This window comes from Aestuariibaculum marinum (genome assembly GCF_014596975.1).
Taxonomy (GTDB): domain Bacteria; phylum Bacteroidota; class Bacteroidia; order Flavobacteriales; family Flavobacteriaceae; genus Aestuariibaculum; species Aestuariibaculum marinum.
The window spans coordinates 57,672-248,892 of the sequence record NZ_JACVXD010000005.1 but is presented as its reverse complement, the minus strand read 5'-3'; the positions used below and the strand labels follow the sequence as shown (position 1 = coordinate 248,892).

Sequence of the window (191,221 nt, the reverse complement as noted above, 5' to 3'; positions counted from 1 at the left end):
AAACTATATGACAACTCAAATGACTAACTGTATGAGATCCTCTTCGCTGATATTCTGACATATCATAAAGATATAATTTTTATATCACTAAAGTGCTGCAATGAAATTGCAGGGTTTTAGACCCTAATTTGAAACCAATAAAAGACATCCAAACCTTATAAAAACAAAAAAACAGGTCATTTAAATGACCTGTTTTTTTTATTGGTTGGTTAGCTATTAATCTTTCCTTGTTAGTTAATTAGGTATACTTAAGAAAGGAATTCCTGCCAAATATATTACTTAACAGCTACCAATCAATTAACAAATGTTAATTGATTTCATTTTTTTTTCGTATACGACTCAATTGAACTGGTGTAATACCCAAATACGATGCTATATGATATTGTGGTATAATTTTGTCTACATCAGGAATTTGTCTTTGTAATTCTAAATATCTGTCTTTTGCTTCAAGTGAAATTAAATCCACCAGACGTTTTTCATACAACACATAAAACGATTGCAGTACTTTGTTATATAGTTTACTAACCGATAAATTTGTCTCGGCTAACTCCATAACTTTTTTAAAATCGACTTCATGAATTTCACAATCCGTAAGTGTCTCAAAAACAAATTGTGAGGGTTGGTTTTTCATTAAAGCGGTTAACGAGCCAAAAAAACTATTGGACAGGTAAAAGCTTTTGTTAAACTCCTTCCCCGACTCGGTACAAATATAACACCTAACTACCCCTGAAAGTAGTAAATATACCTTATTTGGGACCTCGTTTAACTTAACCAGTTGGGTGCCTGATTTTAGTGTTTTTAACTCCGACACTTTTAAAAGTTCTTCAAATGTTTCACTAGAAACATTTGAAAAAGAATTTAAAATTTCTTCTTCTAATTGCATTCTATTAAAAGGTTTTCAAGCATTAGTACATGCTTATTTGGTATTAGTTAGTTATAACAGATGCATTATTTAACAAAAGGGATGAGTTGCTATTAATCTCCTAAGTCATACAGATGCAGTGCATAGCATCAAATGTATAAGTTATGCTGTTATATCACAACATTTAATTTGAATTTCGAGCAAGAGCAAAATAATTTCCTTCAAACGAAACATTATTGTATGAAAAAACCCCAAGATTTCACTTGAGGTTTCATAAGATTTGGATTATATATGTTTACTTAAGCGTAAATTCTGATGTAGATACTAAATCTTTTTCATTAAAAACATTCACAATGTAACGACCTTTATCAAATTTTTCATCGTCATTAGGCGCGATAAATTCGCATACATTTAAGTTTGAATTTTCATAGTTAAACTTACTAATTACACTATAATTTAAAGTAACATCATCAAACTGTACTTGCTCGTTTAAACCAATGATATTGTTTTTAGGATCGATTACCTGAATATATAATTCCTGATCTCCGGCTTGTACCAATTTATTTTTAGCAACAATAAAACATACCCTAACTTTATCACTACGTCCTGCACGCTCTGTTGGGATAACTTTACCAGATGTTCTTACAATAACACCAGAAGCTTTTAAATCTACCGCAGAAAGCACCGCTGCATTAGAAACTACTTCTGCTAAAGCTGTATTTTGTAATAATAACGAATCGTTAAACATGGTGCGTTCCTCCAGGCGGACACGGGTACTATCTAAAGAGGTTGCTAAATAAGCATTCTGTACTTTCAAGGAATCGTTTTGAGCTAACAACACATCCATCTCTTTTTGTAGAGACACATATTTTTGCTTGTATCGCCATAAGCTTTTCACGTTAGTTTCAGAGATTTTTAATGAATCCATCAACCCTTGAATACGTGCTCGGGCTTCTATTAAATTTTGGTTGGCAACTTCATTTTCACCTATGGCTTCATCATACTGACTCGCCATTAAGCTTAATTCATCCATCACTTTTTGTTTTTCTTCTGTTAAGTCCTTTTGAACTTTGTTACTCTCCTGGTACAAGTTCATTGAATAGAATGCTGTTCCTAAAAATAGAACTACTGCAATCCCCAACGCAACCTTCAAACCGATACTGCTTTTGTTGTTTTCCATAATTGCTTGTTTTTAATGATTAAAATCTACGTTATTTAATATTTTTTACTTTTATAATGCCACAAATAAATAATGATGTAATTTCGTTTCAAAATTTATTTACTCACATGGATAAACTCATTTTATTCGATAAAAATAGTTTAAATAAACTATTAAACAAACGTTCTGGTGAATCCAAGTTTGGTCAAGATATTCAGCTCTTAACCAGCATTTCAAATATATACGACCAACTTAAAAGTTTGGACGTCAAGCATGTAATTATTGGTTTACCAGAGGATGTAGGAGTGTTCGCTAATCATGGTAAAACAGGCACTTCTAAAACGTGGGAAATTACCTTAAAAACCCTGTTAAACATACAAAGTAACGAGTTTACAACACCTCAAAACGTTTTAATTTTAGGCCATTTAGATTTTTATGAAGAATTAGAAAAATTATCTCTTTTAAATCCTGATAAGAAGAAAAGTTTTGTAAAGGCCAGAGAGATTGTAAAAGAAATAGACGCTCATGTCTCTTTTTTAATCAACCAAATTGTGAGAGCTGGAAAGAAGCCAATTATTATTGGTGGCGGACATAATAACGCCTACGGGAATATAAAAGGAACAAGTCTAGCTTTAGGCAAACCCATTAATGTGGTAAATATGGATGCGCATTCCGATTTTAGATCTGAAGAAGGCAGACATAGTGGTAACGGTTTTAGTTATGCCTATTCCGAAGGCTTTCTGAAAAACTATTCTATTTTCGGATTGCAGCAAAATTACACCTCAAGAGTCCTTTTTAAAACCCTAAAAAAGTTAGATAATATACATTACACTACCTTCGAAGATATTGAAGTGACTCACAAAATTAAATTCTCAGAAGCTTTAAAAGAGGCTCTAGATTTTGTTGACAGTAGTCCTTATGGTATTGAAGTTGATTGTGATACAATTGAAAATATACCAAGCAGCGCCATGACACCAAGTGGGTTCTCTGTCAATAATGCCAGACGGTTTGTTAGTTTTTTTGCGGAGCACTCTAATGCCAGCTACTTACATATTTGTGAGGCAGCTCCAACCCCTGAAACGGCATCGCAAGTTGGTAAACTTATCACGTATTTAATAACTGACTTTATAAGTGCACAAAACAACCTTTAGTTCTTTTGTGCTTCCATTAGGTTATGAATTAAAGCATATTGCAACAATACAATCGTTCTGGTATCATTAATTTCACCTGAATTCAACATATTAATAGCTTCAGAAAAAGGCAATTCTAAAACCTCAATATCTTCATGTTCGGAATCTAACCCTCCTCCATCATTCACCTTCATATAATCAGTATATTCACCTATAAAAAAATGCATTTTCTCTGTCATTACTCCGGGAGAAGAATAGGCTTCATACACCTTCTTAACCTCTTTTAATCGGTAACCCACCTCTTCTTCTGTTTCTCTTATAATACAGGCTTCAGGATTATCTTTATCTAACATACCTGCACAAATTTCCACCAGATAGCCATCGGTATTATCATTCATAAACGTTGGCATTCTGAACTGTTTGGTTAAAATAACCGTCTGTTTTTGGGGATTATACAATAAAATACCGGCACCATCTCCCCGATCGTAAACCTCGCGCATTTGAGTAACCCATTGGCCATTACTCATTAAATACTTAAACGTAAGTTTATTTAATATATAGTAATTATCAGATAACAACTGGCTATCAATATCTTTTACACGCATGTCTTTTGTTATTAAAAATTGATTATAAATCTATTGAAAAGATAATGCTTTTTAAAAATTTTTTACCCCTTTTTGGTCTGCCTATTTCAACGAAACACCTTTAAAAATAAGGGCATTACGGAAAAAACAAATAATAAACTTCTTACATTAAAAATTATAACAATATCATTTTTAATTATTTAATCAACAAAATATAGTATATTTGATTAGCTATTAAATCATTCTAAAGCATCTATTATGCTACCTATTAAACTATCGGCGTCTAAGCTTTTACTTAGCCAAATAGACATTGTGACTGTGCTTGTTATAGTCGTTGTATTTTTTTCAATACTTCTTGTTTTAGGTATTAGAAAGTCCTACAAATTAAAAAAGGAAAATGAACGTCTTGATAAGATAAGTGAAGAGATGGCCCGCAAAGAGGAAAAATACCGAGATTTCACCGAAGGCCACATGTATAACAACAATTAAACTTTAAGAAGAAAAATAAAAAAACCAGCTTATTTAGCTGGTTTTTTTTATTTCAGATGACTCTACTAAATTAGCGAACCAATTTTTTGTATTTAATACGTTTTGGTGTTAAATCGCCACCTAAACGTTTCTTTTTATTTTCTTCGTATTCACTAAAGCTTCCTTCGAAGAAATATACTTGAGAATCGCCTTCAAAAGCTAAAATATGTGTACAAATACGATCTAAGAACCAACGGTCGTGAGAGATTACTACCGCACATCCCGCAAAGTTTTCTAAACCTTCTTCAAGCGCTCTTAACGTATTTACATCAAGGTCGTTGGTAGGCTCATCCAGTAATAGTACGTTTCCTTCTTCTTTAAGCGTCATCGCTAAGTGTAAACGGTTTCGTTCTCCACCCGATAACAACTTCACTTTCTTATTCTGCTCACCACCAGAGAAGTTAAAACGGCTTAAGTAAGCTCTAGAGTTCACCTCTTTTCCGCCCATTAAAACCAATTCCTGCTCATCACTAAAGTTTTGCCAAATGGTTTTCTCCGGATCAATATTCGAATGACTTTGATCGACATATGCAATCTTAGCCGTGTCCCCGACTTTAAACTCACCTTTGTCTGGTGTTTCTTCCCCCATAATCATTCTGAAGATGGTTGTTTTACCAGCACCATTTGGTCCTATAACCCCTACAATACCTGCCTGTGGCAAGTTAAAGTTCAGATCTTCGTAAAGCAACTTGTCATCATAACCCTTGCTTACGCCAACCGCTTCAATAACGTTGGTTCCTAAACGAGGTCCGTTAGGAATGTAAATCTCTAACTTCTCATCCAGTTGTTTCTGATCCTGACTTAATAATTTATCGTAGTTTTTTAAACGTGCTTTTTGTTTGGTTTGGCGCCCTTTAGCTCCCTGACGTACCCATTCTAGCTCACGCTCTAACGTTTTTTGACGTTTAGAAGCCGATTTACTTTCCTGCGCTAAACGCTTCGCTTTTTGGTCTAACCAAGATGAATAGTTCCCCTTCCAAGGAATTCCTTCACCTCTGTCTAACTCTAAAATCCATCCTGCTACGTTATCTAAAAAGTACCTGTCGTGCGTTACTGCAATTACGGTTCCTTTGTATTGCGCTAAATGTTGTTCTAACCAGTGTACCGACTCAGCATCTAAGTGGTTGGTAGGCTCATCCAGTAATAACACATCTGGTTCTTGTAATAACAAGCGACATAAAGCCACACGACGACGCTCTCCTCCAGAAAGTACACTAATTTTTTTATCACCATCTGGCGTGCGTAACGCATCCATAGCGATTTCTAATTTGGTGTCCAGTTCCCAGGCATTAGATGCATCAATCTGATCTTGAAGTGCTGCCTGACGGTTCATTAGCTTTTCCATTTTGTCTGAATCGCTATACACTTCCTCCAGACCAAACATATCGTTAATCTTATTGTATTCATCAAGAATAGCCACCGTTTCAGCAGCACCTTCTTTTACAATTTCCATAACGGTTTTATCCTCATCTAACTGCGGTTCCTGCTCTAAATACCCTACCGAATAGTCTTGTAAAAAGGTCACATCGCCTTGATAATTCTTATCTAATCCGGCAATAATTTTAAGCAAAGTGGATTTACCAGAACCATTTAAACCAAGAATCCCGATTTTTGCTCCGTAAAAAAAGCTTAAATAAATATTTTTTAAAACAGGTGTATTTGCACCTTGAAATGTCTTGGTTAAACCAGACATCGAGAAAATTACTTTCTTGTCGTCACTCATATTATACTCTACCTTTTAAAGCATTAAAAACCCAAGCAACTGCAAAAAAACCAATACCAACGGCCGCAAAGCCCCAACCTGCTACGTCATCGTATCTAAACGCACCAAGTGCGATTAAACTTAAACCTACAAAAATCATAATCCAAGTTGCCCATGATAACACGGTATTTTTATTCATTGCCATAATTAATTTTATTTTAGTCTTAGGGCGCATCCTTGCTTCACAAGGTCAGGTTTTTCGCTGTATCTTTTTACTTGTTCTCGATACAATTCGCTTAAAACGAATCACTCAAACTGACGTAAAAAGGATGCCGCTTCAACCCTTTGCGCAAAATTTTAAAGGACAAATATCGTACTTTTAACAGGAATTGGAAAACATATAAATTAATATTATTTCTTTGTTAATCCTAATCCCTCTTCCTCTTCGGTTTCTATTTTCATTTTCAAAAGAATAACTTCTCTAATTCACATTTTATTTTCTAGGAAACTATTTTTTAAGAATACATTAATTTTCCTAGGAAAATAATTAATTAAAAAGAACAGAACCGGTTTTATATTCAACACTTATTAATTAACATTTATTTTACCATTTATAATGCTTCAGCACCAGCATTTACAACTACTTTTGCGGTTTGGTTTTCACCTGAAATAAATTATAAAAATCGTTTTTTATGAATAAATCCTTATTGTCTTTAGCTATTGGTGGATTTGGAATTGGACTCACAGAATTCGTTATCATGGGTATTTTACCTGATGTGGCTTCTGCTTTTTCTATTAGTATTCCGCAGGCAGGTCATTTTATATCGGCTTATGCTTTAGGGGTGGTTGTTGGAGCTCCCCTCTTAACAGGGTTAGGCAGTAAATGGCCAGCGCACAAGGTACTTTTAGGTTTAATGCTTTGGTTTACGGTATTTAATACGCTTTCAGCATTTGCTACGGGTTATGCGTCCTTCTTGGTTTTAAGATTTTTATCGGGGTTACCTCATGGAGCCTTCTTCGGTATCGGAGCCGTCGTTGCAGGAAAATTATCGAAACCTGGAAAAGAAGCTCAAGGCATTGCTATCATGTTTAGCGGTTTAACTATTGCCAACCTTTTAGGGGTGCCGCTTGGAACCTATTTGGGAAAGCACTTTAACTGGAACATTTCATTTCTTATGGTGGGTGTTGTTGGTATATTGGCAGTTACAGGGGTAAAACTGTGGATGCCGGCATTAAAACAATCCTCTGAAAACAGTTTTATTAGCGAATTTAAAATATTTAAACGCGTAGAACTTTGGCTGATTATCCTACTAACTACTATCGGCACTGGTGGATTCTTTGCCTGGTATAGCTACATAGCACCATTAATTACTGAAGTTGCCGGACACCCGGACCAAATGGTATCTCTAGCCATGATACTTGCGGGATTAGGTATGGTAATCGGTAATTTTATTGGCGCTAAAATGTCTGAAAAATTTGGTCCGATGCAGGCCATTATTATTACTTTAATCCTAATGGTTAGTGCGTTGGCGCTTAACACCTATTTAGCACATGACAAAATTCTTGTGTTAGTAATGACCTTCTTAATTGGGACGATAACCTTTTGTATTTCAACACCAATTCAAGTCGCCATTATAAGAGCTTCCAAAGGTTCTGAAACCTTAGGGTCTTCGCTAAATCAAAGTGCTTTTAATATTGGTAATGCTTCCGGTGCGTATTTTGCCGGATTGCCAATTGCCATGGGTTTTGGGTATACAGCAGCCGATTGGGTTGGTGCTGCTATGGCTGGAACAGGAATCATTATTACTTTGATTATTATGGCACTCCGACAGAAACAGACCAAACGCAAAAAAACGGTTGAAGCCTGCTATTCTTAAACCATTAATATAGACAAAAAAAAATCCCGACCAAGTTGGTCGGGCTTTTGCTATTAATCAACATATTTAGAATTCCATAGGTACTTCAATAAATAAAATACTGGAATCTTCTTTTGTTTCTATTTCAAAATCTAAAGCTTCAGAAACACCTATAGCATCTCTTGTTTGCAAAGTGTTTCCATCAATAACAAACTCTCCATAGACATTCATAACGTAAACACCATGCTTATTGCTTTTCAGCTTATAGTTAAAGGTTTGTCCTTTATCTAAATCTATTCGAGATAATACAGCATCTTGATGAATTTTTAAACTACCTTCATGATTCTCATCAATGGAAGTCACTAAGGTTTGTAATTTGTTTTTTCTTTCTTCTGGGTCAAATGCTTTTTGATCGTAGCGCGGTGCTACATTTTGTTTGTCCGGAAACACCCAGATTTGAAATAAACCTAAATGCTCTTCAGCTGACCCATTTATTTCTGAGTGTTGCACCCCAGTTCCTGCCGACATGACCTGAACTTCTCCTGGCAATACGGCCTGCCATTCGTTATGCATTGAATCTCTGTGTTTCAATACACCTTTTAACGGAATGGTAATGATTTCCATATTATCGTGAGGGTGCGTACCAAAGCCCATACTCGGCGCTATCATATCATCATTCAAAACACGTAAAGCACCAAAATGTACTTTCTCAGGGTTATAAAAACCTGCAAAACTAAAGGAATGATTCGCCTGTAACCATCCGTGGTTTGCAAAACCTCTGCTATCTGATTTGTGAATTACTGTCTTCATTTTAAACTTTCCTTTCTTTTTATCTCATTTTATCAAGCAGATGACTTAAGTGTTCTGCTTCTTCTTCGGTAAGGTTTTTAATTAAATCTTTATTGAAATCATCTGGAACCGAAGCCAAAAGTTTCAATCCTTTTTCTGTTATGGCTATCTTTACCACACGTCTATCATGCGCACAAGGCAAACGTTCTATGAATTCCTTAGCACATAATTTATCCATCAGCCTTGTAGCATTTGGCGCACGTTCAATCATACGATCTTTAATCACCTGCACATTCAATGCTTCGCCTGCTCCTCTTAAAATACGAAGGATATTATATTGCTGAGGCGAAATACCATAAGACTTAAAAAATTCGTTTTGGCAACTTGAAATCCAATTTCCTGTATAAAGAATATTTACCAACGCTTTTTGCTTGTTATTAGCAAACTTCGAATTTATTTCTTTGGCTAAATCTCCCATAACTTTTAACAAATTGTGATTTACTTACACAGTTTCTACCTGTAATTTACTTTGAAACTGTTCAGCTGCATTTTTTAATTGATCATCTAAATCTTCATTAATTATTTTACCATCGGCAAAATTGTTTCCGAAAAATGGTAAAGAAAATACTTCAACGATATCGGCGTCGTGGTATGGAAATCTTCCTTTAGCTACATCTAAAACCGATGCTCCACCTCGTCCTCCTGGCGACGTTGCCATTAACAACATTGGTTTATCAAAAAATGTTTTACTTTCAATTCTGGACATCCAATCAAACAAGTTTTTAAACACTGTTGTATAAGCACCATTGTGCTCTGCTAACGATAACAAAATACCATCCGAATTTTTAATGTATTCAATAAATTTGTATGCGTTTTCAGGAATACCGTGTTCATTTTCGTAGTCAATACCATAAAGTGGTAACTCAAAATCGTTCAAGTCTAAAATAGTGATTTCCGCACCTTTTACTAAACTGGCTGCATAGGTTACTAATTGCTTATTAATGGATTGCTTACTATTGGTTCCTGCAAAGGCTATTATCTTTTTCATAACTATATATTATATCTTAAATCTGTATCAAAGATATGAAAAATAATTTTATTCTCCAAGGAAACTAATTCTAAGGAATATATTTTAGTATAATCTTAACATTAGCTTTAAGTTTAATTTGAAACTTTTGTATTTTAGCCACAAAATACACGTCAATGGATTTAAACTTCAATAAGAACGAAGATTACAATAAACTTTTAGTATCACAACTTAAGAAGCGCCTAGCGAAAGTACATTTAGGCGGCGGTAAAAAGAGCATTGAAAAACTTCACAGTAAAGGGAAGATGACTGCTCGAGAGCGTATAGATTATCTGTTAGATGCTAAAACTAAATCCATTGAAATTGGCGCCTTTGCTGGTGAAGACATGTACGAAGAGCACGGTGGCTGTCCATCGGCAGGTGTGGTTGTAAAGATAGGATACATTAAAGGCAAACAATGTATCGTCGTGGCTAACGATGCCACCGTAAAAGCAGGTGCCTGGTTTCCTATTACCGCTAAAAAGAATTTAAGAGCTCAGGAAATAGCCATTGAAAATAAACTACCTATCATCTATTTAGTAGATAGTGCTGGCGTGTATTTACCATTACAGGATGAAATTTTTCCGGATAAGGAACACTTTGGGCGTATTTTTAGAAATAACGCCATTATGAGTAGTATGGGTATTACCCAAATTGCTGCCGTGATGGGAAGTTGTGTAGCGGGTGGTGCTTATTTACCTATTATGAGTGATGAAGCTTTAATTGTTGATAAAACCGGAAGTATCTTTTTAGCCGGAAGCTATTTAGTGAAAGCTGCCATCGGCGAAACTATAGATAACGAAACTTTAGGAGGTGCTACAACCCACTGTGAAATTTCCGGTGTTACAGATTATAAAGCTAAAGACGACAAAGACGCATTAGATACTATAAAAAATATCGTCGATAAAATTGGTGATTACGACAAAGCCGGATTTAACCGTACTGAACCTCAAAAGCCTAAAGAAAACCAAGATGATATTTTTGGTATTCTTCCAAAATCTAGAGCTGATCAATACGACACTTACGAAATCATAAAAAGGTTAGTTGATAACTCTGAATTTGATGAATATAAAGCAGGTTACGGAAAATCCATCATTACCTGCTACGCCCGCATTGACGGTTGGGCTGTTGGTATCGTAGCCAATCAGCGTAAACTGGTAAAAACCAAACAAGGAGAAATGCAGTTTGGCGGTGTCATTTATAACGATAGTGCCGATAAAGCCACACGTTTCATTGCGAATTGTAACCAAAAGAAAATTCCCTTAGTATTTTTACAAGACGTTACCGGGTTTATGGTAGGTAGCAAAAGTGAACACGGTGGCATTATAAAAGATGGTGCTAAAATGGTTAACGCAGTGAGTAACTCTGTTGTTCCAAAGTTTACTGTTATTATGGGGAATAGTTATGGTGCAGGAAATTATGCGATGTGCGGTAAAGCATACGATCCTAGATTAATCGTTGCCTGGCCAAGTGCTGAATTAGCAGTAATGAGTGGAAATTCGGCAGCGAAAGTCTTACTTCAAATTGAAACCGCTTCACTTAAAAAGAAAGGAGAAACCATTACTCCTGAAAAAGAAGAAGCCCTTTATAACGACATTAAATCAAGATACGATGCACAGGTATCACCATACTATGCAGCTGCACGCATCTGGACCGATGCGATTATTAATCCATTAGATACCAGAACATGGATTAGTATGGGTATTGAAGCGGCAAACCACGCTCCTATTGAGAAACCTTTTAACCTTGGTGTGATACAAGTATAATTGGCTTTTATGCTTTATTTTTTGTATCTTATTAATTGAAAATCAACAACTTTTAATTATGGATACAATAAAAACACTTAATAAGTGGGCCAATGCGCATACTTATTTGCCTTTGGATATATTACGTGTTGCTCTTGGTGTCTTTCTGTTTATTAAAGGCATTAGTTTTATGTCTGACAGTATGATGCTAGTCGAACTTTTTAAACCTATGCAAAACTGGGCTGGAGGTATGGTTGCCATACACTATGTGGCTCCTGCTCATTTTATAGGAGGCATGCTCATTGCTTTTGGTTTACTTACCCGCTGGGCAATTATTGGACAATTACCTATTTTAATTGGTGCTATACTTATTAATTTTGTTGGAGAAATGCATTCCGGAAATTTAATTCTTGCACTTATTACATTTATAGTGTGTGTATTTTTCCTGTTCTACGGTTCGGGAAAACACTCTTTAGATTATTACTTTAAAATGCAACAATAAAAAAAGAGCGACCAAATGGTCGCTCTTTTTTTTACATTATTTAAAACTCTTATTTAATATCTACATTATAAGGCAATAACAACTGAATGCCTTTACGTTGTGTCGTGGTTTTTACTTGTTTTAATAAGTTGTAAGCCTCTTCACCAAGCTCCTCTTTCATAATATCTTCTTTAGCTTCAGCTAATCCAAATTGTCTTAAAATCTTATCTAAATCTTTCTTATAAATCGGTAACTCTTTAATATTATATTCTGAAACACCTGCCGCTTCAGCAGCATATTTGAGAGCTAAATCTAGCCCACCCAATTCATCTACTAAACCTATTTTTAAAGCATCTGTACCTGTCCAGACACGGCCTTGAGCAATTTCCTTTACCTTATCCTGCTCCATGCCTCGACCTTCGGCTACTCGTCCGGTAAACAGCTCATAAATACTTATAATTTCTTCTTTTATAAAATCGTGTTGCGCATCATTTAACGGCTCAAAAAAGCTATAGGTAACAGAATTTTTATTCGTTGATACCTGCTCGGCGTTGATTCCTATTTTCTCGGCTAAAGCATTTCCGTTTGGTAACATTCCAAACACACCAATACTTCCAGTTATAGTTGTTGGTTCGGCTATAATTTTATCAGCATTACACGCTATGTAATACCCTCCGGATGCAGCCAAATTGCCCATAGATACAATTACCGGTTTTAACTTTTTAGTCAGTTCTATTTCACGCCAAATTAACTCACTTGCTAAGGCACTTCCTCCCGGAGAGTTAATTCGTAATACAACCGCTTTAATCTTGTCGTTTTGTCTGGCTTCCTGTAGCGACCTTGTCATTACTCCTTGACCAACAGCCCCCTCTTCGCCTTCTCCATAAATAATTTCACCTTCAGCATAAATCACGGCAATCTTATTTTTACTGTAGTTGCTCAACATATTGGTAGCCGTATATTCTGCATAATCAAAAATAGAAACCATCTCCAACCTTTTTGAAGCTTCTGTTCCTGCGGCCTTCTTTAACCCGGCTAGATATTCGTCGTGATAGGCAATTTTATCAATAAGTTTGGCTTTCTGTGCTAAAGGTGCATTTCGTGCTAACAAACTATCTGCAATACTATTTAATTGTTCGGTGGAAACACCTCTGCTTTGTGATATTTCAGATTTAATTTCAGACCAGATAGAATTTAAAAACACTTCTACCTGCTCTCTGTTAGCTTCACTCATTTCGTTTTCAAGGAATGGCTCTACTGCACTTTTATATTTTCCGAAGCGTACCACTTCCATTTTCAATCCTGTTTTTTCCTGAAAATCTTTAAAATACAATTGCTCCGAAGACAAACCTTTAAACTCCATCATCCCGGCTGGATTCATAAAAATCGTGTCGGCAATGGAACTTAAGTAATAATCTTTCTGTGTATAAATATCGGCGTATGCGGTTATAAATTTCCCTGACTCTTTAAACTTTATTAAAGCGTCGCGAATGGCTTTAGTTTGAGAAATGCCTGCATTAATAAAATTATTATCAATTGAAATTCCTTTTATTTTATCATCGGTTGCGGCATAATTTATGGCGTCGATAATATTAAAAAGTCCATTTTTGTCATCCTTATTTAAAAATTCGTACTGTTCAAATTCTGTTTTTCCGGCATAGTCTTTAATTGGAAAATCGAGTTTTAAATCGAGTACCGAATTAGGCTTTATTCTTACGATTTCTTCTGATGAGGAGCCAAAAATAAGTCCGACAACAACAAGTAATACAACACAAATACCTAAAAAGACAAAGATACCTGTAACGGTCGATAACACGCGTTTGATAAAGTTCATATAAATTAATTTTCTATTTATTAATTAAACAAAGGGGAATTCTAATTGCCCTAAAGGACAACTATTAGTATTAAAAAATGGGTTCTCGTAACAAGAAACTTATTTTTTTATTAACGCCAATGTATTTTTTCGTTGAATTTTACCTGAAGAGGTTTCGGTAAATTTCTTAACTGCATAAATAGCTTTGGGTTTTTCAAATTTATCTAAGGTCGAAAACACCTCCGAGTTCAATTTGTTTGATTCACTTTCAATAACTAAAATAAGTTGTTCGCCTAACTCCTTATTAGGTTCTGAAGCTACAAAAAATCGATTCCTGATTTTACTCTGAAGTTTAGCTTCTATCTGCTCTGGAAAAAGTTTAACACCTCCAGAGTTTATGACATTGTCGAAACGCCCTAACCATTCAAACTCCATCTCTGAATGAATTTTAACAATGTCGTTCGCAATGATTTTCTCCTGACATAATTTAGGAGCTTCAATCACTAAACAATCCCGATCATCTTGAGAAATAGTAACTCCCGGTAAGACCTTGAAATGAGGCTTTGAATTTGACGTATTATTAACGGGTTTCAAAGCTATATGTGTCACCGTTTCTGTCATCCCATACGTTTCGAACACCTTCGCTTTTAATGTTTGAATACTTGTTTTTAAACTGTTTGAAACCGGAGCACCTCCAATGATTATGGTTTTTACATTATCGACCTTATCCAATACCTTTTCTAACTGCATAGGAACCATAGCACAAAAATCATAATCCTTATTTTTATCGAATTCTAAATTGGAAGATGGCTCTACAATATCGAGTTCTAACCCTAAAATCATAGCTCTAACCAACATCATTTTCCCTGCGATATAGGTTGCAGGAAGACATAATAAGGCCTTATTACCAGGCACCAAATCAAAAAAGTCTCCGGTGGCCAAAGCCGAATTTACCATCGCCTGTTTCGATAATTCAACAATCTTTGGTGTTCCTGTCGACCCCGATGTTTTAACCTTTATAGTTTCATTATCATCTAACCAATCAAACAAAAAATCACCAACTTCTCTTTCAAAAGATTTACCTTCCTTAACAAAGTCATATGCTAGTTCTATTAAGTATTCTCTGGAATAATGAAATCCGTTAACCTTAAATTTTAAATGGATATTTTTAAATGTCGGTACCATGTCCAATTGTGTTTATTTCTGAAGTTAATAATGCTGGTTCTTCAACCTTTCCGAATAGTTTTTCTTTCCAACCTGTCCATTTATAAATTCTCGAAAAGATGAATAAAATGATAGGAAAAACTATAAATACCGGAACAAAAATTTCGCTTAATGCCGTTTCTGAAGGGTCGGACATATCCTTTAAAATGGAATGCGTTTGAAACGCTGTCCAGTCTGCAGTAACTAAAAGCGCTGTAAACAAGTTATTAGCTGCATGAAAACCTAAAGACAGTTCCATGCCTTCATCCATTAAGGTCATAATTCCTAAGAATAATCCTGTACCAATATAATAGACCATAATCATAGGTCCTAGTTTTTCAACTTCAGGGTTTGCAATGTGCAACAATCCAAAAACAGCTGATGTAATAATTAAAGGCATCCATTTATTCTTAACTACAACACCTATTCCCTGCATTAAATAGCCTCTAAACATATACTCCTCAAAACTGGTTTGTAAAGGCACAAAAATGATAGCTATTACACAGAGTATAATAAAGGGTTTTAATTGAAAATTGAGTTTATAATTTTCAGGTGTCATATAATAATCAGCTAACACCAAACCACTTGAAATAATGCCCCAAAAGAAGAAAATGAATAACACACGTTTCCAGTCAATTTGTTTTCTTGACGTTGTTAGTTGTGTAAACGATTGCTTATGAAGATATTTTGTAACCAATAACAAAGCTACCAAACCAACCGCAAAAGACAACAACATCAAGAATAAATTCAGGTTTGGTTCTAAATAACTCATCATAACGGATTGATTCAATTCCGATGGATTTTTACCGTCTTTAAAAGCCTTTATCATCACTGCTGCAGTAAATGGCACCTGACCAATAAACACGCCAACAACAATAATAAACACCCCTATAATGTAACGCCACCAATCGTGCAACGTGTTAAATGCCTGAGCTATATACATCCTTTATAAATTAAAGTTCCAGTTTAATTGATTATTATATGTTAATGCACCATTAACGACTTCTAACGGTGAGTCGAAATTATTTGTAAACAGCCCCCCTGTACCTAATCCTTGTGGTAAAGGGCTTTGTTTTTGATAAGTGTATTGCGCTATGGCATTAAGTCCAATATTACTTTCTAAAGCACTTGTTATCCACCAATCAATATTATTATTTTCTGCAATAGAAATCCACTCATCACTGCCTTTAAAACCACCAACTAAACTCGGTTTTAAAATAATATACTGCGGATTTATTATTTGTAGTAACTTCTTCTTTTCTGTTACATGAAAAACACCAATTAATTCTTCGTCTAAAGCAATAGGTAAAGGGGTTTCGTCACACAACTTAGCCATTTCTTCTACCTGACCTTGCTTAATAGGCTGCTCTATAGAATGCAGTTCTAGGTCTGATAAGATTTTCAATTTTTCTAAGGCTTCTGAAGGTAAAAAAGCACCATTCGCATCCACACGCAATTCAATATCCTTTGCTGAAAACTCGTTTCGAATAGATTTTAACAAATCGACTTCTGATTGAAAATCGATCGCGCCAATTTTCATTTTAATACAAGAAAAGCCAGCGTTTAGCTTGTCTTCTATTTGTTGCTTCATAAAATCTTCAGACCCCATCCAGATCAATCCATTAATCGCTATCGGATCTTGTTCTTGTGTAAATTTTGAAGGAAACAACTCAAATCTATCTTGGCTTTCTAAAGATTTGAAAGCTATTTCTAAACCAAACTGAATACTTGGATATTCAATTAATTCGTTAAGCAACTTTTCTAAACCTAAATGAATATTCTTGCAGGTCCATTTTAGTTTGTCTTCGTAATCGGGTTTGTCGTCAGCAGACAATCCCCGAAACACGCCACATTCCCCTACTCCGGTTTTTCCGTTTTGATTTAAAATAAGAAACCAAGTTTCCTTGGTTCGTAACACGCCTCTGGACGTACCAGAGGCCTGCTTAAAATTTAATATGTATTTCTTATACGAAGCGTTTATCATCAACTATAACTCTATACTTTCTCCAATTTCCAACAACATTAAATCTTTGTCGTTATCGAAAAATTTACGCTTTGCTTCTTCATGATCTATTTCTATGTATCCAAACGTATCGAAATGATAGCCTAACACCTTATCACACTCTACAAAATCACTGGCGGTAATCGCATCATCGATTCCCATTGTAAAATTATCGCCAATAGGAAGAATGGCTAAATCTAACTTAATACGCATTGGAATTAACTGCATATCGTAAGTCAACGCCGTGTCGCCTGCAATGTAAATGTTTTTATGTTCGCCTTCGATAACGAAACCTCCTGGTTGTCCGCCATAAGTTCCATCAGGGAACGATGATGAATGTAAGGCAACAACATATTTTACCGTACCAAATTCAAAATCCCAATGACCACCATGATTCATTGGATGCGCTTCAAACCCTTTATTTTGGTAATAGGTTGCGATTTCAGCATTTGAAACAATAACTGCATTTGTTCGTTTTGCAATCGCTTCAACATCTAAAATGTGATCCTGATGTGCATGTGTCACTAAAATATAATCGGCTTTTAACTCGTCGATATTAATGTGAGAAGCCTTCTCGTTAGCCGAAATAAAAGGATCTACAAGAATATGAACATCATTAACTTCTATACCTAAACTGGCGTGGCCGTAAAATGTAATTTTCATCTTTTATAATCTTAAAAATTGAATACAGAAAAATACGAAAAATCTATAACAAATGTCCAATCCCCATTAATACCGCCAACAACACTGTTGTTAGTGCCACCTTCTTTAATTCCGGATCCAATAATTTTGAATCTTTATTGGTTAATATCGTTTTTATATGAAGGATTAAAGGAATGTAAGCGACAAAAAATATCAGATTGAATATCGAGGTGAAATATAAAATTCCGAATAAAGCTGATAATACAATTGCCCCTCCAACAAGAAACAGTTGATACTTTTTTGCATTGGCAATGCCCAGCTTAACCGCTAAAGTAATTTTATTCGATTTAACATCAGACTCGATATCGCGCATATTGTTAAGGTTTAGTACTGCAGCACTTAACATACCAACTGTAATGGCTGGTAAAAACACCACATGATCAATAGTTTTGGCATACAATACATAACAACCTATAACACTAATTAGTCCGAAAAATATAAAGACATAAATATCTCCTAACCCTTTGTATCCATAGGCATTATTTCCTACCGTATATTTAACTGCTGCAATAACACTGGCAATTCCTAAAACAAAGAATAATAAGGTTAGTAAAAAGTGATTCACACCAAACGATACAAAAATTAAAAAGAACGCTAATCCTATTGAAATTAGCACATTTAATTTTATAGCATTAAACATTTGATCCGGAGAAATCACTCCTGATTGAATGGCACGATCGGGACCTATTCTATCTTTATTATCAGTTCCCTTTACACCATCACCATAATCGTTAGCCAGGTTTGAAAGGATTTGAAAACTCAAAGTTGTTAATATTGCTAAGCTAAAAATTAACCAATTGAAATACCCGTTATAAGCCGCCAAACAAGACGCTAATATAATTCCGGAAATTGATAAAGGCAGCGTTCGTAAACGCATAGCTGAAATCCAAACAGAAATATTCTTCATATTATGGAATCCATTTTTTAGCAAAATTAGGCTTACGTTTTTCAAGGAAAGCATTTCGTCCCTCAACAGCCTCATCGGTCATATAAGCTAAACGCGTTGCTTCTCCGGCAAACACCTGCTGACCAACCATACCATCATCGGTTAAATTCATAGCGAACTTCAACATTTTTATCGATGTTGGTGATTTAGCCAATATTTCCTGAGCCCATTCATAGGCGGTAGATTCTAATTCGTTATGAGGGATTACGGCATTAACCATACCCATTTCATAAGCTTCCTGAGCAGAATAATTACGCCCTAAAAAGAAGATTTCACGAGCCTTTTTCTGTCCTACCATTTTCGCCAAATAAGCTGACCCATAGCCTCCATCAAAACTGGTAACATCTGCATCGGTTTGTTTAAAAATAGCATGTTCTTTACTAGCTAAAGTTAAATCACAAACCACATGTAAACTATGGCCTCCACCAACAGCCCAACCCGGAACCACCGCAATAACAGCCTTAGGCATAAAACGAATTAAACGTTGAACTTCTAAAATATTTAAACGGTGATATCCATCTTCACCTACATAGCCCTGATGTCCTCTGGCCTTCTGGTCTCCCCCTGAACAAAAACTCCAGATACCATCTTTTGTAGATGGTCCTTCGGCAGACAATAATACAACACCAATGTTAACATCTTCATTAGCATCATAAAAAGCATCATATAACTCACTAGTGGTTTTTGGTCTAAAAGCGTTACGCACATTAGGTCTGTTAAACGCTATTCTGGCAACACCATTACATTTTTTATAGGTTATATCTTCGTATTCTTTGGCAACTTTCCAATCTATTTGCTCCATCATTTTATATTTTAGCCAAAAATAAATTATATTTCGTTAATACCCTTATTTCGTTTTTAAAAATCACTTTTAACAAATCGTGTTTTTATTAATTCATCATCACAAAAACAGTAACACACACGTTTTCAAAACATAACACAACAATTTACTTTAATTGTAATACTAAAACTACCTTAAAACATCAAATAGAACTACATTTTTATGTAAGAATTAAAAACTAAAAGAAATCAAATTTTCTGAATTATTTAAATTTTGATAAGAAAAAACCAAAACAAACCGATTTAAAAAACAAATAAATTAAAATATTAACAGAATTTTCCGAATATCAAAATAAGTAGAACTGCGTATTGGTTTGTAGTCCTTTAATGAGTAAATTTGCTCTAGTTTAACACTTAACGATAAAATAACACGCTTTAGCTATGTTTTATTTATCTTGTCGTTAATTCCAAACCCAATTGCCTATGTTAGTGACTATTACTCTTTGTGTTACATTTCTTGTAATCGTAAACTTTTTACTCTTAAAATTTAGTTGCAACAAAACCCCAAAGCAAACCAAAGTGAACAAAATGCCTGTTATTATTCGATCTGAAATATCTTTAGATCAAGAACAAGCATTAGCTCCTACTGGTAGTTAATTAAAGTTTTACTGTAAAAGCAACTTTATTATGGTGTTCAACAAAATGAAAGTGTAACTTTTATGAAATTTCATAAGGGTTACACTTTTTTATTTGCAAAGTGGTTTTACTACCAAACTATAGGTTGACCACCTGACTCTTTTAAAATTTCATTGGATTGACTAAAGTGTCTATTTCCAAACCAATATCCTCTGTTAGCACTTAAAGGTGAAGGATGTCCACTTGTTAAAACAGTATGTTTCTTAGCATCAATCAACTTTGCTTTCTTTTTAGCATAACCTCCCCAAAGTAGAAATACAACATGTTCCTTATTCTCACTAATTGTTTTTATTACAGTATCTGTAAAGGTTTCCCATCCTTTTTTTTGATGGCTGCCAGCCTGATGTGCTCTTACTGTCAGCGTCGCATTAAGTAATAACACCCCCTGATTTGCCCAACGTTCTAAATTTCCACTCTTAGGATAAGCTATTCCTAAATCTGACTCTATTTCCTTAAAAATATTTACTAATGATGGCGGATGTTTTACCCCCTCATTAACTGAAAAACTTAAACCATTAGCCTGACCATCATCGTGATAAGGATCCTGACCAATAATAACCACTTTTACCGCTCCAAATGTACAATGATTAAATGCATTGAATATTTGATCTTCCGGCGGAAAACAAGTGCCAGATTTATACTCTTCTTCAACAAACCTAATTAAAGACGTAAAATAAGATTCATTAAATTCACTTACCAGATAAGGCTTCCAACTATCGTGCAATCGTAATTTCATAACCACGTTTTAAAATGCAAATAAAATAATACTATCTTTAATCCCAATAAATTTGCACTACTAAACTGTTATAATTTTTCAAACTGACCAATGAAAAAACTGAAATTCCCAACGGCTCAGACCATTTTACTAATAATCGCAGCTTTAGTTGCGGGACTCACATGGTTAGTGCCTTCAGGAAAATTCGATACCCTTACATATAACACTTCTGAGAATACGTTTACTAAAACCAGTTTAGAAGAAACTACAACTTTACCTGCTAGCCAGGAAACTTTGGATGCGTTACAAATTAAAATTCCATTAGAAAAATTCACTAATGGAGATATTTGGAAACCCATCGGTATACCAAACACCTACAAAGAAGTTGAAGCTTCACCTCAAGGTTTGGCAGCCTTCATTCAATCACCAATTAAAGGTATTATTGAAGCATCAGATATAATCTTTCTAGTTTTATTTATTGGGGGCCTTATTGGTGTAATGAATTTCACAGGGGCTTTCGATGCCGGTATTAATTGGCTGGCTCATGCCTTAAAAGGAAAAGAATTCCTCTTAATTATTATCGTAACCATGCTTATTGCAATTGGAGGAACAACCTTTGGGCTCGCCGAAGAAACCATAGCTTTCTATCCCATTCTTATTCCTATTTTTTTAGCTGCAAATTACGATGCCATGGTTGCCTTGGCTAGTATTTATATAGGTTCATCTATTGGAACGATGTGTTCTACAGTTAATCCGTTTAGTGTAATTATTGCTTCAGATGCTGCAGGAATTAACTGGACAACCGGATTAACAGCTCGCTTTATTATTCTCGTAATTGGTACCCTTATTTGCATATTGTATATTATTAGATATGCTCAACGCGTTAAAAAAGACCCTTCGAAATCTATAATTTTTAATCAGAAAGAATCTATTGAAAACATGTTCGGCAACACGACTAATGCAACGGTTGTTTTATCGGCTCGACTGCGTCTTATCCTATTTGTTTTTGCCATGTGTTTTGTAGTTATGATTTACGGAGTATCTAGTGAAGGATGGTGGTTTTTAGAAATGACCGTTGTATTCCTTGTAGGATCGATAATTATAGGGTTATTAGGAAAAATTAAGGAATCCACTTTTGTTGATGTTTTCGTAAAAGGCGCTAGTGATTTATTAGGTGTTGCTTTAATTATAGGAATTGCCAGAGGCATTACCGTGCTTATGGACGACGGACAAATCAGTGATACTATGCTGTATTACGCTAGCACAGCAACCAACGGTATGAATAAAGGTCTTTTTGTTAATGCACTCCTCTACATTTTTGGAGGTCTATCATTCTTTATTCCTTCATCCTCAGGTATGGCAGTGCTAACCATGCCTATAATTTCACCCTTAGCCGACGGTGTGGGAATAGGACGAGATTTAGTTGTGAATGCCTATCAATATGGCATGGGGCTTTTTGCTTTTATTAACCCGACAGGATTAATTTTAGCGTCGCTGGCAATTGTAAAAGTCGGTTACGACAAATGGCTGAAGTTTGTGACGCCTTTGGTTATCATTTTAACTATATTTATCATGATCGCTTTAACCATCGCCGTCTATATTTAAGCTAGTATTTTCACTAATAATTCTTTCAGTAAATCACCTTGCGGAACAGCATAAGCGCCAACACCTTTACTTTTTACATCAAAATCTCTTAGCGTTGCCACAACCCTACTTACCTGACGCATTGGGTAATTTCTTGCAGCTGCAACATACTCATTCACAAAATACGGATTGATTTTTAATGCTGAAGCAACATTTCTTGGAGACTTATCTTTAAGTCCGTGGTAGTGTAATAACTGAGAAAAGAAATTAAACAACAACGACACTGTAACCACCATAGGATTATCCTTGGGATTATCAGCAAAGTATTTTACAATACGATGCGCCTTCATAACATCACGTTCGCCAATAGCCTTTCTCAACTCAAAATTATTGAAGTCTTTACTTATCCCTATATTTTCCTCAATATGCTCAGGTGTAATCTGACTTCCATTAGGTAGAATAATTTTCAGTTTTTCAAGTTCGTTATTAATCTTACTCAAATCAGTTCCTAAAAATTCGACCAACATCTGAGCTGCCTTTGGTTCAATACTGTATTTCTGAGAAGCTAATACGCGTCGAATCCAATCGGCTACCTGATTTTCATAAAGCTTTTTACTTTCATAAATCACCCCGGTAGTTTTCAACGTTTTATAAAGCGTTTTACGCTTATCAATAGTTTTGTATTTATAATTAATTACTAAAACGGTAGACGGCTGCGGATTTTTAGCATAATCAACTAACTTTTCTATTGTACGTGATAAATCCTGAGCTTCTTTTACAATTACCACCTGATATTCTGCCATCATAGGGTAACGCTTAGCGTTACTTACAATATCATCAATAGTAATATCTCGACCATAAAGCACCATTTGATTAAAACCACGTTCTTCTTCAGCTAAAACATTTTCCTCGATAAAGTCAGAAATTCTATCAATATAATAAGGCTCCTCTCCCATTAAGAAGTAAATAGGTTTCAGGTTCCCGTTTTTAATATCTGTTACTAATTGTTTTACGTCGTCCAAAATTGAAAAAATCCAAAATTATAAATACAAAACCCCAAAAACTGGCTTGGTAATTTGGTATTTGATTAATGTACATTAACTTTGAAATTATAAAAGAACAGCATTGCAAGATCTTAATTTTCCAAAGTTTTCGTTTCGACTCAAAAATAGCGAAAATAAAATTTCTATATTCGATTGTATTCGTAAAAAGTTTGTGGTTTTACAGCCGGAAGAATGGGTAAGACAACATTGCCTCATGTATTTAATGGAGGTAAAAGGTTATCCTAACTCGCTAATTAACATTGAAAAAGAACTCATTGTAAACGATTTAAAAAAACGGTACGATATTGTTATTTTTAACACAGACGGAAGTATTCATCTTATTGTAGAATGTAAAGCCCCTTCAATAACCATAAATCAACAAACCTTCGACCAGATTGCACAGTATAATCAAGTGCTTAATGCAACCTATTTAATGGTGACTAATGGATTAAATCATTATTATTGTCAAATGGATTTTGTTAATGAACGTTACGATTTTTTAAGAGACATACCCGATTATAGCCTATGAAATTAGCTGTTGTTATATTAAATTGGAATGGACAAAAACTTCTGGAACAGTTCTTGCCTTCGGTAGTAGCTTTTTCTAAGGAATCAGACATTTATATCGCTGATAATGCATCAACCGATAATTCTATAGAGTTTGTTCGTAGTAAGTATCCTGAAATTAACATCGTAAAGAATATTGAAAATGGTGGGTATGCTAAAGGTTACAATGATGCTCTAAAACATATTGATGCCGATATCTTCTGCCTGCTAAATAGTGATATTGAGGTTACCGAAAACTGGCTCACCCCAATCATAGATATATTTCACACAGAACCCAATACGACCATTATTCAGCCAAAAATACTGGATTACAAAAACAAATCTCAGTTTGAATACGCAGGTGCTGCCGGTGGTTTTATAGACAAATACGGTTACCCTTATTGCCGCGGAAGAATATTGGATACTATTGAGTCTGATACAGGACAATATAATGACACCGCTGAAATATTTTGGGCTTCTGGTGCTTGTTTATTTATAAGGCGGGAGGTTTTTAATGATTTAGAAGGCTTCGACGCCTCCTTCTTTGCGCATATGGAAGAAATTGATTTATGCTGGCGCGCCAAGAACTCAGGTTACACTATTAAATACGTTGGCGCATCAACGGTTTATCATGTTGGAGGAGCTACCCTAACGACTCTTAATCCTAAAAAGACGTACTTAAATTTTAGAAACAGTTTATATGCGCTTACAAAAAATGCTACTGGACCAATATTTTCAAAAATTTTAGTCAGATTACTTTTAGATGGTATTGCTGGCATAAAATTTGTTGTCGAGATTAAACCAAAGCATACTTTAGCTGTCTTAAAAGCACATTTAAGTTTTTATGGCCACTTAAGTAAGCTATTAAAACAACGAAAACAATTAAAAAATAAAGTAAAATATTACGAACGAACATCCATTGTTATGGATTATTTCGTAAATAGAAAAAGACACTTCAAAAATCTGGGAAAATAGTTGATAAAAGTTTGCTTAAAGTTGTTAAATCGACCGTTTTTTACATATTTTTGTGGTAATAACTTAAAATATTAATCCTTAAATAATTATGAGAAAAGTCCTATTACTTGGCGCTTCAGCGATGCTTGTGCTAAGTTCATGTGTATCAAAAAAACAGTTTACAGATCTTGAAGCAAAATATAAAGAATCTCAAGATTTACTAAATTCTGCAACCGTAAAATTAAACTCTTGTTTAGAAGAGAGAGCTTCTGCTTCTGCTAGAGCAAAAGCACTTGAAGAGCAAGTAACAGATTTAAGAAGCTATAACGAAAACTTACAGGTTTTATCTGCTAAAGGAGCCTCTAACATCGAGAAGACTCTAGAAAGCATGAAGGAGAAAGATTTAAAAATCAACCGCCTACAAGATGCTCTTACTAAGAAAGACAGTGTAACCTTAGCGCTTGTTACTAGCTTAAAACGTGAAGTTGGAATTAATGATCCAGACATCGAAGTTAACGTTGAGAAAGGTGTGGTTTACATTTCTATCGCAGATAAATTATTATTTAGAAGTGGTAGCTACAATGTAACAACTCAAGCTAAAGATGTATTAGCTAAAGTTGCTAAAGTTGTACAAAGCAAGCCTGATTTCGAATGTATGGTTGAAGGACACACTGATAACGTACCTTACAAAAGCAACGGTGTAATTTTAGACAACTGGGATTTAAGTGTTAAACGTGCTACTTCTGTTGTTAGAGTTTTAGAAGACTTAGGTGTTAACCCTAGCCAGTTAGTAGCTTCTGGGCGTGCTGATTACGTGCCATTAGTAGAAAACAACACTGCTGAGAACAGAGCTAGAAACCGTCGTACTCGTATCTTAGTATTACCAAAAATCGATCAGTTCTACGATATGATCGAAAAAGAAATGAAAAACTTAGAAGCTGGTAACTAATCCGTTTTCTAACATAACATTGAAAAGCCCGACCAAATGGTCGGGCTTTTTTTATCTAAAAATAATATTTATTTAACATGCTGATGATCAAAATTTATTTTTCATAACTCCTACATAAAATTTATTTTTCCTACATTTGAAATGTAAGAATTTTAAAAATTAAATTATGAGAAAAAATTACCTTGTATTTACCCTACTTTTAATGACTTTTGCGTCATTTGCACAAACAGCCCACTACATTGACGACTTTATTACAGGTGAAACCGGAACATACAACCTTTCTACTACCGAATACGTAACTAGTAACAGTGAATATTTTGGTCTCGTTTCAAACACTAATATCAGTTCTAATATAGATATTGATCGCCAATTTTTTGGTGCAAGACAATTATCAAGCAATCAAACCATGACCTACGGGCCGTATACCTTAAATGGCGAGAAAAACGCAACTGTAGCATTAGGAGCAGCTATCAGTGAATTAAACACTTGGGATGCTACCGATGTTGTTCGTATTCAGTATCAAATTGGATCTGGATCTTGGACGGACATGCTTGTTTTTTCTGGAACAGGTGAAAATACTACACCTATTTTATCAGGTGATGGTACATCCTTAGGAAATTCTGTTGAAGAATTTGATTATACTATTGAAAGTCTTTCTGGGACTGAGTCATTCAGCATACGTATTCAATTTGAAGGATTAACAGAAAGTGACGAAGATTTTGCTTTAGAATACATTGCTATTGTTTCAGATGTGGAAAATTTTCCTTCTGTGGATTTAACAAGCCCTGACGACGGCTCTAGTTACCTAAGTGGAACGACACAGGTTCTTGTTACATATTCAATAGATGGAAATGCGGATGCCGTAGAAATTGTTATAAATAACGGAACTCCAATTTCAGCAAGTATTACAGGTCAAACCTATGTTATTCAAAACCCCGATGATGGTGTTTATGAAGTTGAAGTCTTAGTCTATGTAGATGGTTTCGTTGTTGATAGCAACTCTAGTGGATTTACGGTTGGAAACCCGTTATCTACATCAAAAAACAAAATTGAAGGTTTTTCAGTTTACCCAAACCCAGTTAATAACATATTTTATGTAACATCCGCAAAAAACTTAACAAAGCAAGTAGATTTATATAACACCCTTGGAAAATTGATACTACATACTTCTATTGATAATCATCAAAGCATTAGTACTAGAAATTTAAGCCCTGGCATATATATCCTTAAAGTAACTGAGAACAACAACGTTTCAACCAAAAAGCTAATAATAAAGTAAATATATTCCTAGAATATAATAAAGCTCGACCAAATGGTCGGGCTTTATTTATTAAATCATCTCCCCTTGTTCCTTTTTTAAAAATCAACATTATTTATTATATTGAAATCCTAATCAATACAAAATCAACCTAATGCCAACTAAAACCAACCGAGAAATTTACAATGAACGCATCCTAAAAGCCCCTGTAGACAAAGTATATCAGGCCTTTTCTAATCCGTCGCATTTAAAAGTATGGTGGGGACCTGAAGGATACACCAATACGTTTCATGAATTTGACTTGCGTCCCGGTGGTAAATGGTCGCTAACCATGCACTCTCCAACAAAAGCTAATTATGAAAACGCATCTATCTTTAAAACTATTAAGCCACAAAAATTGGTATCAATGAGCCGTACTTCGCACCCTATATTTGATATGGAAATAGGCTTCGAAAAGCTTAATGATTCAGAAACCCAAATCTCTTTTAGAATGATTTTCGATTGCCCTAATACCTGTGAAAAAATAAGAGTGTTTGCCGGACCTAAGAATGAGGAAAATTTCGACAGATTAGAAAAAGAACTTCCTAACGTTGAAATATAAAACTAAAATAGCCTAATAATTATAACACTTCTAAACTTCCTTTTCCCTCCCTAACAATTATTACTGGGTCTTCAGACATATCAATGACTGTTGAAGGATTATTGTCCCCATAACCGCCATCAATAACAACATCAACCAAGTTATCCCATTTTTCCAAGATAAGTTCCGGGTCGGTAGTATATTCAATCACCTCATCTTCATCACGAATAGATGTCGAAATAATAGGATGACCTAACTTCTTAACAATCTCTAAAGCGATTTTATTATCTGGCACACGAATACCAACTGTTTTCTTTTTCTTAAATGGATGCGGTAAATTTTTAGAACCCGGAAGGATAAATGTATAAGGCCCCGGAAGCGCTCGTTTTAAGACCTTAAAAGTCGATGTATCAATCTGTTTTACATAATCGCTTAAATGACTTAAATCATGACAGATAAATGAAAAATTAGACTTTTCAAGTTTCACCTGCTTAATACGTGCCACCTTCTCTAAAGCCTTAATATTACTTATGTCACAACCCAATCCATAAACCGTATCGGTTGGATAAATTATTAATCCGCCACGTTTTAAAACATCAACAACTTTTTCAATTGCTTTCGGGTTCGGATTTTCTTCGTAAATTTTTATAAACTCAGCCATAGGTACTGTATATTCTCTTCAAGTAACAAGTTAGCGACATTTTTTCAATTGTAAAACAATATTTTTAGCTCAAGTAAACATTTACATAATGCGGAATAAAAATCTTACTTTTTATTTGTCTTTTCTGAAGTATTTAACTACATTTATTCAGAACAAACAATAAAAATATTTCGATTACTTATAGAGTGACTAACTCAAAAAGCCTGTGTTAATAACACAGGCTTTTTTTATTAAAGTTTGAAACTTTTTATGAGGTTTTAGCCTATAACATCTAGTTTTGCAAAACGTAAAAGCAATTTCTTAACCCCAACTTGCTGAAATTTAATTTCAGCTTTCACATCGGCTCCTGTGCCTTCTATTTTTAGGACTTCACCTTTACCGAAACGCATATGATTGACAACATTTCCCGGCACTAATTTACCATCAAACAAATTAGCTTCTTGCCCAGATGAACTTGACGACTCCACCTTTGTTAACTTTTTAGGAGCATTCGGTTGAAACTTTGGTTGTTCCTTTGGAGCACTCCCCTTTTTAAGGTTTGCCTGCTTAGCTGGTTTAAACCGAATATTATTAGAGGCTACATTTTGTCTTGTATTCGGACTCACATCTCCAAAAATATCGGCATCGAGCATCGGGTTGATACGACGCTCTTCAATTGGTGTGGTAATATCTAAATACTGCTCATCTATTTCTGAAATAAATCGACTAGGGTCGGCATCTACCAGCTTTCCCCAGCGGTATCTGGATAAGGCATACGTTAAATACGCTTGTTTTTCAGCACGCGTTAATGCCACATAAAATAAACGTCGTTCTTCTTCCAATTCACTACGTGTATTCATACTCATGGCACTCGGGAATAAATCTTCCTCTAAACCGACTATAAACACATGAGGAAACTCCAATCCTTTCGCCAGGTGAATCGTCATTAAAGCCACGTGATCAACATCTTCCTTATCAGAATCTAAATCACTTGACAGAGCAACATCCTCCAAAAATTCTGCTAAAGATGCCGTTGCATCAGCCACTTCTCGCTGCCCCTCAACAAAATCCTTCATACCATTCAGTAACTCTTCAATGTTTTCCATACGAGTTACACCTTCTGGCGTGGCATCTTTCTTAAATTCTTTAATTAATCCACTGGTACGGGTTACGTGTTCAGCCAACTCAAACACATCAGCATTTTGATTCATTACCTGATAACTTTCAATCAGGGTTACAAAATCCTGTAGTTTTCCTTTCGTTCCTGAGTTAATTTTAACATCGGTCTTATCGATATTTTTCATCACCTCAAAAATGGAACGGTTATAACCATTAGCAGCCACCACTAATCGATCTACCGTAGTCGCGCCTATACCACGAGGCGGAAAGTTTATCACGCGCTTTAACGCTTCTTCATCGGCAGGATTGATGATTAATCGTAAATACGAAATAACATCCTTAATCTCTTTGCGCTGATAAAACGATAAGCCTCCATAAATTTTATAAGGAATATCGCGTTTACGCAACGCATCCTCAATAGCTCTGGACTGCGCGTTGGTTCTATATAAAACGGCAAAATCTTTATTCTCCAGTTGCTCATTCATTTTAGTTTCCCAAATGGTACTGGCTACATAACGCCCCTCGTCACCATCGGTTAATGAACGATTGACTACAATTTTACCTCCTTCATCGTTAGCGGTCCAAACGACCTTATCAAGCTTGGTCTGGTTTTTATCAATAATGGAATTGGCTGCGTTTACAATATTCTTAGTCGAACGGTAATTCTGTTCTAATCGGAACAGTTTTACATTATCGTAATCTTTCTGGAAATTTAAAATATTATTAATATTCGCACCACGGAAGGCATAAATACTCTGCGCATCATCTCCTACCACACAAATATTCTGAAACTTATCAGATAAAGCCCGTACAATTAAATACTGAGAATGGTTGGTATCCTGATACTCGTCTACCAGGATGTAACGGAATCTATTTTGATACTTCATCAGCACCTCCGGGAAACGGGTTAAAAGCTCGTTGGTTTTCAATAATAAATCATCAAAATCCATAGCACCAGCTTTAAAGCATCGATCTACATAGGCTTTATAAATATCTCCCATTCTCGGACGTCTCGCCATGGCATCGGCTTCCTGTAATTCAGAATTCTGAAAATAAGCACGTACCGTTATCAAACTGTTTTTATACGACGATATTCTAGAACGAATAGATTTTGCCTTGTAAATATCTTTATCAAGCCCCATTTCACGAATAATGGAACCTATTAATTTATCAGAATCCTGAGAGTCATAAATCGTAAAATTGGTTGGATAGCCTAATTTATCAGCTTCAATACGTAAAATCTTGGCAAAAATCGAGTGAAACGTTCCCATCCATAAATTTCTGGCCTCACTTTGTCCCACTATAGCAGCAATACGCTCTTTCATTTCACGCGCAGCCTTATTGGTAAAGGTTAACGATAAAATATTAAAAGCATCAACCCCTTGACTCATTAGATAAGCGATTCTATAGGTTAACACACGTGTTTTTCCGGACCCCGCACCTGCAATCACAATCATCGGTCCATCTTTCTGAATGGTAGGTGCTAACTGCGCCTCGTTTAACTGACTTAAATACTTCTCCAAAATTAATTTCGATTTTAAGGGCTAAAATTAAACATTGCCAACCGTTTAATTAAATGGTTTTATTAATAATTATAAACAATTACTGCCGTTCCCTTTATTTAATTTTAAATATATTTATGAAACAATCTAAACCACCTGTCTATGAGGATTTTCAAATTACTTCTTGCCTTAAGTATTTCTAACTGTTTTGCTCAAACCTCATTAGATAAAGAAATCAAAGCTATCGAACCCAAAATAATAGAATGGCGACATCATTTTCATCAGTATCCAGAACTTTCAAACAGAGAATTTAAAACAGCTGACAAAATAGCTAAACACTTAAAAGACTTAGGAATTGAAGTAAAAACAGGAATTGCTAAAACCGGAGTTGTAGGTATTTTAAAAGGTAATACTACAGGAAAAGTGGTCGCGTTAAGAGCAGATATTGATGCCTTACCGGTTACCGAACGTAATGACCTTCCGTTCAAATCTAATGAAACTACTGAATTTTTAGGAAACACCACTGGTGTTATGCACGCTTGCGGACACGATAGCCATATTGCCATACTTATGGGGGCTGCCGAAATATTATCTAAACACAAAGATAAGATAAAAGGAACGGTTAAATTCATTTTTCAACCTGCTGAAGAAGGTCCGCCGCCCGGAGAAGAAGGTGGTGCCAAATTAATGATTAAAGAAGGGGTACTAAAAAACCCTGATGTTGACGCCATTTTCGGGTTACACATAAAATCTGAAATCCCTGTTGGCCACATACAATACAAACCAGAAGGTATTATGGCATCCGTTGAACGTTTTGTGGTTCATGTAAAAGGAATGCAAACGCATGGATCTACACCTTGGACAGGAATTGATCCTATTTATATTTCAGCTAAAATTATTGATGGTTTTCAGAGTATAATAAGTCGAGAAACAGACCTTACCGATGCTCCTGCAGTAATTACCGTTGGTAAAATAGAAGGCGGTGTTCGCTACAATATCATTCCTGAAAATGCCCAGCTCACCGGAACCATTAGAACTCTAAACCCTGATACCAGAGAACGAATCATACAACGTATGACCAGTATGGCTTCATCTATTGCCGAAGCTTATGGTGGAGAGGCCCGTATGGAATTTCGAAATGAAGCTGCCGTAACTTATAATGATGAACGTCTTGTAAACCTCATGCTCCCTACCCTGCAACGCGAAGCCGGCGATGATCACGTTAAACTTACTAAAGCCGTAACTATTGGTGAAGACTTCTCGTTTTATCAGGAAAAAATACCAGGGTTTTACTTTTTCTTAGGAGGTATGACCCCTGGAAATCAAGCTGCTTTCCCCCATCATACGCCAGATTTTATGATTGATGATGCCGGTATGTTGCTTGGTGTAAAAGTGATGACTAACTTAGCCATTGATTATTTAAACAACTAAATTGATTTATTTTATGGATTTTATTTCAGGTATCAGCTGGTGGATGTGGATTTTAATTGTACTGCTCATTGTTGCTATTCGCGATATTTTTATTCAAAAAGCGCACACCATCAGTCACAATTACCCCATTGTTGGTCACCTTCGGTATATGCTTGAAAAAATTGGTCCAGAACTTCGCCAGTATTTAGTGGCTAACAACCGTGAAGAATTACCTTTTAATCGTATTGAACGCGGTTGGGTTTACGCCTCAGCAAAACACGAAAACAACTATGAAGGTTTTGGCACCGAACGCGATATTTATGCGCATCAGCATATTTTCATAAATAATGCCATGATGCCCTTCAAACCAAAAGAAAACCACCCAAACGAAATAGACAAAACCTTTTTGCCCTGCGCTAAAGTTATGGGGCTTCACAATAAACGTAAAAAACCATTTCGGCCGGCATCAGTTATTAATGTTTCGGCGATGAGTTTTGGTTCGCTTTCGGCCAAGGCTGTTGAGTCTTTAAACAAAGGAGTTAAAATGGCTGGCGCTTATCATAATACAGGTGAAGGTGGACTCTCGCCTTACCACAGTTATGGTGGTGATGTTATTTTTCACTTCGGAACTGGGTACTTTGGGGTTCGCAATGAAGACGGTACATTTTCATTAGACAAACTTGTTAAATTAGTTGAAGAAAACCCGTTTATCCGTGCTATCGAAATAAAGCTCTCACAAGGCGCTAAACCAGGCAAAGGTGGTGTGTTACCAGCTTCAAAAATCACAAAAGAAATTGCAGCCATTCGTCATGTAGAATTAGGAAAAGATGTTCTATCACCACCTAACCATTCCGCATTTACAACCATTCCAGAAATGGTTGATTTTATTGAAAAAATAGCTGAAGCTACCGGTTTACCTGTGGGTATAAAGGCAGCTATTGGTAAGCTGGAACAATGGGAAGAACTTGCAGATCTCATGATAAAAACTGGTAAAGGCCCTGATTTTATAACTGTAGATGGTGGCGAAGGAGGCACTGGCGCTGCCCCACCTAGTTTTGCCGATCACGTTTCTCTGCCTTGGGTTTACGGGTTTAGCGACCTATACAAACTCTTTCAACGTAAAGAACTCACCGACCGTATTGTATTTATTGGCAGTGGTAAATTAGGGTTTCCAGCAAAAGCAGCAATGGCTTTCGCGATGGGAGCTGACTGTATTAATGTTGCTCGTGAAGCCATGATGAGTATTGGATGTATTCAGGCGCAAGTTTGCCATACTAATCGCTGCCCGAGTGGTGTTGCCACGCAAAGTAAATGGTTGCAAAGCGGTATTGACCCCACATTAAAATCGGCACGACTTGCACAGTATTTTAAAACCTTTAGGAAGGAATTTATTGAAATTACACATGCTGCAGGTTACGAACACCCTTGCCAATTTAAAATGAGTGATATTGAAATTAATGTAGACGACCACAACTTATCTAAAGAACTAAACAAAACCTATATGTACAATAAAACGCATGTGCCATTTACAGACATGCAAGATTTAAAAGATTGTATATATTTGGGAGGGAATAATTAAACTTAACACGACTTTATATGGATTCGTCAAGAATTATCGATTTACTATTATTTGCTATTCCGTCCTTAATCACCGGACTTATAGCCTATTACTTTTTTAAAGAGCATACAAAAAATGAAGATGGCCGTAGACGTTTTTTATTACACAAAGATTTACAGGTAAACGCTTTACCTACCCGACTGCAAGCCTACGAACGCATGACGTTGTATTTAGAGCGCATCACGCCGTCTAAACTGTTACTTCGAGTAGCACCAACCTCATCAGATAAAAACACCTATGAAAGTATGCTTATACAAGCCATTGAATCGGAGTTTGAACACAATTTAGCTCAGCAAATTTACGTAAGTGAAGAATGCTGGAATATTATTAACACAGCTAAAAATGCCACTATTCAATTAATCAGAAAAGCTAGTTTACTGGAAAAAACAGATACTGCCGAAAAACTACGTGAAGTGGTATTAACCGAAATGTTAGAGCGCCGTGCCCCAAGCGATTTAGCACTATCATTTATAAAAGAAGAAGTTAAAGATATTTTATAACAAATTTACTCTTGCATACAGCTAAAAAGACAACCTTAACAGGTTGTCTTTTTTTTTCTACTTTACATCACTTAACTCATGCTTACTTTCATGTTTTTGTTTAGCATATTCAAAGCCATCTTCCCACCACTTAGTCATTAATTTTTTACTAAATATCAAGGAGTTTTCAGTAAGTTGTGTTGGTGTATAATATAAATTCAGTTTAACATCACGGTGTTTTGCAGCAAGTTTACCAATGGCTATATCAGCCTTCTCCACCTGATCTAAAAGGTGACCAAACAAGTTAATCATCAAAGAGAATGGATTTTTCCCTAAAACTTTATTGTATTCCAAATTTTCACTTTCAAGCACAATAGCATCAACTTCGGTGGCTCCCCGAAGAATGGCTTCCCGAATCGGAATTACACATCCCAATCCGCCATCGGCATACTCAAAACCATCACGTTTAACTAAAGACATAAAAGGAATATAATTGCAGGAAATCCATATCCAGTCGCAGAATTCTTCGTAACTAAAATCATTAATCGACTTATACTCCACCCTATTTTTAGACAGGTTCGATACGGTAACCACCACATCTTCCTTGGTATCTCGAATTAAATTAAATTCGTCTTCACTAAAATGCTTTTTAATATGGCGTCGTAAAGCATGACTCTCACCAAAGGTGCGCTTTCGCTTTATAAATTGTAGTATAGAATTAAAATAATTGATAGACACGTATTCCCTGCCATCCTTTTTATGCTGTACAAAGGGGTTTATACTAAAAATGGTACTTTGCTTTACATTGGTAAAAATCTCATGAAGCTTAGCTACATTGTTTGCAGCTAAGTGAGGCACCAACAAACTTCCCGTTGATGTGCCAAGAAACATGTCGTATTCTTTACCTTGTTCTTCCATTAAATACTGCGCTACACCACCAGCAAACGCTCCTTTACTTCCGCCACCGGAAATCACTAATGCTTTCATATATTAATCTTCTAATGCGCTTACTTCTTTATTTTTAAACTTGGCAAAATTATAACCACTTTGCCACCACTCCGTCATTTTCTGTTTATTAAAAATTAACGAATTGGTAGTTAATACTGTTGGCGCGTAGTAAAAATTGATAATCGCATTGTTGTGATTAGCCACGTGCTTACCAATTTTTATGTTTTGAGATTCGATTCTATCGAGCATAAATGTGAACATATTGGTCATTAATGAAAAGGGGTTTTTTGAAGGCATCCGATTATAGAGTGTAGTTTCGGTTTGCAAAATAATGGCATCGACTTCTTTGGCGCCACGATTTATAGCTTCCTCTATAGGAACCATATTTCCTAATCCGCCATCGGCATATTCGCAGCCATCTTTTTTAACTAAAGTCATAAACGGTGTGTAATTGCTGGAAATCCAAATCCACTCGCAAAATTCATCGTAATTAAAATCCTTAATACTTTTGTATTCTACATGATTGAGTGAAATATTAGATACTGTAACGACAATATCTTTGGTAGATTGTTTTAAAATTTTAAAATCTTCGGGCGTTAAGGTTCGCTTTATTAGATCTTTTAAGTGGTAACTTTCTCCAAATGTCTTGCTACCGCGCAGCATATTTAAAAGCACATTAAAGTGATTGATCGCAATATTTTGACTGCCGTATTTTTGTTTTACTACAAATGGGCAAACACTAAAAATATCACTATTCGTTACACTGGTATACACATGTTTTATACGATCAATTTCCTTTAAAGCAAGATGAGACACGAGCAAACTTCCGGTTGATGTACCAATATAAATCTGGTAATCACGATTCATCTCCTCGATAAGATACTGCGCCACGCCACCGGCGAATGCACCTTTACTTCCTCCTCCTGAAATAACTAACGCCCTCATCTTAATTTGAATTTATGGCTTCTAACATGGACTTTGAAAACTTTGAAAATTGCCAGTTATGGTGTTTTGCTCCTTGCTTTAAATTGTCTTTACATTGCGCATTACACGCTTTTATTTGCTTTAAATACATAAACGCATTCTGTCGGATATCGAAACTGTATTTAGGCGAGGTATAATTGGTTAATTCTTTAAAATATTCCGATTTATTTTCTGGTTCAAAATTTTCGGTAATTAACGCTAAGGTTAGCCAAAGCATTCTAACATTTTTATCGTGAAATCCAACAATTCCTTTTGTCTGATTTAAATAGTTATTTCGCTTCTGCGGAAAGTTGCGCCATAAGGTCATTAAAGCCGCTTCAATAGTCACATACGATTCATCTTGAAGCAATGACTCATAATCCTGTTTTAATCGTTCAGGAATCGTAGAAATTGATGTTGCTATGGCTTGACGCACTTTTATAGGGCTTTTAAAATTATCTGATGTAATTTGATTTGGTATTTGCTCAATAATCTTAACCTTTGCCTCATCTGAAATCCCTGAATTTAAATAGGCTGCACACTTGGAAGTATACAATTCACAATCTACCATAAGATACTCTTGAATAAATACCGATTGTTTTAAACTTTCTAACATCAAGTTATAATTTAAATCTTTGTTTTCCAACCAAAGTTTAACAAACTTGCTTAAATCTTGTTTGCTTACTTGTTCTACCTCACTTATAAAATCTTCAGTTTGCACATTTTTAAAAGCATTTTTATTTAAATAATACTTTACCGCCTCTCTGAATGCTTCCACGCCAACCTGCTCACGAAGCAAATGTAACACCCATGCGCCTTTTTTATAGAAGGTAGTACTGCTCGACTTCGGATTTAAAAGAGCTGTACTTCCTCCCGATTTATCCTGCACATCCAATTCCTGCAAATATTCATATAAACGCCAGTAATAATAATTATCTCCAAACACTTCTCGCTCTGCTAATAAGGCATAATAGGTCGCAAAACCTTCCTGTAACCAGTGGTGGGTTCCTGAAGTTTCGGTTACCAAATCACCAAACCATTGATGCGCCAACTCGTGAGCATTCACATTTACATAGTTTTTATCTACAAAAGCGGTATCATTAACCACAAAAGCATCTGAAAAAATAGTCGCACTTGTATTTTCCATGCCCGCATATAAAAAATCTTTTACCGGAATTTGCTTGTAGTTTTGCCAAGGGTAAGGTACGCCGATTTCACCTTCCATAAAATCAAACATCTGTTTGGTGTATCGGTAAGTCGGTTCGAATTTTAAAGAATCTTTCGGATAGTAATACATTTCTAATGGAACACCGCTTTCTGAATATTCGATTTGCTTATCATACCTTCCAATAGCTAGAGCCATCAAATAACTCGCCATAGGTTTTTGCATATCGTAATGCCAGATAATTGTGGAATGGTTGATTTGTTTATCTATTAATTTACCGTTGGCGATAACCTCGTAATTTTTATTAAATATGATGCTTAAATCGAACTCAATTTTATCGTTCATATCATCAATACTCGGTAACCAGTTACTCGTATACTTCCCCTGTCCCTGTGTCCAGATTTGCTTGTTTCCATCCGGATATTCCCAATCAATAAAATACAAAGCTTTCTTAGGTTGAGCTTTATATTTAAAACTCAAATCATATGTTTTTCCTTTTTTAAATTTATGCTTTATCCATAGTTTTTTTGAATCGTTTCTAAAATCTACAGAGTTCCCATTTAACATAACCTGTGAGAATTCCATACTAACCGCATCTAAAAAAATGGAATCCGTAGATTTCAAAATTTCTAATGTATAATCCACTTCTCCCAACACCTTTTTCATTTCAGGTTGAAAAGACACTGAAACAGCTGCCCTTTTAAAATCTACAACATCTATTTGTTGGGCAAATAAAAAACCGGAAATAAAAAAATTAAGGGCTAGTAGGTTCGATTTCATCTATACAAAAGTTCATAATATAATGTTGGACAATAGCTTAATTGTTCATGCTAATTGAATACAACAAGGATTAAGCCAAAATACGTAAAATTTCTATTTTTTGAATTGCTTGAAAAGGTTTAAATTCGTTCCGTCATGGCAATAAATCTACAAACTCCTATCGATTATTTAAAAGGCGTTGGCTCCAGCAGGGCCGATTTGCTTCGTAAGGAATTAGGTATTCATACCTATCAGGATTTAATGAATTTATTCCCTAATCGCTATATTGATCGTACCCAATATTACAAGATCAACACATTACCACACAACAATGCCGATGTGCAGGTTATTGGTAAGATTGTGTCGTTTTCTGAAGTCGGACAAAAGCGTGGTAAACGTTTGGTTGCGAAATTTCAAGACGACACAGGCACTATGGAACTGGTTTGGTTTCGTGGTCATAAATGGATAAGAGACAGTTTAAAACTGAACACCCCTTATGTTGCCTTTGGAAAAACTAACCGTTTTGGCAGCACCTTTTCCATGCCACATCCGGACCTGGAACCTTTAGCCGAACACGAAAAGAATTTACGCTCGGCCATGCAGGCCGTTTATCCGTCTACCGAAAAGTTATCCAATCGAGGAATTTCTAATCGAGTGATGAGTAAAATCATTCAGCAATTATTTGTTGATGCCAATGGAAAATTTGATGAAACCCTTCCGGAATCATTACGAAAAAAATTGAACTTAATTGGTAAAAGTGAAGCGCTTTTTAACATCCATTTTCCGAAGAGTCCTGAGCTGTTAACCAAGGCACAATTCCGATTAAAATTTGAAGAGCTTTTTTATATTCAGCTACAGCTGATTATTAAAAATTTAGCCCACAAATCGAAAATTAAAGGTTTTCCTTTTGAACAAATTGGCGAACATTTTAAAACCTTTTTTGAAGAACATTTACCCTTCGATTTAACCAATGCACAGAAACGCGTACTGAAAGAAATTCGTGCCGATTTAGGCAGTAACGCTCAAATGAATCGTTTATTACAGGGTGATGTGGGTTCCGGAAAGACCATTGTTGCGCTAATGTCAATGTTAATGGCACTTGACAACGGTTTTCAAGCCTGTTTAATGGCTCCGACTGAAATTTTGTCAGTTCAGCATTACAACGGATTACTTGACCTATGTAAAGAATTGAAAATCAGTATAAAAATTCTAACAGGTTCAACTAAAACTTCAGAACGAAGAGAAATTTTAGAATCTTTAAAAAATGGCGAACTAAACATCATTATTGGCACCCATGCACTACTTGAAGACAAGGTAGAATTCCATAATTTAGGGCTCGCTATCATAGACGAGCAACATCGTTTTGGTGTCGCTCAAAGAAGTAAATTGTGGCATAAAAATTCGACGCCACCACATATTTTGGTGATGACCGCCACCCCTATTCCACGCACGTTGGCGATGTCGGTTTATGGTGATTTAGATATCTCTATTATTGACGAATTACCAGCCGGAAGAAAGCCTATAAAAACCGTGCATCGTTACGACAAAAATAGGCTTAATGTTTTTCGATTTGTGAAGGATGAAATTGCTAAAGGCAGACAGGTGTATATTGTATATCCGTTAATTCAGGAAAGTGAAAAAATGGATTACAAAGATTTGATGGACGGCTACGAAAGTATTGCTCGCGATTTCCCGATGCCCGATTATCAAATCTCCATTGTTCACGGTAAAATGAAACCCGCCGATAAAGATTATGAGATGCAACGCTTTATTAAAGGCGAAACACAAATTATGGTCGCCACAACGGTTATTGAAGTTGGAGTAAATGTTCCTAACGCTTCTGTTATGATTATTGAAAGTGCCGAACGTTTTGGCTTATCGCAACTCCACCAGTTACGTGGTCGTGTGGGGCGTGGCGCCGAACAGAGTTATTGTATTTTAATGACAGGACATAAACTGAGTAACGATAGCAAAACCCGACTGGAAACTATGGTTAAAACCAGTGATGGTTTCGAAATTGCCGAAGTCGATTTAAAACTTCGCGGTCCGGGTGATTTAATGGGTACTCAGCAAAGTGGGGTACTCAACCTGAAGATAGCAGATATTGTAAAAGACAAAGACCTATTACAACACGCACGCTATCATGCGAAAAAGATACTTAACGACGACCCTAAGCTAGCTTCTGCTGATAATGCTGTGGTTTTGGACACTTACCGAAAGCTGAGTAAATTTAAAAACATCTGGAATTATATTTCCTAAGAATTCTATTTTTAAATTTAAAAAGCAACATTTTTCACGCAACCAACTACTGTTTTTTACATCTTAAAAGAAAAATACTATGAGAATTAAACTTCTCCTTACAGCAATACTTTCTTTCATATCTAGTTGCGATAATGATCATGAAAATCAACCTTCATGTACAGAGTTTGGTGTATGTGATACATGCATAATTATAGACAAAAACCTTTTTAACACCACGAATACAAACAATTACAATATTCAAAATATAGAAGTTAGTGAAGATTGTTTAGAAATATCATTTTCTTCATCTGGATGCGATGGTAACAGTTGGGAAGTTGCTTTAGTAGATTTAGATGCTGTTTCAGAAACTACCATACCTCAAAGAGAATTAAAACTAAACCTTGTAAATAAAGAAGCGTGCGAAGCTTACATAACTAAAACAATTTCGTTTAATCTGAAGCCACTTCAATTAAAAAATTATAATCAGATAAAATTAAAAATAGAAAATTATAGTTCTTTAATTACCTACGAATATTAAATGAGAATTGTTCGCAAACTTTTATTTTTACAAAAAGTTTTATCATGCTTCATTTACAATTGGAAACTGACCCACGATGGGCTAACCTTGCGGAATCAAATATAGAAGAAATACTTACCGACCATGCCTAGTGCGAACAAAAAGCAGCAACCAGCGCTATAACGTTAATCACTCAAAATCCAGAATACCCCGATATGGTTACGGAGCTTCTTGAGATCGCTCAGGAAGAACTGGAGCATTTTCAAATGGTTCACGACATCATTAAAGCCCGTGGCTACCAATTAGGCCCCGAACGCAAAGACAGTTATGTTCACGAGCTTTTTAAATTCATGAATAAGGGCGGAAACCGTATTCAGCGTATGGTAGACAAACTGCTGCTATCTGCCATGATTGAAGCCAGAAGTTGTGAACGCTTCAAATTATTATCAAATACCATTAAAGATGAAGAATTAAGTAAATTCTATTACGATTTAATGGTTAGTGAGGCGAGCCATTATACCACATTTATCACTTTCGCCAGAAAATTCGGGAAAGGGGTTGATGTAGAAAAACGCTGGAAACAGTTAATAGAATTTGAAAGCAAGATTATTAAAAGCTACGGCACGGGAGAATCGCTTCATGGCTAAACCAAGCTTTTAATCTTGATTATCAAGTAAACTTGGGGCAAAACAAAGCTCAACCTAAATACATTGAGCTTTGCAAACTGTTCTATAGTTTGATTGATTGATGACGATTTTTAAAAAACATACATTTGTATTTTCAAACAGCATCTTCATTCTCAATTTTGCTCTGGTAAGGTATTCACTATTTCAACACACACCTGTTATTCTTTTGTTAAAGAACGAGTTACAAGTGTTAATTAACATATTTTAAGACAAAGAATTACCTCTTCAGATTTATATACATATTACGTAACTTTGCGGCTTTCGTATTCATATTTATAGCACAGAATGATTAACATTCACAACAAGACATTACAAGACTTAGAATTCCCAACCGTTTTACAACAAGTTAGCGAACATTGTATCACGCCACTTGGGAATGAAAGAGCTTTAGAAATAGCCCCTTACAGAAACAAAACGGAACTGTTAAACAGTTTACAGTTAACCTACGAATATGTATCGTCGTTTGCTAACGACAACCGTATTCCTAACCATAGTTTCGATACCATATCTAAAGAAATAAAGCTTTTAAATATAGAAAACACCTTTTTAGAAGTTCACAGTCTAAAAAAAATAGCTGCTATCTCAACAACCTCTAATGAGATCGTTTTATTCCTCAAGAAATTTGAAGAATATTATCCGCAACTTCATGAATACGCTTCTCATATTGAAGTCACTAAAATTATCATTGATAAAATCAATGCTATTATTGACCGCTTTGGAGATATTAAAGACAATGCATCCGATAAACTTTACGACTTACGTCAGTCTATCAATAAGGTAAAAGGGCAAATAAACAGTAGTTTTGCAACAGCTTTAAACACCTACCACGGTTTAGAATATTTAGATGATATTCGGGAGTCTGTTTTAGAAAACCGACGTGTATTAGCTGTAAAAGCCATGTATCGACGTAAAGTTAAAGGTACAATTTTAGGTAGTAGTAAAACAGGTAGCATTGTATATATGGAACCTGAAGCTACCCTGAAATATTCGAGGGAGCTCAACAATTTAGAATACGAAGAAAAAGAAGAAATCACTAGAATTTTAAAGGAAGTTACCGAGTACATTCGTCCTTTTAACGAGTTGTTTGCTAAGTATCAAGAGTTTTTAATAACCATCGATGTGATTTCGGCGAAAGCCAAATACGCACAATCTTTAAACGCTATTCTTCCAGAAATTACTGAAGATCGAAGTATGTTCTTGCGTGAGGCTTATCACCCACTATTATATCTTAATAATCTTAAAAAGAAAGCTAAAACTTTTCCTCAAACTGTAGAACTAAAGCAGGACAGCCGCATTATTGTCATTTCCGGACCTAATGCTGGTGGTAAAAGTATCACCCTGAAAACTGTTGGTTTATTACAGGTTATGTTGCAAAGTGGTATGCTTATTCCTGTTCACGAGCGCAGTAAAGCTTGCTTGTTCGATCGCGTAATGAGTGATATTGGAGACAACCAATCGATAGAAAATCATTTGAGTACTTACAGCTACCGATTGAAACAGATGAACTATTTCTTAAGGAAATGCAACAAAAACACCCTGTTTTTAATCGATGAGTTTGGTACAGGTAGTGATCCTGAATTAGGTGGCGCTTTGGCGGAAACCTTTCTGGAAGAATTTTACCACCGTGAAGCTTTCGGAATTATCACGACCCATTATTCCAATTTAAAAATATTAGCTAATGAATTGCCAAACATGCTGAATGCTAATATGCTTTTTGACGAGCGTACACTGGAGCCGTTATTTAAATTAGTGATTGGACAAGCAGGAAGTAGTTTTACATTTGAAGTGGCTCAGAAAAATGGCATCCCATTCGGATTGATAAACCGCGCTAAGAAGAAGATTGAACGCAGTAAAGTCCGTTTTGATGCTACGATAGCCAAGCTACAAAAAGAACGCTCTAAACTTGAGAAAACGGGTCAGTCGCTAAAACTGAATGAAAAGAAAAAAATTGAAGAAGCCGATAAACTGGAAGAAATCAATACTCGCATTCAAAAGAAACTAGAAAGTTACCAAGAACTTTACGACAGTAATCAGCGTTTAATTTATCTGGGACAAAAAGTTGACGATTTAGCCGACAAGTATTTCAATAATAAGCAAAAACGCGCCCTAATGGACGAGTTGTTTAAATTGGTTCAGGTTGAAAACTCAAAACGTAAAAAGGTTAATAAAAAGGAAAAACAAAAAATAAAAGCCAAAGAAAACAGGGTTAAAAAAGAAGTTGAGAAAAAGGTTGAAGTGATTCGCGAAAAGAAAAAGGAAGCAAAACAAAAAGCGATTGAAGCACCAAAACCAAAACCGATTTTAACTATTGGCGACCGCGTACGTTTAGAAGACGGACGAGCGGTGGGTACCATCGATAAAATTGAGAAAAACAAAGCCGTGGTTAACTATGGTATCTTTACAACCAATGTAAGTTTAGATCAGTTAGAACTTGTTGAACGCGTAAAGTAGTTCAACAGGTTTTATCTTTATTTTTTACCTTTAAAACATGAAGGTCGCTATCCCTATAAACAAACAATTGATTCTTTTTGACGGCGTTTGCAATTTGTGCAACTCCAGTGTTAACTTCATTATAAAACGCGATAAGAAAAACACATTTTTATTTACCCCGCTTCAAAGCCAGTTAGGAAAGCAAATAATAGAAGAATACAACATAGACACGAATAAAACAGACTCTATTTTACTTTATATTCCAGAAAAAGGTATCACCTATAAATCGACAGCTGCTTTAAAAGTTGCATCGCACTTAGGCTTTCCTGCAAATATACTTTCTGTATTCCGAATTGTTCCGGCCTTTATTAGAAACTGGGTTTATGACTTTATTGCCAAAAACCGCTATAAATGGTTTGGCAAAAAAGAGCGTTGTATGATTCCTTCTCCGGAATTAAAAAGCAAGTTTTTAGAGTAACCCCTAAAGTGTTCCTATAATTCTAATCTTTTTAGATAGCGACATGCCGCCTGGATTACAGCCGGGTTGACCTTCCGGCACTTCCATATTTAAATTCTTAAAGTAATCTTCCCAAACTTTAAAATAGACTTCAGAACCAGGTGCTTTATAGGTCATAGGAAATAGTTTAAAGAAGGGCTTTCCATTAGCATTTAAAAAACAATCATAAATTAACTCGGAACAATAGTACTTATCGTTATCGTATAAATAATTCACATCATATGGCTTTCCCAGTTGCTTTTCACCAAAAGCAATAGCTTCTGGAATTAAATTTCTGTATCGCTTTTTTAAACGTCCAACATACATAGGCATATCGGATTTTGAGACAAAAGCATCATATGGCGTTAAGCTAACTTCTGTTCCGCTGGCCTCCAGTACATAACGTTTCTTACCCTGAATAACGACCATCCCCATATGGTTGAAATCATTACCCTGATAACCTTCAGTCACCTGATTAATCGCATCACACAAAGGTCCGCAATCGATAGATTGAAAAATTAAATCACCGTTTTGCAATTGAAAAGTTTGAGCATAACCCAAGCAGACAAACAGAAAAAAAGGTAAGAATAAAACTTTCATAAATTGTTTTTAACTTTCGGTTAAGCTGCCCCATTCCGTCCACGAGCCATCATAAACCGAAATGTTTTTATAACCACTAAGCTCTGCTCCTAAAGCGAGTACACAAGCGGTAATTCCAGAACCACATGAAAATATAATCGGCTCTTCTTTCTTCGCTACAACGGCAAACATAGATTCTATATCCTCTTTCGATTTCAATTCTCCATTGTTCAATAAATCTGTGAATGGCAGATTCACCGAGTTTGGAATCGTTCCCGTGCGCAAACCTTCACGAGGCTCAGGTGCTTCACAATTAAAACGTGCTTTAGAGCGCGCATCAACAATGACGTGAGATTTGATTGATGATGCTCTCTGCATATCCTCAAAAAACCTCATAGCTTCATTATTCAATTCAGCTTGAAAATTTCCTTTAGCACCTTTAAATGGAGTCATCGCTTCTGTAGGATAATTAGCTTTTTTCCAAGAAGGCAATCCGCCACTTAAAACTGCCACATTATCGTGCCCAAAAGCTTTAAACAACCACCAAACACGTGCCGAGGAATAAATTCCTTTGTCGTCATAAACTACAATGGCACTATCCTTATTTATTCCTAAAGCTTGTGCTTCGTATTCGAATTGCTCTGTTGATGGAAAGGTACTTGGGAACGGTGCCCCCACTTCACTAAACTTATTTTTTATATCGAAAAACCTTGCCTTTGGAATTTGTTCCTGAGACGCATCAAACACTTTATTAATGGTTCCGTCTAAAATCACCAGATTTTCAGACGCCAGGTGATTATACAGCCAATCTACTGTTACAGATGGTTCTCTTAAAACAAGCTTAGTCATGCTTTTATTTCTTTAAATTATCGTCCCAGTTTTTAACGCGAGGCTCATGTAGCTTACCTAAAGACTTTGCTACCAAAACAGACACCGTGGCATCTCCGGTAACGTTTACAACTGTTCTACACATATCTAAAGGGCGATCTACTGCAAAAATAAGCGCTAAACCAATCGGTAGTAATTCCGCTGGAAAACCAATAGATTCCAAAACAATCACTAACATAACCATCCCGGCACTAGGTACTGCCGCACTTCCTATGGAGGCTAATAACGCCGTAGCTACAATAACCAATTGATTAGAAAAGGTCAATCCTTCCGGCCAAATTACCTGCATAATAAATACCGCTGCAATACCCTGATACAAACTGGTACCATCCATGTTTACGGTTGCTCCAACGGGTAATACAAAACCAGACACTTCTTTATCTACTCCAATATGTTCTTCAACACGCTCCATAGTCACCGGTAAAGTAGCCGCACTAGAACTGGTTGAGAATGCCAAAAGTTGCGCCGGACTAATTTGCTGTAAAAACCACAATGGTGATTTTTTTGCATAAATACTTACTAACAACAAGTAGAAACAAATCATTATAAATAAGCCACCAACAACACAACCAGCGTAATATAATAGTTTGATTAAAATCTCGATGTCATCAAACGCTATAATGACGTTTGCTAATAATGCAAATACCGCATAAGGCGCAAATAACATGATTAAATCAACCATTTTCATCACGACTTCATTTAGTGAATCAAAGAAGTTTACTAAAGGCTTGGCTTTTTCTTCAGGAATTAACAACAGACAAATACCAACAAACATTGCGAAGAAAATAACCTGTAACATAGATGCTTCAGCAAAAGACTGAAAGATATTACTTGGAAAAATATCAACCAAAGCCTGTAAGGGTCCTGCGTCTTTTTGAGCTGTTGCTTTTGCTAATTTGTCAGCAACCCCCGCATCATTTTCATATTTAGCCTTAATTTTTTCAATGGTATCCTGAGGCATACCTTCACCAGGTTTTACAACATTTACAATGCTTAACCCGATAACAATAGCTACCAGAGTGGTAAACACATAAATACTTATGGTACGTAATCCCATGGATTTAATTTTAGAAATATCTTTTAAATCCGATATTCCTTTAATTAACGATGCCAGGATTAATGGAACTGCAATTAACTTTAAAAGATTGATAAAAATGGTTCCGAAAGGCGCAACCCAATCGGCTACAAAACCTTTACCGCCATCGATACCATTCATAATGAATCCGAAAATGATTCCCAGAACCATACCTATTATAATCTTCCAGTGTAATGCTAGTTTTTTCATATTGTAAATGTCTTCTGTTTGGGATGAAGTTACTAAATATTATTAAAATAAATCGGAGCCTTAGCCCCGATTGAAGTGATATCCTTTTTATGCCTTAAACAAACAGATTAAGGCTTATAAAGATTTAACGGAAAGCGGGAAACAGCTACATATGAATTGCCTTATTCTGTAACCAGAAATCAGCAATAACTAAGGCTGCCATCGCTTCTACAATAGGTACCGCACGGGGAACCACGCAAGGATCATGTCGCCCTTTACCTTGCATTTCAACCGTGTTTCCGTCTTTATCTATAGTCTCATACTTTTGAATTAACGTCGCTACAGGTTTGAAGGCGACATTAAAGTAGATATCCATACCGTTGCTTATACCGCCCTGAATTCCTCCTGAATAGTTTGTTTTTGTAGACCCGTCGTTGTTAAACGCATCGTTATGGTCACTACCGTACATGGTACTTCCTTCAAAACCACTACCGTATTCAAAACCTTTTACAGCATTAATAGATAGCATTGCCTTCCCTAATTCGGCGTGTAATTTATCGAATACCGGCTCGCCTAAACCAATTGGTACATTTTTAATCACACAGGTTACAACGCCGCCAACTGTATCGCCTTTTGAGCGTACTTCCTTGATGTAAGACTCCATTTTTGCTGCCATGTCGGCATCCGGACATCTTACAATATTAGATTCAATTTGCGTTAAATCTAATTCAGTATGTGGTTTCTCAAGTTTCATGGTCCCAACAGCCGATACATAAGCAGAGAACTCAATACCCTTTAGCATTTGTTTGGCAACAGCCCCTGCTACCACTCGGCTTGCGGTTTCACGCGCTGAACTGCGTCCGCCACCACGGTAATCTCTAAACCCGTATTTTTTATCGTAAACGTAATCGGCATGACTAGGTCGATAACTGTCTTTTATATGCGAGTAATCGTGAGATTTCTGATTGGTGTTTTCAATTACAAACCCAATAGATGTTCCCGTTGTTTTTCCTTCAAAAATTCCTGAATGAAACTTTACCGTATCCGGCTCTTTGCGCTGTGTCACAATAGCCGATTGCCCCGGTTTTCTGCGATCTAACTCTTGTTGAATCGCCTCTAAATCTAACTCAATTCCAGAAGGGCAACCATCAATAACCCCACCTAACGCAGGACCATGAGATTCGCCATAAGTTGTTAATGTAAACAGTTTTCCGAAGGAATTTCCAGCCATGTCTTTAATTTTGCTTGCTAAAATAAATTTATTCTTAGAGATACGGAAATGAAATTGAATGAAACACACACAAAACACATAAAACAGATAACACAGTCTTAACAATATGCTGATATTTAAATAAATACCAGATAATGATTAGGTAATATCTGTTCCCGTATTTTACATCTAAATATTTTAAACACTTGAAGATTAAAAGAAAAATAGAAATCGCCGTAATATCAGATGTACATTTGGGCACTTATGGGTGTCACGCCAAACAGCTGTTAACCTACCTAAATAGTATCACGCCTAAAAAATTAATTTTAAACGGCGATATTATTGATGTATGGCAATTTAGTAAACGTTACTTTCCAAAATCACACTTAAAAGTTATAAAAAAGATTATGGATATGGCGGCCGATGGTGTTGAAATAATTTACATTACCGGTAATCACGATGAAATGCTCCGTAAATTTAGCGGCACATCTATTGGTAACATTTCTATTGTTGACAAACTGGTTTTAGAACTTCACGGAAAAAAAGCCTGGTTTTTTCATGGCGATGTGTTTGATGTTTCTATACAAAATGCGAAGTGGCTAGCGAAACTTGGGGGTTATGGTTACGACCTACTTACTTTACTCAACCGCGGTGTTAACTGGTATTTAGAAAAACGTGGTAAAGAGCGCTATTCCTTATCTAAAAAGGTGAAAAACGGTGTAAAAGGTGCTATAAAATATATTGATGACTACGAAAAAACCATATCTGATTTAGCCATTGAAAATGGTTACGACTATGTCATTTGCGGTCATATACACCAACCTAAAATGGAGTATATTGAAAACAAATACGGAAAAACAGTATACCTAAACTCCGGTGACTGGGTTGAAAATTTTACCGCCTTAGAATACCAATTTAAACGCTGGAAAATTTACAATTACAGTAACGACAAACTAGCTCCGTTTTATCCTGACGAAGAATTTGAAGATAAAGAAATCAAGGATTTAATTGCTGCCATTACCATCGTAGAGCAACAAAAAAAGAAGTCTTAAATATTAAATTAAGGCTTCTCTTAAAACTGTTACAGGATGTTTTGCTTCCCGACCTGTTCCATCTTTAATCTGATGTCTGCAACTAGTCCCGTTTGCCGAAATAATAGTTTCAGTTGATGCTTTTCTAACGGCAGGAAACAGGGTTTGTTCTCCTACATTCATGCTCACATCATAATGTTCCTTTTCGTAACCAAAACTACCCGCCATACCGCAACATCCGCTTGGTATAATAGTTACTTTATAGTTTTTAGGTAAATTCAAAACATCGAAACTCGACAATTGATTTCCCATTGATTTTTGATGACAATGTCCGTGGAATTTAATAGTCTTGGATTCTGAAGTAAACTGTTCCGGCTTAATATTACCTAATTTAATTTCCTGCTGAATAAATTCTTCAATTAAAAACACATGTCTAGAAACATATTCCGCTGAAATTCTATCGTCTGTCAACTTTAAATATTCATCTTTAAAGCTTAAAATCGCAGAAGGTTCAATTCCGATTAGTGGCGTCTCCCCTGTAACTAAATCTTTAAAAATGGAAATATTTGTATTGGCTACCTTTTTAGCTTGCTCTAACAGTCCTTTTGATAAAAATGTACGTCCAGACTCGGGATGATTTACAACCTTCACTTCATAATTTAACGCAGTAAGCAATTCAAAAGCATCAATACCGATTGGTGTATCTAAATAATTCAAAAATTCATCATTAAACAGATAAACTGTTTTAATAGGTTTACTTACATAGGTTTTATCATCAAGCCTTTTAAATACCTTTTTAAAACTTCTTTTTGAAATTAATGGTAATTGACGCTCTCTAGCAATACCGAAAGTCTTTTTTAACACAGAAGACGTCCATCCGTTTGAAAACATAAAATTTGTGAGCGCAGGTGACACACTTCCAAAACGATTCAACTTATTATTATAGGCAAACATTTTCGTTCGCCACGATACCCCATTAGCTTTTTGATACTGGTATTGGAATTCTGCTTTTAAGGTTGCGACATCCACACTACTCGGGCATTCGCTGGCACAGGCTTTGCAGCTTAAACACAAATCGAAAACGGTTTTCAACTCCTCGTAATCAAATTTATTATCCTTATCGGAATTGGTTAAAAATTCACGTAACGCATTCGCTCTGGCTCTCGTAGTATCTTTTTCATGTCGTGTAGCTCTGTAACTCGGACACATCACGCCACCAAACTCCGGAAGTTTTCTACAATCTCCGGAACCATTACATTTTTCAGTCTCTCTCAGAATACCTTGTGATGCTGAGAAATCCATTAAGGTTTTTATTTCCGGCTCTTTACGATCGGTTTGATAACGCAAACTTTTATCCATTGGTAACGCATCAACAATCTTTCCGGGATTAAAAATATTATCAGGATCGAAAGCATCTTTTATCCGCTTTAATATCTGATAATTGATATCGCCTATCATTAACGGAATAAACTCGGCACGCACAATACCATCACCATGTTCACCACTCATCGATCCACCGTATTTCTTGACTAAATGAGCTACATCGGTTGTAATCTTTCTGAACAACCCAACGTCTTCAGAGGTTTTTAAATTCAAAATGGGGCGTAAATGTAACTCCCCTGCTCCGGCATGTGCATAATAAATAGCCTCTTGGTTATAACCTTTCATTAATGCTGTGAACTCCGAAATATAATTCGATAAATCTGGCAAGGCCACAGCAGTATCTTCAATACAGGCTGCCGATTTTTTATCACCTACAATGTTCCCTAACAATCCTAATCCGGCACTGCGTAAAGTATTGGCACGATTGATATCTTCACCCACCAATTTAGGATACGCATAACTCAATTCGGATGCCTGTATGCTTGCTACCAATTGATTGGCTAAAACTTCAACCTCAGCTTTAGTATTGGCACGCACCTCACACATTAAAATAGCTTTGGGATCGCCTTCAATAAACCGACGATTCTCCTGCTGAGTTCTGTTATTTTTTGTACAATCAAGAATGGTTTTATCCATCATTTCGCAGGTGTACAAATTATGCGCCATGGTTAACTCAACGGCATTTAAACAGTTCTCTATACTGTTAAAGTGCGCAGCCACCATCACACTTTCCTGTGGAGGTAATTCGTCTAATTTTAAAGTAATCTGGGTTGAAAAAGCTAGTGTTCCCTCACTTCCGGTCAATAACTGACACATATTAAAATTACCTTCTGAATCAGTAAAAATATTAGACTTTATCAGTTCATCTATAGCATAGCCTGTATTACGCCTGTGAATTTCAGGTTTTGGAAACTTCTCTTTAATTTCCTTCTGCACGCCCTTAGAGTTTAAAGCGCCGTAAATACTTCTGTAAATATGACCTTCTAAAGAATGTGCTTTAGCTTTTTTATGAAATACTTCAGGTGGTATTTCCCCAAACACGGCTTCAGTTCCATCACTTAACAAGGCTTGAATCTCAATTACCTTATCTCTGGTTACTCCATATTGAATAGATGTTGTTCCTGATGAATTATTTCCAACCATTCCGCCAATCATAGCACGATTAGATGTAGAGGTTATCGGACTAAAAAACAATCCGTAAGGCTTTAGATAATTATTTAATTCGTCTCGAATAACACCTGGCTCTACAGTTACGGTTTTAGCCTTTTCATCAAAATTTAAAATATTTGTAAAATGTCTTGAAACATCTACTACAATGCCCTTTCCTACACATTGTCCTGCCAAAGATGTTCCTGCTGTTCTGGGAATTAAAGACGTGTTATACTTCTTTGCAAACTCAATAAGTAACTTTATATCTTCCTTATTTTTTGGATAAGCCACTGCTTCGGGCAACATACGATATACCGATGCATCGGTTGCATAAATTGCTTTTATCAATTCATCAAAATATAATTCGCCAGATAATTTTTTGCTTAGTACCTGTAAATGTGCTGTTAAGGTGTTTTGCATGATTGCCTTTTCAATAATTCCTAAAAAAGATAAATATAATTACAATTTTCATCATATTTTTACATTTAGTTATGGAGTACGAAAATTATAATCTTTTTATTAAAAATCTTCGTATATTCATTTTATAAACAAAACTTAAAACTTTATGAAAAAATTATTTTTATTAGCATTTGCAGTATTAGGATTTGTATTTGTCTCGAATGCACAGGACATTTCAAAACACGCCTTAGGTTTAAGACTTGGAGATAGCGATGGTTTCGGAGCCGAAATCTCTTACCAACATGCATTAGGTGGTGCTAATCGTATTGAAGCAGACTTAGGCTGGAGAAGTAGCAACAACTGGGATGGTTTTAAACTTACCGGTTTATACCAATGGGTTTTTCCTTTAGAAAACCGTTTTAACTGGTATGTTGGTGCCGGTGGTGGTCTTGGCTCTTACAGCTGGGATAACGACAAATATCCTGATTTAGATGATGATAGCGAAACCTTTATTTTTATTGCAGGAGACTTAGGTATCGAATACAGCTTTGATATTCCTTTAATGTTATCTTTAGATTTCAGACCTGAATTAGGTTTTGGGGATTTTAGAGATGACTTAGATTTTGATATCGCTTTAGGTATTAGATACCAATTCTAATCGAAACAATATATAAATAGAAAAGCGCCAATTCTGGCGCTTTTTTTTTATGAGTAAATTTTGTAAATTTTTAATTCGAAACCTTATTGCTATCTTTATAAAACTAACCATAAATCATTAATTATGACATTAGGAGCGTTTTCAATTAGTTTAAGTGTAAAAGATATAAAAGCTTCAAAACACTTTTATGAAACCTTAGGTTTTTCTGTTTTTGCAGGAGATATGGATAAAAATTATCTTATTATGAAAAACGGCAATGCCTTAATTGGTTTATTTGAAGGTATGTTTGAAAATAATATTCTAACCTTTAATCCTGGCTGGGATGAAAATGCCAAACCCTTAGATACATTCGACGATGTTAGAACCATTCAAAAACATTTGAAATCTTCTGGTATACTTTTGAAAAGTGAAGCCGATGAAACAACGTCCGGACCTGCAAGCTGTGTGGTATTAGACCCGGATGGCAATGCTATTTTAATCGATCAGCATGTTTAGATTAAAGTACTAAACACTTCGCTAAAGTATCCTCATAAATTTTTTCATATTGTGGCACAATCATATGTACATCAAACTTTAAAGCGGTTTTACGCGCATTTTCTTTAAAGGTTTTTAACCGTTCTTCATCACTTAAAATGTATAATGCATTTTTAGTCATATCGGCTACATCACCAACATCGCTTAAAAACCCTGATACCCCTTGAATATTAACTTCAGGAATACCGCCGGTATTACTTGAAATTACCGGTACCCCAGAGGCCATTGCTTCCAATGCCGCCAAACCAAAACTTTCGGTTTTTGATGGCAATAAGAACAAATCACTAAACCAAAGCACTTTATCAATCTCGTTACTCTTTCCTAAAAAGGCAACTTTGTTATAAATGCCAAGTTCTACACAACGTGCTTCTATCCTTTCTCGCTCAGGCCCCTCTCCAACTAACATCAATTTAGCTGGCATTTCTTTTTGAATATTATAAAAGACCTCAATAACATCATCAACACGTTTAACCTGACGTAAATTACTAATATGCGTTATAATCTTTTCGTCATCTTTTGCCATTAAACTACGCTGACAATCTGAAAATAACACATTATGTTTATCTAAATCAATAAAATTGGTTACTACGTTAATTTCATTTTTAATATCAAATAAACGCAAAGTATCATCTTTTAAGCTTTGAGACACTGCTGTTACTGCATCTGATTTATTAATACTGAAGGTTACCGCCGGTCTGTAGAACGGATGACTTCCCACTAAAGTAATATCGGTACCATGTAAAGTTGTTACAATAGGTACATAAATATTCTCTTCAATAAGCATCTTTTTCGCCATATATGCTGCATAAGCATGCGGAATCGCGTAATGTACATGTAAAATCTCAATACCATGTAGTTTTACCATATCAACCAATTTGCTTGACAAAGCCAACTCATAAGGTTGATAATGGAATAAAGGATATTCCGGCACATTCACTTCGTGATAATGCACATTGTTACTCACCAACTCTAACCTAACCGGTTGGTTGTAGGTAATAAAATGAATTTCATGACCGCGTTTAGAAAGTTCTAAACCTAACTCTGTAGCAACTACTCCACTACCTCCAAACGTTGGGTAACAAACAATACCTATTTTCATTTTCTTTTTATAACTACTTTCTTTAATCGATAATGGCTTGATATATTAAGCTTTGAATATCGGTTCTAATATTTTCTTTTAACAGCAGATTATGATCTGCATTCGGGTAAGTTCTATTTGCCAAAAATACGTAAACTATTTCTTTTTCCGGGTCTGCCCAAGCATAAGTTCCGGTAAACCCAGAATGCCCGAAACTTGAAAAAGACACGCAACCACAGGTTGGTCCGTCGCCACTCAACTGCGGTTTATCGAACCCTACGCCCCGTCTATTGTCTTTAGAACTATAATAACTGGTATTAAAACGATCGACTGTTTCTGACATTAAAAACTGCTTTCCGCCATAATATCCCTTTTGTAAATACATCTGCATAATTTTAGCCACATCGTTAGCATTACTAAAAATGCCTGCATGACCACCAATACCATTTTGCATGGCGGCCCCCATATCGTGAACATACCCATGTACTTCTCTATATCGGTAATAATTATCGACCTCGGTAGGCACAATTTTTTTATTACTAATTTTATGATATGGGTTATACAATGTATAATTTGCTCCTAAAGGCTCATAAAAATGACTTTGTACTAACTGCTCTAAAGTTCTGTCGTAATAGGTTTCAATAAATTTCTTTAAAATGTAATATGGAAAGTCACTGTAGCGATATTTTAACTTCGGAAGCAGTTCTGATTCCCTGATTATCCTTTGAATAGAATCTGGATAATCGGAACGTAAATACATATTTTTAGCCACTTCTACATCAAATTCCTTACTGCGTACTTTTCTGTAATATGTATCGCTTGGGCGTCCACTTTCTGAGTCTAAGGTATGATAGTAAAACGGTTCCCAAGGACGTAATCGTGCGTAATGCGATAACATTTGCTTTATGGTTACATCTTCTTTATTTGAACCTTTATATTCCGGCATTAATTCACCCAATTTAGAATCTAATGAAATGATCCCCTCTTGCTCCATTTCCATGACCAATGGTAATGTTGCTAATATTTTTGTGAGTGAAGCCACATCATAAATATCGTCCCAAGCTACTTTCTCTTTTCCCTCGTAAGTATGCTTTCCAAAATTCTTATTATAGATAACTTTTCCTCGTCTTGCCACTAACAGCTGAATTCCTGGGGTCATTTTTCCTTTAATCGCCTTATTGACTAACGAATCAATTTTATTCAATTTCTCTGAATCGACACCAACACGCTCCGGAATAGTATATCCTAAACGCTTAATGGCGTGCCTGTGAATACCATGTCCCACAGGGAAAGTTTGACCAATAGAGACCGGTAAAACACCTACCGCATCTATAGCACCAAAAATTAACTGCGCTGACTTTTGCTGTGCAATTTCGCTATTTTGGTAACTTACAATGATGCTTTCAATATTAGTTATCGATTTTAAACTCGTTAAGGCATAAGGTTTCACAAAAGCATCTAAAATCACAGTGTGCGATTTCGATATATTGTCTATCCATTGTAATTCATCTTCTGTAAATTCATACCCTTTCCATGGGTTTGCATTCGATCGATGAAACCCTATAATAACCGTATTATAATCCTGCAATTTAGCTGTTAACCCATCTAATGTAGGCGCTTCAATTTGGTGGACTTTGGTATACTTTTTTAATTCGTTAAAAAATGGCTTACCCTCATCATCTCCCAAACCAACGTATGCGATGGTTCTAGTTTCCAATTGTTGAATAGGCAACAATTCTCTTTCATTTTGTACAATAGTAATCGCATTTTCTAAAAGCTCCTCGTATATGAGATCATCTTTAAGTCGGTTTAAATCTTCAATTAAATGCTTTAAAACAATAGGTTTGTATTTATTTAATCCCACTTTATATTTTGCCATAAGCACTTTCTTTACCGAATATGCCAAGCGCTCTTCTGAAATCTCTCCAGCATAATATGCGTCCGCAATTTTAGAGACACCAACACCTACATCTTCAGACATCAACATCACATCGTTCCCTGCTTTAAAAGCCGCTAAATCAATATCGCCGGTCTCACTAAAGTTTGCGGCACCTTTCATGGTCAAGGCATCGGTAAACGTTAACCCTTCAAACTGAAGTTTTTCTTTTAAGATATCGGTTACAATATGTTCTGATAGCGATGACGGATAGCCTTCACGAGGTTCTAAACTGGGTACATTTAAGTGGGCTACCATCACACTGGAAAGCCCTTCTTTAATTAATTTTTTATAAGGGTATAACTCAATAGAGTCGATACGCTTTTCATCAAAGCTAACTGTTGGAAGTGTTTTATGAGAATCCTGATCAGTATCTCCATGCCCTGGAAAATGCTTGGCATTTGCTAAAACACCGGCACTTTGCATCCCTTTCATAAAGGCGGAGGCCTTTTCGGTAACATTATCGCGGTCTTCACCAAACGAACGGTTTCCTATAATTGGATTTTTAGGATTGGTATTAATATCTACCACCGGAGCGAAATTAAAATGTACCCCTAAGCGTTTACAATGCTCACCAATTTGCCTTCCGGCTTGTTCTACTAGATTATTGTCTTTTATTGCACCAAGCGTCATATTCCAGGGAAACGCATAGGTAGAATCGAGGCGCATGCTTAAACCCCATTCAGCATCCATACCCACTAACAAAGGTACTTTGGATAAGGCCTGCAGTTCATTATCTAATTTTGCTTGACGAACTGGCCCTCCCAAAGAATAAATAACCCCACCTATCTGGTATTCCTTTATAAGATCTACTATTTTATTTTTGGTTGCCTGATCCTGATTAGACATCACCTGAACCATATACAACTGCCCTATTTTTTCCTTTAAGGACATAGAATTGTATATACTGTCTACCCAACGTTGTTGGGCATGACCATCCGGCGTTAATAATGGATTTGCAGAATCCTGAGCAAAAAGAATTGCGGTAATAAAGAGGGTAGTAAGTATAGAAAAGATTTGACGCATAAAAATGGATTAATTATGATGTTATTACTTGCATAAATATGCCGTAATAATCATGCCAAAATAACACTTTTAGTAGTAAAATAGAAGTATTTTAAGATAGATTTATCCTATTCAAATTTTCTCGTAATATTAAAAAAAACTGTTAATTCATAAAACCCTAGGTATCTATTTTAAAAAACGGCTGTGCCAGCTCTCGCTTGCAGGCACTTCCCAGTTTTCATTAAAGTCAGCAATATTAGCTACCAGATTATTGAAAACAATCGTGTTTTTAGAAACCGCTTTGTCTTTGGCCATCTGTTTAAAATCGGTAAGTGATTTATAAGCAATATATTCTCCTTGCTTATAAGACACATTCATCTTATCCATCAAATCGACCTTATAGTCTTGTTCCAGTTCCTGAATAAAACGTACCGATGCATCGATAGAGCACCCTGTGGCTTTATTCAAATTCTGATTTAACCCTATAACAATAAAACGTTTATATTTTATCAGGTATCCGGCATTTAAATCGCTACCATGAGCCGTCCAGTTCTCTAAGAATACGTTTAATTTTTCTTCTATTTCTCCGATTTCCGCTTCAGTAAATGAGCGGTTAGCCTGGTATATCCAAACTCGAGATTCTTCTGGTAATGTATTAAAATCTACTAGCATTTTTTTTGTTTTTAAGACGCTTAGCCTGCGCTCAGCTTACATTTTATTCTCCTTGTGCATTGGCAATTAATTCTGCCACGTCTAATACCGATATATCGGCTTCTTTTTCTTTGACTTTTACGCCATCGGTCATCATGGTATTACAATACGGACAACCGGTAGCTATAATATTTGGGTTGGTTTTAAGAGCATCCTCGGTTCTTAAAATATTAATGTCTTTATCTCCTTTTTCTGGTTCTTTAAACATTTGGGCTCCGCCTGCACCACAGCACAATGCTGTTTTGCGGTGGCGTTTCATTTCAACCAACTCAACACCTAAAGTTTCTAATAAAGCTCTTGGTGCTTCATACACATCATTAGCGCGACCTAAATAACACGGATCGTGAAACGTAATGCGTTTTCCTTTAAACGCATTATCTGACTCTACTTTTAAACGTCCAGAAGTAATTAAATCGTTTATAAATTGTGTATGATGTAAAACCTCATAATTCCCTCCTAATTGTGGGTATTCATTTTTTAAAGTATTATAAGAATGCGGACAAGCCGTAACGATACGCTTTACCTCGTAAGCGTTTAGAATTTCAATATTTGTAACCGCCTGCATTTGGAACAAAAACTCATTTCCTGCACGTTTAGCAACATCACCCGTAGAACTTTCTTCAGTTCCTAAAACCGCAAAATCGACATTAGCCTTATTAAGAATCTTAACGAATGCTCTGGTTATTTTCTTAGCTCTATCGTCGTAACTTCCGGCCGACCCCACCCAAAACAAAATTTCGGGTTGTCTGCCTTCGGCCATACATTCTGCCATGGTTGGCACATTAAGTACTTCGCTCATTAGATATTCTTTTTAATAAAGACCATGTCTTTAGTTTCGTTGTTCGTTTATCGTTAAAACAGAATCCTTCATCATGTTATCTTCACGTAACCTTGCAAAATCTTTTTTCGCTATTCTAATGTAGAGGGCGTGCCGAAAAACACCGCTGGGCATTCTGAATTTCTTATTATTTCTAACCAGATAAGTTCGCCTAAGCGCCTCGTTGCCTATCTGTTCTTTTTGAAATTTTGTGCAATAATCACAAAATACCTTTTTCACTCTAATATCCTGAGCCCAATAATTTTGGTACTCGACTTCGGTATACACCTTAATTTGTAAAGAATCCTTTTGATATCCAACTTGCCCAGCAACGCTTTTCAATAAAAACATAAAAATAAGCGTTAATATGGCGGTTGAATATTTCATCTGTTCATTTATTCGTCTTTCCAGTTTAAACGGTCCATTTGGTTATATGGCCAAGGAGCTCCGTTGTTTTCAATATTGGTCATCATATTATTTAACTCGGTTGGTGCCGCACTTTGCTCCATAACCAAATAACGACGCATTTCTAAAATTATTGACAACGGATCAATACTTACCGGACAAGCCTCAACACAGGCATTACATGTGGTACATGCCCAAAGCTCTTCAGTTGAAATATAATCGCCCAATAATTGCTTACCGTCATCTTTAAACTCGCCCTTATTAGCATCGATATTCCTACCTACTTCCTCTAAACGGTCGCGGGTATCCATCATGATTTTACGAGGCGATAATTTTTTTCCTGTTAAGTTCGCCGGACACTCACTTGTACATCGTCCACACTCGGTACAGGTATAAGCATTTAGTAACTGCACCCAACTTAAATCCTGAACGTCGCTAGCGCCGAATTTTTCAGGCACCGCTGTCTCAGCACCTTCTGGAGGCGCAGCAAAGGGATCGACATTTGGATCCATCATCATTTTCACCTCGTTGGTAACCGATTCTAAATTGTTTAATTGCCCTTTGGGTGCTAACTTTCCATAATAGGTGTTTGGAAATGCCAACAGGATATGTAAATGTTTTGAAAAGTATAAGTAGTTTAGAAAAACTAAAATCCCTACAATGTGTAACCACCAAGCGCCTCTTTCGATAAGGTGAAGTGTGCCTTCGGACAGGCCGCTAAACCAAGGTGCCATGTACTGACTAATAACATTACCTAAATTCATGGTTTGAAAATGCACATCGGTAGCATTCATCACTAAAAACAAGGTCATTAACACCATTTCAAAATACAAAATGAAGTTACCGTCATTCTTAGGCCAACTAGTCATTTCGGCTTTCCAGAAACGCTTAAGTTTAATAATATTTCTACGAATCCAGAATACTATTACCGATACAAATACTAATAATGCTAAAACTTCAAAAGCGCCAATTAAAAATCCGTAAGTGGCTCCGATTACTGAAAATATGCGATGCGTACCAAACAACCCATCGATAATAATTTCTAAAACTTCAATATTAATAATAATGAAGCCCAAATACACAATAATATGTAAAATACCTGCTACCGGCCTACGCACCATTTTACTTTGCCCCAAGGCAATCATGGCCATGTTTTTAAAACGCTCTGATTTATTGTCGCTTACATCGGCATCGCGTCCTAATTTAATATTACGTATTAGCTTTTTTACATTCTTAGCAAAATAGCCAATACCTGCAGCTAATATGATAGCAAAAAGTATATTTGGCAAGTATTCCATTAGTAATTAGTTGGTTTCTTCGTTGGTATACGGAATTTCTTTTTTCGATAAAATTCTGAAATAACGTTTTGGGTGTAATTTAATATCTCTTAGCAACTCTTCCATTTCCTTGGTTGCGCCTTCTATATTGTTATATAAACCTTCGTCTTTTAGCAATTTACCAAGTGTACCTTCCCCTTCATCCACCGAGGCCAATACACTTTGTAAGCTTTCTAAGGTTTTATTTAATGACGCAATGGTAGCTCCCATATCAGCCTCCTTTAAATCGGCTAACATAATAGATAAATCCTCGCTCGATGTTTTGAAGTTACCTAAAGTGGTTTCAATAGTTTTTTTATTATCAACTAAATACCCATTTATGTGTAGCGAAGTTGCCTCAAACGCCTTTAAGGTTTCATTTAACTGTGCTACGGTATGTTTTAAACCTGTTTCAGACTGGTCGTTAACCACTTTGTTTAAACTGACAATTAACGAATCGGCCGATTTTAAAGTAGAATTTAAATCCATACTTAACCCTGAAAAGTTTTTAGACAGGCTGGTTACCAGTCCCATTTCAACTTCAGATTTTAATTTATCTCCTGGTTTTGCCTGCTCGCCAACTTCACTAACTAAAATTGCCAAACCATTACCGCCCATCAAGCCTGTTTCGTACATTCTAATGGTAGAATTCTTTGAAAATTTTAAATTCGGATTTACCGTAAAAGCAACATGGGTTTTTCCAGTTTCAAAATCGTATGAGATATCCTGAACTTTACCTACGGCATTACCTTTAACAGTAACTACAGATGATTTTGTTAATGCATTGTAATCGAAATCGGTGTAATAAAGATCTTCGGCTTCAAGTAAATTTTGTCCTTTTAAGTAGTTGTATCCAAAAACAAAAAGAACAATTCCTGCTACTACTAATACGCCTGTTTTAACTTCTCTTGATATTTTCAAAGTATATGATTTAGTTGCACAAATTTAAAATAAATTTAAAAAGAATGCTTTTAATTAGCAGTTGTTTTTAATGCTTCGGCTAGGCTTATTTTTTTTCCATCCTTGAAAGCAACAATAAAACTGGATTTGTAACCTTTCTGCTTCGCAACTTCTTCCTTTTGTTTTATTTGATTATAATCTGAAGTACTGGCATAAAAATATTTATACAAACTGCCTTCTTTCATTCTTGAAATATCATCTAACCCTTTAAAGTTATAAGGCTTTGTTTCTAATGCTTTAGAACTTGCTGCAATTTGAATTTTAAAAGTAATGTCTTTATGAATATCTTCCACCTGCGGCTGAGCTTCATCATTATTGGATACTGATTCTTCTATAAACGCATACTCCCCTACATTACCATCAATAATATGCTTATACTCTAAAATAGCGTCGGCAACAGCATTAGACATTTCACGTTGACCTTTAGATGAATTTAAATATCCTCCCTCTTCTCTATATGTTAAAAACCCCGTTTCAATTAATACGCTTGGCATTACGGTTTGGTGTAACACAATAAATCCTGCCTGTTTTACTCCACGGTTTTTACGTTTTAATTTATCTGTGAATTTCTTCTGAATTAAGCTTGCCAACTGAATACTTTGATCTAAATATTCTTCCTGACTTAATAATATACTCATTACCGATTCTGGTGAATTCGGATCAAAACCACTATAGTTTTTCTCATAATCACTCTCAAGGAAAATTACCGAGTTCTCCTTTTTAGCTACCTCAAAATTAGTTTGATTTCTGTGGGTTCCTAACACAAAGGTTTCTGTTCCGTGCGCCGCAGAATGATGGGCATTACAATGTACCGACACAAATAAATCGGCATCGGCTTTATTAGCAATTTGTCCACGAACAAATAAATCTACAAACACATCCTTTTTTCGGGTATAAACCACTTTAATATCGGGGTTCTTTTCAATCATCTTCCCGACTTCCAAAACAATTTTTAAGGCAATATCCTTCTCCTTGTAACCATTACCCATATTCCCGGGATCGTGCCCCCCGTGGCCAGCATCTAATACCACAACAAATTTACCTCTATCCGCACCTGTATCAGATGTCGTGAAAGAAGAAAATGTTAATAGTAGTATAAAAGATACGAAAAGTAATAGGCTGTTCGTTTTCATTTGGTAAATCATATTATCTTAAAAAAATTATAAAATATGGCACAATTATGGCTGCAACTCTGGCTGAGACATAAAAATAAGACTATTTTAAAATTTAACGATTAAAAAACACCCTTTATTACACTAATAATTTGCGTGTTCTTTTAATTTTAAAATTTAATTAAATTATAAATCAATCACAGAAAAATATATGTAATTTTGGCTTTTCAAAAACCGAGCCATACTTTTACAAAAATACATTTAAAAGCGTTGCATACAAACAACTTTAAAATACTTTTTGCATTAAGTTTTACAGTGTTTATTAACACGTTAAGCTTCGCGCAAGACATCCCAAAAAAGGGTAAATCTATTGAACGAAGCACCGAAACCGTAACCATTAATGCAGATAGTATTATTGCCCCAGAACTATCGGAGAAATCGCAGGATACTACCCTGACCGATTCTGTTAAACCTAAAAAAGAATTATTAGAGCATACGGTAAAATACCATGCTACCGATTATACAAGATTCAACAAAACAGAGCACAAACTCTATTTACATAACGAAGCGAGTATTGATTATGGTGACATGAATATTAAAGCCGGAACCATAGTCATTGATTATACAAAAAACACTGTACACGCCAAAGGAATCACAGATACCATAAACGGTTACACCCAAAAACCGGTATTTACCCAAGGAAGTAACGTCGTTGAACCTGATTCCATAATATTTAATACAAAAACAAAAAAAGCCTTAATTTACAACTCACAAACCGAACAAGGTGAAGGTACCGTTATTGCCAAAGTCACCAAAAAACAAAACGACTCGGTTTACTTTTTAAAAGAGGCGAAATACACCACTGCCGAAGACCTTGATGACCCTGAATATTATTTTAGGCTTCGCAAGGCTAAAATTGTACCAGGAAAGAAAATTGTAACCGGGTTTACTAACCTTTATATTTACGATGTTCCAACTCCGGTGGCTTTACCTTTTGGATTTTTTCCGCAGTCAGAAAAACAAACATCAGGGATTATCATCCCTAGTTTTGGAGAGCAAAATAATCGAGGTTACTTTTTACAAAACGGAGGGTATTATTTTGCCATTAGCGATTATGTAGACTTGGCCGTTTTAGGAGATTACTATACCAATGGCAGTTATGGTATGCGACTGGAAAGCACCTATGCCAAGCGTTATAAATTTAGAGGTAATGTAGGTTTTAGATATGAAAATTTAATTACCAGTGAACGCGGTTTCCCTGATTATGCAAGAAACACCATTTATAACATTCGCTGGTCGCACAGTCAGGATTCTAAAGCGAGTCCGAATTCCAGATTCTCGGCTTCTGTGAACTTAGGTAGTAGTAAATATTACCGAAACTCGATTAACCAGATTAATTCCGGATCGTTCTTAAACAATACCTTATCATCATCGGTATCGTATTCCAAAACCTTTTTGGGAGAGCCGTCTGTGAATTTCAGTTTAACAGCAACGCATTCGCAAAATACCAATACCGAAACCATAAACATGACCCTACCTACTTTTCAAGGAAGTGTTGGTAGAATTTATCCATTTGTACCCAAAACGGGATCTAAAAAAGGTATTTTTCAAAACATCAACTTACAATATAGCGTTCGAGGAGAAAACCGAATCACAACCACCGACGAGTTCTTCTTTAAAAGTGAAATGTTTGACGATGCTCGTGCCGGATTTCAACATAGTATCCCTTTAAGTACCAACTTTAAATTATTCAAATATTTTAGTGTTAGTGCCAGCACTAATTACAACGAAGTTTGGACCTTTAAAACGGAAAAAGAAACCTATAACGCAGCCGAAGGAGAAACCGAAACAGAAACGTTAAACGGATTTGACGCATTCAGAACATATAACTTCAGCACCAGTTTAGGAACAACGCTTTACGGAATCTTTCCCTTTGAAAAAGACGGAAAGGACAGAAAAATTAAAGCCATTCGTCACGTGATGCGTCCTTCTGTTAGTTATAACATCAATCCTGCGTTCGATAAATATTACGAATCTGCCGAAGTTGTTAATGCCGATGGTTTAACCCAAGGTGAACTTGATGCTATTTATGAGACTGTAAATTTAGAGTACTCTCGTTTTCAAAATGGTATTTTCGGTTCTCCAAATAAAACCTTTTCCAGTTCAATGGGTATTTCCGTTTCTAACAACTTAGAAGCGAAAGTTCGCGATAGAGACTCAACTGCCAAGGAACCTAAAAAAGTGGTGTTATTAAACAACTTAAACTTTTCTACGTCCTACAATTTCGCAGGAGACTCACTACAATGGAGTCCGGTAAGAATGAGCGGTGGTACTCAGTTATTTAACAACAAAATGAGTGTTAACTTTGGTGCCACATTAGATCCTTACGCTCTAGATAACAACAACAGAAAAATTGATAAATTCAATATAGACAACGGCGGAAGTCTTTTTAGATTAACCAGTGCCAACCTGACGACAAGTTGGTCTATTTCAAGCAAAAATGGCAAAGCCAGAGATAAAAGTAACGATCGTGGTATTCAGGAAAATGTTAGAAGTGGTGGTCGAGATGACGATATGTTTGGGGTTTCCGAAGATTTTGCGAACCAACAGTTCAGTGAAGAAGGTGAAGAAAGTGATGAGAGCGAAAATGGCTTATACAGCTACAGCATCCCTTGGAGTTTACGCATAGCCTATGCTGTCAACTACTCTAATTCCAGAAGAGAGAACCAAATTTCATCACATTCCCTAATGTTTTCGGGTGATGTTAAACTATCCGACAAATGGTCTATTGGATACTCTTCTGGTTACGATTTAAAGAATGCCGGTTTCACCTATACGCAATTACGTTTTGAACGTGATTTGAAAAGCTGGCGTATGAATTTTAGCTGGGTTCCGTTTAGTGACAGAACCTCTTGGAATTTCTTTATCGGAATTAAATCAAGTATGCTAAAAGACTTAAAATATGAAAAACGCAGACAGCCAGACATTCAGTTATAGTCTAAAAATAGTATTTCTTAAAATATAAAAGACATGAAAAAAATAATTACAACCACAAAAGCTCCTGCACCAATTGGCCCATACAATCAGGCAATTTTAAGCGGCAACACACTTTATACTTCAGGACAAATTGCTTTAAATCCAGAAACAGGAGAATTGGTTTTAGATGATATTAAAATAGAAACCAAACAGGTTATGGAAAATATTAAAGCCGTTTTAGAAGCTGCCGATATGACTTTTGAAAACGTTATTAAAGCCTCTATTTTCATTAGTGATATGGGAGAATTTGTAAACATTAACGACGTTTACGGAAGCTACTTTAATGAAGCAACAGCTCCCGCTCGTGAGACCGTACAAGTGGCGTGTTTACCTAAAAATGTAAATGTAGAAATTAGCGTGATTGCAGTTAAATAAGCTGTAATTAACTTACCCTTTTTTCAGCTAAAAGGTATTTAACCAGAATATCTTTTAGCTTATAAATATCTATTGGTTTTGATAAGAAAGCATCTAAACCAAACGCCTTGACTTTCAACTTATCCTCTTTAAAATCACTTGCCGAAACAGCTATAATAGGTGTTTCGTTAGTTTTATATTTCTTAGTATTCTTTATTGCCTTTGTGGCCTCAAACCCATCTAGGTCGGGCATATATAAATCCATAAAAATCAAATCGAAATCCAGAATTTTATATAATTCTACAGCTTCAATCCCATTTTTCGCAAAGGTACAGTCGACACCTTGTTGCTCCAGTAAATATTTAAGCACACGACGATTCATACGGCTATCTTCTGCTACTAAAACATTTCGCTTTTTAGTTAACAAAGGCTTAATTGCTTTTGTATCAACCTTAACGTTTAAGGTCTTTTTCAATTGTAAACTGAAATAAAACGTAGTGCCTTCGTTTTCCTGAGTTTCGATTTTCAACTCCCCTCCCATTAGTTTTACCAGCTTATGACAGGTAGACAACCCCAAGCCACCACCTCGATATTCTTTTCTTAAAACTGTAGACTCTTTTTTTGAAGAGTTAAAAATTTGCTTCACCATATCTGTTGGCATACCAACTCCAGTATCCTTCACGTAAAAGGTTACAATTTGCTCATCGCCTATCGCTATGGTTTGATCAACAATAATGGAAATTTCACCTTTATTGGTAAACTTAATCGCATTATTTACAAGATTGATTAATACCTGTTGAATTCTTAAACTATCTCCTATTAAAGAAAACTTCGAGTCCTCAGATTTTAAAAACTGATAATCGAATGTCAAACCTTTTTCCCAGGCCTGATAATCGAATACTTTAAGTAAACTGGTTAACTCGGCATTTAAGTTAAAAGCAACTTCATTTAAAACAATATCACTGCTATTAACTTCGTAATTACTCGAAAACATATTTACCAGTTGATGCATATATTTCGATGAAATATTAGCAATTTCCAGTTTAGCATGTTGCGATTCATCCAGATCAGTCTTCTTTAACATATCCATCATCCCTAAGACTGTACTCAATGGTGTTCTTAATTCGTAACTGATATTTGCTAAATACTCAGCACTAAAATCGGCTTCTCTATTCGCTTGTGTTAACTTCTGCTTTAAGTCATCTATTAACACCTTAGAATGCTTACGCTTGGCTCTGTTTTTTAATTCATTTTTATGAAAATACTGAAGCAATAAAATCTGAATTACTACCATTCCAAACAATAGCAAAACAGTGGTCTTCACAGGAAGTTTCTGCTCTATAAAACAATATCCCAAAAAAATAACACCAGCAATAAACGCCAGTATAATCGAAGAAATTGCGGTTTTTAATCTTACCGGTTTTTTGCTTGGGACAAATCGCATTTAAAAAGTGTTTTAACAAACATATCCATAATTATACGAATTAACAAGTGTATTACAGGCATTTAAGTCTGTATAATTATTTTGTTTTTTTTAAATTTATAACAAGATACATTTCCTAACCCTAATCATCAAAATATGCGTATAGAATATGATATAAAACTTGGATTTAAAGATGTTATGATTCGCCCGAAACGTTCTACTTTAAAGAGTAGATCGGAAGTTAGCTTAGAACGTGAATTCAAATTTTTGCACAGTCCGTTAGAGTGGACAGGCATCCCTATTATGGCAGCAAATATGGATACGGTGGGCACTTTTGAAATGGCGAAGGCGCTATCAGAAAAACAACTCTTTACAGCCATACACAAACATTATTCTATTACAGACTGGAATGTATTTTCATCAAATTGCCCAGAAAACATCGAAAATTATATTGCTGTGAGTACAGGGATCAGCCAGCAAGATTCTGAAAAACTGGCTTCCATTTTTAAGTTTAATCCTTATCTAAAATTCATTTGTATTGATGTTGCGAATGGGTATTCTGAGCATTTTGCTGAATTCGTAAAAAAAACTCGCGCACAATACCCCGATAAAGTTATTATTGCCGGTAATGTGGTAACAGGCGAAATGGTTGAAGAGCTTTTACTTTCCGGAGCCGATATTGTTAAAGTTGGTATTGGTCCGGGGTCGGTTTGTACAACTCGTGTTAAAACCGGTGTTGGCTACCCGCAACTATCAGCTATAATAGAATGTGCCGATGCAGCTCATGGTTTAGGCGGACAAATTATAAGTGATGGTGGCTGTACTATTCCGGGTGATATCGCCAAAGCTTTTGGAGCTGGTGCCGATTTCGTTATGCTTGGTGGTATGCTGGCAGGACATACCGAAAGCGGTGGAGAATTAATTGAAAAAAATGGTAAACCTTACAGAAAATTCTATGGGATGAGTTCATCAACTGCTATGGAAAAACACGTGGGTGGCGTTGCCGAATACCGTGCCAGTGAAGGTAAAACAGTTGAAGTGCCTTATCGTGGAGATGTTGAAAATACCGTTCAGGATATTCTTGGCGGATTACGAAGTACCTGTACTTATGTAGGAGCACAACGCTTAAAAGAATTAACCAAACGCACTACTTTTATTCGCGTAAACGAGCAGGAAAATAGAGTTTATAACGAATAATAAAATATAAAACCACTAAACTAATGAAACAAATCATCACATTTGGAGAAGTATTAATGCGCTTATCTCCGGAAGGTAACAAAAAATTTATGCAGGCTAATTTACTTGAATTTTACTTTGGCGGCACAGAAGTTAACGTTGGTATTTCAATCGCTAATTTTGGAGAAAAGGTAAAACATATAAGCTGTGTTTCCGACGATTTTGTTGGCGACACAGCCATTTCATATATTCAAAAATTCGGAGTTAGTACCTCGGCTATCGCCAGATCTGATCGTCCGCTTGGCGTCTATTTTCTGGAAGTTGGAGCTGTGATGCGTCCGAGTTCAATTTCCTACAATCGGTCGCATTCCTCATTCGCCGATATTCGACCTGAAATGGTAGACTGGGAAAATATTTTAAGAAAAGCCAAATGGATCCACTGGACGGGCATTACACCAGCCCTTGGAAAAGGCGCTTACGATACTCTGAAAGCCGGACTACTTTTAGCTAAAGAAAAAGGTATTCAGGTGTCTACCGATCCTACCTACCGAAAAGGTTTATGGAAATATGGTGAAAATCCAAAAGATGTGCTTACAGACCTAATCTCGCTTTCTACCATATTTATTGGTGGCGTCAATGAAATCAATGAAGTATTAAGCGGCAACTATTCATATTCCAACGACGATTTCATAAAAGCATCGCAACAGCTTATGCAACGCTTTCCTAACATTGAAAAAGTATTCGATAAAATAAGAACACCTATAAACGCATCGTGGCATAAAATCAGAGCCCGCATGTGGAATGGTAAAGAATTCCGGGAAACTACCGATTTTGACATCACCCACATTATTGATCGCATTGGTACCGGCGATGCTTTTGCAGCCGGACTTATTTATGGTTTACAGTCTTTCGATGATTGTAAAGCAATGGAATTTGCAAGTGCAGCCTGCGCTTTAAAACACACCTACGAAGGCGATGTTAATTATGCCACAGTAGACGAAGTTACAGCGATTTTAAACGGCGATGTTTCCGGTCGAGTAAACCGATAGCATTTGCTGATTTTATTTTGGTTTACCTCAAAAAATCAAGGTCAAAATTATTTACACAACAATTTAAATAACAGAAATTTAAGCATTTTACATTCTTAATCGTTTTTTAACACTCTCGGTCTTATTTAGTCAAAAAAACACTTAAATTGTATTACAATTTAATCGTAACTCTATGGCTTTAAAGATTGTAATCTCTCATAAAACAAAATACAAATACGACCGTCCAGTTTCCCTTTCTCCCCATATTTTTAGATTACGTCCTGCCCCACACAGCAGGACTCCTATTGAATCTTACAGTATAAAAATTGAACCCAAAGAACAGTTTTTTAACTGGCAACAAGATCCGTTTGGAAACTATGTGGCTCGACTAGTATTTCCCGAGAAAACCAGAGAGCTTTCTGTAGATGTCGAAATTATTGCTGACTTGCAAACTATTAATCCGTTTGATTTTTTTGTTGAAGAGTACGCTGAAGAATACCCTTTTAAATACGACAAAACCGTTAAGAAAGAATTACTTCCTTATCTGGAAATAACCGATGATGGTCCGCTTTTAAAAAAGTTTCTTAAAACCATAGATTACACACCAAGAAAAACCATTTTCTTTTTAATTGATCTAAACCGGAAAATTTACGAATACCTGAATTACAATATCCGTATGGAACCGGGAGTTCAGTCCTGCGAAGAGACCCTAAAACTCAAAAATGGATCTTGTCGAGATTACGCCTGGTTACTGGTACAGGCTCTGCGCCATTTAGGTTTTGGTGCGCGCTTTGTTTCCGGATATATTGTTCAACTTAAATCCGATGAAAAATCATTAGACGGTCCTTCAGGCCCTGAAGAAGATTTCACCGATTTACACGCATGGGCGGAAGTTTACATTCCCGGAGCCGGATGGATTGGTTTTGACGCCACCTCTGGACTTTTAGCTGGCGAAGGACATATTCCTTTAGCCTGTACACCTTCGTTTGAAAGTGCTGCACCAGTGGTTGGTATGACCGACAAATGTGAAACCGAATTTGAATTTGAAAACACCGTAACCCGTATTTTTGAGTCTCCACGTGTAACAAAACCCTATACCGAAGAGCAGTGGAATGCCATTTACAGATTAGGCCATAAAGTTGAAAAACAGCTTCAAAAAGGTGATGTTCGATTGACCATGGGTGGCGAACCGACTTTTGTTTCCATAGACGATATGGAAGCTCCTGAATGGAATACCGAAGCCGACGGTCCTCATAAACGAGAACTAGCGAAAAACCTATCTGCCAGACTTTACGATTCCTTTGCTAAAGGCGCTATTATTCATCAGGCACAAGGCAAATGGTATCCTGGCGAGCCTTTACCAAGATGGCAGATTGAAATCTGTTGGCGTAAAGACGGGAAGAAAATATGGAATAATAAAAAACTGTTTTCTATATTTTCAGAGAACACTAAAATTCCGAAAAATGCCGATAAATTGTTTTTACAAACTCTTACAAAACATTTAGGGGTAACTGACAAAACCATTATACCAACCTACGAGGATTCTTTCTATTTCTTGTGGCAGGAAAGTCAGATGCCTTTAGATATTGACCCAACCAAGGAAGACGGTAATATGTTGGTTAAGGAAAAACTTCAGCAACTATTAAAAGACGGTACTTCTAAACCTACCGGATACGTCATTCCACTTAATAATACGGGTAACCAATGGTATACTTGTAACTGGGCATTTAGAAGACAACACCTGTTTTTAATTCCTGGCAACTCACCTATTGGATTACGTTTACCACTGGACTCGTTATTAATGAAGCCTAAGGATGAAGAGTTCCCTGTATACCAACCCGATAATTTTTCCAAAAAGAAAACTTTACCAAGTTTCCAGCGCATTGTTTCAAAGCGTATAAAAGAACTTGAGAAACATGGTGTCCCAAAAAAGAAAACAAATTATTTTATTAGAACTGCCTTGTGCGCAGAAATTAGAGAAGAAAAACTACACCTATTTTTACCACCGGTAGACAGCATTGAAATATTTTTAGATTTAATGGCTTCCATTGAAGCAACTGCAAAAGTCTTATCCATTCCCGTAATTTTAGAAGGTTACGATGCGCCAAAAGATCATCGGTTAGATTCCTTAAAAGTAACGCCTGACCCTGGAGTTATTGAAGTTAATGTGCAACCCGTTAAAACCTGGGAAGAACTGTGTCACAACACCTTTACACTTTATGGTGAAGCAAAAAAATCACGACTTGGTACCGAAAAGTTCATGCTCGACGGTAAACATACGGGTACTGGTGGCGGTAATCATGTCACTTTGGGAGGCACCTCCCCAGCAGATAGTCCATTATTAAGAAAACCGAGTTTACTAAGAAGTCTATTGACATTCTGGCAACACCACCCAGGATTATCATATCTATTCTCTGGAGCCTTTATAGGAGCAACCAGCCAAGCACCACGCATTGACGAAGCACGCATGGAAAATTTGTACGAACTGGAGATCGCGTTCAGTCAGATTCCAAAAGATGGCGATGTTCCATTCTGGTTAACCGATCGATTATTTCGCCATTTATTAACAGATTTAACGGGGAATACCCACCGCGCAGAGTTCTGTATCGATAAATTATATTCCCCAGACTCCTCGTCTGGTCGTTTAGGTATTTTGGAACTCCGTGCTTTCGATATGCCGCCGCACCCACAAATGAGTTTAATGCAAAACTTACTGGTTAGAACCTTAGTGGCCTGGTTCTGGAAAAAACCTTACGAACACAATTTAGTACGCTGGGGCACCGAATTACATGATAAATTTTTAATTGAACACTTTGTTCGCGAAGACATTAAAGACATCGTTAATCAACTAAATCGTGCCGGATATGCATTTAAGGAAGACTGGTTCAATCCATTTTTCGAATTCAGATTCCCGTTACATGGTATGGTTGAAATCAATAATATTCATTTAGAATTACGTGCTGGAATTGAACCCTGGAATGTTTTAGGAGAAGAAGCTACAGGTCAAGGTACGGCGCGTTACGTCGATTCATCTGTAGAGCGTCTTCAGATAAAAGTAAACAACTTTAACAACGACCGTTATGTTTTAACCTGTAATGGTATAAAAGTCGATTTAAAAAGTACATCTAAAAAGGAAGAATATGTTGCCGGTGTACGCTATAAGGCCTGGAACCCTTACTCGGCATTACATCCTACTATTGGTGTGGATACACCTTTAGTCTTCGACATTGTCGATACCTGGAACAGAAGGTCTATTGGCGGTTGTACTTATTTTGTTGCACATCCTGGTGGACGCTCATACGATGCCTATCCGGTAAATAGTTTTGAAGCAGAATCAAGACGTATCAGTCGTTTTTGGGAGTTCGGGCACACCCAAGGTGAAGTTGAGAACATTTCGCAGGAAAAAGACAAATCAACCAAACGCGTTCAAGAGAAAGAAAGTTCAAAAAAATTCAGTTTTAAGGTGTTACCTACTAATTTAGAATTTCCAAATACCTTAGATTTGCGAAAGAAATAAACTAAACTAATTCATGACCACAGATTTAAACATACTATTTCAGAATTATTTTTCGAAAGAGAAAAATTATGATGAAGCCTTAAAATCTGATATGTCCATAAATCCAAATTGGGAAAAGTTACTGAGTAATATTTCCGAAATGGATATAGATACATTAACCGTAAAACAAGATGAAATTAACTGGTTAATGGATGAAAACGGTGTAACTTATAATGTTTACAACGATCCGCAAGGTATGCAACGTACCTGGGATTTAAACATCATTCCATTCCTTATAAACCAGGAGGAATGGCGTACCATTGAAAAAGGTATTAAACAACGTGCCGAACTTTTAAACTTAGTTTTAAAAGATATTTACGGAAAACGAGACCTTATAAAAAAGGGGATTATTCCTCCTGAAGTCATTTTTGCGCATCGCGGTTTTTTAAGACAATGTGACCAGATTCAATATAAAGCGGCTAAAAACATTTTAATCTATTCGTCTGATTTAGCACGTGGTCCAGACGGACGTATGTGGATTGTTAACGACAGAACACAAGCGCCCTCAGGAATGGGTTACGCCTTAGAAAACAGGTATTCTATGAACCGGGTTTTACCTGATTTATTCAAAGGTATTAATGTAAAACAGCCTTCTGGATTCTTTTATGATTTTAATCAGATGCTTATTGAGGCAGCCCCTCAAAACAAAGAAAATCCCAGCATTGTTATTTTAACGCCAGGTCCTTTAAATGAAACTTATTTTGAACATGCATACATGTCTTCTTTTTTAGGTTACCCTTTAGTTAATGGCAACGATTTGGTTGTTAGAAATGGAAAAGTGTATTTAAAAACACTAAAAGAACTTAAGCAAGTAGATGTTATTTACCGTCGTGTTGACGATGTTTTTATGGATCCTTTGGAGTTGCGAGAAGACTCCTATCTGGGGGTTACCGGTTTACTGGATGTTGTGCGCAATCAAAATGTGGCTATTGTAAACCCTATTGGAAGCGGCGTTTTAGAAAATTCTGGTTTAATTCCGTTTATGAATGCTATTTGTAATTATTTCTTCGATGAAGATTTAATACTTCCACAAATAGCCTCATGGTGGTGCGGACAGGAAAAAGAACGTGACTATGTCTTTAAAAACATAAAAAACCTAGTGGTTAAACGCATTGATCGTTCCAACCGCGAAAGCTTATTTTTCTGCGAATTTCTGGATACCAAAGCTCTGGAACAACTCAAAAAGGATATTTTCGCTAACCCTTATCGTTATGTAGCACAGGAGAAAATTACGTTTTCGACTTCTCCCGATTTTATAAATAATCATTTAGAAGCTCGAAAAATTATGTGTCGCACCTTTGCCATATCAAAAAAAGAAGGTTATAAAGTTATGCCAGGAGGTTTAGTGAGAGTAGCTCCTGAGCGCGAAAACCTATTTGTATCAAATCAACGCGGTGGTATGAGTAAAGATTTATGGGTCTTATCAGATGAAATTCAAAGTAACATCAAACATTACGCCTGGGATGACACCTGTAAAATTTCAATCTCCGATATTAATGATTTGCCTAGTAATACAGCTGAAAATTTATTTTGGTCGGGACGCTATTTAGGGCGTGCATTGGTTACTGCCCGGTATATCAGGATGGTACTTAATAAAATGACCAATGAGCAATATAACGCCTCTAACAGCAATTCTGAAAGTTTAAAATACTTGTTACAATCGTTAACTAACATAACCTCTACATTCCCCGGTTTTGTTGGAAAACATAGTGATGTATTGTTAGAAAACCCGCTGCCCGAAATCATTTCGTTAATTTTTGACAAGCAACGTATGGGTAGTTTGGCTCAAACCTTAACCAGCTTCAACAACTCTTACTATTCGTTGCGTAACCTTTGGTCTAAAGATATGTGGCGCGTGTTTGATACCATCAAAAAATTATGGAGAAAGTTTGAATTAGCAGATGAATATACCATACCTGCACTTACAAAATTACTCGACCGCACCATTACACGATTAATTGCGTTTATGAGCTTAATAGAAGAAAGCATTCTGGTACAGCAAGGGTTATTGCTCTATTTTATAGGTTTACAAACCGAACAAGCCATGATGCAAGTTTCTAAATTCAGATCTTTAATGGTATTTAACTACGATGAACGTCTGCAATATGACATCTTGGAATCATTATTAACCAGTGATGAAAGTCTAAATATTTACCGTTACAGTTATCGATCGTATTTAAGTCTTGAGAATGTTATTCACTTAACACTACTTGATAAGGAATATCCAAAATCCCTGACCTACAGACTTAAACGTATTCAAAAAGATGTTGACCGCTTACCTCACTCAGAATTAATTGGGTTTTACACCGAATGTCAAAAGCTAATTGCTACGGCAAACAATAAGATACAAAGTCTAAAAATTGTAGATTTAATGGCCTTAAACGAAGACCAAACCCTTCGAGAAAAGCTAGACGAAGAACTATCCGATTTAAGTGATTTGCTACATGAAACCTCTTTAGCGATTTCCAGTACGTATTTTAATCACTCATACAAACAAACGCAATTGGTTAACCAAAATTTCCCATTATAATTATGGTATTTCAAGTTTCACATACTACCAGTTACGATTACGAAAGTGATGTTACATTTTGTCACAACATCGCCACACTCAAACCAAAAACGTTAGCAGGACAAACGCTATTGGATTATAAGCTGGAAATCACACCAGCACCTTCAGAAATAACAGAGCGCATAGATTTCTTTGGTAATTACATTACCCGGTTTTCACTTCAAAAAGAGCATAAGAAACTAAAAGTTACGGCTACCAGTAAAGTGTTACGAAACTTTAATGAACAACCTGATATAACCGCATCGGAAAAAGGAAAAAACATAACACTTAATGAAGCCTTAAGCGCTCTAAAAAGTAACGACGAACATATTATTGATGCCCGTCAATATATTCTAGAATCTATTTTAATTGCTAAAATAACTCCTGAAATTAAGGCTTACGCCGAAATATCCTTTAAACCAAACCGGTCGATATTTGATGCTGCTATCGAGCTCATGCAACGCATATATACTGAATTTGATTTCGACCCAACATTTTCCAATGTCGCAACTCCCATACATGAGGTAATTAAAGCCAAAAAAGGTGTCTGTCAGGATTTTGCTCAAATTGCTATTGCCTGTGTACGTTCCGTTGGTTTGCCGGCACGATACATTAGCGGGTATATAGAAACCTTACCACCGCCCGGAAAAGAAAAATTAATAGGAACAGATGCTTCGCATGCCTGGGTCTCATTATATATCCCGGGTTTTGGCTGGGTTGATTTTGACCCTACTAACAATCAAATCCCAAAAAACCAGCACATTATTGTGGCCTGGGGACGTGATTATTATGATGTACCTCCTTTAAAAGGTGTTATTTATAGCACTGGAAAAAATAAAATGAATGTCGCTGTAGATATCAGACCGTTTGAAGACCTCAACACTTAATCCATTACTTGACCAATAGACCCGGTTTCATGAGGTGTTAATTGATAAACCAAATCTGGATTTAGACCAGCTTCTTTTCGATGTGACACATATAAAATAGCTGTTTCGGTTTCTGATGCAATTTTATTTATAAGTTGCGTAAACAGTCTCACATCAGTATCATCTAATCCATTAGTCGGTTCGTCTAAAATTAATAAAGGCGGATGCTTTACCATAGCACGAGCTATTAAAACCAAACTTTGATAGCCTTTGGACAAGGATAAAAAGTCTTGTTTTCTAATATCGAACATATCTAAAACACGTAACCAATGTTGGGCAATTTTAATCTGTTCGTTTGTGGGCGTTTTATACAAGCCAATGGTATCAAAAAAACCAGAAACAACCATGTTTCCTATAGAATCCAGACGCGTAAAACCATGTAACATATCAGAAGAAAAATAACCAATTTTCTGTTTAATCTCCCAAACACTCTCTCCACTTCCCTTCTTCACGCCAAACAATACAATATCTTGACCGAAGGCTTTTGGGTTATCTCCAAAAATCATACTTAAAATAGTACTTTTCCCGGAACCGTTTGGTCCCATTAACTGCCAGAATTGCCCCTTTCTAATTTCCCAATTGATATTATTTAAAATAGGACGCTCTCTATAATCAACTGATACATTGGTAAATTTTACAATCGGATTAATTCTCTCTGAAATTGGTCGATAAGCTTTAGGTAATTCTACAACAAAAGCCTCCTTTTTAATTTCAGTATCTTCTTCCTTTTTAAACTCAATAAGCTCATTTCCTTCTAAATGATACACCTGATCGATAAACGATAAAATATCATCCTGACGCTTGGTTATTTGTAAAATTCGAACCCGGTCACTCAACTCATTTAAGGTTTGCGTTATTTGAGATTGCGCTTCAATATCTAAATTCCCGAAAACGTTATCTACAATAATAGCTTCGGGGTTTTGAGATATAATATGGTTTAAAAGTGCTTTTTTTCGCTCCCCCTGCGAGGACTTCTCCAAAGAATTTCCTGTGGGAGTAACCACATTGCTTACCCCATGGATGCGTTCTTCCTGAATTAATTTATTAATCGTTATTTCAGAAAAAAGGGCCGCTTTAGGTTTTGAAAAATCACTTAATACTATTCCTCTTTGAATACGCTCAATAAAATCCTGTTTATGATCTTTATTAGAGATATAAACTGCAATATGCTTATTCAAATGGTCTTTAGTTTTAGAAGTTTTACTTTAAATTTTTAACATGAAAATCTACCAAACCTTCAATTGGTCTGCGCTCAAAGTTCCCCACTGTAAAGCCCATCTCTTCGGCAACCTGCTTAATTTCATTTTGAGCAAAGTAAGCTATTGATCCTGCAAAATGCACTGGTACTGTTTTTAATTCTTCAGCATACTGGAAAATCATGGTATCAGCAAACAAACGAATTCCTTTCTTAATTAATTCCACACAGTATTCTGAATCCTTATTCAAGAACATAAACTCAGCGAAATGCGCCAGATAAGCATTCGGGTTTGGCTTTTTGTACATATTGTACTTAATATAGTCTGTATCCATATTGTACTTGCTTTCGAAAGCAACATGGATATTTTCTGGCATTTTGTTGAAGTAATAATCACGGATTAATTGGCGCCCATAGTAATTCCCTGAAGCGTCGTCCATAATAGAATACCCTAACGAATTAACACGTTGATGCAACATTTTACCATCGTAATAACTACAATTAGATCCTGTACCTAAAATACAAACTACTGCTGCTTCGGTATCGCTATTAATTGTAGAAAATACGGCAGCCATAGTATCTTCGTGTACGTGCACATCTGCATTTACAAAAACTTCCTGTAAAACGCCTTTAACTACATTTTGTGGTTTTTCGGTTCCACAACCTGCTCCATAGAAAAACACGTGAGACACAATCTTTCTATTGGCTTTTAAGTCCTCATGACCTTTAATAATCTTCTTTATTTTCTTATCGGATATAATTTCTGGATTAAGCCCCTTTGTGCGCATCTTTTCCAGCATTTTATTTCCATTTCTATCTACTGCTATCCAATCTGACTTCGTAGAGCCACTATCAACAATTAAAATCATGAGTTTTTAAATAAAAAACTCCACAGACCGTTGTTCTTTGAATACAATAACCTGTGGAGTTGTTAATACTATTACAATATACTTGTTAAATTATATTTTGCTTATGTGTTGAGCAAGGTCAATTAATTTAGTTGAATAACCAAATTCGTTATCGTACCAAGATACTAATTTAAAGAAATTATCATTTAAAGCAATACTTGCTTCTGCATCGAAGATACTTGTCATTGACTCTGATACGAAATCCTGAGAAACAACAGCTTCTTCAGTATATCCTAACACACCTTTTAATGGTCCGTCTGCTGCTGCTTTTAAAGCTGCTTTTACTTCGTCCCAAGATGCTGCTTTTTCAGTTCTTACTGTTAAATCTACTACAGAAACGTCTGGGGTTGGAACACGGAATGCCATACCAGTTAATTTTCCGTTTAATTCAGGAATTACTTTACCTACAGCTTTAGCTGCTCCAGTAGAAGAAGGAATGATATTAGCTAATGCACTACGACCACCTCTCCAGTCTTTTCTTGAAGGCCCGTCAACAGTCATTTGTGTTGCAGTAGTTGCGTGTACAGTAGTCATTAAACCTTCTACAATTCCAAAGTTATCGTTGATTACTTTAGCGATAGGTGCTAAACAGTTTGTTGTACAAGACGCGTTAGATACGATAGTATCGGCTGCAGTAATTTTATCGTGGTTTACACCCATTACAAACATTGGTGCATCTGCAGATGGTGCAGAAATAGCTACTTTCTTAGCACCAGCAGTAATGTGCGCCTGAGCTTTATCTAGAGTTGTGAAGATACCAGTACAATCTAAAACAACCTCAGCACCTACAGCATCCCATTTTAAATCTTCTGGGTTACGCTCTGCAGTAATTCTGATTTCGTTTCCGTTTACTACTAAGTTACCGTTTACGATATCAACGGTTCCATTAAATCTACCGTGTACAGAATCATACTTTAATAAGTAAGCTAAGTGCTCTACATCTAATAAATCGTTAATACCAACTATTTCTACATCTGGTCTTGCAGCTGCTACTCTAAAGGCTATTCTACCTATTCTTCCAAATCCGTTGATTCCTAATTTTAATTTTGACATAATCTTTGTTATAAATGTTAAGTGCTCATGATATCTGAAACACGCAATAATTCTAAATTTATTTTTGTTTTACCCTTGATGGCTTTTTCTATTGGAGTTAATTCCATTTTTCCGTTTAGTAAGCCAACCATATAATTGGTTTCTCCTTTTAATAGGGACTCTACAGCCTTTACTCCCATTCTACTTGCAAGCACACGATCGAAACACGATGGTGCACCTCCACGCTGCATATGACCTAACACAGAAACTCTAACATCGTAACCTTCCATGTTTTGATCGACGTAGTCTTTAAGTTCAAAAATATTCTTTCCTATTTTATCACCTTCTGCTACAACTACGATACTTGATGACTTTCCGGACTTCCTACTTTTGTTTAAGGATTCAACTAAACGATCTAAACCTAAGTTTTCTTCTGGAATTAAAATCTCTTCGGCTCCACCAGCTATACCCGTATTTAATGCGATATGACCTACATCACGTCCCATAACCTCAATAAAAAATAATCGGTTATGTGAACTCGCAGTATCACGAATTTTATCAATCGCATCCACCACTGTATTTAAAGCAGTATCAAAACCTAAAGTATGTGTGGTTCCGTAAATATCGTTATCAATTGTACCTGGAATTCCCATTACTGGAAACCCGAACTCCTGATTGAAAATCATAGCTCCGGTAAACGATCCGTCTCCACCAATAACCACTAAACCATCAGCTTCAACATCAAGAAGTTTTTGGTAAGCTTCTTTTCTACCTTCCTCTGTTCTAAAACGGTTAGATCGTGCAGATTTTAAAAATGTTCCTCCTTTATTTATAATGCCTTTCACACTACGTGCAGTAAGCTCTTCGAAATCGCCATCAATTAAACCTTCATAGCCTCGAAAAACTCCTAAGCATTGTATATTATGGTAAGAGCAAGTTCTAACCACTGAACGAATGGCTGCATTCATTCCCGGAGAATCTCCCCCAGAGGTTAAAACTGCTAGTTTCTTTATTTTATTTGACATAAATTGATTAGTATATGAGAGTAAAATTAGTAAAGAAAAACCATATATCTATGGCATTTATTGCATTTTAATGAGCCTTTTAAAACTATAACGTTTTAGTTAATAAAAAAAACAAATTATAGCTGAAAAATTAGGATTTCCGAAATGTAAAGGGGTGATTTATTTCTACTTAGAACTTTTTACGCTAATAAATTCAGGAATTGCACTCTCTTCTTCTTTTTCGGTTTTTTCGATAAGCACAGGATCTGGTGTTTCAGATTTTTTAAATAAACTCTGAATCAACTCTTTGAAGGTATCGAAATCGACATTATATGAAACCCCTATACCTTGAGTATAACCAATAGCTTCACCAAAATTCCGAATACTATTTTCTCGATTGAATACGGTTGCTGTTAGAGTTCCGTCTTCGTTTAGCAGAAAATCAATTTCAACATCTCCTGCAATAACGGTTTCAGTTGCTCCAGCGCCTCCAACAGGCACACCTACCTTACCATTGATTAGCACGCGATCTGTAATTTTTGTTTGCAGGGTTACCCCAAAACGGTCTCCGGTTTGGTAATCTGGTCTATTTGCACCAGCTTCATAATTTAACCCCACATTTAACTTACTATCACCTGAAGTAAAGATACCATTAATAATACCGTTAAGTCTGTCAGCAATGGTCCCTGAGAAATTAAGTTCACTAAGGCCTCTTGAGAACGACCCTGTAGAAATTAAATATAGCGCCTGATTTTGACGATCATCGGGAGATTCCAGACTATATTGAAGCTCAGATTTAATGGTTGAATTTACATTAGGGAACTTAAAACTAAACTCTGGTGTAGGCTGCTCGAGATCTCCGGTTAAATCGATATAAAGTTCAACAGGTATACTTCTATTAATTGGATTTTCCAGTAAAGGAGACGGATTGGTCTGTTCTTTCAGTACAGCCTGCATATTAATTTGTGCTTTTAAAGGGTCGCCTTCCCAAGCTATAGTTCCTCCGGGCTGAACATTAAACTCCTTTTGAATTAATCCGCCGTAGGCGAAATTATAAACCCCTTCGAATACCGAGAAATCCCCCCACATATTGAATTTACCGTTGGTATTGATTTCTACAAGTAAACCACCACTACCGCGCCCCTTAAGCGAATGCCCTGAGTTTTTGTCAATAATTATCTCTAACTCGGCATCTTGAGTAACATCCAGATCGAAATCTAGTTCTAGGCCTTGTATTTCATTAAATATGATTTCTTTACCACTACGGCGCGCTTCTTTTTCTTCTTTGGTAATAAAATGAATATAGGTATTATCTCCAAAAGATTCGGTGTCGCTTAACGGGATTTTAAAAATCGTTCCGGGTTTGGTTTCTCCCTGAACACTAATTACTAACTGCTCAGTTGGGCCTTTTAAAGAAGCATAACCACTCATAAATGCCGTTCCGTAATATAGAGCATCTTCTTTTTCTTTTGTATCTAAAACTAAAAGATTCGGTGTAATTATTTCTAAATCGAGATTCCAATTTGAAAAATTAACGTGACTCACCGATCCGTTTAACTGCCCTTTTGAATTGTACTTACTGTCAGTAATCGGAATTTTATTAAATGTAAAGGTTTGATCAGTTAAAGACACCGATGCATTTTGTGCAAAATCATAATCTACATTTAAATACGGAATACCTAAACCGGCATTATTTAAGTTTAAATCACCGTTTATATCTGGTTTATTTAAATTACCAACAACGTGTACCACCCCGGTTGCTAAACCTCGAATATCAGATAACACATCTTGAAGTAATGGATTTAATGGCTGTAAATTGAATTCGTTAAATTCCAAATTCACATCAATACTCGACTCTTTTCCTTGAGCATTGATATCACCAACCGCTCTAAAGGATTTTTTCTCGTCGTCTTTAATAGATATGTCTACGTTGTAATTGGTAAGATTTTCATTTCCGGTAATGGAAGCATCAAACGAACCTAAATCGAAACGATTTACTTTGAAATCTTCAATAACCACAGTTGAATTCGGCAAATAACTTCCGTTTTGCTGTAAAATATCCAGCTTACCATTAACATGCCCCTCTAAAGATAAACTATCAATATCCGGAACAATTTTAGACAGGCTCACATTTTTAAAATCGAGTTTTATATCCTTTTGTGTAGAGTCTTTAACAAAGCCAGAAAGCCTGACTTGTTCGTCGCCATGTGTAACCACGAATTTATTAATATCGAAAGTAGAAACTTCCTTATCAAAAGACACTTTATTATTCTGATCATTATTCTCGTTAATATACCAGGTGTAATCTTTTATGGTGAAATCTGACTTTTTAAAACCAACTACCGATTTATTTTCTTCATTTATAGTGTGATAAAAACTCAGATTAAAAATGTCCTTATTACGCTTTCCACCCTGAAACTCTGTTCGCATAAAAAGCGTGTCATTAACGGTTACATTAATCAAACTAAATTTGGAAACATCGTAATACTTGGTATTTAAACTGTCGGCTTCAACATACGTGTTAAAAAGCGGGTTACTATTATCAACCTGAAGTTCAATATTATTAACAAAATAGTCTAGTAATTTAATTTCCGGGGATTTAAATGTCAACCTAAACTGACTCTCATCACTCTCTACCCGCCCTCGTATAAAGGTGTTTTTTCCTAATTCTACCTCCGGATAAAACACCTCAATAATTTTATTATAAATTTTAAAATTAAAGTCTATGCTTTGGTCTGTTGATACTTTATAGGGTTCGTAATTCGTATAAATGTACCCGAGTGAATTTTGAAACAATTTCTTTAAATCTCTGAAACGGAAGCTTCCTTTTAATTCACCTTCTACAATATCGGGTGAATTAATACCAATGTAACGCATGTTATTTTCAAACCGCGAAAAGATTTCAAATTTATCAAAGGTATAAGTATCATTCTGATTTTTATACGATGTATTCTCGAATACCACTCTACCATATGCATCGTCATAACCGCTGGCATTCATATTCATTTTAACATCGCTTCTAAAAATAGAAATGCTGTCCTTTTTAACAAAGTTCAATACATTTAAATTGGCGTAGCTTACATTGGCAACAAAATCGTACTTACTTACAGCATCAGAGAAATCGACCAACCCCAGGAAATTCATTTTTAAATTTCTATCGGTTGAAATCAGGTTACCGTCAAAAATCTTATTTCTCACATTACCGGCAACTTTAATTCCTTTGTAATTATAACCATTATACATCATTTCATACACATCTCCTTTCACTTGTGTATTAATGGTTTCTGTAACAAACCCTTTTCCTTTTACATCAAAATTTAGAGACGCTTCACCAACATCTGGTGATTCTAAAAATGTACCAAAATCGAACTTTTCAAAAATAACATTCCCCTTATAAGAAGCGTTATCAATATCGTTGATGGTTGTAATTTCTAGATCGGAATCCACCATACCTAAGTCGGTATCAATCTTAACATCCGCTATAACTGTTGAAGCCGTTACTTGTGTATTTCCTGTAATTCTGAATTGCCCCAATCGGTCTAATGACGATGGCAGCGAAGCCCCTAAAACATTTGGAAGTAAAAATTTTAAATCGCTGTATGTCGACGTTAAGTTTGAAAGATAGGCATTCATTGAAAAGTCTCCTACTTCCTTACTGAATAAGTTCTTAAAATTAATATTTCCGTAAACTCTGGTGTTTCTATTGGTGCGAAGCCTTAAATTTTTAGTTTGTAAATCGTTTAAAGTCCCAGTTAAATCGACACTAAAATTAGCTTCCTGGCCTTTACCAAATTCATCATAAAATGTATTAAGTTCATCTAATAATACCGAAGAATCTTCAAAACTAGCAGTCACTAACACCTTATCTGTAAAATACTGTAAATCTTCACGCAAATACTCGAATTTTAAATCGCCCTTTAATCGTGAATTCGGGGTCTTTATATCCAGATTTGCGAACGTCATATCAGTTAAGGTGTAAGCAAAATTGGTAGTTAAATTTTTCACTGTAACACCTCGACTATCTTCAAAATTCAACGTATTTATTCGTGCACTTACATCACTTCCATTAATTAGAAAATTAGTGGCATTGATATTTAAATTATAAAATTCTAGAAGTTTTGTGTTTTCCTTATTTTCATTTAGTAACCTAAACACCCCGTCATAAATAGACACATCGCTGGAGGACATTAAAAAACTACTCTTTTCTGTTCTAGGATTATCGTCTTCAAACCTCTTAACAAAAACATCTAAATTGGTTTCCGTAGCATCTTTATAGGTCACAATATTAAAGACTAAACCTTCTACATCAATATCTCCAAAGGCCAGTTGACCATTTATAGCATTTCTCACACTTATTATGGAGGTGTTTAATTCTGAAACACTAATTAAAGTATCCTGCTTGTAATCCTGTATATAAATATCTTTCAACTCAATATCGCCATTAAGCTGCATACTAACCCGATCGATATTTATATTCGTCTTAAACTCGTTATTCAGCTTTTTTGTTGCATAATTACCCAGCTGAGTTTGCACAAAAGGAAGGGTTAGCACCAAAACCAAAATGATGAACATAAGCACAAATAGTGCTAGAAGTTTTAGTATTATTTTGAGGACTTTCCTGATAGGTAGCTAAATTAAATTATTTGAAAAACAACGTTCTGTTTATCATTCATAGGTTTACCTTTAACTCAACTATCAAGCAAACCATATTCACCATTTTTACATTTCTATTAATAAAATAATTAAGTAGTTTTGTAATTACGATGAAAACAATAAAACAGATGGCTTATTGGTTTTCAAAATTAACAATTATTATGCCTAAATCTTATTAATGGCTACACAAAATATTTACATTCTTGGAATTGAGTCTTCCTGCGACGATACTGCCGCGGCTGTAATGCATAACGGACGTATTTTAAGTAACATTATAGCAAACCAAAAAATACACGAAGAATACGGTGGTGTTGTGCCCGAACTAGCTTCCAGAGCCCACCAGCAAAACATAGTTCCTGTTGTGCATCAGGCCTTAAAGAAAGCTGGAATTACTAAAGAACAATTAAATGCTATTGCCTTTACCAAAGGCCCTGGTTTAATGGGTTCGTTACTGGTTGGTACATCTTTTGCGAAATCATTAGCTTACGGATTAGATATTCCGTTAATTGATGTCAACCATATGCAAGGTCATATTTTAGCGCATTATATTGATGAAGACGGTTTTGAAAAACCTCCATTTCCGTTTTTAGCCATGACCATTTCTGGTGGACATACCCAAATTGTGCGCTGTGACAGCTATTTCGATATGACCGTGATTGGTGAAACTATTGATGATGCTGTTGGAGAGGCCTTCGATAAAAGCGGAAAGATTCTTGGGTTAGGCTACCCTGCCGGTCCTGAAATAGACAAACGCGCTAAATTAGGAAATCCGAAAGCCTTCAAATTTACCAAACCAAAGGTAGATGGATTAAACTTTAGTTTTTCGGGATTGAAAACTGCTATTTTATATTTTATTCAAAAGGAAACTAAAAACAACCCTAATTTTATTGAAGAGAACCTAAACGACATTTGTGCTTCTATTCAATATACGATTATCGGAATTTTAATTGATAAATTAAAAAAGGCGTCAAAAGAAACCGGTATTAAACATATTGCGATTGGTGGTGGTGTTTCGGCAAATTCGGGTATTCGTCAAGCGTTAAAAGATGGTGAGAAAAAATTTGGATGGACTACCTACGTTCCTAAATTTGAATTCACAACCGATAATGCTGCTATGATTGCCATTGTTGGTCATTTAAAATATTTAGAAAATGAATTTGCCGACCAAAATGTGGCAGCTTCAGCTCGATTAAAAATCTAATTTAAATTATAAACCCCAAACTACCTCTATGATTAAAAAACTACTTACCTACAGCTTGTTTTGTTTTACAATTTCAGTTTTTGCTCAAACCTCAACTGAAGACGATTTAATTACTATTGAAAGTACAAAACAAGTTGACTCGATTTTACAAATCAAAAAGCACAAAGGCAACAAAATTGTAACCTTTAATGAAGAGAAGCACAAAACAATTTTAGCAAAAGAGCTTTTCAGTATGTCTCGAGGTGCTGTAAAAAAAAAAGAAAATGAATATGAAAAAACCTTCTATAAGGTTCTTGAAAAAAACAAAACACCGTATTACAGAGTAAGCTATATTTACTTAGATAGCTCTAAATATACAGAAGATGATATCGCAAATTTAAAGTCAGCTATCGTTTCAAAATATAATAATGGAATTCCATTTTCGTATTTAGCAAAGCAATACTCAATGGATGCTTACGCTAAAAAAGGTGGTGATTTGGGATGGTTTACCACAGGTAAAATGCCCGTAGAATTTGAAGCTGAAGTGATTAATGGACATCACAGCTTAGATGATATTTTTAGTGTAAAAATCCCAGAAAGGAATGCGCACTATTTAATATTACAAACACATGAACCAAAACAAATTGCCGAAATAAAAGTTTTAAAAATTGTTGAAGCTATACACTAATGCAGTTATTTTATAATCCAGACATTACCGAAAACACGAGTCAATTTTCTTTTGAAAAAGAAGAAAGCAAACACATTGTAAAGGTGCTCCGAAAAAAAATTGGAGACACCTTACACATTACCAACGGAAATGGCTGGCTATTTACTGCTGAAATTACTGTGGCCGACATAAAAAACTGTCTGGTTAACATTACCTCAAAAACGTTACAGCCAAAGCGCAATTGTAATTTGCATTTGGCTGTCGCGCCAACAAAAATGAACGACCGGTACGAGTGGTTTTTAGAAAAAGCAACCGAAATTGGTATTGAAAGCATTACTCCAGTGTTTTGCGACCATAGTGAGCGCAAAGTCATAAAAGCTGACAGATTTGAAAAGATATTGCAATCGGCAACCAAACAGTCCTTAAACTGTTACATGCCAAAACTAAATAAAGCTATATCTTTTAAAGAATTTATAACTCAAAACTTTGAAGGTGATTTGTTTATTGCGCATTGCGAAGAAACCGATAAAAAATCATTAAAACAGGAATTAAAACCCAATACAAATGTTACCATTTTAATTGGCCCTGAAGGTGATTTTAGTAGCAAAGAAATTGAATTGGCTATTGCTAATAAATTTATTCCTGTAACTTTGGGAGAAACCAGATTACGTACAGAAACAGCTGCGATTGTAGCTTGCCACAGTGTCGCTTTTGTAAACGAAACTATTAATGAGTAATTAATTATGAAACGAGTTTTATCGACATTCGCTTTACTTTTATCCTTATGCGGATTTACACAAGAACTCGCTTTTGTAAAATATAAAGGGGGTGGCGACTGGTATGCCAACCCTACTTCACTGCCCAATTTAATTGCCTTTTGCAATCAAAACATCAACACACAAATCAATCCGAAACCACAGACTGTTGAAGTGGATAGTCCGGATTTATTTCAGTTTCCATTCGTTCACATGACGGGGCACGGTAATGTATTTTTTAGTGATAATGATGTAGAAAACCTTCGTAACTATTTAATCTCTGGTGGTTTTTTGCACATCGATGATAATTACGGTATGCAACCGTACATTATCAAAGAATTAAAAAAGGTTTTTCCTGATAAAGATTTGATTGAATTACCTCCGAATCACGAGATTTTTAATATTGCTTATCCTTTTCCTAATGGTTTACCTAAAATCCACGAACACGATGGAAAACGCCCTCAGGCCTTTGGTTTATTCCATGAAGATCGATTAATCTTATTGTTCACTTTTGAAAGTGATCTAGGTGATGGTTGGGAAGATCCTGCAGTTCATAACGATCCAGAAAATGTTAGAGAAAAAGCCCTGAAAATGGGCGCTAATATTGTTAAATATGCTTTCGAACATTAACATGCAACTCACCCATTACACATCTAATTTTAACAAACACACGTTTCCAATTACAGTAATTGGAGATAACGTTACTAACGCTCCAAACATTGGAAGCTTGTTTAGAATGTGTGATGCCTTTGGTGTTGAAAAATTGATCCTTTGCGGAAAAGACATAACCTTAGGACGAAAAACAGCTAAAACCTCTCGTGCTACCGAAAAAGTTGTTCCGTTTGAAATTTGCGAATCGGCTTTAGACCAAATAGAAAATCTAAAAAAAGACCATTTTATTGTCGCTCTTGAAATTACAAGTACAAGTCAACCTATTCACACTTTTAAACTTTCATCAGAAAAACCCATTGCTTTAGTTGTTGGCGATGAAAATTTTGGGGTTTCAGAAGCCATTTTAAATATTGCTGATGCCGTTATTCATATCGATATGTTTGGACAAAACAGCAGTATGAATGTGGTACAAGCCACAAACATAGCGTTATACGAAATAACCAAGCAACTTTTGTAAAAAAGTACACCTCAAAGAAGAATATATTCCCCTCTTTTTTATTAATTTTTAGCTTCTTTGTAAATAAAAACTAACAATCTAGAAATGAATTCCCCATTAAAAACGAACTTCAAGTTAATCTATCTTCTAACACTTTTATTTTCTTCATTCTGTAATGGACAAGAACACCTACTCTGGTACGATCAACCTGCCAGTAACTGGAACGAAGCGCTCCCACAAGGTAATGGTAAAATTGGGGTTATGGTTTTCGGGAATACCACCAATGAACGCATTCAGTTAAACGACGATTCTATGTGGCCTGGCAATGATCCAGATTGGATAGAACCAGACGGTAACAAAGAAGACCTTAAACATATTAGAGAGTTATTATTTAAAGGGAATAACGAAGCTGCAGACAGTTTGTTTGTTGCTAAATTTTCAAATAAAACCATTGTAAGGTCTCACCAAACATTAGGCGATTTATTTATCGATTTCAAACATGATAATATCATCGATTATCGTCGTGAACTGAATCTTGAAAATGCCACCTCACAGGTTTCTTTCAAATCTAATGGCTATGTATTTACCGAAAACATACTGGTATCGCATCCGCACAAAGCGATTGTTATTGAATTAAAAACTGAAAACCCAAAAGGAATTACTGCTAAACTAAAACTTAGCCGTCCTAAAGATGCAGGTTTTGAAACAGCAAAGTCATTCACTACTAAGGACGGACTTCTTCTTATGCAAGGAGAAGTAACGCAACGTGAAGGCAAGTTTAATTCGCAACCTAACCCCATTACGCATGGCGTTAAATTTGAAACTGCTTTAAAAGTGATTAATGAGTCTGGAAGTGTTTTAGCTACTAGCGATTATTTAGAACTGAAAAACGTAAAAAAAGCCACCATATATATTGTAAATAATACATCGTACTATTTTGATGACTACAAAAAACAAAATCAAAAGAACTTAAAAGCTATTGGCTCTAAATCTTTTGATGACCTTAAAGAACCTCATATAAAAGATTACCAAGAATTTTATTCAAGAGTTAAACTTCAATTAAATAACGACAATGATTATAGCAATATTCCAACAGATCAAAGAATAGAAGCTATTAAGAATGGAGCTATTGACACGGGGTTAGAAACTTTGCTATTTAATTACGGACGTTACTTATTAATATCATCATCAAGAGAAGGCTCGAATCCAGCTAATTTACAAGGCTTATGGAATCAACATATTAAAGCTCCCTGGAATGCCGACTATCACGCTAACATTAATTTACAAATGAATTATTGGCTAGCCGATATGACAGGACTTGGAGAACTTATCAATCCGTTTTTTGACTATGTCGATATGCTGGTTGAAAATGGAAAAACTACAGCCAGTAAAAACTTTGGATGTTCAGGATCTTTCATTCCGCATGCCACCGACTTATGGGGACCAACCTGGTTACGCGCGCCTACCGCATTTTGGGGGTGTTCTATGGGAGCTGGAGGCTGGCTCATGCAACATTACTGGCAACATTATAGATTTACAAAAGATAAAAACTTCTTAAAAAAACGCGTATACCCTGTTCTTAATGAGATCACAAAATTTTATAGTGATTGGCTTATTGAAGATCCTCGAGATGGTTCTTTAATTTCAGCACCCTCCACTTCTCCTGAAAACCGATTCATTAACCAAAAAGGTAATAAAGTAGCCACCTGTTTGGGCAGTGCTATGGACCAACAAGTCATTCATGAAGTTTTTGAAAATTACTTAAAAACCTGCGCTATTTTAAATATTCAAAATGATTTTGTTGAAAAAATAAAACAGCAGAAAATTCAATTGCGCCCTGGATTTGTTTTAGGAGATGACGGAAGAATTTTGGAATGGGACCGGCCTTATGAAGAACCAGAGCCGGGACACAGACATATGTCTCACCTTTATGGATTTCATCCGGGCAATAGCGTTACCAAAGAAAGCTATCCGGAATTATTTGATGCGGTTAAAAAAACTTTAGACTACCGTTTAGCGCATGGTGGTGCTGGTACGGGTTGGAGTCGAGCCTGGTTAATTAATTGTAGCGCCAGACTTCTTGATTCTGAAATGGCTCATGAACACATCCAACTACTGATTAAAAAATCTATAGGTAAAAACCTTTTCGATTTACATCCACCCTTTCAAATTGATGGTAATTTTGGTTATACAGCAGGCGTTGCCGAAATGTTATTACAGTCGCATGAAGATAACGTTATTCGTATTTTACCAGCCTTACCAAAAGCATGGAAAGATGGATCGGTTAAAGGCTTAAAAGGACGAGGCGGGTTAACTTTTGATATTGTTTGGCGTAATAACCAATTAGAAAAGTTAACAATAACATCTGAATTCGACCATCAATTCAAATTAATTTATGGAGATACATTTAAAGAAATCAAGCTTAAAAAAGGAGAATTATACACTTTCGAACTTTAACATTCAAGACAATAAACTTTATATCAAAAACCTAAGTAACTTTTGTAATCCGTTTTATTATATTTACTAAATGAATTCAAAAATCATTGCTAACGGTATTTTAAGAGCTATTGCCATTCTTTTAGGTGTGGCGTTACTCCTCTTCTTTGTTTATAAAATTCAATCGGCAATTAGCTATCTGATTATTGCCTCGGTTATTTCCTTAATCGGGAGACCAATCGTGATGTTTTTAACGAATCGATTAAAATTTAAAAGCACCTTAGCTGTGGTGTTTACCATAGTATTTTTATTAGGTACAGTTATTGGGCTTGTAACCATGTTCATCCCTTTAATAATTGAACAAGGGCATAAATTATCTTTACTTAACATCAATCAGTTACAAACAAATATTGATAATTTATATAGCGAAATTATTAATTATTTCGACTTAAGGAAGATTGATGTGCGTCAATCTCTTGAAGAAACGAAACTACTATCCAAGCTTGATTTATCCTTAATTCCTTCCTTTTTAAATACAGTAGTTAGTGGATTAGGTAGTTTTAGTGTTGGATTGTTTTCAGTTTTATTTATTTCCTTTTTCTTTTTAAAAGACAGTAAATTGTTCGAGCATGGTATCTTAATTTTTATACCAGATAACAAAGAAACACAGTGGAAAAACTCTTCAACAAAAATTAAGGATTTGCTATCCAGATATTTCGTTGGTTTAATTCTGCAAATATCTATTTTGTTTGTAATCTATACCACAGGATTACTTATCGTGGGTATAGAAAACCCCATTGTCATCGCTTTTTTATGCGCTTTGCTAAACCTAATTCCTTATATTGGACCATTAATAAGCATGGCTTTAATGCTAACATTAACCATGACAAGTCACTTAGGTGAAAATTTCAGCCAGATTATATTACCCAAAACATTCTGGGTGTTTATCGTATTTTTAATAGGTCAATTAGTCGATAATTTTTTTAGTCAGCCTTTTATATTTTCAAAAAGTGTAAAATCACATCCATTGGAAATTTTCCTTGTAATTTTAATTACCGGTATTTTATTTGGGGTAATTGGGTTAATTTTGGCCATTCCTGCGTATACCGCAATGAAAGTTGTTTTAAAAGAGTTTTTATCTGAAAATAGCATCGTAAAAAAGCTCACTAAAGATTTATAATCCCAATTGAATACTGAAATTCTAAATAGTGAAGTCCAAGAATTTATTAATACTCATTTAAATTCTGATATCACCTCGTTAATTTTTAAAGGTTCGCCGTTTCCTTCTATTGAAATCAAAGATCTTATGGAACAGATAGAAGCAAAAAAACGCTGTGAAAAAAAATTACCGTCTTGGTTTAATACCAAAAATATTTATTACCCAAATAAATTAAACATAGAACAAACATCATCTGAAATTACTGCTGAATACAAAACAAGTTTAATTTCAGGCGAGTCTATAATTGATTTAACCGGTGGTTTTGGGGTAGACTGTTTCTATTTCTCAAAAGTGTTTAAAAGTGTTGAACATTGTGAAATTAACAAATCACTTTCCGAAATAGTTGAACATAACTACAAAAAACTAAGAGTAAATAATGTTCATAACCATGCAGTTGACGGTATGCAGATGCTCGAAAACAATAATAAAACCTACGACTGGATATATATCGACCCGTCAAGACGCCATGATAGCAAGGGTAAAGTATTCTTCTTAAAGGATTGCCTACCTAACGTTCCAGAACATTTAGACCTTTTATTTAAACGGTCAAAAAACATATTAATAAAAACATCGCCATTACTCGATTTCTCAATTGGCATCGATGAATTGAAGTTTGTTAAAACCATTCATGTTGTAGCCTTAAACAACGAGGTTAAAGAACTCCTTTGGGTTTTGGAGGCGGGTTTTACAGGAGATATTTCCATTGATACGGTTAATCTTAAAAATGACCAAAAGGAAGTATTTAATTTCTCTTTTGAAGTAGAAAAAACTTTAGATTCCAATTATAGCGAACCCCTATCCTTTCTATACGAACCAAACAGTGCGATTTTAAAGGCTGGTGGTTTTCATTCAATTAGTAACCAATTGAAAGTTGATAAATTACATAAACACTCTCATTTATACACAAGTGATAAAGCTATAGATTTCCCCGGAAGAAGTTTTAAAATTGAATCAACTATCGCCTATAACAAAAAAGAACTTAAAAAACTGGGGATAACAAAAGCCAACATCACCACTCGAAATTTCCCTGAAACAGTTGAACAACTTCGAAAAAAGTTCAAAATTAAGGATGGGGGAAACACCTACCTTTTTTTCACCACAGATTTAAATGACACTAAAATTATTTTAGTAACCAGTAAATTATAACTCCGATTAAGATCTCGGTTTATCAATACCTCTATCGTACATTACAATACTTCCGGCGACAGATACATTTAAACTTAATTCCGATTTAAATTTCACTAAAAAATGAGATTTTTCAATGGCTTGTTTGGACAATCCGTGATCTTCGGCTCCTAATAAATACACACAACGTCTCGGGTGATGAAAGGTTTCCAATGGCACAGCTTGATCGGTAAGCTCCACCCCTACTAATCTCGCACCTTTAGGTAAGTTATTAAAAAAATCGTCAAAGGTTTCATAATGAAAATAAGGCATCGCTTTTACAGCATTGTGCGTATCACAAGCCTGCTTTGCATACCGATTTCCAATTGTAAAAATAAAACTAGCTCCTAAATTTTGAGCTGAACGCCATAACACCCCTAAGTTTTCCGGAGTTTTTCCGTTCTGAATTCCTATTCCAAAAAACTCGTTTGTAAAATTATCCATACCGCAAAAGTAACAAACATTTAAAAGCAAAAGCAGCCTGAAAATTAATTTCAAGGCTGCTTTTAAATTTTCAAAACCTATAACTTTTTAAAGGATTACCTCTAAGGGTTTTCCTTTTCTCAACACTTGTAACTTTAAACTGTCCTGTTGTTGTAACTTAGAAATCTTTTGATCATCTAACTCCTTTGCAGAAATACCTTCAATACTTATAATGCGGTCCCATATTTTTAATGGATCATCCTCACCGGCATCTCTACCTTGTTCGGTAGTTAAATTTCGTTTTACAGCCAATACATTGTTTATATAACCAATTATGTAATTGTCTATCACGAAATCTAAGGGCAACATAGTTTCAGGGTTCATTTTGGTATATAAATTATAAGTATTTAAGTCGATAACCCAATTAAATCGGCGCAAAAACTGAATACCAATAGACCCTAATACATTATGGCCTTTATGTCTACCTTCTTCATACGATTCTACTGCCAAACTCGCTTTATTAAATGTTAGTCCGGCGAAAGAAATGCTATCCGTAAGCCCCACTTGTACTGGAGATTGATGCCCGACACTCTTATTTACTGTATTATATAGAGGTTTCATACTCTTGATTAGCAAACTTTCGTCCTCTAATTTTGTTCCAGAACCAAACATAATAGCCTGATAGCCTGCCCCTGCATCTAAAATAAATTCTGATTCAAAAGTATTTCTTCCGGAATTGATAGTAATGGGAATAGTTGGAATCCCTTCGGAATATCGAAATTCTGTCGAGTTATAATCTTTAAAAAAGCTGTTCTCTCCAAAGGAATACAAAATAATTTCATGGCGCTCGAAATTCACTTCCGTAATATAACTTCTAAAAAAGTTTGAACCTCCAAGAATGCCATCTATCCCAGGTCTTATTTTTGGAAAGAGAACTAAATTTTGATTTTTTAATACAAAACCATCCAATTTTAAAGTATTTCCTGAAGAAAAATTAACTTTCATTTCGCCTCCTGGAACAAAAACATTGCGTTCTTCTGTTATTTTAATCCCTATTTCATCTTTTAAATTATCTGTTAATGCCATTCCATCAGCTCCGGTATCAAATAACATATTTAACACTCGATCTGAATCGTTTAATTTAGCTTTTATAATTATTGCACCTCGGTCATAAATGAAAGGGAAAGTTGCTATTTTTTTTGATTCTCCATATCGATTAAATCCAAATCCTTTTTGATCTAAATAATCTGAGTATAATAATTTTCCATTCCTTGAAAAAACGACATTAGAAACAATCTCTTTCTCTCCAAAAACATAATGCACGGTACAAAAACGTTTTCCGTTTTCTTCAGTTACGGCATCCCAATACATTGTGCTGGGTTTATTTACTTTTTCAATGACATCTACAAAAAACTTTGTCGCCATTGGCGCCTGATATACCCCTAATCTAAAATCTTTCGAAACAAAATCTCCAATCAATGATTTGTCTCCCTTAAGTAAACATGCTTTATAGGTGTTAAGTGTTTTAAACTCCTGCTCTGTGCCTTGTGAAAAGCTATTAAGCGTCATTAGAAATGATAAGATAAATACGGAAATCTTCATAAATTTAGTTTATTGATTAAATATAAAAGGGTTACAACCAGGGTAACCCTTTTTACTTCTACACTTTTCTTGAGTGACTAATTCAAATTTTATATATTATGAAAAAATATAGTTCAGTGAGAAGCCTAAAAACCAATTGCCTCAATTTTCCTCTCTCATAAAAAATATTGGCTTATTGATTTTTATATATTACGGTCGTAAATTTAAATACCCTTATACCTGTTTTTAATTTTATGATAATTTTATGATATACCCTGTTACCAAAAAAATGAATAAACAAATATTAACTCCGTTATTATCGATCGTCTTTATTTTTCAGACCTTAGCACAATCTTCAGTGATTTCAAAACTTTACCCATCAAAAGAGATTACTTCAAAATATCATAACAACTGGACGCAAAAACACTATAAAGCGCGTATTACACATTTCAAAAATACACCTTTAAAGTTTGGAGACATTGTTTTTATAGGAAACAGTATAACGGAACAAGGTAGAGATTGGAATGAAAAATTTAACACCCTTAATATTAGTAATCGCGGAATTGCCGGCGATGTTACCGATGGTGTTTTAAAACGCTTAGATGAAATCACTTATTTTAAACCTAAGGCGGTTTTTATTCTTATTGGAATAAACGATTTGTCAAGTCTTCATTATGAAGATACCGATAAAAGGTTTAAATACATTAAGCTTGTCACCTCATCAAAATACATTGCTAAAAACATTTTAAGGATAGCTAAAAAAATCAATAGAAAATCTCCTCAAACCCTAATTTACGTTCGTACTATTTTACCAACCCGACGCGATTATTTAAAAACCGATATTATTGCAACCAATAAGTATATTACAGAGTATGAAAAGAAAGGTTATTACAAAGTTATAGATTTGTTTTCTGAATTTACAGACCCTAACGGCGATTTAATTAAAGAATTAACTAAAGATGGAGTTCACCTAAATGAGAAAGGTTACGCAAAATGGTCTTCTTTTGAACACCCTTTAATTAACAGTTTAAAATAGTATTTATAAAAAAACTCTAAGACTATCTATGTCTTAGAGTTTTTAAAGAATAAACTTTGACTAATTCTTAATTTTATTCATCTTCTTTCCATACAAATGGTAAATACCAATTGTTTGAACTCATAAGTTTACTGCGCACTTCGCCTGCCTTAGGATTACCATCTTTGTATAACTTATTATACACCTTATCTGCTAAAAAGGCCGGATCATTACGACGCAATGCCACACGAACAAGATCACCCCAACGATTTCCTTCAAAGGCTAATTCAAGAGCACTTTCTTTTATTAAATTATTTTCGATAGATATTAAACTATCTCCCATAACCTCGGCACGCTCAACATAAGCTCTTCCTCTTAAACCTGTGTTACGATACCAATCTCCCCTGTAGAAAGGGAAATCTCCTTGTCTTGCATCAAAATCGTATGGAAACGGTTGATGCGTTTGCTCTATATCTGTAACATCTGTTACCCCATTAACGGTATAAGCACTCTGAATTCCAAAATTCAATAAGGCATCAGCTATTTTATGTTGATTGTCTCTGTTGGCAGCTTCAGAATATCTTAAATGTAATGTTGCTGCTCTATATAAAAACCAGTCCCCTCCAGTTTGAAATACATCAAATGGTAATTGCGTATCCGTATTAATATATTTAAACAAATACTTCATAATCACGGGCTGACCATTAATCATATTATAAGAGAATTTCTGTCCACGTGCGTCATAAGGAAACCCATTTCTTTGCACTTCACCGTCCCATAGCTCCATTGCACTTTCTGATGGTTTCACTAAATATTCACCTCCTTGATTTGAGAATAAATCTACAAACGGATTTTGAGGTGCAAAATTACTATCGAAAGGCATAGACCAAATCCATTCTGTATTCCATAAAACGTCTTTTTCTCTAGCGAACATGGAACGCCAACCTTGTGTATTATTATTTACTAGGGCCTGCGCATCTTGCTCTCTATATCTGATATACCCAACAGCTAAATCGTTATTACTGGCAATTTCCGCCCATTTTATACGATATACATCATAACGTTCAGAATCGCTACCACTGTTGCTAGCGGTTTCCATTACTGTTTTGTAATGGGAAGCCGCAGCGGTATAATTATTTGCCCACAAATTTAAATCGCCTAATAAACACTCTTTATTAATGAAGAATTTTGCCGTATTATAACCATCAACATCAATTACTAAAGTACTATTTGCATTGTATGGGCTTGTATATGGTAAAGATTCTGTAAAGTCTACCAGTTCATTAATAAGCTCTGTTAACTGCAATCTTGGATATAAATTTTCGTTTTTAACATCATCTATATTTGTTATAGGCTCTGTAATATATGGCACTTCACCATAATGCATTCCTAATTGCAAATACAACCAACTACGAAGGGTTCCAATATCTGAATAGCGCTCATTAAACTCGCTTTCATCCATCTTATTTTCCTGGTTCATAATGATGAAGTTTTTTAACGCATCATTACAATTATTAATGACTTCGTAAAAGTCTTTTGGGTTTGCATAAGGATTATCTTCAGTTACCGAATGCTCATTAATTTGCTGCAGATACATATCGGCATTATCGGTAGGGCTCATTAAATCGGCTCTCAGCTCATTTAATATAATGTGCTTTTTAGCTAAGCCCATAAATTTACCATATATCCCAACCACTGCAGCATCGGCATCGAAAACATCACGATATACCTGATCACTGTTTAATTTATCTTTAGGTTCTATATCTAGATAATCTTGACAAGAAGTTAGGCTCAAGAGAGCTGCTAAAGCTCCTAATGTGATTTTATTTCTAGTTATTTTTATCATTGTCTTCATGTTTTTCTCTAAAATTAGTTTCATTACAATCCTAAGCGTAACCCTAGTTGAACAGTCGTGAATTGCGGAATAAGCCCGATATCTGCTCCTTGTCCGAAAATTGAAGAAGTTGCACTAAACTCCGGATCGTACCCTAAATAGTCGGTTATTGTAAACAAATTGTTTCCACTTGCATATAATTTTAAGTACTTCACCAGGTTAGACTCTATAGCTACATCGTAAGACACCATTAAGGTTTTTAATCTTAAATAAGAGCCATCTTCTATCCAACGACTAGAAAAAGACGCATTCCCCATTGGGTCTCCCCAAGTTGCTTTTGGAATTGACGTTTCCTGTCCCTCAGCAACCCAGCGATTGTTAATTGCAATACTCTGGTTATCGAAACTACTCATAGACTCTAAACTTCTGCGTACTCCATTGTAAATATCGTTCCCTACAGAGAAATTAAATAATCCTGAAATAGTGAATTTTTTAAATGTTAAGTTAGCACTTACACTACCTGTTAAATCTGGATTTGGGTTACCAATAATTTTACGGTCCTTTTCATCTATAATTTTATCTCCATTAAGATCCTCGAAAATGACATCTCCACCTCCAAAAGGCACTAATGTTCCATTAGATAAACGACGTGATAAACCGTCTGCATTGGCTTGCGCTGTGGTACTGTAAACACCATTAGCTTGATACCCATAGAATAAATTCGCATCAAGACCTTCATGCGTAACATAAGTTGCTCCTCCAAAATTAGTTATGATACGATCGTTTGGAATGTTTAAAACTTCGTTTTCGTAGGCACTTAAGTTCACTCCTAAATCGAACTGAACATCGGGTGTATTTATAAGGCGACTATTAAGCCCTAAATCGAAACCTTGAGTTCGCATACTACCGCTATTAGTAGCCATATAATCAAAACCAGAAGTCGTATTTGTTGACTCATAGATTATCATATCTGTGGTTTTATTAGAATACACATCAAAAGTTGCGTTAAGGCGTTCATTAAATAAAGCCACATCTAATCCTAAATCAAATTTTGTTACCTTTTCATGTTTAAGATCTGGATTTCCAATGTTTCCTCTAACCAAGCCTTGCATTCCCAAAAGATTTTGAGACACATATAACTGTTGGGCTGTATAGTTTCCAATATCGTCATTACCACTAACTCCTGCTGAAGCTCTTAATTTTAAAAGATTAATGAAGTTTGAATCCTTTAAAAAGCTTTCTGATGAAATTAACCAAGCTGCCGAAACAGCTCCCATGGGTGCAAAATTTACCGTTTCCCCAAAACGACTTGAACCATCGTAAGCGGTATTAAGTGTAACAAAGTATTTATTTACATAATTATAATCTAAACTTAAATAGTTATTTACCCATTTCCAGTCTCCTAACTGACCTCCAACATACCTTAACAGGTTACTTCCAGACCCTACTGTTGTAAAATCATCGGTTGCTGAATTATACCCTAATCCTAAATCACTTTCAGATTCGTTAGACTGGGTCCGTGATCCCAGACGTACATCGAAATTGTGTTTAAAATCTATACTTTTTGTATACGACAAATAAGCATCTGTAAATAGAGAATAGTAACGTTGCACTTCACTACCACTTCGGTTACCAGCTATAGCTGTTGGTAATGTAATATCAGCTACACCAAAATCTGGAATAAAGAAACGCTCACGCTCTTTATTATAATTTAAACCTATAATTAAATTCGCTTTAAATGCATCACTAAAAGTATAATCGAAGTTTAGGTTTCCGAAAAAGCGATAATTCTTATTTATTCCAAATCCGTTTTCTAATATCGAAACAGGGTTTCCTATATTAAACATATCTACATCAGCCAAATTTGGAGACACATCACCTTGTTCATCTATTACATTAACCGCTGTAAATGGCGATTTGGTTAAGGCTAAATGCAAAGGACTTGTTTTATAAGCAGTCCCTTGATCATATAAATTTTCTTCGTTAAAAATAAACGATAGGTTGGCATCAACAGATAACTTATCGGTTAATCGTAATGCTGCATTCAACCTTGTGCTGTAGCGTTTTAGGTTAGACTCCCCTAGAACACCTTGATTGTTTAAAAAGCCTACCGAAAGCCCGTATTTAGCGATGTCATCTCCACCTCTTACTTTCAAGAAATAGTTCTGATTGGTGCTACTTTTAAATACCTGATCCTGCCAGTTTGTTACATTGTGATATGGGTAATAATTAAAACCTTGCGGATTATCGTTTACCCATGGCATACTAGCGATTTGTTCCTGACTATCGCCTCGTGACGCCATTAATTGTGTTAAATAAGGTCTGAATTCCCAAGGACGCATAACGGGTAACTGTTTTGGATCTTCGTTCATACCGCTATACATGGTAAAATCAATTTTAGTACTTAATTCAGTTGGGCGGGTTGTTGTAATGATAATCACCCCATTAGCACCCTTTACCCCATATATTGAGGACCCGTCTTTTAGCACGGTAACATCTTCAATATCTTTAACATCAATTAAAGCTAAAGGAGAAGAACTATTGTACTGAATGATTCCAGAACCGTAATCTTCATCATCATAGACCATACCATCAACAACAATAAGTGGTTTATTGGTTGCATAAAGTGAATTAAAACCTCTTAAGGTTAAATAAGCACCTGCACCAGGCACACCTGATTTCCCGACACTGTTAAGTCCTGCTATTCGACCTTGCAAAAAGTTTCCAACAGATTGATTTACCGGGTTACCCCATTGATCTTTATTAAAATCTAATACATTGGCTGCCTTAGAATTTGAATATTGACGTTTTTCGCTTCCTGGTAAATTTGCGTTTTGGTAAAACTGAGAATAATTATCTTCAAACAGACTAATTTCCAAGCCTGTTTCTCTTTTATTTAAAGGCACCACTTTTGTTTGATACCCTTCAGCACTCAGCATTAATAAAGCATTTAAATGAGGAACTTTAATTGAGAAATTACCATCATCGTCTGATATAGCTGCAGAAAAATCTTTTACAGCAACATTGATTCCGGAAATTCCTTCCCCTGTTTTAGCATTTTTAATAAGGCCTTTTATTTCGATACCTTTATTGGTTTGGGTACTTTCTGCATTAGAACCTGAATCCTGCGCATAAAGATTTCCTATAGCCCCACCAAATAGAAGTATACAAAGTAGACCGGTTAGTTTAAATATTTTGAGCATAATAGTTGGTTTAAAAGACATTATTTAATAACTGGTACTAGTTTAATATAATCTAAGGTTAACGTGTTCACTCCGTTACTTCCTGAATTGGCAGCGATTAAAGAAATCAAATCTAAATCTCCTGCCTCTTCCAGCGTAAACTCCCCAATGTATATCTCATCATAAATATTTGGAGGAACATCTGTGTAATCTAAGGTTGCTATCGGATCTACAACTTCTCCCAACTCATTAAACATTCCTCCAAAACGTAAACGTTGTTGAAATGTGTTAGATTGGATATCGTTTATAGCTCTCCAATACACTTTATAAGTTGTACTGTATAAATTACTTGCACCGTAATAGATAGAGAATAATGGTTCTCCATGATTCTGTACCATAATGTCATTAAACATCACTCCATACAAATCTTCCTTTTCTCTGTAATAGGTGTTTCCACGCTTATCTCCTTGACTAAAACCACTTGGGTTCTCTCCTTCAATTTGTTTCGTTAGAAGTCTCGTCTCTAAAGGTACATCCATAGCACCTACCATGTATAAAACACCATTACTTAAAGGTACTTGTTGAATAATATTGTCTTTATTAATTGGTACTTTTACCCCAAACCTTGAGACTAATGTATCCGGTAGGTTTTCCTGAGATATAGACTTGTGAAACGCAAAATCCCTTGTTGTGAAATAACTTGCATAGGTTGTAGTTGAATCTGCATTACTTTTTGTTAAGTAAGGCTCTAGCTTCTGAACTTCGGTATTGAAAGCATCATCTTCCAATAAAAAGAAAGTGTATTTATTATTTTCATTATTTAAATTATAAACATTCTTTAAATAGGAATTCGTTAAAGAATCGGAATACACACCAGGCATGGTCTCTGCCATAGCTTTAGCCGTACTATCAGACTGGTAAATATTAAATTCATTAAGCGATAGTAAATAGCTGCTCATAGCATTACTTCCATTCATACTTTTAATATACTCCCAGATATTAGATCTTGGTACCAATGCATCGCTTACAATGTGATACACTCCATTTGAAGTATATTGATCTGCAGTGACTACCGAAGCACCATCCATAACCTTGCCTCCTATAAACTCAAGGTTTTTAGTAGACAACATTTTTACAGTTACCGTATCTTGATTTGAAATCGACCCAAAAGCGGTAAGCGCTATATGGTTACTTACAAATCGCTTTTTACTGTTTAAATTTACCAATTCGTTGGCTGGAACTGACGCCATGGCTTCATTTGTAGGCGCCCAAACCGTGTATGTCTTTGTATTGGCAAGTACACGATCGTATCCTGTTTCTGTTAACAACTTACCAAATTCTGAAGTTTCAGAAATACTGGTAAGACGCTCTCCCAAGTTCTGCTTTAAATTATCGTCAGAACTCTCAGCATGGTCGTCCCATGGATCGGAACATGAAACGACTGCCATAAGAGATAAACTTGCTAATATAGCTTTAGAATATTTGTTTATTGATATCTTCATCCTTATTGGATTAGTTTAGTTAATATTATGCCTTTTTATTCGTAGATTAATCCGTCTCCTCCGGCTTCGAACTTAGGATACAACTGATCCATATCTACCGGTCTAAACTCTACAACATCAAACCAACTGTTACCTCCAGCGTAAGCCAAAGATTGTAACCTGAATTTGTGCCTTCCTGTCGTTTCTACATTAATAACACCTAATAATCTACAGTTATATCTTGATGTAAATGGTGATATATGACGTTTATACCCTTGCGACTCTAAAACACGCTCTGGTGTACTACTATCTCCATATTCTGTCATATTAAAGGTTCTTGCCAATGGCGTATCATTAAAATAAGCTCTAACTGAATTAGGTGCTCTAGAATTTTGACGCCACGAAATCCATACTTTATACTGACCTTTAATAATTACTGGTGTGTTAAACTCTATATTATTGATATACCCATCTCTTAAACGAAGAATATCTAAAACATCACCATGCCATCCAGGTCTACTGGAACTACCTAAATCGAAACATGAATATGTTACACTTGGGCTACCTTCCCAGGTAACATCAGCCAATTCGGCATCTGACAATGAAGCCCACATACCTGGCACTCTATAAACAGAACTTAATTGTCTGAACTCAGGCTGATCTCCAAGATCAAAATATACTGGAGCAGGCAAACGTTTCTTAATAAAATAGTTCTCCTTAACTAAATGCAACACTCCGTTAGACGTTGTTTCATCACTTGGATCTCTGTCTATTTCAACGCCTTTTTCAAGTATACCATTAAACGTTTCTTCGTTGATTAAAAGCGTATCTGCTGCCAACTTAATACTAATTACTTCTAAAGGTGCTTTAGTTAATAATGCCGGCGTAACCGCTAAATCTGCTAAATAATTTAACCCAGGAGAAATTCTATAAGCTACAAACAAGTTTAAACTATCTTCTGGATTCATAGGGTCATCTAAATGGCTATATCTCGCTTTTAAATCATCTAAGTTATTGTATCCTGCCTCTTCAAAAACGGCATTGGTTTGCGCTATAACACTTAAATAAGATGGCACACTATCTACATAAGTAATCGGGCGATCAAGCTCCTCATACCAGCCGGTAGCTTTTAAAGCTTCAGTAAATAATGATAATGAAGGATCGCTTTCAATTGTTTCAGCTAGAGTTTTTGTAGCAACTCTTAAAACCTCATCAATTTCGTGTATAACTCCATTTCCAACCTCAACATTTGAAGTTGTAATTTTTGCTGATTTATTTACCACAATACTCGATCCGTCCGCACTATTAACCGCTCCAGTAATAAGGAATTGCCCCTGCATACTAGGTGAGGTTATTTTTCCATCGGTAAAGGAGGTAGTAACAATTTTTTGTTCTAAAATGTGCAACTTGGCAAGCTCTTGAAGATCTTCAAGAGGCACACTTGCCAGAGTACTGACTCCTAAATCGGCCATGTAAGCTTCAACTGCTTCATTTGTTGGCAGGAACAAGGTATATGTTCCATACGTATTCATAAACGAGGCATAATCCGTAATATCTAAAATTTCAAGAAACAACGAATATTGTTCTGTATTGGCTCTTAAAAACTCTGTGATATTCAAGGTCTCATCAGTAGACTCTTTAAACTTTTCCTCCGAGCAGTTAAATAAAACTACCGTCGCAATAAGAGTCAAACACACAAATCGTAACACACTGGGTAATTTGAATATATTTTTCATGACACAATTTTTTATTTGTAAAATGGATTTTGCACAAGGGCTTTGTTAGTGTACAGCTCATATTCATTAATTGGTAAATAATGGCTGTTAGGATCTTTTAATTTTGCAACAATACTTTGCTGTTGGTTCGCTGGAGCAGATTCAATAGCAACATTTAAAATAATGTCTATGTAGGCATAATTATCTTTTCTAGCATTACGTAATACATCAAACCATCGTTTACCTTCAAAAGCAAGTTCTCTCGCTCTTTCGGCTAAAATATACATACGTACACCGTGTTTATCGGCTCCTGTTACTTGTTCTTCTGTAAGTTCAATTGCTAATCTAGACTCACGAATCTCATCTACAATCTCTAGAGCCTCATCGCCTCTATCTAATTCGTTAAGTGCTTCTGCTTTCATTAATAACACATCAGCATAACGATACACGAACCAATGGGTATCAGATTCCTGATTTGATTTTCTTTGATCTACATTTAGACCTGTAAATTTGTAGATTTCATTCGTACCCGGAACTAATGAAGCGCGCTCTCCACGAACATCTTTATTTTCTGGGTCTTCAAAATCTAAACCGAAAACATCTTCTAATACACTTGCATCAGCTAAATACTCTGGTCTGTTTAAAAATATCTCATTAAAAGGTCCTCGATTTTCTGGTGTATATTGGAATTCGAAAATACTTTCTATAGAATTTCCTCTGGCAAATACAGTGGTGAACCAAGATGGACCTCCTGGTATCAACTCGTAACCTGCCGAAGAATTCACAACCTCATCGGCCGCCATTAAGGCATTGGTATAATCTTCCTGCCATAAATATACATCGGCTAGCATCGCATTTATAGCGTCTTTTGTTATGCGCCCTTTGTTTGAAGGAATATCTCCATAATCTTCAACCGCTGAATTTAAAGCTGCTTTTAAGTCTGTAACGACCTGAGCAAAAATAACCTCTTGTGTTGATGTTGGTATTTGGAAATTATCATCGTCAGATAAGGTTGCTTCTAATTTTAAAGGCACGTCTCTAAACGCTCTGGCCAAAGTAAAATATAAATATGCTCTTATCGCTAAAGCTTCAGATAAATACTGATCTAATTGTTGTTGGGTAAAGGTTGGGTCTAAGGCTAAAACATCTGGAGCCAAATCGATGACCGTGTTACAGTAATTAATAACCGTATAAAAAGCCCCCCACGAAGCAACAGAATTTACAGGTAAAATATTAGAAGTTATAATATCTCTTTGATCATCACTGGAAAAAGCACCAGCACCAACCATTCCTCCTCTAAGTTCACCATACATAAAACTGTATTCTGCTATAGTTGTTCCTGATCCCGGTGTATTTAATAATCCGGAATAAATACCTATAACTGCGGCTTGAACATCTTCTTTCGTTTTCCAGAATTCGTCACGAGTTGTTCCGTTTTCCGGTTGCAAGTCTAGATAACTGTCGCAGGCCTGTGTTAGACAAACAACAATTAATACTAGGCTATATATTATTTTTTTTCTCATGTTGAATAAGTTTTAAAATCTGGTTCTTAATCCTAAAGTGAAACGTCTGGTTGGTGGTGTTCGAGAATTGTCTATTGATATTCCAAATACACCTGGAGCTCCTCTTCCTACTTCTGGGTCCTGACCACGATACTTCGTAAAAGTCATGATATTATCAGCTGTAAAAAACAAGTTCAAATCGTCTAATTTTATACTTTTCAAAAACTTCTTACCAAAATTATAACTAAATGTTGCCGATCTGAACCTTAAGAACGAGGCATCCTCTACATAACGGCTAGATCCTAACCAGTTATAACCGCCTCTGTAAACTGCACGAGGCATATCAGTTACATCTCCTGGATTTCTCCAACGCGATAACACGGCTTTACTCTGGTTATCAAAACCATACATATTAGTCGTAATCATATCGGTTCCGTTAATGATATCATAATCTAAACGGTACGTAAAGAATAATTGTAATTTAAATTGTCTGTTGTAAGAGAACGACGGACCAAAACCTCCACTAAACTTAGGGTTACTATTACCTAAGTACACAATATCTCTACTATCAATATTACCATCTTTATTAATATCCTCATAAATTGCATCACCCGGTTGGAAAGTATAGTCGATATTAGGATAATTAAAACGCATATACACTTCTTGTCCGTTAGGCCCTACTATAACATTACCATTAGCATCTAAAGCCTTTGTAGATTCTAGGTCTGGATAAACTCCTTTAAATCTGTATCCGTAGAACGACCCAAATGGATTATCGACCTGTAAGAAACGCTTATATTCTCCGTTACGATCAATATTTCCACTTTCGTTAGGATAGAATTCTGATATTTCGCGAATAACGTTTTGGTTTCTTGAAATATTAAAGTTGAAATCTACTGTCCATTTATCATTTTTAAAAGGCGTCGTATTTAAACCTATTTCCCATCCCTGGTTATCTAAAGTACCTACGTTTTGATCGGATAAATTTGAGTAACCTGAAACCGTTGTAATATCAATATTTCTAAATAATAAATCTTTTGTTCTATTCTTATAAATATCAATATCCATCATGACACGCTTATCAAATAACTGAATATTAAATCCTAAGTTTTTACCTATAAGTGTTTCCCAACGTAAATTATTTAACTGAATATTTGCCGGGTAAATACCATTAAGACCTAAGTACTCCGTTGGATAATTACTATATATATTAAAATAACGGTAATCTGATCTTGGTGCTCGTCCCGACTGTCCTAAACTGGCACGCACACTAAAGTCGTCTACCCAGTCTAAACTTTCCATGAACTTCTCGGCAGACACTCTCCAACGCGTCGATACCGAAGGAAACAGAGCATAGCGATTGTCCGGACCAAATTTAGAGTTACCATCGGCACGTAAACCAACATTAAATAAATAACGGTCATCATATCCATATTGTGCATTAATTAACGCTCCAACGTTTCTAGATTGTCCGTTATAAGTGTTTAATACTAATTCTGAATTCTGAGTTCTTGATGGCACCGAAGGGTCTGTTAACAATGATGATGCTGTGTTTGATGTTAACGCTTCATGCGTTTCAACACGTACATCATTTGATTGTAACGATAAAATAGATTGAAAACTATGTTTTTCTCCCAATTGCGGTGTATAAATAAAGTTCGTTTTAGTGGTTATACTTGTAACATCTACATCAGAATCTGCTGCACGGTTTACAACAGTTTCTGTAAATGGTCTACCTGTTGCATTTTGAGGTAAAAACGATTTTGCTTTAGTACTGTTAAAATCATACTGAATATCGAAGGTTGATATTAAACGATCTGGTACTAAATCTACTTTTAAATTAAAGTGAGGTACAATACGCTCTCCTATTTGATTATTTGTAGCAAACTCTGCCATGGCAACAGGATTATAAGTTCCTGAATATTGCCCCTGAATATTCTGTGCTGGTGAAAAATAGTTAGGGGTTATATCTCCTACATCATCATACTCGTAAATACTCATGTTTGGCATTTTAACGTATGCTACACTTCTTATTCTGTCAGCCCCATTACTTGTTCCATTTACATAGTTTCTATCGGTATCTGAATGTGTATAAGAGATATCAGCTTTAAAGCGAATACGATCTGACACGACATAATCTAAATTTAAACGTCCGTTAATACGCTCATAAGCCGTTCCTTTCGTTACCCCTCTTGAGTTATAATAACCCACCGAAGAATAATAACGTGCACGTTCACCACCACCCTGAAGAGAAATATTATGTTCTCCCGTAAGTCCGGTTTGCGTAATGGCATCTACCCAGTCTGTATTATTACCATAATTTTTATAGTAATACACCTCTTGCGGATCGTATTGAAACTCAGGTAATGATGTAGGAAGCGGTGTTCCCGTACGGTTCATATAGGCCTCTGGTATTAACTGCGAATACTGGTCTCCGTTTAACATTGGAATGGTATTCGGCATTTGCATATAAGTACCTGTAAACGTGTATCCTATTTTAGGAGATCCTACAGATCCACGTTTGGTATTAATAATTAAAACCCCTGCTGCTGCACGAGCACCCCACATTGCGGTTGCTGCGGCATCCTTCAAGATGGTTATACTTTCAATATCAGATGGTGCCACGTTTAACAGTGCTGCATAGCCTTGCTGATCGGCCGTTCCAAAGTTAAAATCTTCAGGAATAGATGTTTCATAAGGCATTCCATCAACTACAATTAACGGATCGGAAGACCCATTAATAGAAGATGTACCCCTAATACGAATCTGCATTCCCGCACCCGGATCTCCTGAGTTTGCGGTAATATCAACCCCTGCAACGCGCCCTTGAAGCGCTTCATCAATCGATGCTGCCTGAGTATTTTCAATATCACTGGCTTTAACAGTTACCACACTGGTTGTTAAATTACGCTCGGCTATGTTTAAAAGTCCGTCGTCTGAACCTTTTGAACCGGTAATAACGATTTCATCTAAACCTTCAACTTTTTCAACCAGTTGAATATCAAAATTTCGTCTATTACCAACCTCTAAAACCTGGGTCGTATAACCAATGGTTGATATTACTAATTTATTATTTGTACTCTTTATACGAATAGCGAAGTTCCCGTCGAAATCGGTAACAACACCCGTTATGGTTCTATTTTCGGCATCCTGCTCAATTACAGTTGCCCCTAAAATTGGTTCTTTAGTTCCAGCATCGATAACTTGACCTCTTAACACCTGTTCTGAAGATTGTGCAGACAGTTGGAATGATGTAAAGAAAATCAATACCAGTGAAAAACTATAAAGTAAGTTGGTTATATTATATTTCATTTTATTCCGTGTATAAAAGATAATTATCTACTAAGTGAATAAGTGTACGATCGGCCAAGTGGTTACTTTCTAACGGAATGTAGTTAGCGATTCGGTTACCTTCATCAACAAAGCTTAAATCGCCAGGCGCTGAAACGATATTTACATATGTTTTTTCTCCAAACTCTGTTTTAAGTAGTGTTTCGGTTAATCCATTGATTAAACCATCATCTGACGCTGTGCGCGTCGCTAAGAAGTGATATTTCACGAAGTTAGCTATACCTTCTCTTTCTGTATCATTAGCAGGTACAAAGTTTGGATCGCCAGTTACGGCATCTCCTGGTAAAACACCGTCTATAACAGCTTGTCTAATTGCACTATTACTAGGAATTACAAAAGTGAAAGGTGTTCCTAATTCTATGCCATCAATTGCACCAGAAGCTTCATCGTAAAGTCCGCTGCTTTTTAGAAATTCAAAGAAAAAGGCATACTGAGAATCGGTTTCGGTAGCAATTGCCGCTAAATCGACACCTTGAAACTCTTCACTATATTCTAAAACATTGTCTATATAATAGGTACGGCCATTTCTCTGATCTTCGTACCCTAAAATATTCACTTTATTATCTAACACCTCATTACCTGCTGCGAATACTTGCCCGTTTTCCCACTTAATGTATTCTCCAGGCAGATCAAAATCTCCTGATCTAATAATTCCTGAACCAGATAAATCATTAAGTTCCATATTTGGTGTAGGCACTATACCATTATATAAGACCCTTGCAATTCTGGCACGAGCTAAACTTCCTCTTACCTCATTTCCTGTTTCGGGAGATACATAAACCCACTCAGAGCGATTAATATCGTAATCATATCCTAAATTCATTAACACTTCATCTGAAGGTAAGAACAGCGTATAGTTGCTATAAATGTTACTAGCAATCTCACGGTAGCCAGACCCATCATTAAATAAACGTGTCGCTAATGTAAACCCTGGATCTAAATAAGCTGAGGTATAGACACTGTAGAATAAATTGGATTCCTGAATCTTACTTGAGCCATAAAAGAACCCATTACTAAGTAACTTGGCTTCTATAACATCGTTATCCATGTCGATTCGAATATCCTCATCGAGAGCGTTACTGTAACCTGATATTTTTGAAGGCCAAACAGCTCCTTGTACCATGTGAGCATTAAAGAAATCTTCAAAAATGTATTTAGGTAATTTATCTAAAGCTTCATAATTTTTCAGTAAAACTTCATCAACAAAAACCTGTAAAGCCGCATTTTCCGGAACAATTAAAGTATAAGCATCACTTTGCCCGTCATTATCAGTTGCTTTTAAGAAGTTCTCATTATTAGGAGAAAAAGATAAAGCCGGATCATATACCTTTACATACACCTGATCTGAACTTCTGGTGTAATTTTGATATGTTGTTGTGGCTTCTTCGTCAAAAACATAGTTTATTAAATTATCTTCTAACAAGTCATAAAACAAACTGTAGTTAGGACTTTCCTCTAATTTTTGATCGATGTTTAAAGGCGGCAAAGACACCTTATTGACTTCATGAATAATCCCGTTTTCTGCAACTATATCTGCATTAACAACTTCTCCTCCTAACACATTAAATCCTGTGTATGTGGCATTCGGAAAAAAGAAATTATAATCGTAACTACCTAAAGTTGTTGCGTTCATATATTCTTCTACAAAATAAGTAATGTACTTATTGTTATTATCGCCTGGAATATAAGGATCTCCTCCTTCAACATTGTTACGGTTAGAACCAACAACAATCATAGGAGAACCATCTACAACTTTTTCTTGAAAGCCATCATAATAGGCGGTTCTTCGTCTAAAGGCAAGATCTTCCTCCCAGCCAATATTAGATTGATAATCGGATAATCGTTCAGTACGAAAGGCATTATATATAAGAGCATACTTTACAATTTTGGATGCGGTTAAAGAATCTATGCTCGACGCATCAGAAATGCCCTGCTCTTGAAAATAATCTTCGAAAGCAGCATCATTAGGAGCCATCATAGTCCAGTAACCTGCCTTTCCAAGAATATCCTTATACCCTGCAATTTCAATAAGTTTGGTTAAATTTTGGAAATTACCTTGGGCTTCTAACTGCTGGTAAATAGGAGGTTCAAGATCATCAGGTCTTGCGTAATACTCATCTACTTCTTTCTTACTACAATTAGTAAGAAAAAAGATAAGTGGTGAAAATAGCAAATAATAGCGTATTATTCTCTTCATTATAGTTTGACTTATTTAGGTTGTTAAAAAATAAAAAGCGGCGGTTATACCGAATTTTAGAAAATAGGGATGTCTTCTAGGAAATAGATAATTAGTTTTTGGTTAATAATTTAGTTTAGTTGTTGTTTTGGTTTCAGGGTTATCGATTGCATAACCCTGAAACCGTTAAATGTATTAGCTACATTTATTATCCAAATTAAAAGTTAAAATTTTGTTAATCCATCCTGCACTATCCTGCTTAACCGCTGATTTTGTAGGTGAATTATTTATAATTTGATATAAAAAATCGTATTTAGAATTTCTCTATAATTTAACAGACGTCTTGGAATAGGATACCTAATCAGATAATCCTAAAGACCATGAGGTTATATTACAAAAGAAATTTCCGTTTTGGGTAGCTACTTCGCCGATACAGATTTCAGAACTCTCATCTAACACAAAATCTACGTTATAAGTTCCTGGAGTTCCAATTCTCTGATAGCCAATTACCTCAGATGCTGATTCTACATCAGCCACATTAGGTATGCCCGCATTTCCTTTGGTTATAACGAAATATGCGCCATCAGGATTTGTATCATGATTGGTACTAAGCACCTCTACTGTTAACCTGTAATTAGCCGGTTCTGCAGCAATTACCTGATATATTTTCCCTTCAACAATATAAGGCGACCCCCAACCAGATTCTAAATTGAAAATATTACCATTCCACTCGTCCCAGCCACCAAGGCCTCCATGATTTTTAGCAGCATCGTTAGTAATCCATGGAGCTGCTAAAGTTCCCCAGCGTCCGCTTACTTGTTCTGCTGTAAACGGAACAGCTGCATTACCTAGCTCAGGTAAAACAAAAGGTTTATGTGTTGCGTAATCTGTATATAACGTATCGAGGCTTAAAGGAGAAAATAAATAATAGGAACGATGCTTTAAAGTAGAACCACTTTTAAAATCAGAGATATTTAATAAATCACTACTTGTATTGATCGTAAGTTCCTTTTCTACATCTTCGTTATTTGTGTAAACTAATTCTGTACCTAATATACCCGTTGTTAAATCGGTAGATTCAAAATTTATACTTAAAAAACTATCCTTAAGGTCACTTGACAATAACGTCCTGTTTGTTATACCTTCAACATAGCTAGCTCCATAAACTTCGGTCCCTGCCGAAATTAAACCAGAACTTTCTCCTTTAGTATTAACTGATTTAGCTTCGAAAATATAAAGTTTCTCTTGTAGATTATCTATTTGCACAGAAATAGCTCCATCAACAACTGGTACGGTCACAGACTCTGACTGATCATTCCAGTAAATCACAACTTCAGATATATTAGGGTTATCGATTACACCTTCGATTAAAACCATATTTAATCCAGGTCTAACAACAAAAGACTCTAATGCACCTATAGAATCGTCATAATTATTAATATCGGGATATTCTTCCGAGCCACATGACAACATCCCCAACGTAAGGGATAAAAAGAGTAGTGTTATTGCATAATTAAGTTTAAATTTCATTTTAATTAGTTTAGTTATTTGGTTATAGTTGATTTATTAAGCATAAATGTATTCTATACAGTTATAAATACTATCCTGTAGTATCCTGTACTTAATACATTTGCACCAATTTTATGATAATTTTCCCAAAAGAATATCATTATAAGGAAACCTGAGATAATTAAAAAGTTACACCTTGAAGATATTTAGTGCAACTACACCGTAGAAAAAGAAATCTCCCAAATTTATGTTTTAATCAAAAACAACAATTAATAGTTGAAAGTAGGTATAAAAAAATCCCTTTAAAAAAATTAAAGGGATTCACTCTATCAGTACTCTGAAAAAAAATTATTTCTTAGAAGCTTCTAAAGATACTTTTCTAAATTCTTTCATTAATTTAGTCATCTCTAAAGTCGCCTTACGAGCTCTTGTTCCTGCAGCTTTATTTCCACTTTCTAATTGTGCATTAGAATCTTTAGCAAAAGCTTCAAATTGCTCATTGATTTGTTCTAAAAGTTCTTTCATGTTTTCAAGGTTTTTGATTAATGTCAGCGAAAATAGAATAAAAGATAATACATCACTAATAAATACGACATTTTTATTCTATTTGATTTATATCCTAAAAACAAAAAAGCTCCACTATTTCTAGTGAAGCTTTCAGTGATCGCGACAGGATTGAAACTCTGCCTGTAATTCTCCTATATGGTAAGGGATTCAAGAGTTAAGGTTATAGAACTGACCGAATACCTAACATAAATTTTAATGTCTTTTGTTGACTTATACCTCGTACAAGACAATACAAATATACTACACAAACCACTATAATTCAATACAAAACGCATTAAATAGACTATAAATATTCTAATACAATGCTTTCTTCGATACCTGTGTATTCTGAGAATTCCTGGACCGTGATAAACTGATGCGAGCTTTTGCCTAAGTAGGCTTTTATGTCATTAAGAAGTTTACGACCATAACGTTCACTGCGACCTGTGATGCGCTGAATGTCTTTTGGGTATATGCAAGCTCGTTCTACTTTCATTCTGGGGTTTGTGATACTATATCCATACTTTATGAATACCTCATCTTTACTTAAAAGTACTAAAAAGGCATAAGTTATCAAATTCGGAATAAGTGACTTATGACATTTTTTAGCCATGACAAATATCGCTTGATTTGTTGAAAATCAAAAAAACGAATAATTATGGCTAGACAGACTGGTATTATTAAACTGAAAGGAACTATTGGTGATATTTCCTTTTACAAATCGAGTGACGGACACTTAGCACGAATTAAAGGTGGTCCGGATGCGAATAGAATTGCCAATGATCCAGCGTTCCAGAGAACTCGTGAAAACGGTTCTGAATTTGGACGTGCTGGTAAAGGTGGTAAAGTGATTAGAAACGCGATTCGTGTGTTACTTCAAAACGCCAAAGATAAAAAAGTGGTTAGCCGATTAACCAAAACTTTAGTTGCCATTACTAAAACCGACCCGGTTAATGAGCGTGGTGCAAGAACCATCCAAGATGGTGATATGGGCTTATTGAGCAACTTTGAATTTAACACCAACGGAAAGTTAGGTGCTACCCTATTTGCTCCGTTTGATGTGGCTTTTGATCGTGTTACGGGTGATGCTTCTTTATCTCTTGCTCCTTTTGCTCCGACTATTAGAATTGCAGCGCCCGCCGGTGCAACACATTTTAAAATTGTAACCGGTGCAGCTGAACTGGATTTCCCTAATGAAGGTTCAGTATTTGAGAGTGACGAAACCGCTATTTTGCCTTATGATGCTGCCGACACCGCTGCTATCGATTTAACAGTAACGGTTACTCCTAACAGTGTACTACCTGTGATTCAAGTTGTGGGTGTTGAGTTTTATCAAGAGGTAAACGGACAAATGTACCCTCTTAAAAATGGGGCTTACAATGCCTTAATGGTTGCAACTGTAGATACGGTGTAGTATGGATCTGGTGATACACAGAACTTATTTTGAGGAGGGCACCAACGGTGTCCTCTTTATTAATGCTTCTTTCTTTGGGTTTACCATTGAGCTGCCCTGGCAGGACAACACTAAAAACCTGTCCTGCATACCTGAAGGTATTTACGAAGTAAAACCGCGGTATTCTAAACGGTTTAAACACCATTTACAATTGATTGACGTACCTAATCGCAGTCTTATTTTACTGCATAGTGGTAATGATGCTAAACGTGATTTACGTGGCTGCATTGCTCCGGTAACGCAGTTAACCGGACTTGGTAAAGGTTTACAATCTCAACCTTTGTTACAACAACTGGTTTCGCTTTGTTACCAAAGCCACGACCTCAACATTCCTGTTTTATTAACTATTAAATCTTAACCTTATGAACCTTATTGAACGTTATAAATCTCCGACACCTAAGTTTTTTAGAACTTTAAGAAACATCGGCATTGCTTTAGCAACTGCCGGAGGCGCTATTATTGCCGCTCCAGTTGCCTTACCTGGTATTGTTATTAGTATTGCTACTTATGTGAGTCTGGCCGGTACTGTAGCTACGGCTGTAAGCCAAGCGGTTGTAGCTGATGAAACTATTTAAACACCTATGAACTACCCTGAAGCACATACCAAATACTCCATTATAGGTGGCACTTTCTTTTCTGCTTTACCCAATATTGGGACTGAAGATTTTTTAACCACAGGTATTATGGCTGTGTTTGGTGCTTTGGTGAGCTACTTTGCTTCTTTTTTTATAAAAAAAATACACAGGCTAATTTTTATAAAAAAAAGCAATAAATAAGATTTTTTACTGCTTTTTCCATCAATTATATTTTATATTTATACAAATTAGTCGTCAATTGACCAACTATATACTAATGAGGCGTCCCCTGTAAAATCTTTATATCTATCGATTTCATATAATTCCTCAAATTCACTTCCAAACCTTTCAAATGCACTTAAAAATCCAAAATCCCTATCCGGTATTTTCAATAATATATTACCAATAAGCGGTACTGCCTTTTTTGCCACTACCAACCAAGGAACAGTAGTTGTACCAACTATGTCAGTAACAATACCAAAAGCATCACCGGCTATACCACTTTCCACCTCCTGCAAGATTTCCCCCAGATCACGTGCAGATTTTCTTGTATGCCTTAAATATATATGAACATTTAAGTCTCTATCTGCCGGCAAATCCCTACTTAACACAAATAAACCTTCCGCACCTTCCTGATCTGTATCAAACTGATACGAATTCTCATGTCTTTTACTTAATTTAAAGGGTTCATGATTTGGCAAAGTAGTCATAATCATTTTGTCATTGTCGGTTGGATGCTCTGTTAAAATAACAAAATAAAGCTTCCATCTTTTTTTAGGTCGATGAATTTGAACTTCATCAATTTCCAATCTTACTTTTGTCATAATTTTGAATTTTGTTTAATGGTTAGTAATTATTTTTCAATTTTCAAAACAAGCTTTTTTAATTCATTTATTCTTAAATCTAAAAGAAAGACAATCATTAGGGTTTTAAATTATTTTAAACCTATTTCAACTGATAAAGAATATTCTTTTTCTTTATCATCTGCAGATACTTCAACATAAATCTCATAAGAATCACAATTGAAGGTAACCCATGCTCCATCAGAATCATTTCCCTCCTCTATCTGACAGTCGGAAAATTCTTCAGTTAATAGACGTTTGATGTCTATATAATCGCTAAAAACATCAGATCTACGTGGATAATAATTTGTAAAATCTAAATCCACACTTAAAATATTTCTCTGCAAATCAGTCAAAACAGTAGTTCTTGATTTCTCTCCAAATTTCAAAGAGCAATCATATAGCAAAGTGTTATCTAGGAAAAGGTTTTTCTCTCCTATACCCTGAACTATATTCTTGTCCTGAAACAGACATGCATTTAAAATAGTATTGATGTAAATCAAAAAATCCACAGATTCTTTATCCACAGATAAGTTGAGAAAACTTATATCTTCCTGGTAAACTTTAGAATTGTTCCTTTCATCCTTATAAACACATGAATAAATCGCATCCTGAGAACCAATTGCAGGATATACAATTTTAGGCATTTCAACAGATCCCATGCCTAATAAATTATGAATATCATTTTCTCCCCTATCCCATCTTAATTTATCCTGAATACGATATGTCTCATTAGGATTTAACGAGAATTTATAATGATTTACATTTAATTTTCGATAAGATTTTGCGGAACCAAGATCCTCTCTCTTCACCAAAGACATATATACTTCCATATCAATATCTATTGTTTTGTTACCCACATTCATATATGTTAAATCATAATATGCAAACGGGTGTGAATCACCAGTATTAAAACTATGTCTTTCAAATTTCGGTGTAATTAAAATAATATCTGAAGCAATTTTGCGGTCATAATTTAATAGTTTCTTTGCCTGACGATATGACCATGATATTATATCTTCCTTATCCTTTTTTAAATCAATAAATTCCAAAATATAATCCATTTGCTCATGAAATATTTCTGGAGTTAATTCTCCTTTTGATCCAACGGCTGTTGAAGAATTCTTAACTCTCTGATCATATACATAGCTTAGACCATTCATAGAACCAAGCCTAAAAGCCAATGCTCTATCTCGTTTTGAAGGATGGGTTCCAATTGTATATTCTTTCGACCCAATCTCCAAAGCTACCTGAAGTAACTCATTCGAAATCTCATTAAGTAAAGGTAAATTTGTGCTCAGTAAATCAAATAGTTCGAAATTAGCATACCACAACATAAAACACCCCATTATATCCGCTTGTGTCTCAATTATTGTCCTAGAAATCAAATCATCATTCATAAAATTCGGATGATTTCTATATGCATAATATTGTATCTGATGAGCAAATTCATGAGCCACTATAAAACGAATGACGTACGATCTAACTATTTCATTTTTTGATGAAATAATTTTATCAATCTCATTTATGTTGAATTCAATCCTCTCATTCGGCAATGAAACAATACTCCCTTCTCTGACTACATTCATTTGAACATGATACCCAAAAAAATTATTAAGTTTCTGTAATTCACTTATTGCAGTAATAGAATCATTCTGAGAAGATGCAGGCAAGGACATAAAAAGACTAAAAAAAAGAATAAAAACTTTATTTGTCATGACCTAATGTATAAAGTGAAACTGTATTTGTAAAGCTTACAAGAAAAACAGCAAACAGACAGTAATTTAGAGTGAGAAGAGAAATTAATATATTCTTATTCCTGTTAATACTTGACTCAGTCCAAATCAGAGATGGATTACCGCCAACTGCTTTAAGCAGATCATCCTTTTCCAAGTTCAATATTTCTTTCCTAGACACAAAGCTATCGGAATCTATTAACTCAAAACCAACTACAATCGTTGATTCATAATACTTGAGTGTACTTTCATTAATTCTATGGTTATAATAGAAATACGAACATATTAAACACAAAAATACCAACAAGGAGATAAGCATCCAGGTTATTCTATTCTTTAGGTTATACGTTAAAACCAAAATAAATCCCGAAATAACAGTAGCTATAAACAAAATAAACTTTATCTGCGAAGAATGTTCTGTGTTATCACCCCATTCAGGCAATGGCATTAAAATTGAGCCAGCAACGACACCAACCCATGTCCCTACAGAAACAATGTTTTTCCATATTTTTTGAAATAAATCACCCTTAACCTCAATATAACTCATAGATTAAATATTATAGATTCCTCTTGAGAATGGAGATTTCCTATTTCCAATTTATCCTTTTTCTGAATTAACTTCCCGTCTTTTTCTATCCACATGAAATAATAACCCGGAGCCAAATTTCTTTCTGCATTATTGGTTGGATTATTAAATATAAATTTGGGATTAGGATTCTTAAAATCCCACAAGTAGTTACACTTTACCTCATAACCACCTATTTCTTTATCACCTTTTCTGGTATATACTAAAACCCGAACTTCAGTTTTAATCGTGGAATCAGCGCCTAATGCAGAAGCTTTAATTTTTGTTAAATAATCACTTTGAATGGCATCAATTACTGAATTTATATAACTATTATTTTCTCCAATGGCCACCAACTTTTCCAAACTCTTTTGAGAGCTCTCTAATGATAAAAAAAATAATGAATCATTCTTCTCATCAAGATTATCTTTGTATATCGCTGAAAATAACTGACTAGTTGTCTGAGACAAATTCATAAGGTTATCTGCAATTAAAACACTATCATTTTCTTTCTTATCCGCCTGTTTAGCCAATTGTCTGATAGACCTTTGAATTTTCAATTCAATTTCTTTTATATTATTCTGACCACCAGACAGATTAAATGCCATTATAAATAAAGTGATTGAAACCGGACGAATAATAATTAATTTTAAACACATGAATTTATATTTTAAAACTTATAATTCCGTTTTCTTTAAAATGCGGCTTTAATAAAACTGCAGACTTTGTCAGTTTATAAACTTTATAATTATGAACCATTCTTATTCATTTAAATGCGCTACATCTGTTCATTAAATTAATATAATTTGTAGTATTATGATTACTCCAACTCAACGAACGATATAAATATACATAATATTCTTACGTAAAAAGTATTTTTTTCATATAATTAAATAAATTAATTACTGATTACCAGAAAGATAAACAAAAAACAACCATAAACAATAAAATAAGGGAAGTCAAGAAAATACCGAATTAACGTCTATAAAGAGTCGCATATTTTACAGATTCACTATGAAAGTAACCTACAATAACAAGCCTCAGGAATAATCCTAAAAAATTCTAACGATTACAAATCGTAATCTAAAAAGGTAAACAAAAAAGAACGCGAATTGCGTTCTTTAAAATATAAAATACAATAAATCAAACAGCCTAAATTATTTCATAAAAAAACAAGTAAACCAGAGCTCCAAACATTATTATATTCGTAATTATTAAGAAATTCGTTTTGTACTTAAGTATTCCATAAGATGAAACTATATCATCAATATTCCTAAGTTCATGCAACGCCGGGTTTTCTTCATTCCCAGACGCTTTGTCTTGTAAATTTTCTTTTGGCAGGATATTATTTACAGATGTTTCAAGCGCATCGATTTTATTATAAAGCTGACTGTTTTCAGACTCTATTTCCAACATTCTGTCGTTTAAAAGCCTGAAATTAAATTCAATTTTCTGATGCTTTTGTTTTTCCTCTCTTAATTTATTAATATGAGATTTTAATATTCTGTTGATCTGATCTCCATGAACTCCCGAAACGTCACTACTCTGCTCCAAGAGTTCTGACAAATTTTTTAATTCATCTGTGGATTCCATTATTTTTTCAAATGATAAACCGGACAGCATTGCTAATGAGCCAATCATTTTTGAAAGTAATAACATATTATTATTACCCGACGAAATTAAGTCACTAACCCTTTTAAAAGTTTTGGAATATGATCTATCTGAATCAACTATTAAATTAAACAACCCTTCATTGGAAATACCCTTATCAAAAAACACAAAAACTTTCTTATCTTTTTCGGATTTAGCCTTTTCTATTGAACTTTTTGATTGCTTTAACTGATAATGCAGTTTAGCTATATCGTTTTTTCCCTGATTTATTTTTCCCTCTAAACCAGTCAGGTCGTTAATAATATTTTCAAACTTAACGATACCATCTTTTTCTTCTATTTCTATTATTTCACTCATAATTACAGGGCTTCTAATTCATTTAAAAGGTCATCATTTTCATTCAGTATCAAAATATTGTTTTCTATAGATGCTTCTATATTACTTCTTATTTCCCTAATACTACTCAATGCCTCAGCTATAGCCTTCTTATTAGCATCTATAAGCGGCATAACGCCCTGAAAAATCTGAATATTTGTTAAGACTACCTTATTGACTTTATGATTTGATATTTCAGATTTCACAATCGCATTATCCCTTTGTCTCTGATGGAGCTTAGCTGATTCTACTTTTAATGTGGTATAAGCAATATTATCCTGATATTTCTGGAACGCCTGTAAAATCAATACTGACCCTATGCCTACAATTAATCCTGAAATTACCGGCGTCATATAAGGTAAAAACGGGATCAGGAAAGGAAAGGCGGCTGACAATGCTTTATCCAGCAATTCATCAATTACAAAACCTATAGACGCAGCAAAGGCCACTCCCATAACTTTCAAGGTCTCGTTCATCTTTTCCTTCATAGAATATTTCCCATCACATAAAATTCTTATGGATTTTATAACAGCATTAAAGCCTGCCTTTACGAATTTGAAAATGTTCTTCGCTATTTTAAATATTGAATTTAAAAGGGCGTCCACTAAAGTACTGATGAAAGCCCCCAGAGCACTATCCTTAAAAGTTGTAAACAAGTCTTTAGCTTTGGCTGTAATCCTTTGCACCAATAGTTTTGCTTTCTCACCAAAACTCAACTCCTGAGGTTCTCTATATAAATCAATTACTTCCGCAACGGTAATCGCCAGGAATTTTCCAACGACAGCTTTACCTGCCGATGTTACTGCATTTTTTCCCGCAATACCAATCTGATCTTTAGCCTGGTAAGCTATTTTTTTATCAAACAGTATTTTATTTTTTGCCTCCTGAGATCTTTTTACTTTGCTGTTTATTTCATCCTTATTTAAACCCAATCGTTCTTCATTCTTATCGGCCCATTCAGAAATGTCCTGGGTTTTTATATCTCCCTTAGATCTGTTAATTTTTGCTTTGGTTATGGTTGTGTTTTCTTCAGAATTCGCGAATTTCCTGCGTTCTTCCAAAGACAAATACTTTTTTAATACCGGGTCATGATGAATTTGAGATAATGGTTCAGTATGTTCTAAATCTGCCTTTTCTTTTCTTACGGTTTCAAACCTGTTGATTTCTTTACCCGTATAGCCATCCTTCACATATTTTGGTGCATTTTCATTAAAGTGTCTTAATTTTGCCTCAACAAATTCATTCCCTTCCAATTTTTTTCTTTCTTCTTTATTATAGACCGGGATATTCTTTTTAGTCTCTAAAACCTCATTAAATTCATTTGTGTGAATATATTTGGGTTTATATTCCTGAGATCTCTGATCTTCAGGTGTGTTTTTCCACTCCGTAAATCTCTTATATTCCAAATCTGCTTCAAATGCATTACTGTGCGCTCGCTTTTCCAGGACATCGGACATTCCAAACACTACTGCTATTGTTTCAATGGCTTTATCCTTAACAGCGTTCATTAAGTCTGAATTTAATTGCTTCTTATCCAGGTTATCCATCTGATTCTGAGTTTCATTGATTTCTTTTATCAATTCCAACTCTTCCTGGTCTATTTCAATTTCGAGATTTTCTATGCTCATGTTATAATCGGGTTAGTTAAATTATGTTTCAAATCAGGGTTCCATTTTGTGTTCTAAAATATATTTTTATAATTTAAAATTTGTACGGGAATCCTTATTACTTGTTAAAAAGCAGAAAAAACTGATGTATTACATAAATACATTCCGAATACAATGTTTTGAGATATTTTAACCGAATAAAGTAGGGTTTACAGCATCATCGCCTAGTTTCACAAAAGAATTTTACGGTATACCTAGAATCATCATTTAATGAACTATGATATTATTAATACATGATGATAAACTCTGTAAATAGTACAGTTATGAGGTCTAATTGTTAATCCAAACTTATTTGTTTTAGATAATTTTTAATTGGTTCAATAATCAGTTCCGGAGTGTCTCTATATTCATAACCTACAATTTGAGGAACGTCAAGTTTAACAATCGTTAAATTCTGACCGTATGCATTCATCAATTTATCTTGGGCTTCAACTGTTAAGGGATAGACATTTTGCATGTGGAAATCATAGATTTTCCTTTGTAAGATTGTGTCCGAGGCTAATTTAAAAAAAAACTCTTTTGCTATTGAATCATGCATTTCATTAAACTTTTCTTTCCTATAGATAGAGTCTGTGGCTACACGATCAAGATGACTCCTTAATGGCGATGAGGGGAACGTCTTTCTGAGATCTTCCATTAGTGGTGATCCTGCAAATAACAAAGCAGCTACACCTTTCTCATGACCTTCTCTTCCTTTTTGGGATACAAAAAATAGTGCCGGTACATTAATTTTAAAAGAATCTAAAGTATAATGCCTGGGTTTATAATTCTGTCTAATTTCTGTTATTTTTTTCCGATCATTTTTTTCAGAATTAGCAACAGGGCTAGACCTCCCAAACATTTCGGATGCTTTATAAGGATCGTCTACAGAAACATCCAACCATGGAGTAGCTGGTCCACTCAAATAAACCACACCAGCAACACGATTCGAGTAATTTTCTGCTAGATAAGTCAGTTCTTTTGATGCCGATGAATTAGCTATAAATACGGCCCTTTCAATTTTTAATGCTTCCAAAAAAGCAATTAGATGATTTCCCTGACTTTCCACATTATACTCCCCCATTCCAGAATTACCATAGCCTGGCCTTGTCACTGCAATCACCCAATTATCATCAGTCAGCTGTGGACCAAAATCTTTAAACGTAGTTGCATCCCAAGCTTCAGAATGCACTAAAATCACAGGCATACCATGTCCGCCAAAATCAAGATAATGCGTTTGAATACCATTAACTTTGATAAATTTATTTTGTACTACTACCGTATGTTTGCTATTTCTACATGAACACACCAATGAAAATATGACAAGAAGGGTCAATAAAATTCGTTTCATATGCTATCTTTTAGAATACTGAGCTTATTTACTAAGGAAGATAAAAGCATTTAATTTTATCTAAATAACATTCATTTTTATAAATATAACAATTATTCCTACAACTCGACCCAGTGCGTTAACTCAAGATCCTTATAAACAATACACTACTATTTTATATTACATTTCAAACTAGCATTTATAAAAGCCTGTTTTAATTGTTTTAACTTATTTAAGTTTTGTTTTAAAGCTTCTTCATTTTGAGCGATTAGCTGGATTGCTTTAATCCTCTTTTTAAGATCTTCCGGATTATGATTACTCAAGCTTAACATCGTACGTTTACAATCATTAATCGTTATAAATGGGATGACGCTACCTTTTAGATAATATGCAAAGTATTGGCCCTGTTGTAAGATCATGGTTAAATAGAATAAAGTCGTTTTATCTGCTTCGTTTTTGGTGATTACTACAAAGCAATTCGGGCAAGGTATGCACATAGGTCTTCCGCTGTTCTGACCTTTGTTTAAAATAAAAAAATGAGGCTTTTCATAGGTGATTCCTGGGCGGTGGGTTTTGATTTCAAAATAAAGCATAGCTATCCAATTTAAAGTTGCTTCGCTACGCTGCGCGCCTATAATTTTTCAAAAGAAAAACAATAAAAAAGAAAGCTACTTTGATTTGTAGCGTGGATAAGACTGTCAAGTTTTTTTTGGGAAATACGACCTGTTGACTCCTTTCATTTTAGGCTGTTTTCTTTTAGCCTTTACTTTTTTAGTTCACTGTTTTTTATTTCATATTAAGGAGTTCATGAATTTCCTTCGTCGATTTGCATTGCCCAAAAAAGTAACAAAAAAGTCTAGGCTTACGAAACTGTATCTAAATTTATCGCTTGTTCCCTAAATTTTTGGAACTCGCTGAAATTCGATGGTTCTTAAATATTTCAAAATGCTTTATAAAGTTACCGCCTATTTAAACCCACGTTTGCTCGAACAGCCTAAAATTTTACGGAAACTGCTCTTCAAATTTTACGATACATTTTCGGCAGGCCAGTTTTAAATGCGGTTACATTAAAACGCACTCGCTATGACTTAAAATTCACGGGAGGTTTTGTATTTGTTATAAAAGGTGGAGATTTTTCAAAAAACCCGGAGGGCCTGAACTTTATAGCCTTAAAGCTCTGGCGGCAGGGAGCGACATACCTTTGCTTTGTTTTTTATTATTTTAAACTAAACTTAAAATTTAGGCTTATGGAAAATCCTTTTGAAATCATTTTGGAGCGCTTAGATCGCATTGAAACATTGCTACTTAAAATACAAGAACCGCAAAGAGAAGCAGACACCAAGCGCGTTATGAATATGAATAGTTTATCGGAATATTTAGGGATTAGCAAGCATACATTATACCGACTAACAAGTACTCGAGAAATACCACATTCAAAACGAGGAAACAGGATTTTGTTTGACAAACAACTTATTGATGAGTGGGCTTTAGGACAACGCATTAAAACCAGAGAAGAACTTGAGGAAGAAGTGAATGCCTATTTATTCAAAAACCGAATTAAATAGTTATTCAATTAAACTTATCAATCTTTAGCAAACTTAGCCTGAGACAGGTGACCTTCCTTATTTACTTGTAAAATATACAACCCGCCAGATAATTTTGACACATCTAATTGATTGTTGTTTATTGAAATTTTCACTTCTAAACCATTTATGGTATGGACCGCTGTTTTAATATTTCCATTTGCTGGATTTGAAATATATAAGGTGGCTTTTACAGTATTTGGGTATACTTCCAACTTTGGTTGCTCTTCCTTTTCGATACTTAAAAGGCTCCAGGTATCGGTTGCTGTGGTACCACCCCAGAACAATGTTGCCAGGTAAGGGTTATCAATAAAAGGATTGCGATTAGCCTGAATGCCTTCCAATACCTGATTGCGTTGTAGTTCGACATTGGAAACCGGGTCTTCCTGATTCCATTTTAGGAATATATCCGGCATTTCCTGACTATGGGTATTATCGCCTGATGCTGTATTATTAGCCGGACATTGTGTTGGATAACGCAAATGCATATACATAATGATACGTGCCACATCGCCTTTCCATTCGTCGCCAGGATACCATTCACCTCTATTGGTGACATGTGCATTACCACTACCCTCTTCGAATAAACGATTATTTCTTGAAGAATTCATATCGCCTTCACAGGCTCTTAGATTATGAACATCGGTACCCGAACCTGGTTCTGAAGTTGATAATGCCGGTGATGCCTGTGATTTAGCATAGACATGTTCGCGATTCCAAAGGCCACTACACCCGCTCACATGACATGATAAATCTTTTGATCTTGTATAATCGGTTTGATTATCGTTATCGGTATTATCATAACCATAAAACAGGTAGACATTATTTGTATTGGTTTCCACCTCATCAGTTTGTTTTACTGCGTCCCAAGTGTCTAATTGACTTGAAGTATAAGGTAATTCGGTTGTATGTGTTGTTTGAATTAATGTTGCTATCTGGTCTTTTATTTCTGAAGATGTCCCGTTAAAATCTATTGAGCTATAATACGATGGGATTTGGGCCTGAATGGCAGATACAAAAAACAGAAATAAGTAAATGTAGATTTGTTTCATTTGAAGGACTTTATACAAATATAATGTAAAACACATCTTACTCATGTAAAATAAAAGCTACTAAATTGTATTACCTGTTTTTGGTAAATTACAGTTCACTTAAAAGCAACCGTTATGACACGCAAAATACCTCCAAAAAAAATTATATTTTCATTACTGAGCATTATCAATGATTTAGTGACACAATATGGCGAGCATCCGGATTATGGAAACATACTAAACTATTTATCAAGTAAGGATTTTTATTATGATGATGAGCTTCCCATACCCAGTTTTAAAAGTATCAGCCTTGCTACTGGTATAAATGACTATCAAGTCAAGAAACGAATTAACCAATTATACGAAGACGTATTTGACTTTTATGCCAAACCCTTTATTGAATTCAGAGACACCGAATACTACATATACGCCAGTGACGATAAAAAAAGTGCGCAAATAAAAGTCAAAGGTTTAGGCACTATACCTAAAATTGGAGAGGATGTTACTTTTGACTTATTCGAAGGCAGAATCGGGGCTTCCTCATTTTATGTTAAAGATGTATGGCATACCTATGAGCAAGGTAAACACATCATTTTTATCATTTTAAACTCTGGACGATATAGTCTTTTCTGGCACTTTCGAAAAGGTGAAGCTGAAGCGAAACGAGAACTCAGCTTTAATGATCTTATTAATATGGATGACTATGAATTGAAACGTAAACTAGGGTTGAGATAGAAACTATTAGCAGGTAAACAAGCGCAGCGTTGGAGCGAAGCGGAAACAGCGAGCCGCCAGCGAGTTGAGCCAGGGTGTTCTGGCCAATAGCTTGGAACACGGTGGAAAGCTGCCGGAACTATGTTATCACCTGATGGCGCTATTTTTGACATCCGTTGGGAAAAACAAGGGTTGCGAATGCATGGAAGGTTGCCTACACCATAGTGTATTGCAGCCTGTAGTGCATTTGTAACTCTTGTGCGCGTTGCAAGAAGAGGCTTTGTTTTATGTTGAGGTACGAGGCTAAAATATAGCTTCTGGATGCAGATAGCCCCACCAAACCCCATAAAAAGCCTATTCCAAATTTGAACTTCTTCAAAGCAAACTCCTTAATTGTACTTTTCTCATGCGTCATAGGTTTCTATGCCTTATTCGAAGAGTCCATTGCTTTATTGAATTTCAATTTTTCATAACGACCTTTCATGGGGTTTGTTGGGACCTTCAAAAATTGTGACAGCTGAACAGCCCGCAGCGACCCGCAGGCGAGCCAAATTGTTAAGTAGCGGTTGTACCCCAACAGAATGATTGAGCCTTTATAGTTTGTGAGTGCCATACACTGCGACAAGCACAGTGTGACCATGATTTTAAATGCATTGAATTATTTTATTAAAGGCGAAACCTTATGGGGTTTCACGGTGTGCAACGGTGGCTGCAGCTCAACATAATTACAGTAAACTGTATTCTGTATTCGCTTTGCACACCGTTTGGGGTACAAAAGTAGCTACGAGTGAACTTATGGTGTAGTGTGTGAAATAAAACAAATAGACAGTGCCAACGAAGGGGTGCCACCGTAGTGGTAGTGGATATGGTATGTGCAAGTTTAATGCAATGGGCTTGAACATATGTTTTATGGAACTAAATGGAGCCATAAGTGAACACCGCTTTACCTGCGTAAACGGAAACACAAAAACCATAAACACATACAAATCAAATAATTACACGTAAAATCGTAAGAATATTTATTATATTTAGTACAATAAATATCAATGGATTAACTCAATTGTATTTGTCCATAGGTTGTTTAAATAAAATAGCTGAAAATGAAATCTAATAGCCGTATAATAATACTTATATGTTTTCTATTATTAAATAGCTTAACTCAAGCCCAGCAACCATTCGGTAATATTATGGAGGGATTCCCTTCGGCTATTGAGGAATTATTTGATAAGGGACATCCACAGGCTAAGGTTTTAGGTCCTGGTCTGTTTAGTAATTCTCCACCACTTATAGAGCAGTATTCTTTAACTACCAATCAGTTTGCAGGTACTCAGAACGGGAGTTTTTATATACGAGCGGCAGATACAGATTCATTTACCTGGTCAATTACACCAAAAGACGGATGGTACTGGAACATAGACAATTCCTTATGGTCTCCCAATGGTCAATACATCATAGTAAAACAAACAGATGATCGTAAAGTACCTGAAATAAAACTCTCACAGGATAATTTTGAAAAGATTACGTACAAGAAATACAGCAGAGCAGGACAAAATATTCCTATAGAACAATTTTATATTATAAATCCGGCCACAGGAGCCAAGACAGCCATCGAACAACAGCCAAATCTTACATATGTTCATGTATTGGAATGGAGTAATGCGAGTGATAAACTATTCCTTATTGCAGCAGACAGACTGATGAAAGAGGTTCATTTACAAATGGTAGATGCCAACACTGGAAAGGCGACAGATATGTTGGTCGAAAAGTCAGACACCTATTTAATAGGATTGAATTTATTACAAGGGTATTCCAAAAGGCTACAAGATATGCAAGTGGCTTCTTTTTGGGAGGACAAGAATCAATTTACATGGATGAGTGAACGAAGTGGTTACAATCAAATATATCTATACGATTACACAGGGAAATTAATAAGACCTTTAACCAATTTTTCAGAAAACGGAATTGTATCATCTATTCAGAAAATAGATAAAGAGTCTAGGACGATTTACTTTCTTGCTCATTCTGACAAGGAACACCCCTATTCTTCACAGCTTTACAAAACCAATTTGAAAAAAGAAGAGATTACGAAGGTGGTTGATACACCTGGAATAATGGAACTTTTTTTTCCATACAGTAAAGACACGCTTTGGATACTACGCTCAGCCCTTCCTAAAACCTTACAATTAGATCGTTATTCACCCCAAGGCAAGTATTATGACTCTCCGTGGAAAGGAAATTTCTCCAGTATCAAAGAGAATTATTTCAACTATGAATATGTAACAACCTCGTCTGCCGATGAAACGATCAAACTCCGGCCCCTAATATTAAAGCCCTCTAACCTTGATGAAAGCAAAACTTATCCTGTGGTTGAATACATTTACGGGGGAAATTCATATAACGTAGTCCCACTAAATGTTTTAGATAAATGGCTATGGGAAATGAATAGGTTGGCACAGGAGGGCTACATTGTAGTATTTATCGATGGCAGAGGAACTGCAGAGCGTGGAAAAGCATTTCAAGACTTTAGCTATGGAAAATTTGGCCAAGTGGAATTGGAAGACCATATTTCTGTGTTGAAACAACTAGGAAAAGATCGACCATACATGGATATGGATCGCATAGGAGTTATTGGACATAGCTGGGGAGGACACTTTGCGCTGCGTGCCGTTCTGGAAGCACCTGACTTCTATAAAGCCGCACATTTAAATGCCCCTGCCATAGAGCCTAAGGAATTTCGAGTGGCTATCGAACCCTTCATGGGCTGTTTACCAAAAAACTGTCCGGAGCGCTACGCTATGTCCGGCATTTTGAATAAGCTGGATCGATTAAAAGCTCCTTTAATGATTGTGCACGGAACAGCTGACGACGACGTACCTATAGATGAATCATATAAACTAATGAAGTTTTTAGACCAACGGAATTACAAAAATTACACGTTTGTACCTTATGATGGCATGGGACACATTGTGATGAGAAATCCTGAATGGTTGCCCAACGTGGTCCGTTTTTTTGAAGAGAATTTAAAGTAAAATACTAATTAATCTTGGCAACAATATATCTGAACAGTAAGAAAACAACAATTATTAACTGATAATAAATTAAAAAATCATGAGGTCTTTATTTACTTTAAACGGTTTTAAGGTTTGGATACTGATCGTTAGTTTCCATCTTTTCAACTATTCTATAAACGCACAGGACAGTTCAACTAAACCTACTTATCAATTTGTAGAAATTGATGGGTATAAATATCATGTTAGACTTGGTGGACAGGAGCATTTGGAGCATGGCATTCCTGTGGTTGTACTGGAAGCTGGATTTGGTGACTGGAAATGGGGTACTATTTTCGATGATATTGCAAAAACAGCCCCTGTTATAGCTTATGAACGATCTGGAATAGGTCAATCGGAATGGAATGAGATGGAGTATACAACGCTCAATGTCGTAAATATTTTACGGAAAATACTCCAAAAACTTGAGCTTCCTCCTCCCTATGTTTTAGCTGGACATAGTTGGGGTGGTGTCCTTATCAGGACCTTTGCCGGACATTTTCCAGAAGAAATAAAAGCACTTGTATACATCGATTCTACAGATTTTACAACACATAGAGACCATACTGAATTAGTGGAAATGGGTGTAGATACAACAGGAATCGCAGCATTTGCAAAAAAGTATAAGGAAAATGATATAAAAAACGCACAAAGTTTTCCTCCAGGATACAGGGCTGAATGGATATATATAGGTGAACTCTTTTTTGATTTTAAAGGCGAAGATATAGGATTGGGTAGTAACCCAAAAATTCCCATCGCCGTGTTTGTTGGCACAAAATTACCCAAGCATCTTCCAGCGGTGACATCTGACAATCCATTTGAAAAAGCATTTTTTTCAATGGAGTACCGCAAAGAAGCGCAAAAAGAAAGAATCCAGGCCTGTACTGAATGGATTAGTGAATCTCCTGAGGGATACTTAATAGTGTCTCCAAAAGCCGGACATTATTTTCATCTTGACGAGCCCCAATTAGTTGTTGAGATGATAAAAAGACTCATTGAGTAATTACAGGTTCTAAATATCACCGAAAATCATGTTTGCTCCTCTTAATATCAAATGCTCGAAGTGACAATAGTTATAGCCTGGCATGCAGATATATTTTATGGAACTAAATGGAGCCATAAGTGAAAACCGCTTTACCTACCTAAATGGCATTTGAAATGAAACTATTCATAAGATTTGGTATGTTTCGTTATCAATTGTAAGAATTATATGTATATTTAACCCAATAAATCTTATGCAGATAAACGCAATTGCGTTTATCCTATTGTTGTATGCCATTAGAAAAATTACACATGAAAATAAATAGAAATGAATGTAATTAGTTACGAAATTGAAATAAAAAGATCCAAATTCCTCGGATTTAATCAATCTGACAAGGAGAAAAGCGTTTACGATTTAGTAGCTGATTCTTTTGGAGACGAACTAGAGATAAAAAACAATAATCTTAAGGAAAGTTTAGAATCTGAATGGGAAGAAATTGGTCATTCAGAATTAAAGGCCATTTTCAACAAAAAGAATTGCTGTGGATATAGCACAACAGAAAATTTAAAACTTTTCCTATTTGAAAAGTCTAATTCTGCTGCTAGAAGTAAAAATAATATAACAGTTGACCTTATTGCATTTGGAAAGCTTGATGCAACCAAAATCTTAAACCACAGTTTTCTTAAAATAAAGGAGATAATCTCTTCAAAAAAATTAACATGCAGTTATATTGATGGAGCTCAAGCATTCATTTTCCCATTTGATACTCAAGGGAATGATATTTATTCTTATGAATTAAAGGTTAAGGCGGATTTAATTTCAAGGTTTACAATTAATAATAAAGTTTATAGTAGATGGATAATTATGATAATAGGGTTCTTAGTTGCACTTATTCTTAAAAACAATGGACCTGCAACGTCTGAATCAGATACGACAACTACTGAAAGTGGTGTTATGGATTCAATAATTGCATCATTTATATTCTATTTATTGGTTGAATTGGTGATCTATTATGTTATTCCGTTTTTTACTCAAAAAAACAAGAAGCATTTGAAAATATCGAATTTATCCAGTTTCATAGAGAGTAGCAGTAGTAACTCTGGGACAACAGATTCAGAATCTAATACAAACTTTGAAACACCAAATATTTAACCTCTTATGAAAATACCATACATAAAAATACAGCAAAGAGGTGAAACATTTTTTTCAGTAAAATTTAAAGCCTCATTTCTTCTTGAACATTTGAATTTTCATTTTCGAGAACCATATTCCAATTATGAAAAGGAAGAAGTAATTATAAAAAATGAAAAATATATAGACACTATTCGAAATAAAGGGATTCAATTGGCTTCTTCAGATGAAGGGATTCAAAGAAGATTACAAATTAATAGAATCAATAGTATTAAAGACTTTATTGAAAATGGCAGTGATAATTTTTTACCGTCATCTATTACCCTTTCAGCTGATATTAGTACTCTAGATAATTTTGAAGATCAATATTTGAATTATGAATCTAATGAAATAGGATTTTTTGAATTTCCTGAAAACTTCATGTTTTCTATCATTGATGGTCAGCATAGACTTGCTGGCTTATCGATGGTAAAGCAGGACATTCTAGAGCAATTTGAAATCTCGGCAATTTTATTATTCAACGTTTCAAAATCAACAGCCGCAAAATTATTTGCAGATATCAATGGAAAACAAAAATCAGTTAATAAATCACTAATCTATGATTTGTATTCAGATGTAGATTCTAGGGAATTTAATCAGATAAAAAAGTATCATATTATTTGTGAAAATTTCTATACAAATCCTAAAAGTCCTTTATTCAGACAAATAAAAATGCTCGGAATTGGAAGTGGTGCCATTTCACAAGCTTTCTTTATTGATTATGTTAAGGATGCGGTTAATAAAACAGCTTTAAAAGATGCTCATGAAGAAGAAATATTTAAAGTATTATTCTACTATTTCAGAGCATATCAAAACACATTTCCGGAAGACTGGCCTGTTTTATTAAATTATGACTCTCTGAACCAACTTGATGAACACGCAACAAAAGTCCTAAAAGATAGAAAAAGCCAATTAGTAAAAACTAATGGTTTTGGAGCGATTGTAAGGGCATTTCCACATATCTATAAATCTTGCAACAATGATCCCGAAAGATTTTTTGGAGTAATCAATAACTTAAAAGGCAAGATGAAATGGACTGATTTAGAAGGTACTGGAAAAGCACTTCAAAATGGCCTATTTAATCAGATAATAGAAAAAATATAAAACGGCATACAACAACACCTATGAGCAATAGCGCCCTTCGGGACGCTACTGCTCATAGCCAAACCGTTAAAAAAACTGCGCAACCAAAAGATTAAGGCCATAAATTGAAAATAAACGTTTGTTTAGAGAATATGAATGACACATTTCAATATAGACTTACCAAAAGCGAAAAAAGAGAAATAGCTCAAAATCTAATTGAGATTTTACAGAAAGATGCTGAAATAAAGCAACAAACCAGCATATTTATTTCTAATTGGATTTTAACTGCCTCGAACGAAAAACGAAAAGCATTCTTCGACGTTTGGGAGATAGTCTTAAAGAATTATTTACCTTCAGAAAGACCAATATTATTTAGGTCTTGTCAACGAGTTAGCAAAAAAAATAAAATAGCAAGTTTTACAGGAAGATTGGAATGTGCTAAAAGATTTAGTGATGGAAAGGGAACTTTAATAATATGTGATACAAATGAAACTTTGAAATTTGAAGAGTTTTCTAAAGCTGATAATTATACTAAATCATTTTATCCACTTTTTCGTGTTTTAATAAGAGCGAAAAATTCTGGAGGTTCTGGATTTTCTGAAAGAATCTTGAATGATTATATTGGAGAAAACGAATACATAATGAAGATTGATATGGAAAATATGCAGGGTTTAAAGTGGAAATAAAAACCGGTTGAACGCGAAAAAACCTGCCCGCAATAACGTGCATAAAACATAGCTAATAAGCGCCAAACCATAAATTTTGCGCTTATCTGCGAAGCCCGACAAATTTTTAAATTTGGGCTTTGAGATTGATAATTTAAAAACAAAATATAAAAATTCGGCTCTGTGTTAATCCGAAAAGTTGGCGACTTATTACACGACACAAAACCGTTATAATATATTTCCCCAAAAATCACCCAACTGATTATGGAAGAATTTGCTGAATTAATACCAAAAGAAATATATAATTTATCTGGTTCTGTGTTTTACTCCGGAAGAAAAGCTTTTACAGGGAAAAAAGACTTATATATTATCGGACTCAATCCAGGAGGTTCTGAAATTTTAAAAAGAGAAAACACTATAATTCGACATACTCAAAAGACCCTTAAACTTGAACGAGACGAATGGTCAGAGTATAAAGATGAAATATGGCAAGGTGAAGCTGGAAAACATGGGTTACAACCAAGAGTCTTACACTTATTAGAAAAAGTAAATTTATCACCATATGAAGTTCCTGCAAGTAATATATGTTTTGTTAGGTCAACAGTAGAAAAAAAAATTGAGGATAAAATAAACTACTACAATAATATTTGTTGGGATTTTCATCACAACGTAATTAAGAAATTAGAGATAAAAGTAATTCTATGCTTCGGAAATACTTCTGGAAAATTTGTTTGCGATAAATTGATTGCAAATGAATTGGTAGAGCAATATGAAGAAGAAAATAACAGAAAATGGAAATCAAAAGTGTTTAAAAACAGTGGAGGTATTTATGTTATAGTTGCTACTCATCCGAGTAGAGCGGACTGGACTAATCCAAAATCTGACCCATCAAAATTAGTGGTCAAATATATAAATAAAACTAAATCCAATTAAGAAAGGTCTTACTTCAACGACTATAATTCATCATAGTTTTGCTACTTTTCGGATGCGATGCAAGGAATCTTAAGGATTTTCAGAACAGTTCTATTCCTGGGAAGCTTACAATGTAACAGCTTGAGATAAATAAACAACTATAGATACCTATATCAAAAACACACAGACCTAACTAACAACCAATTAAAACAAAAAAAATAACACTGATTTTAAATTGTAAGGAATTTGCATACGTAATGATTAGCTTTTTTCTTAAAACATTATAAGAGAAAAACAGCAATTTTATCGATTATACTGGAAGAAACCAGGGATTCCTTTTTATATTAGTGGCACATAATAACCAATGTAAACCCTGACCATGACCGATACCCTGGTAAAAATTTTTAATACAAAAGTAAGATCTGAACTTGAAGCTTACGGAACAGACTTAACTGAAGCAGATATTGAAGACTTTATTAATGAACTACCTGAAAACATAAGAGTTGCAAAAGAGCAATTCAACCTTGATACTGAATTAAAAGAAGGACTCCTAAATCACGCCAAAAAACAATTTGGATTTACAAATGGCTCACATGTTTATATTAAAGGCATGGGGATCTATAATGACAGTGAAGAAATTGAGCTTGATAAAGAGAACTGGCATTATTATCAAAGACACAAGCATTATTTACTGGACCATGTTTTTACAGATAATGCCGATATTGTAGGAATGCTGGATGAAGAAACAGATGAAATTATTAAGAAATTTCCAAAACCAGACAAGCATGACTCGTTCAGTAAAAAAGGACTTGTAATTGGTAATGTGCAATCTGGTAAAACAGCAAATTTCACCCATTTAATATCCAAAGCAGCTTCCATAGGCTATAAATTTGTTATTGTATTAGCCGGGATGACCGACACCCTAAGAATGCAAACTCAGTTCAGAATTGATAAAGAGCTAATAGGAAATAATACGTTAGGCCTGGAAGGGGTAAAACTTATTAAATGGCTGCCCGGAGAAGAAAAATTCCACAGTTTAACAGGTTTACCTGATAAAAAAATAAAAAAGGATAACGGTGACTTTTATATTCCTGTTAATAATTTTACAGATCATTTTGAAAAAACAAATGATGTTACCATTGCCATTGTAAAAAAACTGGCAAGAAATAACAGCGATAATTTTGGTTCTATTATCGGTAACTTAATTAACTGGATAGAATCAAGATATGTTAAAGACCCGGATAAAATGCCTCCTGTTCTTATTATTGATGATGAGGCAGATCAGGCAAGTATAGACAGTTCTGATGAAGAAGGCGATCCTACCGTAATTAACCACGCCATAAGACGTCTGATTCATCTTTTTCCAAAGTCCGTTTATGTGGGGTATACCGCAACTCCATTTGCCAATGTTTTTATAAACCCTGCAAATGACTATCAGGGCTTACCAGACCTTTATCCTAAAGACTTTATTTATGCATTACCTGAGCCTGAAGAATACTTTGGCAGCAGTCGTTTCTTTGGGATAAAAAACAAAGACAATGAACTTGCTTTGATAGAACAGGTTGATGATTCTGAAAGGTGCATTATAAATGATGAAGATCAGGATATTACAACCAGCTTAACAGAAGCCATAGATACATTTATATACACGGCCATCGTCAGAAAACACAGAGGTAATGACAAGTACTGCGGTATGATGATACATACTGATCACAGAAATAACTACCATAATACTGTTTACTCCAAAGTCAGAGAATACATTTACAGTCTGGCCTGTGATAAAACAACTTTTGAAGGTTTTAATACCTTTAAAACACAAACCCAAAGTATAGGAAGATTACAAGGGCTTGTGAGTGAGTTCCCTGACTATGATTACGACACATTTAAAAATGAATACAATACTATTCTTGATTACTTAAAGCGACTTAAAGGCAGCAAAACCAGTAATATTAAAGTTATAAACAGCAGAGAAGACAAACTTGATTACCTTAATGAGGAATTAAAATATTTAATCTGTATCGGAGGAAATATTATGTCGAGAGGTGTTACCATTGAGGGACTTACCGTAACCTACTATCTGAGAGATACTTTAAAATATGACACCCTACTGCAAATGGGAAGATGGTTCGGATATCGAAAAGGTTATGAGGATCTGCTAAGAATTTATACCACAGAACGTATTGCGGATCATTTTGAATTTGTCATGGCTGTGGAGGATGACCTAAGAAATGAAGTCAGAAGATATATTGAAGAAGGCTTAACTCCATTAGATTTTGCACCGAAGGTGAGAGCACATATGCGCATGCATCCTACTGCGAAAATGGGTAATTCATCTTTAACCAAATCTTATTCTCAACAAACCGTACAAACCATATATTTTGACAGGGCTCTTAATGTTTTGAAACATAATTATGAATCCAGCAAACAGCTCATTGAAAAGTATCAGAAAACCTTTGAAAAAACAGAAGCCTTCGATTATAAGTTTCTTGCGAAAAAAGCCAATATTGACGATTTACTGGAATTCATAAAAAACTACGGCTATTCCCGTCATAACTCATTTGATCTAGAAGGCATTACAAATTATATTGAGCAACGGGTTAATTTCGGAGAAATACAAAATTTTGATATTCTTGTTTCCGGGATCAAACAGCTCAAAGAAAACACGGAAACCACACAAATTGCAGAACTGACCGTAAACCCCGTTAAACGTAATTTAAGAAGAAGTAAAGGCAGGGAGTATATCGCTGAAAACATTGTTAATGTTGGTGTTATTTCAGACACGGCAGATATTAAGATGGCTGAAGATAATGACACTTTAACCCTGATATTATATTTTATAGACCGAAAACATTCGGATGCCTTTAATGCCTCGGATGAAAACTATAATGCTGAAGCTTTAGACTTTAATCCTATAGGTTTTACCATTGCATTCCCAAAAACCACTATTGCCAATGGTGAAATTGATTACTATCAACAAATATTTAATTAAATGCTAAAAAACTATTTAGACCGATTAAAGCATACTTCTTTAAAAGATGAAAAAATAGAAGCTTTAGAAGTAGATGTAACAGGACAAACCACCTATTTATATTATGACCATTCAGGGAAATTACACCTGATTTTCAAATCTGAAGAATCCATTACTGAAAACAGAAATGGTATTAAGGTTAGAAATACCAGTCTGGATATCGTTGGTTTTGGAAAACACTCTTTTATTGATATCGTTTGCACGCTCGAAAATTTCAAAATTGAATTTATCAAAATCATGGATGAAATAATTGAGCATTTTAAACAGCACAATGATTTGGTTAAAGCTATAAAAATCACCATTAACAAATGGTATTACTTTTTTGACAAAGACAATGACACCGAATTAAGTGAAGCCCAAGTTAAAGGATTGCTTGGCGAACTCCTTTTTATTAAAAATTCATCAGAAACACATAGCTACAAGACTATTACAGATGCCTGGAAGGGCCCGGAAAGTGGTTTGAGAGATTTTAATTTTAATACATTTGATGTGGAAGTTAAAACAAGCTCTAAAGAAGTCGGGCATGTACATACCATTAACGGGCAAATTCAACTACATTCTGAAAGCATCCCCCTTTACGTTTATTCTGTAAGTTTAAAAAAGAGCGATTCAAGTAATTCCATTACACTTAAAACACTTATTGATGATATCTGCCTTGCTATTGGTGAAGATGCCTTTTTACTTAATGAATTCTATCAAAAACTTGAAAACTTAAATGTCCTGGTGACCAAAGCTCATATTTATGACCATTTCTCTTACGAATTAAGGAACACACTAACGATTAAAATAGATAACGAAAATCTGAACGAATTTTTAGTTGTTAATACTAATACCCGTATCTCTAACCTGAAGTATGATTATGACTTTAATGGTTTACCAAACACAGAAATAGAATGAGTGCCACATATGATGTTTACATAAAAAAGTTAACAACGCAGGAACTCGGATACCGAAAAGGCCGACTTATGACCGGCGGGTATTTTTATATCTCTAAAAGTGCTGTTGGTTCTTTTTTTAAAGAATTAGATAAATATGTCTTAAATGACTTTTTAAGACTGGATTTCAATGATCCTTTAGAACCTGGTAACATCATACAAGCCTCTTATGTGTATCACAATGATAAATATGCCAAAGAAAACGGCACCAGAAATGAATACCGAATTTATCATAACAGAGCGATTGCAAAACATCAGCTACATTTTCAACCTTATGAAATTGTAGTTTTTATAAAAGACGGTGATGATAATTACAGAATAGAGCATTACACACGGAATGACAAAGCATACCGTATTCTGGAAAACATTATAGAGGACAGTAAAATAAGGGGGCAGCATGCTTTATTACAACTTTCTGAATACAATACATTACTTAATGTTTAAGCTCCTGTAAAACAAAGGGCTGTAAAAACCAGGACCTATCTCAAAACATATATAAATTCTTAAACTCTTTATAAAACAAAAAATCCTTACTTATTTAAGTAAGGATTTATATTATGTAACCTGTATTATTAAAAGCATTAAACTTCCGCTTCCACACAGGAGGTCCATTGTTCTGCCATTGCTCTTGCCATACCTTCAAACGTTTTACTTCTTAAGGTTCTTCTTTCTGCCGGAGTTTTAGCTTTAGTTAAAGCATCTGAATACCATTTAGGCAGGCTTTTACCACTTTTCAATGTTACTCTCTCACCTTTACCGACGATATCGGTAGCTTCCAAAAGCGGTAAGTTTTTAAGCCATAAACATGTTGATTTTGAAGCTTCGTCACCAAACATCCAGGGATGCACGGTCTGATCAGGTTTACGGTATCTTGTACTAATAATACCTACGGGGTTTTCAATTGCAATTTTATCGATTGGCGCCTCATATAGTTTTATAAAAAACTCAACAGCCTCTTCCCTGTCCTTTGCTCTGTCTGGAAATCTTGGATGCGGTCTTCGTTTTTCAACCGGCATATCTTTATCCTCCGGGTGATAATACCATCTGGCCCCACTTACTGCCAGATATGTACAGGGCGGATGCGCAATCATCATCTCCCAATTTTGTTCCAACTGCACTACTTCACCATTCTGAAGAATACCTCCTTTATTTTCAATAACTTTGAAAACATCCATATTGAAATGCCATTCCGGATGCCCTCCACTACATTTTAAAATATCGCAACTATATGCATCATGACCTAATTTTCGTAACTCTTTTGTAATAGCCTGACTTTCTTCACACGCTACAAGTATCTTCATATTCAGCTGTTTTATTGAATTCAATATAATTAATAATTGCTTCGGCAATTTTTCTGGCCATTAAAGGAGGCACCGCATTTCCTATCATTTTAAAACAATCACCATTTGTACCACAAAAATCGTAATCATCAGGAAAAGACTGTAATAAAGCCGCTTCCTTGATTGTTATTGATCTTGCCTGTTTTACATCCGGGTGAATAAACATTAACCCGTCTTTGTACAAATGTGCCACAATTGTCGGGGATGGCTTATCCCATTCCAGGTTTCTATACTTGGCATGGTTAGAGTTCTTATTCATCAATACATTATAAAAGTTTATTCTTTCCTGCATTGATCTTGAATTCATATTATCCTTTAACCATCGACCAAAAATATTTACATCTCTTTCGTTATGGTATCTGGATTCATGAAATTTCACCTTCTCCCCCCCAGATTGTTTATGCGATATGTTTCTGCCATTTTCCTTAACGCTTTTATTCAAAGGCCTTAAAGATGGTAAATGGGCAATAGCATCTTTAACCGTTTTATGATTATCGGTTCTTTTTAGTTTATCGATACTCTTATAAACTTCTTTTAAATCAAACTCTGATTGTTTTTTTACACCAACGATTATAATTCTGTTTCTTTTCTGAGGAACTTCAAAATCTGTTGCCGTGTACAAGGCTTCTTTTAATTTTTCAGGTTTTTTAATTTCGTAACCTATTTCACTGAAGGCTTTATAAATTCTCCCGGTTACTTTTTCTCCACCAGGACAGGCGCTCAATAACCCCTGCACGTTCTCAAAAACAAACATAGCCGGTTGAAATTCTTCCACCACCTTTACAAAACTTTCAAACAGATAATTACGATAATCATCTTTCATTGAATTTTTATCCTGGGCTCTACCTGCCAGAGAATACGCCTGACAAGGCGGTCCTCCAATTACAAGATCTACTTTCTGATCCTTAATAAGACCTCTAAGGCCAGATTCGATGATCTGCTCATGATTTGTGGAACCAAAGGTGTTTACAGATTCACTTAACCAGTCTCCATTTATAAGCTCATCCGTTTTCTGAATATCAAAATGTATCACTCGCTTTTCAGCATCATCTTCGCTATGCTCCCATCTGTCCACAAGTCTTTTTCTAAGGGTTTTTACCATAGGTAATTCCCATTCCACATGGGCCAGTGCCTCAAAATGGCCTGACTGCAAAAAACCTTCGCTCAAACCACCACAGCCTGCAAATAAATCTATAAACGTATATTTACTCATTACTCAGGTTTTTAAAGCTAATTTCAAATTGAAGAAACCATGAAAACTTGGCTAAATAATCCATACTGCAATTAAACTTACCACTTTCTATTTTAGATATCGTTGTTCTACTCACCTGCATAATTTTTGATAACTGCTCCTGGTTATAACCTTTCTTTTCTCTCATTTCCCGAATGGATTTCCCCATTTTTATCCGACATGTCTGAAGATGATTCTCCAAAGTTTTATCTTCAAAATAATTTTCGACAAGAGTCATAATTCACCTATTAAGCATTTAAACAAAAATAAAAATAAAGGGGACTTAACGTGCAATATAATGAACAAGATATTAACATTTTTACTCAGAAAAATGTTAGGAATATTCGTGAAATTAATTTTGAATATAAGAGGGATAAATTTAGCTACCTGGGGTTAACCGTGCTAAAAGCGTCTCGAAGGCAACCTCCTTATTCCCGGCTTTCAATTCACATTCCCAGATTACAATAACCTGCCAACCTTCACTTTCAAGAGTTCTAGTGTTTTCAATATCCCTCTGGATCGTTGCTTCAATTTTAGACCGCCACCACTCTGTTCTCGTTTTAGGAATGACAGCATATTTACATCCCTTGTGGCCATGCCAGAAACATCCATTTATAAAAATTACCGTTTTATACTTTGGCAATACGATATCCGGTTTACCTAGAAGATTTTTAGAATGCAGACGATATAGAAATCCTTTTGAAAAAAGAAACTTCCTGACAAGGATTTCAGGCTTAGTATCCCTGCCCTTAATCTGACTCATATTGTAACTACGAGTTTCCTTATCATGTACATCTGCCATATTGCACTAAAATTTAGATACTTCCCATGGTTTACAAGATAACTTAATTCTAACACAAAGGTATATACCTTCCGTTTAAATGCTTATTATCTCCTTACCAGCTGATCAAGAAATTCCTTAAGCGTAATAGTTGTAATTTTAAGTCCTTTAGCCTTAATCTGCAAACCATTGTCTGAAGTTAATAAAATCGGATTTTCCGAACTAAATTTTAATGCCACTGATAAAATTAAATTATCGGGTGAACGCTTATTAAAATCAACAGGCAGCAATGACACATCTGCTATTTCCATCCTCAGGTCTCTTTTATCAATTTCCTGATTAATGAACTTCAGAGCTTTCTGCACCTTTGTTTTTCCAATATTATCCAGAGTGGATTTTAATTTATCTAATTCATCCAAAACTTTAGCTGATAAAATGACCGGATGGCTTTTATTTATTTTAGAAATAACCTCCGGGCAATCTACGAATACATTGGTATCTATAATATATAAGTTTTCTTTGTCTTTCCTTATTTCCTTTTTTGGTTTTTCAAATTGAGACAAATCTATCTTACCAATAACTTTTACACCAACCCCACTGGACTTATTAGGTAATTCCTGGTTTGAGTTTTTATCACCTTCTTTAAGATTTTTGTTTGTTATTTCTTCTGTTTTATCTCTTACTCCTTCTAATAAATTAGATTGGGATGGTACATAAAATGTAAATTCATCAGATAATTTTTGAAGAAATAATTTAACTCTTTCATCTAGCGTTGAACCGAAATTACTTATGTTCTTATCTGCAATAATCAAAGTATGATTTTTAGAACGGCTCGTCGCTACATTAAATAATCTTTTTTCTAAAGACCTATTATATCCTGAATTTGGAATTACAAAAATTGTAATGTCTGTAGTTAAACCCTGAACCCTGGAAACCGTTTCTATCAACAGATTTTTATGATACCCCACCGTTTGATACAATGCCTTTTGCAAAGCCTTTGTGGTATCTACAAAATAAGTTAAAACAGAAATATGGAGTTTAAGATTTGATTTTAATAAGGAGGCGACTAATTCTACTGTAATTTTTACAGCCGCTTTAGGTCCCTTCCTATTCCCTTTTTCTAAATCGGTTTTAATTAAGGTTGGCCCTCCTTCACGATTAAAATACTTTCTTATAGGGTCTGGTAATGCTTCAGTTAAAGCTTGTGGTTTATTTTCTGAACGTGATATTAAACTATTGTTATAAAATAGTCCAGTGTAATTTGCTGCTCTTAAAGGCAATCTATAGGTTTCTGTAAATTGATAATTTGGAATAGCGTCATTATTTGATAACATTCGTAAACCATCGACCAATGCGCCATAAGTTTTTCTCTGTATTTTATCGGCATTTAACGATACTACCGGCGCCAATTGTTTTGTATCTCCAATCCATAAATTATTTTTACCAAGAATCCTAGCTGCTGCAAACATTGCTAAAAGTGCTTGACTTGCCTCATCTACAATAACATAATCAAACTGTGTACTTAACACGTGGCTTGACGCTTCACTACTTGTTATATAAAATGTTGATAAAATTAAATTTCCTGGTTGTGGACTCAGCTCTTTAATTTGCTGCAGATGGGGTAACTCCCTCACTTCGTCGGTTGAAAGTTTCGTTTTATAAATACGATTTTCATTTAATAATTGACTTAAAGCCGGTTTTTCTGCAACTTCTATCAAAGCTCTATTAGTTAAAGCTGTTACTAATACCGACTTATTTTGCAAACACAATGTTTTACATATTTCGGCAATTTGATACGTTTTACCTGTTCCAGGTGGACCTTGTAAAATTAAGATATTGCTTAGGGATAACTGATTTATTATAAAGTCTGATAAATTAGACTTATTATCGACTAATGCAGGAAGGGTCTCTCTATTCTGAAAATCGGCATCTAAAATTTGACAAGCGGCTTCTGAGTTTTCATATTGTACGATTTTTTGAAGATTAACAATGTATTCAAATGGAGGTTTATTAGGACCTAAGACCATTATCATACCACTTGCACCTATAAGGTTATTTGCAAAATCTAATTCTACACCACGAAAACCAGCTAAGCAAAAATCTTTATTGTCATTTACGGGAGCTTGCCAAATACAGATCAGCTCTGAAAAATTACCCTTTAATTTGATTAGGTCACCATAAGTTAAACTCCCCCAATTTCTATAGTCTCTATACTCTTTAGGCACTGTAAAACCATAAAGGTATTCTCCTTTTCTTGGTAAACCTCTTTTAGTTGAAAATTTAAGAATCATTTCACCATTCTCAAACTTTACAAATTGCGCAACAAATAGCTCTTCTTTTTCTTCTAAAAGATACTTCGCTGATGCTTCTAATTTTTGTTTAAATTTTTTTGTTTGTGCCTGAAGCTCTTCTTCGAGAAATTGTTTATGTTCTTGTCTAGAATATATCATAATTATAACAGGCTTTCATCATCACTGCTTAAATCGTCTTCTACTTTACGACTACTAAAACTATAATCTTCCAGGTCTTCCGCTACGCTATAGTTTTCAGCTACCAGACTATCGAAATTAAAATGTACACCGCTGAAATAATGCAGTAGTTCTGCAAAATTTTCTAATCTATTTTCAAAATCGAGATTCTCCGTACTAAAACTTATGGTCATCTTATCCTGCTTACGAAGTAATTCATTCAGCTTAATACATCCTAATTTTCTACCTCCAAAATGCACCCAAAACATTGAATTTGGTTTCATTAACTGAATCCATTCATTAGCGCCAACTTTAAAAGGTTCTTTATTCCATGCGTAGCTTTTTACAACTAAAGGAAATTCATTTCCATTTTTAAAAACCCCATCGACCGTTGAATAGCCATTAAGCCCCATGGTAAATTTATAGCCTTCTTGCTCCAGTCTTTCCTTTACTATTTCTTTTGCCTCATTATTTGCTTCTATTTGGTCATTTTTACTTAAGCTACCATCTACAGCAGACCCTAGCATTGCTCCAGAACCATGCTTAATAACGTCTTTTAATGTGTCGATTTCTTTTTTTAATTCTTCTGCTTCACCACTATGATTACCAAACAACTGCCATAACTCTTCGAATGAAAATTTATTTTCTTTAACAGATGCAACCAATTGAAGGACATCCTTTTTATCTGCATTTTCATTTATATAGATACTATTATTATCGACTGCATAATCTTCATCATCATAACGATAAAAAACATAGTCATCAATTTCATCCAGCCTAACAGTAACCGGCATTTGACCATTGTACAAACAAATTGAAAAATCGTTAATTACCTTCCATTCTGATGAGTTTTCCTTTAAACGATCAATATCAAATTTCTTATCAACGTTATCTTCAATCACTAAATCCCCATAGTTTGTTCTATTTTCGTTGATTGTGGTGATCATTTTATTAAACGTTTCAAACTGTTCTTCTGTTGATAGTTCAATTCCCTTTTCTTTTAACCATTCAAAGGTGTCAAATAAAACCTGTTCATCATCGTTAAAACGCGTTTCTTGGGGAATGCGACTATTTTTAAACTCCCTGGTTTCTCCCATTAAAAATTTACGCAAATCGACTAATACGGACTTTTCTGTCCAAACGCCAAAATCTTGAATAAAGCTTATTTCATGTTTATCTCCTGCTATCCAATCTGTTATAAATGCGGGTAGTTGTTCTTCTTTCCTAGCATATTTATTAGGATACACCGCATGCTTTGGCATAAACCCTAAAACCTTTTCTGTGCTCTTGTTATTTATTTTAGACCAATCTACTTCTTTAAATGATTCCTTATCCTCATTCCAGGTTTTAAATAAGTATTTTACCAGACATAATTTTTGTTCTTCATTCAATTCTTCTAATAAATAAGAACACCTAAAATTGCCTTTTTCAAAATAAGGCTCCTCCATAATTAACAAATTACTGGCATAACCTATCTTGATCGGGAAGTCGTTAAAATATTTTGTAACTGATGAATATTTAGAATGCAATATTTCTTCTTGATCTATAAAACTATTTGCTACCAAATACTTATCGCATTCAAGTGTTGTTACCTCTTCATTTGTGTTTAAAACATTTATAAGGCTAAAATCAATGTCTTCAATGTATAAACCATATAATAATACAAATGCTAACTGATGCTCATCCTGTAACACCTCGTAATTATTTGTTAAGAGTTGAAAAATATCTTGATAGTTTGTTTCTTCATCGATACCAAATAATGCTAACAATTTATCTTCTGGAAGGCCTAAATCCAGGAATTTATCTAAAAGTCCTTTAAGTATGCTACTGTTTTTATAAATATCCGGAAGTATATCTGATAATTTTAACGTTTTCCCATTAATACTTATGTCATCAGTAAACGGAGGGATATCTGATAATTTTAAGGTTATATCTCCATTTTCTATAATAACACGATCTCTAAAATTCTGGCTATTGCTATCATTATATTCTTTACATGCTAAATTCAAAATCTCATACTCATAATCTTCAATTGTATATAACTTGTTTGAATTAAATTTAATCTCTGAAAGGCTTTGTAAAAACTTAAATTTTGCTGTATACTTTAAAATTTTAACCAGATCTTCTTTGTATTCATCTACATCAACAAACTCTAAAATCAGGGTATGTAAAACATCTAATTTAGCTATGCCCTCATCATCTCGATGAGCCACAAATTCCTGAGGTAATACAAATAAATTACTTAAACAATTCTTTTCTATAAACTCCCTAACTTCTTTATCGGGAGACTGTACCTGATAGGTTTCACTCGTTTTTTCTTTTAAAGAAAACCCATTTTCAGTTGCGACAATGATAAATTCCTTAAAGAATTCCTCTTGATTATCCTTATATAGCTTGATTAGTGTTTTAATTTCAGAAGCTTCTGTTAATCTTGACACTATATCGTCCTTATTTGGCTGGTATATTTCATTAAATAAATCTTCAGGTTCAGAAATTAAAAATGGTTGTAATTCTGAAAAATACTCCTCCTTTTTGATTTTAAAATCATTTAACCATAATGGAACAGTAGCATGTTGATCAATAAGTTTGGATAAGGGTTGTATTTCATTATTCGCATCAAAAAACAAACACAGCTCTTTAAACGATTCGTTACCTACATTATCAAACTTTGTTTTTTCGTTTATCAGGTTTTTAAATAACCTTTCCTTTTCGCTTGAAGAAAGTGTATTTGATTTGCATTTTTCAGCAATACTTACATAATACATTTTATCTTCAGGTTGTGTCATTGAAGAGAATATGTTTGGATATTCTTCAATGCATATCTCAGAAACTACCATTTCGATTTTAATAAGCTCATTTTTAATTTCAGCCGTTTTCCTGTTGCTGAAAAAGTAATTTGTGAACTTAAACGAGGTTTTACCTAAATTACTCCTTTGAGTTACTACATCATTGAACGCAAAAAATTCTCCGTTTGAAAACTTAAAGAGTTTAATTTGAGAAAGTTTCTCTCCTGTTAACCGCCGTATCTGACTAGCCTCCAGCTCTTTTAAAAAAGCTTTATATGTTTCTGGAGCAGCAGATTTTATCCAATTGTTTACAGACTCTAAATTTGCCTGCTCAATAATATCTCTAATATCCCAACTCTTGAGTCCCAGTTTTTCTGAATTTAACGCTTCATTAATTAACATCTGGTCTTCCTGGTTTTCCCATTCAAACCATTCAAAATGACTTAAGCCAAAATCTGCTAAATTCAACACAATATTTAGTTTGTTGATTATAACATAATCCGGGTTTTTGCAATACCCGTTTTTTGTTGGAATATTTTGTTTAATATACGCCAGTAAGTTTTTATAAAAGTACTCGTTTTGCCAACCATTTCCAGAGCTACCAGATGGTGTATCGGACATTAAAATACTAAGAAAAAGATTTTTAAAACTTTCTCTGTTGTTCACTTTAAAAACATCCATCTTAGTTTCTAATTCTTTTGACAGTAACGTTAGCAGGTTTTTATTGACCGGTGTTTCAGTTAGATTTTGGCGATTACTCGATAATTCAAATAAATTACTGTGAATAACAAATGATAAATTATTAACCTCTTTTACCGCTGGAAAATATTTATAAATATTAGGATGTTTTTTTATTTCGCTTGCTGTGATGGTATTATGACCATAACAAATTTTAAATTTCGCATCGGAATCTTGATCACGAACTTCTGTTAAACCAATGCTTTTAAATTCTTCCGACCCATTTGGAATTACTACATCAATCCACTTTGCTGCATTTTGATCTTTACTGATCATTGTATCATTTACCGTTAAGGTTTTTAGAGATTTAAGAAAATGCATTGAAGTGGACAATCCATTTAAATATTCCTGCTTTTGCCTTTCGAGATAATCAAATTTTCCTTCCCCCAATTTTAAAAAAAAGATTGTACCACTATCCAGATTATCTACATCAATTTTATCATAACATGATAGCAAAAACGCTTGAAAATCCTGAAGCTCGTCTATTGAAAATGGCTCTATATCCTGATATGAAATGTCTTTGACATTTTCTTCAGGCTGCGCCGGAAAATTGGTTATTAATATTTTAAGTAACCAAGGGGCCGAGGTATCCTCAAAATTAACATAGTCGAATTCCTTAGTTGATAAGAAGTTTTCAAATTGCTGTCTTTCAGACCAAGAAAATAATAGAGGCCCTCTATATCCTTCATTATCCTTATTCAGTAATTCATCTAAGCCAGAAGATTTACCAACAAGTCGATGCACCAATTTAAAACCTATACCATATCTACCAATCTTATCAGGATCCTCCTTACCGTAACTTTGACCAATATTTAAAATTGATTTAATACCCTCTTTTGAAAAAACATCACCATTATTGATAACCGCTAAATAGTTTTCATCATAAAACATATTAAAAAGGGTTGAATTACTATCGGCTGCGTTTTGAACAAATTCATAGATAGCCTGACCATCTTCAGCCATCTCCACTTCCTTTCTTAAAAAATCGTAGACCTTAGTTTTATCTCCATGATACATGGTGAAAAAACCTGATAGTTCATTGTGTTGTGCTCCTATAAAATTTTCATCCCAATATTGATTTGCATTTCTTCTTGCTGGTGTTAAATTTTTATACCAATTTCTAAATGATTTTGCACTTTTTATTTTCATAATGGTGGTTAGGTTTATTTGGCTTTTTTGCGTTAGATTAGGACTTCATACGCCCAGGTTCTATGACTAAACAGATAAGGTTTTCCTCCTTCTTTACTGGTGAGTTTTGCTTTAATTTTGAATTTTGTTCCTACCGGGTACCTCTGACTTAAAACTTTTGAACAAGACACATGCATATCTTCCGTAAACGGTTCTTGACCTGCAATAGGTTTTATGTGTATTTTTCCGTGAAGACCTGAAAGTTTATCTGGGATATAACTCTCAACTATAATTTCTGAATATTTTTCACTATTACTCATTTATAAAACCCATCTATAATTTTAGTTAATTACAATTCAATTTGACTTTAAATATATTGGTTTTATATTAAACATCATAAGGGTTTTCCTCAAAAAGACAGTAAAAATCTGCAAAACACTATAAGATATAAACTACATGGTTTTTATTGAGATTTGAAGTTATTACTTATTGATATTCCACTATTAAATAGCTTCCTATTTCATCTTTATCAAAAGAGTTTCAGGAAGCATTTACGTTGTTGTTGATTTGATCTATAATGGAAATGATCTTAACGACATTTTCGGTGTTTGGAAAAATTCCCAGAATGCCTTTTTCATTGTGCTCATTAAAAGGTGGTTTTGTTAGCAGGGTTTTATCGAGAATACCATTCTTATTTAAATAGCTGATAATTTTATTAATGAATGTTATCTGATTCGCATTCAGATTCCCTGACTGGATGAACTCGCTAAATAAGGTGTTTGCTGTTTCTATATCCAGACCTACTATCTTCCTTATAAACCGGGTTAATGGTTCCTGACCGTATTCTTTTTCAAATTCTTCTCTGGTACCGATACCTTCATTAAACAGGAATTCTTCCAGCTTTTTTACCTCAGCCATTGTTACCGGTATGTTTTTATAGAGCTTATTGATAACCAGATGATTTCGGTTCTTATTAATAATTGCCTCAACCCTTTCTTTATAAGATTTCATTCCTGTATAGGACGGCATGATATCGACTTCCTGAACGCCATCCAGATTTAAAACGTCTTCGAAGTTTGTATATACCGTTTCCTGGTTTTCCTTATCTAAGTATTTTACTAAACCACGGATATCCTCTCTCAATTCGTCCAGCCTTGTATGAGTTATACTTTGCCAAAACTCTTCTTTAAGTATATTTTGTATAAGGTCTTTCTTTCTGGCGACCTCGGGAATGTTACGCTTTTTGTTGAGGTTCCTAGCTATATCATAAATTTTATGCACATAAGACTCCTGTGCTTTTGCCCCCAGTAATATTGCGAGTTGTAAGTTTAAAACTAATAAATCGAAGCGTTTCGCCTTTTCATCTTCATCATCCTTGATAGAAATTACCGGTGCAATTTCATTTATTAAGTTTTTAACATCACTTTTATTTAAATCATTCCAACGGTTTCGATTTTTGAAATCTTTGACCATGCGCCATACTTTACGTACCTGGTAACGACTTTCATCAAGATGGGCTACCTGCTGATGTAAGGTATTTGTGAATTCAAGCATGGTTTGCTCTTCATCATCTGTAGCATCTTCTTTATCTCTTACCGCCATGATATACTCTAAACGGGTTTCGAATATTTTGACTGAAACAGATTTTCCTGTTACGGTTGTGTAGCCTTCCGGATTATCACCAAAAAATTCGAAGTTCTCACAAAAGTCAAAAATCAGGAAACATTCTTTATCCTCTCCCGGCCCGAATAAATCTGGTCTTAAACGTGTACCACGACCAATCATTTGCCAGTATTTAGAATAGGATTTTACTTCCTTAAAAAACACTAAATTAACCACACGAGGTGCATCAACTCCTGTATCCATCATATCTACGGATACTGCAATCTGAGGCTCAAGTTCTTCTTTGTCATCACAGAATTTCTCTAACAAATCCTGTGCTTTATCTGCATAGTTATCTATTACTGACAAAAATGTACCACCATACTCCGGATAGTTTTTATTAAAACGTTTCTCGATAAACTTAGCATGCTTATGATTTTTAGCAAAAATTATAGTCTTACCTAATTTATCTCCTCCGGATACTTTTATGCCGTTTGTCATAAGAAAGTCCAGCACTTTATCAACGGTGTCTTTGTTAAATAACCACTGATTAATTTTGCTTTTATCAATTCTATCGACACGTACTTCTCCAGTTGTCGGATCTCCAAACAGTTCTTCGAATCTGGCTTTATCCTCATCAGACAATTCAGCATAAGTTATTCCTTCTCCTGGGAATTTAATCGGCACTTTAATGGCCTTTGGTGGTTTTAAGTAGTTATCTGCTACTGCCTGATTTAATTCGTATGAAAATGTTGGATGATCGTCTTCAATTTTAAATAAAGAATATGTATTGCGATCGATATCCTTTTTAGGTGTTGCCGTTAACCCAATGACCAGGGCATCAAAGTATTCGAAAATAGAACGGTATTTTTGATACACCGAACGGTGTGCTTCATCAATAATAATGACATCGAAATGCCCAACACCGTAAAACCTTCCATTTTCATTTTTAAGTCCGTCGATACGGTTCATGATGGTTGGGTAGGTTGAAAATACCAGACGTGTGCCGTTATCTTCAGACTCCTTTGTTAAATCTATTGCCGATAAATCTGGCAAGTGTTGTTTAAAGGCATTTTTAGCCTGTGTTACCAAGGCATTTCTATCGGCAAGAAACAAAATACGTTTTGCCCAGTTGCATTTGGTAAACATATCGACAATAGCTGCCGAGGTTCTTGTTTTACCACTACCCGTGGCCATAACGAGTAAGGCATTTCGGTTTCTCCCTCGTAATTCGCCATTTAAATCCGTTACCAATGTTTCGGACACCCTTTGCACCGCTTCGAGCTGATATGGACGCCCCGCTATATTTTTATTTACCGCAAACTGACGAATATCCATTCTGGACTTTCGGCGGTCTATTATTAATTGTAATTCATCCTGAGTATAAAACCCATGCACAGGACGTGGCGGATAAAATTTATCATCCCAAATACTGGTTTCAAAACCATTAGAATAAAAAATTATGGGGCGCTGCCCATATTTTGCCTCCAAGCAATTGGCATATAAGAACGCCTGATGCTGTCCTTTCTCTGCAGAATGTAACGTTCTTTTGGCTTCTACCACAGCCAAAGGCAAACCATTTTTACCCCAAAGCACATAATCTACATAGCCTTTTCCTGTAGGATTTGTGGATAATGGCATACCCTGTACTTCAAATTCAAGATCTCTACCTTTTCTAAGGTCATCCCAGCCGGCTTCTTTAAGTAATAGATCGATAAGTAATTTGCGAGTTGCTGCTTCAGAGGTTAGCTCTGGAATGGCCTTTTCATGAACTATTTCTTCTTCCCGTTTCGCCTTACGCTGCTTAACAGCTTCCTGCTTTTTATCCTCCTGAAGTTTTAACAGGCTATTGGCTTCCCACTGCTCTTCACGCTTTTTAAAATCGTCACGTACTTTATCCAGCTCGTCCTGAATTTCCTGAGCCTGCTGTTTTAACTGACTGATGGTTTTATTTGCCTGCTGACCATCTGGAATACAGGTTTCCGTAAAAGGTGGGATTTCCGGATTCGACTCACTATAATACACACTGACAAACGACAAAAAGCGGAACAGGTTTTTTATGGACTGTAACGCTTCATACTGATTTACTCTTTTGCCGTGGGCTGCATTGTTCCCGTTTAACCTAATGACATCCAACTCTCTAAACATCGATTGTCTGAGATTGTTTTTAAAACTTTCGTTATGCAATAAAGCGCCTAATTTTGTGTCGTAAGGCAGCTCTAAATCCGGATCATTTTCGTACAACCATAATACTGCCAACTCCATAGCACTACGCGATAGCAATGCTGAAAACCGGGGTTCTGTGAACACATATTTTTCTGCTGTGGTTGCTTCGTTACAGAGCTTAGGAAATTCTGATTGTAGAAAACTGAAGTTAGTCATTTAGGTTGTATGGGTTTACTTTCAAAAATAGCAAAACGCATTGTATTATCTCACTTTTTATTAAAAATTCGATGAGGATACAACAATACTCTACAAAGTAAACCAGAATGTATGCAATGGAATTGCAGGGGAATGTTTTTTAGGTCTTTGCCTGATCCTTTTCATTTCCAATAAAACAGACAGCTTATGCTTCGACAAGCTCAGCATGACAATGTTATCGTAATTTATGAGATATCCAAAATACTCTACGACATAGATTTTAATTTTCTCAATAAAGGATTGACCAATTGAAACAAAAAAGAAAATCAAAGAAAGAACAAGAAAGAGAAAAAGGAATTTTTATTTTTTTGAACATGGGGCTCTACGCTACTGGTTTAAAAACCAGGTCGTCAACGTATATAACCGTTCGTGTTGTTTATAGTTTTAACTAAAAACTTCACCTAATGCTATTAAACCTTTAACAATCAATGTTAAGGCCGTTAGCACGCTCAGCATGTTCTTTAAGAAAATCATATCAAAAAATATTAAAATTAATACTAACCTGAAATTACCAAATTAAAATACTGTATTTAAACATTTTAGATTAAATACAAAATAAAGCTACGAATGCTCTCTGGTGACAGAATATATTTCAGGAAGATAAGGAAAACAGTATACATACACGCAAGAAAAGCCAAGACGAACAAAACACTTATTCATATTTACAAACAGTATTTAAACAACAAATACGAAAGACAGGTTTAGCACAACATGGCATATCTGAGATACTAATTAGATACCGAAATAAATTCGGTATGACAGCATCCTTTTTGGTAAACTTAGTATATGACTCTTTAAAATTAGTCTAGAATTACCTTTTCTATTTTTTCTTTAATTTCTTTCACTATATGATCAATTAGCTTAGCATACCACATAGCCATTTCAAAATCTCCTATTTTGTCTTTTGTAAATTTCTTATCGGTATAGATACTGATGGTTTTATTGAACTCCTGATAATAGAACCTGGCGTCTTTAAATTTTAAACGGGGTTTAAAATAAGTTGCCAAAGCTTCAAAGGCTATTGTATCGTAATTTTCGAAATTCACGTATAACTCCACAGCTTTTTCTATGCGTATACCTTTGTATGGCACATCAAACAATTCCAGTTTATTGTCGCTTAACTTTAATTCTGACTCAGGGTAAGTTAATGCCAATTGCTCCTGTAATAGTTCTAAATACATCATTTCTTATTTATAAAGGTTAGGAATTACTCTTTTAAGTGATACTGAAACTTAAAATAAGTTTCTATACTAAATACTCTTTTATCATTTTCTATTTTTTCATGGACATCTTCTAAATTATTAAGTACACGCTTTCTCATTTCCTTATTTGAAATGCTTAGGTACTCATCCAAATACTTAATATAGTCGGGATCTTCTTTACTTAAATTAAATTTTAACCGAACGGCTTCAAACTCACGAACCATTTTATTTTCTTTTTTCTGTCCAGATTTTCCCTTTCTGGGAGAGTCTTTAGGTTTTAAAGGACTCCAGCTTTTACCTCCAATGAATTTTGAACTTTTAGATCCTCTCTGACTCATAACTATTATCGTTTTCTGATATAAATTACCTTACCTAAACCACCTCGGCGTTGTATCTCTCCATATACGCCAGTTGCACCGTCATTTGATCGCTTAGAAGCCGATCTTCCCGGTATAGGTTTGCCGGGACTTTTCATTCTTCGAAGGCCTTTTTGACGTGATAAAAACATTTCTCTTAATGCTTCAAATTGTACTTCTGACAAAGTATCCTCTTCTGATTCTATTTTAAAAACTTCGTTTTTTGCCAAACATCTGTTTATCGAACCAAAAGATAGTTCTAATTGTTTACAAATCCTGTATGCCGGCAAACCCTTCAGATTCCTCAGAGATTTCGGAGAACCATAAGATTGCGGCTTTGATTGTTGTACCTTTTTTGCTTTGGTTTGAGTTGCTAGTGTAGGACCATTTTGCTTAGACTTTGATTTCCCTTTCGCATTTTTAAATCGTTGTAATTCTCTTGGGGTTGACAGCTCAAACTTAACCAGGAACAACTCTATTAAGGTTACAGCCTGTTTATACACTTTAGCATCTGGATAGGTTTCTGCTAACTGCTGTTTAAGCACAGTTAAATCGTCTTCTGAGAAGGTATCCTGTTTGAAAAACTGTACGATTTCGGGGAAATGTCTAAGCATAGTTATATTGTATTCAAGGATTTACAAATAGCCAAAGATCCCTTTTAAGTGACCTCTGGCTTTATACAATGGTATCTTAAATTATAAAGACCAGTTAATTAACTGAAACCAAAACAACAGATTCAAACTCGCTTTTCACCTCTTCAATGAGACGCATCAACGGTTCTAAATTATTCTTATCGGTATCCAGGGTCTGCAACTCTGAATAAGGAATTGTGAAACTTATTTCGTAACCCAGTGATATATCGAACTGTGACCTGTTAGAGCCCATGATCTTACTATCCCATTCGCATTTTGTTTTCCAGTTGTATTCCTCAGCAAAAACACTATCCAACAGCTTTTCAATGTCCTGCCAGTATTCTCTTTTTTTACGTCCTGTATGCTTTAGAAAATTTTCTCTTGTATGTAATGGTGTTTTAAAATCGGATGCAGATGCCCAAAGCCCTGTGATGTAGCGTTGCCCTGAAAATTTAATGTGATAATTTTTAGTTAATGGTCTGAATTTACCATTTACGAAAACCTCATTTTTAAATTTAGCTTCGCCATTCTGAGCAAATACGGGCCATCCCTGTGCTTTTGTGTTTCCCGGAAATACTCTAAACACAATTTCCTGAGGGTTATTATTTAAACCTATTAACAGCTCTTCTCCCCAACCAAAGCTATGCTTTAATCCTAAGCGGTTACTTATACTCTGGTTACCGGAGTTTTCCACAGCATCTTTAAAACGCTTTACAATGCTTTTTTCGTTTTCCCCGAAGGCCAAAGCACTCAATGCCAATTGTGGTAACCACTGGTAATTGTGCATTTTTATATACGCGATGAAATTATCAAGTGTTCTGGACGGCTTAGCAATGGCTTCCTGATAGTTATTTACCCTTACTGCCAATTGCATTAACAATGGCCAGTTTAAATCGACCGGAGTTACATTATCTTCAATGGTATACCCGTCTATACCTTTAATTGCATTTAAGGCCTGGTTGTACAACTGTGCGGTGCTGTTATGATTTCCTGGCTTTACTTCGAAAATAACAGCCGTATTATCTATCTGGATAAACAGGTCTGTTATGGGATTATAATCGCGATTATGGGTTTGTGTAAAGAAATCGTCTCCCATAGTGTCGCCGCTTATACGCACTGCAAAGAGGTGGTCGAAATCCTGAATACTTTCCACTCTCTTTTGAATATCAATAACAACAGGGTTATCTGTGTTATAACAATCGAACAGGTTTTCGTATACTCCAGCTTTATGAGTTAAAATATGTTTAAGTATACTATGTGAAAACACATCGTTTTCCTGTAATGTGATGGCTAATGCTCTGGTTAAATCGTCTTCCAACTGAAAACCTTCTCTCTCTTTTTTACTGTAAGACCTGAATAAATTTAAATGTGCGTTCATACTGGCTAGTTAGTTTGTTCTGGGTTTATATTTTATTTCTTATATGTATTCTTCTTTTGTTAAATTGTATTTCATTGAGCAAGAATGGACTGAAGCATTTATTTATATGCTACCAGCTGCATTTATTTCTACCGGCTTTACCACTTCGATTCCGTCGTCGCCTTTGTAGTAAATGTTTATATCGGTATCTACTTCCTGATTGAATAATTTTATTTTCTTTTTAGAGCTATCTGAATAGCGGAAAATATTTTTCCGTTCGTCGTCCGGACTTTTCACATTATAATGCCCTCTGTTTTTCTCATTCACTATTGACAACAAAACATGGGCATTTCTTGTTGCGTTATGCAGTTCAATTCCCGAAATGTTTAAAACATACTCAGAAAACTTATTTCTAATAAAATCAATGGAATATGCTTCATCAGGATTCAGTGTTTTAGAAAAATCATTTAAAAGATCGATAACCGGTTTTCCGTAATTCTTTTTTTCCAGTTTTTCCTTTCGCTCTTCTATATAACTTTTGAAGTTTGTTTTTATAAACGACAGGAATGATTTAATCAGGTAGGATGATTGATTATTAATCGGATCTATTAAGCCATCCTGTTCTTTATTGAAAATTTTAATCAGTTTATTAAACACTGAATTTTCATGGTTGTCCCAGTACAAATGATATTTTTTATCGTATTCCAGTTTTTGAAATGAATACCCAGATGCATCAGAAGGGAAAGGCGTCAGGTAAATGATATAAATTTCAGGACTGGAATTGCTCCCGGCATAATAATTTTCCAGCCCTTTAAGCTCATCTTCCAACTGTGAATCGTTCCTGTTAATGGAAGCGTCTGTTATTTTATTCTCAAGACATATCGAATACAGTATTTCATTCGTACTGTTTTCAATTATTTCGATAATGATATCGATATCTCTACGTTTCCTTTTTCCTTTTTTCTCCAGATTAACAGTCAGTTCAGGAATTATATTTACGGAATATCCTGAATATTTAGACAAATCTGTAATTTTATTACTGTACTGAATTTTAGGCAAAAATTCACTGTTCATTTCTACCAGATCATTCAATACTTCCTGAAGCAGTAAGCCGGAAATACCGTGATCTTCATTAGGGTCCAGTAAATAGGCTAAAAAAGAACTTACATTGGGTTCGTTAATGGAACCATCGTTTGAGGATAAAATTCTGAAAATGTTCATAGTTAATACTGGGGTCTATTTTGAGGCTTTATTTTTATTATTAATGAGATGCTGAAACCAGTTCAGCATGACAAGCGGGTTACAACTCTCCTTTAAAAGCTTTTTGCAAGAGGTGTCTCGATACATTTTAGAGCCCATGCGCTCTAAAAGACTCGACATGACGGGCACTACAACTCCCCCTTAAAGGCTTTTTGCAAGAGGCAATTGAACAAATCTTCGGTTTGCTGCAATTCCTGTTTTGCCAGCTCTTTTTGCTGCTCGATTAATTCTATTTTTTCTGCAAACTGGTTTTGGAGTTCGATTGGGGGATATAGAATCTCTAAGCTTTTTATCATAGACAGATTTAGATTTTTTTGTCTCACCCCTCTCTGCAACCTCCTATAATAAGCCTTTCCTATCTGAATTATATAATAAACATATACCGTATTAACCTTTGATTCATTCAATTTACTAAAAGCAATAGCTTGATTACAAGTTAGCGGAGCAACATTGATTGTTGACTTCAAAGCTGCTGTATCATACATTCCTAGAAGCAAACTTCCTCTCTCTATAATTTTTGCTGCTGAACCAGCTACCGCTTCTTGCGTAATATGCTCTCTACTATCAGATATATACATTCTCTCTAGTTCACCTGATGATAACCAAGGGATTTTACCTTGATAATAAGAACTATTTTTCCTTGAAGGTGTCCCTCCACTTTGCCAATTACCTAATTGACCTAATTTAACCTTTGTCAAATTTCTTGGATTGGTAACTGGATCCCCAAACATGTCTAAAAATATGGATTGCGCGAGTTTATCGTACTCTTCCAGGAGTTGCTTTGTTTTATCGCGTAAGGCCGCGGCATCGTCTAAAATTTGTGCGATGCGTTTCTGGGTTGCCAGGTCTGGGAGGGGGATTTTGATATCTTTAACATATTTTTGACTAATATGAGGTTGTCCTCCACCATAAGCATCATCCATTACTTTGGGTCTAATAGACTTCAAATAGTAATATAAATATTTAGGATAATGATTCTCTGAAGGCAAAATCCCAGTAACAGACTGATTTGCACTAGCTTCAAAAGTCAAATACCCAACAACACCTGTTGTAGCTCCTGTAAGCGCTATTAATACTGAATCTTTTGGTAACAGTTTTGCTGCACTTTTATTCAAGCCCAATTCTGTAATGTAATTCCTTGTGCTTTTTATAATATCCTGATTAAGCTCTCCTGAATTTAACCAAGGTATTTCCCCTCCTTCCCAGTACTCTTTTATTCTAGTTGATGGGGTACCACCTGTTATAACTTGGGTAAAATCAGAAATCTTAGTAAATTTTTGCATTATTATAATTTTTCAAATTTTGCCATTAAACTTAATCTTTCGTTATCAAGTTCTTTGATTTTATTAATAATCAACTGAGGCGCATCATACTCGACTTCCTCATACACTATTTCTTTATAGCGGTTAATGGACAAGTCCCAATCGTTGGCCTTAATATCTGCCACAGGTACCAGGAAACTTTGTGAGGTACGGTCGTTGTAATTATGCTCGCAGGTTGTAGCCTCAAAATCGTTATAGCCTAAATTTTCCGGCATGTCTTTAACATACTTTATGCTACCGTCTGGTGTATGCATTTTACCCCAGAAGTCGCTGTTCAGGTATTTCCAGTGGTCTATAATCTGGGGGATGTTGTTATCCTTAATTTCGTTACGCTTATCGTCCAGGCTATACCCATCGGCTTTCATGTCGTAAAACCACACGTTGTCGGTCCCACCTGAGTTGGTTTTGGTAAAGAACAGAATGGCTGTACTTACCCCGGCATAGGGTTTGAACACCCCAGACGGCATACTTACCACGGCCTGCAACTGCTGGTTTTGTACCAACTCCTTACGAATGGCTTTGTGTGCTGTACTACTACCAAACAATACGCCATCGGGTATAATAACCGCTGCACGGCCACCCGTTTTCATGATGCGTAACATCAGGCTTAAAAACAGAAGTTCTGTTTTTTTGGTTTTGGTGATTTTTAACAAGCTGCTTTCGACATCTTCATAATCGAGACTGCCCTTAAATGGCGGATTGGCTAATATTAGAGAGAAGTCTTCGTTAACACCGCCGTTATCTTTACTTAAAGAATCTTTTCCTACCAGGTTTGGGTTTTCAATACCATGCAATTGTAAGTTCATAGCCGCAATACGCAGCATGGTGCTATCGAACTCGGTACCATTAAACATTTTAGTGTTGTAATGCTCACGGAAGTCTGCTTCCTGAAACCAGTCGTAATGGTTTTTATTGATGTACTCGCCAGCGGATACTAGGAAGCCGGCCGTACCACAGGACGGATCGTGAATGGTATCGTCTTTTTTTGGCTGGGTCATTTCCACCATCATATTGATGATGTGGCGCGGTGTACGGAATTGTCCGTTAGTACCTGCCTCGGCAATTTTAGAGAGCATATACTCATATAAATCGCCTTTGGTATCGCGTTCTTCCAATGGTAGCTTATCGATTTGCTGTACGACCTTATCCAGAAGCTTTGGTGTACCAATCATGAAGGTTGCTCCCTGCATGTACTCGGCAAATACACCACCCTGCTCGCCTACATTTTTCATAAAATCGAACACGGTAAGATCGTTTAAATCGCGTTGCGGCACTTTAAACAAATCGAACATGGTCTGCGGGTCCTTTTGTTTGAAGTTACTCCAGCGTAAGGGTGCCTGCTCTGGTGTGTATACTGGTTTTTCCATTGGAATACCCAGCAGATTGGCTTCCTTTTCTTTGGTTAGCTGAATATCGTCTAAACGCTTTAAAAAAATAAGGTATGTAAACTGTTCGATTACGGTTAAGGGGTTTGAGATTCCACCGGTCCAGAAATCGTTCCAGATTTTATCGATACTGCTTTTTAATTCTCCTGTGATCATGAATTTATTTTAGGCTTTGTTATTGTTTAAATTATTAAATTTCTCTTTCATTGTCGGGTTATTGTACGTCAGTTTTTTGATGGTTAAATCGTCTGCTTTATTATTGGCCAAACGTAAATTATTAACCGACGATAATAAGGCTTCTTTTGTTTTTTGAAGATGCGTCATGGTTTTATCAATCTCCTTTATAGCTTCTCCAAACTGGCGGCTTGCCAAATCGTAATTTCTGGCAAATCCAGTTTTAAAATCGTTGATTTTTTCTTCAAAATTCGTGATATCGATGTTTTGATTTCTCATCACATTTAATTCTGACTTATACTGTAATGACTTCATCCCGGCATTTTTGAGCAAGGTAATCATTGGGATGAAAAACTGCGGTCTGATGACATACATTTTATCATATTTATAAGACACATCGACAATACCAGTATTGTAGAATTCGTTGTCAGACTCCAGTAATGATACTAAAACGGCATATTCACAGCCTTTATCTTTACGATCCTTATCCAGTTTGGCAAAGAAATCTTCATTTTTCTTTTTTGTAGCGGTATGGTCGTTTTCATTTTTCATTTCGAACATGATGGACACAATTTCGTTGCCTTCATGATCTAATTCTCTGAAAATATAGTCCCCTTTTGTGCCACCGGAAGCATCATTGTCTTTTTCAAAATAAGCCTGAGGGAATGCTGTTGCTCGCAATTTATTGAACTCTGTTTCACAATGCTGCTCCAGAGTTTCGCCCAGCATTTTAGTGGATAGTTTTTGCTTGTAATCTTTTAAACGCTCGATTTCCTGATCGCGGAATTTGATTAACTCATCTTTTGCATTTAACTGATTTGAATACTGCTGCTTCAGGCTATTTTCCAGCAACTGCTTTTCTGTATCCTTATTTTTTAAGTCGTTTGCCAGCTGATCTCTTTCCTTTTCGATTTGCGTTACCGCTGTAGATACTTCCAGCGCCTTTTCTGTTTCGGCTTTCTCCAGTTTAGACTGCAGTTGCCTAATAAGCTCATCTTTTTTAGATACCTCATCGACCAATTCCTCTTTGCTTTTAAGTTTTAGGCCACTTATTTCCTGCTCTTTTTTAGCCAGTAAATCCTGGTAGAACCCTTTTAATTTAGATTCCGCCAGTTCTACCGCCGACTGCTTTTCTCTTTCGGCAACGGCTAATCGGGTATTTATTTCTTCCTGAAACTGCTGATCTCTTACCTGCTTAACGATATCGGTATAGACAGAATCGTCGACCTTGAACACTTCTTTACAATTCGGACATTTAACTTCGGCATTTTTACTCATAGCAATACATTTTTAAATTATTATGCATCAAAACTAAGGTCTATGTATGCAATGGTTATGCATACTCAGCTTTTTCAATAATTTTTTTAACTCTTTTTCTAATCTCATTCAACCTGGCATAATGGTACCGTTCAATTTCCACCTTTACAGTATTACCTTCTTCCAAATTATTTTCTGAAACGACATTAGAGGGAATAAACACATTGTCGGTGCCATCTTCTGGTTTAAAAAAGGCATACCCCTTATTAGCATCATGATTGATTACTATTCCTATTTTTATATCGTCTTCCGATTTCTGATCATCCTCGTTTACTTTTGTCCAGTTTTCGGTTTCTGGTCCGGCATCCACATGCAGCTTAAACCATACGATAATGTCCATTAACTGAAACAGTATGCTATGAGCCAAATAAGGCGTTTTTAATTCACTTACGTATGTATCCACTTCTGAACGATGGGAACCTTCCTGAGTTACTGTAACAACATACTTAAGCATTGCAGCTATTTTTGGCGGCAGATGAGTTTCCACTCCATGCTGATAATTCTTCTCAACAACCATGTTACCCCAGCTGTCTTTACCACATAAAAATTTACTGGCCGGATTAATAGCCACTGAAGGATACACAAATTCGTTTGGCAACAACTGGTATTTATTAAAAGCCAGGAACAGATCCTCAATGATTTTTCTATACGTATTAAACTGGGTATTAATATCGAATTCCTGATTTATCGATAATAAGTTCAGCAGATCCTGTGCTGCCATATCACCTATATATCTATCGGTACATACATCAAAAACACGTTTATGCAAATGTCTTAACTGAGTATCGGCCTGCTTAGAGGCTGCTTCTTTAATGTCATTAAAAAGGCGGTCTGTTTCTGAATCACTTCCCTTTTTATACACCTTTGTAAATGCTTTTTTAAACGTGTTGTCTTCATAGGCTTCCGCCTGCCCGGTAAGCACAAATATTTCGAACTTTTTCTTTAACTGAAGTAACTGTTCTTTAGCTCTGTGAATATTATAGGTATCTTCGGTTCCACTGATATCATCTTCATTTTCAAAAAACTTGGCGTCTAAAAGCACACCATCGTAATGGGCATAATTTCTCTCCAATTCGCTCATACCACCATTAAGAGACTTATAGGCTATCAGCTTTATTCCATTTCTACGGGCTCTGGCTTTAGTTCCGCCCAGGGATTCATGTTCGTCATCAATCCATAAAATATTATATATATTTTCCATCTTATACTAGTTGATTAATTTAATCGGGAACTGAAATCTGAATATAACCGGATAAATCGGGTCTGTATTCAAAATTAATTCCCAGTCTGGATTTTGAAATTCCACAGCTATTCTATTTATATCATAGCCACCTAAACCTGTACCAAAATTACTATCGGCTGTAGAGTATTTTGTAATAAATTTTTCTCTATCGAACTTTGGCGGAAATGGTTTCCCATTGTTTCGGATTTCCATAAGGAGATTATTATCCACTTCGGTTAATTCAAAGACTACTTCATTATTTAATTCCTTAGTCTCAAAACCATATTTATCAGCATTGGTAAGCAAATTATCTATTAAGGTAAGTAACAGCGTTTTATTACCATACACTCCCCGTTTTTTAAGGTTCTCGCTTTTTAATGACAACGGCTTTATTTTAAAATTAAAACCATTGCCTGACAACTGATTAATTAAACCATTAATTTCTGACAATGGTATGATTGATTTTTCATAATTCTGAACCACAAAACCATTTTCTCCTTTTTCAAGCACCTCTGTCATGAAATTAATATCTCGTTTAATCTCCTGAAGCACTGCTAACATATCCATTTCATAATAATCCTTAAATGACTTATTTAAAACCTCAAAACCATCAGGGTTTGTGTTTAGAAAATGAATGATGTTATCTGTCCAGTCCAGAATGTTTTGTCTTGGTCTCCCCAGTGTATGCTTTAATGAAGCAAATTCATTAAACTGAGTTACCGCTTTACCATGAACAAGTGCATTTTTTTCTTCTTCAAGCTCCTTTAATCTGGCGGAAACCTCCTGAAGGCCTTTTACTTTAGCTCTCTGTTCTTCTAATGTTGGTAACTCAATTACTACCTCCAACAAATCACTCCTTCTAAGCATAGGAATTGTTGTTCCCTGCCTAAATGCCTCCAACTGGTCCTGAACATAACCGGCATGGAATTCGTTAACAAGAAATGCCGTATCGGCCACCCTGGAATTTATTTTACATGGTAAAATATCAGAATTTATAAAAACAGGAGTTCCGGTATACTCAAAATAAGTAGGCTTTAAGGTTTTCCAGCGCATTGCCAGTAATAAACAAGATTCCTCTATTAATTGCCCGTTTCTTAATTCAAAAGGGTTGGCTTCGTCTATCTGAGAAATACTCAGTTTATAATCGACCGGATCATCCTTAAGGTTTTTAATTCTGACAAACTTTATGTTCTTATCTTCCAGAACACCTCTTACACCCCTAAAGACTTCAATAAAATTACCTAACTTAACTCCTTCAATTTTCTTTTGAAAATATCTTGGTACGTTAAGATTATAATCTGAATCCTTTATTTCCGAAACATCAACCAGGCGTTCTATGTCTTTTTCCGAAACCTGGTCCACATTACCATAAACGGCCCCTGGTTCATTAACACCTAATACATTATCATAGTCTGCTACATTCCCGCTATTCTTACTTTTTCGAAGAAACTGGATTAAGCTCTTATCATCCAAAATCCTTTGATTTCGGTTTTTAGATACCACAAAATCTTTTGCATCAATAAAGCGTACTTTTTCTGAATGCACTTTATTTTTATTAATTACAAGGACAATTAAAGGTATACCTGTATTTAACAACAAACCTCCTGGCAAAGCAATAATAGTTTCAAGTATATCCTGCTCTACCAAATACTCCCTTAATTCCTTTTCTTTAGCCCCTCTAAAAAGGAAACCCACAGGTAATACAGCTATTAATTTACCTGAGGTATTTAATGAACGGACACCGTATTCCATCAGAAAATGTTCAATAGAGCGAATGTTAGGTGAATTGAAATCTCTCTTTAACCTACGTATTGGACCAAAAGGCGGGTTAGCCACCACTAAATCAAACTTTTCAGAATCTTCCGGCCAGTTCGATATAGAATCTTCACACACATAATCTACATTTTCAATTCTATTATTTGCTATGAGCCTTAGTATACCCAGCGCCCACATTCTGGAATTTAGCTCCTGACCATAATAAAACTGTTCTTCCTTAAAATAAATATTGAAAGACGCCACTCCGGCAAACGGATTAAAGACTTTTGAACCTTCAGGTAAATCTGCCAGTTCGCAAATTAAGCGGGTAATTTCCCTGGGCTGAATAAACTGCCCTCCAGCCCTTCCCTGAGATGAAGAAATCTGGTATAAAACACTATCGAAGATGTAAGGAAAATACGCGGATAATACTTTAGTATCTAATAAAACCAGTTCCTGAAGTATATTACAAAAGCCATCATCGCCTAATTTATTTAAGGCATCCTCAAATATGAAATAGACCTGATTAAAATACCTTGCCTTAGATTCCTCTATATGTTTAAGCTCATCTAAAATACTCCTGTGAGTAATTACAAAATACGACAGGGAGTTGCTAGAAATTACCCCCTCATTATACATGGAAAGCAAAAACAATAAAACATCAAAATCTTCAGAAGACAATCCTTCTCTTCTAAATACGTTAAACATTGAAGACACTTTTGCCTCCAGCATTTCCACCTGCTTGATCTCAACAGAATTAAGTTCTCTCATTTCGAAAAAATTTAAAAAAATAAAACAGATACTTAAACCTACGTTAAAAACATCTGTATTAACAATACCTGACAAAAGTATTATTTAAGTATGCAATACATGTGCACAGGTGCAGTATATCTCATTTTAATACCAGCTTTTATTTACAACAACAAATTCTTATTTTGAATTGTATCATTTAAATGTTTATTGACTACAGTCAGTACTTCCTGCTCAGCTTTAACCTGTTTTTTTGCTTCTTCGCAGTTAATTACCTGTTCCGACTTTTTGTTCTTTAAATCCTGTAACTGCTCCTCTACCTGTTTTATATCTGCTTCAATACTTTCCTTTTTAGCTTCTTCAGTTTTATATAGTTTTTGCTTTTCCGCGATGTTTGCATTAGCCACAACTACTTCGTTTAATAACTGTTTTTCCCGGTTTTCATATTCCTCTAATTTAAGAATACGTGTAGCCGCAAAATATGAAAAGATAATTTCAGCCATTTCATAATTCCCAGAAAAAAACACTTTAAGCCCCTTATATATCTGGTTTCCCTTGTCTTTAAGATCATCCCAGCTACGTACATCTTTAAAGGTTTTGTATAACGGAATTGCTGCCAGAAGCACACCAACAGGTCCGATTGCAAAGCTGATAACTGAAGACATAGTTGTATAAAACGCAAATGGCAAGGTTACCCCCACCAAACTTGCGACTGAAGCAACCGTACTGGACGCCAGCATATAAACACCAAAACCTGATAACTGAGCGGCACCAATACCCGCCAGTGAACTGACTGATGCCACCTCTGCCGTACTAAATCCTTTTTTCTCAGCTTCCTCCTTAAGCATCTGGTTTAAAGCTTCCCGCTCTTCGATGGACATATTCTCTATATTCTGTTTAGAGATTTGTTTAAACAGGAATTTTTCTTTCATAGAAATAGTTTCGAAATCCGGGACACTAATCACTCTATGCTTTGCTATTTTGTCGATAAACTGGTCATAGGACAAACCAGACTGTGCTATGCCTCCCATTGGCAGAAGCAACCTGGATATGTTTTTTTCCAGTTTGACCTGATCGGGTTCCTTCATCTGGAATATCTGGTACAGAACCTCCATTTCTGTTTTATCGCTGAATATGTAAAAAGGATACTGTTTCATGCTTTTGGTGTTTGGTTAACTAAATTATGGTACTACTATTTAATTTTCAATACTGATATTATAGATGATATCATGTACTACATCTTTTTTTATTTCCAAAGGGATATTATCATAAGGCATATCCTGAGATCTTAAAAAGTCTACAGGTTTAAAACCATGTGCTATACCTCCATCTATTCGTACCTGAAATGTTATTTCTGCTGACTTAAACTCCAGGTATCTGTAATGTGGTAGTCTTTCCTGAACCAAAGCGTCTACCTTAAAATCAATATGTTTGGAAATTTCATCTAAATCATATTTGTAATCGTCGATCGATGCATAGTTATGAATGATATAATTTGGATGTCTGTTATTCTCAAAAGCGCCCCGTTCCAGATACACATCTAATTCTGATACTTTTATTTCCGCACTCTTCTGGAAAGACTGTACAAACTGCAAAAGGAGTCTCAGCGAAAACTCAGACTGATTGTATTTATCAAAATAGGACACCGTATAGGTCTGATTCTTAATTTTAGACAATAAATCTGATGCATCTGATAAGTTCTGCAGCATTACCTCAACAAGACTGTTACTCATACATCCCTTAGGAACAGCGCCTATTTTTGATTCGAATAACTTAATACCGGCTAAATCCGGAAGTTTCAGAACAGGATACTCCTTCCTGTTACTATGCTCCACTTTATAAAAACTGTCTTCTACATTAGCAGACCAATCTGCATCTAAATCTGAATGATCAGCCTTAGAAATATAATCCAGAATTTTACCATTGTTAAGCATTACAGACATATGAACAGCATAGCTTTCAAATTCCTGACGGTTTCCCTGCTTTAAATGATACATATGAGATAAGAGGTGTGCTGACAATTTCTCCTGATTACTGGTATAATTCAAGTTACCTTCAACGACAACCGATATATCAGATATGTTTCTTTTAATGTTTTCCAGCCACCCGAGGTCGTCAAGATTCCAATCTGCTATTCGATTATTAACGTGAAGCACTAATTGTTTTATACCAAAATGGTAATCCATTCTAAAAATTTCATCTTTTAAACTTCCAAAAATACCATCTACCTTAACATCTGCATCCTTTAATTCCCGGGGCACACTACTATTTAATGCAGCTTCCAGCCAGTTGCCAGCCAGTTCCCTGTCTAAATTTTCAATATGCCACTGTGTTGTTCTATCTACAAGACATTTTGTACAAGCAACCTGACAATCGCAATTTTTAAGTACAGCATAAGCTTCTTCTAATATTTCTTCAGTATACATTGAAAACTGAGACGCATAACCGGCACCACCTTTTGCACTGTCATAAATAAATATGGTACGATAATCTTTATAACGCTTAATGCCAAAACCAAGTTCGTTTTCGTCGATTGCCAAATAATTTGATAAAGTTTTAGTAAAAATCACCCCTAATGAATACATTAATTTCTCATCATTTACAAAGGCTCCATCCTGGTCTTTCAATCGTATTTCGGTGAAATCTGTTTTAAAACGATTACCTAAAATTACATTAGAGCGCACACTTGTTGCACTGCAGCGATTTTCTCCTTTTCCATCTTTTCCACCTCTAAGACGCGTATGCCCCTCCAGTTTATCATGATCGGTTTCCACCCGACCGCAATCAAGACACACACTGTATCCTTCTCCCTCGCCCTGATTGTAAAATAGGATTTCTGAATTTTCAACACCGCTACTCATTCTAAAATCCAAGAAGCTATTCTGCTCGTTACCCCAGGGTCTGATATTTAATAATAACGGCTCTAAATACTGAGGCTTTGATTTTTCTGAAATGACTCTGGTAGCCTCACTAAACAAATCAACCGAAAACCCTACAGGCTCTATTAATTCAGTAAAAGCCCCACGATGCGCGCCCAAATCAATTCCCACATAGGCTCCGGGCGTATTGCATTCCACACATGTGTCGTCCAGATTGACATCCACCACACTTCTCTGAAAACCACATTTTTTACATGCCTGAACTAAAAGGCGCTTTCCTGTTTCCCCCCGATTATTCTTCATTACAATTCCAGAAGATTTATAACTAAGGCCGTCTATTAAAATCGAGTTTCCCGGAGCAAATTCTGTAAGTGCTCGTTCGATGGTATAACTTGGATTACCAGGGAAATTATTTTTGTTTTTGTCCAGGTCTTTAACCGTAGTCTTCTCAAACTCAACAATACCTGTAGGTAATCCGGCATTAGGTAAAAAGCCTTCCTCGGCTAAATAGCCTAAAACAAACCTGGTTTCAAATTGTTTTTTACGATATGCTACAGCTTTATATGCTGGACTATTATTACCAAACTGTTTCTCTAATTCCTCCAGTTTCAGACCAAATCCTTCAACCTGGTTATGAATACCCCGGGACAACTTTCTGAAATTTTCATAAACCATCCTGATTAACTGTTCAGGACCGGCTTCTTCAAGAGGTGTGTCTTTTACAATACTATACAATGCTCTTTCGAACCCGGATGCATCGATCTGATCCAACCAGTTAAGAAATGTTTCCCCTACGGTTGGCGCCCCTTTTAAAAAGAAGTTTTCCACATTCTCAACCACATTAAGCCCTCTGTTTTCATTATCAGCATTTCTAACAAAGTGTCCAAACAGTAACGAGTTTATATGTCTTTCCACAATATTTTTGCTGTCGAATTTTAAATGTGGGGATGCTATTTTATGCTGCAGGGCCCACTTAGGTTCTTTCATTGTTCTTAAACCTACCGGATTGGGAGCGCAAAACGTTAATGCCATTGATTTATTTTCGGAACGCCTTCCTGCCCGTCCGGCACGCTGTAAATAATTGGCCGGCATAGGAGGCACATTACTCATTACCACAGCTGAAATACCACCGATATCAACTCCCATTTCCATGGTTGTTGAACAGCTTAAAATATTGATTTCACCATTTTCAAACTGTCCTTCCAGTTCATGTAACCTCTTTTTATCCTGTTGAGCAGAATGTTCTCCTGCCAGATATAATTTATCGAAATCAAAAATTCTTTCATGAAGGTTATTCCATAATCCTTTCTCTCTTGATTCCACACTATTTTCATCGAGCCATCCCTCCACAAGCTGTTTTTCCACTTTTACATTTTCATCATTTAAATGATAAGGATATGCATAAGCAGGTAATTGATTGTTATATTTCGGGTCTATTGCAAAATGACTGATATTTTCTGATGTTAAAGCTCCTGTTACCCATGGTGAATACCCTCTGAACACCTTATCTAGAAGCCTTCTTTTTACAGGGCACAAATATTCTAAACCAGCAATTTCGAACTGCACTTTATCGGCAAGATTAAGTTTATACCCGCCTTTCTCTTCCGTTAAAAGGCGAGTTCTGATTGTACTCCATAAATTATTAAGCAAATCATTGATCTGATCTTCTCTTTCACCTGTTATATCTTCTTTTTCATGCCACCCCAGGCCTGCACATATTAACAATACCAGACGTTGCTGAATTACAGAATCCGGATTGTACTGCGGCCACCTTATTGCATTAGGCAGATCTGAATTTGGAGGAAAAATTAAAACTGACCTATAAAAAGCTGTTGAAAAATTCCTTAATGAACCTTCAAATAAAAAATGAAAATTAAGACGAATAACATAGTCTACAGCTATTTTCAATAAATCTCTGTATTCATCCAGACTTATATCTAAATTCCGGGCTATAGCTGGTAATGAAACATTGTCAAGATCCGGATACACCACATTTACAAGACCTAAATTCTCAAGTGAACGCACTCGGGGTAATCTTCTTGCAAACTGATCGAATAACAGTGCACTTGCATAGGTTCGGTTATCCCGAGCCAGATTTACACCTTTGGCGGCTTTAAAGAAAAGTGTTTTAAAATCTTCTTTGGGAAGTATAATTTCAATAATGTCTTTCCAGGCTACTCTGCTTTTAGTTAATGACAACTGATCGCCACCGGCAATCTGCTCTTCCACAACCCTTAGTTTTTCCTGAAGTTCGCCAACCAGAAAAGGAGGAGCCTCTTGTAGTTGTTCCGCATAATATGCTCTCTCCTGTAAAAGCTGCTCATAAGACCTGTCTTTCTGGCTTTTCATTAACTTTTCCAGCAGATGATGGTATACCTGATATCTAATCCAGCTGCTTTCACTATCAATATTTATAAGAGCTGATATTTTAGCTGTTCCCTGACGGCTATCGGTAAAGGAAATATATTTCCTTCCTTCATATAAGGCTTTATTATTTTCTTTATGCCCAACCTGTGTCTGATCTAAAATAATATCGGATAAAATTCTATTTGTAAAAGCTGAAGACACTCTGAAATGATTTGGTCTTTCATTCCGCACATTACAATGCGGACACCTTCCATTCTCTGCTAATAACCAATCATCTCCTGAAACGATCTCTCCATCTCTCCCTATGCTTTCCGGACATAATACTCTATTATATAAACGCTGCCCGGGTTTATTATGAACTAAACTGACAATGTTTGCCGGTACATTTGATTCCTGTTCAGATTCTGGAGCCGTCTCTTCTTCTCCATTTTCTGTATCCAAATGAAAGGCATCATGACCAACACCCACTATTTGTCGAAGATAACTTCTACCATTCCTTTTGGAGACTTCTGCTTCAAGCATCATGTTACCACAAGTTCGGCATGCAACAAGTTCCAGTAACGGGTAACCACAGGTACAGTTTTTACCGGCAATACTATACATTGTGCCCATTGCTGCCTCCGGTTTAGAATGGCCATGCTTATCACATTTTGTATTTGTACACACATAAACACCACCAATTCCTCTGGTGAAAAAATGTCCTCTTACAGGCAGCAAATTATTGCCCTTTATTTTTTGATCTGCCAGAGTATCTATAATTTCCAGCTGTTCACCCGGATCTTTAACTCCTAATTTATTTCCAATCTCACTTTGACTTAACGCCTGTTTTTTAAGAAACTCTGCTCTTAAAGTTTTTATATTATTCTGAGTCAAGGGTTTCGACAATGATGGAATATCACTATCCTCTATTTGATTATTAACTCTCTGCCCTGTAATAACTTCTATTTGATCTATGCCTATACCACATAAATCGGACATAAATTTCTTTAACTTATCCGCACTGCCATCACCTACAGTTGCCGAGGTTATTGCAAATCTTAAATCCGCAATATTTACACCAAATGCATCTGCCACTCTACGAATTAACAAGGCCATTTCAGCGGCCTTGGATCCTGTAAGTGTATGTGCTTCATCCAGCAGAATCCATCTTAGCTTCCCTTTTGATTTTTCAAGAACAGGAACATCGGCATTTCTAACGAGCATGTATTCCAACATTGTTGGATTGGTAAATAAAATCTGAGGAGGAGATTTTCTGATTTGCTCTCTTGAAATTAATTGAGGCAAAGCCTTTTCGGCATCCTTATTATTAACCTTCCTTTCTGTATCACCGGTTAACAAAGCATAATTAATACCTGTTAATGCTGAACACCAGGCATGCATACGCTTTTTCTGGCTTGCTATTAATGCATTTAGCGGATAAAGAAATATAGCATTAACCCCTTCCTGATTTTTACAATTCTGATAAATATCGTGAAGAACCGGTAACATAAAACACTCTGTTTTCCCTGATCCCGTACCTGTTGTTACGGCTATTGATTTTTTTTGATTCAATAAAGCCTGCCAGCTTAACAACTGGTGTTTATACGGAGGTCTTGATTTTGGAAATTTAAATTCAGGATCTTCAATTGCATCCAAAGCTGACACAAATTCTGGACTAAAAACCATTGAACACTCTTCGAAAGTTTTGTTGGACTGCTCCCAAGGAAATGTACTTTGAAATACTGCCTCAGCCATTATAGGTTCCTGCTCAAGCAGGTATTTAAAATAATCCTGCATTTCCTTATCACCGGTGGCCCAAAGTGATAAGATAGCATCGGTTAATCTGTTCTGGGCTTTATTGTAAAACTCTTTAAAATTCATGTGTTTAAAATTATTTTAAAACGTGTAGGATTGTTTTTTTATAAAAATCTTTATCCAGATACTGACAGTACTGAATATTTCTTCTTTCACTATTAGCTCTTTCATTAGCCGACCAGATAGAATAGTCCTGCTCAATTTCTTTAATTGATTCAGCCACACACACAGCAGCCTTAATAAGTAAACTAACTTCCTTGTGCTGCTTAAGAGGGATTCTGTAATCATTATATATCTCCGGGCAAATTCTCGGTAATTCTTTTAATACCCTCTGCCCGAGTTTACTTCTCAAACTATCAATCTGCATATGAGAAACTGAACTGGCTTCAATTTTACCAGAATTCAAAAACTGTAAAACTTCGCACAAGTCATTTTCATAAAAATAAGATGATCTTAAGCCAAAATATTTTTCAAAATACTGCACACCATATGTTAGACTAATTTCTTCCAGTGCTGACTCCCAGTCTGTTCTATTTATCCAGTGAAAACTAATTCCAAGATCTTTTTCAACTTCTGGTATACTTTTTTGAATAAAGCTTTCCGGATCGTACTGATTAACCCCTAAAAACAAAAAAGCTCTTGCCGCGACGGCTCCACTTTTTGCTATAGATCGAATCTGGTCGAATGTTGAAAACGGTATATTATACCTTACAGCCAGATTAAAATAAGCCAGTAACTGCTTCCAATACTCACTTTGAAAATTATTCTGAGCCAGTTCCTGATGGTATTTATTGATCCTTTCCTCTTTATCAATGCCCTGAAAATCTTCCTTAGTATTAACAAACCTGGGCATTAACTGATGCTGACCTTCCTCTGAAGAAATTATAATAAACTGATTTGCAGTCTCGCATGCCGGAATTTTATAGGTATCTCCTCCGTTTAATAAAGGAATCGGAGCTATCTGGTTAGTTTCACAATTTAAAGGAATTGCATAAAGATCCAGATGATCTTCAGAATCAAACAGGCCGACCTCCCTTAAAAACTGATTTTCCACATTTAAGGTATGACTAAACCCTGAAATCTCATATGATTTTAAATGACTCCCTTCTTTAAGTTCTATACACACCTTATTTTTATAGTCCATAGCATCAGCCAAATAATATAACCTTACTATTTCATCTTTAAAGGCTATCATTGGCTGTGACACTGATTTAATTTCTTTAGAAATTACAACGTATGGTTTTAATTTATTTTTGATTCTTAATATGGTTTCTCTACCAGGCGTACTAAGAATTCTAATACCGTATAAACTTCTTAAGGATAACGGTGTGCTCTCTGAAATTAAATTACCGTTAGCATCGATTAAGGCCATTCCCTGGAAAGGAGACTCTAAAACGAAAGATAAACCTTTAGATTTTCCATAACTTAACATCCCCCTCAAACCCGTTGGAACCCTTAAATGCGATGTATTTACTTTTAATGAATACTCACTACCTATAGCTTCAATATCCATAATTTCAGATTTGTCTAACGTAAATTGAAAACCTCCGGCATTATTTACTCTCAATTTTGCCTGGTTTATTGAAGTATTTAAGTAATTCAACTGAAAGTTCCCTATATTAAAACATTCATCATAGGTCGTTAAACCATCTTTTTCAATTTTAATTATTATATGTCCCTGAGGTAAATATTTTACATCGGATATGTTTTCCCAGGTTTGAGATATATTTCGGGTTTTTATATAAATGTCATAAGCGATTTCAGGTAACTTTTTATTATTATCGTCGTATACTAATACTTTCAATTTCCCCTGAATTACCGCCATATTAGATTTTAGCATCCAGGAAGGCTTCTGGCTTAAAATTGTCCAGTCGAAAGACGACACGTTACTTTTGTATTTTCTGTACTCATCCTGTGTATTTACCTGACATTCTCCTTCAAATTCCAACCAACTCATCTCTTTCCCGTACAATTGAAATGTTCGAGATAATTGTTCGGTATACCAATTACCAGGAAACAATACTGCTGCCTGCTTATTTGATGCGCCACTACCCTTAACCAAACGCCATTCAAAATCTGAATGACTTGTCCATAATGAAGGCTCATCAAAAGCCGGCATAATTTGAATAAAATCGTTAACCTCAGTTTTTATACCATCAACCATAACATATGCCTGAGGGAAAATACTTTCTGAATCCCAAGCATAGTCCTGCACATTATACCAGTCTGTTTTATAATTTTCATTTAGTAATTTTCTAAATACACAAATAAGTTCATCATTTAAATAAAACTGGTATTCTCTTTCAATTACTTCAAAACCTAAAATGTCACTAAGTGATTTTTTCGAATAACTATCAGCAAGACCCAACCTTAATGTGATTCCAGGTTTTTCTCCTTTAAAATTTAATAACCAATAATTTTTAGGTTTAGATAATCTCTGGTGCTTTTTAATGCTTTTATTCCTAACCTTTAGTACACCTGAAATAGTTTTAATAACCTCATCATTTTCAAACAGATCATCATAAGCTTTATCATCATTCATGATGGCCCTAACTATTTCCAGGCTGTTTTGATAAATGACCTCATTTTGACTTGACTTTGGTAAATAACCAACTATTTCGGGCTTAAACATAAAGTCTTCAATAGTCTCAGGTTGTTCCTCCAGAACAGCTAATAAAAAACTTTGATATTTCCCCTGATTTTGAGAGATGTGATTTAAGGGTAACCCACCCTGAATAAGTAAAGTTCTAAAATAAAGTGTTTTCTGTCTCTTAATCCATTTAACTCCAAGTATTCGGGCACCCCTCTTAGCATACTCAAAAAACTCATTTGAAGTCATATAATACTTAATATTTCCTCCTATAGAACTGAAAACCTCCTCCTTACCTGGTGAACCTCCATTATAATTACGTTTCCAGTATTCTGCATAATATAATGTGGCATCCCTTGAATCTATATAATATGAAGATGTTCTCTTTAAGGACGATAATAAATCTTCAAAATCCTGATCTGACAAAACATATTTCCATAAAGGTCTATCATCATGATTAGGTAAATTGTATTTTTGAAGTAGTGAATTAAAAAAGCTCATTTTATTTTTTAATAAGGTTATTTTGTGTCTGGTAAAACTGGGAATCAACTATGCAGTGTTTATGCATACTAATACATTTTTGTCATTTCCTCAATTATTAATCGCATATTATCTCTTACACCAGAAGGCTCAATTACCTGCAGATCGGCCCCATAAGACAACAACATCTGGTATAATTCTCTATTTGGTCGAACTTTTATAAGAATAGTAAGCCCTGAAGCATCTGACCTGTCTAATTTTTGTGTACCATGTAATGGTTTTGTTAACACATACTGAATTCTATCCTCTGTGAATTTTAATTTTACTTCTACCTCAGAAGCATTTTCGGGTCTGGTTACTCCTATAAAATCATCAAAATAATCGAGCCAATTTATATTTGAGGCGTCAAAATCACTAGACAGTTCCTCTATAAAAACAATTCTATCTAAAGGATAGTTTGATAAGGACTGATATTCCGGATTGAAGCCAAACAAAAACCAACGATTATTAAATTGTTTCAAATAATACGGATTAAATACCACTTCTATTTGAGGTTTCCCGTAAGGCTCGTAAATAAGTTTAATTTGTTTCTTTTTGAGAATGAGATTAAAAAGCACACCTAAATGTTCTCGCCCTTTTAAATCTATATTTTCCTGATACCCAATAACTGTTTCCGAACCATTAGTTACCAAATTAAAAGACTGTTCTATCCTTGGAATGAGCTCTTCCAACCAGGCAAATTCCGTACGATGCTTGTACCTTGAAAGAATGGCCAATGTTGTTTCTAACTGCTCAGAATCACTGACATTTAATGGATGGTTTGCAATTGAGAAGCCTCTATCCTTATAACGCAAAACTCTTTTTTTACCATCTTTTAAATCTTCATCCAAATGAATTGACCATCCTTCATCTGATTCCATGTACTTTATATCATATTTTAGCTGACGTTGCTGAATACCCTCTGTACCCAGTTCGTATAATTTAGCATTGACCTCTTCAAGGAGACTATCATAGGTATATTTTCGATTGAAATTACTGAAACAACGATCTAGAATAGTATATCTAATCTGGGCATGCTTGTTTGTTGCCATTAAGAAAGAATTGATATTTTAACAAAAGCTAAATTTAATAAAAACCGTACAAGACGCATGAATTTACCATACAAAATGTAGTTAAATACGTTAAATTAACTTTGCTAAATTATTTAAGCCAAGCACTGCATTAATGCTTAAATGGCTTGCTATTTTGATACTCTACTCAATGACAAACATTTAAAACTCTATTTTAAAAAAAAGGCTTTGAAATACAAGGCAATCTCTTATTATATAAATTAAGTAACCTAATCTCGTTTATCCTTAGCATCATAATTGAATGCTATGAGATTGAACATCGAGCGCATTCTTGAACGTACACGCTCACCATATTTATCTTCGAGTTCCTGGGCGTTGAGGTTTGTTGTGACATGGGTTTTATTCCTCGCTATTCTTCCCTGGACTGCGCTCGGGATGACATTTTGAGGATTACTATTTTGAAATGACGTAATAGAATTTATATCATAACGCGATAAAAGGATCTCCCCCAAGACGTTGCAGTCGGAACCAAAATGTTTTCCGGTTGCCTCTACTCCTAGATCGTCAAAACAATAACTTTGATTATCTGAATAGTCCTCAATGATTTTATGACCAAGATTATTGAAACCAAATACAATATTTCTTGCAGGGATGATTTTATAAGGCTTTTTGTAAGGAGCAATACAAGGTAATAGTTTCATTAAAGTTGTTTTACCGCACCCCACCGGACCGGATAGCATGATTCCTTTTTCGATATCTAAACCTAAGTGTTCACAATAGCTTTTATCCTGGATATAATAGGTTACTAATTTAAGTAATACTTCATGGTCTTCTTCATAAATTTTAAACTGGCGGCCAAATAACAATTTCCCCTTGGCCTCCAGGTAGATTAAGATTTTTTGGAAATCGTAGCTAATGACTTTGCCTTTTAATTCTCCTAATTCGTAAGACACAGCTCCCTCGGTAATGATGTGCGGCTGTTTTGGATTGAAATTTGAACTGAATGAACTCATAATGGTTGATTGTAGTTTTTGTTACGAATGGTATGCAGGTGGTTGTCTTGAATTTGAGACAGTTGTTTTCCGTTTGTTTTTTCAATTTCGAACTCTTTTGTTTTCAACATCCATTTTTGAGCCATAGCCTGCCAATCTTCTATTGGTGTTTTGTTATTCAATTTCCATCCGGTGGCCTGATAGTGATTAAAAAATTTTAAAGCATCTGTTTCTGATCCGTTTTCAGTTTTAAAAAATTCAATTACTTCATTTTTCTTTGGGAGCGTTTTGTTTCCCTCTCCGTTTATAGTGTTTTTAATTGTTTTATTACGTTTATCTTTAGATACCAGCTCTTGTTTTACAGTTGTATCTAATTTGGGACGGTATGGGGATAATAGAGGTTTGCAAGTTGTATCGAAATTGAGCATCTTGACTTTAGAGCCTTTAAAGGGGTTATTGGAAGGCATATAAACAATGTATTTCCATAAGCTTAACTCTTTAATCACCCGGTGATATGTTGCTTTGGAACCAATCTTAGATAACTGCATAATTTCCTCCCTATTGATATGAAAGGTTTTTGGGAAATGGAGATAGTTCCAGAATTTAAAAAGGGCCATGTACATGCTTATATGCGTTGGATTCAACCGACTGTCTTTTACAAATTGATCTTGCACCCCATTTAGGTGATTGATATAATTTACATTTTGCATAGGAATGGAACGAATAATAAACCATGCCAGGCACATTTTGTACCCAGCAATGGTTAACGTTGGTAATGAGCAACAAACACCAACTTATACTCTTATTGGGGTTGATTCATTTGATTATTTTCAAGCATCTCGTTGATTTGCTCAGCATTGTAATAAATAACACTTCCGAACTTTATGTATGGTAAGGTTCCATTAACACGCAGGTTTTGTAATGTACCCGGAGATATACCTAATAGTTTACGCACTTCTGAAGATTTAATCCACTTTTTAGGCTTTTCAGATTCTGGGTTTTGCATTAGGTTTTGAATGTCGCTGAGTAATTCCATTTTAAACTCATGAAGATCATCAAGGGTAAGTATTTTTACGCTCATAAATATTGGGTTAAGGTTAATTCTTAGGGTTTTATTGCGATTAAAATGTTTTGGAAACATTAATTTGATATTCTATGTTATAGGTTTGCTCATAAGTTTTTTTATTCAAAGGTTAATACTAGTTCTGTTTGAGTTGATTTAGCTCACGCCATGCCTATTTAATAAATTAGGTGTTCGTGAATCTCTAATTTGAAGTTCGATTAAAATGACTTTCTCATTAGTTTCTCAATTAAATGATTAATAATAGTTCTATTTAAGTTGATTTGACTTTCGGTTACAAATGTGCGAAGTCCTTTTGAGAAATTTTAACAAGGAATAACAAGTTGGGAGTACTGATAATCAATCACATAGTATGTGATTTTAATACAAAATGATAACAAAAGTTATATTTTACAACTCCTGTTATAATCAAAAGTATAACAAAATTTATACTTATTGCAAACATGTTTTCAAGCAAACCTGTTACCCAAGTTGGGTGTTTATTGGTAACTAAAATTCATCCTAAAACTCTATAAAGCAAGATCTTAAAATAAGGCAAAATTAAAAGTTATTGAAAAGTGCTATTTTGGAAATCACATAGTCTGTGATTTTAAAAGTATAAATGTTTACAAATACCATATTCAGTGACTAAAAGGCACCTTTTTTATGCAATTCGTATTGAAAAAAATTTAAAATATTTTCAGTTGAATTAGAATTAATCCCTCAATTTTCAACTAAACACTAAAGAAAAGACTCCAGTCTGAAGGTTATTTACGTGTATTAAGAGACTTTTCAATCTTATTTTCTAAAGTTTCTTTGAGCATATCGATAAACTTTGTTTTTTGAGACCTAGCTTGTAAATCGAAGTAAACTCTGGAGTAATCGGCTATTTTCACATTAAATGAAAGATTAAAGAAAGATGCTATTTCCTTTAAAGTTGCGTTACCATTATTAATAGCATTGGTGCCTTGAATGGCATAAATAAGTTCAACCAGATCACTTTTATTGGCTGTCCAATTCAATGTACTCATGGAGTTTTCAGCCGTTGTATATTGATCTCTATTTAAACTGGACATTTCTTGCTTCACATAAACAATAATACTCTCATAAGCCATTAATGTTGCCAATACCGTATCATGACTTGTGGTAAATTCTGTATCTGTACAAAAATAGGCTGCATCAGGATACAACCTTAAATCGGTTTCCCTTCTTGTAAAATATTGCTCGTCCAAAAACTTAGAGTCCATTCGGTAATAATTATAGAATTCTATTTTAGAATCGATATACCCCTGAAGCTTATCTATATAGGTTTTATAATATTTTAAAACCACTTTATTAGAATTGATAGGCTTCTTAACTTCAAGACGATACAACTCTGAATACGTAATGACCTTACTTAGCACATAAGGTTTTGTTCTTTTAAAAAAGTATATCTCATCTTCCATGGTCCGGGAAGGTGTTTCACTAAACAACTCCTTCAACTCTTTTAATGCTTCGTAGGATTCCTGAAAACAGTCTTCTAATTTTTGAATAGCATCTTCATTAGAATTTTCTAAAATCTCTAACTGATGCCTCAAATTAATTACAATTTGCCTGAGTAATTCTTTGCTCATAAATTTTAGTAGGTTAAGTATTAATTTAAATGTGTTCTACCTAAATTTAAGAAACTAAAACCTACTAAAACTTATGTTTTTGTATGAAAATTCTTTTTATTCGCTATTCGTCAAAAAACTGCATACCAATTACATTATTTAACCGACGTTTGACTTACCCTGTTTATTCTTAGTTTTACTTTCTAGTTGCTGCCTTAGATCATTCATATCCTGACTCACCTTTTCTTCAAGGACTCTAGCGTAAATTTGAGTAGTCGCTATTTTGGTATGGCCTAGTAGCTTTGACACCGTTTCTATAGGAACACCATTACTTAACGTTACGGTGGTTGCGAAGGTATGCCTTGCCATATGAAAGGTTAAATGCTTTTTTATACCACAAGCCAAAGCGACTTCTTTTAAATAGAAATTTAACTTCTCATTGGTTATTTGAGGAAATAAGGTGCCTGAAACGGATGTCATTGGATGCCCTTGATACTTTTTGATTAGGGCCTCTGCTTTGTCTAGTAACGGGATTTTTACTTTTGTTTTTGATTTCTTTCTTTCAGTAAATATCCAGAGACTTCCATCAATTCCTTTCACTAAGTTATCTTCAGTAAGACTCATGATATCAATGTAACTTATACCAGTAAAGCAACTGAATATAAAAAGGTCTCTTACTCTAGCTAAACGATCTATTACGAACTCATGGTTTTCCAGTTTAGTTATTTCTAAATTGGATAAGAATTCGCGTTCTCGCTTTTCAAATACTGATTTCCATTTTACAAATGGATCCTTTTCTATCCATTCCATGTGGTATGCCAGTGTTACCATTTTACGTAAGCGCTGTACATGTTTCATTACCGTATTATTACTTATTTGTCTAGGATGTCCTTCCGGCCAATAGTTCTTTAAATAGGCTACGAAATCACATAGGAATTCGAAATTTAATTGCTTTAAATAGATATCATTAGTTTTTCGTGAGGATTCTAAAAAGCGTTTCAGATAGTTTTCGGTTATACCATAGTTCACAATGGTACCAGGTGATAACGTATTTTTAAATTGACTCTTATGGTAAGAAACCAGATCCATTAAAGTTTTAGAAAGGGCTGTTTCTCCGGTGAAAATTGATTTAACGAACTGCGCTGTTACCAATTCCCCTTTATAGGTTAAGTCTTTATAGATTTGAAATAACTTAGTATAAACCTCATCTAAATACTGATTGACTTGCCTGGCTTGTATGGAATTCCCCTTAACCTTTTTAGTTTTTGCATTCCATAAATCGTAAGGAATATGGCGTTTAAGACTGATGTTAACCCGCTTTTGGTTAACCGTGATTCGTGCATATAATAATGCATTTGGATTTTTTGAGCTGCTATTGTCTGCCCAAAAAAGAATTGAGAAGGTGTTTTGTGACCGCATAGTTGTCGTCTTTAGATTAAACATACATCTTGACGAAAGTCAAATCAACTATGGCAGTACATTGGTTTTATTTGATAAAGTGCCTATGAACTGACACTTTTATAAATGAACTGACGCTTAACTGACATTTAATATCAAATAACATCGTTTCAAATATACCCATTAAAACCTGAAAATCCACGTACTTCATAAGAATTACGTGGATTTGACGCTTTTTAAAAGCTCTTTCAGTGATCGCGACAGGATTCGAACCTGTGACCGTCTGCTTAGAAGGCAGATGCTCTATCCAGCTGAGCTACGCGACCTAATTACTATTTTCTTTAATTTAAAATGTGTAAATACAGAATAAACCATAATTACACATTCAAATTTTACTCGTGACCACGCCAGGATTCAAACCTGGAACCTCTTGAGCCGTAATCAAGTGCGCTATTCAGTTGCGCCACGTGGCCGTTTTTTGTGGGTGCAAATATAGAACTTTTATTAAGTTACCACCAAATTATTTTCAATTATTTTTTGATTTTTTTTCTATAAAACCAATAACCTCATAGCAATCAAATATTTACTTAAAATCACTACTTTTGTTTGGTAACATTTATTACATAAGTAATACATAGTTCCCTTATTTTTGCCGCAAAAATTGTTTAAATGGATTATATTTTAAGCCCTTGGCCATGGTTTGTTTCTGGCCCACTTATTGCCATAGTTATGGCATTACTCTTATATTTTGGTAAAACCTTTGGTATGTCGTCAAACCTGAGAACCATGTGTTCTATTATAGGTGCCGATAAATTTGCAGATTTTTTCAAATTCGACTGGAAAAGTCAATTATGGAACCTTACCGTAGTAGCAGGTGCCGTTATTGGTGGATTTATTGCAACGCATTATTTGTCTGATGACAGTATTACTGATTTAAACCCAGCAACTGTTGCTGAATTACAGCAAATGGGTTTTGAAAATCCTGGAAAGACCTTAGTTCCAAACGAAATGTTCGATCTAGAAGCCATCTCTTCTTTTAAAGGATTAGCGCTTTTAATTATTGGAGGTCTTTTAGTTGGTTTTGGTACGCGTTATGCTGGTGGATGTACATCAGGGCATGCCATTACAGGTTTAAGCAGCTTACAAAAACCATCATTAATCGCTGTGATCGGATTCTTTGTTGGAGGATTAATTATGACCAACCTTATTTTACCTTTAATTTTTTAGTTTATGAAGTTTTTAAAATTCTTATTAGTCGGTATATTTTTCGGAATTGTATTAACCAAATCTGAAGCGGTTTCGTGGTACAGAATCTACGAAATGTTTAGATTCCAGTCCTTCCACATGTATGGTATTATTGGTACTGCCATCGCATCTGGCGTTATCTTTTTACAATTGGCAAAAAGAGGGCATGTTAAAAATACATATGGTACAGAAATCTTTGTTCCTAAAAAAGACAAAGGATTTCCTCGTTATATTATAGGAGGTATAATCTTCGGATTTGGATGGGCGTTAGTAGGCGCTTGCCCAGGACCAATGTATATCCTTTTTGGAGCAGGATACTACACCATTGCTATTGTTATATTGGCAGCGATAGTAGGTACATTTATTTACGGTGTTTTAAAAGATAAACTCCCTCACTAAAAAGCCTTATTACAAGTACACCTTTAGAATTTATTAAAATAAATTCTAAAGGTGTATCGTATTAAACTATTTCTGCACTTAACCCGGCATCAAGTAACATCGAGCAACGCGGCTTTAAATCGTCGTAAGCCCCTGTTTTAACCGTACATTTCCCTTTATAGTGCACTATAATTGAACATTGTTCTGCTTGCTCTGCTGTATGATCGCAGGCATAGATAAGTGTTTCAATAACATGGTCGAAGGTATTAACGTCATCGTTATACAAAACAATTTCGTTTTGCGTTAACACCTCTTCTTCCAGTAGTAATTCTTCTAAGGTTTCTTCTCTAGTACTCATACACATTAATTTAACTCATTTACAGAGATTTCAAACTTTTTAAATTGCATTTAGGTTACAGGTATTTTAAAAAAATACCTGTAACTACCTGCAAAACAATATGCTAATTTAAAAATTTTAACGCAACCCATTGATTTCTCTCGAATTTTTCAACAAATTTTAACAATAACTTTTCGCACGCCTCCTGAATAACCGGAATATCATCGTTATAAAATCCACTTAAAAACAAAGTCCCGTTTTCATTTAAACACGATACATAAGTTGCCATATCCTGTAATAAAATATTACGGTTAATATTAGCTATAATCACATCGTACTTTTTACCTTCTAAAACACTGGCATCGCCTTCTATTACCGTAATATGCTCACAATTGTTGCGTTCTACATTTTCTAAACTATTTACATAACACCAGTTATCGTAATCTACAGCATCGATAGGTTTTGCACCTTTCATTTCGGTTAAAATGGCTAATACTCCAGTACCGCATCCCATATCTAAAACCGATTTATTAGTGAAATCGTTTTTTAGAATATGCTGAATCATCATATGGGTAGTTTCGTGATGCCCGGTACCAAAACTCATTTTAGGCTCAATAATAATATCGTACTTCGTATTTGGATTCTCATGAAATGGCGCACGTACCGAACATACATCGTCGACAACTATTGGGTTAAAATTCTTTTCCCACTCTTCATTCCAGTTGGTTTGCTCTATTTCATTAAAAGTATAGTCGATTTTAAACTCATCGGAATTTAAAATTTGAACATCGTTTAAAATCTCTGCATTCCACTCCTCCTTTTGAATATATGCTGTTACACCGGTTTCTGTTTCTACAAAGCTTTCAAATCCGGCAAAGCCTAATTCGGCAATTAAGATTTCTACAGCGGGTTGTAATGGTGTTACAGTAAATTCGTACCCTATATAAATGATGTTTGACATGATTTATTTTATATTAAAACCTCATGAATTTAAAATTCATGAGGTTGATTTTATTTTGTGTTAAAAATTTTTCAGTTCTAATTAAACTACCAAAAGTAAACTAATACCTAAAAATTATATTTTGAATTAAAATGCGTTTACAATAGCGAAAAAGTCTTCAGCGTTTAATGAAGCGCCTCCAATTAATCCACCATCTACGTCAGGCTTAGAGAAAATTTCTACCGCATTGTTTGGTTTCACACTACCTCCGTAAAGAATAGATACAGAATCAGCTACGTCTGCACCATACTTATCAGCTAAAGTTTTCCTAATGAATGCATGCATATCCTGTGCTTGCTCTGGGCTTGCAGTCTCTCCTGTTCCGATAGCCCAAACCGGTTCGTAGGCTAAAACAATGCTTTTAAAAGCATCAGCTTCAAGATGAAATAAAGCATTTTTAATCTGGCTTTCTACAACATTCTCGTGGTTTCCTGATTTTCTATCAGCTAATTCTTCACCGAAACAAAAAATAACACGCATATCGTTCTCTAAAGCTGCGTCAATCTTTTTAGCTAACATCTCATCAGTTTCATTAAAATACTCACGACGCTCGCTGTGTCCTAAAATCACAGTTTGTACACCTACACTTTTAAGCATAGAGGCACTCACTTCTCCGGTATACGCACCGTTTGCTGCAAAGTGCATGTTTTGTGCGATAACCTCAACACCTGAACCTTTTAAGCTGTTATATGCCGAATATAAGTTGGTTGCCGTTGGGGCTACCATAACTTCTGCATTTGATGTTTTTGTTTGTGCTTTTAAACTTGTAATTAACGATTCGGTTTCGCTTAAATCGTTATTCATCTTCCAATTTCCTGCTACAATTTGTCCTCTCATGTTAATCTTACCCTGTTTAGTTTAAGGGATTTTTTTATTAGTCGTTAGTTATAAAATTTCTTTAATACGCTGGTCGTCAGCTTCAATAGCTTTAAACAGTTTTATTTTACCGGTTTTGTCGACAACCATATATCTTGGAATCCAATCCAACTGAACGAAGGTTCCGAAAGGCCCTTTCCAGCCCGATTGCATAAAATAATGCTCTCCGTTTACCTCATACTTTTTTATACCCTTTTTCCAGGCTTCCTTGGTTTTATCTAAAGACAAAAACAAATAGGTTACTTCTCCAAATTGATCTTGTAAGTCATGTACTTTAGGCATCCCTTTAATACAATCGCTGCACCAAGATGCCCAAATATCAATCACCACAGTTTTACCTTTATACTGTTTTATAATGTCTTTAAATTTTACAGTGTCACCATTTAGGCTTTCAAAGGTATCGTTTAACGCTTCTTTTGAAAATTTGGTAGGCTGATCTTGAGCCACACAACTTAACATACTGAAACAAAAAACAATACTTAATACAAATAATCTCATAGTTAATTTTAATTAGAGTCTATTGCAGTTTTACTTTTGGGTCTAACCAAACGTAAATAATATCTACAAAAATATTAATAATTATAAAGAGTAAGGCTATAATTAACACCGCTCCCATAATTACGGGCAAATCTAGTGTATTTAAAGCATTTACTATTTCTTTTCCCAGGCCATTCCAGCCAAAAATATACTCTACAAAAACCGCGCCAGCCAACATAGATGCAAACCAACCGGAAATCGCTGTCACTACCGGATTCAATGCATTTTTTACCGCATGACGTTTTATGATTTGAAATTCACTTAAGCCTTTGGCTCTTGCCGTTCGAATATAATCCTGGTTAAAAACTTCTAACAACGAATTTCGCATCAACTGAATAACCACAGCTAACGGGCGGATTCCTAAAACGACTGCCGGTAAAATTAAATTCTTCCATTTAATATGCATGGCTTCACCAAAATCGTCTAATTCATATAAACTCCCGGTCATTTCCAAATTGGTATATTCATGCAATACATAACCGAAAAACCAAGCGAATAGAATGGCACTAAAAAACGATGGTACACTCATACCAAACGTACTGAATATTTGTATGGTTTTATCTAACCAGGTATCTTTATACAACGCTGAAACAATACCCAATAAAATACCTAACACCATAGCTATAACAATAGATGATACCGCTAACACAAAAGTATTTGGTAAGGTTTCAGCTAACACCTGAGTGACTTTCTTTCCTTGCTTGGTAAACGATTCTCGTAAATATGGAAATTTAAAAACGACCGTGGTATTACCTATTGTAAGCAGTTTTGCTGCCTTGTATTTACCGGGCTGTAAATACGTATAATCTTCTTGATTTGCAGAATGTAATGATACCGGTAACAAATCATTCAGGTAATAAAAATACTGCGTGCTTACCGGTTTATCGAATCCGTATTTTTGCTTTACAATAGCCAACTGATTACTGTCTTCATTTTGTCCCAGCATCATTTGCGCCGGATCTCCGGGAAGCACATTAAATAAAAAGAATATAACCGTAACTACCCCAAATAAGGTGAGGCAAGCATAAGTGATTTTATTTAGGAAATAGCTAATCAGTTATATTTTTATTAATTTATACTATCTTTTTTCAATATCACATTCATAAAACCAACATAACTACTATGTCTTGCCGTATTCAATGAATCCAAAACCTTATCATCAATTGTAAATCTTAAGGTTTTTATTGAATCTGTTTTCCCTAAAGCATCAACCTCTTCCTTTGTTGATTCCATTCCATCAATTAAGTACAAAATATTATCTTTATTCAGTTCTTCGAATGATTTTGGCTTTCTTTCAACCTTTGGTAATACTAAAGTTTCAATATCGTTCCAGTGTACTTTCTGCTGAACGGTTCCCCGGTCAATTTCAATGATTCCCGGATTCGATCGAACAACAGTCTTTAATGCTTTTTCATCACATAAATACCATTCGAAATCTAAACCATAAGTTTCATTAATTTTCTCCTTAGTGGCATCGCCAGACGCTGTTAAACCGATAACCTTGTAACCTAAACCTTCAGCACGTTTTGAAAATGCGCTAAGCTTTTCGGCTCCGGCCTTTTCAATCTTTTCTAAACTATAGGATATAATCACAATAACATTATCTTCATTTAAAAAGTATTCTGTTAAATTATCACCGTCTGAATTTTCAATTGAAAAATCATAAATCGGAGGCTGGTAGCCTTCATCAATAACTTCTGTTTCCACACTAATAAAATCCCCCTCTACCGAAGGATAATCTCCCATAGTTTTAATAACTTCTTCTTTACCGTTTACATCAAATTTCCAGCTGTACTCAATAATCGGTTTAGGCGCATCATCAGGTGTAGACATGCCTTCTTCAATATTCGCTCCTATCTTATAAGCTCTGAAATCGACTACAGGTAAATGCATCAACACATGGAACCCTAACCATAGGCAGAAAATAAAGCTCAATAATGCTAATACCGTTGTTGGTAATTGAGTAAAAACCGGCTTGATATATTTTTCACCAATGAATAATACTAAAATGAACACCAACAAAATAACGTCTTTGGTAAAACTCTCCCAAGGTGTTAATTTTAACGCATCACCAAAACAGCCACAATCCTTAACTTTATCGAAATATGCTGAGTAAAACGTTAAAAAGGTGAAGAATACAATCATCGCCAATAAACTCCAAACCGTAAATTTTGGTTTGTAACCAATGAGTAAAAATACTCCTAAAACAACCTCAAACACCACAACAAAAATGGAAATCATTAAGGCGTAAGGTTCTAAAAATGGTAAGTTTAATACATCAGGACTGAAATATTCCTGTAATTTATATGAAAACCCAAGTGGGTCGTTAAGCTTGATTAATCCGGAAATAATAAATAAAACACCGACAAAAATACGGCTTAGGGCAACTACAATTCTCATATTAAGCGTTTAAATGAATTAGAGCAAATACAGCATAATTAATCATGTCCTGATAGTTGGCGTCAATACCTTCACTAACAATGGTTTTACCAGCATTGTTTTCAATCTGCTTAACTCGTAATAATTTTTGTAAAATTAAATCGGTTAGGCTACTTACACGCATATCACGCCAGGCTTCACCGTAATCGTGGTTTTTATCTTCCATCAACTTTTTGGTGATAGCTACTTGCTTTTCATACAACTCTGTAACTTCTTCAGTCGATAAATCTGGCTGATCGGCAATCCCCTTCTCTATCTGAATTAAAGCCATAATACAGTAATTGATAATTCCGATAAATTCACTCACTTCACCTTCATCAACTTTACGCACCTCATTCTCTTGAAGGCTTCGAATACGTTGTGCTTTAATAAAAATTTGATCGGTTAACGATGGTAAACGCATTATGCGCCACGCACAACCATAATCAGACATTTTCTTGATAAATAAACTTTTACAGGTATCTATAACAGCATCGTATTGCTTTGAAGTATCTTGCATGTATAAAATTGAATTTTGGGTAAATTTCGCTTAAATTGTTTAAAGTTCAAAAGCTAGAGCCTTAAAGTTTATTTAATATTTATTTTATGATGAATACCTACCTGCAATTCTGTAATTTTACCGTGCTTTTCATCTTAAACAACAAAGCCATTTATTAAAACCTTGTCGTATTATTAAGATTTAGAACATCAATTATGACCATAAACTGTAAAGGACAACTTATCGATTTATCAACACCAAAAGTGATGGGGATTTTAAATATCACCCCGGATTCTTTCTACGATGGCGGAAAACATAAAAACGAAACCGACATTTTAAATCATGTAGAAACTATGCTTAACCAAGGGGCTACATTTATTGATGTTGGTGCTTACAGTTCTCGTCCTAATGCCGCTTTTGTTTCTGAAACTGAAG

Annotated in this window: 150 protein-coding genes, 2 tRNA genes and 1 pseudogene (1 of these 153 running past the window's edge); 55 read left to right on the top strand and 98 right to left on the bottom strand. The window is 35.2% G+C overall.

Features of this window, described 5'->3' with window-relative positions; genetic code table 11:
• Positions 1 to 307: 307 nt before the first annotated feature.
• A complete protein-coding gene (locus ICJ85_RS11050; protein WP_188223849.1) occupies positions 308 to 883 on the bottom strand; it encodes a Crp/Fnr family transcriptional regulator in 576 nt (191 codons plus the stop codon).
• A 274-nt stretch (positions 884 to 1,157) separates the two neighbouring features.
• A complete protein-coding gene (locus ICJ85_RS11045; RefSeq protein WP_188223848.1) occupies positions 1,158 to 2,042 on the bottom strand; it encodes a chromosome partitioning protein ParA in 885 nt (294 codons plus the stop codon).
• Positions 2,043 to 2,149: 107 nt separating this feature from the next.
• Here ICJ85_RS11045 and ICJ85_RS11040 point away from each other — a divergent pair, with 107 nt between their 5' ends.
• Positions 2,150 to 3,172, top strand: coding sequence for a formimidoylglutamase (locus ICJ85_RS11040; RefSeq protein WP_188223847.1), 1,023 nt, complete (start codon positions 2,150 to 2,152; stop codon positions 3,170 to 3,172).
• Here the strand turns inward: ICJ85_RS11040 and ICJ85_RS11035 are convergent.
• The 3 genes from ICJ85_RS11035 to ICJ85_RS11025 form a co-directional block, all read right to left on the bottom strand.
• A complete protein-coding gene (locus ICJ85_RS11035; RefSeq protein ID WP_188223846.1) occupies positions 3,169 to 3,756 on the bottom strand; it encodes an NUDIX domain-containing protein in 588 nt (195 codons plus the stop codon). The two genes, ICJ85_RS11040 and ICJ85_RS11035, sit on opposite strands and share 4 nt — an antisense overlap.
• A gap of 538 nt (positions 3,757 to 4,294) precedes the next feature.
• Complete coding sequence (gene ettA, locus ICJ85_RS11030; protein ID WP_188223845.1) at positions 4,295 to 5,986, bottom strand: energy-dependent translational throttle protein EttA; 1,692 nt, start codon at positions 5,984 to 5,986, stop codon at positions 4,295 to 4,297.
• 1 nt (position 5,987) lies between these two features.
• On the bottom strand, positions 5,988 to 6,170 hold the full coding sequence (locus ICJ85_RS11025) for a CAL67264 family membrane protein (RefSeq protein ID WP_188215789.1): 183 nt from the start codon (positions 6,168 to 6,170) through the stop codon (positions 5,988 to 5,990).
• 487 nt (positions 6,171 to 6,657) lie between these two features.
• On the opposite strand from ICJ85_RS11025, the gene ICJ85_RS11020 reads away from it, so the two are divergent.
• On the top strand, positions 6,658 to 7,842 hold the full coding sequence (locus ICJ85_RS11020) for an MFS transporter (protein WP_188223844.1): 1,185 nt from the start codon (positions 6,658 to 6,660) through the stop codon (positions 7,840 to 7,842).
• A 66-nt stretch (positions 7,843 to 7,908) separates the two neighbouring features.
• On the opposite strand, the gene ICJ85_RS11015 is transcribed toward ICJ85_RS11020, so the two are convergent.
• Genes ICJ85_RS11015 through ICJ85_RS11005 form a run of 3 tightly spaced genes read right to left on the bottom strand, consistent with a single transcriptional unit; the run spans position 7,909 to position 9,658 of the window.
• The gene (locus tag ICJ85_RS11015) at positions 7,909 to 8,631 is read right to left on the bottom strand and encodes a pirin family protein (RefSeq protein ID WP_188223843.1); all 723 of its coding nucleotides are present in this window, start codon (positions 8,629 to 8,631) and stop codon (positions 7,909 to 7,911) included.
• 19 nt (positions 8,632 to 8,650) lie between these two features.
• Entirely contained in the window at positions 8,651 to 9,088 is a 438-nt protein-coding gene (locus tag ICJ85_RS11010; RefSeq protein ID WP_188223842.1) for a MarR family winged helix-turn-helix transcriptional regulator, read from the bottom strand.
• 24 nt (positions 9,089 to 9,112) lie between these two features.
• Complete coding sequence (locus ICJ85_RS11005; protein ID WP_188223841.1) at positions 9,113 to 9,658, bottom strand: NADPH-dependent FMN reductase; 546 nt, start codon at positions 9,656 to 9,658, stop codon at positions 9,113 to 9,115.
• 155 nt (positions 9,659 to 9,813) lie between these two features.
• On the opposite strand from ICJ85_RS11005, the gene ICJ85_RS11000 reads away from it, so the two are divergent.
• Together ICJ85_RS11000 and ICJ85_RS10995 are read left to right on the top strand one after the other, a co-directional pair.
• A complete protein-coding gene (locus ICJ85_RS11000; protein WP_188223840.1) occupies positions 9,814 to 11,442 on the top strand; it encodes an acyl-CoA carboxylase subunit beta in 1,629 nt (542 codons plus the stop codon).
• Between the two features lie 58 nt (positions 11,443 to 11,500).
• Positions 11,501 to 11,923 carry a DoxX family protein gene (locus tag ICJ85_RS10995; protein WP_188223839.1) on the top strand — a complete coding sequence of 141 codons (423 nt, stop codon included), beginning with the start codon at positions 11,501 to 11,503 and terminating at the stop codon, positions 11,921 to 11,923.
• A gap of 49 nt (positions 11,924 to 11,972) precedes the next feature.
• On the opposite strand, the gene sppA is transcribed toward ICJ85_RS10995, so the two are convergent.
• The 8 genes from sppA to ung all read right to left on the bottom strand — a co-directional run bounded on the left by sppA (position 11,973) and on the right by ung (position 20,780).
• Positions 11,973 to 13,736, bottom strand: a complete 1,764-nt coding sequence (gene sppA, locus ICJ85_RS10990) for a signal peptide peptidase SppA (RefSeq protein WP_188223838.1) — start codon at positions 13,734 to 13,736, stop codon at positions 11,973 to 11,975.
• Between the two features lie 99 nt (positions 13,737 to 13,835).
• Positions 13,836 to 14,900, bottom strand: coding sequence for an AMP-binding protein (locus tag ICJ85_RS10985; protein WP_188223837.1), 1,065 nt, complete (start codon positions 14,898 to 14,900; stop codon positions 13,836 to 13,838).
• Entirely contained in the window at positions 14,884 to 15,861 is a 978-nt protein-coding gene (locus ICJ85_RS10980; protein ID WP_188223836.1) for a CPBP family intramembrane glutamic endopeptidase, read from the bottom strand. The genes ICJ85_RS10985 and ICJ85_RS10980 overlap by 17 nt, the downstream gene beginning before the upstream one ends.
• Before the next feature lie 3 nt (positions 15,862 to 15,864).
• Positions 15,865 to 16,902 (bottom strand): o-succinylbenzoate synthase, encoded by a 1,038-nt coding sequence (locus tag ICJ85_RS10975; protein WP_188223835.1) that lies wholly within the window; start codon positions 16,900 to 16,902, stop codon positions 15,865 to 15,867.
• Positions 16,903 to 16,905: 3 nt separating this feature from the next.
• The gene (locus tag ICJ85_RS10970; protein ID WP_188223834.1) at positions 16,906 to 17,583 is read right to left on the bottom strand and encodes a metal-dependent hydrolase; all 678 of its coding nucleotides are present in this window, start codon (positions 17,581 to 17,583) and stop codon (positions 16,906 to 16,908) included.
• A 43-nt stretch (positions 17,584 to 17,626) separates the two neighbouring features.
• The gene (gene menA / locus ICJ85_RS10965; protein ID WP_188223833.1) at positions 17,627 to 18,529 is read right to left on the bottom strand and encodes a 1,4-dihydroxy-2-naphthoate octaprenyltransferase; all 903 of its coding nucleotides are present in this window, start codon (positions 18,527 to 18,529) and stop codon (positions 17,627 to 17,629) included.
• A gap of 1 nt (position 18,530) precedes the next feature.
• Positions 18,531 to 19,370 carry a 1,4-dihydroxy-2-naphthoyl-CoA synthase gene (locus ICJ85_RS10960; protein WP_188223857.1) on the bottom strand — a complete coding sequence of 280 codons (840 nt, stop codon included), beginning with the start codon at positions 19,368 to 19,370 and terminating at the stop codon, positions 18,531 to 18,533.
• Positions 19,371 to 20,114: 744 nt separating this feature from the next.
• Positions 20,115 to 20,780 carry a uracil-DNA glycosylase gene (gene ung, locus ICJ85_RS10955; protein WP_188223832.1) on the bottom strand — a complete coding sequence of 222 codons (666 nt, stop codon included), beginning with the start codon at positions 20,778 to 20,780 and terminating at the stop codon, positions 20,115 to 20,117.
• 90 nt (positions 20,781 to 20,870) lie between these two features.
• On the opposite strand from ung, the gene ICJ85_RS10950 reads away from it, so the two are divergent.
• A complete protein-coding gene (locus ICJ85_RS10950; RefSeq protein ID WP_188223831.1) occupies positions 20,871 to 22,364 on the top strand; it encodes a YfcC family protein in 1,494 nt (497 codons plus the stop codon).
• Here ICJ85_RS10950 and holA read toward each other — a convergent pair.
• A complete protein-coding gene (gene holA / locus ICJ85_RS10945) occupies positions 22,361 to 23,365 on the bottom strand; it encodes a DNA polymerase III subunit delta (RefSeq protein WP_188223830.1) in 1,005 nt (334 codons plus the stop codon). The two genes, ICJ85_RS10950 and holA, sit on opposite strands and share 4 nt — an antisense overlap.
• Before the next feature lie 103 nt (positions 23,366 to 23,468).
• On the opposite strand from holA, the gene ICJ85_RS10940 reads away from it, so the two are divergent.
• The 5 genes from ICJ85_RS10940 to ICJ85_RS10920 all read left to right on the top strand — a co-directional run bounded on the left by ICJ85_RS10940 (position 23,469) and on the right by ICJ85_RS10920 (position 27,694).
• Complete coding sequence (locus tag ICJ85_RS10940) at positions 23,469 to 23,915, top strand: type I restriction enzyme HsdR N-terminal domain-containing protein (RefSeq protein ID WP_188223829.1); 447 nt, start codon at positions 23,469 to 23,471, stop codon at positions 23,913 to 23,915.
• Positions 23,912 to 24,907: a glycosyltransferase family 2 protein gene (locus tag ICJ85_RS10935; protein WP_188223828.1), complete on the top strand. Its 996-nt coding sequence runs from the start codon at positions 23,912 to 23,914 to the stop codon at positions 24,905 to 24,907. The genes ICJ85_RS10940 and ICJ85_RS10935 overlap by 4 nt, the downstream gene beginning before the upstream one ends.
• An 88-nt stretch (positions 24,908 to 24,995) precedes the next feature.
• Complete coding sequence (locus tag ICJ85_RS10930; RefSeq protein WP_188223827.1) at positions 24,996 to 25,835, top strand: OmpA/MotB family protein; 840 nt, start codon at positions 24,996 to 24,998, stop codon at positions 25,833 to 25,835.
• Between the two features lie 166 nt (positions 25,836 to 26,001).
• On the top strand, positions 26,002 to 27,114 hold the full coding sequence (locus ICJ85_RS10925) for a T9SS type A sorting domain-containing protein (protein WP_188223826.1): 1,113 nt from the start codon (positions 26,002 to 26,004) through the stop codon (positions 27,112 to 27,114).
• Between the two features lie 133 nt (positions 27,115 to 27,247).
• A complete protein-coding gene (locus tag ICJ85_RS10920; RefSeq protein ID WP_188223825.1) occupies positions 27,248 to 27,694 on the top strand; it encodes an SRPBCC domain-containing protein in 447 nt (148 codons plus the stop codon).
• 19 nt (positions 27,695 to 27,713) lie between these two features.
• On the opposite strand, the gene ICJ85_RS10915 is transcribed toward ICJ85_RS10920, so the two are convergent.
• Both ICJ85_RS10915 and ICJ85_RS10910 read right to left on the bottom strand, forming a co-directional pair.
• The gene (locus ICJ85_RS10915; protein ID WP_188223824.1) at positions 27,714 to 28,334 is read right to left on the bottom strand and encodes an L-threonylcarbamoyladenylate synthase; all 621 of its coding nucleotides are present in this window, start codon (positions 28,332 to 28,334) and stop codon (positions 27,714 to 27,716) included.
• Between the two features lie 257 nt (positions 28,335 to 28,591).
• Positions 28,592 to 30,955, bottom strand: coding sequence for an ATP-dependent helicase (locus ICJ85_RS10910; RefSeq protein ID WP_188223823.1), 2,364 nt, complete (start codon positions 30,953 to 30,955; stop codon positions 28,592 to 28,594).
• Positions 30,956 to 31,096: 141 nt separating this feature from the next.
• On the opposite strand from ICJ85_RS10910, the gene ICJ85_RS10905 reads away from it, so the two are divergent.
• Genes ICJ85_RS10905 through ICJ85_RS10895 form a run of 3 tightly spaced genes read left to right on the top strand, consistent with a single transcriptional unit; the run spans position 31,097 to position 34,462 of the window.
• The gene (locus ICJ85_RS10905) at positions 31,097 to 32,365 is read left to right on the top strand and encodes an amidohydrolase (protein ID WP_188223822.1); all 1,269 of its coding nucleotides are present in this window, start codon (positions 31,097 to 31,099) and stop codon (positions 32,363 to 32,365) included.
• A 13-nt stretch (positions 32,366 to 32,378) separates the two neighbouring features.
• Positions 32,379 to 33,923, top strand: a complete 1,545-nt coding sequence (locus ICJ85_RS10900) for an FMN-binding glutamate synthase family protein (protein WP_394354419.1) — start codon at positions 32,379 to 32,381, stop codon at positions 33,921 to 33,923.
• 17 nt (positions 33,924 to 33,940) lie between these two features.
• The gene (locus ICJ85_RS10895; protein ID WP_188223820.1) at positions 33,941 to 34,462 is read left to right on the top strand and encodes a DUF7935 family protein; all 522 of its coding nucleotides are present in this window, start codon (positions 33,941 to 33,943) and stop codon (positions 34,460 to 34,462) included.
• Positions 34,463 to 34,519: 57 nt separating this feature from the next.
• Here ICJ85_RS10895 and ICJ85_RS10890 read toward each other — a convergent pair whose 3' ends face one another.
• From ICJ85_RS10890 to ICJ85_RS10880, 3 genes are read right to left on the bottom strand one after another with little or no spacing between them, the layout of a single operon-like run.
• The gene (locus ICJ85_RS10890; protein ID WP_188223819.1) at positions 34,520 to 35,428 is read right to left on the bottom strand and encodes a patatin-like phospholipase family protein; all 909 of its coding nucleotides are present in this window, start codon (positions 35,426 to 35,428) and stop codon (positions 34,520 to 34,522) included.
• A gap of 3 nt (positions 35,429 to 35,431) precedes the next feature.
• Entirely contained in the window at positions 35,432 to 36,334 is a 903-nt protein-coding gene (locus ICJ85_RS10885) for a patatin-like phospholipase family protein (RefSeq protein ID WP_188223818.1), read from the bottom strand.
• 1 nt (position 36,335) lies between these two features.
• Positions 36,336 to 38,297 carry a M1 family metallopeptidase gene (locus ICJ85_RS10880; protein ID WP_188223817.1) on the bottom strand — a complete coding sequence of 654 codons (1,962 nt, stop codon included), beginning with the start codon at positions 38,295 to 38,297 and terminating at the stop codon, positions 36,336 to 36,338.
• Between the two features lie 135 nt (positions 38,298 to 38,432).
• Between ICJ85_RS10880 and recG the strand changes: the two genes are divergently transcribed.
• The 5 genes and pseudogenes from recG (at position 38,433) to ICJ85_RS10855 (ending at position 44,628) form a co-directional block, all read left to right on the top strand.
• Entirely contained in the window at positions 38,433 to 40,535 is a 2,103-nt protein-coding gene (recG, locus tag ICJ85_RS10875) for an ATP-dependent DNA helicase RecG (RefSeq protein WP_188223816.1), read from the top strand.
• 79 nt (positions 40,536 to 40,614) lie between these two features.
• On the top strand, positions 40,615 to 41,055 hold the full coding sequence (locus ICJ85_RS10870) for a hypothetical protein (protein ID WP_188223815.1): 441 nt from the start codon (positions 40,615 to 40,617) through the stop codon (positions 41,053 to 41,055).
• A gap of 44 nt (positions 41,056 to 41,099) precedes the next feature.
• Positions 41,100 to 41,681: pseudogene (gene miaE / locus ICJ85_RS10865) on the top strand (tRNA isopentenyl-2-thiomethyl-A-37 hydroxylase MiaE).
• A gap of 324 nt (positions 41,682 to 42,005) precedes the next feature.
• Positions 42,006 to 44,171: an endonuclease MutS2 gene (locus tag ICJ85_RS10860; protein WP_188223814.1), complete on the top strand. Its 2,166-nt coding sequence runs from the start codon at positions 42,006 to 42,008 to the stop codon at positions 44,169 to 44,171.
• Positions 44,172 to 44,208: 37 nt separating this feature from the next.
• Complete coding sequence (locus tag ICJ85_RS10855) at positions 44,209 to 44,628, top strand: thiol-disulfide oxidoreductase DCC family protein (protein ID WP_188223813.1); 420 nt, start codon at positions 44,209 to 44,211, stop codon at positions 44,626 to 44,628.
• Between the two features lie 3 nt (positions 44,629 to 44,631).
• On the opposite strand, the gene ICJ85_RS10850 is transcribed toward ICJ85_RS10855, so the two are convergent.
• The 4 genes from ICJ85_RS10850 to aroC form a co-directional block, all read right to left on the bottom strand.
• Positions 44,632 to 45,246 (bottom strand): YiiX/YebB-like N1pC/P60 family cysteine hydrolase, encoded by a 615-nt coding sequence (locus ICJ85_RS10850; protein ID WP_188223812.1) that lies wholly within the window; start codon positions 45,244 to 45,246, stop codon positions 44,632 to 44,634.
• 9 nt (positions 45,247 to 45,255) lie between these two features.
• The gene (locus ICJ85_RS10845; protein ID WP_188223811.1) at positions 45,256 to 46,074 is read right to left on the bottom strand and encodes a sulfurtransferase; all 819 of its coding nucleotides are present in this window, start codon (positions 46,072 to 46,074) and stop codon (positions 45,256 to 45,258) included.
• Between the two features lie 4 nt (positions 46,075 to 46,078).
• Entirely contained in the window at positions 46,079 to 47,398 is a 1,320-nt protein-coding gene (locus ICJ85_RS10840; protein WP_188223810.1) for a dicarboxylate/amino acid:cation symporter, read from the bottom strand.
• Positions 47,399 to 47,543: 145 nt separating this feature from the next.
• Positions 47,544 to 48,608: a chorismate synthase gene (gene aroC, locus ICJ85_RS10835; protein ID WP_188223809.1), complete on the bottom strand. Its 1,065-nt coding sequence runs from the start codon at positions 48,606 to 48,608 to the stop codon at positions 47,544 to 47,546.
• Between the two features lie 185 nt (positions 48,609 to 48,793).
• Here aroC and ICJ85_RS10830 point away from each other — a divergent pair, with 185 nt between their 5' ends.
• A complete protein-coding gene (locus ICJ85_RS10830; protein WP_188223808.1) occupies positions 48,794 to 49,639 on the top strand; it encodes a UDP-2,3-diacylglucosamine diphosphatase in 846 nt (281 codons plus the stop codon).
• A gap of 3 nt (positions 49,640 to 49,642) precedes the next feature.
• On the opposite strand, the gene ICJ85_RS10825 is transcribed toward ICJ85_RS10830, so the two are convergent.
• On the bottom strand, positions 49,643 to 52,570 hold the full coding sequence (locus tag ICJ85_RS10825) for an FAD-binding and (Fe-S)-binding domain-containing protein (RefSeq protein ID WP_188223807.1): 2,928 nt from the start codon (positions 52,568 to 52,570) through the stop codon (positions 49,643 to 49,645).
• Between the two features lie 145 nt (positions 52,571 to 52,715).
• Here ICJ85_RS10825 and ICJ85_RS10820 point away from each other — a divergent pair, with 145 nt between their 5' ends.
• Both ICJ85_RS10820 and ICJ85_RS10815 read left to right on the top strand, forming a co-directional pair.
• On the top strand, positions 52,716 to 53,207 hold the full coding sequence (locus ICJ85_RS10820) for a hypothetical protein (RefSeq protein WP_188223806.1): 492 nt from the start codon (positions 52,716 to 52,718) through the stop codon (positions 53,205 to 53,207).
• Positions 53,208 to 53,330: 123 nt separating this feature from the next.
• Positions 53,331 to 53,702 (top strand): VOC family protein, encoded by a 372-nt coding sequence (locus ICJ85_RS10815; RefSeq protein WP_188223805.1) that lies wholly within the window; start codon positions 53,331 to 53,333, stop codon positions 53,700 to 53,702.
• A gap of 1 nt (position 53,703) precedes the next feature.
• Here ICJ85_RS10815 and bshA read toward each other — a convergent pair whose 3' ends face one another.
• The 8 genes from bshA to ICJ85_RS10775 all read right to left on the bottom strand — a co-directional run bounded on the left by bshA (position 53,704) and on the right by ICJ85_RS10775 (position 63,102).
• Complete coding sequence (gene bshA, locus ICJ85_RS10810; RefSeq protein WP_188223804.1) at positions 53,704 to 54,840, bottom strand: N-acetyl-alpha-D-glucosaminyl L-malate synthase BshA; 1,137 nt, start codon at positions 54,838 to 54,840, stop codon at positions 53,704 to 53,706.
• Positions 54,841 to 54,862: 22 nt separating this feature from the next.
• Positions 54,863 to 57,781 (bottom strand): glycoside hydrolase family 3 N-terminal domain-containing protein, encoded by a 2,919-nt coding sequence (locus tag ICJ85_RS10805; protein WP_188223803.1) that lies wholly within the window; start codon positions 57,779 to 57,781, stop codon positions 54,863 to 54,865.
• Positions 57,782 to 57,946: 165 nt separating this feature from the next.
• A complete protein-coding gene (locus ICJ85_RS10800; RefSeq protein ID WP_188223802.1) occupies positions 57,947 to 58,432 on the bottom strand; it encodes an ABC transporter ATPase in 486 nt (161 codons plus the stop codon).
• Positions 58,433 to 58,475: 43 nt separating this feature from the next.
• Complete coding sequence (locus tag ICJ85_RS10795; protein WP_188223801.1) at positions 58,476 to 59,270, bottom strand: (Fe-S)-binding protein; 795 nt, start codon at positions 59,268 to 59,270, stop codon at positions 58,476 to 58,478.
• Between the two features lie 30 nt (positions 59,271 to 59,300).
• Positions 59,301 to 59,675, bottom strand: a complete 375-nt coding sequence (locus ICJ85_RS10790) for a hypothetical protein (RefSeq protein WP_241739532.1) — start codon at positions 59,673 to 59,675, stop codon at positions 59,301 to 59,303.
• Positions 59,676 to 59,683: 8 nt separating this feature from the next.
• Entirely contained in the window at positions 59,684 to 60,991 is a 1,308-nt protein-coding gene (locus tag ICJ85_RS10785; protein ID WP_188223800.1) for a (Fe-S)-binding protein, read from the bottom strand.
• Positions 60,992 to 60,997: 6 nt separating this feature from the next.
• The gene (locus ICJ85_RS10780; protein ID WP_188223799.1) at positions 60,998 to 61,930 is read right to left on the bottom strand and encodes an MlaD family protein; all 933 of its coding nucleotides are present in this window, start codon (positions 61,928 to 61,930) and stop codon (positions 60,998 to 61,000) included.
• A gap of 50 nt (positions 61,931 to 61,980) precedes the next feature.
• Positions 61,981 to 63,102, bottom strand: coding sequence for an N-acetylmuramoyl-L-alanine amidase family protein (locus ICJ85_RS10775; RefSeq protein ID WP_188223798.1), 1,122 nt, complete (start codon positions 63,100 to 63,102; stop codon positions 61,981 to 61,983).
• A gap of 198 nt (positions 63,103 to 63,300) precedes the next feature.
• Between ICJ85_RS10775 and ICJ85_RS10770 the strand changes: the two genes are divergently transcribed.
• Together ICJ85_RS10770 and ICJ85_RS10765 are read left to right on the top strand one after the other, a co-directional pair.
• A complete protein-coding gene (locus ICJ85_RS10770) occupies positions 63,301 to 66,078 on the top strand; it encodes a putative LPS assembly protein LptD (RefSeq protein ID WP_188223797.1) in 2,778 nt (925 codons plus the stop codon).
• Positions 66,079 to 66,111: 33 nt separating this feature from the next.
• Complete coding sequence (locus ICJ85_RS10765; protein WP_188223796.1) at positions 66,112 to 66,492, top strand: RidA family protein; 381 nt, start codon at positions 66,112 to 66,114, stop codon at positions 66,490 to 66,492.
• Between the two features lie 7 nt (positions 66,493 to 66,499).
• Here the strand turns inward: ICJ85_RS10765 and ICJ85_RS10760 are convergent, their stop codons facing one another.
• Positions 66,500 to 67,915: an ATP-binding protein gene (locus ICJ85_RS10760; protein WP_188223795.1), complete on the bottom strand. Its 1,416-nt coding sequence runs from the start codon at positions 67,913 to 67,915 to the stop codon at positions 66,500 to 66,502.
• Between the two features lie 135 nt (positions 67,916 to 68,050).
• Between ICJ85_RS10760 and ICJ85_RS10755 the strand changes: the two genes are divergently transcribed.
• From ICJ85_RS10755 to ICJ85_RS10735, 5 genes are all read left to right on the top strand, one after another.
• Complete coding sequence (locus tag ICJ85_RS10755; protein ID WP_188223794.1) at positions 68,051 to 69,091, top strand: GMP reductase; 1,041 nt, start codon at positions 68,051 to 68,053, stop codon at positions 69,089 to 69,091.
• A 23-nt stretch (positions 69,092 to 69,114) separates the two neighbouring features.
• Positions 69,115 to 70,119: a sugar kinase gene (locus tag ICJ85_RS10750; protein WP_188223793.1), complete on the top strand. Its 1,005-nt coding sequence runs from the start codon at positions 69,115 to 69,117 to the stop codon at positions 70,117 to 70,119.
• Between the two features lie 172 nt (positions 70,120 to 70,291).
• Positions 70,292 to 73,615 carry a transglutaminase family protein gene (locus ICJ85_RS10745; RefSeq protein ID WP_188223792.1) on the top strand — a complete coding sequence of 1,108 codons (3,324 nt, stop codon included), beginning with the start codon at positions 70,292 to 70,294 and terminating at the stop codon, positions 73,613 to 73,615.
• A gap of 13 nt (positions 73,616 to 73,628) precedes the next feature.
• Entirely contained in the window at positions 73,629 to 76,184 is a 2,556-nt protein-coding gene (locus ICJ85_RS10740; RefSeq protein WP_188223791.1) for a circularly permuted type 2 ATP-grasp protein, read from the top strand.
• Between the two features lie 2 nt (positions 76,185 to 76,186).
• On the top strand, positions 76,187 to 77,089 hold the full coding sequence (locus ICJ85_RS10735; RefSeq protein WP_188223790.1) for a transglutaminase family protein: 903 nt from the start codon (positions 76,187 to 76,189) through the stop codon (positions 77,087 to 77,089).
• On the opposite strand, the gene ICJ85_RS10730 is transcribed toward ICJ85_RS10735, so the two are convergent.
• The 5 genes from ICJ85_RS10730 to ICJ85_RS10710 form a co-directional block, all read right to left on the bottom strand.
• Positions 77,086 to 78,306 carry an ATP-binding cassette domain-containing protein gene (locus ICJ85_RS10730; protein WP_188223789.1) on the bottom strand — a complete coding sequence of 407 codons (1,221 nt, stop codon included), beginning with the start codon at positions 78,304 to 78,306 and terminating at the stop codon, positions 77,086 to 77,088. The two genes, ICJ85_RS10735 and ICJ85_RS10730, sit on opposite strands and share 4 nt — an antisense overlap.
• A 22-nt stretch (positions 78,307 to 78,328) precedes the next feature.
• A complete protein-coding gene (locus ICJ85_RS10725) occupies positions 78,329 to 79,192 on the bottom strand; it encodes an N-acetylglucosamine kinase (protein ID WP_188223788.1) in 864 nt (287 codons plus the stop codon).
• 90 nt (positions 79,193 to 79,282) lie between these two features.
• Positions 79,283 to 80,284, bottom strand: coding sequence for a type I glyceraldehyde-3-phosphate dehydrogenase (gap, locus tag ICJ85_RS10720; protein ID WP_188223787.1), 1,002 nt, complete (start codon positions 80,282 to 80,284; stop codon positions 79,283 to 79,285).
• A gap of 17 nt (positions 80,285 to 80,301) precedes the next feature.
• Positions 80,302 to 81,288: a 6-phosphofructokinase gene (gene pfkA / locus ICJ85_RS10715; RefSeq protein ID WP_188223786.1), complete on the bottom strand. Its 987-nt coding sequence runs from the start codon at positions 81,286 to 81,288 to the stop codon at positions 80,302 to 80,304.
• A 165-nt stretch (positions 81,289 to 81,453) separates the two neighbouring features.
• Positions 81,454 to 85,800: a translocation/assembly module TamB domain-containing protein gene (locus tag ICJ85_RS10710; RefSeq protein WP_317173072.1), complete on the bottom strand. Its 4,347-nt coding sequence runs from the start codon at positions 85,798 to 85,800 to the stop codon at positions 81,454 to 81,456.
• Between the two features lie 298 nt (positions 85,801 to 86,098).
• Between ICJ85_RS10710 and tsaD the strand changes: the two genes are divergently transcribed.
• The 8 genes from tsaD to ICJ85_RS10670 all read left to right on the top strand — a co-directional run bounded on the left by tsaD (position 86,099) and on the right by ICJ85_RS10670 (position 94,431).
• The gene (gene tsaD / locus ICJ85_RS10705) at positions 86,099 to 87,121 is read left to right on the top strand and encodes a tRNA (adenosine(37)-N6)-threonylcarbamoyltransferase complex transferase subunit TsaD (RefSeq protein WP_188223784.1); all 1,023 of its coding nucleotides are present in this window, start codon (positions 86,099 to 86,101) and stop codon (positions 87,119 to 87,121) included.
• 28 nt (positions 87,122 to 87,149) lie between these two features.
• A complete protein-coding gene (locus tag ICJ85_RS10700; RefSeq protein ID WP_188223783.1) occupies positions 87,150 to 87,788 on the top strand; it encodes a peptidylprolyl isomerase in 639 nt (212 codons plus the stop codon).
• Positions 87,788 to 88,504, top strand: a complete 717-nt coding sequence (locus tag ICJ85_RS10695) for a 16S rRNA (uracil(1498)-N(3))-methyltransferase (protein ID WP_188223782.1) — start codon at positions 87,788 to 87,790, stop codon at positions 88,502 to 88,504. Before ICJ85_RS10700 ends, ICJ85_RS10695 begins: the two co-directional genes overlap by 1 nt.
• Positions 88,505 to 88,510: 6 nt before the next feature.
• The gene (locus ICJ85_RS10690) at positions 88,511 to 89,152 is read left to right on the top strand and encodes a DUF4159 domain-containing protein (protein WP_188223781.1); all 642 of its coding nucleotides are present in this window, start codon (positions 88,511 to 88,513) and stop codon (positions 89,150 to 89,152) included.
• A gap of 1 nt (position 89,153) precedes the next feature.
• Entirely contained in the window at positions 89,154 to 89,651 is a 498-nt protein-coding gene (locus ICJ85_RS10685; RefSeq protein WP_188223855.1) for a TrmH family RNA methyltransferase, read from the top strand.
• A gap of 84 nt (positions 89,652 to 89,735) precedes the next feature.
• Positions 89,736 to 92,087: a glycoside hydrolase family 95 protein gene (locus ICJ85_RS10680; protein WP_188223780.1), complete on the top strand. Its 2,352-nt coding sequence runs from the start codon at positions 89,736 to 89,738 to the stop codon at positions 92,085 to 92,087.
• 70 nt (positions 92,088 to 92,157) lie between these two features.
• On the top strand, positions 92,158 to 93,246 hold the full coding sequence (locus tag ICJ85_RS10675) for an AI-2E family transporter (protein WP_188223779.1): 1,089 nt from the start codon (positions 92,158 to 92,160) through the stop codon (positions 93,244 to 93,246).
• A gap of 6 nt (positions 93,247 to 93,252) precedes the next feature.
• Entirely contained in the window at positions 93,253 to 94,431 is a 1,179-nt protein-coding gene (locus tag ICJ85_RS10670) for a THUMP-like domain-containing protein (protein ID WP_188223778.1), read from the top strand.
• 6 nt (positions 94,432 to 94,437) lie between these two features.
• Here the strand turns inward: ICJ85_RS10670 and ICJ85_RS10665 are convergent, their stop codons facing one another.
• Together ICJ85_RS10665 and ICJ85_RS10660 are read right to left on the bottom strand one after the other, a co-directional pair.
• Entirely contained in the window at positions 94,438 to 94,893 is a 456-nt protein-coding gene (locus ICJ85_RS10665; RefSeq protein WP_188223777.1) for an RNA methyltransferase, read from the bottom strand.
• Positions 94,894 to 94,980: 87 nt separating this feature from the next.
• Positions 94,981 to 96,474: an aspartyl protease family protein gene (locus tag ICJ85_RS10660; protein ID WP_188223776.1), complete on the bottom strand. Its 1,494-nt coding sequence runs from the start codon at positions 96,472 to 96,474 to the stop codon at positions 94,981 to 94,983.
• Between the two features lie 268 nt (positions 96,475 to 96,742).
• Between ICJ85_RS10660 and ICJ85_RS10655 the strand changes: the two genes are divergently transcribed.
• The gene (locus ICJ85_RS10655; protein WP_188223775.1) at positions 96,743 to 97,489 is read left to right on the top strand and encodes a GDSL-type esterase/lipase family protein; all 747 of its coding nucleotides are present in this window, start codon (positions 96,743 to 96,745) and stop codon (positions 97,487 to 97,489) included.
• 73 nt (positions 97,490 to 97,562) lie between these two features.
• On the opposite strand, the gene ICJ85_RS10650 is transcribed toward ICJ85_RS10655, so the two are convergent.
• The 10 genes from ICJ85_RS10650 to ICJ85_RS16690 form a co-directional block, all read right to left on the bottom strand.
• Entirely contained in the window at positions 97,563 to 99,314 is a 1,752-nt protein-coding gene (locus ICJ85_RS10650) for a RagB/SusD family nutrient uptake outer membrane protein (RefSeq protein WP_188223774.1), read from the bottom strand.
• Positions 99,315 to 99,346: 32 nt separating this feature from the next.
• Positions 99,347 to 102,505, bottom strand: a complete 3,159-nt coding sequence (locus tag ICJ85_RS10645) for a SusC/RagA family TonB-linked outer membrane protein (protein ID WP_241739531.1) — start codon at positions 102,503 to 102,505, stop codon at positions 99,347 to 99,349.
• 20 nt (positions 102,506 to 102,525) lie between these two features.
• Positions 102,526 to 103,986 carry a fasciclin domain-containing protein gene (locus tag ICJ85_RS10640; protein WP_188223772.1) on the bottom strand — a complete coding sequence of 487 codons (1,461 nt, stop codon included), beginning with the start codon at positions 103,984 to 103,986 and terminating at the stop codon, positions 102,526 to 102,528.
• A 35-nt stretch (positions 103,987 to 104,021) separates the two neighbouring features.
• A complete protein-coding gene (locus ICJ85_RS10635; protein WP_188223771.1) occupies positions 104,022 to 105,701 on the bottom strand; it encodes a fasciclin domain-containing protein in 1,680 nt (559 codons plus the stop codon).
• Between the two features lie 11 nt (positions 105,702 to 105,712).
• Entirely contained in the window at positions 105,713 to 107,203 is a 1,491-nt protein-coding gene (locus tag ICJ85_RS10630; protein ID WP_188223770.1) for a RagB/SusD family nutrient uptake outer membrane protein, read from the bottom strand.
• Positions 107,204 to 107,215: 12 nt separating this feature from the next.
• Positions 107,216 to 110,494, bottom strand: a complete 3,279-nt coding sequence (locus ICJ85_RS10625; protein WP_188223769.1) for a SusC/RagA family TonB-linked outer membrane protein — start codon at positions 110,492 to 110,494, stop codon at positions 107,216 to 107,218.
• A gap of 1 nt (position 110,495) precedes the next feature.
• A complete protein-coding gene (locus ICJ85_RS10620) occupies positions 110,496 to 112,730 on the bottom strand; it encodes a fasciclin domain-containing protein (protein ID WP_188223768.1) in 2,235 nt (744 codons plus the stop codon).
• Between the two features lie 336 nt (positions 112,731 to 113,066).
• Positions 113,067 to 114,239 carry a DUF4998 domain-containing protein gene (locus ICJ85_RS10615; protein WP_188223767.1) on the bottom strand — a complete coding sequence of 391 codons (1,173 nt, stop codon included), beginning with the start codon at positions 114,237 to 114,239 and terminating at the stop codon, positions 113,067 to 113,069.
• 327 nt (positions 114,240 to 114,566) lie between these two features.
• Positions 114,567 to 114,743 carry a histone H1 gene (locus ICJ85_RS10610; protein ID WP_188223766.1) on the bottom strand — a complete coding sequence of 59 codons (177 nt, stop codon included), beginning with the start codon at positions 114,741 to 114,743 and terminating at the stop codon, positions 114,567 to 114,569.
• 325 nt (positions 114,744 to 115,068) lie between these two features.
• Positions 115,069 to 115,377, bottom strand: a complete 309-nt coding sequence (locus ICJ85_RS16690) for a hypothetical protein (protein ID WP_317173071.1) — start codon at positions 115,375 to 115,377, stop codon at positions 115,069 to 115,071.
• Between the two features lie 45 nt (positions 115,378 to 115,422).
• Here ICJ85_RS16690 and ICJ85_RS10600 point away from each other — a divergent pair, with 45 nt between their 5' ends.
• Genes ICJ85_RS10600 through ICJ85_RS10585 form a run of 4 tightly spaced genes read left to right on the top strand, consistent with a single transcriptional unit; the run spans position 115,423 to position 116,993 of the window.
• The gene (locus ICJ85_RS10600) at positions 115,423 to 116,178 is read left to right on the top strand and encodes a hypothetical protein (protein ID WP_188223765.1); all 756 of its coding nucleotides are present in this window, start codon (positions 115,423 to 115,425) and stop codon (positions 116,176 to 116,178) included.
• A 1-nt stretch (position 116,179) separates the two neighbouring features.
• Positions 116,180 to 116,575: a DUF5675 family protein gene (locus tag ICJ85_RS10595; protein WP_188223764.1), complete on the top strand. Its 396-nt coding sequence runs from the start codon at positions 116,180 to 116,182 to the stop codon at positions 116,573 to 116,575.
• Positions 116,576 to 116,579: 4 nt separating this feature from the next.
• Positions 116,580 to 116,792, top strand: coding sequence for a hypothetical protein (locus ICJ85_RS10590; RefSeq protein ID WP_188223763.1), 213 nt, complete (start codon positions 116,580 to 116,582; stop codon positions 116,790 to 116,792).
• Between the two features lie 6 nt (positions 116,793 to 116,798).
• Positions 116,799 to 116,993 (top strand): hypothetical protein, encoded by a 195-nt coding sequence (locus ICJ85_RS10585; protein WP_188223762.1) that lies wholly within the window; start codon positions 116,799 to 116,801, stop codon positions 116,991 to 116,993.
• 47 nt (positions 116,994 to 117,040) lie between these two features.
• Here ICJ85_RS10585 and ICJ85_RS10580 read toward each other — a convergent pair whose 3' ends face one another.
• The 8 genes from ICJ85_RS10580 to ICJ85_RS10545 all read right to left on the bottom strand — a co-directional run bounded on the left by ICJ85_RS10580 (position 117,041) and on the right by ICJ85_RS10545 (position 125,490).
• Entirely contained in the window at positions 117,041 to 117,616 is a 576-nt protein-coding gene (locus tag ICJ85_RS10580; protein WP_188223761.1) for a hypothetical protein, read from the bottom strand.
• A 110-nt stretch (positions 117,617 to 117,726) separates the two neighbouring features.
• Positions 117,727 to 119,352 (bottom strand): hypothetical protein, encoded by a 1,626-nt coding sequence (locus ICJ85_RS10575; protein WP_188223760.1) that lies wholly within the window; start codon positions 119,350 to 119,352, stop codon positions 117,727 to 117,729.
• On the bottom strand, positions 119,342 to 119,917 hold the full coding sequence (locus tag ICJ85_RS10570; RefSeq protein ID WP_188223759.1) for a hypothetical protein: 576 nt from the start codon (positions 119,915 to 119,917) through the stop codon (positions 119,342 to 119,344). The genes ICJ85_RS10575 and ICJ85_RS10570 overlap by 11 nt, the downstream gene beginning before the upstream one ends.
• The gene (locus tag ICJ85_RS10565) at positions 119,914 to 120,594 is read right to left on the bottom strand and encodes a hypothetical protein (RefSeq protein ID WP_188223758.1); all 681 of its coding nucleotides are present in this window, start codon (positions 120,592 to 120,594) and stop codon (positions 119,914 to 119,916) included. Before ICJ85_RS10565 ends, ICJ85_RS10570 begins: the two co-directional genes overlap by 4 nt.
• A gap of 493 nt (positions 120,595 to 121,087) precedes the next feature.
• Positions 121,088 to 121,903 (bottom strand): hypothetical protein, encoded by an 816-nt coding sequence (locus ICJ85_RS10560; RefSeq protein WP_188223757.1) that lies wholly within the window; start codon positions 121,901 to 121,903, stop codon positions 121,088 to 121,090.
• Between the two features lie 2 nt (positions 121,904 to 121,905).
• Complete coding sequence (locus ICJ85_RS10555) at positions 121,906 to 123,549, bottom strand: hypothetical protein (protein ID WP_188223756.1); 1,644 nt, start codon at positions 123,547 to 123,549, stop codon at positions 121,906 to 121,908.
• Between the two features lie 316 nt (positions 123,550 to 123,865).
• Complete coding sequence (locus ICJ85_RS10550) at positions 123,866 to 124,918, bottom strand: alpha/beta fold hydrolase (RefSeq protein WP_188223755.1); 1,053 nt, start codon at positions 124,916 to 124,918, stop codon at positions 123,866 to 123,868.
• Positions 124,919 to 125,067: 149 nt separating this feature from the next.
• Complete coding sequence (locus ICJ85_RS10545; RefSeq protein ID WP_188223754.1) at positions 125,068 to 125,490, bottom strand: DUF6943 family protein; 423 nt, start codon at positions 125,488 to 125,490, stop codon at positions 125,068 to 125,070.
• A gap of 654 nt (positions 125,491 to 126,144) precedes the next feature.
• Here ICJ85_RS10545 and ICJ85_RS10540 point away from each other — a divergent pair.
• Complete coding sequence (locus tag ICJ85_RS10540) at positions 126,145 to 126,462, top strand: helix-turn-helix domain-containing protein (protein ID WP_188223753.1); 318 nt, start codon at positions 126,145 to 126,147, stop codon at positions 126,460 to 126,462.
• Positions 126,463 to 126,479: 17 nt separating this feature from the next.
• Here ICJ85_RS10540 and ICJ85_RS10535 read toward each other — a convergent pair whose 3' ends face one another.
• Positions 126,480 to 127,532: an endonuclease gene (locus ICJ85_RS10535; RefSeq protein WP_188223752.1), complete on the bottom strand. Its 1,053-nt coding sequence runs from the start codon at positions 127,530 to 127,532 to the stop codon at positions 126,480 to 126,482.
• Positions 127,533 to 127,709: 177 nt separating this feature from the next.
• Between ICJ85_RS10535 and ICJ85_RS10530 the strand changes: the two genes are divergently transcribed.
• From ICJ85_RS10530 to ICJ85_RS10485, 10 genes are all read left to right on the top strand, one after another.
• Positions 127,710 to 128,246 carry a hypothetical protein gene (locus ICJ85_RS10530; RefSeq protein WP_188223751.1) on the top strand — a complete coding sequence of 179 codons (537 nt, stop codon included), beginning with the start codon at positions 127,710 to 127,712 and terminating at the stop codon, positions 128,244 to 128,246.
• A 1,079-nt stretch (positions 128,247 to 129,325) separates the two neighbouring features.
• Positions 129,326 to 131,254, top strand: coding sequence for a S9 family peptidase (locus tag ICJ85_RS10525; RefSeq protein ID WP_188223750.1), 1,929 nt, complete (start codon positions 129,326 to 129,328; stop codon positions 131,252 to 131,254).
• Between the two features lie 79 nt (positions 131,255 to 131,333).
• The gene (locus ICJ85_RS10520) at positions 131,334 to 132,275 is read left to right on the top strand and encodes an alpha/beta fold hydrolase (RefSeq protein WP_188223749.1); all 942 of its coding nucleotides are present in this window, start codon (positions 131,334 to 131,336) and stop codon (positions 132,273 to 132,275) included.
• Between the two features lie 306 nt (positions 132,276 to 132,581).
• Positions 132,582 to 133,406 carry a hypothetical protein gene (locus tag ICJ85_RS10515; protein WP_188223748.1) on the top strand — a complete coding sequence of 275 codons (825 nt, stop codon included), beginning with the start codon at positions 132,582 to 132,584 and terminating at the stop codon, positions 133,404 to 133,406.
• A 6-nt stretch (positions 133,407 to 133,412) separates the two neighbouring features.
• Positions 133,413 to 134,528, top strand: a complete 1,116-nt coding sequence (locus ICJ85_RS10510) for a DGQHR domain-containing protein (protein WP_188223747.1) — start codon at positions 133,413 to 133,415, stop codon at positions 134,526 to 134,528.
• A 131-nt stretch (positions 134,529 to 134,659) separates the two neighbouring features.
• On the top strand, positions 134,660 to 135,193 hold the full coding sequence (locus ICJ85_RS10505) for a hypothetical protein (RefSeq protein WP_188223746.1): 534 nt from the start codon (positions 134,660 to 134,662) through the stop codon (positions 135,191 to 135,193).
• Positions 135,194 to 135,436: 243 nt separating this feature from the next.
• The gene (locus ICJ85_RS10500) at positions 135,437 to 136,105 is read left to right on the top strand and encodes a uracil-DNA glycosylase family protein (RefSeq protein WP_188223745.1); all 669 of its coding nucleotides are present in this window, start codon (positions 135,437 to 135,439) and stop codon (positions 136,103 to 136,105) included.
• A gap of 358 nt (positions 136,106 to 136,463) precedes the next feature.
• Positions 136,464 to 139,073, top strand: coding sequence for a Z1 domain-containing protein (locus tag ICJ85_RS10495; protein WP_188223744.1), 2,610 nt, complete (start codon positions 136,464 to 136,466; stop codon positions 139,071 to 139,073).
• On the top strand, positions 139,074 to 140,009 hold the full coding sequence (locus tag ICJ85_RS10490; protein ID WP_188223743.1) for a PD-(D/E)XK motif protein: 936 nt from the start codon (positions 139,074 to 139,076) through the stop codon (positions 140,007 to 140,009). It begins immediately after the preceding gene.
• A complete protein-coding gene (locus ICJ85_RS10485; protein ID WP_188223742.1) occupies positions 140,006 to 140,491 on the top strand; it encodes a DNA binding protein in 486 nt (161 codons plus the stop codon). The genes ICJ85_RS10490 and ICJ85_RS10485 overlap by 4 nt, the downstream gene beginning before the upstream one ends.
• A gap of 137 nt (positions 140,492 to 140,628) precedes the next feature.
• Here the strand turns inward: ICJ85_RS10485 and ICJ85_RS10480 are convergent, their stop codons facing one another.
• From ICJ85_RS10480 to ICJ85_RS10340, 29 genes are all read right to left on the bottom strand, one after another.
• On the bottom strand, positions 140,629 to 141,348 hold the full coding sequence (locus ICJ85_RS10480; RefSeq protein WP_194420843.1) for a hypothetical protein: 720 nt from the start codon (positions 141,346 to 141,348) through the stop codon (positions 140,629 to 140,631).
• Positions 141,326 to 142,600, bottom strand: a complete 1,275-nt coding sequence (locus ICJ85_RS10475) for a DNA cytosine methyltransferase (RefSeq protein ID WP_188223741.1) — start codon at positions 142,598 to 142,600, stop codon at positions 141,326 to 141,328. The genes ICJ85_RS10480 and ICJ85_RS10475 overlap by 23 nt, the downstream gene beginning before the upstream one ends.
• Complete coding sequence (locus ICJ85_RS10470; protein WP_188223740.1) at positions 142,593 to 142,787, bottom strand: helix-turn-helix transcriptional regulator; 195 nt, start codon at positions 142,785 to 142,787, stop codon at positions 142,593 to 142,595. The genes ICJ85_RS10475 and ICJ85_RS10470 overlap by 8 nt, the downstream gene beginning before the upstream one ends.
• Positions 142,788 to 142,997: 210 nt before the next feature.
• Complete coding sequence (locus ICJ85_RS10465; protein ID WP_188223739.1) at positions 142,998 to 143,420, bottom strand: very short patch repair endonuclease; 423 nt, start codon at positions 143,418 to 143,420, stop codon at positions 142,998 to 143,000.
• 86 nt (positions 143,421 to 143,506) lie between these two features.
• Positions 143,507 to 145,849, bottom strand: coding sequence for a PIN domain-containing protein (locus ICJ85_RS10460; RefSeq protein WP_188223738.1), 2,343 nt, complete (start codon positions 145,847 to 145,849; stop codon positions 143,507 to 143,509).
• A 2-nt stretch (positions 145,850 to 145,851) separates the two neighbouring features.
• The gene (locus ICJ85_RS10455) at positions 145,852 to 150,540 is read right to left on the bottom strand and encodes a sacsin N-terminal ATP-binding-like domain-containing protein (RefSeq protein ID WP_188223737.1); all 4,689 of its coding nucleotides are present in this window, start codon (positions 150,538 to 150,540) and stop codon (positions 145,852 to 145,854) included.
• A 32-nt stretch (positions 150,541 to 150,572) separates the two neighbouring features.
• Positions 150,573 to 150,839 (bottom strand): hypothetical protein, encoded by a 267-nt coding sequence (locus ICJ85_RS10450; protein WP_188223736.1) that lies wholly within the window; start codon positions 150,837 to 150,839, stop codon positions 150,573 to 150,575.
• A 220-nt stretch (positions 150,840 to 151,059) separates the two neighbouring features.
• A complete protein-coding gene (locus ICJ85_RS10445) occupies positions 151,060 to 154,503 on the bottom strand; it encodes a DEAD/DEAH box helicase family protein (RefSeq protein ID WP_188223735.1) in 3,444 nt (1,147 codons plus the stop codon).
• Between the two features lie 839 nt (positions 154,504 to 155,342).
• Positions 155,343 to 155,726, bottom strand: a complete 384-nt coding sequence (locus ICJ85_RS10440) for a hypothetical protein (protein ID WP_188223734.1) — start codon at positions 155,724 to 155,726, stop codon at positions 155,343 to 155,345.
• 23 nt (positions 155,727 to 155,749) lie between these two features.
• The gene (locus tag ICJ85_RS10435) at positions 155,750 to 156,082 is read right to left on the bottom strand and encodes a hypothetical protein (RefSeq protein ID WP_188223733.1); all 333 of its coding nucleotides are present in this window, start codon (positions 156,080 to 156,082) and stop codon (positions 155,750 to 155,752) included.
• A gap of 5 nt (positions 156,083 to 156,087) precedes the next feature.
• Positions 156,088 to 156,714, bottom strand: a complete 627-nt coding sequence (locus ICJ85_RS10430) for a hypothetical protein (RefSeq protein ID WP_188223732.1) — start codon at positions 156,712 to 156,714, stop codon at positions 156,088 to 156,090.
• Positions 156,715 to 156,808: 94 nt separating this feature from the next.
• Positions 156,809 to 158,110 carry a hypothetical protein gene (locus ICJ85_RS10425; protein ID WP_188223731.1) on the bottom strand — a complete coding sequence of 434 codons (1,302 nt, stop codon included), beginning with the start codon at positions 158,108 to 158,110 and terminating at the stop codon, positions 156,809 to 156,811.
• A gap of 102 nt (positions 158,111 to 158,212) precedes the next feature.
• Positions 158,213 to 159,310, bottom strand: a complete 1,098-nt coding sequence (locus tag ICJ85_RS10420) for a PD-(D/E)XK nuclease family protein (RefSeq protein WP_188223730.1) — start codon at positions 159,308 to 159,310, stop codon at positions 158,213 to 158,215.
• Between the two features lie 167 nt (positions 159,311 to 159,477).
• Positions 159,478 to 160,632 (bottom strand): restriction endonuclease subunit S, encoded by a 1,155-nt coding sequence (locus ICJ85_RS10415; protein ID WP_188223729.1) that lies wholly within the window; start codon positions 160,630 to 160,632, stop codon positions 159,478 to 159,480.
• Between the two features lie 2 nt (positions 160,633 to 160,634).
• Entirely contained in the window at positions 160,635 to 162,212 is a 1,578-nt protein-coding gene (locus tag ICJ85_RS10410) for a type I restriction-modification system subunit M (RefSeq protein ID WP_188223728.1), read from the bottom strand.
• 9 nt (positions 162,213 to 162,221) lie between these two features.
• The gene (locus ICJ85_RS10405) at positions 162,222 to 163,508 is read right to left on the bottom strand and encodes a DUF2130 domain-containing protein (protein ID WP_188223727.1); all 1,287 of its coding nucleotides are present in this window, start codon (positions 163,506 to 163,508) and stop codon (positions 162,222 to 162,224) included.
• Positions 163,509 to 163,563: 55 nt separating this feature from the next.
• Positions 163,564 to 164,748, bottom strand: a complete 1,185-nt coding sequence (locus ICJ85_RS10400; RefSeq protein WP_188223726.1) for a S1 domain-containing protein — start codon at positions 164,746 to 164,748, stop codon at positions 163,564 to 163,566.
• Between the two features lie 6 nt (positions 164,749 to 164,754).
• On the bottom strand, positions 164,755 to 167,295 hold the full coding sequence (locus tag ICJ85_RS10395) for an N-6 DNA methylase (RefSeq protein WP_188223725.1): 2,541 nt from the start codon (positions 167,293 to 167,295) through the stop codon (positions 164,755 to 164,757).
• Between the two features lie 143 nt (positions 167,296 to 167,438).
• A complete protein-coding gene (locus ICJ85_RS10390; RefSeq protein ID WP_188223724.1) occupies positions 167,439 to 168,431 on the bottom strand; it encodes a glycoside hydrolase family 18 protein in 993 nt (330 codons plus the stop codon).
• A gap of 39 nt (positions 168,432 to 168,470) precedes the next feature.
• A complete protein-coding gene (locus tag ICJ85_RS10385) occupies positions 168,471 to 174,380 on the bottom strand; it encodes a DEAD/DEAH box helicase (RefSeq protein WP_188223723.1) in 5,910 nt (1,969 codons plus the stop codon).
• Between the two features lie 10 nt (positions 174,381 to 174,390).
• Complete coding sequence (locus ICJ85_RS10380) at positions 174,391 to 177,405, bottom strand: hypothetical protein (RefSeq protein ID WP_188223722.1); 3,015 nt, start codon at positions 177,403 to 177,405, stop codon at positions 174,391 to 174,393.
• 68 nt (positions 177,406 to 177,473) lie between these two features.
• The gene (locus ICJ85_RS10375; RefSeq protein WP_188223721.1) at positions 177,474 to 178,475 is read right to left on the bottom strand and encodes a helix-turn-helix transcriptional regulator; all 1,002 of its coding nucleotides are present in this window, start codon (positions 178,473 to 178,475) and stop codon (positions 177,474 to 177,476) included.
• A gap of 248 nt (positions 178,476 to 178,723) precedes the next feature.
• Positions 178,724 to 179,467, bottom strand: coding sequence for a P-loop NTPase family protein (locus ICJ85_RS10370; RefSeq protein WP_188223720.1), 744 nt, complete (start codon positions 179,465 to 179,467; stop codon positions 178,724 to 178,726).
• Positions 179,464 to 180,156, bottom strand: a complete 693-nt coding sequence (locus tag ICJ85_RS10365) for a hypothetical protein (protein ID WP_188223719.1) — start codon at positions 180,154 to 180,156, stop codon at positions 179,464 to 179,466. The genes ICJ85_RS10370 and ICJ85_RS10365 overlap by 4 nt, the downstream gene beginning before the upstream one ends.
• Before the next feature lie 92 nt (positions 180,157 to 180,248).
• Positions 180,249 to 180,527: a helix-turn-helix domain-containing protein gene (locus tag ICJ85_RS10360; protein ID WP_188223718.1), complete on the bottom strand. Its 279-nt coding sequence runs from the start codon at positions 180,525 to 180,527 to the stop codon at positions 180,249 to 180,251.
• A gap of 746 nt (positions 180,528 to 181,273) precedes the next feature.
• Positions 181,274 to 182,119 (bottom strand): RteC domain-containing protein, encoded by an 846-nt coding sequence (locus ICJ85_RS10355; RefSeq protein WP_188223717.1) that lies wholly within the window; start codon positions 182,117 to 182,119, stop codon positions 181,274 to 181,276.
• 138 nt (positions 182,120 to 182,257) lie between these two features.
• Positions 182,258 to 183,517: a site-specific integrase gene (locus ICJ85_RS10350; RefSeq protein WP_188223716.1), complete on the bottom strand. Its 1,260-nt coding sequence runs from the start codon at positions 183,515 to 183,517 to the stop codon at positions 182,258 to 182,260.
• Between the two features lie 231 nt (positions 183,518 to 183,748).
• Positions 183,749 to 183,822, bottom strand: a tRNA-Arg gene (locus ICJ85_RS10345).
• A 73-nt stretch (positions 183,823 to 183,895) separates the two neighbouring features.
• Positions 183,896 to 183,969: transfer RNA gene (locus ICJ85_RS10340), tRNA-Arg, on the bottom strand.
• 196 nt (positions 183,970 to 184,165) lie between these two features.
• Between ICJ85_RS10340 and ICJ85_RS10335 the strand changes: the two genes are divergently transcribed.
• A complete protein-coding gene (locus tag ICJ85_RS10335; protein ID WP_188223715.1) occupies positions 184,166 to 184,723 on the top strand; it encodes a YeeE/YedE family protein in 558 nt (185 codons plus the stop codon).
• Between the two features lie 3 nt (positions 184,724 to 184,726).
• A complete protein-coding gene (locus tag ICJ85_RS10330; protein WP_188223714.1) occupies positions 184,727 to 185,140 on the top strand; it encodes a DUF6691 family protein in 414 nt (137 codons plus the stop codon).
• Positions 185,141 to 185,201: 61 nt separating this feature from the next.
• On the opposite strand, the gene ICJ85_RS10325 is transcribed toward ICJ85_RS10330, so the two are convergent.
• From ICJ85_RS10325 to ICJ85_RS10295, 7 genes are all read right to left on the bottom strand, one after another.
• Positions 185,202 to 185,477 (bottom strand): ATP-dependent Clp protease adaptor ClpS, encoded by a 276-nt coding sequence (locus ICJ85_RS10325; RefSeq protein WP_188223713.1) that lies wholly within the window; start codon positions 185,475 to 185,477, stop codon positions 185,202 to 185,204.
• A 103-nt stretch (positions 185,478 to 185,580) separates the two neighbouring features.
• Complete coding sequence (prmA, locus tag ICJ85_RS10320; protein ID WP_188223712.1) at positions 185,581 to 186,417, bottom strand: 50S ribosomal protein L11 methyltransferase; 837 nt, start codon at positions 186,415 to 186,417, stop codon at positions 185,581 to 185,583.
• 126 nt (positions 186,418 to 186,543) lie between these two features.
• On the bottom strand, positions 186,544 to 187,293 hold the full coding sequence (gene tpiA / locus ICJ85_RS10315; protein ID WP_188223711.1) for a triose-phosphate isomerase: 750 nt from the start codon (positions 187,291 to 187,293) through the stop codon (positions 186,544 to 186,546).
• A gap of 48 nt (positions 187,294 to 187,341) precedes the next feature.
• Positions 187,342 to 187,830 carry a TlpA family protein disulfide reductase gene (locus ICJ85_RS10310; RefSeq protein ID WP_188223710.1) on the bottom strand — a complete coding sequence of 163 codons (489 nt, stop codon included), beginning with the start codon at positions 187,828 to 187,830 and terminating at the stop codon, positions 187,342 to 187,344.
• A gap of 19 nt (positions 187,831 to 187,849) precedes the next feature.
• Complete coding sequence (locus tag ICJ85_RS10305; RefSeq protein ID WP_188223852.1) at positions 187,850 to 188,926, bottom strand: ABC transporter permease; 1,077 nt, start codon at positions 188,924 to 188,926, stop codon at positions 187,850 to 187,852.
• A gap of 11 nt (positions 188,927 to 188,937) precedes the next feature.
• Complete coding sequence (locus tag ICJ85_RS10300) at positions 188,938 to 190,269, bottom strand: BT_3928 family protein (RefSeq protein ID WP_188223709.1); 1,332 nt, start codon at positions 190,267 to 190,269, stop codon at positions 188,938 to 188,940.
• 1 nt (position 190,270) lies between these two features.
• On the bottom strand, positions 190,271 to 190,807 hold the full coding sequence (locus tag ICJ85_RS10295; protein WP_188223708.1) for a DUF1599 domain-containing protein: 537 nt from the start codon (positions 190,805 to 190,807) through the stop codon (positions 190,271 to 190,273).
• Between the two features lie 194 nt (positions 190,808 to 191,001).
• Between ICJ85_RS10295 and folP the strand changes: the two genes are divergently transcribed.
• Positions 191,002 to 191,221: the 5' portion of a dihydropteroate synthase gene (gene folP, locus ICJ85_RS10290; RefSeq protein ID WP_188223707.1), read on the top strand. Its footprint extends 608 nt past the window's final position; only the first 220 of its 828 coding nucleotides appear in the window; its start codon is at positions 191,002 to 191,004; its stop codon lies beyond the right edge, outside the window.

What these genes read in the sequence shown, in the direction of transcription:
- ICJ85_RS11050 (WP_188223849.1), bottom strand. Translation starts at nt 883, where the DNA reads ATGCAATTAGAAGAAGAAATTTTAAATTCTTTTTCAAATGTTTCTAGT.
- ICJ85_RS11045 (WP_188223848.1), bottom strand. Translation starts at nt 2,042, where the DNA reads ATGGAAAACAACAAAAGCAGTATCGGTTTGAAGGTTGCGTTGGGGATT.
- ICJ85_RS11040 (WP_188223847.1), top strand. Translation starts at nt 2,150, where the DNA reads ATGGATAAACTCATTTTATTCGATAAAAATAGTTTAAATAAACTATTA.
- ICJ85_RS11035 (WP_188223846.1), bottom strand. Translation starts at nt 3,756, where the DNA reads ATGCGTGTAAAAGATATTGATAGCCAGTTGTTATCTGATAATTACTAT.
- ettA (WP_188223845.1), bottom strand. Translation starts at nt 5,986, where the DNA reads ATGAGTGACGACAAGAAAGTAATTTTCTCGATGTCTGGTTTAACCAAG.
- ICJ85_RS11025 (WP_188215789.1), bottom strand. Translation starts at nt 6,170, where the DNA reads ATGGCAATGAATAAAAATACCGTGTTATCATGGGCAACTTGGATTATG.
- ICJ85_RS11020 (WP_188223844.1), top strand. Translation starts at nt 6,658, where the DNA reads ATGAATAAATCCTTATTGTCTTTAGCTATTGGTGGATTTGGAATTGGA.
- ICJ85_RS11015 (WP_188223843.1), bottom strand. Translation starts at nt 8,631, where the DNA reads ATGAAGACAGTAATTCACAAATCAGATAGCAGAGGTTTTGCAAACCAC.
- ICJ85_RS11010 (WP_188223842.1), bottom strand. Translation starts at nt 9,088, where the DNA reads ATGGGAGATTTAGCCAAAGAAATAAATTCGAAGTTTGCTAATAACAAG.
- ICJ85_RS11005 (WP_188223841.1), bottom strand. Translation starts at nt 9,658, where the DNA reads ATGAAAAAGATAATAGCCTTTGCAGGAACCAATAGTAAGCAATCCATT.
- ICJ85_RS11000 (WP_188223840.1), top strand. Translation starts at nt 9,814, where the DNA reads ATGGATTTAAACTTCAATAAGAACGAAGATTACAATAAACTTTTAGTA.
- ICJ85_RS10995 (WP_188223839.1), top strand. Translation starts at nt 11,501, where the DNA reads ATGGATACAATAAAAACACTTAATAAGTGGGCCAATGCGCATACTTAT.
- sppA (WP_188223838.1), bottom strand. Translation starts at nt 13,736, where the DNA reads ATGAACTTTATCAAACGCGTGTTATCGACCGTTACAGGTATCTTTGTC.
- ICJ85_RS10985 (WP_188223837.1), bottom strand. Translation starts at nt 14,900, where the DNA reads ATGGTACCGACATTTAAAAATATCCATTTAAAATTTAAGGTTAACGGA.
- ICJ85_RS10980 (WP_188223836.1), bottom strand. Translation starts at nt 15,861, where the DNA reads ATGTATATAGCTCAGGCATTTAACACGTTGCACGATTGGTGGCGTTAC.
- ICJ85_RS10975 (WP_188223835.1), bottom strand. Translation starts at nt 16,902, where the DNA reads ATGATAAACGCTTCGTATAAGAAATACATATTAAATTTTAAGCAGGCC.
- ICJ85_RS10970 (WP_188223834.1), bottom strand. Translation starts at nt 17,583, where the DNA reads ATGAAAATTACATTTTACGGCCACGCCAGTTTAGGTATAGAAGTTAAT.
- menA (WP_188223833.1), bottom strand. Translation starts at nt 18,529, where the DNA reads ATGAAGAATATTTCTGTTTGGATTTCAGCTATGCGTTTACGAACGCTG.
- ICJ85_RS10960 (WP_188223857.1), bottom strand. Translation starts at nt 19,370, where the DNA reads ATGGAGCAAATAGATTGGAAAGTTGCCAAAGAATACGAAGATATAACC.
- ung (WP_188223832.1), bottom strand. Translation starts at nt 20,780, where the DNA reads ATGAAATTACGATTGCACGATAGTTGGAAGCCTTATCTGGTAAGTGAA.
- ICJ85_RS10950 (WP_188223831.1), top strand. Translation starts at nt 20,871, where the DNA reads ATGAAAAAACTGAAATTCCCAACGGCTCAGACCATTTTACTAATAATC.
- ICJ85_RS10935 (WP_188223828.1), top strand. Translation starts at nt 23,912, where the DNA reads ATGAAATTAGCTGTTGTTATATTAAATTGGAATGGACAAAAACTTCTG.
- ICJ85_RS10930 (WP_188223827.1), top strand. Translation starts at nt 24,996, where the DNA reads ATGAGAAAAGTCCTATTACTTGGCGCTTCAGCGATGCTTGTGCTAAGT.
- ICJ85_RS10925 (WP_188223826.1), top strand. Translation starts at nt 26,002, where the DNA reads ATGAGAAAAAATTACCTTGTATTTACCCTACTTTTAATGACTTTTGCG.
- ICJ85_RS10920 (WP_188223825.1), top strand. Translation starts at nt 27,248, where the DNA reads ATGCCAACTAAAACCAACCGAGAAATTTACAATGAACGCATCCTAAAA.
- ICJ85_RS10915 (WP_188223824.1), bottom strand. Translation starts at nt 28,334, where the DNA reads ATGGCTGAGTTTATAAAAATTTACGAAGAAAATCCGAACCCGAAAGCA.
- ICJ85_RS10905 (WP_188223822.1), top strand. Translation starts at nt 31,097, where the DNA reads ATGAGGATTTTCAAATTACTTCTTGCCTTAAGTATTTCTAACTGTTTT.
- ICJ85_RS10900 (WP_394354419.1), top strand. Translation starts at nt 32,379, where the DNA reads ATGGATTTTATTTCAGGTATCAGCTGGTGGATGTGGATTTTAATTGTA.
- ICJ85_RS10895 (WP_188223820.1), top strand. Translation starts at nt 33,941, where the DNA reads ATGGATTCGTCAAGAATTATCGATTTACTATTATTTGCTATTCCGTCC.
- ICJ85_RS10890 (WP_188223819.1), bottom strand. Translation starts at nt 35,428, where the DNA reads ATGAAAGCATTAGTGATTTCCGGTGGCGGAAGTAAAGGAGCGTTTGCT.
- ICJ85_RS10885 (WP_188223818.1), bottom strand. Translation starts at nt 36,334, where the DNA reads ATGAGGGCGTTAGTTATTTCAGGAGGAGGAAGTAAAGGTGCATTCGCC.
- ICJ85_RS10880 (WP_188223817.1), bottom strand. Translation starts at nt 38,297, where the DNA reads ATGAAATCGAACCTACTAGCCCTTAATTTTTTTATTTCCGGTTTTTTA.
- recG (WP_188223816.1), top strand. Translation starts at nt 38,433, where the DNA reads ATGGCAATAAATCTACAAACTCCTATCGATTATTTAAAAGGCGTTGGC.
- ICJ85_RS10870 (WP_188223815.1), top strand. Translation starts at nt 40,615, where the DNA reads ATGAGAATTAAACTTCTCCTTACAGCAATACTTTCTTTCATATCTAGT.
- ICJ85_RS10860 (WP_188223814.1), top strand. Translation starts at nt 42,006, where the DNA reads ATGATTAACATTCACAACAAGACATTACAAGACTTAGAATTCCCAACC.
- ICJ85_RS10855 (WP_188223813.1), top strand. Translation starts at nt 44,209, where the DNA reads ATGAAGGTCGCTATCCCTATAAACAAACAATTGATTCTTTTTGACGGC.
- ICJ85_RS10850 (WP_188223812.1), bottom strand. Translation starts at nt 45,246, where the DNA reads ATGAAAGTTTTATTCTTACCTTTTTTTCTGTTTGTCTGCTTGGGTTAT.
- ICJ85_RS10845 (WP_188223811.1), bottom strand. Translation starts at nt 46,074, where the DNA reads ATGACTAAGCTTGTTTTAAGAGAACCATCTGTAACAGTAGATTGGCTG.
- ICJ85_RS10840 (WP_188223810.1), bottom strand. Translation starts at nt 47,398, where the DNA reads ATGAAAAAACTAGCATTACACTGGAAGATTATAATAGGTATGGTTCTG.
- aroC (WP_188223809.1), bottom strand. Translation starts at nt 48,608, where the DNA reads ATGGCTGGAAATTCCTTCGGAAAACTGTTTACATTAACAACTTATGGC.
- ICJ85_RS10825 (WP_188223807.1), bottom strand. Translation starts at nt 52,570, where the DNA reads ATGCAAAACACCTTAACAGCACATTTACAGGTACTAAGCAAAAAATTA.
- ICJ85_RS10820 (WP_188223806.1), top strand. Translation starts at nt 52,716, where the DNA reads ATGAAAAAATTATTTTTATTAGCATTTGCAGTATTAGGATTTGTATTT.
- ICJ85_RS10815 (WP_188223805.1), top strand. Translation starts at nt 53,331, where the DNA reads ATGACATTAGGAGCGTTTTCAATTAGTTTAAGTGTAAAAGATATAAAA.
- bshA (WP_188223804.1), bottom strand. Translation starts at nt 54,840, where the DNA reads ATGAAAATAGGTATTGTTTGTTACCCAACGTTTGGAGGTAGTGGAGTA.
- ICJ85_RS10805 (WP_188223803.1), bottom strand. Translation starts at nt 57,781, where the DNA reads ATGCGTCAAATCTTTTCTATACTTACTACCCTCTTTATTACCGCAATT.
- ICJ85_RS10800 (WP_188223802.1), bottom strand. Translation starts at nt 58,432, where the DNA reads ATGCTAGTAGATTTTAATACATTACCAGAAGAATCTCGAGTTTGGATA.
- ICJ85_RS10795 (WP_188223801.1), bottom strand. Translation starts at nt 59,270, where the DNA reads ATGAGCGAAGTACTTAATGTGCCAACCATGGCAGAATGTATGGCCGAA.
- ICJ85_RS10790 (WP_241739532.1), bottom strand. Translation starts at nt 59,675, where the DNA reads ATGAAATATTCAACCGCCATATTAACGCTTATTTTTATGTTTTTATTG.
- ICJ85_RS10785 (WP_188223800.1), bottom strand. Translation starts at nt 60,991, where the DNA reads ATGGAATACTTGCCAAATATACTTTTTGCTATCATATTAGCTGCAGGT.
- ICJ85_RS10775 (WP_188223798.1), bottom strand. Translation starts at nt 63,102, where the DNA reads ATGAAAACGAACAGCCTATTACTTTTCGTATCTTTTATACTACTATTA.
- ICJ85_RS10765 (WP_188223796.1), top strand. Translation starts at nt 66,112, where the DNA reads ATGAAAAAAATAATTACAACCACAAAAGCTCCTGCACCAATTGGCCCA.
- ICJ85_RS10760 (WP_188223795.1), bottom strand. Translation starts at nt 67,915, where the DNA reads ATGCGATTTGTCCCAAGCAAAAAACCGGTAAGATTAAAAACCGCAATT.
- ICJ85_RS10755 (WP_188223794.1), top strand. Translation starts at nt 68,051, where the DNA reads ATGCGTATAGAATATGATATAAAACTTGGATTTAAAGATGTTATGATT.
- ICJ85_RS10750 (WP_188223793.1), top strand. Translation starts at nt 69,115, where the DNA reads ATGAAACAAATCATCACATTTGGAGAAGTATTAATGCGCTTATCTCCG.
- ICJ85_RS10745 (WP_188223792.1), top strand. Translation starts at nt 70,292, where the DNA reads ATGGCTTTAAAGATTGTAATCTCTCATAAAACAAAATACAAATACGAC.
- ICJ85_RS10740 (WP_188223791.1), top strand. Translation starts at nt 73,629, where the DNA reads ATGACCACAGATTTAAACATACTATTTCAGAATTATTTTTCGAAAGAG.
- ICJ85_RS10735 (WP_188223790.1), top strand. Translation starts at nt 76,187, where the DNA reads ATGGTATTTCAAGTTTCACATACTACCAGTTACGATTACGAAAGTGAT.
- ICJ85_RS10725 (WP_188223788.1), bottom strand. Translation starts at nt 79,192, where the DNA reads ATGATTTTAATTGTTGATAGTGGCTCTACGAAGTCAGATTGGATAGCA.
- gap (WP_188223787.1), bottom strand. Translation starts at nt 80,284, where the DNA reads ATGTCAAAATTAAAATTAGGAATCAACGGATTTGGAAGAATAGGTAGA.
- pfkA (WP_188223786.1), bottom strand. Translation starts at nt 81,288, where the DNA reads ATGTCAAATAAAATAAAGAAACTAGCAGTTTTAACCTCTGGGGGAGAT.
- tsaD (WP_188223784.1), top strand. Translation starts at nt 86,099, where the DNA reads ATGGCTACACAAAATATTTACATTCTTGGAATTGAGTCTTCCTGCGAC.
- ICJ85_RS10700 (WP_188223783.1), top strand. Translation starts at nt 87,150, where the DNA reads ATGATTAAAAAACTACTTACCTACAGCTTGTTTTGTTTTACAATTTCA.
- ICJ85_RS10695 (WP_188223782.1), top strand. Translation starts at nt 87,788, where the DNA reads ATGCAGTTATTTTATAATCCAGACATTACCGAAAACACGAGTCAATTT.
- ICJ85_RS10690 (WP_188223781.1), top strand. Translation starts at nt 88,511, where the DNA reads ATGAAACGAGTTTTATCGACATTCGCTTTACTTTTATCCTTATGCGGA.
- ICJ85_RS10685 (WP_188223855.1), top strand. Translation starts at nt 89,154, where the DNA reads ATGCAACTCACCCATTACACATCTAATTTTAACAAACACACGTTTCCA.
- ICJ85_RS10680 (WP_188223780.1), top strand. Translation starts at nt 89,736, where the DNA reads ATGAATTCCCCATTAAAAACGAACTTCAAGTTAATCTATCTTCTAACA.
- ICJ85_RS10675 (WP_188223779.1), top strand. Translation starts at nt 92,158, where the DNA reads ATGAATTCAAAAATCATTGCTAACGGTATTTTAAGAGCTATTGCCATT.
- ICJ85_RS10665 (WP_188223777.1), bottom strand. Translation starts at nt 94,893, where the DNA reads ATGGATAATTTTACAAACGAGTTTTTTGGAATAGGAATTCAGAACGGA.
- ICJ85_RS10660 (WP_188223776.1), bottom strand. Translation starts at nt 96,474, where the DNA reads ATGAAGATTTCCGTATTTATCTTATCATTTCTAATGACGCTTAATAGC.
- ICJ85_RS10655 (WP_188223775.1), top strand. Translation starts at nt 96,743, where the DNA reads ATGAATAAACAAATATTAACTCCGTTATTATCGATCGTCTTTATTTTT.
- ICJ85_RS10650 (WP_188223774.1), bottom strand. Translation starts at nt 99,314, where the DNA reads ATGATAAAAATAACTAGAAATAAAATCACATTAGGAGCTTTAGCAGCT.
- ICJ85_RS10645 (WP_241739531.1), bottom strand. Translation starts at nt 102,505, where the DNA reads ATGCTCAAAATATTTAAACTAACCGGTCTACTTTGTATACTTCTATTT.
- ICJ85_RS10640 (WP_188223772.1), bottom strand. Translation starts at nt 103,986, where the DNA reads ATGAAGATATCAATAAACAAATATTCTAAAGCTATATTAGCAAGTTTA.
- ICJ85_RS10635 (WP_188223771.1), bottom strand. Translation starts at nt 105,701, where the DNA reads ATGAAAAATATATTCAAATTACCCAGTGTGTTACGATTTGTGTGTTTG.
- ICJ85_RS10630 (WP_188223770.1), bottom strand. Translation starts at nt 107,203, where the DNA reads ATGAGAAAAAAAATAATATATAGCCTAGTATTAATTGTTGTTTGTCTA.
- ICJ85_RS10625 (WP_188223769.1), bottom strand. Translation starts at nt 110,494, where the DNA reads ATGAAATATAATATAACCAACTTACTTTATAGTTTTTCACTGGTATTG.
- ICJ85_RS10620 (WP_188223768.1), bottom strand. Translation starts at nt 112,730, where the DNA reads ATGAAGAGAATAATACGCTATTATTTGCTATTTTCACCACTTATCTTT.
- ICJ85_RS10615 (WP_188223767.1), bottom strand. Translation starts at nt 114,239, where the DNA reads ATGAAATTTAAACTTAATTATGCAATAACACTACTCTTTTTATCCCTT.
- ICJ85_RS10610 (WP_188223766.1), bottom strand. Translation starts at nt 114,743, where the DNA reads ATGAAAGAACTTTTAGAACAAATCAATGAGCAATTTGAAGCTTTTGCT.
- ICJ85_RS16690 (WP_317173071.1), bottom strand. Translation starts at nt 115,377, where the DNA reads ATGGCTAAAAAATGTCATAAGTCACTTATTCCGAATTTGATAACTTAT.
- ICJ85_RS10600 (WP_188223765.1), top strand. Translation starts at nt 115,423, where the DNA reads ATGGCTAGACAGACTGGTATTATTAAACTGAAAGGAACTATTGGTGAT.
- ICJ85_RS10595 (WP_188223764.1), top strand. Translation starts at nt 116,180, where the DNA reads ATGGATCTGGTGATACACAGAACTTATTTTGAGGAGGGCACCAACGGT.
- ICJ85_RS10590 (WP_188223763.1), top strand. Translation starts at nt 116,580, where the DNA reads ATGAACCTTATTGAACGTTATAAATCTCCGACACCTAAGTTTTTTAGA.
- ICJ85_RS10585 (WP_188223762.1), top strand. Translation starts at nt 116,799, where the DNA reads ATGAACTACCCTGAAGCACATACCAAATACTCCATTATAGGTGGCACT.
- ICJ85_RS10580 (WP_188223761.1), bottom strand. Translation starts at nt 117,616, where the DNA reads ATGACAAAAGTAAGATTGGAAATTGATGAAGTTCAAATTCATCGACCT.
- ICJ85_RS10575 (WP_188223760.1), bottom strand. Translation starts at nt 119,352, where the DNA reads ATGACAAATAAAGTTTTTATTCTTTTTTTTAGTCTTTTTATGTCCTTG.
- ICJ85_RS10570 (WP_188223759.1), bottom strand. Translation starts at nt 119,917, where the DNA reads ATGAGTTATATTGAGGTTAAGGGTGATTTATTTCAAAAAATATGGAAA.
- ICJ85_RS10565 (WP_188223758.1), bottom strand. Translation starts at nt 120,594, where the DNA reads ATGTGTTTAAAATTAATTATTATTCGTCCGGTTTCAATCACTTTATTT.
- ICJ85_RS10560 (WP_188223757.1), bottom strand. Translation starts at nt 121,903, where the DNA reads ATGAGTGAAATAATAGAAATAGAAGAAAAAGATGGTATCGTTAAGTTT.
- ICJ85_RS10555 (WP_188223756.1), bottom strand. Translation starts at nt 123,549, where the DNA reads ATGAGCATAGAAAATCTCGAAATTGAAATAGACCAGGAAGAGTTGGAA.
- ICJ85_RS10550 (WP_188223755.1), bottom strand. Translation starts at nt 124,918, where the DNA reads ATGAAACGAATTTTATTGACCCTTCTTGTCATATTTTCATTGGTGTGT.
- ICJ85_RS10545 (WP_188223754.1), bottom strand. Translation starts at nt 125,490, where the DNA reads ATGCTTTATTTTGAAATCAAAACCCACCGCCCAGGAATCACCTATGAA.
- ICJ85_RS10540 (WP_188223753.1), top strand. Translation starts at nt 126,145, where the DNA reads ATGGAAAATCCTTTTGAAATCATTTTGGAGCGCTTAGATCGCATTGAA.
- ICJ85_RS10535 (WP_188223752.1), bottom strand. Translation starts at nt 127,532, where the DNA reads ATGAAACAAATCTACATTTACTTATTTCTGTTTTTTGTATCTGCCATT.
- ICJ85_RS10525 (WP_188223750.1), top strand. Translation starts at nt 129,326, where the DNA reads ATGAAATCTAATAGCCGTATAATAATACTTATATGTTTTCTATTATTA.
- ICJ85_RS10520 (WP_188223749.1), top strand. Translation starts at nt 131,334, where the DNA reads ATGAGGTCTTTATTTACTTTAAACGGTTTTAAGGTTTGGATACTGATC.
- ICJ85_RS10515 (WP_188223748.1), top strand. Translation starts at nt 132,582, where the DNA reads ATGAATGTAATTAGTTACGAAATTGAAATAAAAAGATCCAAATTCCTC.
- ICJ85_RS10510 (WP_188223747.1), top strand. Translation starts at nt 133,413, where the DNA reads ATGAAAATACCATACATAAAAATACAGCAAAGAGGTGAAACATTTTTT.
- ICJ85_RS10505 (WP_188223746.1), top strand. Translation starts at nt 134,660, where the DNA reads ATGAATGACACATTTCAATATAGACTTACCAAAAGCGAAAAAAGAGAA.
- ICJ85_RS10500 (WP_188223745.1), top strand. Translation starts at nt 135,437, where the DNA reads ATGGAAGAATTTGCTGAATTAATACCAAAAGAAATATATAATTTATCT.
- ICJ85_RS10495 (WP_188223744.1), top strand. Translation starts at nt 136,464, where the DNA reads ATGACCGATACCCTGGTAAAAATTTTTAATACAAAAGTAAGATCTGAA.
- ICJ85_RS10490 (WP_188223743.1), top strand. Translation starts at nt 139,074, where the DNA reads ATGCTAAAAAACTATTTAGACCGATTAAAGCATACTTCTTTAAAAGAT.
- ICJ85_RS10485 (WP_188223742.1), top strand. Translation starts at nt 140,006, where the DNA reads ATGAGTGCCACATATGATGTTTACATAAAAAAGTTAACAACGCAGGAA.
- ICJ85_RS10480 (WP_194420843.1), bottom strand. Translation starts at nt 141,348, where the DNA reads ATGAAGATACTTGTAGCGTGTGAAGAAAGTCAGGCTATTACAAAAGAG.
- ICJ85_RS10475 (WP_188223741.1), bottom strand. Translation starts at nt 142,600, where the DNA reads ATGAGTAAATATACGTTTATAGATTTATTTGCAGGCTGTGGTGGTTTG.
- ICJ85_RS10470 (WP_188223740.1), bottom strand. Translation starts at nt 142,787, where the DNA reads ATGGGGAAATCCATTCGGGAAATGAGAGAAAAGAAAGGTTATAACCAG.
- ICJ85_RS10465 (WP_188223739.1), bottom strand. Translation starts at nt 143,420, where the DNA reads ATGGCAGATGTACATGATAAGGAAACTCGTAGTTACAATATGAGTCAG.
- ICJ85_RS10460 (WP_188223738.1), bottom strand. Translation starts at nt 145,849, where the DNA reads ATGATATATTCTAGACAAGAACATAAACAATTTCTCGAAGAAGAGCTT.
- ICJ85_RS10455 (WP_188223737.1), bottom strand. Translation starts at nt 150,540, where the DNA reads ATGAAAATAAAAAGTGCAAAATCATTTAGAAATTGGTATAAAAATTTA.
- ICJ85_RS10450 (WP_188223736.1), bottom strand. Translation starts at nt 150,839, where the DNA reads ATGAGTAATAGTGAAAAATATTCAGAAATTATAGTTGAGAGTTATATC.
- ICJ85_RS10445 (WP_188223735.1), bottom strand. Translation starts at nt 154,503, where the DNA reads ATGACTAACTTCAGTTTTCTACAATCAGAATTTCCTAAGCTCTGTAAC.
- ICJ85_RS10440 (WP_188223734.1), bottom strand. Translation starts at nt 155,726, where the DNA reads ATGATGTATTTAGAACTATTACAGGAGCAATTGGCATTAACTTACCCT.
- ICJ85_RS10435 (WP_188223733.1), bottom strand. Translation starts at nt 156,082, where the DNA reads ATGAGTCAGAGAGGATCTAAAAGTTCAAAATTCATTGGAGGTAAAAGC.
- ICJ85_RS10430 (WP_188223732.1), bottom strand. Translation starts at nt 156,714, where the DNA reads ATGCTTAGACATTTCCCCGAAATCGTACAGTTTTTCAAACAGGATACC.
- ICJ85_RS10425 (WP_188223731.1), bottom strand. Translation starts at nt 158,110, where the DNA reads ATGAACGCACATTTAAATTTATTCAGGTCTTACAGTAAAAAAGAGAGA.
- ICJ85_RS10420 (WP_188223730.1), bottom strand. Translation starts at nt 159,310, where the DNA reads ATGAACATTTTCAGAATTTTATCCTCAAACGATGGTTCCATTAACGAA.
- ICJ85_RS10415 (WP_188223729.1), bottom strand. Translation starts at nt 160,632, where the DNA reads ATGCAAAAATTTACTAAGATTTCTGATTTTACCCAAGTTATAACAGGT.
- ICJ85_RS10410 (WP_188223728.1), bottom strand. Translation starts at nt 162,212, where the DNA reads ATGATCACAGGAGAATTAAAAAGCAGTATCGATAAAATCTGGAACGAT.
- ICJ85_RS10405 (WP_188223727.1), bottom strand. Translation starts at nt 163,508, where the DNA reads ATGAGTAAAAATGCCGAAGTTAAATGTCCGAATTGTAAAGAAGTGTTC.
- ICJ85_RS10400 (WP_188223726.1), bottom strand. Translation starts at nt 164,748, where the DNA reads ATGGAAAATATATATAATATTTTATGGATTGATGACGAACATGAATCC.
- ICJ85_RS10395 (WP_188223725.1), bottom strand. Translation starts at nt 167,295, where the DNA reads ATGAGAGAACTTAATTCTGTTGAGATCAAGCAGGTGGAAATGCTGGAG.
- ICJ85_RS10390 (WP_188223724.1), bottom strand. Translation starts at nt 168,431, where the DNA reads ATGAAACAGTATCCTTTTTACATATTCAGCGATAAAACAGAAATGGAG.
- ICJ85_RS10385 (WP_188223723.1), bottom strand. Translation starts at nt 174,380, where the DNA reads ATGAATTTTAAAGAGTTTTACAATAAAGCCCAGAACAGATTAACCGAT.
- ICJ85_RS10380 (WP_188223722.1), bottom strand. Translation starts at nt 177,405, where the DNA reads ATGAGCTTTTTTAATTCACTACTTCAAAAATACAATTTACCTAATCAT.
- ICJ85_RS10375 (WP_188223721.1), bottom strand. Translation starts at nt 178,475, where the DNA reads ATGGCAACAAACAAGCATGCCCAGATTAGATATACTATTCTAGATCGT.
- ICJ85_RS10370 (WP_188223720.1), bottom strand. Translation starts at nt 179,467, where the DNA reads ATGAGTTCATTCAGTTCAAATTTCAATCCAAAACAGCCGCACATCATT.
- ICJ85_RS10365 (WP_188223719.1), bottom strand. Translation starts at nt 180,156, where the DNA reads ATGCAAAATGTAAATTATATCAATCACCTAAATGGGGTGCAAGATCAA.
- ICJ85_RS10360 (WP_188223718.1), bottom strand. Translation starts at nt 180,527, where the DNA reads ATGAGCGTAAAAATACTTACCCTTGATGATCTTCATGAGTTTAAAATG.
- ICJ85_RS10355 (WP_188223717.1), bottom strand. Translation starts at nt 182,119, where the DNA reads ATGAGCAAAGAATTACTCAGGCAAATTGTAATTAATTTGAGGCATCAG.
- ICJ85_RS10350 (WP_188223716.1), bottom strand. Translation starts at nt 183,517, where the DNA reads ATGCGGTCACAAAACACCTTCTCAATTCTTTTTTGGGCAGACAATAGC.
- ICJ85_RS10335 (WP_188223715.1), top strand. Translation starts at nt 184,166, where the DNA reads ATGGATTATATTTTAAGCCCTTGGCCATGGTTTGTTTCTGGCCCACTT.
- ICJ85_RS10330 (WP_188223714.1), top strand. Translation starts at nt 184,727, where the DNA reads ATGAAGTTTTTAAAATTCTTATTAGTCGGTATATTTTTCGGAATTGTA.
- ICJ85_RS10325 (WP_188223713.1), bottom strand. Translation starts at nt 185,477, where the DNA reads ATGAGTACTAGAGAAGAAACCTTAGAAGAATTACTACTGGAAGAAGAG.
- prmA (WP_188223712.1), bottom strand. Translation starts at nt 186,417, where the DNA reads ATGTCAAACATCATTTATATAGGGTACGAATTTACTGTAACACCATTA.
- tpiA (WP_188223711.1), bottom strand. Translation starts at nt 187,293, where the DNA reads ATGAGAGGACAAATTGTAGCAGGAAATTGGAAGATGAATAACGATTTA.
- ICJ85_RS10310 (WP_188223710.1), bottom strand. Translation starts at nt 187,830, where the DNA reads ATGAGATTATTTGTATTAAGTATTGTTTTTTGTTTCAGTATGTTAAGT.
- ICJ85_RS10300 (WP_188223709.1), bottom strand. Translation starts at nt 190,269, where the DNA reads ATGAGAATTGTAGTTGCCCTAAGCCGTATTTTTGTCGGTGTTTTATTT.
- ICJ85_RS10295 (WP_188223708.1), bottom strand. Translation starts at nt 190,807, where the DNA reads ATGCAAGATACTTCAAAGCAATACGATGCTGTTATAGATACCTGTAAA.